The organism is Ligilactobacillus animalis (assembly GCF_009933595.1).
GTDB classification, from domain to species: Bacteria; Bacillota; Bacilli; order Lactobacillales; family Lactobacillaceae; genus Ligilactobacillus; species Ligilactobacillus animalis.
Window position 1 is genome coordinate 1 of sequence record NZ_CP047141.1, and the last position, 230,686, is coordinate 230,686.

Genomic DNA, 230,686 nt, shown 5'->3' on the forward strand with positions numbered 1-230,686 from the left:
GTGCTCGATCTTGAAACTTTATGGCAGTATATTCGCGATAAATTCGAAGCTGAATTTTCGCCGATCGCATTTACCACTTGGATCGCATCTGCACGACCACTACAGCTCACCGATAATACTTTGGTCGTTGAAGTGGCTTCTAAATTGCACCAAGACTACTGGAAACAAAACATTATTCCTCAGATCACTTCACTGCTTGCAGATAATCTTTCAACTAAGATCACGATCCTAGTTAAGACGGTTGACGAGCCCAATCCCTTGGCCGAAGCTGACGAAGTCAGGTCACTTGAAGCAAAGCAACCTGTACCTAAAAAAAGCACTCCACTAAATGACAAATATACTTTTGAATCATTTGTGGTCGGCAAAGGTAATCAATTGGCCCACGCAGCCGCACTTGCAGTGGCTGAAGAGCCTGGTGTCTTCTATAATCCGTTGTTCTTTTATGGGGGAGTTGGTTTAGGTAAGACCCACTTGATGCATGCGATCGGACATCAGATGTTAGAAAATAACCCTAACGCCCGTGTCAAATACGTAACTAGCGAATCTTTCGCCAATGATTTCATCAACTCGATCAAGTCTAAGCATCAGGAAGAGTTTCGCCAAGAATATCGCAATGTTGATCTCTTATTGGTCGATGATATCCAATTTTTCTCAGATAAAGTTGGGACACAAGAGGAATTTTTCCATACATTCAATGCTCTTTACGATGATAAAAAGCAGATCGTTCTTTCTTCAGATCGCCTACCAAACGAGATCCCTAAGCTGCAACAACGCTTAGTCTCACGTTTTAAATGGGGCTTATCGGTTGATATCACCCCACCCGACTTGGAAACTCGGATCGCGATTTTACGTAACAAAGCCGAAGCCGAACACCTACAAGTCCCTGACGATACCTTGAGCTATATTGCCGGGCAGATCGACTCCAACATCCGTGAATTGGAAGGAGCATTGATGCGCGTCCAAGCTTATGCTAAGCTAAATGGTCAGCCCGTTTCAACGAGCTTAGCTGCAGAAGCTTTGCAAAGCTTAAATGGTGCCCCACAGGACAAAGAACTTTCGATCGCGATGATCCAAGAAAAAGTTGCGAAGTTTTTCCACGTGACTGTGGCGGAACTCAAAGGAAAAAAACGGGTCAAAACGATCGTGATCCCACGCCAGATCGCAATGTATCTCGCGCGTGAATTGACCGAAGCCTCACTACCTAAGATCGGACAGGAATTTGGGGGCAAAGATCATACCACGGTCATTCATGCACATGAAAAGATCAGTGAAGCGCTCAAGAGCGATAACGAGCTCAAAAAAGATGTCGATAAATTACGAGCTGAATTACGCAGTTAACAACGACCTGTGGATCAATGTGGATAAACCTCAAAAGTTATCCACAAGTTATCAACAAGCGATTTCTTAGCTTTTCAAAGGGTTTGGACTTTTTCCACAGTATGAACAGCCCCTACTATTACTACTAACTTTATTAATAATATATATTTAACCACCAGGAGGTATTTTGCCTTATGAAATTTACGGTACATAGAACAGCTTTCATCCAATATCTAAATGATGTTCAACGTGCTATCTCATCCAAAGCAGCCTTAGAGATCTTATCTGGGATCAGGCTCGATCTATCTGAAGACGGTTTGACAATGACAGGTAGTAATTCGGATATCTCGATCGAAACAGTGATCTCGATCGCAGATGAAAATGCAGCTTTGAACATTGAAAAAACAGGAAGCGTAGTTTTACCCGCTCGTTTCTTCAATGAGATCGTTAAAAAGTTACCAGAAGATAGCTTGAGTGTTGAAGTAAATGATCGTTTCCAAGCCACGATCAGATCTGGTTCAGCAGAATTTATCATCAACGGTCTAGATCCCGATGATTATCCACATTTACCAGAGATCGATTCACGGGAACAATTGACGTTACCAGGCGATGTGCTAAAACAAGTTATCAACCAAACTGTGATCGCAGCTTCCAAGCAAGAAACACGTCCGATCTTGACAGGGATCCATTTAGCGATCAAGGATGGTCAACTTTTAGCTGTGGCAACTGACTCACACCGTTTGAGCCAACGAAAACTCACTTTAAATGGTGATAGTGCTGCTGATTACGATATCATCGTCCCAGGGCAATCAATGAATGAATTAGCTAAGATGTTAGGTGATCTAAGTGAAGACATCGAGATCCAGATCTCAGAAAATCAGATCCTCTTCATCTTGGGCAATACTTCCTTCTACTCGCGTTTACTTGAAGGTAATTACCCTGACACTGAACGTTTGATCCCACAAAACTCAACAACAACTTTAGAGATCAACGCGCCTGCTTTCTTACGTGCAATCGAACGTGCTTCATTGCTTTCCCACGAAGGTCGCAATAATGTGGTCAAATTGTCGATGCAAGCTGGTACAAGCCAAGCAACGCTTTACAGCAATTCTCCTGAAGTCGGGAATGTTGAAGAAGAATTGACTTTCAACAAATTGGAAGGAAATGATCTAGATATCTCCTTTAACCCTGACTATATGAAAGATGCTTTGCGCTCCTTTGGTCAAAGTGAAGTGACATTGAACTTCACGATGCCATTGCGTCCATTTATCTTGGTCCCAAGTGAAGCTCAAGGCGAATTCATCCAATTGATCACCCCAGTTCGAACAGTCTAAAATATTTGTGCTTTAGAGGCCAAAAGCGAGTGGTAATTTGACCGCTCGCTTTTTATTTTTCTCTGAAAGGTATAAATGGAATTTAGAACGCATATATTCAATTTCTGGGCAGGTTTTACTGTCTAGGGTGTCATAACACTCAGATAGGTCAAATTAGCTCAGAACGCGTTTAATTGGTTTCCATGATTGTGTTTAGTTTTTAAAAAAGGTATAATTTAATGAGTACTAAAAGGAAAGCGAGGCATTTTTTTGAAAGAAGAAATTCACTTGAAAACACCGCATATCACCTTAGGCCAGTTGCTTAAAATTGCGGATCTAGTTTCTTCTGGTGGTCAGGCAAAGTGGTTCTTACAAGAATACGCTGCTGACATCTTGGTCAATGGTGAGCCAGAAAACCGCCGTGGACGCAAGCTTTATCCTGGGGATAGTGTTGAGATCAAAGATCAAGGCAGCTATCTATTGAAAGAAAGCTAGCTAAGACAATGTATTTAGAAGAGCTGGAACTTCGCAATTTCCGTAACTATCAAACGGTAGCGGTCAAATTTTCACCCCAGATAAATGTCTTGATCGGAAAAAACGCTCAGGGCAAAACTAATCTGTTAGAGGCGATCTATGTTTTAGCAATGGCGCGTAGCCACCGGACCAATAATGATCGTGAGTTGATCAGCTTTAAACAAAAAGAGGCATATTTAAGTGGACGGGTGATGCGGAAGTTAGGCAGCTTACCCTTAGAGATCAGTTTGAGCCGTAAGGGTAAGAAGGCCAAAGTCAATCATCTCGAGCAAGCTCGCTTATCTCAGTATATCGGTAACTTGAACGTGATCTTATTTGCGCCCGAAGACCTCAGCTTGGTCAAGGGATCACCTGCGATCAGACGGCGGTTCATCGATATGGAATTTGGTCAGATCGATCCACGCTACCTCTATAATTTGACGCGGTACCGCACGATCTTAAAGCAACGAAATAATTATCTAAAACAACTCCAGCAAAAAAAGGCGACGGATACGCTCTATTTAGAGGTCTTATCGGAACAATTAGCCCAATTTGCTGGGGCGATCATTGTGAAACGACTAGAATTTTTAGCGGAACTTGAGCGCTATGCAAAAGAGATCCATAGTCAGATAACACAGGACAAAGAGCAGTTAGCTTTTAGTTATGAAAGTAGCTTGAAAGAACCAAGCGAGGCTACTGAAAATGAAATTACCGAAGCATTAAAAAAAGGTTTTGCAGATTTACAACAAAAAGAAATTTTTCAAGGTACGACCCTTTTAGGCCCACATCGCGATGATGTTGTTTTTAAGATCAACGGACAAAATGTTCAGATCTATGGTTCACAGGGACAACAGCGGACCACAGCTTTATCGGTCAAATTGGCAGAGATCGAATTGATGAAAAATAAGACGGGCGAATATCCGATCTTATTACTTGATGATGTGTTGTCTGAGCTTGACGGCAATCGTCAAACACATTTGTTAAAGACGATCCAAGGGCGCGTCCAGACCTTTTTAACGACACCTGGATTAAATGATATTACGCAACAGTTGATCAAAGAACCAAAGATTTTTCATATTGATGATGGCCAGATTTCTGAAAATTCAGAAATGGCTGAAAATCATATCGACTGGGTTTCAGAAGACAAAAATAAAGTTGTTACATTTTATCCAAAAAATGAAAAATCCAAGAAAGGACAGTCTACATAAGAGATGTAGCGGGTACTAAACGTGACAGAAAAAGAAACGCTTGAAGAAGTAAAGGAAGAAAAAGCCAAAGAATATGATGCCAGTCAGATCCAAGTCCTTGAAGGCTTAGAAGCCGTGCGCAAGCGTCCTGGGATGTACATTGGCTCGACTAGCTCACAAGGTCTGCACCACTTAGTCTGGGAGATCATCGATAATGGGATCGATGAAGCTTTAGCGGGCTTTGCCGACGAGATCAATGTGATCGTGGAAAAAGACAACAGTATCACGGTCAAAGATAATGGACGTGGGATCCCGGTCGATATTCAAGAAAAAACGGGCCGGCCAGCGTTAGAAACCGTCTTTACTGTGCTTCATGCCGGTGGTAAATTCGGCGGTGGCGGTTATAAAGTCTCCGGTGGTCTTCATGGGGTCGGGGCCTCAGTTGTTAACGCCCTTTCAACGAGCTTAGATGTTCAAGTTAGACGTGAAGGCGATACGAACGTCTATGGAATGGACTTTAAACTCGGTAAAGTCGACCATGTGATGGAAGTCGTGGGGCAAAGTCAACCACATGAACACGGGACGACCGTGCATTTCTTGCCTGATCCAGATATCTTTACAGAAACGACTGTCTATGACATCAAAGTTTTGACGACGCGGATCCGGGAATTAGCCTTTTTGAACAAGGGCTTAAAGATCACGATCGATGACATGCGTCCCGAAGAACCGACCCACGAAGAATTCCACTATGCTGGTGGGATCAAACACTATGTGGAATTCTTAAACAAGGGCAAAGAAGTTCTGTTTGATGAACCGATCTATGTGGAAGGCCAACAAAAAGGCATCACAGTTGAAGTAGCATTACAATACACAGATGATTTCCACTCCAACTTGTTGACCTTTACCAACAATATCCACACTTATGAAGGTGGGACCCATGAATCGGGGTTCAAGACTGCTTTGACGCGTGTTATCAACGATTATGCGCGCAAATCTGGGCAGTTAAAGGAAAATGAACCGAACTTGTCGGGTGAAGACGTACGTGAAGGTTTGACCGCAGTCGTTTCCGTCAAGCACCCTGATCCACAGTTTGAAGGACAAACTAAGACTAAATTGGGTAACTCCGATGCTAGAGCGGCGACCGATAAGACATTTTCCGAAACTTTCAGCAAATTTATGCTGGAAAATCCAAATGTAGCACGCCGGATCGTGGAAAAAGGGATGTTGGCAGCCAAAGCGCGGGTAGCAGCTAAACGAGCACGTGAAGTTACACGCAAGAAAAATGGTCTCGAGATCTCAAACTTGCCAGGAAAATTGGCGGATAACACCAGCAAAGACCCTGAGATCTCAGAATTATTCATCGTCGAAGGGGACTCCGCGGGTGGTTCAGCTAAGCAAGGGCGTTCACGTTTGACCCAAGCTATCTTACCGATCCGTGGGAAGATCTTGAATGTGGAAAAAGCTACATTAGATCGGATCTTGGCTAACGAAGAAATTCGTTCCTTATTCACAGCTTTAGGCACAGGCTTTGGGGATGACTTTGATGTGGATAAAGTAAATTACCACAAATTGATCATCATGACCGATGCCGATGTCGATGGAGCTCATATCAGAACCTTATTGTTGACGTTATTCTACCGCTTCATGCGCCCAATGATCGAACGGGGCTATGTCTATATCGCACAGCCACCATTGTATCAAGTGCGCCAAGGCAAGATGATCCGTTACATCGACACTGATGAAGAATTAGAAGAAGTATTAGGTCAATTACCACCAAGTCCAAAACCAGTTATCCAACGTTACAAAGGTCTGGGTGAAATGGATGCTGAACAATTGTGGGAAACTACGATGGATCCAGAAAACCGCCGCCTTTTGCGGGTCGAATTATCGGATGCGATGGAAGCAAATGAAGTCTTTGAAATGTTGATGGGCGATCAAGTCGGTCCAAGACGTCAATTCATCGAAGAGAATGCGACTTTCGTAGATAACTTGGACGTTTAATGAGAGCAGAGCAATAAGTTCTGCACATAATGCACAGTTTAGTGTGAATAAACTGTGTATAAGTTTGAAATTTATGTAAAAAGTAAGAAAAGAAGTGGAGGCACAGGACGTGGTAGAAGTACCTAACAGAATTAACAATGTTGATTTATCCAAAGTCATGCGGACCTCATTTTTAGATTATGCGATGAGTGTTATCGTTGCGCGCGCTTTGCCTGATGTGCGTGATGGCTTGAAGCCTGTTCACCGCCGGATCTTATACGGGATGAATGAATTAGGTGTGACTCCGGATAAACCATATAAGAAATCAGCCCGGATCGTTGGGGATGTTATGGGTAAGTACCACCCTCATGGGGACTCGGCGATCTATGAATCGATGGTCCGGATGGCGCAGGATTTTAGCTACCGTTATCTCTTAGTCGATGGTCACGGTAACTTTGGTTCGGTCGATGGTGACGGGGCTGCTGCGATGCGTTATACCGAAGCGCGGATGTCTAAGATCACGTTGGAGATGTTACGTGATATCAACAAGGACACGATCGATTTTCAGCCAAACTATGATGGCACCGAACGTGAACCCGAAGTTTTACCTGCTCGTTTCCCTAACCTATTAGTCAACGGGGCAACTGGGATCGCCGTCGGGATGACGACAAATATCCCACCCCATAACTTGGCTGAAGTTATCTCAGCCTTACATGTGTTGATGGAAAATCCCGATGCAACGACGGCTGACTTGATGGAAGCTTTGCCCGGGCCTGATTTCCCAACTGGTGGGATCGTGATGGGCAAATCTGGGATCAGAAAGGCTTATGAGACTGGGAAAGGCTCAGTTACTTTACGGGCTAAAGTTGAGATCGAGGAATTAAAAAATAGCCGTGAACAGATCATTGTGCATGAGTTACCATACATGGTCAACAAGGCTAAATTGATCGAACGGATCGCTGAATTAGCGCGCGATAAGAAGATCGAAGGGATCACCGATATCAAGGATGAATCTGACCGTGAAGGGATGCGCATCACGATCGATGTGCGCCGTGATGTCAGTGCCTCAGTTGTGTTGAACAATTTATACAAATTGACTTTGATGCAAACTGCCTTCAACTTCAACATGTTGGCGATCGTTAATGGAACGCCGCGGGTCTTGAGCCTAAAGCAGATCTTGACATATTACTTGAAGCATCAAGAAGAAGTCATCCGGCGGCGGACCCAATTTGATTTGAAAAAAGCGCAAGCAAGAGCACATATCTTAGAAGGTCTACGGATCGCCCTAGACCATATCGATGCGATCATCAACATCATCCGTAATTCTAAGAGTGGTGATATCGCTAAAGATCGTTTGATGAATGAATATCATTTGAGTGATAAACAAGCCCAAGCGATCTTAGATATGCGTTTAGTTCGCTTGACCGGTCTGGAACGTGAAAAAGTTGAAGCTGAATATCAAAAGACGATGGAAGCAATCGCCGATTACAAAGATATTTTAGCGCACGAAGAACGTATCTATCAGATCATTTACCAAGAATTATTGGAGATCCAAGAGCGCTTTGGAGATGATCGTCGGACTGAGCTTATGGTCGGCGAAGTCTTGAGCATTGAAGATGAAGACTTGATCGAAGAAGAAAATGTTGTGATCACCTTGACGCATAACGGCTACATCAAGCGTTTGCCAACCAGTGATTTTAAAGCACAACGGCGCGGTGGTCGTGGTGTCCAAGGGATGGGCGTGCACGATGATGATTTCATTGAACACTTGATCACGACTTCGACCCATGATGAATTGTTGTTCTTCACGAATGTGGGTAAAGTCTATCGCATGAAGGGCTATGAAGTTCCAGAGTATGGTCGAGCTGCTAAAGGGATCCCGGTGATCAATTTGCTAGATCTCGATAAAGAAGAAAAGATCCAAACAGTGATCAACGTTGAAGCTGATAAGCGTGACGATTCGCACTTCTTATTCTTCACTACGGTCAAAGGTACAGTTAAACGGACTTCCGTGACTGAATTTGGCAATATCAGAAAGAATGGGTTAAAGGCGATCTCCTTACACGATGGCGATGAATTGATCCATGTTTCGATCACAGATGGTGAACAAAACATCATCATCGCAACGCATGGTGGTTATGCCGTCAGCTTTGCCGAAACAGCTGTCCGCCCAATGGGACGCTCAGCAGCTGGGGTCCGCGGTATCCGCTTGCGTGATGAAGATCATGTTGTCGGGGCCTCGATCTTACGGCCTGACAGTAAAGTCTTTGTCATCTCTGAAAAAGGTTTCGGTAAGCAGACACCGGCTAGCGAATATCCGATCAAAGGGCGTGGTGGTAAAGGTATCAAGACCACAAATATCACGGCTAAAAACGGTAACCTCGCTGGTATGACAACGGTCAATGGGGATGAAGACATCATGGTCATCACAGATAAGGGTGTCATGATCCGCTTTAACCTCGCTAATGTTTCTCAAACTGGTCGGGCAACACTTGGGGTCAAGTTGATCAACTTAGACGATGATGCTAAGGTTTCAACGATGGCTAAAGTTGAAGCTGAATCCACTGAGGAAGAAGAAACGACTGAAGAATAAAACTGTGGATAACTAAAATTCATTCTAAAAATAATTTATCCACAAAAAAATCCACGGTACTCCTAGGAGTGCTGTGGATTTTTTGCGTTTATAGATAATTATTTGCCGACAACGCTGATACGTTCTTTGATATGGTCACCGTTTTGGATCTCATCGGCCATGGCAAGGGCGTAATCAGCATAACTGATGATGCTTTCACCACGGTCGTTAAGGGTCAATTCTTCACCAGCAAGGATATATTTACCCGTACGTTTTCCGTCAACTTGGAAATCAGCGGCGGGGCTGATGAAGGTCCAATCAACATCATCATGTTTGCGTAGTTCGGTCAAGGCATCAGTTTGAGCTTTGGCTAAAGCGTAAAATTCGGCTGGAAAATCTGGCGTGTCGACTAACTGAGTCTTGTGTTCTGGGTCAACATAGAGGCTACCAGCGCCACCAACGATGAGCAAACGAGTCTTGGTCCCAGCTAAAAGAGCGGTCAAGTGCTTGATGACTTCAACGTGTAAATGAAGGGTCTCAGGCGCAAAAGTCCCAAAAGCATCAACGACGACCTCAAATTCGGCAAGATCGGCTTTAGTGAGCTCAAACAGATCTTTTTGGATATATGTTTGAGCGACCGTAGTATTTTGCGCTTTACGACCAAAACCAGTTACGTCATAACCACGCTCGACTAATTCTTTGACGACTAAGCTCCCAACACGTCCGTTAGCACTAATTACAGCAACTTTTGTCATAATAAATTCCTCCATTTGGTTGTAATTGTTTTTGTTACATTTGCTTGATGAGTTTAGTTTATCTTTTTATAAATGTAATGTCAATCATTACAACTAAAAAATATTTTATTTTTTTGTGTTTACCTATAATTAGCGGAAATAAATTTTTTTGAAAAAAGAAAAAATTTTCGCCAGCAATTGCGTATTTATAAAGTGTAGCCGTAGTTCAAAATCCCTTGCAAAATAGGTTTAATAATGTTATAATTCTATTTCGTGAGTATCTAAACAAAATTAGCTTTAGATTCTCCTTGTTCTTACATTAGATAAAGAACCAATAGTCCATAAGGAGGTGCAAACAGTCATGACAAATTATGAAATTACTTACATCATCAACCCATCACTTGACGAAGCAGCTAAGAATGAATTAGTTGAACGCTTTGACAACATCTTGAAAAATGATGGTGCTGAAATCGTAGAATCAAAAGACTGGTCTAAGCGTCGTTTTGCTTACGAAATTGGTGGTTTCACAGAAGGTGTCTACCACATCGTAAACATCAAAGCTGAAAACGCAGACGCTATCAACGAATTTGACCGTCTTTCCAAGATCAATGATGGTATCTTACGCCACATGATCGTTAAACGTGAAGACTAAGATAGACTATAAATAAAGTAAAGGAGGAAATGAACTTTGATCAATTCAGTTGTTCTAGTAGGTCGTTTGACCCGAGATCCTGAACTGCGCTACACGCCTTCAGGGGCAGCCGTGGCAAGCTTTACTGTCGCGATCGACCGTCGTTTCACTAACCAACAAGGTCAACGTGAAGCTGATTTCATCAATTGCGTAATGTGGCGTAAAGCAGCCGAAAACTTTGCTAACTTTACCCACAAAGGTTCCTTAGTTGGGATCGAAGGACGGATCCAAACCCGTTCTTATGAAAATCAGCAAGGTCAACGTGTTTATGTTACTGAAGTTTTAGCTGAGAATTTCTCACTTTTGGAATCCAAGGCTGAATCAGAAAGGTATCGTGCCCAACACGGCAACAGTAACGCTAATGTGCAAGGTTCAGCTCCTTCAAATGATATGCAGTCATCTAATCCATTTGGGACTCCAGCAAATAATCAGACCAATGATGCTTTTGGTGGTAATGGTTTTGATACCAATACAAACAATAGTAACAATGCTGCTGATCCATTTGCCGGTGGTCAACAGATCGATATCTCAGATGATGACTTACCATTCTAAAATTGACAGGAGGGAAATCTAATGCCACAACAAAGAAGAGGCGGACGTCGCCGTCGTAAAGTTGACTTCATCGCTGCTAACCACATCGAATACATCGACTACAAGGATACAGATCTTCTTAAGCGTTTCATCTCAGAACGCGGTAAGATCTTGCCACGTCGTGTAACAGGTACTAGCGCAAAGAACCAACGTAAACTTACAGTTGCGATCAAACGTGCACGTATCATGGGCTTATTGCCATTCGTTGCCGAAGATTAATCAAAAAACGTCTCATTGCGAGGCGTTTTTTTGTTTGGCCGATTTTTTTGAAAAAAGTTTTTAAAAATTTCGTTTTTAAAGACGAACTATTATATTTTTTTATTGGGTATTATACGATTTATAAGTTAAAGAGTGAAAAATGATTTTAAAGATTCTAGTGGTAAATCTTTTGTTTATGAAGGTATAGACCTATGTGTGGATAAAGTTGTGGAAAACTCAAATGTAATAACCGAACGTTATCTATTATGAAAAAAATATAATTTAAATTCTTAAGAAAAAATCAATAAAAAAGTTAGCCATTTTGGGTCATTTAGGTGTATTATAGATATGTAGATTGATGATGAATCAATCTTCTCCCCTTTTTATGTAGTAAGTGATAACTATCTTAGATTTACTTTAGGATAGTATTTCCCCAATAACATAACCTTTTTCTCCGTGATTTTCCCCGATCACGGAGTTTTTTTATGTTCGCGAATACAAAACACGGGATCTACCACGATGTAAAAACATTGTAGTAGATCCCGCGTTCTCACATGCTCAGTGATGACGATAGCTCAATTAGCTTAGCTCGAGAGTCCTAGCAAATTCAGTTCCGTTTGAAAGTACGGTAAAGTTTCTAAAGTCGATCGTGGTCGACGCATCAAGTTTAGAAGCTAGGTGCATTGGATCATTGATTTTGATATTTTGGTCGGTAAGCCAAGATATCACTTGTGGGATCGCCTGAGTCTCGCCATTTAACAGTTGGATCTGGCGGTCGTCAGCTAACTCGAGTATCAGTGAAAAGATAAAACGCTCAGTCAGTTTGGGTAACGGTCGGAGCGTGATCTTAGCCAAATACATTCCCAGACAAGCCTGGGTGATCTGGTCGGGTAATAGGGTAAGCATTAAATTGTCGCGGTCATCGAAGAGCTTGAGATGTGTTGCTTCAAACTGTGTTTTCGCAAAAGCAAGTGAATTTTTACGAAATAAAATTGCAAGTGGCAGTTAGCGATTGGTTCCGTAAAATGTCCGCCCATTAAATTCAAGTGTAGTGAAAAATGGAGCGGCATACAAATTAGTAGCTAAATCGGTAAAAACGATTTTTTTCATCTTAGACCTCATTTCTATGAATTAACTAGCATAATTTATAAATGTCATCTTCTGCACACTAGCCCCACCATAATAATATGTGATATCGCCCAGGTGAGACAAGCACTCTTTATAGAAGAAATGTGGTATTATGGAATAAAATAGCAACGAGGGTGAAAAAATGGTCAAAGGATTGGTTTTAAGTGCAATAATTTTTGTTCTAGGAGTGTTTGAACTTTATGCTACATATCGCTACTATCACAAATTAGTCGTGGCAGATCGCAAAAATATGCTTTCTGGTGGCCGTTTGTGGTTAGGGGTCATCAGTGGTGGTTTATTGTGCGCTCTTGGGATCTTTTCGGCTTTAGGCGTATTACAGGGTGCATAGGTTGCGATATGAGTTCCTAGTTGCAAAGAGCCCCCCAGCAAATGTATCTGCTGGGGGGCTCTCCCGTATGGTCTTATTAATTAAACAGACTCTTGATCCATTCGATGAAGCGGGCAAACCAGCCTTTTGCTTGTTCAACGGCTTCTTTAGCTTGAGCACTGTTAGCCCAGTCTTTAGCCTTATTCATCAAATTACCCGTCGAATCTTTAACGTTATTGATCGTGTTCGTCACGTTATTGATATATGTCTTGCTTGAGCTGATCGGTGAATTTTGGAAGTTTACCAAAGCGCCTGAGATCTGTGTTACTTGCTCTGAGGTCGTTTGGTTTTGAATGCCACGGTCAGCCAAAGCCTTATTTAACATATCTTCAATGTCTTGTTTTGTAGCTAGTTCTTGGTTGTCTTGTTTTTGTTGGGCCAATTGCTTGGAAACATCACCAATAGCTGCCATCAGTTTCCCAGGATAGGTCTTGTCATCTTTGTTAGCGTCGATCGCCGGTTGGGTCGCTGAAAGCATCTCATTGGCTGTCGCTGTGTTTTCTGTGTTCAATGAAACGCCATCTTCGGCTAAGGCCTTGTAGACCCCAGTCAAGGCTGATTCACCTGAAACAGGACGATTAGCGGTCACAACGATGCTGACATCTGTTACCCCCGCCATTTGAGCGACCATTGCGTATTGTTGGGAAGTTACTTGGGTGATATTGTTAGAACCATTGTAGTCTTTGATGTTGACCTTGACCCCAGAACCAGGATCTCCGGGTGCGATCGCAACTGAGCTGATCATTGCAGCGTCAGTCGTATTGCTAGAGCCATTAGCGATATATTTGTTGTAATCAGCGGCGGTAGCGGTCAAAGTCTTGAACGAAGAATCAGTTTCAAATACTTTAGCTAAATTTTGGCGTGCTTCTTGGCTCGTGCCGGCTCCATAGACGACATAAGCGGAATTTAACGTATGCGTATTACTGCTACTTGCGGCTAAAGCCTTGGGAGCACTGGTCAAAGTTACCCCTAAAAAGGTCAGCCCTGCCAAGAATGCAGTTGCTAATTTTTTTAATTTCATCTCTAAAACACCTCATTAATTTTATATCTAGCTACATTTTAATTTTACCACCAGAAATCAATTCTTGTCTTTTAAGAAAAAGATATAAATATCGTAAGAAAAACTTAGGAAAATCAACGTTTGAAAATCAAATTACACACAATATATAGATTTAATAAAATTATAATTACAATATATTGTGTTTTTTCGGTTGAATTTAGTCAGAATGCATGGCTATAATAGTTACATTGCAATTTTTAAATGCAAGAAATTATTGTCTATCGGAAGGAAGTTTTTAGATGTTTGAACGTTATCAAGATGTATTGACCCATTTGCCAGAATATTCCAAGAATGTATTTCGGAAGGGATATTTCAAATGGTTGTTGAATCAATGTAAAGGTTGGGGGTATTTTAGTTACTTCTTATTGGCGTTCAACTTTGTGCTCCAAGTTATCTCGTTGGTCGATTCTTTTAGCCAAACGCCAGTCCAGTCACTGTTAGCCTTTGTTGGGGGCAATCTGTCCGTGGCATGTGTGATCGGGATCTCGAACTTATCCGGGATCCAAGGCTGGTGTGGTGCGATCTCAGCTATTTGTATCGCAGCAACAGGTTTTATGGCAAAAAATTATGCGACCGCTTGGGAACAGATCGGTTATTTGATCTTTTTAGATATTTTTTGCATTTTAGATCCAAAATGGAACGATGATATCCAAGCGGAAAAACTAGAAAGTGGGCTTGAATGGATCAAATATGGCTTATTTTTTGTAGTTGCTTGGTTATGCACCTATACGATCTTTAGCTTTACGAATGATCCCCGGGTCTTTTTGGATAGCTTGAACTTAGCGATGGCGATCACGGGGGCATTATTGGAATTGAATCGTAAACGTGAACAATACTATGTTTTCACACTGGCATCAGTCTTTACGATCGCTTTATGGGTCCAAACGATGTTGCAAGGTGATGGGAATTTTGCCTTGATCTTTAGTTACAGTGTCTTTTTCTTAAATGATATGTATGCCTTTTTCAGCAAGAACAGCTGGTTTAGAGGGGAAGTCTCAAAGAAAGCTTAAAATTTAGTTTTGAATGGCTGACAATAAATAGTCGCGGGCGTATACTTAAACTAAGTGAATAACTTAACTCATAACACTAAGCTACGGGTCAGCCCGTGGCTTTTTATTTTGGGCAAAGCAACTTGATTTTTCAAGCTATTATAGTCATACTTACTGAGAGTCAAACTCGTTTGTGATAGAATAAATAGCAGAAGTATAAAATTAGGTTAAGAATTGGGAAAGGAATGCGGGGATAAACCAGTGAAAAAATTTTTTAACAAAGATTTTTGGCAACTGCCTGAATTCATGTATGACAGACATTTGCGTGTGTTAGCTTGGATGTTGGCGTTTGTAGCGGTCATTTGTGTGATCCTGGCCTTTAGAACCAATATTATTCTAGGATATATCAGCATGGTCTTTACACTTATTGTGACCGTAGTTGCCTATATTACTTTAAAACAAATTACTGAAGATACAACTGAATACATTTCTGATCTGTCTTATCGGATCAAACGCGGTGAACAGGATGCGTTGATCAAAATGCCGATCGGGATCTTATTTTACGACAAAGAGGGTCATATCGAATGGATCAACCCTTATATGCAACGCTATTTTGATAATCAAGAGGTGCTGGGTAAGCCGTTAAAAGAGGTCGATCATCAGCTCTATGAGCAACTCGAGGCTAAACAAGACAATAAAGACAAAGATATCGAAGTCAAATTGCATGGACGAGCCTTTAGTCTGATGGTCCAAAAAGACATTGATGCGCTGTACCTGATGGATGTGACGCATTATGCCGAGATCCGACAAGAATACGAAGATACGCGGTTAGTGATCGGACAGATCTTCTTGGATAATTACGATGAAGTTACCAGTGCGATGAACGATAAAGATATTTCTAACCTGGGAAATTTCGTGACGAATGCTTTATCAGATTGGGCGCGCGAATTTGGGATCTACCTCAAACGTGTTGATGAAGATCACTTCTTTATCTTGACGTATGCTAAGACGCTCAAAGTATTAGAAGAAGAAAAATTCAAGATCCTAGATGAAGTGCGCAAGTGGACGTCCAAGCAAAATTCGCCAGTAACGCTTAGTGTAGGGATCGCATACGGTGGTTCTGATCTGACCCAACTGGCAAAGCTCTCACAAAATAACTTAGATCTTGCCTTGGGACGTGGGGGCGATCAGGTCGTCGTCAAAGCGGTCGATGGCCAAGCCCGTTTCTACGGGGGCAAGACCAACCCGATGGAAAAACGCACCCGAGTTCGGGCACGGATGATCTCACAAGCGTTGACCGAATTGATGAATCAAGCCGACCAGATCTTTGTGATGGGCCATCGCCATCCAGATATGGACTCTCTGGGTGCCTGCCTAGGGGTGCGTCGGATCGCAGCGATGAATGGCAAGCAGTGTTGGATCGTCTTAGATCAAGAAGATCTCCACTCAGACATTGAGCGTTTGTTAGAGGAGTTGGAACAATATCCAAATATCAAGGGGTCAATTATAACCCCGGAAATGGCCTTGGAAAAAGCTACTAAGGATGGCCTTTTGATCATGGCTGACCACTCGAAACCATCAATGTCGATCGCACGACCGCTCTACGATAAGCTCAAAAATCGTGTCATGGTGATCGACCATCATCGCCGGGGCGAAGAATTTCCCGATAACCCGATCTTGGTCTACATCGAACCGTATGCCAGTTCGACGTGTGAGTTGATCACTGAGCTCTTTGAGTATCAATCAAAAGACAGTGAACCGATCAATAAATTGGAAGCCACGGCAATGCTGACAGGGATCATCATTGATACACAATCATTTGCTTTGCGGACAGGAACGCGAACTTTTGATGCAGCGAGCTATTTGCGCTCGGTTGGAGCTGATCTGGTGATGGCGCGGCATTTCATGAAAGAAAGCGTCAATAGCTACATGCAACGCAATCATTTGGTCGAACGGACTGAGTTTACTGAGGGAGAAGCAATCTGCTGTGGTGAAGAAGATCGAGTCTATGATCCAGTCATCGCCGCTCAAGTTGCTGACTCACTGTTAAATGTCAGTGGAGTGGAAGCCTCTTTTGTGATCACTAAGCGGGCTTCAGGCAAGATCGGCGTTTCAGCGCGAAGCAATGGGACTAAGAACGTGCAGGTGATCATGGAAGAAATGGGTGGTGGCGGTCACTTATCCAATGCTGCGACCCAGATCGCTGATACGACTGTGGGTGCGGTCAAAGAACAACTGCTTGCAATTCTTAAACAAGAGCAGGAAAATAAAGAGTAGAAGAACTACGTATGGGAGGATTTTTTTATGAGAATCATTTTTACACAAGACGTGCGCGGTAAAGGCAAACGCGGTGAAGTTAAGGAAATTCCAGATGGATACGCAAACTTCTTGATCAAGAGCAATAAGGCTAAGCAAGCTGATGCAGCAGCGATGAGCCAATTACGTGGTCAAAAGAGAGCCGAAGCCAAAAAAGAGGCTGAAGAATTAGCCGAAGCAAAGGTCCTCAAAGAAAAATTAGAATCTGGCAATTATGTCGTTGAGATCAAGGCAAAAGCTGGGACAGATGGTCGTTTATTTGGCTCGATCACATCCAAGCAGATCGCCCAAGCTATGGAAAAACAACACGGCTTAAAGATCGACAAGCGCAAGATGGAATTAGCAGCACCGATCCGTGCGAGGGGATACGCCAATGTCCCTGTTAAGTTGCACAATGAGGTTTCTGCTAAGATCCGCGTGCACATCTCAGAACAATAAAATAGCTTAATAATAGCCCGCTAGAGTAGATCTGGCGGGCTATTTGTGTAGGTGGTAGGGAGAGTGAGGATATAAAAAGCATAGTTGAACTGTTGGTTTTTTGTGGACTATCTAAGCTTATTTACAATAAAGTTAAGCGGCATTTTGCCATTTGAAAAAACTGGGTTCGACGAAGATCAGGGACCATAAGTTCTTTGGCAGCAAGTTGCATAGTCGGATTTTCTAATTTACTCAGTGCAAGTGATTTAGGTAGGATAGTTACCAAGTAGCGAATAACACTAGGTAAAATGAAATATTGTTTAGGGCTATATGGAAGTCGACCACGTGCTACTAGTAGATAGCAATCTTCAAACTGGATAATAGTCCATCTACTGTCAAATGGTGGCTCAAACATTCCTTGATCGGGCATGATATAAGCTGTCGGATATCGTTTGCGTATTTTCTTTAGTGTAGAATTGATCGTGATATAAAACAAGGTAATATTTTTTAAATTTTGGGGGTCAGTGATATATAGGTAACAATAGATTCGACCAGCCTATTTTTTATGTTATAATTTCAAGTTGTACACTTAAATTACAGAAAGGATGAAGCTGGTTGGATAATGAACTTTTAAATGACAGCTTACCACCGCAAAATATTGAAGCGGAACAAGCTGTTTTAGGGGCTGTCTTCTTGAGTCCTGATGCTTTAGCTGATGCGATGGAATTTGTGGAAGCTAAAGATTTTTACCGGCGTGCCCATCAATTGTTGTTCCAAGCAATGATCGATTTAAACGACGATGGAGAAGCAATTGATGTTTTAACGGTCAATAACCGCCTTGAGATGAACAACCAACTCGATGATGTCGGTGGGGTCGCCTACATTGCTGAATTGGCTTCATCCGTGCCGACAGCAGCCAATGTGGGATATTACGCCAAATTGGTGGCAGAAAAAGCTGTCCTCCGCCGGGTGATCGCAGCGGCAACCAATATCATCACCCAAGCCAAAGAACAAGATGAGCCCGTTGCCGATATCTTAGAATCGGCAGAACGGCAGATCATGGAAGTGGCGGAAAATCGCACTCAAAGTGGCTTTAAAGAGATCAGTAAAGTTTTGACTGATTCCTTAGATGAGATCGATAAATTGTCGCAACAAGATGAAGATATCACCGGGCTTGCAACGGGCTATAAAGATTTTGACCATATGACAGCTGGGCTACAGCCAGATAACTTGATCATCTTGGCTGCCCGCCCGGCCGTGGGTAAGACGGCCTTTGCCTTGAATATCGCGCAAAATATCGGGACTTCGACTGATAAGACGATCGCATTGTTCTCTTTAGAAATGAGTGCGGAATCGCTAGTTAACCGGATGTTATGTGCAGAAGGGTCGATCAGTGCTAATCACTTGCGCACCGGGCAATTAGATGAGCAAGAATGGGCTAATCTGATCGTGGCAGTCGGGGCCCTTTCAAAAACGAGTATTTATATCGACGACACGCCAGGGATCAAGATGTCTGAGATCCGTGCCAAGAGTCGGCGGTTAGCTAAGGAAAAAGGCGATCTCGGTCTGATCGTGATCGATTACCTACAGTTGATCGAAGGCTCTAACAAAGAAAGTCGTCAACAAGAAGTTTCTGAGATCTCGCGTCAATTAAAGAAATTATCAAAAGAGCTCTCAGTTCCGATCATCGCCTTATCCCAGCTCTCACGTGGGGTCGAACAGCGCCAAGATAAACGGCCGGTGTTGTCCGATATCCGTGAATCTGGATCGATCGAGCAAGATGCTGATATCGTAGCGTTCCTTTACCGGGATGACTACTATGAGCGAGCTGACGGGGATGACGATGATACAGACAACGATGGCCAACCGGAAAATCAAGATGTCGGTGAAGTTGAACTGATCATCGAAAAGAACCGTGCTGGTGCGCGTGGAACGGTTAAGCTTTTATTTATCAAATCATATAATAAGTTTGCCAATATTGCCTATACGCCAGAACCGCAGTAAGTTTTGACAATTGGCGTAATAAAGGGTAATCTAAGGCAGTAAACAGAGTAAAAGGAGAACAAACATTATGTGTGGTTTTGTTGGGTATGTAAACCAAACTGATATTCCAGATAACACAATTGAAAAAATGGCGGATCGTATCCGTCACCGTGGTCCAGACGATGAAGCATATTTTGCAGACGAAGGGGCTGCAATGGGATTCCGTCGCCTTTCGATCATCGACTTGGCTCATGGTAAGCAACCAATGTATAACAGTGATGAAACTAAAGTCTTGACCTTCAATGGTGAAATTTACAACTATCGCGAAATTCGTGAAGAGTTGAAAGCTTTAGGGTACGAATTTAGAACAGATGTTGACTCAGAAGTTTTGATCCATGGTTATGATGCTTGGGGTCCTAAATTATTAGATAAACTACGTGGAATGTATGCTTTTGTGATCTATGACCGCAAGACTAAAGAAGTCTTTGGGGCACGTGACCACTTTGGTATCAAGCCAATGTATTACTATGATGATGGCCAAAGTTTCTTGTGGGCATCTGAGATCAAAGCTTTCTTAGATCATCCAAAATTTGTGAAGGAATTTAATGAAAAACTTTTACCAATTCATTTGAGTTTTGAATTTATCCCTTCTAAGGAAACAATGTTCAAAAATGTCTACAAGCTTTTGCCAGGTCATTACTTTATCCATAAAGATGGCAAAACAGAGATCCATCAATACTACAAATTCAACTACGATCACATTGATGAAAATCAAACGATCGAAGGCGATGCTAAGAAGATCCAAGGCTTAGTCGACAACTCAGTCAAGGCTCACATGGTCGCAGACGTTGAAGTTGGTAGTTTCTTATCCAGTGGTGTCGATTCAAGTTATGTTTTGAACGAAGCTGCTAAGTTAAAACCGATCAAGTCATTTTCACTTGGGTTCAACAACTCCAAATATAGTGAATTAGATTGGTCTTCTCGCTTTGCTAAAAAGATCGGTCAAGAAAATACGCAGATCACGATGGATGGCGATGATTACTTCGACATCTTACCAACGATCATGTACTACATGGACGAACCACTTTCTAACCCATCAGCAATGCAACTTTACTACCTTTCCAAGGGAACTAGAAAACAAGTTAAAGTTGCGCTTTCTGGTGAAGGGGCTGACGAATTCTTCGGTGGTTACAACACTTACTTAGAAGCTCGTCCATTTGAAAAATATCAAAAATATGTTCCAGCTGGTTTGCGGAGCGCACTTGCTAAGATGGTGATCAACTTACCTCGTTTCCATGGCCAACGTTTCTTGGTCCGTGGGGCACAACCATTGAGCGAACGCTACTACCGGGTAAACTATGTCTTTAACTATCATGATCGAGACAAGATCTTGAAGAACAAGGACTTAAACGTTGATTCCGGTGCTTACACCAAGCATATTTTTGATGACGTTAAAGATAAAGATGAAATGACGCAAATGCAATACTTTGATATCAACACTTGGTTACCATTTGATATCTTGCATAAGGCTGACCGGATGAGTATGTGTAACTCACTTGAAGTGCGGACACCATTAGTTGATAAAGAAGTGGCTGCCTTTGCGGCTACAATGCCGATCAAGACACGTATCCGTGGCGATGAAACCAAGGTCTCATTGCGGACGGCAGCTGCAGCTGAATTACCAAAAGATGTGGCAAACAAGGAAAAACTTGGCTTCCCATCCCCAATTGCTAGCTGGATCAAAGAAGACAAGTTCAGAAAGCGGATCGAAGAAGCCTTTACTTCTGATGTAGCTAAGAAATTCTTCGAACCAGAGGCCTTACTTGAGATCTTACAAGAACATATCAACGGTAAGTCTTCAATGCAAAAGATCTTCACTATCTACACCTTCATCTTATGGTATCAAGTGTACTTCCCAGAAGACACGACAGCGGATACTGTAAGCAAGGTAAAGATCACAAAATAATCTTTTCCCCCAGTTGAATGACTGGGGATTTTTGTGTATATACAAAAATGCGGGGAGTTTGATGCTATTGGCAGTATTAGGGATACTGGGCAGTGGAATAAACGAGAATTTATAAGTGTAAAATGCACGTTCAAACAAAAATATTGTTTGAAGTAGCATGAAAAACTATGATTAAGGGTAAAAATGAAGGAATTGGATGCGTAAGGCTACGGAAAGGGCAGTGAAGCAAAATAAGTAGCAGATAGTGTCTCAAAAATGATACACCTGTATCTTTTTTGAAGAAAAAGCAGATAAATAAAGTTTTAGCGACTATAATCAAGATGTTAGCAAGTACTATATTGCTAATTAGGGAATATCTTAGGGAGATGAATGAGCATTTGACTGAGACATTTGTTGAGTAGCTTACAAGAAATGGTGATGTTGCTGGTCCTAGGTCGGGCAGTACACCCATCCAGTAGATCGTCCGAACTCAGGCTATGTTTGTTTTTAGTGCACTATAAGATAAGTGGTGGATCAGAGATCTTTATGGTTTTTGGTCCACTATTTATGTGGTAGATCAAATAAGCAGGTAGCCTTCCTTGCTACGGGAGGCTACCTACTTTTAGTTAGTTATCTGTAAAATGGTCTGTTCAAATTTTTCAGCCAAATTAGGCATATCGAGAAATTTAGCGGTCGCAATGCATCTAGTTAATGGACGGCGCCAAGTATTGGCTGGTTGATGGAGTAATAATTTCTTGAGATTGGTAAAAAATGTGAGTAACAACTTTTCGTAGACCAGATTTTCAGTCAGGTCATAATTTTCGAGTAACGTGAGATAATGTGAAGCATTGACGTAATTTTGGTGCTGAATAAAATAAAAAATAATATCACAGATCAAATTGAAACTTTTCTGATTATACGGTGTAGCACTGCCAAATTTAGCTAGATTACGTTCGATCTTGGCCAAAAATGGTTCGAGTTCTGCGGGGGAAAGTGCGGGTAAGATCAATTGGAAGAACTTAAACTCATAGTCGGTCCAAGAAAAAGCTTGGATCAAATATGTGTATAAAGCATTGTCACTTAAGTTATATGGTTGTGACTTAAGTTGACGGATCACTAGATCTAAGGCACCTAAAACATGGGTGTAAAAATCATTGTGCTTTGGCTGGGCGAGTGATTGCGCTTGGCGATAACAAAGGATCAGCCCCTCATGATCCTTTGCTCGCGCAGCCAGGATGACTTTGAGAAAGAACGTATCTTCTTTAGAAGTATTATAGCCGTTAGCAATATATTCTAGCTTGGAAAATGAAACATGGAGCTGATCGAGTAAAGCGAGTAAGTGTTGGCTATAGATATCGGTCTTTCCAGAAATAAAACGGTTGTAGCTTGAACGCGACATATTATCGCCGATCAGGTCAGAGACCTTGATGTTCTTGTTGGTTCTAAGCTCTGAAATAACTTTGTGATATTCCATTGCTTTAAAGCGCTATATAGCGAATATGGAATTATGCAAGTTGCATAATTTAGAAAGAAATATAGCTTTCCTTTCATAATTTTGTGCAATAACTACGGGAAAAGTAAGCCCATCTTCCACATTTTACCTTTCTAAGATGGTTTGTAGCTCAGTTATGGGGGAGTTTGCTTTCCATAGTAGTATTAGTTTTATCTTTTTATATATAGTACTTTCTAAGGAGAACGTTTACAAGAAAAGTGTCTAATCTGACACAAAAGTACCTTTTTAGCACAAAAACAGGTCAAAAAACTAAAGATAGATTAGAATATAGCTATAGATCAGCTAATATATATCTGTAAGAGAGAAACACAAAATCCATAAAAGAGACACTTTATTACAGAAACGCATCCACCCAATATAGCTCCTGTATAATATATTGCTGATTTTTGATGGATCAGACTTTGATTCATTATTTAGGTTTGAGACTTAGTATATGAGTTTTGATCTGATACGCTATATAGCTTAAGATCCCACCCAGATCTTAAGCTATATTGTGCGTGTAGAGTGTAAGCAAATGCGATAAATAAAAGAGCCTTACCCTGATGTGTGGCATCGTGGTAAGGCTCTTATTATTGACAGTTATTTTTGTTCAAAAAAAGCTTCATAAATGTATTTGACAGCTTTATCAGCATCAGCGCTCTTAGTCCCGAGCATGATCGAAACTTCAGATGACCCCTGGTTGATCATGTGGATGTTGATATTGTGATCTGAGATAGCTAGGATCACATCTTTCATGATCCCGATACGATTGATCATCCCTTCGCCAACGACCATGATCAAGGCATAGTCATCGATCCAGCGCAATTCATCGGGTTGGATCACCGCACGAATATCACGGGATACGGCTTCTTTTTTAGCTTCAGTCAACTGACTGTTATCAAAGATGATGGTCAGATCATCGATCCCAGAAGGCATGTGTTCATAGGAGATCCCGTACTTGTAAAGGATGTTTAAGATCTTTAGAGTGAACCCGACTTCTTTGTTCAACAGGAATTTGTGCAAGTACAGTGCGGAAAAATGTTTAGCACTTGAGATCCCAGTGATCGGGGTGATCGGAGTAAATTCTTGATACGGAATGATCATTGTGCCGGGACGCTCTGGATGGTTAGTATTTTTAACGTTGATCTTGACCCGTCCTTCGATCGCAGGGACGATCGCTTCATCGTGAAAGACCGAAAAACCAGCATATGAGAGTTCGCGCATCTCACGGTAAGTCATTTTGGTGACCGCGTATGGATCATGGACTAATTTAGGATTAGCCGCGTAGATCGCATCCACATCGGTAAAGTTTTCGTAGAGTTCAGCGTTTAACCCGCGGGCCACGATCGCCCCGGTGATGTCTGAGCCACCACGTGAGAAAGTCGCGATCTCACCTTCTTTTGTTACCCCAAAAAACCCGGGAAATATCAATTTCTCATCCGCATAGTCTAAACGAGCTAAGTTCTCATAAGTCACGGGTAAGACTGTGGCGTCGTTAGGATCAGAGCTGACTAATAAGCCAACTACACGGGGATCGATGAAACGAGCTTTGATCCCTAGATGATTTAAGATCAAGGTCAACAGGCGGGCATTGAAATATTCCCCATGTGCTTTAAAAGCTGCTAAAAGATATTCGGCACTGGGATAAGTCCGCTCTTGGAGCTGTTGTAATTCTTTTTTGAGCCAAGTAAGTCCCTCAGCTGGTAACTCAAAAGTTTGGGCGATCTCTTGGTAGCGGTCAAAGATCTTTGCTTGGACTTCTGTTGTATCTAGATAATTTAAAAATCGTTCCGCATAAGTGATCAAAAGGTCGGTCACTTTGATATCATCGCTAAAACGTTTGCCCGGAGCCGAGGTGATCACGGCTTGGCGCTCTGGTTGAGCGGTCACGATGGCGATAACTTTTTTGAACTGTTCTCCGTTAGCTAAAGAACTTCCACCAAATTTAACAACTTTCATAACAAAAAACCTCTATATCTTATCTAATTTTGCTCAACGAGTTTGAACACTAATTTTTTCATATCTTTAGGATCACAAGTCAGATCATGTAAGAGTGGCGCAGTAAAGAGTTCCGCGATCGTTTGCGGATAAGGCTGGGCGATCACTTGCTGTAACTGTTCCAAGGCCGCTAATCCAGTGGCTTCTTGGCGCTTGTCTAAAGCATCTAAGACAGCTTCTGGGAATTTATACGGGCTAGCAGTAGAAACGACGATCATCGGAGTGAGGTCGTCTGTCTTTAACTGGTATTGGCGGGCGACAAACGAACCGACTGCAGTATGAGGATCGAGCGGATAAGCTTCTTTTTCAAAAACGCGTTTGATCTCGGTTGCTGTCTGGTCGATCGTGGCGAAATCAGCAAAGAATTCAGCTTGTAATTTAGCGATCAACTCAGCGTCAAGCGTATAAACGCCACGAGTACTGAGTTGGTTCATCAATTGCGCCGTTTTAGCTGCATCTTGGTCTAACGTATAGAATAATAAGCGCTCTAAGTTGCTGGAGACTAAAATGTCCATCGAAGGCGAAGTCGTCACGTGGAATGGACGTTTGCGGTCATAGATCCCGCTGGCAAAAAAGTCAGTTAAGACATTGTTTTCATTTGAAGCACAGAGCAATTTTTTGATCGGTAGCCCGAGTTTTTTAGCGTACCACCCAGCTAAAATATCGCCAAAATTCCCCGTTGGTACACTGAAGTTGACCGCTTGCCCTGCGGTGATCTTACCGGCTTTGAGCATTTGGCCATAAGCGTAGAAGTAATAGACCATTTGTGGGAAGAGACGCCCGATATTGATCGAGTTAGCTGAGGAGAATTGATAGCCCTGCTGACGTAGCGCAAGTATCATATTAGGATCATCGAAGATCTCTTTGACCTTGGTCTGAGCATCATCGAAGTTTCCCGTGATCGCCACGACATGGGTATTAGCGCCGGTCTGGGAGCGCATTTGCTTTTCTTGGACTTCGCTGACCCCGTCTTTAGGATAAAAAACGATGATCTGGGTATCTTTAACGTCGGCAAATCCCGCCATGGCAGCTTTACCAGTGTCACCTGAAGTCGCAGTTAAGATCACTGTTTTTAGCGCTGTTTGATTTTTTTGGGCTGCTAATTGCAGTAAATGAGGCAATAATTGCAATGCAAGATCTTTAAAAGCGATCGTTGGACCGTGGAATAATTCCAAATAAGCGAGCTCATCGGTGAATTTGACGGGCGTGATCTGGGGTGAGGTAAAGTTATCCCCATAAGCTTTGGCAATACATTCTTGTAATTCGGTAGCAGTATAATCACTAAAGAATGGTTGTAAAATTTTTAAAGCCAATTCTTGATAAGTTAATTTTGGTAGATCCATTAATTCCAAGTTTAGTTGGGGTAAATGATCTGGGACAAAGAGACCGCCATCGGGACTCAGGCCTTGTAAGACAGCTTGTGAGGCTGAAAAGGGAGTAGCATGGTGGTCACGCGTGCTACGGTATGAAATTGCCATAAGCTCACATTCCTTTCGAGTAAATTTGAGTTCATACTACCAAAGTAAAGTTAAAATAACAAGTAAAATTTATTAGTTAAATTAAATTAGGTGTTTAAAATATTTTGAGTGGAATTTGAATATGTTAATATTAAGAAAATATGACTTTTTTAGACACGGAGGAATGCGCGCATGAAGACGATCGATATTGGGATCTTAGGCTTAGGAACAGTAGGTAGCGGGGTCGTGAAGATCTTACAGGATAATGCACAAAAGATCACAGACATCACGGGTTGCAAATTAAATGTCAAAACGGTGGTCGTGCGTGATGTGACCGCTAAGCGCAATGTGGATCTGACGGGGATCGAATTGACCGATGATTTTACCAAGTTAGTGACCGATGATGATATCAAGATCGTCGTCGAAGTGATGGGGACAGTCGAGACTGCGCGGAGTTATATCAAGCAACTACTCAATGCCAAAAAACATGTGGTGACGGCTAACAAAGATCTGATCGCCCAACATGGTCCTGAGTTATCCGAGCTTGCCAAACAAAATCACTGTGATCTCTTTTATGAAGCTAGCGTTGCTGGGGGGATCCCGATCTTGCGTACGATCGTCAATTCATTTGCGGCCGATCAAGTAGAGTCGGTCTTAGGGATCGTCAATGGGACGACGAATTTTATTTTGACCCAGATGACACAAAATGGACTCTCATATGCCCAAGCTTTAAAACTTGCGCAGGAAAAAGGTTTTGCAGAAGCTGATCCAACTAATGATGTCAAAGGTAAGGATGCTGCTTATAAGATGATCATTTTGACGCAGTTTGCCTTTGGGAAAGATATCACTGTCGATGATGTGAAGCTCGAGGGGATCGATGGTGTGCAGCTGGCCGATATCAATGAGGCGGCCCAACTAGGCTATACGATCAAATTGTTAGGGATCGCTAAGCTCATCGATGATAAATTGGACGTTTCAGTCGGACCAGTGCTCGTCCCTAGTTCACGTCCGTTGGCAGCGATCCAAAATGAAAATAATGCCGTTTTAGTGACCGGTAAGGCTGTCGGCGAGACGATGTTTTATGGTCCAGGTGCTGGTGAATTGCCGACCGCTAACAGTGTTTTGAGCGACATCATCGCGGTCACCAAAGATATCGTCTTAGAGACTACTGGTAGTCGCTTTAACGGCTATGTCAAAAACGTTGCTTTGGCCCCAGCAAGTGATGTGATCTATCCATACTATCTTTCTTTGGTACTTCCCGACAAACCGGGACAGATGTTGAAATTAACTGAGATCATGGCCAAACAAAAGGCTAGCTTCAATGTGATCAAACAGACTGGTGAAAGCCAAGGTACGGCGCGGATCTCGCTTGTAACACATACGATGACCGAGGCGCAACTGAATGCGATCAAGGCAGAGTTAAAAGAAATGCCCGAGATGCAGTTACTGGCTGCGTATAAAGTATTGGAGGGGTAATGTATGCAAAAGATCATTGTACCCGCTAGCAGTGCTAATTTGGGCCCCGGCTTTGATTCCCTAGGGCTAGCCGTTGATCGTTATTTGACATTAGAGGTGTTGGAAAAAATGCCTAACTGGCAGATCGAACATGACCTTGGACCGGAAGTTTCACATGATGAAACCAATTTAGTCATTAAATCAGCTTTGACCTTAGATAAAGATCTCACACCGCACAGAATAAAAATGAACTCTGAGATCCCCTTGGCGCGTGGCCTTGGCAGTAGTTCGGCGGCGATCGTGGCGGGGTTGAAATTAGCCCAAGTTTTATCGGCTAAACAGTTTTCGGACCAAGAATTACTTGAGGTAGCTACTAAGCTCGAAGGTCATCCCGACAACGTGGCTCCAGCGTTATTCGGGGGACTGACGATCTCACTGATGGTAAATGAGCGCCCACAAACGATCAAGGCTACCTTTCCTGAGATCGGGCTGTTAGCGTATATTCCTGATTTTGAATTAGAGACTAAGGTCAGTCGCAGCGTCTTACCCGAACGATTGGAATATGCGACTGCAGTCCGCGCGGGAAGTGTGGGCAATGCTTTAGTGGCAGCCTTATTGACTGACGATCTAGAGCTGGTGGCTGAATTGATCGAACAAGACGGCTATCATGAGCCGTACCGTGAAAAATTAGTCCCGCATTTAAAAATTTTACGTGAATTAGGCCATAAAGTAGGGGCTAAGGGTACGTATTTGAGTGGGGCTGGCCCGACTGTAATGACGCTGATCGCACCTGAAAAGATGGCTTCATTCATCAAGGCTGCCAGAGAACACGGCTTGACCGGTGAATTTACCCAATTAGCAGTCGATCAAAAAGGCGCCCGTAGTGAAGAAATTTAAATAACCTTGTTAAAACAGACCTAAAACTAGGAAGAGTAGTTTTAGGTCTGTTTTTATCTATGCAGTCGATTATTGGGATATGAGAAACTTTACCGAAACTGGGATCGAATGGATCGTTCATGAAATTTCCTCCTTTATACTTGTAAATAATAAACTTAGCTTTAATTTACTTTAAAGATAGGATAAAATAACACTTGGAAGACTAGCATGAATTTTAGATGGATGTATCAAACTAAATTATAGTAGTGCTTTGGCTTCGTATTGTATTTTTTTTTGAAAACATGAGATAATCAATAAGATATAAAAATGAGTATGAGGAGATGCAGTCAGGCGTGCTAGCTGTACCAGAGATAAAGAAATTATTACAAGAACACCAATTATTGCAATCACTTGTGATCGCACCAAAAGCAGAAATGTTTACCGAAATTACATACGATTCCCGTAAAGCTGGAGCCCAAACGCTATTTATCTGCAAGGGTAATTTTAGACCTGAGTATTTAGCTAGTGCCAAAAAAGCCGGGGCAACAGGCTATGTGGCGGAACAGTATTACCCAGAAGGCGATGGGATGACCGCGATCATCGTTTCCGATGTTCAAAAAGCAATGGCCTTGTTGGGTGCTGCTTTTTACGATTATCCCCAAAATGAATTGTTCATCATCGCTTATACGGGGACAAAGGGCAAAACGACCTCGTCTTACTTTGCCCGTGGGATCTTAGAAACAGCGACTGGCGATCGGACCGCGTTATTTTCCACGATCGACCGGATCTTAGGACCTGAACCAGACCAACGTTTTAAATCCAACTTGACCACGCCCGAGTCCTTGGATCTATTCCACGATATGCGTCAAGCGATCAATAACGGGATGAATCATTTAGTCATGGAAGTCTCCTCACAAGCTTATAAGAAGAGTCGTGTCTATGGCCTGAAATATGATATCGGGCTATTTTTGAATATTTCACCTGATCATATCGGTAAAAATGAACATCCGACTTTTGAAGATTACCTGTTCTGCAAAGAACAACTACTTTTGAACTCTAAGACTTGTGTGATCAATGCTGAAACAGCACATTTGTTGGATGTTTATCAAACAGCTAAGGCGAGCGTAGGGACCGAAAATATCTATCTTTATGCCCGCAAAGATGCGCAGCTGAGTTTTGATGTGCCGGTCGATTTTGAGATCGCTAATGATTTTGAAGATCTTAAACAAAGTGAATTTAAATTGAGCGCTAAGACTAAAAAAGCACAGGCCTTGGCGATCGATGGCACTTATACGATCGCTTTAGCGGGTGATTACAATGAAGGTAATGCGGCGAGTGCGATCATCGCTTCAGCTTTAGCCGGGGCACGTAAAGCAGTCGCACAAGAAGCTTTACCACTCGTTAAAGTTCCCGGTCGGATGGAAATGTTAACGTCCAAAGAACACGGAACGGTCTACATTGATTATGCCCATAATTATGCAAGTCTGAGTGCATTGCTCAAATTTTTACGGCAACAGACACATGCCGGAAAGATCAGAGTCGTGGTCGGAAGTACCGGTGATAAAGGGGTCTCACGGCGCGAGGGCTTTGGGAAAGCACTGAGCGAAGAAGCTGATATTGCTTACTTGACGACTGATGATCCTGGATTTGAAGATCCAATGCAGATCGCCCAAGAGATCGATGCGCATATCGATCATGAGCGTGTTGAAGTCATTTTTGAACTTGATCGTAAAAAAGCGACCCGTTTGGCGATCGAAGCTAGCACAGCTGAAGATGTTGTTGTTTTAGCGGGCCGCGGTGAAGATAAGTATCTAAAAGTTAAAGGTGAAGAGATTTTATATCCGACCGACGTTGAATTGGCACAAGAGATTTTGGAGGAACTAGAGTAATGGCAATTGAAACAGCAGATTTTACCCCGATCCTTTTGGGGAGCGATTTTAATGTGTACGGCATGGCGCGTTCATTTTATGAAATATTCCATAAGCCGGTCAAAGCATTTGCGCAACGAGAATTAGCTCCAACACGCTTTACAAAGATCGTGGATCTCGAATTGATCGATGGTTTTGCTGAAGATCCAGTCTGGATCGAAGAGATGTTAAAGATCAAAGAACGCTATCGTGACCATGCAGAACCGGTCATCTTGATCGGGTGTGGCGATGGGTATGCAGAGCTCATCGTGCGCCACAAAAAGGAATTAGAGGATGTCTTTGTTTGTCCATATATCGATGTTGATATGTTGCATCAGTTGAACAACAAGGAAAACTTCTATAAGGTCTGTGAAAAATATGACCTCCCTTATCCTAAGACTCAAATTATAACCAAGGAAATGCACGACAGCGGTGAGAAGATCGAGCAACCATTTGACTATCCGGTAGCTTTAAAACCGGCTAATAGTATTGCTTGGTTAGATGTTAAATTCGAAGGACGTAAGAAGGCTTTCCGGATCCAATCGCGCGAAGAATTTGACCGGATCGTTGACTTATCCTACACTAATGGCTATACGGGTGATTTTATCTTACAAGATTTCATCCCAGGTGATGATAGTAACATGCGGGTCTTAAATGCCTACGTTGACCAAGATCACAAGGTCAAGATGATGTGTTTAGGTCATCCATTATTGGAAGATCCAGCTCCATCTGCGATCGGTAACTATGTAGCGATCATGCCAGAATACAACCAAGAGATCTATGATACGATCCAAAAATTCTTAGAAGAGATCAAGTTTACCGGTTATGCTAACTTTGATATGAAATACGATGTGCGTGACGGCAAATACAAGCTCTTTGAGATCAACTTGCGCCAAGGCCGCAGTAGCTTCTTTGTGACCTTGAATGGTTATAACTTGGCACAGTGGGTCGTACGTGATTACGTGACGGGTGATCTTAAGGACGCAGAAACGCTTTACTGCAATGAACATAACGACCACGCTGCTTTATGGTTGGGTGTTCCAGTGAAGACTTTCAAAAAATATGCCCGTGAAAATGAAGCAAAGGAACGTGCTTTAGAGTTGATCAAAGAAAACCGTTATGGAACAACATATGAATATTCTGAAGATATGAATCCTAAGCGGTGGTTATTGATCAAGTGGATGAACCACAATTATGTAAAGAATTTTGCCCGTTATTTTGCAGAAAATAAAGGATAAGATACGATGAAAAACTTTTTTACAATTATCGGTGGTATGGGAACGATGGCGACCGAAAGTTATATCCACCAGTTGAATTTACGCACTAAGGCGCACCAAGACCAAGATTATTACAACTACACCTTGGTCAATCATGCGACAGTGCCAGATCGAACGGCGTATATTTTGGATAATACCAAGCCTAACCCGCTACCAGAATTGATCGAAGATTTTAAGCAATATGCGACGCTGGGACCAGACTTTTTCACTCTACCATGTAATACGGCGCATTATTTTTATGATGAGCTTGCTAAAGCTGTCGATGTGCCGATCTTACACATGCCTAAAGAAACGGTCGCTGAGATCAAAAAGCGCTATCCGGAAGCTAAAAAAGTCGGCTTAGTTGCAACGCAAGGTACGATCCGTGATCAGATCTACGATAAAGAGATCTTAGCTGCTGGCTATGACTTAGCTAAGCCAAGTCCAGCCGTTCAAAAGATGACTGACGAATTGATCTATGATGATATCAAGGAACAAGACGTGGTTGATGGTAAGCTATTCCATGACCTAGTAGCCCAAATGATCCAAGAAACGGGCTGTGATGTTGTGATCTTGGGCTGTACTGAATTATCACTTGCCCAAGAGCGCGAACCGATCACTGACTTACCGATCGTGGATAGCCAATCTACTTTGGTCGACCGTACGATCGAGTGGGCTGATAAAACACAAAAGAGTGTGAGATAGCTTTTTTTGATGCTAAAGAGACTGTCGAGTGTAAAGTTTCCTTCCGCAAAGCGCGTGAGTTAGTCAAAATACTGAAAAAGTGAACAGATCAAAAAGTCGTTAAACAAGGGGGGAGTCTTGTTTAACGACTTTTTGGCAATTATTAGTTAGAGAGTGAGATCGATGAAACTATGTGACACGTGGACAGGGGCAGCCTAAAAAGTTAAGCAGGATGTTAAGACTACTTACCACAATGTCAATAGATCGAGCTATAAGCTGGGGTGGGCGCAACCACTAAAAGCTAACAGCACCGATTCATCACCTCTTTCATTATGGATAGTTGAGGTTCTCTCAACGTAGATAAGTATATACCTCAGTATTTTGTGAAAAACTATTGATTTTCTACCAAAATATGCATATATAAGCCTAGCTTTATTTTAAGCCGATAATAAAATTTATCTGACTTATCAAAATTTAAAATTCACTTAAACATTTACTAAGTAAGGTAAAATAATTTTCGGGGAAAATAGTTGATATAATCGGATTTTTTATGGACATTATTTTAAAAAACATTGTAATGATTACTTTAGTATTGCTCACAATTGAACTCGGCGGTATGATAACAGTAGAGTTTAAACAAAGGGGAGAGAAATGTGAAGAAATGGTATGAAGCACTAGATCAAGAAGATGTTACTTTTTTACATCAGTTAGCACAGGCAAATTTTAAGCTGTCAAAATTATCTGCTGAGACAGGGGAATCGTATTTTATGCTTAAAAAGCGGATGCAAAAGTTAAAACATGCTCTAGTTCAAAAAACAACGGGAGATAGTGATTTTAAGGCGTATTTGGATTTTTTAGTCGAGCAACGGATCTTACCCTGCTCGATCGCAAAAGTTCTATACCAAAAACATTTAGAAGGATTAGAATGATTAAAAAAAGCGCGATAATTGCCCAGCATAGATAGATATGGTATTTTAAGGTATGTAATAAATTTAAAAGTTTAGAGGCAAATTGATGAAAAAAGGAATATTATTGATCAATCTTGGAACACCTAAAAGTCCGAATGTTAAGCACTTACGACCTTATTTAAGACGCTTTTTAGGAGATAAGCGTGTGATCGATACTCCAGATATGATCTGGAAACCGATTTTGGAATTGATGATCTTACCCCGGCGACCTAAATTTTCTGCTCAGATGTATCAAAAGATCTGGTCAAAAGAATACGGTTCACCGTTGGCCTATTATACTAAGCGGCAATGTGAATTATTACAGGCTCTAGTACCTGATACAGTAGTCAAATATGCTTTTAGTTATAGCGAGCCTGATATTGCTCAGGTTTTAGCAGAATTTGAAATAGAAAAAATAACTGATCTGTGCATCGTTGCGCTTTATCCGCAATATTCGACAACAACGGTGGGCTCGGTCAGTGATGATGTGATGCATTTTTATCATAAGCGTACTTATATCCCAAATATTAAATTTATCACTTCGTTTTACGAAAATGAGACTTATTTGAAATTAGTTGCTACTAAGATCAAAACTCAGTGGGTAAAGAAACCATATGATAAATTGATCATCTCATATCACGGTATTCCAGTCAGTTACGTCAAAAAGGGAGATCCTTATCAAAGGCAATGCGAAGAAACGACTGCCAAACTACAAGCATTATTACCAAACATCGAGATCTTACATACATATCAATCAAAATTCGGACCGGCTAAGTGGTTAGAACCGGCAACTGATGCGACCGTCGATCGTTTACCTAGCCAGGGGTGTAAGAATCTACTAGTGATCTCACCGTCATTTATATCTGATTGTTTGGAGACGAAGTATGAGTTGGGGATCGAGAATCGAGAGATCTTTAAAAGAGCAGGAGGAAAGATTTTTGATGTCGTACCTTGTTTGAACGATGATCCCGAATTTATTGAGATCTTACATGACTTATGTGAGGTAACTAATTACAGATAAAAAGAAGACACAATGAGGCGTATTTTGCGTCATTGTACCTTCTTTTTATCTACTGTCTAACCCAGCCAGCGGTAACTACTATGTTATTTCGAAGGCCAAATAGCGACTTAGAACATACCCTTTGTTTAGGTTATCCTAAAAATATATTTCGCTTAGCTTTAAAATGTGCTATGATAAATTTGAAAAGTGAGGGGGGATCTATAATGAAGGTCAAAGATTTTGTCGTAGCCTTTTTGACAGAACAAAATATTAATGGGATGGCTGTCAATTTGATCGGGAATTTGGGTAAGACTTTACGCTTGGCTCAAACGCGTTATCCCGAATATAATAATCTTTTTTACGATAAGCGACTATGGACTGGCAAACGTGATATCACTAGTTGTATGAGCTATCCAGTGACTAAGTTAGAGGGGCTCTATGTTACCGCAAATACCGATAAGACGGCAAATGAGCAATTAGTTCAGATATTTAAAACTAAGTTACTACAGCTAAAAAAAGAATTGGCAGAACTTCCAGAAGAACGACCAGAACGCCTGTTATTTACCGGGATCAATGCATTGTTTAAGCGACCAACGATCTTTGTGGAGACAAGAGATGAATTATATTTGATGCTTGAGGATAAGTTTCAAGCATCAGAAAAAGTGATGTTAGCACGATTTGATTTCTTTAATTTGGGGATCTTTTCATACAAGGATGTCGCTTATTATGAACTAGTTACAGCTACTGGAACAGAACTTTCAGGATCACAGCTCGAAAAGCATGATCTCACGGTGATCTTGGGTCAATTATTAGCTTTTATGACGATCGCAGGGATCACGCAAGCAGATTATGCAGCAATGAGTGCTTATTTCAGTATGTCAAACTACTAGAAAATAATAGGCATAAGAAAGAAGCTCTGTGAAAACAGCTTAAGCCATTCTCACAGAGCTTTTCTAAAACTATTTACTCTTTACATATGTAGTCAAAAAGGGGGGGCCCCTTTTTCATTTCATTAAAACAGATGTGCCAAAATTGGTAATAACCAGATCCAGAAAATACAGCTTACTGCAAAGAAGACAGTTGAAACTGCAACTGAACTTGCACCTTCTTTAACGTAAATGTTGTAGCGACTAGAAATAATAATTCCGGAAAATGCCGGTGGCAAAGCAGTCGCCAAACAAAGCATAGAGATCTTAGTTGGATCTGACCCCATACCACAAAGATAAGCGACGAGCACAATAACTGCAGGAGTTAGGAATAATCTAAAGAAGGTATTCCAAAGTACTTCTTTATCAATTGAGAACTTAACTGTCGATAAGGCGAGCCCGGCTGCTAAAACAGCGACCCCGGCATTAGCTTTAGCAATTAGGTCAAAAGTTGGTGCCCAAGCAGTTGGGATTCTGATCCCAATTAAAACACAAAGCACCGCAATTAATGGAGCAGCAGCCACTGGTTGCTTAATAGCGTCAATTACAGATCTCAAAGTTGGATCCATTGGTTTATGAGGTTCATCAGCATGGTCGGCAATTTCTGCTCGAGCCAAGTCGATCTCACGTTCTAATCCCTTTTCTTTTAGAGCCTTAGCTTCGGCATCAGTAACTGGAACACCATCGGGAATAGTCACCATGACTTTTTGCTTGATTTTAGTGGACCCTTGCTTCTTTATATCTTCTACTTCTACGTTAGTTCCCTTATTATTATTTGCTTTAGCCTTCTTTTTAGCTATAGCTTGCCCCTTATTGATCAAAGCTAACCCCAATGGAATAGTGATCGCATTGACAACAATGGATACGATCCCGATGACAAGGTTAGTTGATGCGTTATTCCCGTAGATAGGGTCTAAAACAGCAAAACCAAGGAAACCAATTGTGGGAGAACCAGCGATCAAGGCACAAACCGCCGCTTGCGGGGTAGTTCTATGGAAGAACAACTTATCCAAATAGTAACTTAACATAAATAAGCCTACAACACCAAAAATAGAAATCAGCGTTAAGATAATGTCTTGCGCAAACATTTTTCTTGTAGCTTTAACGATCGAAATGAATAAAGCGGCTGGTAATGCGATATTAAGAACTAATTTATTTAGCCCTTGCCGTTGGTCATTATCGAAAAAGTAAAATTTTCCGCAAAGATAACCGAGTAACATGATCACTAAAATTGGACATATATCATTTACTAAAATGCTAATCATTTACATAACTTCCTTATAATTATATTTGATAGGTGTTACATTCAAGTTGACTATAACACTTATCATAATGTAAATCAAAAATTTAAGATTTTAGCTGATGTTTAAGCGTAATTTTACATTTTTATAGATCAGCGCCATAAGTAGTAGTAACTAAATATTTTATTTTTTGATATAAAATTTCCGATAGTTTTTTCTTGCTAATAAATATAAAAAAAGTTATAACTTAGGTGGGGGTATCCAATTTGTAATTTGGTACCTTTATATAAATTGATTACCATGGAGGGTGCGTTATGGTAGATAAATCTTTAAGTAGGACTGGTGCCAGTTTATTAATTGACGCTTTACAAAAAAATGGTATTAATAACCTGTACGGAGTTGTAGGTATTCCGATCACTGATTTAGCTAGATTAGCTGAATTACGTGGGATGAAGTATTACGGCTTTCGTCGCGAAGATTCAGCTGTAAATGCTGCAGCTGCAGCTGGATTTTTAACTAAAAAACCTGGTGTTGCGATGACAGTATCTGCACCGGGATTTTTAAATGGTCTAACTGCTTTAGCTCAAGCAACAAAAAACTGTTTTCCATTGATCATGATCTCTGGTTCTTCGGAACGGCATATTATTGATTTATCTCAAGGAGATTATGAAGGCTTAGATCAATATAATGTTGCCAAGCCTTTCTGCAAAAAAGCTTATCGTGTAGACAGAGCGCAAGATGTTGGTTTAGCAGTTGCACGTGCTATTCGGACTGCCGTTTCTGGTAGACCAGGTGGTGTTTATCTTGATTTGCCAGCAGATACGATCGCACAGTTAAACGAAGATCTGGGTGAAAAGAACATGGGTGTTTACAAATTAGTTGACCCTGCTCCTTTACAAGAACCTAGTGATGCAGCGATCGCTCGGGCTGTTGATATTATTAAGCAAGCTAAAAAGCCGTTAATAATTCTTGGCAAGGGTGCTGCGTATGACAGGACTGAAAAACAAATTCAAGAATTAATAGATAAGACCAACATCCCGTTCTTGCCAATGTCTATGGCTAAGGGACTTGTTCCTGATGACAGCAAACATTCAGCTGCTGCAGCTCGTTCATTATCGTTAAAGAATGCTGATGTTGTAATTCTAGTAGGTGCTAGATTAAACTGGATGCTTTCATACGGAAGTGCACCTCAATTTAACCCTAATGCTAAGTTTATTCAATTGGATATTGAACCTACGCAATTCGATTCTGCTCAAAAGATCTCTGCCCCTCTTCAAGGTGACTTGACTTCTATTTTAAACAAGTTAGTCCCAGCTCTTACAGCGACAGGATATAAAGTTCCTTCTGATTGGACCGAAGCTATTGCTCAAGATACTGCGAAAAATGATGCAAAATTTGCTAAGCGGATCCAAGCTGGCGAAACCAATCCAAAATTTGGCTATTACGGTGCGATCGAACCTATCAATGAATACTTCCAAGACCATCCAGACACTTATCTTGTAAGTGAAGGTGCTAATACCCTTGATATTGGTCGTGATATGATCGGTATGAAATTGCCACGTCATAGACTTGATACTGGTACTTGGGGCGTTATGGGTGTTGGCATGGGATATGCCATTGCCACTGCTGTTGAAACTGGCAAACATGTAGTTGTTTTAGCTGGTGATAGTGCCTTTGGTTTTGATGGGATGGATGTAGAGACGATCTGTCGCTACAAATTGCCTATCACCGTAGTGGTCATTAACAATGGTGGTATTTATAACGGTATTGATAATGTGGTCCCTGATCAATTAGGTCCAACTACCTTAGACCCAACTGGGAGATATGATCTGATCGCTAAAGCATTTGGCGGCGATAATTATTATGTAACTAATTATCAAGAGATGAAAGATACTTTTGCTAAGGCAGTTGGATCTGGCCGACCAAGCCTCATAAATGTTCAGATCGATCCATCAATGGGTAAAGAATCGGGACACATTGGCAATTTAAATCCAACCTTAAACTTAAAACCACTTGAAGAAGCGGAACAAGAAAAACTTGACAAGGAGTGAGTGATAATGAGTGAAAATGAGAAAAATGAACAAAATGCATATGCCCCATTAAAAGGGATCAAAGTTATTGACTGGACTCAAGTTCAATCTGGTCCTTCATGTACTCAACTTTTAGCTTGGTTAGGTGCTGAAGTTATTAAGATCGAACGGACTAATACTGGTGATCCAACTAGAAATGAATTACTTGATATCGAAGATTCTTGGAGTCTATATTTCTTACAATTGAATGCAAATAAGAAATCCTTAACTGTAGATATCAAGACCCCTGAAGGTAAAAAGATCATGTACGACTTGATCAAAAAAGCTGATATCTTCGTGGAAAATATCGCTCCTGGATCTGCTGATAGAAATGGCTTTGGCTGGGAAGAACTTCATAAAATGAATCCTAGATTGATCTACGCTTCATTAAAGGGCTTCAACCAAGGTTCACGTTTTGAAAATGTTAAGGCCTTTGAACCAGTTGCTCAATCTGCTGGTGGGGCTGCCTCTGCTACTGGTTGGAACAAGGGTAAAGACAATGTTCCGACCCAATCTGCCGCTGCTTTAGGTGACTCGAATTCAGGGATGCACTTAGCTATTGGTATCTTAGCAGCTTTACTACAACGTGAACATACTGGTGAAGGGACCTTCGTTTACCAATCAATGCAAGATGCTGTATTAAATCTTTGTCGTATTAAATTACGTGACCAAATTATGTTGGACAATCTCGGTGCGCTTCCTCACTATGCTGTTTACCCTGACTGGAAATGGGGTAAGGCGATCCCACGAGCAGAAAACACTGAAGGTGGCCAAGTTATCGGCTGGACCTACAAAGCTAAAGGTTGGGAAACAGATCCAAACGCCTATGTTTATATTGTTATTCAAAATGAGAACAAGAAGTGGGATAAACTATGTGAAGCAATGGGCCACCCAGAATGGGAAACAGATCCAAGATTTATCGACTGGCAACATCGTCAATTACATAAGGAAGAGCTTTATCCATTGATCGAAGCTTACACTATGCAATACGATAAGTACACTTTGACTAAAGATCTCGGTGCCGCTGGTGTTCCAGTTGGTCCTATTCTTGACTGGCATGAACTTGAAAATGATCCTGATTTAAATAAGGATGGTGCGATCGTTACTATCGACCAAGGTGGGAGTCGTGGTGACTTTAAGACTATTGGTTTACCATTTACGCTTTCAAATTATACTCCATCCTACGACCGTGCACCAGATCTAGGTGAAAATAACAAGGAAATTTTGACTAAGTTAGGTTATGATCCAGATCAAATTGAAGACTTAGTTGACAAAGGTGTTATTTCTAAAGTTAAAAGCCCTAAGAACCCACGAGTTCACGTTATTATCGATGGGAAAGAACACTGATCGCTCACTTAAAAGCTAGAGTAAAACTTTTTGCTGACAAGCTAGATATTTCATAGTGTTGCCACGGTTTGTTCATTTTACTTCAAATGACAATTAGCGTTCCACACCAAAAGTTTACCTATTTTGCTCAATATCCGTGGTCAAGGGTATGGGGCTTGTGAGTTGAAAGGTCAATTATAAGACCAGCTTCGTTTGAGGCTGGTCTTTTTTGAACGATGATCGCGCTGAAGATGATAAAAGTAAAAAAGAGACTATCTCACACCATTAGCAAAACAGTGTAAGCTAGTTCTCTTAATTTAATGATATTGCGCTCTTGACATGTTTCACATGAAACTTTATTTAGCGATCTCTTGGGACAAAGTTCTGATCTTTTCCACGGTCTCATCCAAAAAGGCGATCGTATTTTCAAGCGGATCAGCAGTTGAAATATCAACGCCAGCAACTTTAGCTGCTTCTACCGGTGTTTTTTGGTCGCCGAGTTTTAGAAATTCAAGCCAAGCACCGACTTGTTTTTGTGGATCAGCTAGTAATTTTAGATAAGCTTGGGTAGCGATCGTCAGACCAGCTGAGTAGGTATAAGAGTATAAGCCCATATAGTAATGTGATTGACGCATCCAAGTCAAAGTGGCTTGGTCATCGATCATGACCGTATCACCCCAGAAACGCTTGAGCACTTTTTGTTTGAGTTCGCCAAGTTTAGCACCATCAAATGAAGCACCTGCATCGATAAGTTGATAAACTTCACGTTGGAAAGCAGCTTCCAGCAAGTGAGTCACAAAGTTATGGTAGAACGTATTAGTAAGCATCTTGGCATAGGCAAAACGTTGCATTCGTGGATCGGTCGTACTCTGTTCCAAAGAGTGTGTCAACAATAATTCATTAAAGGTTGAAGGAGCTTCGATCAGATACATTGACGGATCACTACCTAAGATCGAGTTGTTTTGAGCGGTCAGGATCGCTTGACCAGCGTGTCCGAGTTCATGGGCCAGAGTATAAACGTCAGCTAATTCGTCAGTCCATGACATCAAGATATAGGGGTGAACACCATAGGGATCGGTCTCAAAGCCCCCAGTTTCTTTACCGGCATTGACAGCAAAATCGATCCACCGTTCGTCAAAGGCGCGCATGACCATCTTGGCGTAATCAACGCCTAGGATCGAAACTGCTTTTTGAATATAGGCAGGTGCTTCTTCTAAGCTAACTTTAGGTGCAAAACTAGGATCAAGATCGATCTGTAGATCAGCAAAAGTCATCTGTTCTAGACCATGAGCTTTTTGGACGAATTTAGCATATTTTTGCATAACTGGTCCGAGTTTATCTAAGATCAGATCGATCTGGCGGTCAAACAATTCACGTGAGACTTCTTGTTTAGCTAGTAGATAATCAAAAACTGAATCAAAACCGCGGAGGGTCGCCATAGTCTTTTCCTTAGCAACTTGTGTGTAGTAAGTAGCTGCTACGGTATCCTGATATTTTTTCAAGGTTTTGGAAAATGATTTGAAGGCTTTTTGGCGTATTTTATAGTTAGGGTGGTATTGATAGGTATTTTCATACAGGACAAATGACATAGGATAGAGCTTTCCATCGACCTCAAAATCTTCAAATGTCATATCTGCTGCGCGGGCCGTTGTATAGATCCCTTCCGGTGCATTTAAAGTCGGACCTAACAAGGCCAGAGCTGCTTCAGTTTTAGGATCAAGAAGATGTTGCTTCTCATTCTTTAAATGGCGAATGACAGAAGCAAAATGCGGTGCTCGTGCTGCAACTTCGTCTAGGCTAGCCGTGTCATTTTGGCTAACTTGGATATCAAAGAAGGCGATATTAGCACTGACAAAGGCTAAAACTTGTTCAGCTTGCTTTAGTAGCTGATTGTAGTGAGGATCTGTCATATCACTTGCCTGTTGCAAGAAAGCGTAATGTTCGATCACAGATGCTTTTTGTTCGATCTGTTCTAAAGCGGTCAAGCCAGCAATGATCTGGGTTGGAGTGGTCAACTGTCCGTCGAAGTTAGCTGAAAAATCAGTGACGAGTTTTTTTAACGCTTTAAGCTCGTCGTACCAAGCAGTGTCATTCGGGTAAAGTGCGGTTAGATCCCAAGTGAGTTCTGGTGCAATGTCTTTTCGATTTGGTAATGCCATTAGCAAGTCCCCCTCGTAAAAATAATGTTTGCCAAATTATAGCATAAAGCTCAGTACTTATAGCAGTATAATTGTCTTTTATAAGCAGCTAGTGTATAATTTAACTTACAGAATACAAGTAAATTGACTTGGCTGTAATTACCGAGAAAGGAAGGTATAGTCATGCGTACGCCTGAAAATGTCTTAAAAATCGGGGTATTGAATTTGATGCACGATAAACTGGACACCAAAAGACGATTCGAACGGGTCTTGAATAGTACGACATATCCAGTTGAACTGACTTTTTTTTATCCTAAAGAGCACTATCAAGATCGTCCAGTTCCAGCTCAAGTGACGCGAATTGCTCGTCCGTTGGAGTTAGATGAGGTTAAGCAACTGGATGCTTTCATCGTAACTGGGGCACCGATCGAAAAACTGGATTTTGCAGAGATCACATATATCAATGAATTGCAGGAGCTCTTTGACTGTTTGGCTCAAAATAAGATCGAGCAGCTGTATGTCTGTTGGGGCGCCATGGCTGCAGTCAACTACTTTTATGGGGTGGATAAATACTTATTGCCCCAAAAACTATTTGGGATCTATCCGCAAGAGGTCTTACGTGATTCCAAGTTATTAGCTCAAGTAGCGCCGGGCTTTTTAGCCCCACATGCGCGTTATGCTGATATTGATCTTAGTCAGGCAAAACAGATCCCTGAGTTAAAGATCACAGCAGTCTCGCAGACAGGGGAAGCTTTCTTGCTTGAAGCACCGACAAAACATCAGACATTTTTATTTTCGCATTTGGAGTATGGTAGAGATGCCTTACAAAAAGAATATACACGCGAATTAGCGGTTGATCCAAGTGCTAAAGATTCACTAGCTCGTCCCCAAAATTACTATGTTGATGGACGACCACAGTTTTTATGGGAAACGTTACAAAAACAATTCTTTGCTAACTGGTTACAGCAAGTAGCTGGGACGCGCAAAGCTAAAGAACTTATCAAAAATTAATGGAGGTCTTGATATGAGTAAAGTTTATGATTCGATCTTAGATACTATTGGGAACACACCGATCGTCAGGTTGAATAATGTTGTTCCAGCTGAGGCAGCTGATGTTTATGTTAAGCTTGAATTTTTCAATCCAGCTGGTTCAGTCAAAGATCGGGTAGCTTTAGCGATGATCCAAGCCGCTGAAGCAGCTGGCAAGTTGACCAAGGGTGGCACGATCATCGAACCAACTTCGGGCAATACCGGTATTGGATTAGCTGCAGTAGCGGCGGCTAAGGGCTATCGTTTATTGATCACGATGCCAGAAACGATGAGTATCGAACGGCGTAAATTGATGCAAGGTTATGGAGCTGAATTGATCTTGACCCCAGGTGAAGAAGGCATGGGTGGTGCGATCAAACTCGCTAAGGAATTAGCTGAGAAGAACGGTTATTTCTTACCGATGCAATTCGATAACCCTGCTAACGCTTTGATCCACGAACAAACGACTGGCCAAGAGATCTTGCGCGCCTTTGGAGCTGACTTACCCGATGCTTTTGTTGCCGGGGTCGGCACGGGTGGAACGTTGACGGGTGTAGGTCGTGCTTTGCGGGCTAAGAAGGCTGATATTCAAGTATACGCTCTTGAACCAAGTGAATCTCCAGTCTTAAAAGAAGGTAAGAAGGGCAAGCACAAGATCCAAGGGATCTCAGCTGGCTTTGTGCCTTCGATCTTGGATACAAAACTTTACGATGATATTTTAGAAGTTCCAAGCCAAAAAGCGCTTGAGATGGCCCGCGAAGTTGGTAAAAATGAAGGCTTCTTACCTGGGATCTCAGCTGGTGCTAATATTTATGGCGCGATCGAAGTAGCTAAAAAATTGGGTGCTGGTAAGCGTGTCTTGACTGTTGCCCCAGATAACGGCGAACGTTATCTTTCAACTGAATTATTTGAAGGCTAATTGCCACCAGACCACGTGAATTTGCGTGGTCTTTTTTTGTGAAAATTCATGCTAAAATACTGCTATTCAACCGAAGCAGGAGTTTTTTACCTTAAAATGGATACATTTTGATAAAAACACGAACTATTTAGGGGTTGATTTTTATAATCATACGTGTAATACTTGTCAAAGTAAAAATAAATCAGAGGTGAAAGAAATTGGATAATGGTCAAACAACAGCCACCAAAGCAGGTTGGCTCGAAAGAACCTTCCATTTTAAAGAATTAAAAACTAATACTAAACGGGAGACCGTTGCTGGCTTGACTACGTTCGTGTCGATGGCCTACATTTTGTTCGTCAACGCTAATATCCTAGGGGCTGCAGGGATGGATAAGGGTGCTGTCTTCACAGCAACTGCCTTATCAGCGATCATCGGCTGTACCTTGATGGCATTTTTAGCTAACTATCCGATCGGGATCGCACCTGGTCTAGGGGATAATGCGTTTTTCACTTATTCCGTTGTTTTAACGATGGGGATCCCGTGGCAGACTGCAATGGCTGGGGTCGTGGTGGCTTCCGTTATCTTTACGTTACTTTCATTATTCAAGATCCGTGAGATCGTTATCGATGCGATCCCGCATGATCTCAAGCTCGCAATGGCAGCTGGGATCGGGATCTTTATCGCTTTTGTCGGCTTAAAGGGTGGCGGGATCGTCGTTGCTAGCAAATCTTCGTTAGTCGAATTAGGATCATTGACGGTTCCAACTACCTGGTTAACGATCTTTGGTTTCTTTGTGACTGCTTTATTGATGGCACGCCGCGTCCCAGGTTCGATCTTTATCGGGATCTTAGCTACAACGCTTTTAGGCCTAGTGACAGGCTTGATCCCAATGCCAGATAAGATTGTTTCTTCGATCCCAAGTTTGGCACCAACTTTTGGGGTCGGACTAGCAAACTTAGGTAATATCAACACGCCACAGATGTTAGCTGTGATCATCGTGTTATTACTGGTGACTTTCTTTGATACAGCAGGTACTTTAGTCGGGTTAGCCCAACAGGCTGGCTTGATGAAAAATGATAAGATGCCTCGGATCGGGCGCGCTTTAATGGCTGACTCATTTTCAATGTTAGCTGGTTCTGTGATGGGAACGACTCCGACGGCAGCTTATGTTGAATCTTCTGCTGGGATCGCAGTCGGGGGGCGGACTGGTTTTACTTCATTAGTGATCGCGGGTATGTTTGGGCTAAGTTTATTCTTCTCACCATTATTGAGTGTGGTGACGACTGAAGTTACAGCCCCAGCCTTGATCATCGTTGGCTCTTTGATGGCACAATCGATGCGCTTTATCAACTGGGAAAAATTCGAGATCACCTTACCAGCGTTCTTAACGATCATTGCAATGCCGTTGACCTCTAACATCTCATACGGGATCGCATTTGGTTTCTTAGTCTATCCGATCACAATGATCGCGGCTGGCCGTCGGAAAGAATTAAATCCAGTGGTCATCGTCTTGTTCTTCATCTTCATCGCGATGTTGTATGTACTAAATATCTTGCCACATAACTAACACAGTGCTGATTTTCGGAGCACGACTTAGATACACAATGTTCGACAATACGATCAGCATTGTATGAATAACAACAGGTCCTATCATGATGTATGTTTTGCAGCGTGATAGGGCCTTTTTATCACGCATATGAATGAACTGATCACGATGCAAAAAACGCATCATAGTGATTTTTCTGTTATCTGTACGGAGCTGACCGCTTTGGCCCACACTCTTATCTTTTTACTTGCTGATGACGTAACGTTATCATTTATAGTGAAGTTAGAAAGGGGGCCAATAATGTATTCAAGTGGACAATTAGCGGAACAGTGTCATGTCACTTTGCGGACGGTGCAGTATTATGAACGGCAAGGATTATTAGTCGCTAGTCGTACTGAAGCAGATCGCCGCTTATATGCTGAAGATCAAGTCACACGTTTAGAACTGATCTTGACCTATAAAGAACTAGGTTTCACGCTAAAAGATATCAAAGGTCTATTAGATACACCGGAAAACTATAAAATTTTACAGCTGTTAGTGGCGGAGCACCAAGAACAAAATGCTAAGGCTTTGGAATTGGCTAAAAAACGCGCCACCAAGTTGGATTATTTAGCCGAGCAACTGGAGAAATTTCAAGTTTTCCCGGGAAATTTTACGAAAGGAATTGAGTTTGAAATGGAAAAGACAAAGAAATTACATCAATTACACTGGCAAATGATCGGTATTGGACTGGTGATCGACTTGATCTTGTGGGGCAGTATCATCTATGTATTCTTGACCCATGGCTCATGGTGGTTAGTAGCCGGGGCTTTAGTGATCTCGATCGGGCTCACAACAGCTTTAGTGCGCTATGTTTGGCAGCATACGGCGTATATTTGTCCTAACTGTCAGCACCAATTTCGTCCAGGACTCAAAGAGTATTTTTGGTCTACCCACACTCCGAGTACACGAAAATTAGTGTGTCCAAATTGTAGACAGAAAAATTTTTGTATCGAAGTCTATGCCGATAAACAAGCTTAATTTTTAGCTTTGGTGTAAGATGTAGATGAGGTGAGTGAGATGAAGTCACGCAAAGAGATCGCACGGCTGGCAAATGAATTGACACAGTCTTTTGAGCAAAGCACCGATGACAAAGTATTTTTAAAGATCGTCGCTTACGGAAAAGATGCCTTGGCAGACCGCCAGATCGCGCCCCAGATCATTATGGAAAAAATGGTAACAGCGTCCTATGAGGCGGTGCTACGGGGCAAAGGTAAGATCAAAATGAGTGCAGAAACACTAGCGATCGTCAAACAAATGGAAGAATTATCCCGGACGCGTAGCTTATTGCCCTTTCGGCGCTATGATCCTTGGGATTAGTTATTCGTTTTAAATCAGAATAATTTAAATTAAAAAGGCTAAAGTTCGCAATTAATAAACTTAGCCTTTTTTTAGCGAAGTAATATTCGTAATTGCTTGAAAAAACTAAGCTTGATTGTTACAATTATCAAGGTCATTAATTTAGACTAGCAAGCAGAGTAATGCTTAGAAATATTATGAGGTGGACTGTATATGTCATCAGTAGTAGTTGTTGGTAGTCAATGGGGCGATGAAGGCAAAGGAAAGATCACTGATTTCTTGAGTAAAAATGCCGATGTTATCGCACGTTATCAAGGTGGAGACAATGCCGGTCATACGATCGCTTTTGATGGTAAGACCTATAAATTGCGCTTGATCCCATCTGGAATTTTTTATTCCGATAAGATCAGTGTCATTGGTAATGGCGTTGTTTTGAATCCTAAGTCGTTAGTTGCTGAGTTGGAATACTTGCATGAAAATGGAATCCCAACAGATAACCTTCGTGTTTCAAACCGTGCGCACGTGATCTTGCCATACCACATTGTCTTGGACAGCTTACAAGAAAGCGCCAAAAAAGACAACAAGATCGGTACGACTAATAAGGGTATCGGTCCTTGCTACATGGACAAAGCAGCTCGTATCGGTATTCGGGTCGCAGATCTGTTAGAAGCAGATACATTTGCTGAAAAGCTACGTCGTAATTTGGAAGAAAAGAATCGTTTATTCCAAAAGATGTACGATTATGAAGGCGAACCGCTTGATTTTGAAACAATTTACAATGAATATTATGAATATGGTCAACGTATCAAGAAGTATGTAGCTGATACATCAGTTATTTTAAATGATGCGTTGGACAACGGCGGACATGTTTTATTTGAAGGCGCTCAAGGTGTTATGTTAGATGTTGATCATGGGACATATCCATTCGTTACATCTTCTAACCCGATCGCCGGTGGGGTCACAACTGGCTCTGGCGTTGGTCCAGAAAAGGTCAATAAAGTTGTGGGTGCCTGCAAAGCTTATACTTCACGTGTTGGTGATGGTCCATTCCCAACTGAGTTACACGATGAGATCGGTAGCTACATCCGTGAAGCGGGTCATGAATATGGGACAGTCACGAAACGCCCACGTCGGATCGGTTGGTTCGATAGTGTCGTAATGCGTCACTCCAAGCGGGTCTCAGGTTTGACCAACTTGTGCTTGAACTGTGTGGATGTCTTGACTGGCTTAGATGAGATCAAGATCTGTACAGCTTATGAATTGAACGGTGAAAAGATCGACCGTTACCCAGCTAGCTTGAAAGAATTGGCACAATGCAAGCCAATTTATGAAACAATGCCAGGCTGGAAAGAAGATATCACAGGGGCTAAGACTTTAGCTGATCTACCTGAAAATGCGCGTAACTATGTTAAACGTATCGAAGAATTAGTTGGCGTCGAAGTTTCGACCTTCTCTGTTGGTCCAGATCGTGATCAAACAAATGTCTTAAAGGATATTTGGGAAGAAATTTAAATAAATTAGAAAGAGGCTGGTAGTCATTCGTGGCTATCAGCATCTTTTTAGGTAAAAAAGATTAAAAAATATCTACTTTTATTTAAAATAAATTAGCTATATCATTTAGAGTTAATCGTGTGGTAAAATCTATATGGTTTTTTAACAAAAAGCACTAAATGGAGGGATCGGTCATCGATGAATTGATCTTTAGTGTCTCTTTTGTTGGAATAGGTATCTATTTGGTGTGGGTGCTGATTTTAATTTTATTTGGGCAAGATCAAAAGCTGCAACAAACGCAGCTAAAAGAGCCCATTGAGCAACTGATCATCTTGGTCCCAGCGCTAAACGAAGCGCTAGTCATCAGGCAGACGATCACCAATTTTGTGGCGCAGACAGCAAGCTTACCACAAGTTAAAATGGTGATCATTGATGATGCCTCAAGTGATCAGACAGCTCAAGTCGTTAATGAAACGTTGCAACAACTGGCCTGTGGGAGCAAAGTCCAGCTGCTGCAACGGTATTTGCCAGAAGCGCAACAGGGTAAGGGCGAGGCATTAAATTGGGCGTACCAGCAACTCGTTGAGCCACTAGCCCCAAGTTTGCGTAAGCGCGTGATCTGTGGTGTTTTAGACGCCGACGCTTATATGGATGAAGCAGCTTATCTGCGGGTCATGGAGCACTTTGCATTTGATCCAGAATTATCGTTGTTACAAACACGTGTAGCTATGTTTAAGGAGCAAAATTGGCTACAAAAACTACAAGATATCGAATTTGTCATCATCAATAATTGGATCCAAAACATCCGGAATCGGTTAGGTAATGCAGCAGCGTCAGGGAATGGCCAATTTATCCGGGTCAGTGCAGTAAACGGGTATTATCCGTGGGGCAATGCCTTGCTGGAAGACTTTGAGTTTAGCACGCGCTTTTTACTGCAAGCTAAAGCGACCCACTATGCTTCTGAGATCGTGGTCTATCAAGAGGCACTTGCTCAAGTTCGGCCCTTTATCCGCCAGCGTGCTCGTTGGACTCAGGGGGGATTAGACTGCTTAGTGGGTTATTGGCCCAAGATCTTATTAAGTAAAGCCATAGGAACTAAAGCTAAAATGGAAATGACATTTTATTTGTTGTTACCATTCATCTCGCTAGCGACAGGGCTTGCGAATCTGTTAGTCTTGGTCTTTGTCAGTTGGTTTATCCAGTTGTATTGGCCGATCGTAGTGAGTCTATTGTTTATCAATAGTTGTTTTAATTTCTATATTCTAAGTATTTATGAACACGAGACTCGGCGCTTAGGAATTATTAAGAAGCTGTTCTTTATGACCATCATGTTGGGGTATAATTACCTTTTTTATTTTGCGATCGTTTTGGCCTGTTATAAGAAAATTCGGCGCCAGACTAAGCGGGTCAAAACGACCCATGTTGGCGTGGGCGAAAAAGCTTAATATTTCATTATATTTAAGTAAAAAAATAGAAATAACATTTTTTTAAAATTGTACAAAAATAATGGATTATGACTTGTTTTTATGCGCGATTTTAGATAATATAAGGATGAAAACGTTAACAAACGTTTTTTAGTACGTGCTAGGTTATATTATTTAGGTCAGACGGATTTTTTACACAGGGAGGAATATAGATGCTCAAAGACAACAGCAAAGAAACAGTAACAACTGCTTGGAACGGTTTTAACGGCGGGGACTGGCAAGACGAGATCGATGTACGTGATTTCATCAACCGTAACTACACACCTTATGATGGTGATCAATCATTCCTTGAAGAAGCAACTGAAGCAACCACAAAATTAAACGACATGTTAGTTGACATCAAGTTGAAAGAACGTGCTGCTGGTGGCGTTTTAGATGCTGACACCAAAGTTGTTTCTACGATCACTTCACACAAACCAGGCTATTTAGATAAAGACTTAGAAAAGATCGTTGGTTTGCAAACAGATAAGCCAATGAAAAAAGCTTTGATGCCTTATGGTGGTATTCGGATGGCTAAAGTTGCTTTGGCTGCTTACGGGATGGAAATTGATCCGGAAACAGAACGGATCTTCACCGACTTGCATAAGACACACAACCAAGGCGTTTTTGATGCATACAATGACGAAATTAAGCGTGCACGCCACAACAAGATCGTGACAGGCTTACCTGACTCATACGGTCGTGGTCGAATCATCGCTGACTTCCCTCGTGTTGCTCTTTACGGGATCGATCGCTTGATCGCAGCTAAGAAAGATGACTTAGCTAACTATGGCGACGGTCAAATGACAGATGAAGTTATTCGCTTACGTGAAGAAGTTTCCGAACAAATTCGTGCTTTACAAGACATGAAGAAAATGGCTGCTTCTTACGGCTACGATATTTCTTATCCAGCTACCAATGCGCGTGAAGCTATCCAATGGTTGTACTTCGGCTACTTAGCTTCCATCAAGCAACAAAATGGGGCTGCGATGTCTATCGGCCGGATCGACTCATTTATCGATATCTATATCAAACGTGATATGGACAACGGTTTATTGACCGAAAAAGAAGCACAAGAATTGATCGACCAATTCACAATGAAACTCCGGATGGTAACATTCATTCGGACACCAGAATACAACTCCTTGTTCTCTGGTAACCCAATTTGGGCAACGTTATCGATCGCTGGGATGGGTATGGATGGCCGTCACCACGTTACAAAGACAGCTTTCCGTTTCTTGCACACCTTGCATAACATGGGTGCTGCGCCAGAACCAAACATCACCTTATTATGGTCAGAACGTTTGCCAGAAGGCTTCAAGAACTACGCAGCTAGTGTATCGATCGCAAGTTCAACGATCCAATACGAAAACGATGAATTGATGATGGAAACATGGGGCACAGACTATTACGGCATTGCTTGCTGTGTGTCTGCGCAACCGATCGCTGATGGTGTTCAATTCTTCGGGGCTCGTGCTAACTTGGCTAAGACCGTTCTTTATGCGATCAACGGTGGGGTCGATGAATTGACCAAGATGCAATGTGGTCCAGCTTATGCACCGATCACTTCAGAATACATTGATTATGATGAATTCTTGAAGAAATTCGATGACATGTTGGAATGGGTCGCTGACGTTTATGTAAATGCTTTGAATGTGATCCATTACATGCACGACAAGTATTACTATGAATCAGCCCAACTTGCTTTGAAGGATACACGTTTAGATCGTACATTTGCGACAGGTATCTCTGGTTTAGCAGTTGCTGCTGACTCCATTTCAGCTATCAAGTACGGTAAAGTTAAAGTTATCCGTGATGAAAACGGTGTGGCAGTTGACTTCAAGACTGAAAAAGACTTCCCACGTTATGGTAACAACGATGACCGTGCTGACGAGATCGCTGCATGGTTAGTAAGACAACTTTACACCAAGATGAACAAACATCACCTCTACCGTGATGCTAAGTTATCAACATCTGTTTTGACGATCACTTCTAATGTTGTTTACGGTAAGAATACCGGGACAACACCTAATGGCCGTCAAGCAGGCGAACCATTCTCACCAGGTGCTAACCCAGCTTACGGTGCTGAAACACACGGGGCATTGGCATCCTTGCTTTCCGTAGCTAAATTACCATATCGCTACGCAACAGACGGGATCTCCAATACTTTCGCCGTAACACCATCAACACTTGGTCACGATGAAAAATTAGAAGAAAAGACCTTGGTAAACATGATCAGTGGTTATATGAAGAATGAAGGTCACCATTTAAACATCAACGTCTTCAACCGTGATACTTTACTTGATGCTCAAAAACATCCAGAAGAATATCCAACGTTGACCGTGCGTGTTTCTGGTTACTGTGTATACTTCGCTGATCTGACCAAGGAACAACAAGATGACGTTATTTCAAGAACATTCCATACTTCAATATAGTTAAGAGCACAACAGTCAATTAGTAAAGGCGGCGTAATAATGAAAGCTAATCCATATATTAATCCAGTTCCAACTAAAGACGGTCAGGTTTTAGGCTACGTGCATTCCCTTGAAACCTTTGGCGCAGTCGATGGACCAGGGATCAGGTTTGTGGCTTTCATGCAGGGATGCAATATGCGTTGTAAGTTTTGCCACAATCCAGATACTTGGAAGAAAAATGTTGGGACGCAAATGACCGCCAGTGAACTTTTAGAAAAAGCTTTACCGTACCGAGCATTCTGGGGTGAAGACGGTGGGATCACCCTCTCAGGAGGCGAGATCTTATTGCAACCAGAATTTGCTTTGGAAGTGTTCAAGAAGTGTAAAGAACCTGGTATCAGCACTTGCTTGGACACATGTGGAGCGCCATTTACGCGCCGTGAACCATGGTTTAGCTTATTCAATGAGTTGCTGGAATATACCGACATTTTATTGGTGGACATCAAGCATATCAACTCCGATGAGCATAAACTCTTGACCGGTTATCCAAACGAGAACATTCTTGACATGTGTAAGTATCTATCTGAACTCGGTAAACCAGTTTGGATCAGACACGTTTTGGTCCCAGGGATCACCGACAATGATAAGTATTTAAAAGAACTCGGCGAATATATCAAGACGTTGAAAAATGTCGAGAAAGTCGAAGTCTTGCCTTATCACACAATGGGAGTTCGTAAGTATAAGGAAATGGGGATCAAGTATCGCTTGGAAGGTGTTGAACCGCCAACGGCTGATCGGATCGAAAATGCTGAAAAACTCCTTTGCGTAGATGACTATAAAGGCTATTTAACTTGGAAGCCAGGGATAAATACAAAAGAGCAGGGGCTTTAAGTCGTTGCTAACGAGCAGAGATCATTATGGTCTCTGCTTTTTTGATAGCCAAATAAGTCGAATAAATGACCACTTATGCTTACTTGGACTACCATGTGATAAAACAGTATATACTGAAGAAAATAATTGTAAAAAGAGGTGTTCGAGATGTCACATTCAGGACTTAAATTATCTGTGTTGACCAAGGTGGGCCTTGTCTTTTTAGTCGTTGCTCTTTCAGTGGCGGGGGTCTATCTTGTTACACAAGTAGCAACGCCCCTCCCAGCTGAGGTACCGCTTGAAGGAAAATTCTTTATTAATGCAATCACGCTCATTGGGACAGCGATCGGCTCTTTGATTGGTTTTTTAGTAATATGGGGTATCGGTCTCTTAGTGATCATAGCTAGCGATCAAGGCGATAAAGAGGCATTATTTTTGACACTGGTGATCGTTAATTGTCTGCTTAGTGTTTTTTCGGCTAGTTATATAGTGATCACAGGATCAGTCTTTGGATCAGCTTACGTGAATAATAATATCTTACAAATACTGCTCTTTGGTGTGATCTACTATCAGTTGAGTAAACAAGATAAGCGTGGAACATTATATCTGACCGGGACCTATGCTGTTTTAGAGGTGATCGGGATCGTGGTAGTGATGCTGATAAAATAAAAAAACTGATCGCGATGTTTGATTGTGACCAGTTTTTTGATCGTTCTATGTAAAGCTATCAGTGTAGACTGGTAGCTTTTTTAGTTGAATGGGTCATAAAAACGCCCATGATTCAATTTGAAGAGGTAAAGTGTGATCCCAAATAATGCGATAGCTAAAATGACGACGAACCAGTCGCTTGCTTTGAACGGTTGTTGTGTATACCAAGTCCGCTTTTTCTTTGAGCCAAAGCGCACATCTAAGATATCGACCATGCCGGTGATCGAATCGGCAGTGACGACTGGTGGCAATTTGACGATCGTGGCTGGGTCGATCTTAGGTCCAATATCAGAAAAATCGAGTTGGCCACTGGCTAAGCGGGCACCATTATAAGCGTAGACATCGTGGCCATGGAAGGTGTGACTTTCATCGGAGTGGGCAAGCGGCTCGTAGTTTCATTGATCTTACGGACGGCTTTTAAACCAAAAAATTTGGCGATATGCGTAAGGGTACCGTTGTCTGGTGTAATAAACATAGTGACCCGTTTTAGTGAGCGCACAGACGCTTTTACGGTCGCTTCCGACGCCAGGATCAACGACGAAAACAAAGACCGTTCCAACTGGCCAATAACTGAGCGTTTGGTAGAGACGATAGGAAGCTTCCCAAATGTTGTAAGGTGTGATCTCATGGGTCAGATCGGCCACATGCAATGCGGGAGCGATCGTTTTAGCGACACCATACATCACACTGACCGCACCATCTCCTAAACCAAAATCAGTTTGTAATACTAATTGCTTATTTGTCATCAAAATTCCACCTTTCTTTGCTAGAAACAAAAAACGCCCTCACGAAAGAATCGTCAGGACGTTTTACCGCGGTACCACCTTGATTTATAGTCAGCTCACACTGGCTATCTCATGAATTGGAGGCCCAGTTCGGACGTTAACGGCTCGCACCGTTGGACAGCTCCGAGTTCATCCGTGGCTAACATCTAGTTCTCTCAGCATTGAGCTAGTCTCTGTTGGGCGTTGCCACTCATCTCATCAAAGCGATAGTTCGATCAAGTTAGTGCGATTATAGCTGTTTTTGAAATGAACGTCAATTGTTTTTAGCTAGCTACGCAAAATTTTATCTCAAACAACCATAACTATTAACTTATGTATATTAAAAGTTTAATTAATAATAACATATAAAAGAATGTAAATGACTATGAAAGCAAGTTGGATAAGGCTTTGTGGCGGACTATAAGAAAAATCGTATTATTGTTGTTATTAAAGCTTTTAATGAATATTTGCGAATGAAAATGAATAAAAAAGAAGTCCAAAATTTTTTTATAGGGAAGTTTGCTTGTCTTACCACGGATAGTTGCGATAGTTAAAAAAATTGAACAATATTAATGCTTTATTTTTTGATGGTGGCGCGCTAGAATATAAAAGTAACGAAAATAAATGAACACGTGTTTGCTAGTTGGTGGTAGACATACGTGGCAGATCAAAGGTTAGATGTGGGCCTGCTATGAGTGTTCAATGTACGGTAAGAGAAGCGGGGCGCTTCAGATCTTGGAGAAAGGAAGGCTATATCCTTTTGGTGTTGCTCACATGATATAGTGCGGAACTAGTATGATGATCTCATCTAAGACGTCAACTGAAGAGTTGATCAGGACAGTTATGAACGAAAGAGATTGTAGTTATGAAGAAGCGATCAAGTTGTTATTGAACTTGGCGCAAGGTGCGGTCGATAGTGGTTCTTTAACGAACAAAAAATAATATTAAAAAAGCACGTCTTGAGATCGGCTCAAGGCGTGCTTTTTTGATAATTTTAACTTTGCCACGGAAAATCTAGGCTCAATGAAGCTTGAAGTTTCTTTTGTTCGGCTATTTTTTGGCGTCGATAAGCTTCGCGTTTTTGAAAGTCAGCACAGAGGCTTTTTTCTTCCAGTGTTTCAGCGCTCAGTTCGGGTAAAATGACTTGTTTATCTAAAACAACAAAGGTCAAAAAGGCGGTCATCCCTAAGAAACGTTCACCGGTATCGAGATGCTCGCCGATGACTTTGACGAAAACTTCGAGCGACCGTTTACCGTGCCCAGTCACGTAGCTTTCGATACATAGTGAGTCATTTAGCACAAAAGGCTTGATGAAGTTGACCTGGTCGAGGGCAGCTGTGACACATTGTGAGCGGGCAAAACGACTGGCAGAGATCGAGGCCGTCCCGTCGAGTAGAGATAGTAGTGCGCCCCCGTAGACAGTTTCATGTTCGTTTAGGTCGCTAGCTAGGATGCGATGGCTAGTCACGGCAAGTGTTTGCCGACACGAGATAGTTTCGGACATGTGGACACCTTCTTTTTTAGCTTTATTGTAACATAGGTGTTTGAGATCTAGCGCAAGAAGCGTGTGGCAATGGATAGCAAAAAAGCTCACCATGATGCCTAAACACCATGGTGAGCTTCTCATTTAAAATTAGTTTCTAGCCCGAGCTAAGCGAAGTTTAAAGAATTTATCCAATTCAGTCACAGCTAGCACGCTAAAACCGCAGACGATCGTCAAGATCCATTCGCCTAGTTGCATCCCCGTTGTGCTAAAGGCATCTTGCATGAATGGCAAGTAGGTCAATCCCATTTGTAACAAGATCATGATTAAGATGATCGAGAAGGCCTTTTTATTTGTAAATGAAGCACTCGAGAAGGCCGATTCTTCGGTGCGGATGTTGAACAAGTAGAAGATCTTGCTAAAGACGATGATATTGACCATCGCTGTACTTGCTAGCGTTGCCGAAGCACCTGTCGCGATCAGCAGCTCATAAGCACCTAAGCCGACTAAGGCGATCAGTAATGAAACATAGCCTAACTGAAGCATTTCACGTCCTGAGATCAAGCGGCTATTGCTCTTACGTGGTGGACGTTTCATCAAGTCACTTGCACCTGGTTCAAAGATGAACGCAAATTGGATCGTGATCGCAGAGACTAAGTTGATCCAAAGCAGTTGGGTCGCTTGCAAAGGCATCTCTTGGTTGAAAAGGATCGTCAAGAAGATGATCAGCCCTTCAGCAAATGAGGTCGGCAATAAGAAGAGGATACTCTTTTTGATATTGTCGTAGATCCGGCGACCTTCTTTGATCGCAGTAGCTAAAGTCGCAAAGTTATCATCGGTTAAGATCATATCGGAAGCTTCTTTAGCAGCGTCAGTTCCTTTGATCCCCATAGAAACCCCAATGTCAGCTTTTTTCAACGCAGGGGCATCATTGACACCGTCACCAGTCATCGCCGTAACCTTGCCACTTTGCTGTAAAGCTTCGATGATCTCGAGTTTGTTTTCCGGTGTTGTCCGAGCAAAGATCTGATTTTTAACGGCTGCTTCACACTTTTCTTTTGCCGTCAGTTGATCCCATTCTACTCCAGTGATCGTGTGCAATTCACCATCAGATAAGCCTAATTGACGTCCGATCGCAGCTGCGGTCAGGGGAGCGTCGCCGGTGATCATTTTGACTTCGACTTTGGCTTTGTTCATCTCACGTAAAGCTGTGATAACTTCTGGGCGTGGCGGGTCGATGATCCCGGTCAAGCCCAGGAAGGTAAAGCCATTTTCGAGATGTTCATGTTCTAGTTCAGTGATTTGGTCAGCGTCTTTGATCACACCTAAAGCCACGATGCGTTTGCCTTGGTTGGCTAAATGGTCGGCTTTGGCTTGCCAAAATGAACGCTCAAAGTTTGGATCTTGTTGTTGGGCAAAGTTGAACAACTTATCTGGTGCACCTTTCAGATAGATCTTTTTAGCACCATTTGAAAGCTGGATAAGGCTTGCCATGTAACGGTGGAACGAATCAAAAGGCAAGAGATCTAATTTTTCTAGTTGGACACTTTCTTTGTTTGGCATCAACTTGTGATAAGCGGTCAAGAAAGCTCCGTCAGTTGGTTCACCGTTGATCGTCCAAGTATCATCAACTTGGGTCAAAGTCGTATCGTTGGCAAAATAACCAGCTAAGAGAAGCTCTTTTAGCTTAGCTTCACGTTCAGTAGTCGCTTCACCATTGATAAATAACGTCCCAGTTGGAGCATAACCACTACCACTGACGGAAAAATGACGTTCATCAATGTAAATGTCGGTCACGGTCATTTCGTTTTTAGTCAATGTCCCGGTCTTATCTGTTGCGATCACATCGACCGCCCCCAATGTTTCAGCTGAAGGCAGTGATTTAACGATCGCATTTTTATTTTTAGCGAGGTCAGACACACCTAAAGCTAAGATCACCGAAGTCGTAGCTGGCAGGCCTTCAGGGATCGAGCCAACGATCATCGTTACGATCGCTAAAGTCAAGACGGGTAGGGAATAGGTCTCAAAGATAAAACCTAAGATAAACAGTAAGACGGCTGCCCCTAAAACGCAAAGTGAAACGGTTTTACCTAAAGCGTTGATCTCTTTGACTAATGGAGTTGGCCGCGTTTTAGCGCTAGCAACTGCGGTCGAGATCTTTCCTAATTCGGTTTTTTCACCGGTCGCTACGACCACGCCTAAACCAGAACCGTTGACGACTGTAGTGGATGAAAAAGCCATGTTTGCTTGTTCAGCCAAAGGTAAGTCAGCTGTTTCTAAAGCATCAGCGTGTTTGGTCACCGCATCTGCTTCACCCGTCAAAGCGGACTCTTTGATCCTAAGGTCAGCGGTCTTTATCAAACGTAGATCGGCGGGAACTTGGTCACCCGCTTCAAGAAAGACGACATCGCCCCGAACTAATTTGGTCGCATCGATATCTTGTCGGATCCCATCACGGTAGACCGTGGCGTTAGTTGCCAGCAAGTCTTTGATCTTAGCTAAAGCATCAGCGGCGTTTGCTTCTTGATAGTAACCGATCATAGCGTTGGCGATGATCACGACACTGATCACGATCGCGTCGGTATAGTGTCCTAGAAAAAGCGTCAATAGTGTCGCAAATAACAAGATATAGATGATCATGTTATTGAACTGGCGGATAAATAACAGCCAGTTTGGTGTTTTTTTAGCAACTAGGGCATTAGGCCCGTCACTTGCTAGTCTTTCAGTTGCAGTTTTGGTTGAAAGGCCCTGTAAAGGGTCCTCTTGCTCATAATTTTGTAGTAATTCTTCTAAATTCTTCTGATAAGGTCTCACTTATTATATTTCCTTTCTGTAATTCATATCTAGCACTAACATTTGCTGCCTAGCACTAACTACGATAGACAAAGAAAATCTTTTCTAAGCGTACAAAAATAGCGCGAGGCGGATAAGGGTCGTCCACTCGTGTTACCTACCTTTCTATGTGATTTAATAGTTCGAATAATTTAAGTATATTTTACTATGATAAGCAAGGGGATGGAACTGGTTACAAAGAGATTTAAAGTAAACTTAAAACAGCTTAGGTAAAGTTTAAGAGGTATGGCTTAGTAAATAGTGATGATATTAATAAAAAACGAAAAATATGATCTACATTGGATATAACATTCGTTTTAATTTCTAAAAACCTTGTTAAATACAGAAAAAGACCATGGAAGCTAGCTAGGAGTTCCATGGTCTATATTATATATAGCACAGTCAAATAGACCTTTCATCGCCACCTTTATGTTCTTTCACGATCTTATTTTACATTATTGGCGATCCGTTTATTTGAACTGTCGGGGGTGGTTCTAAAAGGAGGATCCAAGCCCTCAGACCAAAGTGTCCAAAACACCTGCTACGTCAATGTCAGACGCTAGTATGTGCGCAACATGTGAAGGCTTAATTGCCCCCTTTTCACCTTTAATTATACTAAATGACACTCAAAAGTCAAGCGCTTTCATTTTTTGGGCGTCATTCTTTACCACTTCCGAATGTTTTGCTAAAATTAAGTGTGATTTTAAATTATTTTTTGGTTAACATTATAATCTCTAGGTAATCGTTCGGAGATGGTATTGAGCAATGTTTGCTATTTTTGTAGTTTGTTAAGTTTATTACTTGCGATTGGTACGTATCTTTTGGCGGATTAAATTATATTTTTATTATTTTTAAAAATTAAACCATGTTAATAAAAATATTTACAAATCCCAAAGAAATAGATATACTAATTGGAGTTTTACAGTCATTTATAAATTGCTATTTATTTTATTGATAGAGAGAGGAGAAATAATCTTGTATTTAGCAATAAATGTTTTAGGTTTAGTGATCTTCCTTGCGGTCGGCGTGATCTTTTCTAAGAACCGCAGTGAGATCAATTGGCGTGGTGTAGGTACGATGATCATCTTTAACCTCGTATTAGCTTGGTTCTTGACCAGCTTTGAAGGTGGACGGATGATCGTTCAAGGTGCTGCTGCTGGTTTTAATGAATTGATGAAGATCGCATATATCGGGATCGAATTTGCACTTCCAAGCATGGTCCAAGTTAAACAAATGGACTGGTTCGTGCAAGTGTTGCTTCCAATTTTGATGGTCGTTCCATTGTTTGATATCTTGACTTATATCGGTATCTTGCCATGGATCATCAAGTGGATCGGACGTGGGTTATCCTTTATTACAGGACAACCTAAGTTTGAATCATTCTTTGCGATCGAAATGATGTTTCTTGGTAACACAGAAGCTTTGGCGGTTTCTTCTTTACAACTTAAGCAGATCAATGCTAAACGTAATTTAACGTTAGCGATGATGTCGATGAGCTGTGTGACAGCTTCGATCATCGGTGCTTATACGCAAATGATGCCTGGGGAATATATCCTTACGGCGGTTCCAGTCAACGTTATCAATGCGTTGATCGTAGTTGCTTTATTGAACCCAGTCACTGTTACACCAGAAGAAGACACGATCGCTACGATGAAAGGCTCAGCGATGGCTGAAACTGAGATCGGTGATGTTGATGCTGATGGTAATGCTAAAAAAGAACCATTCTTCTCCTTCTTGGGTGATTCCATCTTAGGCGCTGGTCGCTTGGTCTTGATCATTGCCGCTAACGTTATCGCCTTTGTTGCTTTGGCAGCCTTGATCGATAAGTTACTTGGTATGATCAATCCTTGGCTTTCCTTGGAACACATTCTCGGGATTATTATGTACCCACTTGCATGGTTGATGGGCTTACCACACGGCGAAGCTTTCCAATTTGCACAATATATGGGTACAAAATTAGTTACAAATGAATTTGTTGTTATGGGTCGTGTAACAAGCACGATCAATGACTTTGCACCACACTACAAAGCTGTCTTGACAGTCTTTGTAACTTCCTTTGCTAACTTCTCAACGGTCGGGATGATCATTGGCTGTTTCAAAGGTATCGTTGATCGTGAAAAGAACGATCTTATCTCCAAAAACGTTGGCTACATGTTGCTTTCAGGGGTCTTAGTTTCCCTCTTATCTGCAGCAATGGTTGGTTTATTCGTTTGGTAAAATAAATAGTAATAAAAATGGTCGCTTGAATTTTCATTCAGGCGACCCTTTTTTATTTAAAGATCAAAAGTGCAAGTAAAGCCAGGATAGCTGGTGTTCCTTGGGCAAGTAGGATCTTAGGGTTCTTAGCACTTAACCAGCCATAGACTGCGGCGACAATAACGAAGATCACAAACATCATACTCCCCATATATTGAGCATTTTCTGGGAAAATAAAGCGACAGGTCAAGAGACCGATACCGATAAAACCATTGTATAGTCCTTGGTTAGCCATTGCGACACGCGCTTCGGGCATTTTGAGATACTCTTTTCTAAGGCCAAAAGTTTGATGTAATTTTTCTTCACTCCCAAACATTTCCAGTCCCATGATATAGAGAGCTTCCAGGGCAACGACTATGATCAGGACAGTTGAGATGATCGACATGCAAAAAACTCCTTTAACTAAATTAATAGAAGTATTATATAATGTTGCATGCAATAATTCCACAATTAAATGCAAAAGAATGCCAAATGCCGTGGTTAGTAAACATTAAAGATGATATAATACATACAAGCTCTTATGTTTGAGCGCTCTAACAGATATCAGTTGCAGATGTATGAAAAGGATGTGACAGAATGCATGCCGATGTTTTGATCAGTCAGGATCTGTCCTGTGTGGGTCAGGTTTCCATGAGTGTAGCGCTACCCTTGCTGGCGGCTGCAAACTTGAGACCAGATGTTTTACCGACCTCACTCTTATCAACGCATACGGGGGGCTTTGGTGAAAATACCTACTTAGATCTTTCTTCTGAAATGGCACACATTCTCCAGCATTGGCAAAAATTACAACTTAGGTTTTCAGCCGTCTATCTGGGATATTTGGGGGCTAGACCTTTAGATGTGATCTTACAGCATTTGTCAGTTCTTAAGACACCTGAAACGCTTTTTTTAGTTGATCCCGTAATGGCCGACCATGGTAAACTTTACCGCGGTTTTGACATGAATTATGTAGCACAGATGCGCAAATTAGTGCACCAAGCAACGATCGCAACTCCAAATTTAACGGAAGCCCAACTGCTTTTAGATGAGGCTTTGACTACTTCTCCACTAGCGATCGCTGAAGCAACGCAACTGCTTGTGCGTTTTGCAACTAAATTCAAGTTAGAAACTGCGATCTTAACTGGGATAGACTGCGGTGACAAGATCGCCGTGATCGGTTATGAAATGGGCCAAACTTGGATCTTGACGCGTCCCAAATTGGCTGGGAACTTTTTTGGGACAGGTGATCTGTTTGCCAGTGCTTTACTGGCGGGGATCATGAAGGGGAAAGCGGTCAAGGCTGCTGCGAATCTCGCGATGGAATTTATTTTTCAGGCGATAAAGCTGACACCGACCCCTAGAGATCAGCGTTTTGGCGTCGATTATGCGCGTGCATTACCATATTTGTTAGAAAAGTTATGATTTTTTGGAGGAAATACTATGTTGCGTGACCAGCAAAATACATTGCGGGCGGTCATTTTAACGGGTCTATTTGCTGCACTGATCTATATTGGCATTTGGACGTTACGGATCCCGATCCCTGCGATGGTCGGCCGCCCGTTTATCCATTTTGGCAATACATTGACAGTAACAGCGATTCTTTTTTTGGGAAAACGCAATGGTATGTTGGCCGGTATCATTGGCCTGGGTGGTTTTGATATCTTAAATGGATACATTGCTGTCTCTTGGCTGACGATGCTTGAGGTCATAGTTGTAGCTTTGATAATTTCCGGACTTTTCAAGGCTATGAGATATGTTGACAGTCAGCGAAATATCATGATTTTGGCGATAGCTGCAGGATCGACTAAGATCGTGACTTCGTATCTAGCTTCGATCGTTGAAGCATCGATGGTCGGGACAAGCTTTAAAACAGCTGCGGTGGCCGCCTTTTTCAGCTTACCGGCGACTGTCATCAATTCCATTTCAACGGCGATCTGCGTACCATTATTGTATTTCGTGATCAAAAAGATCTACACCTTGGTGCATCAGCGCCGAGGCTCATTATAAACAACTGAATTTAGAAAATAAGATCTGTTTGGGGTTGTCCAAACAGATCTTATTTTTATCCATAAAAATATTTTTAAAATTTTGCTTGTTTTAGCAGGGCTTCTTTGCTATAATATTTTTTGTTGATAAATTGGGTGGTTAGCTCAGCTGGCAGAGCAACGGACTCTTAATCCGTGGGTCCAGGGTTCGATCCCCTGACCACCCATCACTTTCCCCGAGGGCATATCTCGGGGATTTTTTTATGCCTGATAATTTTGGAGCCTAAACTGCTTAGGTGTCATTCCTGTGAGACGCTTGAAAGTTTTAGCGAAATGGGCGTAGTCACTAAAGCCCAATACTTGCGGGAGCTTTTGAATATCGCTGCTAGTACACAGTAACTGTTTGGCAACTGTGACCCGTTGCAAAATGATGTATTGGCGGATCGTCATCTGCAGTTCAGTTTTGAAAAGGTATCTTGATCCAGCCTAATAAAGAGAAAAAGGTTGACGAATCTACTGCGAGAAGTAAACAAAAATTAAGGCGGGCTACTCGCAAATAATTGATCGGAAAGGATCTTTGTGGTGCATTTTTAGTTTTTTACCAAAAAACTCTTGCGCTTTGGTCATTTCTTTGATATAGTATTATTCGTTGATGAAATGGGTGGTTAGCTCAGCTGGCAGAGCAACGGACTCTTAATCCGTGGGTCCAGGGTTCGATCCCCTGACCACCCATCAGAGATTTACTAACAGCAATTGCAGATCTTGCTCTGTAGTTGCTGTTTTTTTGTGTATTTTGAACGAAACGGTCAGGGCCATGCTACTGAGTTTCTGTAACCGAAGCTGAGTTTGTAGTACAATAGGGGTGGTATGATCTATTGAACTACATCCAAGGGGCAGTAGTGCCCACAGTGATATGTATGTAATTTATATAAAGAGGAATTTAAACTTATGAAAAAGATTTTAGTTGTAGATGATGAGAAACCGATCTTAGATATCATTAAGTTCAATCTGACCAAAGAAGGTTACGATGTATACACTGCCGAAGATGGTCAAGAAGCTTTAGATAAGGTCGAAGAGGTCTTGCCTGATCTGATCATTTTGGATCTGATGTTACCTAAAGTCGATGGACTCGAAGTAGCACGGGAAGTCCGGAAAAAATATGAAATGCCTATCATTATGGTGACGGCTAAAGATACTGAATTAGATAAGGTCTTAGGCTTAGAAATGGGTGCTGATGACTATGTGACCAAACCATTTTCTAACCGTGAATTGATCGCCCGGGTCAAGGCTAATTTACGGCGCCAAGCAACCGTAGTAGCCAGTGCTCAAAGTGAAGAAAAAGAAAAAAATAGTGACATTGTGATTGGAAACTTAACGATCCACCCGGAAGCATATGTGGTCTCTAAAAATGATGAAAATATCGAATTGACCCACCGTGAATTTGAATTGCTTTACTATTTAGCCAAACACATTGGGCAAGTCATGACTCGAGAACACTTGTTGCAGACAGTCTGGGGTTATGATTACTTTGGGGATGTTCGGACAGTTGACGTAACGGTCCGCCGTTTGCGCGAAAAGATCGAAGATAACCCTAGTCGCCCAGTCTGGTTGGTAACACGCCGTGGGGTCGGCTATTATTTACGTAATCCAGAGGCCGAGTAAAATGAATAAGAAATTGCATTTTTTCCAGTCGATCCATTTTAAGATCGCACTGGTTTTTGCTTTACTGTTGTTTTTAGCCTTTCAGATCGTTGGTGCGGTGTTTGTGCAACGCTTAAAAAGTGAGAATTTAAAACAATTTAAGCAAAGTGTGGAAATGCCAGCTTATGTCAATAATTTGCTAGTCACGCAATTGAATGAAGCCGATACGAGTGAAGCAAATGAGCGGATCAAAAATATCTTAGATGATATCAATAATAATAATATTTCAGATATTCAAGTCGTAGATGCTAAAGGTGTGATCCGGGGCGAAAATAATGTGAATAATCGCTCGATGATCGGGCAAAAAGCAACGAATAGTAGCATTAAACAAGTTTTGTACAGTGGACGTAATTTCTCGCAGACGATGTACAATGAACGGGATAACCGGCGCTACTACATCGCGATCACCCCGTTGTTCAACACTTCAGGCAACAACAATACAGTCGTCGGTGCAGTCTATGTCCGCGCTAATTTGGAAAGTGTTTACGATTCGGTCAATGACGTCATCGTGATCTTTGCGACCGCAGCATTGATCGCTACGGGGATCGGGTTAGCCCTTGCGATCCTTGTTTCAAGTGCGATCACTCGTCCGATCGATGAAATGAAAAAGCAAACTGCACGGATCGCTCGTGGAGATTATTCCGGTCAAGTCCAAGTCTATGGCCGTGATGAATTGGGACAATTAGCCCAGGCCGTTAATAATTTATCGGCACGGGTCGAAGAAGCTCAAGAAGTGACCGAATCAGAGCGGCGGCGTTTGGATCTTATCTTATCGCACATGTCAGATGGGGTGATCGCTACTGACCGTGGGGGCAAGATCACGATCATCAACGACATGGCGTGTGAAGCTTTAGAAGTCGAACCCGATGAGGTCAGAAATAAGTCGATCCTAGATATTTTGAATATCCGGGATAAATATACGATCCGCGAACTTTTGGAAAATCAAAATGAGATCATTTTGGATGAATTAGACACCAATCGCGATCAGATCTTAAATGCCAATTTTTCGTTGATCCAACGACGTTCAGGTTTTATCATCGGGATCGTATGTGTCTTGCATGATATCACCGAACAGCAACGAATCGATCGCGAGCGGCGCCAATTTGTTTCCAACGTTTCGCACGAATTGCGGACACCATTGACGAGTATGCGCAGTTACATTGAAGCGTTGAATGAAGGTGCTTGGCAAGACCCTGAGATCGCCCCAGCCTTTTTAAAGGTCACACAAGAAGAGACCGACCGGATGATCCGGATGATCAATGACCTTTTGAGTTTATCGCGAATGGATCTTGGAAAAGTCGAGTTAGACTTGGAGTTAGTCAACTTAAACGAATTGTTCAACTATATCTTGAATCGTTTTGATATGATGCTTGAAAAGGACAACAATGATACCCGCGAAGTGACAAAAAATTATACGATCAAACGCGATTTTACCGATAAGACACTTTGGGTCGAAGTCGATACCGACAAGATCATCCAAGTGGTAGATAATATCATGAATAATGCGATCAAGTATTCACCCGATGGCGGTGTGATCACTTGTCGTCTGTTAGAGACGCATAATCATGTCATCATGAGTATCTCTGATCAAGGTCTTGGGATGCCCAAAAAAGAACTAGCGCATATCTTTGAGCGTTTCTATCGTGTTGATAAGGCACGTTCACGGGCGCAAGGTGGGACTGGTCTTGGACTAGCGATCTCTAAAGAAGTGATCGAGTTGCATCATGGCCGGATCTGGGTCGACAGTACAGAAGGGAAGGGTTCGACCTTCTATATCTCACTACCATATGAAGAATACGAGGAAGGAGATCTATGGGATGAAGAATAAACGCTTAAATGGGTGGTTTTTGCATACCATTTTGATCCTTGCGGTGTTATTTAGTGTTGTTTTTACAGCTTTGATATGGGTAACACCGGTGTATTTTCAGCATTTAGCTGGGATGGCAGCTTCAGATAAGACCAAAGTTATCAATGATGACGCTAATACAACAGATAAGAAGAAATTAACTGATGTTTATCGCCCAGTCTCGATCACGGTGATGGATAAAAAGCATCCGAGCCGGCTTTTGAGCAACCGGATCGATGTGGTCGAACTGATGATGAACTCTTTAGAGAAAAGTAAATTTACTGAGATCGAAGAACCAGAGACCGTCAGCAAAAATGAATATCTAAAACTGATGCGGACGCCTAATTCTTACCAGTTAAATTATGGTTCCGAGCTCTCCTTTGGGGTCTTGAAGCAATATCTTGCTGAACAACCAGCCAAGAGTGAAAATTACAGTTTTGATCGGATCGTGATCAGTTATGATGGTTCGAAGGTCTATTTTTTAGAAGATGCAGGCCTCAAAGTATATAAGGCCAAGTTGACTAAATATGATAAAACTAAGCTCAATAACGTTCATAAGACTAAGGGGCTCAAGCGCTATAAACTTAGCTATGAATACCAAAACGGTCGTCTGATCCAGTATTATGAAGATCAGATCACAGTTCCGCGTTATAGTTATTTATACAATAAAGAAAATGTGGGAATGTACGTTACCCGCTTGTTAGGGGCTGAAAAGAGCAGTACTTCATCGTTGACGACCCGTGAACAAGATGGCGTAACGGTCTATTCCGACGATTCGGGTCAAAAATTGAGCATCCGCGATAAAACTGGCTTGATAACCTATACGGATTATCTGACTGATGAGACGGGACGCCAAAATTGGACTTTAGATGATCATTTAACGAATGATTTTACTGATCTCGAGCAATTAGGCGTCAGTTTAGCCGATGTTAAGTATTCTGAGTACGATATGCAGGAAAAAAATGTCATCTATCGCAGTTACATCGATGGTTTTCCTGTGATCTCGGCGCGCGATTTTGGGACTTATCAGATCAAAAATCGCGTTCGCAGCAAGAAACTGGTCTTTTCGCAATGTAGTCTACAAGTTCCAGTGCCAGCAGCGGGTAAAGCTGTGACACTCAAGCAGACAAATGAGATCTTGCCTGAGTTACAAAATGCTGATGTCAATTTGGATAAGATCAGTGATATTCAGATCGGGTATACGGTCTCGCAAAATAGTACCGCTTCACTGGTCATTGATCTGACACCGACATATTTTGTTAAATACAATAATGTTTGGATCAATTATCAAGATCTGATCTCAGGGAAGAAATGGGGGGATAACGACAATGAATTTTAAGCGTATCGAATGGATCTTTGTCATTGCCTTTATCGCCTTAGATATCTTCTTGTTGAGTGTTTATGTGACACAAAATGATACGATCGATCAACGAACGAGTTCGTTTTCTACGACTAGTACTTCGGGCTCTATATTAAAGAGTATCAAAAATGATCAGATCTCTTACGGGCAGCTATCGGATAAACCTCAAGCTGGTTATTATGTTTCCAGTGCAAATTCAAATATTTTGCGGGAAAAAGCAGACCAGTTGCATTATAGTTGGGAATATGCCAACCATAAATTAACGGTCAACTTTACGGATGGTTTAAAACTAGTCGATCCAGACAAACCGCAAGCAACAATAGATGAATTTTTAAAAGATAATAGTATCGTTCTTTTTGGTAAGGAGTATACTTACAATAAGGATCTCTCAACTAAATCCGTGGTCGTTTACACGCAGATGATCTATGGGGCCCCAGTGTACTCGAATGATGGTCAGATCCGCTTTGAGGTAAAAAATGGCTATGTAACAGGCTATACGCAAGGCTATATGAATGATGTTCAGATCTTGCGGGAAAAGCGGGAAACGATCAGCCAAGAACGGGCGTTGATCTGGTTGTATCAATACAACAAGTTGCCCGCTAATACACAAGTTTTGTGGTGTCATTTAGGGTATACACGGTTATTATCGGTGAATAACAGCATCGTATATATTCCAACTTGGAATTTCTGTATCAAAAACAGTAATACAGGTAACATCCAGTATCGGCGGATCAATGCCTTTATGGGTAGTGTGATGGATGAGACGATCAGTGTTAAATAAACGAGAAAGGGTAGCTTGACAATGAGTGAAGAAGTTGGGTTGAAAGTTAGTGTGCTTGCCAGTGGAAGTACGGGTAATGCGACCTATATCGAGACTCCTAAGCAAAAATTATTGATCGATGCTGGACTTTCGGGTAAAAAAATCGAAGGACTGATGAATTCGATCGGGCGGACATTAAAAGATGTGGATAAACTCTTAGTAACTCATGAACATAGTGATCATATCAAGGGTGTCGGTGTCTTAGCCCGCCGCTATGGCTTAGATGTCTATGCCAATGAAAAGACTTGGGAGCAAATGGCACCCAAGATCGGGCAAGTCAAGACGGAGCAAAAGCATATCTTTGAACGTGAGACAATCCAAACTTTTGGTGATCTAGATGTTCAAAGTTTTGGTGTTTCGCATGATGCGACTGATCCCCAATTTTATGAGGTGCATTATGCAGGTAAATCATTTGCCATTGTAACAGATACGGGCTATGTCTCGGATCGAATCAAAGGGATCGTGGAAAATGCAGATGGGTATTTGTTTGAATGCAACCACGATACCGAAATGTTACGCGCTGGGATCTATCCATGGTCGCTAAAGCAACGGATCTTGAGCGATCAAGGGCATTTATCCAATGAAGACGGCGCCAATGCCTTGACGAGCGTTTTAGGTGCGCGGACCAAGCGGATCTATCTTGGACATTTGAGTCAAGAAAATAATGTCAAAGAATTAGCACATTTGACAGTTCAACGCCAAATGCAGGCGAAAGACTTTGGCGTCGGTCAAGATTTTCTCTTATTAGATACTGATCCAGCGCAAGCGACCGAGTTGGCAGTTCTTTAAGATAAACCTATATTTTTTAGGATAAAATTAATTTTTACATTATTGTAAGCATTTTTGTTGCAAAAGGCTTATTATAGATAACATAGATACTTAATTATTAAGAGGTGACTTTTTGTATGAGCAAGAATGAACAATTTGATGGTGAGTTTAATGAAGTTGGCTCAAATAATGGGCCGACAAAACAGCCAGGCTCAAAGCAACAAGGGCTAGGTAAAGTATTTTTGATCGGTTTGTGTGCTGGTGTACTTGGTGGTGGTGTAGCTGTTGGTGGCTATACTTTGTATCAAAATAACAGTACACAACTGGCAAGTAATTCCCAAGGAACGACCGCGACCAGCAATGTTAAGGTCAACGTCAGCACGCAAACGACTAAAGCTTTTGATACAGTCAAAGATGCAGTCGTTTCGGTCGAAGCCTATTCAGAACAACAATCCAGTTCATCTTTAGAAGATCTCTTTGGGAAAAATTCGGGTAACTCGACCAGTCAAACCTCCACTAGCGAAGGCTCAGGTGTCATTTATAAAAAGAGCGGTAATACCGCTTATATCGTCACAAATAACCATGTGATCTCCGGAGCTAACAAAGTCGAAGTCTTGTTGAATAGTGGCAAGAAATTATCAGCTACAGTAGTGGGACATGACTCGGTGACAGATTTAGCCGTGCTCAAGATCAACGCTAAAGATGTCAAACAAGTTGCAAGTTTTGGCAACTCGGATAATATCAAAGTTGGTGAAACAGCGTTGGCGATCGGTTCACCTCTTGGCTCAGAATATGCCACCTCTTTGACTCAAGGTATCATTTCGGCTAAGAGTCGGACGATCAACGTAACTAACAGCAGTGGCATCACCACCGGTCAGGCAACTGTTATCCAAACTGATGCGGCTATCAACCCAGGTAACTCTGGTGGAGCTTTAGTCAACTTACAAGGTCAAGTTATCGGGATCAACTCGATGAAACTTTCAAGTACTGGTTCAAGTGAATCGACTTCAGTTGAAGGGATGGGCTTTGCGATCCCAAGTAATGAAGTGGTTTCGATCATCAATCAATTAGTTGAAAATGGGAAAGTTAAGCGCCCAGCATTAGGGATCTCGCTAGTTGATCTGGACTATATCTCCCAAAGTGCTCGAACAGATACGCTCAAGTTACCGGCAGATGTTACTAGCGGTGTAGTCGTTATGAAGGTAGATTCTAGTTCACCATTGAAGGATAGTGGTATTGCTAAATATGATGTGATCACCTCGATCGGTGGTAAGAAAGTTACTGACTTAGCGACCTTGCGTCAAGCATTATATGAACATAAGATCGGTGACACCGTTGAGATCGGTTATTATCATGAAGGTAAGCAACAAACTGCTAATGTAAAATTGACATTGGAAGCAGATGATTCCAATACGACGACATCATCGAACTCCAACGAATAAAGTTAAATTAAAATGTTAATTATGAGGACGGCCACTAAGTGAAAACTTAGTACCGTCCTTTTTGGATATTGTGTATAATAATACAAGAAGATATTTAGTAAGGTTGTCCCCATAAATATTGGGACAGAACAAAAGTGCTCCCCAATATCTTGTGGTTAACTCTGTGGATATGTGGATAACTTTGTGGATAAGTATATGAGAAAGGAATTATTTTCGTGAATATTAAGGTCATTTGTGTGGGAAAACTCAAAGAAAAATACTTAAAACAAGGTATTGCTGAGTATTCTAAACGCTTAAGTAAGTTTTGTAAATTTGAAATTATCGAAGTTCCCGATGAAAAAGCGCCTGAAAAGTTAAGCCCAGCAGAAATGGAAGCGGTGAAACAAAAAGAAGGCGAACGTATTTTGCATAAAATTAAGGATAAAGAGTATGTTTATGCATTAGCGATCGAAGGTAAAGAACGAACATCCGAGGAATTTGCGGCTGAAATAGAAAAGCTCGGAACTTATGGGCATAGTGATGTGACCTTTGTGATCGGAGGCTCACTTGGCCTAAGTCCAGCTGTTTTAAAGCGGGCTCAAACTAAGATCTCGTTTGGACGTTTCACTTTACCCCATCAGTTGATGCGCTTGGTCTTGACCGAACAGATCTACCGTGGGTTTATGATCAATAATGGTAGCCCATACCACAAATAAATAATAAGAGGGCCATCATGATGTGCATCGTGGTGGTCCCTCTTATTATGGTATTGTCAGAAGCATTTGTATAGCTCAGACTTGCTGTAGAAGTTTATTTTGCAAATAACTTATCATAGAGAGCTTCAGCTTCCTCCACAGTGGAAGAGGTCAAATGCGTAACTGCTGTAAGGGTCTCTTCTTTTGTGTAGCCTTCAGCGCGCCCCTCAGTCCGTCCTTCTGCGATTCCTTTGGCGCGAGCTTTTTTGGCAGCTTCAGCAAGTTTGGCATTGAATTCGATCTCATAAAACATGTACTTTCCTCCCTTTAGAGCGCTATTTTTTAGGATAACGATATTATCGGCGATTTTTTGAGTAAATACGCTAGTTGGAATATTAGTAGCAACATATTTGAGAAACGCAGCTAACTCCGGTGAGATCGTTGAAAAATCTTTGGCTTTATAGCGGGATTTGTAGCACTATAGCAATGATAAATTTAGATACAAAAACACGACCAAAATTTAAGAATTCGGTCGTGTTTTTGTGTTATCCACATGTGGAAAAATTCTATCTAACTAAGTTGAGCTAAAGTTTCCTTCAGCCAGTTCAATTGGCCTTCTTGGCGGGCAATCGCGCGATTTAAGATCAGATAGTGGCCAAAATGTTGTTCGATTGGGGCTTTGTCCGCAAATAACAACTTTTTGCGTGCCTTGAGATGTTATAATTGAGCACTGATCAGGGCTATCTGGTCGTTAAATAATTTCTCTATAACTTTAGAATCACTTTTGGTCACAAAAAAGAGTTTAAGTGAAAAGAGATCGCGATTTAAAGGAAGTTCGGTCACGGGTTCCTTGATCCAATTGCTCAGGACCTGCTCGCCAGTAACTGTGATCTGATAGTGCTTTTTGCGCCCGTCAGAATCATTTTCAGTGATTTTAAGCCAATTGTCGTGTTGCATGCGCATCAACTCGGGATAGATCTGACTGTGAGAGGCTTTCCAAAATTCTCCGATCTCGTTTTGGAATTGTGCCGTGATCTCTTTACCAGTCAGTGGTCGTTCTTGGAGCAACCCCAAGATGATATAAGGTAAGATCCGTTTTTGTGGCATAGTACCAGCTCATTTCTATCCATGATCATTTAATTTTACCACTATGGATAGGTTATTTTAAAGTTGGAGATAGTTTTCGTCGTAAAATTTACCCTCACGAATGTCGTCAGTCATGCCAGCGTAGGGAGCTTTAGCGATGACTTCATCGTTGTCTTGACCAGCTTTGGCCATGTAAGTGATCGTGGCAAATTCAGGTACGACCAATTTAGGATAAGTAGCGTACTTTTCACGTGCCTCTTCCATCAGGTCAATGTGTTCATTTTGGAAACAAACTGTGATCTCAGGGTGTTCTTCGACCCAATTAGGGAAGAAAATAGTCCCATTTAATTTAAGTTCATTTGGAACAAAATCAAGTGCAACATCAGTGCCAGTCGGTTCAGTCCAAGCAACTTTGTAGATCCCTTCAGTCAACATGTTGATATGTGCTGGTTGATCTTTGACCCAACGTCCAGCGACCATGCCACCATGGATCCGATAATCAACAGTGTGATCGTTTTTAGCATACCATTCGTATTCCCAACCATTATCGTAAGTATAGATGAAATGTGTACCTAGAAAATCATCCAAAGTTTTAAATTTACGTGTTAAATCATTGTGTTGTGTCATTTTGTCCCCTCCAATTAGTGTCGATAACGACATTTATATTATATGTCGTTATCGACACTAATGTAAAATTGACAATTGATTATCATTTTCATTAGTAATTTATTCAGAGAAGTTTAAATATATTGAATTATGTTAAATGTACTTAAATTTTGTTTTTATTGATATGTAAGCTATTTCTCGTTGGTTTTCTAATGTGATATTTTAATTTACAGATAATTATTTACCTAAAAAATATAAGGTTAATTAAGAAGAAACGTTAGAAATTAGGAGGAGTAGATTTGTTATCAAGAAAGAACACGAAATTAATGGTTGAAAAGCAGGCAAACAAACAAGCGCGTTATGGTCTGCGTAAGTTAAATATTGGTGTAGCTTCGATCTTGTTGGGGCTTAGCTTTTTAGGGGCAGGTAGTATTTCAGCCGACGAGCTCAACAATACGACGGAAGCTAATGTAGAAAATGTTGAACCAACTGAAGATAAGAGCATAAATGAACACAAGATCCGTGAATGCAAGAATGTTAAGCGAACGATCAATTTCTTTCAAGATGGAAAGCTGATCGATTCCATTACTCAAAGTGCAGACTTTTATCGCTATAACATTTGGAATCTTGGAACGAATGAATTGATCGCAAGTACACAGTGGCGTGATACGACAACACATCGTATCGAGAATTATTTCGATGCGGTGGATGTACCAGAGATCACAGGTTATACGGCTGATCAAACTAAGATCGAAAATACTACAGTAACTGGAGATTCGGCTGATCAAGTAATTAATGTCAACTATACAGCAACGACTGAAGAACAAACGGAACAAAAGACTGTTAAACGTGTGATTCGTTTAGCTAAAGATGGGGTCGTTTTCAAGGAGATCCCACAAGAGTTCACCTTTACCCGAACGAACATCGTTGATAAACAGACAGGACAGATCATTCAAACTGGTACTTGGAATCAAGCCGAGCATACTTTTGCAGCAGTAGATATCGAACAATTGGAAAATTATACTGCAAGCCAAGATAGGGTAGAAGCATTGACTGTTGATCCTGAGAGTCCTGACAGCGTAGTCGACATTAACTATACATCTGCTCAAAAAGTTGAAGATGAATTTAAAACAGTGGAACGTTTGATCGAGATCTATCATGAAGGGGGTCAAGGTCGATGTCTTTACCCAAAAAGTAGAATTTAAGCGAACAAAGACGACTAACTTGGCAACTGGTGAAGTTACGTATGGAGCTTGGAATCAAGCTGAAGGCCTTTGGATCGCCTTTGATGCACCAGTCTATGATAATTATGAGACAGACACGATCAAAGTCAATAACAAAACAGTTACGCCAGATACAGCTAATGAAACAGCGCGGATCGATTATACAGCTAAACGTGAGAATTTGACCGAAGAAAAAGTTGTTAAACGTGTGATCAATATCTATAAAGACGGTCAAAAAGTCGATCAACATGTGCAAAGTGTGACTTTCAAGCGAACAAATATTAAAAACTTAGCGACTGGTGAGATCACTTATGGTGAATGGGATGAACCTTCCAAGATGCTTGATGACTACAGAGGACCTGAGTTTGAAAATTATGACTCACCAAGTAATCGCTATGTTCCACGGACAGCAGTTTCAGCTACAACTGAAGACCTTGAAGTGAACATGTACTATACAGCCAAAGTTGCTACAAGTATCGAACAAAAAACGGTAGTACGCACGATCCAATTGCACTTCCCAGATGGTACGTTCAAAAAAGTGACGCAACAGGTGACGTTCAAACGCGAAGTGAAGACAAATTTGGCCACGGGTGAAAAAGAATACGGTGCTTGGGATATGGACAAAAATACTTTGCCCGAGTACAAAGTAGACCAAGTAGAAAACTATGAACCAAGCCAATCAGTGGTCGAGGCAGTGGTGGTAACGCCAGAAACAGCTGGCAACTGGACCGTAGATATTTACTACAACGCTAAGATCGCAACAGAAGTAGAACAAAAGATCGTGTTGCGTCGGATCTTAATGCATTTTCCAGATGGTACAGTAAAAGAAGTAACACAACAAGTGACATTCAAACGCGAAGTGAAGACAAACTTGGCCACGGGTGAAAAAGAATACGGTGCTTGGGATATGGACAAAAATACTTTGCCCGAGTACAAAGTAGACCAAGTGGAAAATTATGAACCAAGCCAGTCAGTGGTCGAGGCAGTGGTGGTAACGCCAGAAACAGAAACTTTGACCGTAGACATCTACTACAACGCTAAGACAGCAACCGAAGTAGAAGAAAAAGTAGCGTTGCGCCAGATCTTGTTGCATCTCCCGGATGGTACGGTAAAAGAAGTAACACAACAAGTGACATTCAAGCGCGAAGTGAAGACGAACTTGGCCACAGGTGAAAAAGAATACGGTGCTTGGGATATAGAAGAAGGCACATTGCCAGAATATCAAGTAGATCAAGTAGAAAACTATGAACCAAGTCAATCAGTAGCCGAAGCAATGGTGGTAACGCCAGAAACAGCTGGCAACTGGACTGTAGATATTTACTACAACGCTAAGACAGCAACCGAAGTAGAAGAAAGAGTAGCGTTGCGCCAGATCTTGTTGCACCTCCCGGATGGCACGGTAAAAGAAGTAACACAACAAGTGATGTTCAAGCGCGAAATAAAGACGAACTTGGCAACGGGTGAAAAAGAATACGGTGCTTGGGACATAGAAGAAGGCACATTGCCAGAATATCAAGTGGAGCAAGTGGAAAACTACGAACCAAGCCAATCAGTGGTCGAAGCAATGAAGGTAACGCCAGAAACAGCTGGCAACTGGACCGTAGATATTTACTACAACGCTAAAACTACAACTAGAACTGAGTATTATACAGCTAAGCGTGTTATCTCACTTGTTAAAGATGGTAAAAAAGTAGATGAGATCACGCAGAGCGTACTTTTCAAACGTGAGGTAACTAAGAACTTAGCGACCGGCGAGGAAACATTTAGTGACTGGAGCACTGATAATGATAGCTGGGAAGCTTTTGTTGCACCAAGTTTTGAAAATTATGTCGCAAACATCCCACAATTGGAGGCTGTGAAAGTTGACCCTAACACTAAAGATACTGAAGTAACGATCAACTATACTGCAGCTACAAAAGAAGTTCAAGAAACACGGACTGTCAAACGAGTGATCAACATTTATCGTGATGGTAAAAAGGTCGACGAGATTACACAACGAGTAGTGTTTACACGCACAAATATCGTGAATTTAGCAACGGGTGAGATCACATATGGTGCTTGGAATGAGGACCAAAAACATTTCGCAGAATATGAAGTGCCTGAAGTATACGGCTATGAACCAGAAGAAAAAATCATTTCTGCAATGGCAGTAGATCCTGAAATGCAAGATACCACGGCTAATGTGAATTATAAATCGATCGTTACAACTGAAATCGAAGAAAAAGTTGTTGACCGTAAGATCATTTTAAATCTGCCAAATGGAATGACACGTGAGCATATCCAAAGTGTGACTTTCAAACGTGAGGTCTATAAAAACTTGGCGACGGGTGAAATGACGTATGGTGCTTGGGATATCCCACAAGCAATGTTTGAAGCTTATCAAGTTCCCGGATTTAGTGGTTATGTTGCTTCGGTCAAGCATATTGAAGCTTTAGAAGTGACAGCTGATTCTGAAAGTACCACAGTGGTCGTTGATTATTATCAACAAAGTAAGGAAGAAAAAGATGTTTTTCGCATCTTTAATATTCAAGTGATCGATGGTGTATTGCCCCGTGGAAAGCAACAATATACGCAAAAAGTAACATTTACTCGTGATGTTTACTTAGATGCTAATGGTAAAGTTGTGGGTCACGGTGATTGGGAACAGACAGAATTGATGTTTGAAGATTTTGAGATCCCACAACGTGAAGGTTATGCGACCTTTAGATCGGTGATCGCAGGTCAAAAAGTGACAGTCGATTCAGCAGATCTAGAAAGTGAGATCACTTATGTTGCGCATGCTAATGATACTGAAACAAAAGAAGTAAAGCGTAAAGTGACGATCATTTTGCCAAATGGCTCAAAGCATGAAGAGATCCAAACAGTAACTTTTGTTCGTGATAAGGTGACAAACCAAATATCAGGTAAAACATCATACGGTAACTGGTTACCGGCGACGGAGAATAGTGAGTTTCCTGAAATGGTATTACCAGATATTGCAGGGTATAAACCTTCGCAGACAGTAGATCGTCTTGATGTTACATCAGACATGGCTAATATTGAAGTGACTGTGACCTATGAACGTGACGGTGATGCAGGAGAGACAACGCCAGACGCCCCAGGCAATGGCGAAGTAACCCCAGATGTACCAGGTAACGGCGAAATAACACCAGACGCCCCAGATGCAGGAGAGACAACGCCAGATGCACCAGGCAATGGCGAAGTAACCCCAGATGTACCAGGTAACGGCGAAACAACACCAGACGCCCCAAATGCGGGTGAAACAACACCGGATGTGCCAGGCAATGGTGAAGCAACACCAGATATCCCAGATGCAGGAGAGACAACACCGGACACACCGGGGGATGGTGAAGTAACCCCAGATACTCCAGATGCAGGTGAAACAACACCGGACACACCAGAGAATGGTGAAACGCCATCAGGTACTCCTGAAGCAGGCGCTGACTCAGATTCTGATGATACGGATCAGAGTGATCTGGGGATGAAGCCAGAGATTGGGCCAGGTCAAAATTCTCCATCTAAGATGAAGAATAACGGCTCAGGTGCTAAGGTGCCTAATATGGCAAATAGCTCAGCAGATAAAGCAACAAAAAACAATGCAGCTGCAGGCACTGAATTACCGAACTTAGGTGATGAAACTATAGGGCTCAAGGGTTTAGGTGCTTTACTAGCGGCAATGGCATGTGCATCATTGTTCATGTCGGCAACAGCTAAAAAACGAAAAAATTAAACTAACAAAAAGTAGTATGGATAAAAGTGCCATACTACTTTTTTTATGTTTTCAGTTTTCAAAAACACGCCGATAATTTCCCAGTTCAGCATCGGTTGCTTGTGTGCTGAGAAATGCGTTAGGATCGATCGCTTGAACGAGCTGTTTTAAATAGTTGAGCTGGCCTTTTTGGGCAACAATGATGATGATGTCAGTATTTTCGCCCGTGTAGATCCCAGTTCCCTTAACTAAAGTTGCACCGTGAACGAATTTCTTTAGTGCATCTGCGATCGGGGCGGAATTTTTGGTGAAGACCAAAATGTTGACATCTTTTTGCAAGACGAAAACGGAATCCATCAAATAGCTGGTGATCAACATACCTAAGAGGCTGTAAACAGTTCGCCCTAAGTCAAAGAAGAGAGCGGTAATGATCAATGTTCCACTATTTAAGAGATTGTTTAGGAAACCGACTTTCTTATGGTAGTGCAGTTGGATGTAATTGACGATAATATCCGTTCCACCAGTCGAAAAGCCGCTATTAAAGCAAAGTCCGATCCCCAAACCGACCAACGCTGAGCCAACCAAAGTATTAGTCAATTGGTCCTTAACGATCACGGCTTCCGGGATGAGACGTAAAAAGACGATATTTGACCCCACAGCCAGTAGTGAGTACACGATATATTTGATCCCAAATGCACGCCAAGCAAAGAGAAAGAGGGGCACATTAAAGAAGATCAGCAAGATACTCATTGAAAGGTCGATCCCAAACGTTGCCAGAACAGCTTGGAGTAACTGCGCGATCCCGGTCACTCCGACGGAATAGGATTGAGCGTTATTGAGAAACAGATTGATTGCGATCGCCGAAAGAAATCCATAAAGAAGTGCGAAAAAACTATTTCGGATCTGCTGTTTTTGACTGAAAAATGAAAAAAATTTGAACATGATCTAGCCCCCTTCGTTTAGCTGGTTGAATTATATTATATAGAAGTATACACCTATTACATATAGTGCTTAAACTGAAAAGTTACAAAATTATATTATATATAAATTACGTGTAGCTTTTTGTTGTTTAATTTTATTAAATTTAAATAAATTTATGTTGCGAAAACTTACTGTATAAAAGCTCGAAATTGGTATAAAACGAGACTTAAACAAAAATTAATAGTTGTTTTATTATTAAGTAAAAATTAATATTATAGTGATAAGATAATTAATTTATCTTGTTTATTTAAGGAAAGTTCAAACAAAATGGAGGTTTTGGTGGAATGCTTTCAAAAAACAATAAAAAATTACAAGCCCAAAAGATGGAGCCAAAGCAACAACGCTTTGCGATCAAAAAATTCACAGTTGGTGTGGCTTCAGTCTTAGTTGGGACGACATTTGCGCTTTATTCAGGCGCAGGTAGTGTTTCAGCTGATGAAACAGCTACTCAAGAAGCAACAGCTGAAGTGGTGGAAGACAAAGCTGCTGACCAAACTGATGACAAAGAGGTAGCTTTAACTGCAACTGGTACAGCAGATACTGAAGCAGGTACCGCAAATACTGATGTTTCAGAAGCAACTCCTACCGTAGAAGAAGCAACTGATCAAAGTGCGCAAACCCCAAGTACAAGCAACAAATGATCAAAACACACAAGCAGAAGAAGTAGCCAAGGAAGAAGCAACTCCTGTAAATGAGACTAACACAGCTACAGAAGAAGCTCCCGTAACTTCTGGCTTCAGACGTGTAGCTACAACAACAGCTGATGCAACACCGGCTGCTGATGAGACAGCTACGAATCCAGCTGATCAAGATGTATCAGATCAACTCCAAAATGAGTTGGAAAAAATGCGATCTATAGTCCTGGGGATCCAACCGCTAAACAAACTTATTCTGGTAAGGCATGGGTCAAGGAAAAAGGTTCAGTTATTGATGGCTTTAACGCAAACAATGACAAACCGATCGCTGGAGTAAATGTTTATTTGCAATGGGTAAACGGTAAGGGATACGTATCTAAAGTTTACTATACGACGACTAATGCTGATGGGACTTTTGCAATTGATCTATCTAAACCAGAAGTGAGCAGTGATGGTACTGAGCACAAATTTGTGATTGCCGGTGATGGAGGTTTTGCGGTCAGAACATGGATCAAGAATCCAGACCCAGATAAATATAGTGTCATTAAACAAGGCGATCAAGTCTATGGGTTCCATACACGCTTGAACCGTAAGAACGAATCTTGGGACTTTACAGTGGGTGTTAATAAGATCGTTAACTCGCAAGTTATCTTACAAGAAAAGATGTTATTAGAAGATTGGTTGGTCAAACCAGAAGCTGAATGGGAAAAATCGCCTAATGTAGATGGTATCTGGCCAGATCGTGGTGCTTTTGGTAAAGCTAGTGGTTATGTGTGGTTCGATAACGGTGATGCGGCTGGAACATTGGCTAACCAATGGATCAATGACAGTAATGATGTCAAAGCTACGGGGACTAGAGTAGTTGGATCCTATTTGAATGGTGATGTAACGATCTTGTTGGATAACTGTAAAAAGGAACATAAGGGTTATTCAGTTGAAGATATGAAGGCTGCCCAAGCTGAAATCATTACTGCTTATGAAGCAGAACATGGTAAAGGTTCACATATTGCTGAAACAGTAGTTGCGACTGTGGATTCTAATGGTTACTACTACATGCCATTTAGAGGATTGTACGGTAAGACTGCAACAGACAAGGGGGGTAAAATCTCAGAAGATCAATGGCATACTTTAGTTAGTGATGAAGATGTTCGGAACAATAATTTGATGCAATGGAACGGTACTGCAGGCCAAATCGTACGTCATATCAATCAGGATTATATGTATATTGCACCATTGATTGATAATTACAACGTTTGGACGAATGCCTTTGCAACAAATATGTTCCAAGATCCAGCTAATTTCTTAACAAATGTTACGTCTTCTTACAACATTAATTCGGTCAACTTTGCTTTGTTGGCACCACAACCAATGATCGATGTAACTAACTAAGATACAACAGATAAGATCGCATTCAAGGGTGATGTAGCAACGACAGTAGTTGGTGGGTTACTGCCTAATTGTGAATATCAGATCCAATGGTTCCGTGATGGTAAGGCTATTGGCGATCCTACAACGATCACATCAACCGTAAATGGTGAAGCTACAGTGGCTGACTTTAATGTACCAGATGATATCACAGGTCAAACAAACTTTACTGTTGCGATTTTTGAGCAAGGTGAAAATACCAAGAGTTTAGATAATGCACAAGCTTTAGATTCCTTTATCGCTAACGTGCCAGTAGCTGACTCATATGAACCAGCTTACAAAGAAGTTGAAGGTACGATCGGTAAAGACACTGAACCTGTAACACCAACATTTACTGATGCAGCAGGTAAAGATACAACGGCGCCAGAAGGCACAACTTTTGCAACAGCTAAGGATGCTGATATTCCAGCTGATATCAAAGCTACTGTACCAGCCGATGCTAAAGTGCTCGATCCAGCTGATGTAACAGTTGATGAAAAGACAGGTGCAGTTACAGTTAAGCGTTCTGCTTTGACAGGTAAAGGCACATATGTCACACCAGTTCAAGTGACTTACCCAGATGGCTCAAAAGACTACACTTATGTAACGGTCAATGTAGCTAAATCAGCAACTGAACTCTTTGAGGCAAATGGTAGTCAGATCGATAAAGAACTTGGTCAACCTACAACAGAAGATGACATCAAGAATGCGGTAACTTTCAAAGACAGTGAAGGTAACGATGCAACAGCGCCAGAAGGTACAACGGTTGTGCCTAAAGAAGGTAGAACTCTGCCAGATGGTAATACACCAGGCGTTTACGAAGTGCCAGTAACGGTAACATATTCAGATGGCACAACAGATGAAACGACTGTAACAGTTGTTGTTGGTAATGTGATCCCAGTTGATGATCCAAGCAAGCCAACACCAGCAGGTTATGTACGCGTAACCTTTGAAAAGGGCGATCACGGTGAATTTGCTGCCGATGCTAAGACAGTCTTTGACGTTAAGGAAGGCACGGCTGGCTCAGAATTAGCAAAAGTTGCTCCAGAAGTGACTCCAGCAGAAGACTATATCTTTACAGCATGGAGCCCAGAAGTTCCAGAAACGATCACAGCTGCTGGAACATTTACCGCTCAATACAAAGAAAAAGATACTGTAGCTTATGCAGCAGAATTTGGTACGATCACCAAACCAGCTGGTGAAGCAACAACAGAAGATGACATTGCAGGTGCAGTTACCTTCAAGGATAAAGATGGTAATGATACAAAAGCTCCAGAAGGAACAACGATCAAACCAAAAGAAGGAACAACATTACCAAATGGCGATGAACCAGGTGATTATGAAGTACCAGCGACGGTAACATATCCAGACGGAACTACAGATGAAGGTGTAGTTAAGGTAACAGTTTTAGGTAAAGTTATCGATCGTACAGATGACCCAAGCCAACCAACGCCAGAAGGTTATGTGCGTGTAACCTTTGAAGCAGGTGAAAATGGTAAGTTTGGAGAAGGTGCTAAGACCGTCTTTGATGTACGTGAAGGCACACCAGTAAGTGAAGTAACAGTACCAGCAGTTACAGCAAATGAAGGTTTCGTACAAAAATCAGGTGCAGATGCCTGGAGCCCAGCCTTGCCAACAGATACATTCACAGCAGCTGGCACATATGTAGCACAATACGAAAAAGCTGCTACTGACGCAGATAAGTACGAACCACAAGTAGAACCAGTTGAAAAACCATATGGTGAACCAACAACAGCAGACGATGTAACTTCTAAGGTAACAGTGCCAGACTACCCAACAGAGGGGGAACAACCAAAAGTAACGGTAGCTGATCCAAGCAAGTTGCCAGATGGTAAGACACCAGGTGAATATGATGTACCAGTAACGGTAACATATCCAGATGGATCAACAGATGAAGTTACAGTGAAAGTAACCGTAAAAGAATCTGACGCAGATAAGAACACACTAGAAGGTCAAGACATCACAACACCAGTAGGCGGCAAGCCAGAAGCTAAGTCTGGTATCGCTAATGTGGATAAATTGCCAGAAGGTACGAAGTACGAATGGAAGACCCCAGTGGATACAACAACAGCTGGCGAAAAAGAAGGTACAGTCGTAGTAACATATCCAGATGGTTCAAGTGAAGAAGTGACAGTTAAAGTTGCTGTAACGGAAAATCCAACTGATGCTGATAAGTACACCCCAGAAGCTAAAGAACAAAAGGTTGAATTAAACGAAACACCAAATCCAAATGATTCGATCGGCAATTTGGGTGATCTACCAGCAGGGACAACAACGGCATTCAAAAATCCAGTCGATACAACGACAGAAGGTACAAAAGATGCGACGGTAGTAGTGACCTACCCAGATGGATCTAAGGATGAAGTACCAGTTAAGATCGTGGTAACAGATGGTCGCGCAGACGCAGAAAAGAATGAACCACAAGGCAAGCCAGTCGATGTAGAGTTGGGCAAGACGCCAGAAGCTAAGGACGGTATCGCAAATGTAGATGATCTACCAAAAGGCACAGACTTTACATGGAAAGAACCGATCGATACAACAACACCAGGTGAAAAAGAAGGTACGATCGTAGTGATCTACCCAGATGGCTCACGTGAAGAGATCAAGGCCGTTGTCAATGTAGTTGATGATCGCAAAGATGCAGACAAGTACGAACCAACAACTAAACCAATTGAGGTCGTTGAAGGTCAAGTGCCAGATGCTAAAGATACGATCACTAACTTAGATGAACTTCCAGAAGGCACAACGGTCGAATGGATCGTAGCACCAAATACTGCGAACCCAGGGACAGTCAATGGTTTAGTCAAGGTAACTTACCCAGACGGATCATTTGATATCGTTGAAGTTGAAGTTGTAGTTAAAGCTAAGGCTTCAAACGGCGATAAACAAGATGTTGCCGGAGCTAAGGAAGAAACCGTAGCTCAACCAAAACCAACGAATGTTTCTAAACCAGCTAAAAACAAGCAACAACAAGAGTTACCACAAACAGGTGATGCAGATACCCAAGCTGCTTCAGTTGCCGGTGTACTCATGACAGCTTTAGCCGGACTCTTTGGTCTAGGTGCCGTAGCTGACAAGAAGAAACGCAAAAACTAATTAGGTAATTATTTATCTAAATGAATAGTTTGAGGCCTCCACCCAAATCAAAATTGGGTGGAGGCCTTTTTGTGTACAAAAAAAGCAGTCAAGAATAGACTGAGTACCGCAAATACTCGTCGATCTGACTGCCGTAGAGGATAGTGTTCAAGAACTTCTGTGGAAAATGCGCAAACCCAAGCACAACCAATCGAAGACGTAGCTAAAGCAGCTACTGTAAATAACACTAACGACGAGATTATAACATATTGTTTTATTAGGGGCAAATTACTTTATTTATTGTTAATATTAGTAAATTTAACTTTTTAAAGTGTGAAAGAACTTATTATTCAATATTTTTTATTGTTATCTAATTTTAAAATTATAAAAAACGTAATGTTATTATTTGGCTTCTGTGATAAAACCTTGATTTTAAAGAGTTTTAAAGTTTAAGATTTTAAATATACGAGTAATATAATTTGAGTTTTTTATATAAAAAGTTAATATTGTGTTACGGAATGTAAATGTTTGCAAGGATTTAATATTCTTGTAAATGGTCAAATAGAGATGGAGGTTTTGATATGCTCTCAAAAAACAATTAAGAAGCAACAATCTCAAAAGATGGAACCAAAACATCAACGATTTACGATCAAAAAGTTTAGTGTTGGGGTAGCTTCTGTTTTGATCGGGACGACATTTGCAGTTCATCGAACTAATAGCGTTTTGGCCGATCAGACAAACACTGAGCCTGGAACTGAAATGGTCGAAACAGCGGCCGAAGATCCAGGTGATACCTTAGCAGCTACCGGAGAGGCAAATAATGAAAATGGAGCTCCAGTTGAGGATGCCACTACCAATGAAACATCTCAAGCTGAAACTCCAATGACAGATAGTAATGAGACGACTGAAGCGCCAACTTCAGAAGACACTACTATAACTAATGATAGCACAATTGTACCTGAAACACCAGAAGTAGCGGATACTCCTGAAACAACACCAGAAGTGACCGATACGACCCAAACAACAGAAGCGCCGGCTGAAACAGAAACACAACCAAGTGAAACGACCACAGCTGAGACGCCACAACCTGAAGTGCAACCAGAAACTGAGGCACAACCAGCAGCTGAGGAAGCACCAATATTCCGTGCAGCAACCACGACTGGTGAAGAGGCACAACCAAGCGCACAAGCTGATGGTCCAAGTGTTTCTGATACACTGCAAGAAGAGTTAGAAAAAAATGCGATCTATAGCCCTGGTGACCCAACTGCTAAACAAACCTATTCTGGTAAAGCTTGGCTGGATACGAGCCGTGATGGTTTGGATGGTATGGGGAAAGATTCGACCCCAATGGCGGGCGTTAAGGTTTATTTGCAGTGGGTAAATGGTAATGGTTATGTATCTAAGATCTATTACACCACGACTAATGCTGATGGGACCTTTGCGATCGATCTTTCTGATCCAAATGGGCTAGAAAAAGCTAAGTTCGTACTTGCAGGTGATGCAAAATTTTCGATCAGAACATGGGTCCAAAATCCAGATCCTAAAAAATACAGTATCATCCAAGCTGGAGATAAGATCTATGGGTTCCATACCCGGACTAACCGTAAGAATGAATCCTGGGACTTCACCGCTGGGATCAACCGGATCGTTAACTCAATGGTCATCTTCCAAGAAAAGATGGGCTTAGAAGATTGGCTCGTTAAACCAGAAGATCAGTGGGAAACTCCACCAAATGCTGATGGTAGTTGGCCGGATCGTGGTTTATCTGGGGCAGTTACCGGTTGGGTCTGGTATGAAAGTGGTGATGCAGCTGGTACTTTAGCTAACCAATGGATCAATGACAGTAATGACGTCAAAGCAACTGGGACTAAAGTTGTTGCCTCATACTTGAATGATGAAGTGACCATTTTGATCGATAACTGGGCTACTTCCTACAAAGGCTACTCACTTGATGATATGAAAGCTGCGCAAGCTGAGATCATTGCCAAATACCAAGAAGAACATGGGGTAGGTTCGCATATTGCCGAATCTGTTGTCGGAACTGCTGACGCTAATGGTAGATACTATATTCCATTTAGAGGTCTGTATGGTGCTAGTGCAACGACAAAAGGTCTTGCAGTTGGTGAAGATAAGTGGCATACCTTGGTTTCTGATGCCGATGTCAATAATAGCAATATTACGTTGTGGAACGGAACTGCTCTCGGGCCATTGCGTCACATCAATGCGAAGTATATATATGTTATGCCATTGATCGATAACTACAACATTTGGAATGATGCCTTTACGAATAACATGTTCCAAGATGCAAGTAGTTACTTGACCTCAGTGGGGACGACGCAAAACTACGGTTCGGTCAACTTTGCTTTATTGACTCCACAACCAATGATCGACATTTTAGATTATAATACCGGAGATGATCATGGATTTGCAGGTGACAAAGTTGAGTCAGTCGTAGGTGGTTTATTCCCATCTCGTGAATATCAAGTCCAATGGTTCAAAGATGGTGTTGCTTATGGTTCAGCTCAAACGATCACTTCTAGTACAGATGGGACCTACAAGCCAGATATCTTTACGGTACCTGATGATATCAAAGGTGATACCGACTTTACGGTCGCGATCTTTGAACAAGGTGAAAATACTAAGAGCTTAGACAATGCTTTAGCCTTAGATTCCTTTATCGCAAGCGTACCTGTGGCCGATTCTTATGTTCCAGTATATAAAGAAGTAGCTGGTACGATCGGTCAAGATACGGCACCAGTGACACCAACGTTTACTGATGCGACAGGTCAAGCTACAACAGCGCCAACGGGTACGAAATTTACACCAGCAGCTGATGCGGATATCCCAGCTGACATTAAAGCTACTGTGCCAGCCAATGCCAAGGTGCTCGATCCGGCAGATGTTACGATCGATGAAGCTACCGGTGCAGTTACGGTTAAAGGTACTGCTTTGACAGGTAAAGGTACCTATGTCACACCAGTTCAAGTGACCTATCCAGATGGTTCTAAGGACTTTGTTTATGTCACTGTTAATGTAGCAAATGATGCAGCTACGACCTTTGAAGCAACTGGTGGCGAATTGACCAAAGACTTTGGCCAAACGCCAACACCAGAAGAGATCTTGGGCAAGGTAACGACCAACTATCCAGATACGCTAAATGAACAACCAACAATGGCAATCAAAGAAGGTACGACCTTGCCAGATGGACAAACTCCTGGTGACTTTGATATCCCGGTAGTTGTGACCTATCCGGATGGTTCAACTGATGAAGTGACTGTTAAAGTAACGATCAAGGCGCCGATCGCTGATGATTATGATGTAACTGGTGGACAATTGGATAAGGAACTTGGCAGTCCAACCACGGCTGATGAAGTGATCGGTAAAGTGACCTTCACTGAAGCCGGTAAGACTGAGCCGATCGCAACTCCAGCCGGAGCAACGATCACAGTAGACGATCCGGCTAGCCTCCCAGATGGCAATACAGCTGGTGTCTATGATGTTCCAGTAACGGTAACGTATCCAGATGGCACAACCGACAAGACAAGCGTCAAAGTCGTAGTAGGTAACGTGATCCCGATCACTGATCCGACCCAATCGACCCCAGAAGGCTATGTTCGTGTGACCTTTGATCAAGGTGCAAACGGGACTTTTGTCGCTGATGCTAAGACGATGTTTGATGTTAAAGTTGGAACGGCAATGACAGAAGGGCCAGTGCCGACTGTAACGCCAGAAGCTGATCACTTGCATACTGGCTGGAGTCCAGAATTAGCCGAGACTGTTACAGATGCAGCTAATTATGTGGCCCAATACAAGATCAAAGACAATGTTCAATATGTTGTTGAAGGTGGTACCATCAACAAGGCCTTTGGTGATCCAACGACAGCTGATGAAGTGATCGGTGCCGTGATCACAGGTTACCCAACAGATCAAACGCCACAGCCAACGATCACCGTGGACGATCCATCTAAATTGCCAAATGGTACCGAAGCTGGTGAATTTGATATCCCTGTAACGGTGACCTTGCCAGATGGCACGACCTCAACCACAACGGTCAAAGTTATCGTAATGGATAAGGTCATCGATCGGACAAATGATCCAAATGCGCCGACCCCAGAAGGTTATGTCAGAGTAACCTTTGATGCAGGCACTGATGGTAAATTTGCTGACGGCGCAAGCTACATCTTTGATGTCAAAGAAGGTACAAGCATCGGTGAAGTTCAGATCCCAACAGTCATTGCTAACGAAGGGTTCGTTCAAAAAGACGGTGCTGAGGCTTGGAGTCCAGTCTTACCAGAAACCTTTACCACAGGTGGGACTTTTGTGGCTCAATACCGGACGGCAGCAAGTGATGCTGACAAGTATGACCCAATCTACAATTCGATCGAAAAACCAGCGGGTGAAGCAACGACTGAAGCTGATGTGATCGGGGCGGTTATCGTTCCTGATTTCCCAACGGATGGCGAACAACCAAAAGTAACGGTAGATGATCCAAGCAAGCTACCAGATGGCAATACGCCAGGTGTCTTTGATATCCCTGTAACAGTGACCTATCCAGATGGTTCGACCGATAACGGTACAGTTAAGGTAACTGTGCTAGACAAGATCATCGATCGGACAAATGATCCGGATGCTCCAACGCCAGCGGGTTATGTCAGAGTGACCTTTGATGCTGGTGCAAACGGTAAATTTGCTGATGGTGCAAGCTACATCTTTGATGTTCGTGAAGGCACGCCAGCAAGTGAAGTCACCGTTCCAACGATCGAACCAGCAGAAGGTTACGTTCAAGATGGTTGGGATCCAGTCTTGCCAGATACCTTTACTACAGGTGGAACTTTCGTAGCTCAATACAAAGTTGCAGCAACGGATGCTGATAAGTATGACCTAACTGGTAAAGACATCACAACGCCAGTAGGTAGTACCCCAGCAGCCGAAGACGGTATCGGTAATGTACCAGAACTTCCACCAGGTACAAAATTCGAATGGAAGACTCCAGTCGATACAACGACACCAGGTGATAAGGAAGGCACGATCGTAGTAACGTATCCAGATGGTTCTAGTGAAGAAGTGACCGTGAAAGTCACAGTAACAGAAAACCCAACAGATGCGGACAAGTACGAACCAACTGGTAAAGATATCACAACACTAGTAGGAGGCACTCCAGCAGCCGAAGATGGTATCGGTAATGTACCAGAACTTCCACCAGGCACGAAGTTTGAATGGAAGACCCCAGTCGATACAACAACGCCGGGCGATAAGGAAGGCACGATCGTAGTAACGTATCCAGATGGTTCTAGTGAAGAAGTGACCGTGAAAGTCACAGTAACAGAAAATCCAACGGATGCGGACAAGTACGAACCAACTGGTAAAGATATCACAACACCAGTAGGAGGCACTCCAGCAGCCGAAGATGGTATCGGTAATGTACCAGAACTTCCACCAGGTACAAAATTCGAATGGAAGACCCCAGTTGATACAACGACACCAGGTGATAAGGAAGGCACGATCATCGTGACCTACCCAGATGGCTCAACTGATGAGATCACAGTGAAGATCACGGTCACAGATAACAAGACTGATGCCGATAAGAACGAACCAATCACTAAACAGATCGAGGTCGTTCAAGGGCAAGTGCCAGATGCTAAAGATGCGATCGCAAACTTAGGCGATCTCCCAGCTGGTACTAAAGTCGAATGGGTCGAAACGCCAGATACTTCTAAAGTTGGTACGTTCAAAGCGTTAGTCAAAGTAACGTATCCAGATGGCTCTGTTGACATCGTTGAAACAACGATCACTGTCAAAGCCAAAGCAACTGCTGGTGGACAAACGCCAGGTACTCCAAGTCAAAAACCGGAGGCACCAGCTACGACCTCAACAACTAACAAGCAAACACCACCAAGTGCAGCTAAGACTGAGTTACCACAAACGGGTGATTCAGACGATCAAAAGGCTAAAGCCCTTGGAGCAGCTTTAGCTGGCTTGGCAGGACTTGCAGGTTTAGGTGCTTTGAAGAGCAAGAAGAAACGTGAAGAAGAATAAGCGTTGATCCGTTAGCTGAGACTTACTCAGCCTAAAAGAGGCAGGCTATTTCAAGTAATTGAAATATGCCTGCCTCTTTTGTGTGCAAAAAATAAGACCTTGAGTCGTTTCAAGGCCTTAGATCATTATTTCAAATTTTCCTCAGTGGAGCGAGCCACTAACACATCACATTTAGCTGTTCGAGTCACATGCGAAGCAACAGAACCAGTTACGATGCGGTGTAAGAAACTCTTACCGGTCGAACCAACGATGATCATGTCAATGTTGTATTCGGGTTGGAAATCTTCGGTGATCACGATCTTGGGATTACCAAAACGAATGTGGACATTGATCTGATCGGTCTTAAAACCATGCTTTTCAATGAGTTCTTCACGTAATTTGAGCAAATATGCTTCGTTTTCTTGTTCGATCCGATATATCTGTTCCCCATCTAAAGCGATCCCGGCGCCACCGTATTCGAGTGAATTGAGATCCAAGACACGTAAAATATCTAAATGAGCCTCATTTCTTTTAGTTACATCGATCGCAGTTTCTAACGCTATATCAGAACCCTTAGAACCATCGATCGCTACTAATACACGCTTATAATTAAGTGCCATCATGCATCACCTTACCTTTATCTCTTTATTTAATGATACTCCCTTGGCTTAAAAATCTGCAAGCGATATCCCTTACTTGAGTGGGGTCAATCCACTGATCATTTCCCACAGACAGATAGCGAGCAAAAGGCAGAAGGGTAAGTTGAAAATAGCGGCTTTTATGACGGTGAGATCGACTGGGGCGAGTAGTTTGTGTTGGCGCATTTTAAACTTACGCCAGAGGTAATAGAGCCCTAATAGCGCCAGTCCGCCCATAATGATGATGTTTATGACTGTAGCTATATTTTCCGGGAAAAGTCCCAAAAAGCAGTCCATCACGTCAGCTAAGATCATATTATTGAAGATGTGGACGTAGATCGCATATTTCAAACCGTATACAACAGCGACATACCCTAAAAGGATGCCTAAAATGAAGGCGAAAGGTGTCTGGACGATATTGCCATGGTAGATGCCAAATAAAAAGGCTGAAAAAATAATTGCAAAACGGGTGCCATAGCGTTTGAAGTTTTGCAGGAGAAAACCACGAAATAAGATCTCTTCTCCAAACGGGGCTAGAAATGACCCATAGATAAACATCGAGAGCGTTTCAGTAGCTCCAGTGGCACTTTCTTCTTGGCTTTGAGCACTCAGATGAAAGAAGTTTAAGAGCATCTCGATCAAGGCACTGTTGTAGCTGAAAATGATCTGTGTCAGCCCTAAAAAGCAGACCCATTGAAAAAATTCTTGCGCAGTTGGTTTGCGATAAACATCAAACAGGTGGCGTTGGGTCCTTTTATTTGTAGCGGCAAAAATAATGAACAATTCAGCAGCAACGTCAAAAAAGTACGGGATGCCAGTTTCATCGGGATTTTCTGGATTTAAGATGACAAGCGCTTCTAAAATAGCAATGTTAAATGCTATTAAGCAGGTAAGACCGACCCAAAGTGTTTTTCTGAGATCTTTACGTTCAGTTTTTTCCATATAACAAAACCTTTTTCCATAAAAAAATAGAGCTAAGAAAGTGCTCTCAGCTCTATTATTACCCAACTTCATTTAATAATTCAAGATGTTGTTTCTTTAGTTCATCAAGTTGTTCTTTACTGATCTTGTTTAGTTCGTAAAGCTTTTCTTCAACTTGTTCTAAGACGGCGATCCGATCAGCCACACTGCCAACAAAATCGTATTTGTCGCCATCGATGATCAAAAGGGGCGAAGAATCGTATTCTTCCATCCAAACAGCGTAATGACGTAAAAGACGTTGGTAGTATTCGACTAAGGAAGGATCACGTTCGACTAATTCGTAATCACGGCCGCGTTTTTCGATCCGTTTTAACATCGTATCATAGGACACTTTGATCGTGATCATCAAATCGGGTGACTTCTTATGGGAAGCAAATGGAAGTTCTTCCATCATGTTTGAAAGTAAGCTCTTGTAGATATCGTATTCGACTTCGGTTGCGTTGCCCATTTCGGTGTTCATCTTCATGAAGATCTCATCTTCGTAGATCGAGCGGTCCAAGATATTGTTGTCTTCTTGCATAGCAGCCTTGATCATCGCAAAACGGCGGTTTAAGAAGAATGTTTGTAAGAGGTAGGCATATGGGTTAGTGGCATCTTTATCGCCCGCAGCGCGCTTTTTAGCGGCGATCTCGTTACCTTTGTAGAAGATAGGTAAGACGGGATTGTCTTTGACCGGTTCATAATATGCTTTGGTGCCTAATTCTTGCGCTAAAATTTCGGTTAAACTCGACTTCCCAGAGCCGATGATTCCTGATAGTGTGATCAAAATGATTGAAGCATCCTTTCCTAATAATGTCTGGTTAGTGTTAAATTATTTAAGTACCTCTACAATCATACTCGGAAATCGATCAAAAATAAAGCTTATCTTGTGTTTTTTTAAAATTAACCACAACATGTTGTAGGAATGGAGACGCGTATCGTTTTAACAGTAATAACTTGCTTTTACTGATTTTGGTCACGTATACTGAAAATATACTTACTTTAGGAGGCCACAAAATGAAATCTGTATATCTTGCATCACCATTTTTTAGTCCAGCCCAAAAAGAACGGATCGCTAAAGTCAAAGAAGCATTGAGCAATAATAAAACGATCGATGCTCAAAATATTTTTATTCCCCATGAACATGAATATAAAGCAGCTGAATTTGGAAGCTTTGAGTGGCAAAAAGCTACTTTTGGCCTTGATACTAACCAAATCGATGCTAGCGATGTAGTCGTAGCGATCGTGGACTACAAATTAGAAGAGACCAAAGAAAACGAACCAGACTCAGGAACAGCCTTTGAGATCGGTTATGCTTATGCCACCAAGACGCCAGTGATCGTTGTGCAATTTGATCCTGAAAAAGAAGTCAACTTGATGATCGCCCAAGGCTTGACCGCATATTTTGATGTTACAAAAGAAGGTTTGGAAGCGTTGGAAGAATATAATTTTGACGAATTGATGCCAAAATTCTGCCCACGCCCTGTGATTTAAATAAATTTTGCTAACTCCTACTACGTGTAGGGGTTATTTTTTAGCTTATTACTTAAAAAAATAAAGTTTAAAAAAATATTTCACATTTGTGGCATTTTACACTTGTGAAGTATCACAAATGTGGTATAATTATTTTTGTGGAGGTGAGAACCAATGGAGATCGACATCAAAGGTTACCTACGTGAAAAGGAATTGACCATTTATGAGGTATCCAAGAGGTCGGGGTATGGTTATACGACCCTTCATAAATCGTTCAACAAGCAACAAACTCGGGCAACTTCCTTGAATTTGCGTGATCTTGATGCCTTAGCTAGGGCACAACATGCAACGATGTGGCAAGTTTTGCAAGAGCTCGAAGAAAACTATATGAATTGGAAGTAATGTAGTATTACGATTTATGATCTAAAAAGCTCCGGTTGGTCACTTGGGCTTTTTTCTGCAGGCGAGTGTTTTTGTTTGCAATGTAAAATTATAAGTTGTATATTACAAGCGTTATAAATTTAGAAAATTATTTAAGTAAAAAAGCGAGGGATTATTTATGGCTAGATATACAGATCCATTTGGAGACATGGACGACATTTTTAATCAATTATGGGGCAACAACGGCTTAAGCTCAGAAAGTAGTCGTTACATGATCAATGGTCATGAAGTTACACCTGAAGAATTCAGACAATATCGTCAAACAGGTCGCTTGCCAAATCAAGCACAACAACAAGCTGCTGCTCAAGCTCAACAAGCTGCAATGCAACAACAAGCTGGCCAACAAGAAGGTAGTGTTTTGCAAAAGCTTGGTCGCAATTTGACCCAAGATGCACGTGAAGGTAAGTTAGATCCAGTTATCGGACGTAAGAAAGAGATCCAAGAAGCAGCTGAGATCTTGGCTCGTCGGACAAAGAACAACCCTGTTTTAGTTGGGGATGCTGGTGTTGGTAAGACAGCTGTTGTTGAAGGCTTAGCCCAAGCCATCGTGAACGGCGATGTACCAGCTGCGATCAAGAATAAAGAGATCGTAAGTATTGATATCTCTTCACTTGAAGCTGGGACACAATATCGTGGTAGCTTTGAAGAAAACATCCAAAACTTGGTCAACGAAGTCAAAGAAGCTGGCAACATCATCTTGTTCTTTGATGAGATCCATCAAATTTTAGGTGCTGGTTCGACCGGTGGTGACAGTGGCTCGAAAGGTTTAGCTGATATTTTGAAACCTGCATTGTCGCGTGGTGAAATTTCAGTTATCGGTGCAACGACACAAGACGAATATCGTAACACTATTTTGAAGAATGCTGCTTTAGCACGGCGTTTCAATGAAGTTGTCGTTAACGAACCTACACCAGAAGACACCTTCAAGATCTTGGAAGGTATCCGTAAACTTTACGAAGACCACCACAATGTTGTCTTACCAGACGATGTTTTGAAGGCAGCCGTTGACTTATCAGTACAATATATCCCACAACGGACATTACCTGATAAGGCGATCGACTTAGTAGATATGACGGCCGCTCACTTAGCATCACAACACACAGTTACAGATGCTAAGCAGATCGAAGCTGAGATCAAGAAAGCTAAAGATGAACAACAAGCTGCTGCTGATAAAGAAGATTACGAAGAAGCTTTGAATGTTAAAGCTAAGATCGATGAATTAGAAGCAAAATTAAACAGCAATTCAGAAGCACAAAAAGTTACAGCAACCGTTGACGATGTAGCTCAATCCGTAGAACGTTTGACAGGTATTCCTGTATCTAAGATGGGTGCAAGCGACATCGAACGCTTACGCAATATCGAAAGCCGTTTGAAGGGCAAAGTTATCGGTCAAGACGAAGCAGTCGAAGCTGTTTCGCGCGCTATCCGTCGTAACCGTGCTGGCTTTGATGATGGCAACCGTCCAATTGGTTCCTTCTTATTCGTTGGGCCTACAGGTGTTGGTAAGACTGAATTAGCTAAACAATTAGCTTATGACATGTTTGGTAACAAAGATGCGATCATCCGCTTAGATATGTCTGAATACTCAGATCGGACAGCTGTTTCTAAGTTGATCGGGACAACAGCCGGTTATGTTGGTTATGATGACAACAGCAATACTTTGACTGAACGTGTTCGTCGTCAACCATATTCGATCGTCTTGTTAGATGAGATCGAAAAGGCTGATCCACAAGTTATCACCTTGTTATTACAAGTGCTTGATGATGGTCGTTTGACAGATGGTCAAGGTAACACAGTCAACTTCAAGAACACAGTGATCATCGCAACTTCAAACGCTGGCTTTGGTAACGAAGCTTTGACAGGCGATGAAGATAAAGACGAAGAGATCATGAAGAAGTTAGCTCCATACTTCAGACCTGAATTCTTGAACCGTTTCAACGCGGTCATCGAATTCTCACACTTGACCAAGGAAGACTTGCACCACATCGTTGACTTAATGTTAGCTGATGTAAACCACAACTTGGCTAAGAAGGGCTTAGACTTAGAAGTTTCTGAACCAGCTAAGGAATTCTTGATCGAACAAGGCTACGATGAAGCTATGGGTGCTCGTCCATTGCGTCGTGTCATCGAACAACAAATTCGTGATAAAGTAACTGACTTCTACTTGGATAACATTGATGTTAAGCATTTAGAAGCAGATATGAAAGATGGAGTCTTAGTTATCGCAGAACGTAAAGACGATGCTAAGAAAGAAGAACCTGAAACAGAAGCTAAAGACTAAAACTTCTCCTAAACAATGAAATAACACACACGAAGCAATCGTCAGTTCTTGGCGGTTGCTTTTTTTGTAGTGCGTAGCTTATGCTTGAGATGAGGGGGGATACTGATGCAGACTAAAATAGAATTTCGCAAACGACAATTAGAAAAATTAGCCAATAATACGCTCGAAACCAACGCTTCCGGAAGTAAGTTAGCAGAAAAATTATTTATGACAGACATTTGGCAACAAGCGCAGACGATCGGGCTGACGATGGCAGGTAAGATCGAAGTACCGACTGAAGTGATAAGCATTCAGGCTAAACGTGAAGGAAAAAAAGTTTTTTATCCGCGCACGCTGCCTAAGCGCCAGATGGTATTTTTACCAGCAGAGACGGAAAATGATTTTGAAATGAGTAAGTTTGGTGTCTTAGAACCTAAATATGATGCTAAAAAAGTTCAAACTGACATAGATCTTTTGATCGTTCCGGGCATAGCCTATGCTTTGGACAGTAAGATCCGTTTAGGGTTTGGTGGGGGCTACTATGATCGCTATTTGAAGAATTTCCCAGGAAATACTGTATCTTTGGCGGCGCCAGCAATGGCTTATCCAACAGCGCAGTGGCCAGTAGATGAATTTGATGTTCCACTCCAAAACGTGATCACGCTGACAGACTAAAAATTTAGTGCTATAGAAATAGCGCGGGCCCCACTATCATGGTGGAGTCCGCGCTATTTTCAATAATTATTTCATTTTCTTTTGCACGTAATTTGATAACCAGGTCAAAAGTGTGATGATGATCAGGTAGATCAAAGCGATGATCGTCCAAACCTTGAAGCCTTCAAGGTTACGGGCGATGATGATCTTACCCGTCTGAGTCAATTCTAAGATCCCAATGATCGAGAGGATCGAGGTATCTTTTAAGGTAATGATGAACTGGTTGACAAAGGATGGCACCATGATCTTGAGCCCTTGTGGCAAGATAACTTTACGCATGGCGGTACCAAATGGAAGACCTAATGAACGGGCTGCTTCCATTTGACCCTTATCGACCGCTTCGATCCCACCTTTGACGAAGGCCGCGGTGTAGGCACCTTCGTTTAACATCAAGGTGATCACCCCAGCGACAAAGGCCGGGATCTTGACCCCAGTTAGCGATGGGAGCCCGTTATAGATGAACAAGGCCAGCACTAGGAGTGGTAAACCACGGAAAATATAGATAACAGTGGTAGAGAAGCCTTGCGCAAATTTATTTGGCAAGATCCCGAGCAATCCGATGATCACCCCGAAGATCGTCGCACAAATGATCCCAACGACAGTTAAATATAAAGTTTCGCCGAGACCTTTTAACAAGGCTTGGCGATTTTGTTTTAGTAACCCGAAAAATGTTCGTTCACTGTTGCCATCTTTTTTGGCATCTTTTTGTGCAGCAACGGTCTCAGAGCTCAAATAACGGTCCACGATCTTTTTATACTCGCCGTTTTGCTTGATCTTAGCTAGACCAGCGTTGAATTTTTTGAGTAATTCTTGGTTTTGACCTTTCATGACCGCAAACCCGTAGTAACCACCACGTGCAGGTTTAGTCACGATCTTAAGGGCCGTGCCGGTTTTGATCGCATATTGCATAACTGGGACGTCTTCAAAACATGCGACCGAGTTTCCGTTGACGACATCGTTATACATATTGTCAGAGTCGTCAAATGTAACAGTGGTAAAGCCATATTTGTCTTTTAAAGACATGGCATATTCACCAGCAGCCGTACCGGTTTTGATCGCCACGCGTTTACCACGCAACTGTTCGAGATTAGTGATCTTACTGTCTTTAGCGACTGCCATCACAAAGCCAGTTTTGTAGTATGGATCAGAGAAATCAAATTTTACTTTGCGTTCGTCGGTCATCGCCATCCCCGCCATGATCCCATCTAATTGGCCCGATTGAAGCGATTGGACCGCAGCATTAAAACCAACGGGCTTGATCTCAACTTTGAAATTTTCTTCTTTGGCGATCGCTTTTAACAGATCGATATCGATCCCGACATATTGACTATCTTTATTGGCAAATTCAAATGGTGGATAAGTAACATCTGTCCCGATCTGATAAGTTTTTTCTGCATGAGCTGTGGTGCTAAAGCTAAAGAAAAATAGGCACGCACAGAGTAGACTCACGAGTCCGAATAGCTTTTTAGTCATAAAAATACCCCTTACAATGATATATATATTAATATACCATAATCGGGGTTTTAAAAATGGATAAATTTTTTAATTAATTTAGCGCTAAGCCCAGCTCATAGTCTCGACACTAGACTGTGCTATAATGTAAACGGATGCTTATTGAGTAAAGATGCGATGAAAGAAGGGCATTATGTGAAAATTATTGGAATTGCGGGCTGCTATAAGCGGGATGGAATAACCAAGCAGATGCTAGATCAAGTTTTAGCCAATGTCGGACCCGAAAATGAAGTCGAACAGATCTTTTTATTGGACCATGCGATCTATCCTGGAAGTCCTGACCTAGATAAGCTTGTTGAAAAGTTAAAGCAAGCCGATGTTTGGGTCTTAGCAGCTCCGACATATTGGGGCGCGTTATCGGGTGTGATGAAAAACTTTTTGGATTGTTTACGCCAAGTGACCTTACGTTTTGATAAAAATGGCGATCCGCACCCGATCGAGCCATTTGAACATAAACACTATGTTTTACTGACGAATTGCTATGCTAAAACTTGGGAAAACATGTTCACCGGGACAACCGATGCGGCGTTGCGGACAATGGATAAGGTCATGACGACCCTTGGCTTGATCAAAGCGGGTGAGGCTGTTCAAACTGATACATATTTTCTCACGTCTTTACCGGCTAAAAAACAAGTTGAATTACAACGTTTAGGCCAAAAAGCTGGCACTTTACAGCGAAAGGATGATCAGACTGTGAAACGTTATATCGAGTTATTTTTCATTGTAGCCGCGATGGCTTTTATCACGATGTTGATCCAAACGGGGGTCTTGCATCTATTGGGGCAAACACTGGGATTTTGGAATAATTATATCTCTTTTGTAGTGATCTTTTTTATTCTCTTATCGATCACACTGCATTTCTTCACGGTGGTCAAACATAAGCGCAAATAAGCTATATAGCGAGAAAGTAGCTCTCAAGAAATAACAAGAAAATCACCACGATGCGTTTTTGGCATCATGGTGATTTTTTCGTTATCTATACAGTACTGACCGCTTTTACACTATATTTTAAACTTTAACGATCCAACCTTCAGGCGCTTTTTTGTCGCCAAATTGGATCCCAGTCAATTCATCATAGAGTTTCTTGGTGACTGGACCAACTTCAGTCTCAGAATAAAAGACGTGTAACTTGTCCCCGATCTGGAAACCACCGATCGGAGAGATCACAGCAGCAGTCCCACAGGCACCAGCTTCGACTAAATGATCAAGATCATCTAAGTAAATATCAGTTTCTTCAGTCTCCATCCCCAAGCGCTCTTTGGCGAGATAGAGCAAGGAATATTTGGTGATACTTGGTAAGATCGAAGGGGATTTTGGAGTAACGAACTTGTTGTCGTTAGTGATCCCAAAGAAGTTAGCTGAACCAACTTCTTCGATCTTCTTATGTTCAAGTGGATCTAAATAGATACAGTCCGAAAAGCCCTGTTTTTTAGCTTCAGCCCCAGGTAAAAGACTAGCCGCATAGTTACCGCCAACCTTGCTTTGACCAGTACCTTTATGCGCAGCTCGGTCATAGTTAGCCGCTAAGAAGTTAGTTGGTTGGAGCCCACCTTTAAAGTAGTTACCAACGGGCATGGCAAAGACGGTAAAGATGTATTCAGAAGCGGGATGGACGCCGATATTTGGTCCGACCCCGATGATATTTGGCCGTAAGTAAAGGGTACCACCTGAACCGTATGGAGGAACATAGGCTTCATTTGCCTTTACCACTTGCTTTAGAGCGTCGATGAACATCTCTGTCGGCACTTCTGGCATTAATAAACGTTGGCAGCTACGTTGTAACCGTGCTGCATTTTGATCGGGCCGGAAAAGATTGATACTACCGTCTTTACAGCGATACGCTTTTAGGCCTTCAAATGCAGCTTGGCCATAGTGAAAGACAGGTGAGCCTTCATTGATCGCGATCGTCGCGTCCTCAGTCAAGCCAGCTTTGTGCCACTGGCCATCTTTATAATGTGCTCGATAACGATAGGGTAGCTCCATATAGTCGAACCCTAAATTTTCCCAGTCAAGATCAACTAGATCAGTCATAAAAATTCCTCCTTTGTAGGCTGGTTAGATCGCCTTATATGGATTATAGCACGCTTTAGAGGATTATGAAAAAATAATTAAAACAGCTCGATGATTAAAGCTTATTATTTTTAGCGAATTCGATAAATTCTTGGGCTGCGAGGGATAATTCGGTATTTTTACACCACGCCAAGATGTGTTTACTGTGACGAAGTGGAGTGAAGGGGATAAAGACGAGCTCAGAGGTATCAAACATCTCAAAGGCACTTTTGACACACAATAGGCAAACATCACTTTGTCTTGCCAAAGGTGTAACATTGCCCAAGAGATTGCTAGTCCCCAAAACATTGGCACTGTCGGGGATCGCTTTGAGCCAAGCTTGTAGTTCGCTCTAAAGTTAAATAGTTATATTTAGCTACTTCGAAAGGATAGTTTTTTGCAACCGCTGGCCGAGATAACCTGAGAAATTTTGCACCCAAGTTTGCCGAATTGAATGATGATGTTTTGTTTGGTGAAGTTTGTTCACGGGAAGATAAATTATCCGCCCATGACCGTAGTGTGATCACTTTAGCAGCTTTGATCTCAGGGGGAAACTTTGAGCAAGCTAGAGCCCACATGAACATTGGCAAAGCTTATGGGATCACCAAAGATGAGATGGCTGAGATCATTACCCACCTAGCCTTTTATGTTGGATGGCCGAAAGCTTGGTCAGCCTTTAATATCGCTAAAGAGATTTGGGGCGAATAGAAAAAGCGATCCATCAAATGCGTTTTGGTGGATCGCTTGTTGATTATATAGCGTAGATGCATTACGGTCACTTTTTGTCAGTGGCTTTTTTTTGCTTGCGCCGTTTAGCTAAGAGTTTTTCTAAACGTGGGAGATAGAGCATGAAGATCACACTGATCAACGAGCTTAAAGCGAAAAATAGTAATAAAAATAGTGTCAATAGTAGCATTTTTGAAGCGTTATTCAAGGCACAGACAATGAAGATCCCGCTAACGATCAAGGTGATGACAGTCAGGATAACAGTATAGCGTTGTAGTTTAGCGCGATATTTTTGCATAGGGATCCCTCTTTTCTAAAAAATATTATACACGATAATAGTGTGCTATACTGTAAAATAGAAATTTTATTGAAAGAGGGTCAGGGTTTTGATCGACCTGCAAGATATTTTGGCAAAAATGAACCTAAATCAAAAGATCAACTATGATAAAGTCATGATGAAGATGGTCTCGACATGGCAAAAAGACCAAATTCGTCCCAAAATCTTACTGCACTCCTGTTGTGCGCCATGTAGTACGACGACACTTGAGCGCATGACAGAATTTGCGGATGTGACGATCTATTTTGCTAATTCAAATATTCACCCCCGGGCGGAGTACCAACGGCGTGAATATGTCCAACAAAAATTTATCCATGATTTCAACGAAAAGACCGGTAACAATGTGCAATTTGTGGCCGCTCCGTATAAACCGCAAGAATATTTACAAGCAGTCCGTGGGTTAGAAAAAGAGCCTGAAGGTGGCGATCGCTGTAAAGCTTGTTTTGACTACCGGTTAGATATGGTAGCTAAAAAAGCAGTCGAACTGGGCTTTGATTATTTTGGGAGCGCGTTGACGATCAGTCCACACAAAAATTCCCAAACGATCAATTCGGTCGGGATCGAGATCCAACGTTTTTACGACGTCAATTACTTGCCAAGTGATTTTAAGAAGGGCAATGGTTACCGCCGTTCAGTTGAGATGTGTAAGGAATATGACATCTACCGTCAATGTTACTGTGGCTGTATCTTTGCGGCAAAACAACAGGGTGTCGATTTATCGCAAACTAGACGGGATGCCCTCGAGTTTATGGAAGGTAAGAATGGGACCGAAGAATTTCCTGAGATCATCTTCCAGATCAATGGTGAAGAAGTATAGAAGAAACGCCTGTGACTTAGTGTCACGGGCGTTCTTAATACTAGTGAGGAATAAAGAATTCATATTATAAAATATTTTCGTCAGTGCTAAGGAGCCTGATCGTTTTGCCGTCAGTCGTGGTAAAAGTCAAAGTTGAACCAACAATGAGGTCAAGATAGTCTGTTGTTTTGACACTTGCAAGCATTTTTCGAGGTAAGATATAAGTCCGTTTATTGATGAGGCCACTGGTAAAGATAAAGTAGTCTGGGGTATGAGCCATCCGTGTTGTTAGTGGTTCAAATAATAAACGCGACAACAAAATCATCCCGGTAATGCTCACACCTAAAGCACTGAGCCAACTTATGAAAAATTGCAGGATAAAGTATAAGCTTGCTCCTAGAGTGCCGATTTTTAGCAAATATCCTAGCCGATAGCGCAACTTAGGCTGATAGCTTGGAAGCTCAAAAAGTTCGCGCGGGATCTGAGGGAAATAACGGGCTAAAGTCGGTAAGAGCTCATGTGTTGGGAGTAGGGGAAATAAGAAATTTTTGGAGCGGTTTTCGTCTTGGTCAGCATCACTGTTAGCCAAGATCGCAGTAACGCAGGTCAGTTTAAAGAGTCGGCGGTTAAGCTCGCTGGTCAACTCTAGCCCAACGATCGCCTTTTTAGGAATCGTATTTTGGTCAGCGGTAAAGAAATGATTTTTAACGATAAAATTATGCTCAGTTTCCCACAGTGAAAACTTGGCAAAGCTTATATAATGGTGAGTGAGATTGAACAAAAGTGCCCCACTGACTAAGATCACCCCAAACCATAACGCTGTGATATCGAAGAAATGTTGTAGCCGTGGGAACTGTTCTTCTAATTGGAGGACTAAGGCCAAATAAGCTAAGTATCGTGTGGAAATAAAGCCTGTTTTTACAATTGTTAGGAAATCAGCTTGTGATTTTTCAATGAGTCTCGTCTTGTTTTCTGCAACTGTTTTTGCTGCTGGCTGGAATGCGACTAAAAAGTCCTGTAATTGCGCTAACTGCTCAGGGGTTAAAGCAAAAAACTCGATTGCTTCTTCTGTGGTACTGTTGTTTAGATAGATCTGAATACCTTGCGTGCGGAAGAGTTTTTGATAGATAGTTTGTTCAACGCGGAAGTTTGACAGCGTGTGGCTGAGTTCAGCTTGTTTGAGGTCGAGCGTTGTTTTGGCAATGATTCCGGTCGTGAGCGTCAAAGTATCAGCCTCAATGCGGTAGGTGGTAGTGAAATAGCGTAAAAAGATCGCAATGAGCGAGCTAGTATAACCCAGGAAAAGTAAAAGTGTCCAAAAATTGGGAAGAATGAAGATAAGAACCAATAATGGCAGGTAGATCAGACCATTGCGGACAAAAAATTCAGTATATTTGACGGCAAAATATTTTGCCGATTGGCGTCTAGCCTTCATCACGGCCACCTACTTTCACAGGTAGTTGGAAGTCTTCGATGATCCCAGCAAAACTAGATGCCTGTGCGATCGTTTGAAAAATTAGTCTTTTCAATTTGAAAAGCTGTAAGTAGGCATTTGTGCTTTCTGAAACGATATATATTTTTTTCAAGCGGGATCGTTGTTTTTGAATAAAAGAAACGCCCCTTGGTAACGATGACTGCTGTAGAACTGAAATGGAGTCGAGCATATTTCCAATAAAAGAAGCTACGTAGACAATCTAAACTAAAACAAATGCTCCCAAAGAATAAAGTATATTGAAAATAATCACTATAATTAAAGTATTGGAGTAAAAAATATCCCAGTAAAAGTAGCAATGCGTAAGTGATAAAGGCTAATGAGAAGCGGTAATACAGGTATTGTTTGGCAACAGTAAAGGTTTGCATCTAGATCCCCCCTAATAGTCTTTTCTTTTATTATACAGTTTACCGGTAAGCGGTTTCAATCGGACAAAATGAAAAGCGCATCTCCCAAAGAGAAGATGCGCGGGTAATTCTCAAATTAATAGACTTGACCGACTTTAGATCTTGTCAAAGTCGAATTCAACACTTTCAGTGTTTCTTCGGATAATCGAATATAGACGTTTAAAGATAGGGTCTGAAATAAGGTAACTAATATCTTCAGACTGCGAATCTTCAAGCTGAACTGGCACATTTTTGATCTTATGACCAGAGATTTGAATATCCTTTTTTACGATAGTCATGTCTTTAGCTAAGTTCTCAGTGTCAAACGCACGAACACGTCTAAATTTAACCATTGTATTCTTCCCCCTTGCAAAAATTACTTTAAATTTTACCATAGTAATTTGCAAATGCAAGAAAAATTTTAGAATTTGTGAAAATATAAAGTTAAGGTTTTCTTAATATATAGACTTTTTCTAGGTATACCAGCAATGTAAGCAGGCTAGTATATGAAACTTGTACTCTAGTCACTGGTTAAGCTTGAGGGGATGTGTTACGGTTAAAAATCATCAATGGCAGTCGCGCTTAATCGTTGCCGATCGCTACGCTGACTTGAGCCGATAAATTACGCCAGTAGAGCAGATCATTATCTGTGAGATCTTGTGAAAAGGTCTCGAATCCTTTTCGCGGATAAACTTTGGCGATCTCTTCTCCCAGACTTCCCGTAATCGTTAAGATCATATCGGGCTTTTCCCACGCGGTCCCCCAATATGGACCCTCAAGTGCTGTGTCGAGCATATCTTGGACACCGTCTTGCGTCATGTCGTTGATGACACTTTCTCTGGTAGCTGTGTTATAGCCATTTGCTTTTAGCCAAGCTAACTTTTCGAGTGCTTGGGGTAGATCATTTGGTATTAGATGTAACATTGATATTTTCCTCCTCGTTCTAGCTAGCTATATTATAACAAGTTGGCTTCTGATTAACAGGGGGAATAGAAATACCAGGATAATTTGGGAAAGGAAAAGCTATACTTTTATTCGAGATAGTTGCCAAAAAAATGAAAATCAATAGAACATTTATCCCGTTTGAGGTAAAGTTGCTCAATATCATTTGGTGTTTTGATCGAACGACTAACCAAGTGAAGGTGGTCTTAAAAGATGAGGGTGACTGGACTTTACCTGAAACTTGTCTTATCCAGGATGAGGATGCCCTTGATGCAACGATCAGACTGACACGTGAGTTGACGGGACAGACTGTTTCACCTAAAAATATTGAACAATTAGAAACATTGACTAATCCTAAACGGGCAGTTGATGGAAAACGCTTAGTGACAATGGCTTATATGACTTATTTACCGGAGTTTCCGGATATGATGAATTCGACCTTGGAACTATTTACCTTAGAGAACTTGAATAATCACTACTATTTCACTAAAGGTGAGAAACAATTAGCGGTGGCAACAGTTGATACAGAAACTGAGTATTACCAAAAACGCTTGCGAAAAAACAAATTCTACCAAGTCAACGATTATGTTTTGAAAAAGGCTTGTCTGCGGATCCGACGCTCGTTAGACACTCAGCCAGATGTCTTGCGGATCTTGGGCGAAGTTTTTACTTTACGTGAAGCGCGGAGTTTATATGCACCGTTTTTAGGGGTCAGTTTTCATGAGATCGATAATTCGAACTTTAAAAAGACCCACCAGCGACTTTTCCGCGAGATCGGAAAGACAAATAAGCGTGGGCCGGGACGTCCAGCTAGTCTGTATCACTTGCGCTTTTAAATGAACTAAAAAACAAGCTTTCCTGGGAAATTATTTCCCGGGAAAGCTTGTTTTTCATTTAGGCTTGTAAAACTTCAAAAACTGCTTGAACTAAGGCTTGCTTAGTAAAGTAACCTTGTTGAAGTAGTGGTGCAAATTCTTTGACTGTATTTTTGTATTGTAGATATTCTTCTTGAGTGAGGTTCGCTAATTTTTCTAAAGCTTCGGCGATCGAATCAACTGCAAAGCCGAGGTTATTTTTGACGATCAGCTCTTCATTTGAGATGCCACGTGGAACGATGACATGTAGCCCCGCAGCCAGATAAGTTCCTAGTTTATAGGAGATATATTTAGAAGTATATTCTTGGGTATAGCCACCATCATTCCAAACCAAAACAAAACCACCATTTTTAGAAAGCCTGATGCAAAGCTCGGCATCATTGAGCCAGCCTTCGTGGATAAGGTTCAGGTCAGTTGCTTCAGACTTTTCAGAAGCGAATAGATGTAGTGGAATATCGTGATGCCATTCTTGAACAAATGCGAATTTTTGGGGATCACCTGCAAAATTCAAACGTTTGATCTCAGTGGTGTCATAAAGCATATCGGCATCTAAAGGATGATCCCACATCTGTTGGACCACATATTTTTTCTCTGCCAGACCATTTTCTCGTAAGAAATGATACATCTGTTCAGACGGCACGATCAAAAGATCAGCTTTTTGGTAAAAATCGATAAATGTTGGTAGCAAGTAGCGATTTTCGGCAAACATCAGTGGCGTCACATCATGGATAAAGATGATCAAATTCAACTGAGAATAAAGTTTGGGCTATCTGAGCAACACTATTTTTCGCCATCACGTGAATGTTGGTCATGTGAACTTTCATTGTGCACATCTCATATGTTTTTATCCCTAATTATATGGCATGTTTCATGCTTCTGTTGAATTATGTGGTTGATATTCAGCTGTTACTTTAGCCAATAGTTCACCAAATACCTGTGCTTCGTGTGGTGTCAAACTTGCGAGAGCACGTTGGTTGATCTGACGATGGATCAGTTTGATCTTAGGTAAGATAGCCTCGCTTTTCGGTGTCAAATATAGCTCAGATCTCCGATGATCAGAAATGGCAAATTTTTTTTGGACCCAACCATCAGCTACTAATTTATTGATTTGGCGTGTCACGATACTTTGATCTTGATAAAGAGAGCGCAGTAATTCTGCTTGGCTTATACCTGGATTTTCATGGATCTTTTCAAGATAAAAGTAATTTTTATAACTTAACCCCAAATGCTCATACTGATTATTTATCTCAGTACGTAACTTACGATTAAAAATTGCAACTAGCTTACTTATTTTTGGGGAATCCATAGAAGCTCAATCCTTTCGAGAATTTTGGTGTAAGTAAAGACTAAAGCAGATCAGCATCAATAAGACCAAGCTGACTGTGATCCACATGGAAAGACGCATCCCAGCTGTAAATGTCGCTGGGATATTGGATAAGACGATCAAGATGGTGATCGAGGAAGCGCCGAATGCCTGACGTAAACTGTTGTTAAGGGCTGTAGCGTGGCTGACTTCATCCGGCCGAACATCAACAAAGGCTTCTGACATCGCGGGTGAAAATACGAGGGCATTTCCGATCATCCGCAGCATATAAGCAACCGTTAAGAGCCAAACAGGCGTAGTCTCGGAGATCATGACAAATGGGATCGCAGCGATCAACATTAAGATCCCCCCGGAAATGATCAAATATTTAGGACCATGTTTGTCGTAAAGACGGCCGACTATAGCAGCACTGAGCGCATTGGCGATCGCACCAGGCAACAAGATCATCCCAGAGACCATACTATTTAGGTGTAAAACATTTTGCGTGAAGATCGGCAGCATTTGTTCAGTCCCAAGTAAGACCATGAAAGCACAGATCCCAACTAAAGTCATCAATCTAAATGAGCGATTTTTGACGAGTTGAACTTTGAGCATCGGTTGTTTGAGGCGAAGTTGACGTTTAACAAAGACAAAGAGGATCGCTAGCCCTAAAACTAACATGATCCAGCCTTGTAAAGCTGAAGTTTGAAAGAAGGTCAAACTTGCTAAAGTCAATCCCGAACCAAGCAAGGAGAGACCTACGGAAGCAAAGTCGATCTTGATATCTTTAGGTTCGGAGAAGTTAGGAAAGGCAAAGAAGCCGATCAACCAAACCAGTATCATCATTGGTAAAACTAAGATGAAAATATAGCGCCACCCCAAAGTGTTAACGATCAGACCAGAAAGTGTTGGCCCGATAGCTGGACCAAAAGCGATGACTAGCCCAGACATCCCTAGGATCGTGCCCCGTTTTTCGAGAGGGTAGATCGAGATCATCGTTGTCATTTGAAATGACATCAAGATCCCACTAGCACATGCTTGAACTAAGCGGGCGAGTAGTAAGATCCAAAAATCAGTCGCAAAACACCCGATCAAAGTCCCTAAGATGAAGATCGCGATCGTGGTCAAAAAGATATTGCGCTTTTTGAATTTTTCATACAAATTAGATGAGAGCGGTGTAATGACCCCGATCATCAAAGTGTACCCCGTTGTGAGCCATTGAACTAGAGTCAATGAGACGTTCATCTCATGTTCGATGACGGGCAAGGCAGTGATCATCATCGTTTGACTAGCTAGACTGACAAACCCAGAAAATAAAAGCAATATAGTAACGATCAGGCGGATCTTAGGATCGATCGTTTTAGAAATGTTATCCATACATAAAGTCCTTTCACTAATAAATTGCATGCAAACGCATATAAATACTCAATCTATATTACATGTAATTGCATGTATTAGCAAGCAAAAGAAAATATTTCCCAGGTTAAATAATTTCTTGCACTTTAGATAAGTTAATTATATAGTTAAGGTGTCGTTTGGTAACGATGGTTTGTCGTAGTCGGAGAAACCGGTTTTCTCCGCAGTAGTCGTGCTACAGAACACAACTCCTAGGAAATAACAATAAGCCTGCTTTGAGACAAAAAGCGCCTCAAAGCATTCTTACCGTTATTTCTACGGAGCTATCCGTGTTCTTCCGCACTGTTATAGTAGTCGTGTTGTGAAATGCAATGCCTAGTGTATAACAATAATGAAAGCCCGAGATAAAAAAACCTCAAACTTTCCTTACCGTTATCCATACGGCCTAACCCGCATTTCTCTGCACTGTTATACATAGGGGGCATACATAATGAAAGCTATTTTAACTGTTGTTGGTCAAGATAAGGTCGGGATCGTGGCTGAAGTTAGTCGCTTTTTGGCTGAACAAGATATCAATATCCTCGATATTAGTCAAACTATTTTAGAGGGGCACTTTACGATGATGATGGCGGTCCAAGTGCCGGAACAAAGCGATCTGCAACTTATCTCAGCTAAACTTGCCGAATTGGGTCAGACCTTGAAAGTTGAGATCAATTTGCGCAATGAAGAAGTTTATCGCGCAATGCACCAACTATAGGAGGACAGCTCATGGAATTTGATAAGATTTTAGAAACGATCCACATGATATCTGACCAAAATCTCGATGTCCGCACCGTTACCATGGGTATCTCCTTGATGGATTGCATTGATAGCGACAGTGATGTGGCTTGCCAAAAGATCTACGATAAGATCACGACTAAAGCTAAAGATCTAGTCAAAACGGCTGAACAGATCGAGATGGAATATGGGATCCCGATCGTCAATAAACGCGTGGCAGTGACGCCGATCTCTTTAGTTGCGGGTGCCAGCCAAGATAAGGATTACGTCAAGTACGCTAAAACTTTGGACAGGGCAGCTCAAACATTGGGGATCGATTTTATCGGTGGCTTTTCTGCGCTTGTTCAAAAGGGTATGACTAAAGGTGACCAAACCTTGATCGCATCATTACCCGAAGCTTTGGCCCAAACGAACTTAGTCTGTGCCTCAGTCAATGTCGGTTCCAGCAAGAGTGGGATCAATATGGATGCGGTCAAACAAATGGGTGAAGTTATCACAACGGCTGCTAAATTAGATTATATGACCAACGCTAAATTAGTCGTCTTCTGTAATGCGGTCGAAGATAATCCATTCATGGCCGGTGGTTTCCATGGGGTCAGTGAACCAGATGTAGTGATCAATGTCGGGGTCTCAGGACCTGGTGTCGTTAAAGCAGCTTTAGAGCATGTTAAAGGTCAACCGCTCGATCAAGTGGCAGAAACGATCAAACAGACAGCTTTTAAGGTCACACGGATGGGGCAGTTAGTCGGCAGTGTAGCAGCTAAACGGTTAAATGTACCCTTTGGGATCGTCGACCTTTCCTTAGCGCCGACCCCAGCTGTTGGTGATTCGGTTGCGCAGATCTTAGAAGAGATCGGTCTTGCTCAAGTTGGGACTCATGGGACCACGGCTGCGTTGGCGATGTTAAATGATGCAGTCAAAAAAGGCGGGATCATGGCCTGCAGTCACGTAGGCGGGTTGTCCGGTGCTTTTATCCCAGTCTCTGAAGATGCGGGGATGATCGCTGCTGTTGAAGCGGGAACCCTGTCCTTGGATAAATTAGAAGCGATGACAGCTGTTTGTTCGGTTGGCTTGGATATGATCGCTTTACCAGGTGATATTCCAGCCACAACGGTCAGCGCGATGATCGCCGATGAAGCTGCGATCGGGATGATCAACAATAAAACGACCGCTGTCCGGGTGATCCCTGTTCCAGGCAAAAAAGTCGGAGACCAAGTTGAATTTGGCGGTTTATTGGGACATGCGCCGATCATGCCATACAATCAGACTTCAAGTGCTGCGATGATCACGCGTGGTGGGTTGATCCCTGCTCCGATCCACAGTTTTAAGAATTGATGACTGTTTTTGACCGGATATAATTTCAAATAATTGTAAATAAAATGCCGTTTTCAAATAGAAAACGGCATTTTTTAGATGTATATTTAAATTTTTTCATGAAAGATAATATGTTAAATTTTTTTGAAATTTAATGACGTTTTTTGATTTTTTGTGATTGATTTTTGCTGGTTCAGATGATATTATAATTTTGGAGGTGTGATGAAAGTGCTTGCAGAAGAAAGACAACAGCATATTTTGCAGATGTTAAAGGAAAATAATATCGTTAAGCTTCAAGAGATCCGTGAACAAACTAATTGCTCTGAATCATCGGCGCGGCGAGACCTCCAACTTTTGGAAGAAAAAGGCTTGTTAGTCCGGGTGCATGGCGGGGCCAAGATCAAGCATTCGCTTCAACGTGAACTTGATATGAGTGGTAAAGCGTCGAAGAATACGACCCAAAAAGAAACGATCGCTAAAGCAGCGGCCAAGTTAGTCGAAGCTGAAGATGTGATCTACTTGGATGCGGGAACGACGACTTTGGCGATGATCCCTTATTTAAACAAGCCAGAACTGACAGTCGTGACTAATGGGGTCATGCATGCTTCGTTATTAGCTGATCAAAATGTGCGAACGATTTTGGTCGGTGGTGAGTTGAAAAATACTACTAAAGCAATTATTGGTGTCAAAGCAATCAGTTCACTGACGCAATTCCGGTTCAACAAAGCGTTTTTGGGTATCAACGGGATCCATCCCCGTTATGGGTTCACTACGCCCGATCCCGATGAGGCGGCAGTCAAGACAGCGGCATTGGAGCAAAGCGAGGAATGCTTTGTTTTGGCTGATCCAAGCAAGTTTGACAATGTTTCCTTTGTCAAAGTAGCTGAACTTTCGCAAGCAACGATCATTACCAGTAGTCTTTCACGACCAGTGAGAGCGCGTTATTACGAACAAACGACGATTCAGGAGGATTTTTGATGATTTATACAGTAACTGTCAACCCTTCGATCGACTATATCGTCCAGTTAAATGAACTAACTTTAGGCGAAGTCAACCGAATGGATTACGACAATAAATTACCTGGGGGCAAAGGGATCAATGTTTCCCGCATCTTGAAGGAATTAGGCTTAGATAATACAGCTTGGGGCTTTTTAGGTGGTTTTACCGGTGAGTTTGTTAAAGAAGCTCTAGAAAAGACAGGACTTAAGACGAACTTTACTCCGATCAAAGCTGATACACGGATCAACGTTAAGATCAAAGCGCAAGCAGAAACCGAGATCAACGGCCGCGGACCTGAATTGACTAAAGAAGAGATCGCAGCCTTTACAGCGCAATTCGATAAATTGACCGCTGATGATGTGGTGATCTTTGCCGGGAGTTTAGTCCCAAGTTTGAGTGATGATTTTTACTTTGATCTGATCAAAGTCATCCGTCAAAAAGGTGCCCAATTTGTGATCGATACAACGGGTGAAAGTTTGTTGAAGACTTTGCCAGAAAATCCATTAGTGGTCAAACCTAACAACCATGAATTAGCTGAATTATTCGGTGTAAAACTAAATAGCATCGATGACATCGTTAAATACGGTAAGAAATTACTTGAAATGGGCGCGCAACACGTCTTGATCTCGATGGCAGGCGATGGTGGTTTGATGATCACTAAAGATAAAGTTTATCGTTCATACGCACCAAAAGGCACCGTGATCAACTCGGTCGGTGCTGGTGACTCGATGATTGGTGGTTTTACTGGCACATACGCTAAGACTAAAGATCCACTTGAAGCTTTCCGTTATGGACTTGCTTGTGGTTCTGCAACAGCCTTTTCTGAAGACTTGGCTGATGCTGACAAGATCAATGAGATCTTACCAATGATCGAGATCGAAGAATATAAATAATTAAAAAGGAAGTGTAAGACATGGACATTCGTGACTTATTGATGACCGACCTTATGATCATGGATCTTAAGGCTACGACCAAAAATGAAGTTATCGATGAAATGGTGCATAACTTATTTGTTAAAGGCATCATCGACGACGAAGAATTATACAAAAAAGATATCTTAAAACGTGAAGCTGAAAGCTCAACTGGTATGGGTGAAGGGATCGCGATCCCTCACGCTCATGATACGGCAGTTAAGAAGCCAGCGGTAATGTTTGCGCGCAGTGTCAATGGAGTCGATTACCAATCAATGGACGGTCAACCAGCGCACTTGTTCTTTATGATCGCAGCTCCAGAAGGTGGAGATAATACCCATTTACAAGCTTTAGCAGCTTTATCTCAAGTTTTGATGAACCCAGATGTGGTCAATGCTTTGAAAGCAGCTGACACACCACAAAAGGTCCAAGACATCTTTGCTAAAGCAGTTGCGCAAAAAGAAGCTGAAAACAAAGCGCAAGAAGAACGCGAAAAAGCAGCTGCTAACCAACCAGCTGACGATTCTCGTCCATACATCGTAGCGGTAACAGCTTGTCCAAACGGGATCGCGCATACTTACATGGCGGAAGAAAACTTGAAAAAACAAGCTGATAAGATGGGCGTTGATATCAAAGTTGAAACAAACGGTTCTGAAGGTATCAAGCACCGTTTGACAGCTGATGAGATCAAGCGCGCTAAGGGTGTTATCGTGGCTGCCGACAAGAAAGTCGAAATGGCACGTTTTGATGGCAAGAACTTGGTCAACAAACCAGTTACCGATGCGATCAAAGCCCCTGAAAAGTTGATCAATGAAGTCTTAGAAGATAAAGCTCCCGTCTTTCATGCAAGTGCTAATGATGCAACTGAAGAAAGTGATTCGACCGGTTCTGTTTGGGGCGATATCTATAAACAATTGATGAACGGGATCTCCCACATGTTACCATTCGTTATCGGTGGTGGGATCTTGATGGCGATCTCCTTTATCGTCGAACAATACATGGGTGGTGCTAAATCACCAGCCTTCATCTTCTTGAACAATGCTGGTAACATGGCATTTGCTTTCATGGTTCCTGTTTTAGCTGCTTATATCGCTGAAGCTATCGGCGATCGTCCAGCCTTGATGCCCGGTTTTGTCGGTGGTTTCATGGCAACAGTTTACGGTGGTTCATTTGGTGGAGCTTACACAGCTAATGTGATGGCTGATGCTAAATCGGCAGCTGGTTTCTTAGGTGGTATCGCAGCTGGTTTCATCGCTGGTTACTTGATGGTCGGCTTGAAGAAACTTTGTGCTCACTTACCTAAGAGTGTCGAAGGGATGAAGCCGATGTTGATCTACCCAGTCTTGGGCTTGTTGTTCATCGCTTTGATCATGTACTTTATCATCAATCCGATCTTCTCAACGATCAACATTTGGATCACAAACTTCTTGAACCACTTAGGTACAGGTAACTTAGTCGTGCTTACCTTAGTCTTAGCTGGGATGATGGCGATCGATATGGGTGGTCCTTTCAACAAGGCTGCTTATGTCTTTGCTTCCGGCGCGTTTGCTAACGATCCTAAATCTGTGGTAGCTGCGACCTTGATGGCGGCAGTTATGGTCGGAGGGATGATCCCACCATTTGCTACAGCAATCGCAACAGCTTTCTTCCCTAACAAATTCCCAGAACAAGAACGCCGTGCTGGTATCTCTAACTGGGTCTTAGGGTTCTCATTTATTACAGAAGGTGCGATCCCATTTGCTACAGCTGATCCAGGTCGTGTGATCCCATCATGTGTCTTGGGTTCTGCGATCGGTGGGGCTTTAGTTGGTCTCTGGCATGTTTCCGTACCAGCGCCACACGGTGGTTTCTGGGTAACACCATTGGCAACTAACCCACTTGGCTATATCGCAGCCGTTGCGATCGGCTCGATCATTGCAGGTGTGGTCTTAGGCCTTTGGAAAAAAGAACACAAAGGTTAATTTGATTTAAAATAAGGAATACGGTGTGAGCTCTGTGCTTGCGCCGTATTTTTTATGATGTAGATAAACTATAATAGCACTAACGACTGTATATTTGATATACTAGCATTGATATACAGTACGATAGAAAGTTAGAAGTTCGGAGTAACTATGAATAAAGATAGGATATATTCTGCACAGAATATAAGGCAATTAGTAAGTAAATTTAAAGTTTATCTATTTACTTACGGAATAATATTGTTGACTGCATTTAGTAGTTTATATTGGCGGCAGGCTTCTCATATCTTGTTACAAGAAGGGATCAGTAAAAAGTATCTGATAGCCAATGTACTACAAGGGTTTTCAGTAACAAGTATACCGATCATTCTTCTTTTGCTTGGATATTTCATGACTAAGGTCAAAAAGATCGGTATTTTTCAAGTTTGGGGCTTTTTGTTTATTGGAACATGGATCTGCTTGTTAGTGGCGTGTTTTTTACAAGATTCAACATGGATCGGGCACTTTTATAATGCGCTCCTACCATTTCTGCGTAATACTTCGCCGTTATTTAGTGGGATCTTATTAGCGATTTTAACTAATAAAGTAATCGCGGATCATTTGTTGAATAATCGATACGCCTACTATATTTTCTTTTTGCTTACATTTGGTGTACCAACAGTATTTGGGAGTGATATTTTTAACTATAGTGGTGGAACAACAGCAATTTATGCGTGGATGGTCTTTACTTTGGGGGCTAATTTATCGGATAGCAAATTGACTAAGAAAACATGGTATTTGTTGACTGGCATTTCAGCTACCTTATTGGCTATCATGTTGGTACTTATGCCGTTGATATCTGAGGGAACTCATGGGGATCTGAGCACAGCAACTAGATTGACAGATGCAGCTAATTTATTTACAGTGTCATTTTCATTTTGTTTAGTGCACCTTCTTTTGGTGTTGAAGTTGGATGAGGCACAGCTATTTAGCTTGCTGGGAATTGTTTTATTCTCTGCGTCAGCAGTTTTGATCGAAGCACTGAATACTGTTAATGAAAAATCGACTTTGAGTATCAGATATATGGAATTATGTGAAGCAATCTCAGTGCCTTTGATTATTTGGATAATAGTACATGTATACATTAAGTCGAAATTCTTTCAAAAACTGGGTACATTAGATCGGAAGCTGGATTCTTGGCATTTGGCCGATTTAGAAAAAAATATCAAACTGACATGGGGACATTTGAAGAGATCATTACATGAGCATAGGCTAGCGTTGATCGTTAGTGGCGTAATGTTGATCTTAGCGTATATTTCTATGTTCATGACAAATGTTGGTGGTCGTGTAGCTGATACTATTGAGGGTGATAAGTCATATAATGCTTTGACTTATGCGATCTTACAACGCCCACAGATCATTGTGATCAACGCGTTATTATTTATTGGACTATATCTATTTTTGCGTGGTTTAACGAATAGTTTTTGGTTTTCATTTTTAGTAAGTGATTATTTGATAATTATTTGGTGTATTGCAACATATTTGAAGATAGCAAGTCGTCGCGAACCTATCTTGCCTTCAGAAGTGGTCATGCTAGAGGCATATGGCAATCTTTTGAACATGGTCCCACACTGGCTATTGCTCTTAGGTGTGGTCACCTTGATCATATTGTTGTGTGTAGTCTTTTTGCTATCATGGAAAGTGAAGGTCAAAAAATTATCTTTAAAGACACGTGTAAAATACTTATTAATACCGGCTGTGGTCGTATGTAGTAGCTTTTTTTGGAATCACGATAATTTTATATTGAAAAAGCCGATGAGAATGTTAGGGATAGATCCAACATTTTATAACCAATTAAATGGGGCTCAGATAAATGGTCCGACTTTGCAGTTTTTAAATAATTTAGATGTTGTTATCATGCAACGACCTGAGGATTATTCTAAAGCTAAGGTCGAAGAGATAGTTGCTAAATATAGAAATAAAGCTGCAGAGATCAACAAAACACGTACAAATGATCTGTCAAAGCAAACGATCATCTTTAATTTGAGTGAGAGTTTTAGTGATCCTAATCATGTTAAAGACACTAAATTAAAGGGAGATCCGATCCCGTATATCCATCAGTTGATGAACGAAACAACTTCTGGATATATGATAAGTTCTGGTTTTGGTGGTGGCACAGCTAATATTGAATATATGACAATGACAGGCTTACCACTGGCTAACTTTTCACCAACATTGAGTACACCGTATACGCAATTAGTTTCGGCTCGCAATTATAACCCATCGATCGTGAATTACTTTTCAAATGCGGTAGCTATTCATCCGTATGTAGGAAATTTCTATAGTCGACCAAAGGTATATGAAAAGTTTGGGTTTAATGATTTTATTTATCTAGGCAGTAAGACGGAGATCAAACATCAAGAAAAGATCCAAAATAATCCATATTTATCAGATAAAGTCGCATATGCCAATGCGCTTGATGTGATCAATGAAAATAAGGATAATGGACAATTTATCAATTTGGTAACGATGCAAAATCACATGCCGTATAATAAAGATTATTACAGTGATAACACTGATTTTGCGGTAGAACAGGCAGTTGAATTAGATGATGAAATTCGTGAGCAGATCAATAACTTTGCAACAGGGATCCATTACACAGATGGATATGTAGCTGATTTTATCGAGCAATTAGAAGCTATCGATAAACCGATCACACTTGTTTTTTACGGAGATCATTTACCGGGAATTTACGCTAATGACATGGCAAAAGATGGTTTGAATCTTCATGAAACGGACTACTTTATCTATTCAAATAAGGTTGCTCGTGAACAAGGTGCCAAGACTGATTTAGTAAAATCACGCTATATTTCACCTAATGATTTTCCGGCGATGGTGTCTGAGGCAACGAATTCGAAAATTTCTCCGTACTATGCTTTGCTGACTAGTGTCTATCAAACTCTGCCAGCTTTCTATATTGGCAGTGAATCTAATAGTACATCAGTTAGAAATGTTGAGTATGTGACTGAAGCTGAGAAACTTGTAAGTGAAAAAAATTTGACAGAAGAGCAAAAAGAGATATTGAATGATTTGAGAGTCATTCAATATGATATTACTGCTGGGAAAAATTACGTAAAAGATACAGATTTTATGAAGATCCAAAGTAGTTATGGGGATGAATAAAGTGAAGAATATAAAAATAAATAGTGTGGTACTGTTGCTTTTTTTAGTGATCACAATAAGTATGATCTATCCATTGGCAGCCACAGGAAGAATTGCGGCTCAGGTTGATTGGTTGTTTCATGCGGCACGCGTAGAACAGATCTATCGCAATTTGAGCGAAGGTAGCTTATTCACTTATATAGCAACTTCTACTTTTCAAAGTACCGGTGTCGGATCGTTTTTATTTTATCCAGTGATCTTTATTTATCCTTGGGCCTGGTTACGTTTTATTACGACACCAGTAGTCGCTTACTATATTTGGGTAGGCTTGTTTATGTTTATGACCTTCGTAATTAGCTACTTTTCTATGCTCTCTTTTTCGAAGGGAAAATATCTTAGGAGTTTTATCTTTGCACTCCTCTACACATTAGCGCCATATAGACTTTATCTAGGGCCAGCTAGTTTTGTTGTTGGTGAGTACATTGCAAGTACGTTTATTCCATTAGCATTTTTAGGCTTTTACCATATTATCTGTGGCGACAAAAGAAAGTGGTACTGGTTGACTATAGGGATGACGTTACTAGCGTATAGTCATATGTTGAGTATCTTATTGATCAGTGAGATCTTTACAGTTTTATTGCTCGTAGCACTTTTTACAGGTAAGTTTGATCTTAAAAGATCGAAATATTTACTGATAAGCGCAATTGCTACAGTGATCCTAGCTTTGCCAGTAATTATTCCGTTGCTTACAGATTATTTTGGAAAGGGAATAACAGCAACTTATCCCGGGGTAGGTATGATTCAAAACTTAGGTGAGGTATTTACGACATCACTAAGTAATACCGCTACTAGTTCAAGTATCGGGATCGTTTTATTGCTAGTATTGCTTAGCGGATGGAGATGGATCAAACAAGATTCCTTGGAGGTACCGCTCTATATTTTGGCGATCTGCTTAACTTTGATATCAACAGCAATATTTCCCTGGAAATCTTTTAACGGTTCTTTCCTAGCTTTACTCCAATTACCGTATCGTTATTTGATATATGTTGTTTTATTGACAGCTATTTTAGGCTCGAGAATAATTGTTGAGTTGTTAACAAAATATGGGGCATTAAAAACGAATTGGCGTAGAGCGATGACGATACTGGCACTATTGTTAGTAAGTTTGATCAGTTATTATGGTTCGATCAGTAATTTATCAGATCGCTTGGCTAATACAGCCAAAAATAAAGAAACGATCATTAAGCCTTTAAAAGCTGACGAGCAAGCTATCTTATATGCAGGTATTTTGACAAATAAGAACTATCAGGCACAGTTTGATTATTGGGCGCAAACTGGTGAAGTTGATTATTTCCCGACCAAAACATTGAAGAAGAATCATTTTCTGGAATACATCATTATGGATTGGGATAAAGCTTATCGAACAAACAAAGATGTTTATAGTATCATATCTGGTGTTACCAGAATAAATGGACAAGAGATGCATATAAAGCCATATGCAAGTGCCAATGCGCTACAATATCAGGTAGAACTAGCTAGAAAGAGCAAGGTAGATCTGCCGGTAGTTCATTATGCGCATACAGCAGTGACAGTCGATGGCAAACCGGCCGCTTATCAAAATAGTAAACGAAATACAGTACAACTTGATTTGGAAAAAGGTAAACATACAGTTATTGTTGGTTATTTGCCATCAAAGGTATTTTTTATAGGAACCAAGATAGCTTTGATCGGATGGGGACTTTTACTCATTTGGATCATATGTCAAACTTGTTATTTTAAACGTAAGAACTAAATAAGCACCGTTAGTTACTAGCTAACGGTGCTTATTTTTAACAATTTTTTAGTTTTTAGCTTTCTTATTGCGACTAAAGAAAACAGCGGTCAAGATGAGCAAGAAGATAGCTCCGACCGAAACTGATACACGGGTATCGGGATTGATGAACATGAAGATCATGATCACAACAAGTGAAATGATCGCAAAATAGTTTGAGAACGGATAAAGTGGCATCTTGAACGGATGATCCGTTAATTCATGTGCATTTTGCCGTCTAAACCGCAATTCTGAGATCAAGATCACAAACCATGGCACCATTCCAGGTAAAACACTAGAGCTATACACAACAACGAAGAGATTAGCCGTATTTTTGTTCAAGCTAGTCAAAATGATGTTTAGGATAAACCCAAGCAAGATCCCACCTGAGATAGCTAAGATCGCAATGTTTGGTACCACGTGCTTAGAGAGCTTGCTGAAAATCTTAGGAGCTTCATGGTCGATCGAAAGTTTAAAGAGCATCCGACTGGAACTGTAGATCCCAGAGTTAGCCCCTGACATGGCAGCTGTTAAGACTACGAAATTGATGATCCCGGCAGCACCAGCGATCCCGACTTTAGAGAAAGTTTCAACGAATGGAGAGCCGATCGCAGCTAGTTGATCCCATGGGTAGATCGTTACGATGACAAAGATCGCACCGATATAGAAGATCAAGATACGCCAAACGATCGATTTAACGGCTGCGACGATCGCGTGTTTAGGGTTAGCTGCTTCACCGGCTGTGATCCCTAGAAGTTCGATCCCTTGATAGGAACCAACGATGATCGAAAGTGAGAACATGAAGCCTTTAAAGCCACCAGGGAAAAAGCCACCGTGATCCCATAAATTAGACAAGCCTAGTGGTTGCCAGTTATTTCCAAAGCCAAGGAAGATCACGGCTAGCCCCATAATGATCATCAAGATGATCGTGACTACTTTGATCAAGGCAAAGTAGAACTCTAAAGTCCCGTAAGCCTTGGCTGAGGCTAGATTAGCCAAGGTCAGGGTGATCACAACGACAAGCCCAGATACCCAGTCAGGGAGATTAGGCCACCAGTAATTCAAATACTGTGTAACAGCGATGACTTCACTGATCCCAACGACGATATATTGAAAGATGTTGCTCCATTTAGTTAAATAGCCAGCAAGTGGATGGATATAATCGGTAGCGTAATCAGCAAAAGAACCAGTCCCAGGTTTGATGTAGATCATTTCACCTAGAGCACGCATGACCGCATATAAGACGATCCCAACAAAAGCATAAGCTAGCAAAACAGATGGACCTGTCCATTTGATAGTGGAGGTCGACCCCATAAATAATCCGACCCCGATCGTTCCACCAAGGGCGATCATTTCCATCTGACCAGACGTGAGCGACCGATTTAAATGATTTTTTGGCTGCTCGTTTGAATCCTTACTCATAAAAAATCCCCATTTCTTTGTCCTATGCAAAAAAGCTAACTAAAAAGCGGTATCGACGTAACATTTATTGTTAGGTGATATTGCTGATCAGTTAGCTTTATTAATCGACATTTTATTATCTCAAATAGCCCCAACCAGCCTACATAGTAGTGGTTGAGGTGGTGGTTGCTGTAGTTTGTGTATCAATACTGTAATTCATGGTAACAACCTCCGTGAGCTTTATAAGGTTAGAATACCATTAAAGCTTTGATCGTGCAAGGTAAATTTTTAAGTAGTTTGATAAGTGACTATAGTTATGGGATAGTTGAAGAATTTGTAATATAATATTCTTGACTATTGAGTATAGAGTTTCACGTGAAACATATAGTGCTTGATTTTAAATACATAATTTTTGGAGGAAATATGAAGAAGAGAGTTGATTGGATAGATATAGTTCGTGCAGTGGGCATGTTTCTGATCATTATGGGTCACACATTGGAGGTATACACCTACTCAATTGTGGGGAAATTGATTTTCGCTGTGCATGTACCAGTGTTCTTTGTTTTATCAGGATATCTTTATAAAGAAAAACCATTTAAAAAGGTTTTTAAGGGGGGAAATGTCAATCTATTATTGCCATATTTGGCAACTTTGCTCATTGTAGTTATTATTACGAGATTTAATTTTATTTTTCCCAACTGGATCTACAATTTAGATATGCGTAACTTTTGGATATCAGCTCTTTATGGTAGTGGGACAACATTAAATCCTTTTTGGGATAAGTCGTTAACGATCAATGCAATAGGTGCCATTTGGTTCTTACTAGCAATGTATTTTGGCAATATTTTATTTGATCTTATCATAAAAAGTAGTCGTGGAAATTTATACATAAGTGGGATCATGGCAACGCTCATAACATTTAGTGGCTTTTATTTGAGCGATATGGGAATTTTATTACCATGGTCTATTAATGCAGCATTGGCTAGCCAACTATTTTATTATGGTGGTTATTTGATCAGAAAATTCGATCTGATCGGAAAATATGGTATGTTTGGATGCATTATAGGCGGTGTGTTGTGGATCATATCAGCACAAAGTGGCTTTTTATATCTCAACATCGCACATGCAGATTCACCGATCTTAGCAGTTTTAGGTGGTATTGGTGGTAGTCTTACTTTGATGTACTTGGCAAAGTTACTTTGTGAAACTAAAGTGAATTTGAAGGCTGTTAAATATTATGGACAGATGTCGTTGATCGTTTTATGTGTTCACCTGATAGATTTAAATTCATTTGCTATTTCAGGTAAGATCTATGGAACTTTAGCTCAAACAACGGGAAATCAAATTTTTGCGGTCAGCATGGAGATTTTGTATCGCTTCTTCTTAACTGTTGTAGGTATTATTATTATTCCAAAGTTACCAGTGGTTCGTTCTTTTTACTTGAATCGGACATATCCTTTTTTCGTAAGAAAATAATATTTCGATCGGTCAAAAATAAAATTACGGAGAGCTATGTTTTGTTATTTATGTTAAATTCATTATGTTTAAAATTCTTGGCAGTTTTTTTAAGCACGTGTAAAAGTAGCGATCCACCGATAGTATGTTGAAAAAATTGATCACTATATAAAAGGAGAAGAGGGATGTTATCAGTGCTGAAAAAATATAGTCTATATATTGGTAATTTTTTGTTTGCTTTTTTGATATTAAGTGCGATCCTATTTATAGGAGGATTTGCTCCTTTTGGCAATAAATCATTAGCTATCATGGATGCCTCGATACAGTATCTTGATTTCTTTGCCTATTGGAAAGATGTTTTATTAGGACAAAACAGTGCTACGTTTACTTTCAGTAATTTATTGGGATCGGGAAATTGGTCGCAAATAACTTATTATCTACTATCACCGTTCAATCTCTTAGTTGTGTTTTTTTCTAAAGAGAATTTAAATACTTTTTTTAATTTAGTGGTTGTTTTGAAGCTATCTGTCGCTGCAATGACTAGTACCATATTTTTGAATGTGAGAACTAAATATAGTTTAAAAAAATGGTTACTTACTTTACTTGCGCTAAGTTATGCATTGATGCAGTATAATATCGCTCAAAGTAGTAATATCATGTGGTTAGACGGTGTTTATCTATTACCGTTGAGTTTGCTAGGTGTTTACCTTGTTACGCAACAACGATCACGTGGTCTTTATCTTTTAGCATTGTCGATCGGTTTTGGCTTGATCGTAAATTGGTATGTTGGTGCGATCAATTGTCTATTTTCTTTTGGATGGTTGATCTTGGAGATATGTCTAGCTGAAAATATCACTTTAAAGAAAACTGGCTGGTCAATTTTAAGTTATGCATGGGCGATGATCATCGGAATAATGATAAGTGCAGTTACATTCTTGCCTACTGTATCTTCTATGGGACAACAATCCCGTTCAGGATTAGATTGGTCATTAATGACTAATACTTTTAGGGGGAATATTTTATCGGTTATTCCTAGCTATACTTTGGGAGCTACAAGTTCACCGACTAATGTTTCACTTTTTTGTGGAAGTTTGGTCTTATTAGGTGCAGTATCACTTTTCTTTTCAAGTGGTTTTAAAACCAAAGAAAAACTAGTTCTAGGTATCTTTTTGATCATTTCTTTATTGATGTATTATTGGCAACCGCTATTTATGTTATTTTCACTTTTGAAAGATGCTACGAGTTACTGGTATCGTTATTCGTACGTGGGATCAATGTTTTTAGTATTTATGGCGAGTCTATTTTTTGAAAAATGGTCCAATGAACCCCAAAATAACATAGTACCTTTGCTCAAAGCGACTGTCAGTATTGCAGGTATATCATTGGTCGCATGGTATTTCTTGCCCAAAGTTTCTGAGATACGCTGGGTGCAAAGTGGTATCTTTTTAGGGATGATAGTATTTATATTATGCTTAGTCAGTGCTTCACACTTACAACGTTACAAAAAATACGTTGTAGTTAGTTTATGTTTATTGGTCGGTAGCGAATTAAGCTATAACACTTATTTACTGATCATGAATATGTTTAGCGAGGTTAAAGTTTATCAAAACTATGTTAAACAACAGGATAGGCAGATCACTGCATTAAAGAAATATGACGCTGGTTATTATCGGATCAGTCAGACGAAAGTCAAAGGAGAAGAAGATAATATCAACATCACTGCAAATTATAATGAAGCTTATGGTTTTAATTATTGGTCGATAGCTTCATATATTTCAAGCCCAAGTGGGACGCAGTTAAAGCTATTATCTGATTTAGGCTATCGCACAGAAGGAGATCGTATAAGTATAGTTAATACATCGATCCTACCAACAGACTCTTTTTTAGGTGTGAAATATATTCTTTCGCCATATCCGATAAAGGGGTTAGAAAAAATTACGTTGCAGAAAGCAAATGAAAAAGATGTCTATAAAAATCCTTATGCCTTGCCATTAGGTTTTATCGTTCATGATATAGCTGAGCGATCAAATGGGCTGAATGTGTTTGATTATGAAAACGAAGTCTATACTCAAGCAGCTGCTATACCAACCAAGATATTTAAACCTTTAGCATATGAAAAAGTAGCTACAAAGGGTGGGATGCGCTATAAATTTAAAATTCCCACAGGAAACTACAGTGTATATGGTTCTTTACCTTGGAAATGGAGTGTTGACGGAACAAAATTGGATCTAAATGGAAAAATGCAACAAGTGTATAGTACATGGCTATCCCCAAGCGTTTTCTATGTTCCAACAACAGATGAAGATAGCGGATATATTGAGCTCCAGACTAATGATCAAAATGCTTTCAATGAACTACAACTATATCTACTAGATTTAGACCAATTAGCTAAAGTAACTAATGAGCTTAAGGAGCAAAGTGTGGATGTTAAACTTAATGTGGAAAACGGTAAAGCAAACTTCACGGTAGATAATAAGCAGAACAAGCGTTATTTGCAAACCACAATTCCTTACGAAAGCGGATGGGTCGTGAAGTTGAATGGAAAAGAGATCATGCCAAAATTACTGGATAATACGCTGATGGCACTTCCCTTGGAAAAAGGGAAAAATAATATTACAATGGAGTATCATGTAGTACATTTAAAATTAGGTGCCTTACTAACACTGGTGGGAATTATTTTACTAAGTGGTACTTGGTACTTAACGAAAAAGTACAATAGAGGGAGAAAGTAATGGCAAAAAAATTATCGATCATTGTACCCTGTTACTTTGAAGAAGAATCAGTACCGTTATTTTACGAAGCGGTCGAGAAAGTGAAGGATAAACTAGTAGACGTTGAATTAGAGTATTGGTTTGTAAATGATGGTTCAACGGATAATACTTTGAATGAAATGCAAAAATTACAAATTAAAGATCCAGAACATGTACACTATGTTTCTTTTTCGCGTAATTTTGGTAAAGAAGCTGCGCTGTATTGTGGCTTGCGGGAGGCAACTGGTGACTATGTAACTGTAATGGATGTTGATCTACAAGATCCACCTGATATGTTACCAGAGATGCTAAATATAATCGAAACCACTGATTATGATTGTGTAGGTACTAGACGAGTAGATCGTTCGGGTGAGCCACCAATTCGATCATTTTTTGCACGGATGTTTTATAAATTGATCAATAAGATCTCTGATACTGAGATCATTGATGGTGCACGAGATTTTCGCTTGATGACGCGTCAAATGGTCGATGCGATTCTTGAAATGAGCGAGTACAACCGCTTTTCGAAGGGGATCTTTAGCTGGGTCGGTTTCAAGACTAAATATTTAAATTACGAAAACCAAGAGCGTGTAGCTGGTAAAACTAGTTGGAATTTCTGGAGTTTGTTTAAATATTCTATTGATGGTATAGTGAATTTTTCACAATTTCCTTTAGATATTGCGGCTTTTGTAGGTTTCATTTCCTCAGTGATCTCAGGGCTAGGTATTTTATTTATCATTGCGCGTTATTTGATCCAAGGTGATCCAACTAGTGGTTGGGCCTCAACGATCTGTATCATGCTTTTTATCGGTGGGATTCAACTGTTTTGTTTAGGGATCGTGGGTAAGTACATTGGTAAGATCTTTACCGAAGTCAAAAATCGCCCGGTTTATATCATCAAAGAAAAGAAATAATACTAAAAGCCCCCAATTTTTGGGGGTTTTTAGTTGATATAGATTAGACTATTTAGAGCCGATAAAGTAAAATAACAGTATATAAATCACGTTAAGGACTGATAATTATCATTAACAAATTTAAAAATTTATTCGATGCCACAATGATTAAATTTATCTTAGTAGGGATCGTCAATACGATTTTTGGAATGGGGATCATGTTTATTTTTTATAACTTTTTCCATTTCAGTTACTGGGTATCATCGGCCTCAAATTATATTTTTGGTAGTATTTTGAGTTACTTTTTAAACAAACATTTCACCTTTCAAAATAAATCTAAGAGTTTGGTGACCGTGATCAAGTTCACTGTAAATATCACTGTGTGCTATCTGATCGCGTATGGTGTCGCTAAACCACTAGCCATGTGGGTATTTAGTGGATTTGATACACATGTGCAAAATAATGTAGCTATGTTGGCTGGGTCAGTATTTTTTGTAGGACTAAATTATCTAGGTCAAAGATTCTGGGCCTTTAAAGAAGAGTAGTTAGGGGGCTGTCTGGTGCTTGAAAAATTAGCGTTAAACAAAAATAACCTGGGAAATCAGCTCTATATGTTCTGTTTCAGTCTATATCTGATCGTCAATTTTATGGCAGGAACGACACTTTCGCGGGCTCTAGGATTAGGTACGATCGTTATTTTATTGCGGCTTTCACAATTGGCAGCATTCTTGGTTTTTTGTAAGATCATTATTTTTGATCGACACAAGTTTAATACGATCCTAGCGATCTTAGTTGGAGCGTGTTTTTTATTTATTGTTTGTAAGCAGGCACATGAATTAGATCCGTTTTTTATGTATTTATTTATCGTTGGCGCATATAGAATAGATTTTAAACAAATTTTAAATAAATATATTTTGGTTGTCCTATCAATGCTTTTGTTGGTTTATGCAGCAGCAGTTTTAGGGCTTGTTCCTAACAATATCATGTGGCGCGAAGGTGCAGGTGTAGTTAGAGCTGGGCTAGGGTTAGCTACTCCATCTGATCTAGCGGCGCATGTTTTCTATTTGATGCTTGCTTTTGCGCTGGTGCGGGATTTTATTTTTTCACGCCAAGAGATCGGGTTTATGGCTTTGATCGCAGTATTGATCTTTGCTATCACTAATAGTCGGTTGGATGCATTGCTAATGTTATTATTGCTTATAACAATGTATTTTAGAGGATATATTTTTAAGGCGGTAAAATATATTGGCTTTAAAGGGACAGCTCTACTAGTAGCATTGTATGCACTAAGTAATCTGTTATTGACTTATTTTTTTGATCCATATGATCCAGTTTTTGCTCAGCTAGATACTTTGTTATCCCGTCGTTTATTGTTTGGAAATATGGCGTTTGAAAAGTATCCGATCCACTTATTTGGGCAATATATCTATCAAAATGGTAATGGAGATCCGAGGGGCTTTGTAGTCTATTACTTTATCGATTCTGCCTATGTTCAAGCTTTGATGATGTTTGGAGTTATCTTTTTACTATTTATGCTTGGTTTACTAGCCTATCTGCTTTATCGGGCATTCAAAATACGATACTATGGATTGGCGATCGCAGTTTTATTGATAGCTTTGAGTATGGCAGTCAATCATCATTTCTGGCACATGTCTTATAATGTCAGTTTACTAGCTTTATTAGCGGTTTTGCCTCCAGCATTAGATACCGAATAAAACTTAATTTTTTAGCCTACTTTGTAAGAAAGTAGGCTAAGTTTTTATTCTGTGGTATAATGCAAAAGGAATTACCGTCATTGTGACGGCTTTTTGTTTAATTAGAAGAGATAAATCAGATATCTTTGGAGGAGTACATATTATGTCTAAGTATTTAGTTGTTGGTGCAGGACTTTTTGGGGCTGTCTTTGCCAATGAAGCGGCTAAGCGTGGCCATGAAGTTACAGTGATCGAAAAGCGTGACCACTTAGCGGGAAATATTTATACGAAAGAAGTCAATGGGATCCAAGTGCACCAATATGGCGCACATATTTTCCACACTTCAAACAAAAAAGTTTGGGATTACGTGAACCAATTTGCTGAATTTAACCGGTATACGAATACCCCAGTGGCAAATTATAACGGCGAGATCTATAACTTGCCTTTCAACATGAATACTTTCAATAAGCTTTGGGGAGTAGTCACACCTAAAGAAGCACAAGCAAAGATCGATGAACAACGTGCTGTTTTGAACGGTAAGACACCCGAAAACTTGGAAGAACAAGCTATTTCGTTGATCGGTACCGATATCTATGAAAAATTGATCAAGGGTTATACTGAGAAGCAATGGGGGCGTAAGGCAACTGAATTGCCAGCCTTTATCATTCGCCGTTTACCGGTACGTTTGACTTACGATAACAACTATTTCAACGATGATTATCAAGGGATCCCAGTTGGTGGCTACACACAGATCGTGGAAAAGATGTTAGATCACGACAACATCACCGTCAAAACCAATACTGATTTCTTTGATAACAAAGACCAATACTTGAGTAATTACGATAAAGTCTTATTCACTGGGATGATCGATCAATTCTTTGATTATAAACTAGGTGAATTAGAATATCGGAGTTTACGGTTTGAGACTGAAACCTTAGACGTTGATAACTATCAAGGTAATGCGGTCGTTAACTACACCGATGCTAAGACACCATATACACGGATCATTGAGCATAAGCACTTTGAATTTGGTAAAGGTGATAAGAATAAGACCGTTATAACCCGAGAATACCCTGCTGATTGGAAACGGGGCGATGAACCATATTATCCGGTCAACGATAAGAAGAACAATGCGCTTTATACTAAATACCAAGATCTAGCTAAACAAGAAGCGCAAAATGTGATTTTTGGTGGACGTTTAGGTCAATATCGCTATTACAACATGGATCAAGTGATCTCGGCTGCTTTGACCACAGTTAAGCAAGAATTTGGTGATTAAAAATGAAAGTTCTCCGCAACTATTTATATAATGCGGGCTACCAAGTGTTAGCGATCATTGTACCGTTGATCACAAGTCCCTATATCAGTCGTGTCTTACATGCGTCAGGGGTCGGCGATAATGCTTATACTAATTCGATCATCCAGTACTTTGTTATGTTTGCTGCTTTAGGTGTCGGCTATTACGGAAATCGTGAAATCGCATATGTGAGAGAAGATCGACAAAAAATGTCAGAAACTTTTTGGGAGATCCAGATCCTAAAAACTTTGACGACTTTAGTGGCATATTTAGCATTTGTGATTTTTTTGCAGATCTATACAGAATACACCTGGTATTTATGGATCCAGTCGATCAATGTGCTTGCCGTCGCATTTGATATCTCATGGCTCTTTATGGGGATCGAAGATTTTAAGCGAACGGTCATCAGAAACACGATCGTTAAATTAGCTTCAATGGTCATGATTTTTACACTTGTACGTGATGCAAACGATGTAGCTTTGTATATCTTTATTATTGGTGCATCGACCTTCTTTGGAAATTTGATCTTATGGCCATATCTAAAAAAGATCTTGGTTCCAGTCAAATTTAAAGAGCTACATCCACTAAAGCATTTTAATCCAACAGTGTCGTTATTTATTCCGCAAGTTGCGACATCAGTTTATCTGCAACTGAATAAGACAATGTTAGGTGCAATGGTCGGTGCTGAGTATGCGGGATTTTATTTTAATGCCGATCAGATCGTTAAAATGGTTTTAACTTTGGCGACCTCACTAGGAACGGTGATGTTGCCACATATGGCTTCAGCTTTTGCTAAGGGAAAACATAAAGAAGTAAATAAGATGTTGTATACATCTTTTGACTTCATATCCTTATTATCCGTTGCGATGACCTTTGGGCTAGCTGCAGTATCATTGCATTTGGGACCTTATTTCTATGGACATGGTTTTGGTCCTGTGGGTAAGGCAATGTTGATCGAAGCTGCTGTTATTTTATTTATTGCTTGGAGCAATACTGTTGGTGCCCAGTACTTATTGCCGACTAATAAGGTCAAAGCATTTACGACATCAGTTGTTTTAGGCGCAGTCGTAAATATGATCGCTAACTTACCATTTATCTATTTATGGGGCTTAGAAGGTGCCATGTATGCGACTGTTATTTCTGAATTTGTAGTTACTGCATATCAAATTTGGTATATTCGTGATCTCGTGGATCTGAAGCAGATGTTTATCAATATCCCTAAGTATCTAATTGCAGGTATAGTAATGTTTGTTCCTGTATTTATGTTAGATAATTACCTAAAGACAAGTATCTTGACATTGGCAATAGAAGTTATTATTGGGATCTTGATCTATATTGTTATGATCATCGTGTTACGACCTACATCGCTTAATCAAATTACGACTATGATAAAGAGTAAAGTAAAAGGTAATTAAAAACATGGTAAGTTGCGGTAAAACACCAATTGCTTACCATGTTTTTTTATAAGATCACGGATGCTACATTTTAAGTCGTAAGTATAGTATAATTACGAAGTATTGAAGCTAGAAGTAAAGGGGCTTTAAAAATGAAAAATTATGTATTGTTATGGCATGATAGTGCACGTGCCACGGGTGGTATCAAAGCCAAAGAAGATACTAATAATTTTTTTAGACAAGAAAATTATCAAGTTATAGATACTCCAACTGGAAAGATCGCAAAAGTTTTGTACGTTTTTTGTGTACTTCCTTTTATCTTCTTAAAAATCAGAAGCGGAAATGTTATCGTTCAATTTCCTTCAGGGAAAACATTTTTACAGAAAATGATGTTAGGTTGCATCAAATATCTTTCGGGTGCGAAACTGATCTTGATCGTTCATGATATCGAGGCATTACGTGCTAATGCTGGGGATGGTCATAGCCGTGAAAATGAGACCGAATTGAAATTATTGGGAATGGCTGATGGTTTAGTCTCTTTGAACGATGTGATGACAGATTGGTTGCATGAGCATGGGATCAATGGTTTGATCACTAATTTAAATGTTTGGGATTATGATAATCCTAATCCGATAAATCCGATGCTACCATACACCGGAAATATCTGTTTTGCTGGAAATTTAGATAAATCGACATTTCTAACTAAATATGATTTGAAACATAAGTTACTAGTTTTTGGGCGTAAAACGACACCCGTGAATTTTCCAGGTAATATAGAATATGGTGGTGTCTTTAGTCCTGAAGAATTACCGAGCAAGTTAAAGGCGAACTTTGGCTTGATCTGGGATGGGGATGAATTAACAACTTGTTCGGGTAACTTTGGAAAATATTTACGGTATAATGCGCCGCATAAGACATCGTTATATTTAAGTTCAGGTGTTCCCGTTATTGTTTGGAAAGAGGCAGCTATCGCTAAATTTATTGAACATTATGGCTGTGGCTTGACTATTTCAAGTTTGAACGAACTAGACAATGTCTTAGACGATTTGACATCAGAGCAATATGAAAAATTATACAAAAACACAGTTCAAGTTGCTGATATGATGCGTCGAGGTGTATTCATGCAAACAGCAATAAATTCATTGATCAAAATGTTAGACGAAGGGAAAAAAGATGAATAAATATGTTTTAACGATCGGAGACCCAAATAAGAATAATGCGGGTCCTAAGGCTAAGGAAGATGTGCTATATTTTTTGAAAGATGAAGGCTTTTTACCACTGCCACTTAACCTTAAGTTAGATCCTGAAGATCGGAGCTTTGGAGCAAAATTACGCAAAGTATATGATGTTAAATTTAAGATACCGCGTGTATTTAAGAAATTAAAAGCAGAAGTGATAGTTTTACAGTACCCGATCTATTCAACGTACTTGACGAATAATATCATTAAAGCAATCAGAAGTTATACTGATGCTAAGTTGTATTTAGTGATCCATGATGTTGAAACGTTAAGACTTTTTAAGGATGACCAGAATTTTTCCCAAAATGAGATCGAAGTGTTCAACAGTGTTGATGGGATCATTGACCATAATCGAAAAATGCATGCTTGGTTAGATGAACAAGGTGTAACGACACCATGTATAGATCTAGGTATATTTGATTATCATAATCCAACTGAATTACGTGAAGAATATGATTATGATCGCTCATTGGTTTTTGCTGGAAATTTAGCTAAGTCAAAATTTTTGACCAGTAAGGAGTTTGAAAAGCTAGCTTTCAAATTAGAACTTTTCGGACCCTCACCAGCTGAGAAATATGCAGAAAATATAAATTATCAGGGTGTTTATTCACCGGAGGAATTGCCAGAGCACTTAAAGCAAAATTTTGGCTTGGTTTGGGATGGTAATAGTATAGCTAAATGTGATGGAACCTTTGGTGAGTATACTAAGTACAATAACCCTCATAAGGCATCGCTTTATTTAAGCAGTGGCTTGCCGATCATAGTGTGGAAAAAAGCGGCATTAGCTGATTTTGTGATCGATAATAATGTTGGTTTTGCAGTTGATAGCTTGACTGAAATTGATGAGCGGCTTGAAAATATGCCACGTGAAGAATATTCAGTGCTGAAGAAGAATGCTTTAGCGGTAGCACAAAAGATCCGTACTGGTGAGTTTATTAAAACAGCAATGACAAAGTTAGAAAAAGTAAAGGATTAAAAATGGAAAATATAGTTAATTATCGCGCAAAGATCCAGCAAAAGTTAACAACAAAATTTCCTGGGTTAAGTAATTGGTCATATTTAACGGCCTTAGCAATTTATATTTTAGCAACGTCTTTAAAAGGTACAATGCTGGTCAATTTTTTGATCACAGAGCGAGGGTTATTTTATCTTTCAGCTTTACCGGCAGCACTTGTTCTATTTAAAGTAACATTTTTAGATAATTATGATTGGAAGGAATATATAATTTTTATCCTACTAGAAATCATTTTATTCGCAGTAGGTACTAGTGCAAATGAATTCCAAATATTTTATCTGATGTTCTTTATTGTAGGTGCTAAAAATATCAATATTGATCGAATACTAAAGGTGTTCTTATGGGTCAATTTATTTGTTATCGCTCTAGCATTCTTCTTCTCAATGATGGGAAGCGTAAAAAATGTCATTATTACTAGAGGGGATTCTCCCGCTGTTAGATATGCCTTAGGGGCTGTTTATCCGACTGATCTGGCATCAAGGGTGTTCTTTATGATGATCGCATATGCAGTCTTGAAACGCTTTAAGTTTTCAATAGCGGAGTATGTATCGTATATTGCACTAACTCTTTTAACTTATATTGTTACAGATACGCGGATCGATCTAATGTTGATGTGTGTATTGATCGTTAGCATCGTTATTTATGGACGTTTCGATGCATTATTCAAGCATGTAAATGTTTATGTATTGTCGTTATTGAGCACAGCTTATGCGTTTTGTATCATCTTACTAGGTTATCTTTATACACCTAGAATAGGTTTACTAGAAAAAATCAATGGTTTTTTATCAGGAAGATTATTTTTTGAAAAAGTCGCTTTTGAAAATTATAATATACCTCTTTTAGGCCAATTTATCTACCAAAATGGCTTTGGTGGAGGTTTTAAAGTGTATGATTATTTCTATATAGATTCATCTTTTGTAAGAACACTGATGATGCATGGCTTGATCGTTTTTGTACTCATGCTATTACTGATTTGTCTATTGTTTGCCAAATTTAAGAAATTAAATCTGAATTATTGGATAATTTGTTTGATTTTAGTAGTTTTGACTTCTGGAATCGATCAACATCTTTGGGATATTTCATATAATTTTGTTTTCTTAGCTTTGATGGCAAATTTAAATGTAGAAGATAAACTAAATTAAAAATGGCGTTTCACTTGGTGATGCTGCGAGTGAAACGCCATTTTTTTAATTTACAAAGTTTTTTAAAGTAGCTTCAAAGTTATCAAAATATTTTTTGGGATAAAATGCTTGGATACTCTGCTTGATGGCTTGTTCAGTCAATTGAGTATGTTCTAAGTGTTCCATTTGTTCAACTAATTTAGAGACATCGTGTAGCGGATAGCTAAAGCCATTGATGCCAGTTTTCAATACATCATGATAGCCATTAAACTCACTACATATTACCGGTATACCATGGGCAATAGCTTCCAACATTATCATTGGTAGTCCTTCATAGGTTGATGTCATGAGTAGAGCTGTTGGCTTTTCTTTTATCTCATGCCAAAGCTCAGGGGTATATCCATGCCAAATTATCCGTTGATCAACATTCAGTTCTCGAGCATACTCTTGACAACGCTTGACATCTTCTCCAGTACCAAAGACATCTAGGGTTGCACTCTCAGTCTTGGAGATAGCATAAATCATTTCTTTTAGATTTTTTTGTCCTTCAAAAATAACTCGACCAGCATAAAAGAATTTTGGTAGAGGCGAATTTGATGTAGGAATAGATGTTGCTATAGGATCAATTGGATTGAAAATTAGACTTATTTTTTCGTCGGGTACGCCATAGCTCAATAATTGTTCTTTAATTGTAGAACTGATAGCCAGATGTCCATCAGCTAGTGGAACAGTAGTTTTAGCATTGAACATATCTTGATCATCAAGTGAAAAATGGATCCAAGATATTATTTTATACTTACGCTTGAAGATACTTCTTATTTTAGCGCCTAATTTTATCATCTTAGGGCTAAGTGAGATGAAGCAAGTATCCGCTGAAGCCAGTAAAAACTTTTTAGTGATTGTAAGTGGTTTGTTTATTTTGCCTGAACAAATACTGATCTGTATTCTAGGATCAAGTTTAGTTAAAAAGTTTTGTTGAGGTGGGGCATTAGTTAAGATGAGTTCGATCTTGTGATGTTCACAAAGTTGATTTAATACTTTAACTAAAACCGTTTCGGTACCACCAGTGCCAGAGAGTTCCATGCATAAAAATTTTAATTTCATGAGTTATTTTCCTTTTGTTCATTTTGTTTGATTCTAAGTTTAAATAGCAAGATCGCTAAAGAAGATAGATGTAATTTTAGGAATAACCCGGGAAGTAGATGAGGTGTCAGACATTGTTTTAGTGTGACCTGTTCAAGTGCTTTTTTAACTACTGGAGCAGTAATGACCTTATCTAATTCTGCTCTTTTTTGTTTATTAGAGGCAGGGTTACCTAGAGTATATATTAAGCGTACTGCGATAATATTAACTTGGATCAAAGTATAGCTTAAAAAACTTTGTTTAATTACTTGAGGTTGTGAGTCAATGAATTCTTCAGCAATATTTAGCGCATTTAGATAAGCTTGGATTTTTTTTGTATCAAAACTTCTAGTTGCGGATGGTGTATCGATCGTGTAGTGATATAAAACCAGTGCAGAAGTTGTTATCGACCCACAAGCAGCAGTATAACGGATCAGAAATTCACTGTCTTCTGACATAGTAAGTTCCTCATTGAAGTAGATATCGTTATCGATCAACAAGGAACGCCTAAAGAATTTCCCCCAAACAGTCATATAGTTAGTGGGTTTTTCAAGCATTCGACACCGAACGTCTAAACTATTGGATGATGGTAAAGTGAGGTCGACAGAGTGTTTTCCGTGTTCAAAGCTAAAAATCTGTAGATCGGCTGGCTTCTTTTTAGCTTGGCTCAAAGCCTTGGGAAGAGCGGATCTGAGATAGTGATCATCAGCATCTAAAAATGCGATCATTTGCCCGCGAGCATGTTTGATACCGGTGTTACGTGCGTGTCCAACGCCCCTTCCAGCGGTCAAAACACGTATTCGTTGATTCTGTAAAGCAAGTTGGTTAGCTAAGATCAAAGTATTATCTTTTGAACCATCGTCAATGATCAATACTTCATATGTTTGATCGATAATTGAATTTGTAACGCTTTCTACTGCTCGTTTTAAAGTTTTCTCTGAATTATATGCTGGGATTATAAATGAAATTAACGACATATACGACACATCCTTATAAAAATTTTTAAAAAAGGTGCATGCAAAAAGCATGCACCTTTAAGGATCAGTAGGCACTATTGGGTTTAAATAAAATCTTGATAGTCATAAAGAGAATCTTAATGTCAAACCAAATACTGCTTTTTTGAATATATTCTAAATCTAGTTGGACCATTTCATGAAAACCAACTGAATTTCTAACTGTAGCTTGCCAAAGACCAGAACAGCCTGGAACTACAAGGAGTCGTTGCATATCATAGTCAGTATATTCAGCAACTTCACTAGGTAACGGTGGACGAGGACCAACTAAGCTCATATCACCACGGACGACATTGAACAGTTGGGGCAATTCATCAATACTTGTCTTACGGATGAAATGGCCGATCTTTGTAATACGAGGATCATTTTTCATTTTAAACATGGGTCCGTCAACTTCATTTTGTTTTTTTAGTTCGGCTAAGCGTTTATCAGCATCAACATGCATTGAGCGAAATTTGAACATATCAAATTCACGTTGTCCTTTGCCGACACGCTTTTGTTTATAAAAAACAGGACCATGGTCTTCTAATTTTATCAAGAGTGCTACAACTAGGAAAAGTGGACTCAAAATGATCAAACCACAAAGACTAGCTATAAAATCAAAAATACGCTTGATTATGTGATAGGTTATTTTTTTAGCAAGCTTATCTTGATCGATTATTATTTTTTGCTTCAATACCTTCACTCCAACATTAAAAACTATTTTCGTATCGCTGATGGAAGAATTTTGCTTTTAAGAAAGATGTTCCTTTTTTCCACCAGTTGACCCCTTCAACGTAAACAAGGGGTAATTCTTTGATTTGTGTAGGAGAAATATTTCCCCATTTGATTTGTTGTTGCAACCAAACATTAAAGATTATTTCGCTAACTCGACCGTAAAATCTTTGCTGGAAGGCGGATAACTCAGTCGAGCCCATTTTCTTTTCGAGCTCGAATAGGATATCAAATAGCCAAGTACAGTATTGATCCATCAAGTCTTTTTTCATGATAGCCATGTTAAACATGTAACCAGAGGTTTTGCCTAAAACTTCATCGTATGTAGCTAAGTAATCAGGATATTTTTCACTGATTATTTCGCGAGTGGCATCCAGCTGGTTTGAATAGTGAGTGTGCTCATAATGTGAATACAAGGTTTCAATATAGTAATGTCTTTTTTTAGGAAGTAAGACACTGTATTGATCTAACATTGGGAGCAATTCATTACTTTTGATGACCCAATTGAGCCGCTCTTTACCATGACGGTGTTTGGAACCAAAATGGCGACGGTAGTGGGCTAATCCAATGTAATCAGTGTCTAGATTTTTCCAAGCCCAATATAGGCCGGTCAATTCACTATAGCTATCATTTTTTTGAGAGATGTTTTCTCCCAAATTATCTTTTTGGTAACCCAAGTCAATATCTGGATGTAATGCAGCACCTACATGCAATGGGAGATACATTTCATCATTAGGCATTGCATACTTTTTGTGGGTTGCAACGACTATTTTAACTTTATTTTCCAAAAGGTTTCTCCTAATCTATAACTCATCATTAGTATTAAAGTAAAGATAATACTACCCATACTAATATAGCACAAATTGAAAAAAATTTCTTTAAAAATTACTAGTCATGTAGTCGGATAAAAGCTAGTTTTTATTAGCTTTATCGAGTATCTCGATCAAGTTATGTGAATACTCTTTTTCAAATTTCCGTGCAAAGAAATAATCGTTTGTCAAAATAGCATCCAAGTCATGCTCGTCTAGGATCGCTGGATAACTGTTATGTTGTCTTTCCCATTTAATATAGCGGTGATGATCATTAATGATCCTTTCTCTATATTCTGGGGAGTTGCATAGAATAGTTTGCATCCAAAATTCATCTGAGAAGCAACCAGTCTGCAGCATTTTTTGTAAATTAGGATGTGATTCGAGATATTCAACACAATAATTAGCTGCATCTCGGGGAAGATCGACCCAATTTGCACCGGCATAGATCTCAAGATCAATACCTAATTTTTTAAATTTATCAATTCTAAGTAAAGTTTGCCCTAAGAGTAGCGCACGGTGGTAAAATTTGCCAAAGAAAGTTCGGCGATTGATCTGATCATAGTTGAAGTAATATTTTTGCCACCAAATGATAGGTTCACCTGATTTTTTGACCTCGGAAGCTTTTTCGTAAGTCATATAGATCTTAGTGTCATTTTCAAATCGTTGATACAGATCATCGACATTTTGAGTGATCCAATCTTGACCAGATATCACATGAAGATATGAGATGTCTGGGTCAGATAAAGCTAGTTTCATTAAACGAACAGTGGCTTCACCGATACTCCAACTTCCCCAATTAACTGCTACTTCGGATATATATTGGATATTATGATCTACTAGACTAGATAGCTCTGTTGCAGTGATATTCATTTTTTTATCAAAATGGATATATACTTTAAAAGAACGATTAAGTTTTAACGCTAATTTTTTTACTTGTGGAAAATTTTTGTGGGCAAGGATCAAAATAGCTTGCATAGTAAGTTTTTTTGCCAAAAAGGCAGTCCTTTCTTTTTTATTCATTATCTATCTTAGCCATATCTATATTAAAAAACAAGTTGTAGAAAAGCTACAACTTGTTTGCATATTTCTCATGGGAATAGCGAGCCCGTAAGCCCCAAAGGATCGAAACGGTGTCGATGACTTCTTGAAACATTGCGCCTACGATCGCGGGGATCCACCCGGTGCTGGCAACTAACATTAAGAAGACACAGATGAAGATCCCGATCAACACAGCTTGACGTGCAATGCGTAAAGTATCTTGGGCGATCTCAACTGCTTTAGCGACTTTTAGCAGGTCATCTTTTAAGATCACGACATCAGCTGATTCACTGGCTGCTGTAGCTCCATGGGCCCCCATAGCGATCCCGACATCAGCGACGGTCAATGAAGGTGCATCGTTGACTCCATCACCGACCATGATGACCGGATGTTCACTTTCAGGTACTGTCTTTAAAGCCTGGATCTTTTCTTCAGGCAATAATTTTGCCCTGACATCATCGATCCCGACTTCTTTAGCGATCGTTTGGGCAATAGCTTGTTGGTCACCAGTTAACATCATCAAGTGTTTAACTCCATGGTCGCGTAAAGCTTGCATCGTTTGCGCAGCTTCGGGACGTAATTTATCGATAAAGGTGATCACTCCGATGTATTGGTCGTTTAAACTGATATAGACACAAGTTTGCGTCGTTTCAGCGATCTTGGCTGTTGGAGCCACAAATGAAGCCTTTCCGACTTTGACGGTCTGACCAGCGATCTGTGCAGTGACCCCGTTACCTGTAACTTCAGATAATTGCTGAACTTCTAATAACTTGACCTCATGTTTAACAGCATAATTGAGCAATGAACGGGCTAGGATATGACCTGAAGATTGTTCGGCACTAGCTGCATAACCTAAAAGCTCTTCTTTGGTCGTACCGGCCACGGGTTTGATCTGATCGACAAAGAGTCGACCGCTGGTGATCGTACCGGTCTTATCAAAGGCGGCTGTTTTGGCTGTGGCCATCTTTTCCAAGACGTTCCCAGTTTTGACCACGATCCCGTTACGTGACGAACGGCTCATCCCGGACACCAAAGCCACTGGAGCAGCTAAGATCAACGGACAAGGTGAAGCTACGACCAAAACTTCGGCAAAGCGCACAGGATCTTTGGAAACAAACCAAGCGATCCCAGCGATCACAAAGGCGATCCCAGTAAATGGAACGGCATAGCGGTCAGCCATTCGGACAAAATGAGCGGGTGTGCTGTCGGCTTGTTTGACTAATTGGATCAAGCGCTGATATTGACTATCTTTAGCGAGTTTATCAACTGTCATCGTTACTGCAGAATCACCATTGATCGAACCAGAATAGATAGTATCGCCGATATTTTTAGTGATTGGTCTAGATTCACCGGTCAAGCTCGATTCATCAAACATGCTACTGCCTTTGATGACATGGCCATCGACTGGGACTGTCTCGCCGGGTTTGACGACCAATTGATCGCCGATATTAGCTTCATCGACTTTGATATCGATAAGTTTGTCAGCTACGACCTTGTGAGCAGTCTGGGGTGAATTGTCGAGTAGGGCTTTTAATTCGGTATGAGCTTTTTTAGAAGCATAGTCTTCGAGCGAATCTCCACCGACTAACATGATCAAAACGATCATCGCTGCCCAATATTGGCCGACAGCAAGTGTCGCAGCGACCGCAGTGATCGCTAGGAGATCGACACCATAGCTGCCTGAGCGTAATGTTTTGATCATTTCTTTTAACATGGATAAGGCGATCAAAGTCCCGGTGGTAGTAATGATGATCTGCGCGACTAAACTAAGGCCAAAGCCAAATTCTAAGATCGCTGAGACCACCGCGATCGCAATGATCAAGCCCAATTTTGTTGAATGTTTCATAATTAACATCCCCTCGTAAAAAATAATTTCAGTTCTACTTTACTTAAACCGTAACACCAAAAATAACTAAAGTAAATTAGAATCGTTCTAAATAATAATGGTTCTCAATTAGCGGGGATAAAACCTTGATTTAATAGGGTTTGTGTATTCAGGTAAAAAAAGTGTAATTGAAAAAGGTTATCAATTAGAAGGCTCGATGTATAAAAAGGCATAAAATGTATATTGATACAAAAAAACAGCCACCCAATACATATGTATCGGCTGGCTACTTTTATCTATATGGTATTAAGCATCAGTTTTTTCAGGCTTTTCTGCCAAAGTGATCACACCCACGGCATTCAAACCAGTATGCGTCATGATGATCGGACTGGTCAAACGAGCTAGATAACTGGCATCGCTATTTTCTGGTAAGATCGTTTCTTTGATCTTTTCCAAAAATTCAGGATCAGTCCCGACATTTGAAAGCGAAAGAGCTTGGATCGGATTATCTTTGTGTTGTTCTGCTAATTCTTTGCAATGCTTGATAAAAGTTTTACGACTGCGGCCTTTTGTGAAGACATCAAGGCTGTGTTCATTTAAGCGGACAATGATCTTCAAGTTGATCAATTTTGTCAAGGCCCCGGCAAAGCGACTCACACGCCCACCAGCAACCAAACAATCGAGATTATCGACTAACACATCAACTGTAGTCCGTGAATAGATATCAGCACAGTGTTCTTTGATCTCTGCGATGGTTTTGCCTTCACGGGCGTCTTTAGCAGCAGCTAGAACTTGGAAAGCTAGCCCACGGTCCGTTGATTTACTGTTGATCACGGTAACGTCAGCATCTGACATGTCAGCAGCACTAAGCGCTGTTTCAAACGTACCGCTCAAAACATCGGAAATCAAGATCGCTAAGACTTGGCTTCCGTCTTTACCTAATTCATTGAAGGTATCGATGAACCGTCCCATCGCTGGTTGACTTGTCTTAGGGATGTTACCCTTACGTAATTGTTCCACGAGTTCTTCACGGCTGATATCCTCACCATCAATGTAGTTCTTACCGTTTACTTCCACTGATAGGGGGATGATCGTAATGTTATTTTCTTTTATTTCTTCAGGTGTCAATTGGACAGATGAATCCGTAACGATTTTGATCGGTTTTGTCATAGTATATTTAACTCCTTGGATCAAGCTCTATAATATTAATCATTTCCATTATATTATAACTTTTATGGCTTGTGAACCAATAAGAAATAGGATCCAAGTCTAGCAAAATCAACTGTTTTTTAGAGATGGTCGTATTTTTGCCTGAGATGATCTTTAATGAGTTTAGCTTCATTTTCCGTTGTGATCCCGTGTTCACGATAGATCAAGCTGATGATCATCAATAAGTAATCATCAAAGAGCGTGGCCAGTGAAAATGTACGCTCGAGTTGTTCATCTAAATAATAGAGAGGTGTAGTCTTAGTAGTCAGGTCAAAAGCACTACTTAGCTCATGGATGAGTTGGCGCAGGCGACAATAGATGGTAGCAGTTGTTTTCAAGTTACAAAGATAGGTCTTTTTATTGATAGGCAAGATAAAACGAGTCTTAGGATCGTGGTCAAAGATAATAGCGATGTGGGTGGGATCGACAAAATAGTTGTAATCGACGTGATCGAGTCTGAGCCAGCTAGTTGGATGGCGAGTGTAGCCACTTAGCGGGACGAGTAAGATCTTTCCCCAACGTAAGGTAGTTTTAGCAAGGGGGCTGATAAGGCAACGAGCCAGTAAAAGCCCAACTGGTTGGCGTTTGATAAATTGATTGACTAGACGGGTGGATTCCTTGTCACTGATGATGACTCCGCGTTTGGCGTCTAAGATCAAGGAGCGACAATTTTTGAGCCCAAGATCATGACAATCCCAGATCAAAAGCGAGGTCTGCGCATCTAAAATTGCATCAGCATCAAAATATCCTTGACGATAGAGCGCATGTACGCCATTTAGGTCTAGAAAGACGGTTTCCATAAAAATTCTCCTCCTAAAAATTAAGTGAATTTACACAAAATTCAAGTTATTTCAGTACTTCAAAGTTATTTGGAAGTATTTTTCAAACTATGAAAAAATTCATTTGTGCTATAGTAGCTGATGAATAGTTCGGACTCCAGCATAACAGGCTTTATGCGGAGTAAAAAAGCTACATGCAGGATTTTGTCGTTGAGATGCAGGTTTTGTTTGATATGATCTGGTCGTATGCTAAAAACAGTTTAGGGCCCTAGACCAAACTTTTAAGTAAGGGAAGTCTAGTTGATGTATGAAACAGGATTTGCATTTTTGTTGCAAGCAGAACATGAGAAAGTTATCTACGGTGTATTGAAGCGTTTGAATGTATCCCGCCAAAACCCCGCTTATGAAGATCTAGTGGTCGAGGGGCAGATCGCTTTTGCTCAGGCTTATTGTATTTATTGTCAAACACATGACAGTGTTACAGAGAAAGTAGTAATGCCTTATCTCTATCAGAAGGTCAAGTGGCGTCTGTTAGACCTATTGCGCAAGCAGACGCGAACTAAGCAGAGGGAATGTGGGTTACCAGAGAATGCTGATGAACTATGGATAGCTGTGAATTGTCAAAATGATGATGTTATTGTAAGAGATTTATTGGAAAGACTATGGAACTTATGTACACCAAAAGAACGTAAATTTTTAGAACTACAGCTGTATTCTAACTTAAGTTTAGTAAAAACAGCCAAAATATTGGAAATTAGTCGAAAAACGGTGTATAACTACAAGGGGGGTATTCTACGTAAATTAGATTCATTGTAAAATGCATATAAAAATTATACATATTATTTTATTTGGTCGTTAATAATGTTTCGTAGCCTAATGTCAACCTAGGTAATAAAATTTAAAGTTTAGTTACTTAATTTGAAATAGTCTAATTACTACTTAGCCATATAGATGGTGGCTATTTAGCTTAGTTGGGTAGTTAAATAAGAGATAGTTTTACAAGGGAGCATAGATGGAAGATTTTGCATACAATATAGTATACGCTGTAAATAATGATTTTTGTGAGGTTATGGGTGTCTCTATTGCATCATTGCTAGAAAATAATAGTGAAATTTTGAAGAACCTAAGAATCACCATATTATCAAGTAATATTATAGATGAAAACAAGAAGAAAATTGAGCAAATTTTTATAAAATTTGGGGCAGCTACTCCAAGATGGGTTGATGCTACTGATACAGAAACTAGGTTGAGATATAGGGTGACTCTTGATAGGGGATCCATATCACAGTACTCGCGTCTATTCATAGATGGAATTTTTGATAATTCAGTTTCAAGAGTATTATACTTAGATGCTGATACAGTCATTGAAAATTCTATTAAGGAGTTATGGGATCTAGATTTAGAAGGTAACACAATAGGGGCATTAAAGGATGCTTTTAGTAAATACTATAGGAAAAATGTAGGTCTAGAGGAGAATGACATAATGTTTAATTCTGGGGTGATGTTAATTGATGTACAGAAATGGAGAGAAAGAAATGTTGAAAAAAGATTATTAGATTTTATTGCTAATCATAGGGGATATATTCAACAGGGAGATCAGGGAGTATTGAATGGTGTTCTCAGTAAGGAAACGTATCCGTTAAAACCTAGATACAACCTAATTTCAGCATTTAGTATGTTTTCATACAAACAGATGATTCTATATAGAAAGCCGGTTGCTTGTTACTCAGAGAATGAAGTGACCGCAGCGGTGAAAGATCCAGTAATTATACATTATACTAGTAACTTTTTTTCTGACAGGCCTTGGTATGAGGGGTGTAACACGAAGTATGCCAAAAAATGGGTAGAGTATAGAAATTTAACGCCTTGGCAAAATAATAAACTAAGACCCCCTAACAAGAGTTTGCTTTCAAGAATTTATAATGTACTACCAGGTACCGTAGGGTTAAGATGTGCATCTATTTTTCAAGCGTATTTAAGACCTCTAAAAAATAGATTTATAATTCTAATACGTGGATTCTGAATGTAGTATTACATAAGATTATTAGATTATATTTGTAAAGAAGAAATAGGCTAAAAAAGTTATGTGGAGAAGTGTGGTGTTATTTTAGAACCCTGTTAGAAGTTATAGGATTTACATGCATAAAAAGAATGTGAATTTCTAGAGTAAAGGACTGTGTGTTAACTTAATACTAGTGGGAACGCTAAAAAGCATCGTATGGAAGGGATACTAACCTGATGAAAAACTTACTTGTAACAGGCGGTGCCGGCTTTATCGGTAGTAACTTTGTCCGCTATATGCTCGAAAAATATCCTGAATATAAGATCGTTAACTTAGATCTATTGACCTATGCTGGTAATATTCATAATTTAGATGATCTAAAGGACAACACTAATCATGTCTTTGTTCACGGCAATATTACAAACCGTGAATTGGTCGAACATTTAGTAAAAGAACATGATATCGATACGATCGTAAACTTTGCAGCTGAAAGTCATGTTGACCGTTCGATCTTGCATCCAGAAGTTTTCGTAGAAACAAATGTGCAAGGTACATTGGCACTCTTGCATGTAGCTAAGACAATGGGCTTAGAAAAATACTTGCAAGTTTCGACTGATGAAGTTTATGGTACTTTGGGTAAGGAAGGTTACTTCAGTGAAACTACACCGTTAGCACCTAACTCACCATATTCAGCAAGTAAGGCTTCTGCTGATCTGTTAGTTCGTGCTTACTATGAAACTTATGGTCTGAATGTGAATATCACACGTTGCTCAAACAACTACGGGCCATATCAATTCCCTGAAAAATTGATCCCATTGATGACATCAAATGGAATGGATGGTAAGAAATTACCGATCTATGGGGATGGTAAAAATATCCGCGATTGGCTTCATGTCTACGATCACTGCCAAGCAATCGACTTTGTTTTACATAAGGGTCGCAAGGGTGAAGTTTATAATGTCGGTGGACATAATGAACGGACAAATAATGAGATCGTGCACTTGATTGTTGAACAACTTGGTTTAGGTGAAGATACAATTGAATATGTTGCTGATCGTTTGGGTCACGACCGTCGTTATGCGATCGACCCAACAAAAATCGAAACTGAACTCGGTTGGAAGCCAAAATATACTTTTGATACAGGTATCGTTGAAACTGTTGATTGGTATTTAAATAATGAAGACTGGTGGCGCCCACTAAAAGAACGTGCAGCCTTGAAGTAAATAATGATAAGGAAATAAAAAGTTTTGAACTATGTAGTGTAGTAAATTACTGAGTAGTTTAAAAGATAATAATTTTTTAGGAGAATATTAATGAGTGAACAAACCAATAATACAGTTGATTTAAATAGAATTTTTTCAATTTTAAGAGCTAATTTGTTAAACATAGTTTTGTGTGCAGTTGTGGGAACAGTTATTGCGCTAATTGTGTCTTATTTTTTTGTAACTCCAAAATATAGTTCTACAATTGATTTATTAGTAAGTCAAAAAGATACAAATACTCAGACTCAGTATACAGCCCAACAAGCAGATTTGCAGGCAATTAATACGTACAAGGATGTATTGAAAAAATCAATAATTTTAACACCTGTTTTAAAGAAAATACGTGAAAATGTGAATTATCAAGGTGATTTATCTGATTTACAAAGCTCAGTTGATATATCTAATCAAACAAATTCACAAGTTATTAGTGTAACGGTAACTGATAAAAATGCATATATAGCTGCTGATATAGCAAATGAAATTGGAACAATTTTTACAGAAAAAATAAAAAAAATGATGAAAATTGACAATGTGACAGTTGTAAATAAAGCAACTGTAAACCTAACACCTGTTTCTCCAAATAAAAAATTAAATGTATTAATTGGACTACTATTAGGTAGTCTTATTGGAATCTGTATTTCCTTGATCAAAGAATTATTAGATACGACTGTTAAAGATAGTAATTTTTTAAGGGAAGAATTGGATTTAATAAATTTAGGATTTATTTATCATATAGATAACGGAAATAAGGATTATCGTGTTGTTGAAGTTATTACAGATACAAGTCATGAAGAAGATAGACGAATTTAGGAGAAGGGTCAAATGAAATTTTTTAAAACAAAAAAGCAACTGGATGTTAATAGCATGGAAAACGGTGTTCAAATGATAACAGTAACGGCACCTAATTCTACAAATACTGAGCAATTTAATACAATTCGAACGAATATTGAATTTTCAAATATAGATAAACAATTAAAATCAATTGTATTGACATCTTCTTCGGCTTCTGAAGGAAAATCAACGATGGCAGCAAATTTAGCGGTCTCATTTGCAAGACAAGGTAAAAAAGTATTGCTTATAGACTCTGATTTACGTAGACCAACTATTGGAGCCACATTTAATATTATAAATCCGATTGGCTTGACAAATTATCTAACTGAGCAATCAGTCTCTGTAAATGATATTTTTTATAAAACATCTATTGATAAATTGTATATTATTCCAAGTGGCCCTATTCCACCTAACCCATCGGAGTTAATTGGATCAAAAAAAATGAAAAAGCTGATAAAAATGCTAGAAGACGCGTTTGACTTAATTATCTATGATGCACCGCCAGTACTATCCGTTACTGATGCACAGATTTTATCAACAAAAGTAGATGGTACGATTATTGTAGTTAGGGTAAATAAGACGGAAAAAGAGGCTGTTAAGCAAGCTGTTGAATTAATTAAACATGTTAATGGGAAAATTATTGGAACTATTTTAAATGATGTCGTTGGAGAGTCGAATGGCTATTATGGATATTACGGGAAAAATGATAAAAGATAAGGAAGATGTGTATGTCTAATCTAGTTGATTTACATTGTCATATTTTACCGGGAGTAGATGACGGCTCTCCGGATTTAGAACACTCACTAAAGCTAGCATATCAAGCTGTAGCTGATGGGGTAACACACATTTTAGCTACACCACACCATTTGGATAAAAATTATGTTAACCATCATAAATCAGTTATTAAAAAGACTGCAGAATTTCAATCTGCCTTATGTGAGAGAAAAATACCTTTAAAAGTTTTTCCAGGACAAGAAATTCATATAAATGGTAACTTGTTGAGTAACTATGATGATTTTTTAGGTACAGATATTAAGAAAAAATACATATTACTAGAGTTACCTCATGGGGATGTGCCAGCGTATACTGATAGGATTATTTTCGAATTAAGGAAAAGGGGAACAACACCTGTAATAGTTCATCCAGAGCGTAATTTAAAAATTCAAAGTGATCAAAATATTTTGTATGATCTTGTACAAAAAGGAGCTTTAGCACAATTAACAGCAACTAGTTATATGGGAGGTTTTGGAGAACATGTAGCAAATATTTCGAAAAGTTTGATTTCTCATGGATTGATTCATGTCGTTGCTTCAGATGCACACGTGTTACCCGGACGAAATTTTGTCTTAAGGGAATCAATAAATGAAATTACTAAAGAATTTGGTAGGCAACAAAGTCAATTTTTTAAGTACAATGCAGAATGTTTACTTAACGGTATTGAAATAGTTCGACAACCATATAGCCCTATTATTAAGAGAAAGAAACGTTTTTATATATTTTAGTAGAGTAGTTGTTTATAGATATAGAGTAATATCAAATATATTGATTTGAATGTAGAAGTATTTGGGACAGTGGAGGCATATCATACATGGTTAGAAGGATATTACACTTTGAGATGACAGATAATATAGGTGGAATTGAAACTTTTATTATAAATATGTATAAAAATATGGATCCAAATGATATTAGGTTTGATGTTATAACGACTAGTCGAGATAAAATACCATTTGAGGAGAAGTTGAGAGAGAAAAATTCAAATATTTATCATATATCATCGCCTAAAAATATATATCTATATGTAATGGAAATTATACGTATAATACGGAACAATAACTATGATATTATACATATTCATAAAAATTCTTTAGTAAATATTATTCCAATAATTATTGCATATAAGATTAATGGTAGTCGAGTTATTGTTCATGCACATAATACAGCTCCTACTAAGGGAAATTTTAAATTTTTGCATTATATCAATAGGTGGTTACTCAAAAGTATGAATATACGAAGAGTGGCATGTTCTAGAAAAGCAGCAAAATGGATATTCAATACAGATATTTCTGATCAAGTATTGATTATTCCGAATGGGATAAAGCTGGAGCAATACGCTAGAGATAAAATAATTAGAGAGAAAATACGAAGAAAATATAGTTTAGATAGTGACGATATACTAATTGGAAATGTTGGTAGATTAACTAAACAGAAGAATCAAGAATATCTTATAGAATTGCTTGAGAAACTTGATGAAAAATTTAAGTTGATTATTATTGGTGATGGTAAGCTAAGAAGTACTTTAATTAGTAGTGCAAAAAGGAGAAAAGTTTTAGAGCGGATAATATTTACGGGAACTGTACAAAATGTGAATGACTATTTACAAGCGTTAGATATATTTGTAATGCCGTCATTGTTTGAAGGGTTACCTATTGCTGGTATTGAAGCTCAAGCTATGGGGATTCCTGTTCTCGTATCAGATGCGGTTTCAACCGAACTGAAGCTAACATCAAATATTGAATATTTGAATTTATCTAACAAGAAACAGTGGATAAACCATATAAAAAAATCTGTAGGGAAAGTTAACCATGAATCGATTAAACAAATAAAGGAAAATGGATATGACATCAGTCAAACAAGAATTAAATTAAGACAATTATACAATAAGATACTAGTGGGGAATAATGATTGTGAGTAAAGTTAGTGTAGTAATACCCAATTATAATGCTGAAAGATATATTGAAATATGTTTAGAATCAATAAAAAAAAATAAAAGTGAGCTAGAGATCATTATTATTGATGATGGATCAACTGATGGTTCACGTAAAAAATTGAGTAAATTATCAAAAGAAGATTCGAGAATAGTTGTTGAATATCAAGCAAATATGAATGCGTCTGTTGCAAGAAATAGAGGAATGGATTTAGCTACTGGCCAATACATTATATTTGTTGATGCAGATGATATTCTGGAAGCAGGAGCAATTGATTTGATGGTTGAAAGTATGGAAGAGTATCAAGTTGATTTAGTGATAGGGAATCATATTTTAGTGGATAAATCAGGTGAGTTAATTAATAAAAGTGATGATTTTATAGAAAAAAGTTATATAGAAAAGAATCCAATGAATCTGGTTGATAAAGTTCCGAATCCACCAAATAAACTTTATAAATTGGAAATAATTAGGGAAAATGGTATATCTTGGGGGAACGTTAGAATTGGACAAGATATTAATTTTTATCTAAAATATTTGTTGTTTTGCAAAAATGTAGCACTATTAAGTAATGTGGTTTATAGTTGGCGAATTCTATCTAGTAGTATGAGTCATAAGCCATCTCTTAAGATTTTAGATATTGTGAATTCATTTGAAAATATACGAAATTATTATATTTTAATGGATAGAGAGAAATTATACGTAGAGTACATACAATGCATAGAGTTTGAACACTACAATCGTCAAATGGAAAAACAAAAGTATTTCCAGGATAAAGCACAGAGAAAATTTATAGTGTCGTATTTTTTATATTTTTTAAAAAGAATAATGTCACAAGGAATAAAAAAAAGTGTAAACTTTCCTAATTATAAAAGACGGTATTTTACATGTAAAATAAAATTAACATGTAAATCTCTATATGCATCAAAGTTATATAGTCATATGATGAAAAATAGATAGGGGATGTTATCAAGTGATCATTTATATTTTGATGTTTATTTGCTCGTTGTTTTTTATCTACATAGGCGAGCAATTAGATGTGGAAAAAAATTTAAAAAAAACTGCAGTATTGGCGGGAAACGTAGTATTCTATGTACCAAGTATCATCAAAATGACAACAATAGGTGGGATATATTTACTTGCTATATTGCTCCCTAGTTTCTTAGCAGGATATAGAGATTATACAATTGGAACTGATGTTTTAGTGTATGGAAATATTTGGTTCCACAATGCGATACTATCAAATAATTTTTGGAATTATATAGAATGGGCTAATAATAGTTCAATAGGTGTATTGTATGCAACGTTTAATTATGTAGTATCTAGATTTACATCTAATGTTCATATTTTTTACTTCTGGTATAGTTTTGTTGAAACTGCGCTAGTCTTGATGACACTACGCAAGAATAGGATCGATATAGTGTTAGGAATGTCAACATACTATTTTTTGTTCTTCAATTTAACATTGAATATATTAAGACAAAGTTTAGCAATGATAGTTATTGTATGGGGATTTAACTATGTTACTGAAAAGAAATTATGGAAGTATTTGTTAATTGTTTTGATCGCAAGTGGTTTTCATAGTACTGCAATGATAGCAATTATCATCTATCCACTATACTGGATTGCGAATAATAGAGAAAAATTACTGAATGTATTTGTACTAAGTGTATGTGTGCTGTTCATTGTGTTTTCTGAAAAATTAACAGTGATTGCTTTAAATATTGGAATGTTGAATGAACGATATTCTAGTTATTTGATGAACTCAAATATTAGAGGGGGCTTTTTTGCACATTTATTATTTTGTTTGCCGATACTAATTCTATATCTAACAGCAAAAAATAACACTGGTGATAGTAGAGATAGTCAGAGATATAATGGATTTAGACTAATAGTAGCATTCACGACTGTTTTAAGTGGTTTGAACTTGAAATATGTGTATTTGAGCCGAGTTACTCAATATTTTGATTTTTTGTTTTTACTAGCTGTTCCATATATAGGGAATAGGTGTTATGTGAAAATAGGTAGATATAGGAATACGGTAGTAACAAAATTACTAATATATATATATCTAATTACATATTGGATTATTATTTATGGGGTACAAAATTCTGGTGAGACTGTTCCATATATTTGGAATTTTAACTAAAGAACACGGGAGATACGATGGAAAAAATAAAAATTGCAGTGTTTTTACATGGATTATCTGGTGGTGCTGGACAAGTTGTTATAGATTATTTTAGTCATATGAAATATAGAGAAGACTATGAGATAGATGTGATTACATTAAATATTGAATCAGATAAGCTACGTAGAAAGTATGAGTCGGCTGGAATGAGGGTATTGTTAATTCCAAGTAAAAAAGAATCTATTCTGAAGAATATGTTATCAATGTATCATATTTTTCGAAGAAAAAAATATGATATTGCTTATGGACATATGACATTAACTAATTGTTTTCCATTTTGTATAGCAAAGTTGTGTGGTATAAGAACGCGAATTAGTCATTCACACTTAGTAGTCTCACCAACAATTTTTAATAGAATATTAGCCAAGGCAACTCAGCTATTTTCTACGGACTATTTAGCTTGTGGGATAGAAGCTGGAAAGTCTTTATATGGTAATCACCCATTTGAAGTGTTTAATAATGCGATTGATTTACAAAAGTTCAAGTATAACAGTTATATACGATGCAAAATTCGGAAGAACAATGATATCACTGATGATAATTTTGTGATTGGACATATAGGTCGTTTTGATAGACAGAAAAATCACGATCAGTTAATTGATATTTTTAGGGTGATTATGTCTGAGAATAAAGATGCCAAACTTATATTGATAGGAGATGGAATATTACTTAGTAAAATCAAAGAAAAGGTTAAAAACTATGGTATTGAGAAAGATGTTATCTTTACTGGGGCAATAGATAATGTGGCAGAATATATACAAGCAATGGATGTTTTTGTGCTTCCTTCTTTATACGAAGGATTATGTTTATCTGCTATTGAGGCTCAATGTAGCGGAGTTCCTTGTGTGTTTTCAGATACTGTGTCTATAGAAACAAAAAAAATAGAAAATGTTTCTTTTGTAGGGTTAAATGATAGTTCCGAAAAGTGGGCTAGTGAAATATTAAGCATGGAAAATACTATGCGGGAAAAAAAGAGTATACAGATATTAAAAAATTATGGATATGATATAAATATTGAGGCCCAGAGACTGGATGTGTACCTAAGAAATAGTTTGACAGGTAAATAGTGTGGATAAAATTATTGGAGGAATATAATAATGAAGATAGCGGTAGCAGGTACTGGATATGTAGGATTAAGCATGGCAACTTTATTGGCCCAGCACAATGAAGTTATTGCAGTTGATATAATTCCTGAAAGAGTCGAATTGATTAACAATAAAAAATCACCAATTGTTGATAGAGAGATTGAAGATTTTTTGGCTAATAAAGAACTATCGTTGGTAGCTACTACTGATGCAAGTAAAGCGTATCAAGATGCTGATTTTGTTATTATTGCAACGCCAACTAATTATGATGCTGAAAAAAATTTTTTTGATACTTCGGCTGTAGAAAGTGTAATTGAAAAAGTTAAAAAAGTGAGTTCAACTGCTACTATAGTTATAAAATCAACAATTCCAGTTGGATTTACAGAGAGAATTCGTAAGGAGACCGCTAATAATAATATTATTTTTAGTCCAGAATTTTTACGTGAAAGTAAGGCATTGTATGATAACCTCCATCCTTCAAGAATTGTTGTGGGGACGGATTTAAGTGATGAAAAACTAGTAAATAAAGCTAAAATTTTTGCAAAATTACTAGGAGAGGGCGCAATAGATAAAAATATTCCAACGTTAATTATGGGATTTACGGAAGCTGAGGCGGTAAAGCTTTTTGCTAATACATATTTAGCACTAAGAGTGAGTTATTTTAATGAATTGGATACATATGCTGAATTAAAAGGATTAGATACTAAAAAAATAATTGAGGGTGTAGGACTGGATCCCAGAATAGGGACACACTATAATAATCCTTCTTTTGGCTATGGTGGGTATTGTTTACCTAAAGACACAAAGCAATTACTGGCAAATTATCAAGATGTTCCTGAAGATTTAATTGCAGCAATAGTGAAAGCAAATAGTACTCGTAAAGACTTTATTGCTGAACAGGTTTTAAAAAAGGCAAATTATGGTGGTAGTTATAACAAAAATAAGATCGTTGTAGGAGTTTATCGTTTAACGATGAAATCCAATAGTGATAATTTTCGTCATAGTTCGATTCAAGGTATTATGAAGCGCATTAAGAATAAGGGAGGGGAAATAATTATTTATGAGCCTTCTTTGGGAGAAAATACTAGCTTCTTTGGAGATAAGCTTGTTAACGATTTAGGTGAATTTAAAACTATATCAGACGTAATTATTGCTAACAGATATACATCAGATTTGGATGATGTTTCTGATAAAGTTTATACAAGAGATATATTTAACCGAGACTAATTAAGAAGGAGTGAATTTAGTGATTTCAAAAGTAGTAGCCATTGTAGTTACGTACAATAGAAAGGAGTTGTTGATTGAATGCCTTCGTGCTCTATTGGAACAGTCGATTGAATTAGTAGAAATATTAGTGATAGATAATGATAGTACAGATGGTACAGAAAAATTTTTAGAGATGAAGGGAATTTTAAAGAAAAAATCTATAAATTACATAAGGCTTTCTCATAACATTGGTGGTGCTGGTGGATTTTACGAGGGTTTAAAACGGGTAAAAGATAAGGAATATGATTGGGTTTGGTTGATGGATGATGATACGATTCCACAAAAAAATGCACTAAAAGAATTATTAGATGCTAATGAGGTTGTTAATGATAATACAGGAGAAAAAGTATCTTTTCTAGCAAGTTCAGTGTATGGTGAAAATGGAGAAGTTATGAATGTACCTGAAATTGATAATAGGGCGGCCGCTAATGGGTACTTGTATTGGTATAAATTTTTAAAGAATGGGATTGTTAGTATAAAAAAAGCAACGTTTGTATCTATTTTAGTAAGTGGTGATGCTATAAAAAGGGTAGGATTGCCTTGCAAAGAATATTTTATTTGGGGAGATGATTCTGAGTATACTGAAAGAATGGTGAAGTATGCTGGAAATGCTTATATGGTTGGAAATAGCATTGTAACCCATAAAAGAAAGAATCCACGAAATTTAAATATTCTTAATGAGGATAATTTTGTTAGGTTAGAAATGTATCACTATATGTTTAGGAATCAATTGATAAATACTATATACTATCATGGTAAATGTGCAGGAGTAAGAAAGATATTAGTAGATATTAGAACAATAACTCGGGGAATGAAAAAAAAATCTAGACTCAAAATCGCTAAACAAATAATATATGGAGATTTCCAAGGGATTATACAGTATAAAAAATTTCATAAATATATTACTAAAGAAGTTAAAAATGGAGAATCTACTCTATTATTGTAAGGTATTATTTAGTAAAGACTAGAGAAAGTGGCTTGCAAGATGGGAGAATTTATATGAGACATGCTATTTTAGTTGAAGGGCATGGTAATAATGCTGAGGTTTTACAGGAAACGATACGAATTTTAGATGATGCGGAAATAGATTTTTGGATCCATTGGGATAAACGTTTCAAAAAACCTACACTAACTAGTTATAAAAGTAAACTGCATTTTATAAAATCAATAAAAAATAATTGGGGTGCTGATACGCAAATTATTACAGAAAAAAAATTGTTAGAGGCAGTTTCAAAAAAAAAATATGATTATATACATTTGATTTCTTCAAGTGATATTCCGCTTATGACAGCTAACTATTTTAAGAGTTATTTTAAAAATGAAGTGTATATTGGTTTTTTTAATAGCAAAAATCAAATTAGTGACAGAATAAAGTATTATTATCCAACAAGGTTTTTAAATTTGAGGAAAGATCCTTTTAAATTGAAACGTGTAATCTTCAGTATTATGGTACTTTTACAAAAGTTACTGAGAATTGATAGGTTAAGGAATAGTAATTATAAAATAAAGAAAGGTAGCAATTGGTTTTCTATAAAAAAGAAATACATATCAAATATACTGGAGTTTGATGACAGTATCTTTATGTACTCCTTTTTAGCAGATGAATTATATATTCAAACTATATTGGGCGATTTTGAAGACAGTATTGATAATAAGGATGGAAATTGTAGGTATATTGATTGGAATAGGGGAAGACCTTATGTGTTTACTGAAAAGGATACAAGAGAACTATCAAATTTGATAAATACAAAGTACAGCTTTGCTAGGAAAGTTAATAATGCAAATATACCAAGAAAAATATTTCAAGACCTGTAATTTTATAGAATAAGATCTAGATTTTATTTTTGATAGTTACAATATGGTTTTAAAATATGCAAGTACTTAAATATTTGGGACACCCATTTTTTAGGTGTTTTTGTAGAAAATAATAATCTTTGGGAGTAAAGGCCAGTATGTAAACGAATTTTGGCTTGGAAAATATATGAGAGATGAAAAAATTTTATTTTTAGAATATTTACGTAGTGTATATGATCATTGTCATGATCATTTATTAGAGCAAGGAAGAAAACGGGATCAGAGAATAACTTTTTATGTTGTATTACTGGCTTTTATCTTAACTAATAAAGATAAAGTAGAAACGGTTTTTGGTGGGGAGAGTACTTTCATTTTTATTAATGGTGGACTAGTCATTATTGGATGGATAGTTTTGTGCTTTTTGGCAGATCTTAGAAGTTGGCATACACAATACTTAGGAAGTATTTATACATTGAACTGGATTTTTGCCAATGAATCTAAATTTGATAGTGTCGATGACATAAAAAATCAAATGAAGACGATAATGACAGCTACGCTAAATACACAGAATGGACCTAGTTTTTCCAAGCACCCCATTAGATGGTGTTGTTATTGGATGAGTGGATTATGGAAATCAACAGATGATAAGGTATATACAGGCATGATAGCGTTAACAGCTACACCGTTGATGGGGATATTGAACAGAATGGAGTATACTAAAAATTATGTTTGTCAGTGGTTTATACTATACTTGTTGATTAGTATTATAGTTTTCGAATACTATGCAAAAAAGAAAATAGCTGAAGGAGAGAAATATAATACTTGGATATTAAGTTTCGACTATAATTCCAGACTAAAGTAGTGAGGCAGCGATTCTTTTGAAGTGGGAAAATAATTATTTTGAAATTAGTGGGACTGAAAATTCTTTCAAAATTGTACAAAAAACAGGCGGAGTAGTAATTGCTCCACAAGTGTTAAAGAAGTTTATTTTGATAAGGGTAAAAAGAATAGATCAAAAAGAGTATTGGGAATTTCCAAGAGGGTTTATTGAAAATGATGAATCTTTTGAACATGGAGCCATAAGAGAACTTAAAGAGGAGATAAATATAGTTGCTAACGATATCCATGATTTAGGAGAAATAAAAATTGATTCTGGGTTAATTCTATCTAATGTGCGGATGATGTTAGCTAAGGTACCTAAATATGAATTGAGTAAAATAGAATTACAAGATTCAGAAAAAATTTTAGATTATCGTCTTTTTAGTATAGGTGAACTTTGTAATTTGATTAGAAATAAGGAATTGGTTGATAGTTTTACAAGATCAGTATGTTTGGAATTGTTACTAAATAAGTATATATAAGAAATTTTTGATTTTGTAAATGAAAGAGGATAGGTGACGATGGCAAGGCGTATTACTACAGAAAAAAATTTGGTGCTTAATAAAGAGACTATAGAGCGTCAGTATACATATATGTTTTTTAAACGTATTTTTGATATTATTCTTAGTTTGATCGGCCTAATTGTAATTGCTATTCCTGGTTTGGTCATTTCATTGTTTATATATGCTTGTGATCGTGGACCGGTCTTTTATATGCAAGAAAGAGTAGGAAAGGATGGTAAACGTTTTAAGATATATAAATTTAGATCAATGTATGTGAATGCAGATACATTGCTTGAAAAGTTAAAAGAAAAAAATGAAGTTACTGGTCCGATGTTTAAAATGAAAAATGATCCTAGAGTTACTTCAGTTGGGCGTTTTTTACGGAAAACAAGTTTAGATGAATTACCACAGTTATTGAATGTTTTACGTGGTGATATGAGTTTGGTTGGTCCTCGTCCACCGCTGCCAAGTGAGGTCGAAGAGTATAGTGAATACGATAAGCAACGACTATGGGTAGTTCCAGGATGCACCGGTTTGTGGCAAGCAACTGAGCGTAATAATGTTGGATTTGCAGAAATGGTCGAATTGGATCTAAAGTATATTCAAAATAGAAGCTTGTTTTTAGATGCTAAGATAATTTTTCTAACCTTTTTAGTGATCATCCATCCTAATAGTGCATATTAACGATCAGCTCCCAGTTTTGGGGGCTTTTTTGTATTCTTCTAAAAAAATTGCTATATTCAACAAAAAAATTTAGATAAGAGGTTAAAAATATTTTAAGGGTAATTTTTGATATTGCGTTTTCATTATTAGCATAGTATCATTTAAATATAAATAAATTAACTTAACAGGCTACATAGTTAGTTTATACAATATATATTCTCTATTTCCCCGTGTTTGTCGCTGGTTCCGATGGCTGGGGATTTTTTTATTTTTGCTATAACAGCGGTACCGTAGAGTGCCTTTTTTTCTAATTATTGTAAACTACCTTTTGGAAAATATGAGCGGTCCAATTTATTTAGTGAGCCGTTTCTAATATAAAAAAAGCCCTGTCCATCTCACGGACAGGGGCCTTTACTAAATTAATTATTTCGTAATGTCGCCACCGACATATTTTTCAGAAATTTCTTTTAATTTACCATCTTTGCGGAGCTTATCGAGCGCCTTATCAACGCTCTTTTGTAATGATTTATCTTTCTTAGACATCAAAGCCCCGATCTTAGCTGGATCTTCTTCTTTGGAAACATCAGTTGCTTTAAGACCTTTAGTTGAGTGGTCCTTTTTATAAGCATACCAAGCAGACATCGAGTTGATCGCACCTTTAGCGCGGTCTTGTTTGACCAAGTCAAGTGAAGTTGTAAAGTCAGAGGATGGAACGACTGTCGCTTTATATTTTTTAGCGATGATCGCATTGTCAGTCCCAGTCCCAGCTGCGATCTTTTGGCCCTTGATCTGGCTTAGCTTAGTCAGATCAGAATCCTTTTTAGTGATCAAAGCAAAGTGTGAGTAGATATAAGGCTTGGAGAAGAGATATTTTTCTTTACGCTCTTTAGTGATCGTTACGTTGTTTAAAATAACATCATATTTTCCTGTATCAAGCCCAGCGATCAAACCATCCCACTTAGTAGGAACAAATTTAGCTTTGAGCCCCATTTCCTTGGCGAGTTGTTTACCTAGCTCCACTTCAAAGCCAGTCAATTTACCGTCCTTACGGTAAGAATATGGGGCAAATGTTCCTTCTAATCCAATGGTCAAAGTTCCCTTTTCCTTTAATTCTTTAGTTGTTTGTGCTGGAAGTTTTTCCGCAGCCGAAATATTTTGGGGTTTTACGGCATTCAAGGCAAAAGTCAAGCCTAGGACACCTGCGACAGCTAAGATGCTTTTAAATGTTTTTTTCATGATAAATTCCTTTCGTTAATTCAAGTTATCTAAAGTCATAGCACTGATGAATTCTTTGATCCGTAAATCATTTGAGTTGAAGAAATCATCTTTTGACCCTGAGAAATTGATCTGTCCGTCTTCGATAAAGAGGATCTTATCGGCAACATGACGCGCAAATTCCAAGTTATGAGTCACGATGATCAGTGATTGTTTTTCGTTCGCTAATTCTAAGAGCACTTTTAAAACTTCAAGTTCCAACTCAGGATCAAGCGCGCTAGTTGGCTCGTCTAAGAGAATGTAACGCGGGCGCATCGCCAGTGAACGGGCGATCGCAACGCGTTGAGCTTGACCACCTGAGAGTTGGTTAGGATAGGCATCGGCTTTTTGTTTGAGTCCGACTTTATCCAATAGTTCCAAGGCGCGTTTTTTAGCAGTTTGTTTATCTTCTTTTAAGACGTGAACTGGTCCTTCCATGACGTTTTTTAAGACCGTCAAATGGGGAAAGAGGTTGTAGTCTTGAAAGACCATTTCTGTTTTTTGGCGGACTGCTAAGGTTTCTTTTTTTGTGATCTTTTTGGCAAAATCAAGCTCGATCCCATCACAATCATAGGTTCCACTCTCAGGGCGTTCAAGTAAGTTCAACGAACGTAAGAGTGTCGATTTACCCGAGCCAGAGGGACCCACTAAGACCGTTGTTTCGTGGTCGTTAAATGCAGTTGTGATATCTTTGAGCGCAGTTTGTGTGCCAAAAGTTTTAGTTACATTTTTAAGTCTCAACATAATTATGCCTCCCTATACTTGGGGCTTGAGGTAACGGGTCGTCACCTTTTCAAGCCAACTTTGAACAAACGATAATATCGTACATAAAATCGCGTATAGAGCGGCCACCGTACAGTACATTACTAAAGGTTGGTAGTTTTCGGCTGCGATCTGTTGACTGACTTCAAACATTTCAACGATCGTGATCGTCGAAGCTAGTGAAGTGTCTTTGACTAAGCCGATAAAACTATTTGACAGCGGCGGTAACGAGACGCGCGCTGCTTGCGGAATGATGATCCTAAAGAGCGTCTGGAAGCGTGTCATCCCGATCGCTTGGGCTGCCTCCCATTGCCCCTTAGGAATCGATTCGATGGCTGCTCGGATCGTTTCGGAGGCATAAGCGCCAGTATTTAACGTAAAGACGATAATACCTGCCGTAAATGGTTCGAGCTTGATCCCGTCAGGAAAGACGCCTTTGATCGTCAAATATGGAAGTCCGAAGTAGACGATAAATAATTGAACGATCAAAGGAGTGCTACGGAAAAGCCACACATAGAATCTAAAAATTGCTTTGATAATCAAAAATGGACCTTTAGTCTGTGAAATACGGATCAAAGCCGTGATCAAAGCCAACACGAGCCCTAGGGCAAACGAGATGACTGCGAGCGGGATCGTATATTTGATCCCCGCGCTGATCAGTTCCGGCAATGATGACCAAACTGTGTGCCACATTTTATCCACCACCTTTAAAATTAATGTACTTTTAGTAAGTCAAGACCACTTAATTGTACGTGGTTCTGGCAAAATAAGCAATAGTAAAAGCCTAATTACTTAAAATAAGTTATTTTTGTTAAAAAAGATAACGATAGATCTGTTCCCCTTTCCCCGATAAGCTCAAATTAATGTTAAAATTAAGGTAACTAAACAAAAGTGGGTGATCAGATGTTTCCAGAAAGACTACGGGCCTTAAGACTAGGGGCGGGGCTATCGTTAAGTGAATTAGCACAAGCACTGAACCAAATGGAGGTCTCATATAGCAAACGCAACAAAACGATCTCACAGATCGGAAAATGGGAGCGAGGCACGACCACACCATCTTATCTGGAAGTTTTGCAGTTAGCAGAATATTTCCAGGTGTCACTAGATTATTTAAGTGGGCGTTCGTACGACAATTATGATCTCAATGAATTATTTGCTTCCAATGCGCAATTATCATTTCAACAACAGAAGCTGACAGCGAAGACACGTGGTGAGATCTATGCCTTGATCAAAGGTTATTTGAATCAGCCAATTGCTACAAAGCAAACGACTGAAGAGATCAGCTTAGATTTAGGGTGGGATCACAGTGAACATAAATAGAACTATTGTAAAAAATATTGCTTTAAATTTTATTGGCGCGCTCGTCTATGCGTTAGCGATCAATTCCTTTTTGATCCCAAGCAAATTAGGTGAAGGTGGCGTGACGGGGCTGATGACGATCTTTTATTACTGGATCGGATTTCCGCCAGCACTGACGAACTTGATCTTAAATGGGATCTTATTATTTGTGGGTTGGAAGATGCTGAGTAAACAGACAGTGTTATACACGATCGTGGCGATCGCTAGTATCTCGTTTTGGCTCAAACTCACCAGTCAGATCCAGTTCAAGCTCCATGATCCACTGGTGGCAGCGATCATTGGTGGTGTTTTGATGGGGATCGCAATGGGTATCATCATGAAAGGTGAAGGCACCACGGCGGGCAGTACGATCTTGGCTAAGATCATGAACAAATACTTTGGGATCAAGACCGGTTCGGCGATGCTCGGTTTTGATCTGCTGGTGGCGGTCCCGTCATTTGTCTTGATCGGTTTTGAAAATATGCTCCTGACGATCATCGAATTATACATTTCAGCAGTAGTTTTAAATAAAATGTTAGAAGCATTTATTGCGAAACGGGCTTTTACGATCATTTCAGATAAGAGTGAAACGATCGCCCAGGCGTTATCAAATCTCAACTAAACAGGGATCACATTACTGGATGGGCATGGCTATGTCAGTGGGCAGCCTAAAAAGATCATCTATTGTGTTTGTGAAGCTAAGTTGCAAGTCAAAGTTATGGATAAGATCGCCCGGATCGATCCGACCGCTTTTGTGGTCTTAGACGAGGTCAGAAGCGCTTATGGCAATAACTTAATTAAATTATTATAAAAATTAGTTGACATTGCTCTAATATGTTTGTATTATGAATAGCAACAGAAGTCGTAGAAGTAGTCCTATCATCTGGGAGTCAGAAAGCTGGCGGTTGATGCGAGCCAGTCAGGGTGGTAGGTACCAAATATAGACGACGTGATTCTGAACGGCAGACCGGACCGTTATCGCACCGGTGAAAGTGAAGTGAGTTTTATTACTTGCTTAAGCTGGGTGGTACCACGGTTTATTTAAGTCGTCCCTTTTTTTAGTTAAAGGGGCGACTTTTTTTGTGGTCAGTCAAGAATTTAGGAGGGAAATTTATGCACAAATGCGGTGGACTTTTGCGCTATTTACATAACGAGAGGAACTTAAGGTAACGAAGATAATTTCAGATTCGGGGGAATAATTAGGATGAAAAAGATAAATTTTGGAGAAGCAATTATTATTTTAGTTTTGATGTTAGCTATTTTAGGGACAGGGGTCATCGGATTTGGTCTCTCGCCTCAATTGCCCGTTTTATTTGTGGTCGCTTTGCTTATCGCATGGGCTAAGGTCAAAAAAGCAACTTGGGATGAAGTACATGATGGGATCACGGAAGGTATCACGACGGCGATCATTCCGATCTTTATCTTCTTGTTGATCGGGACTTTGATCGCAGTTTGGATCAAGGCGGGCATCATTCCAGCCTTGATGGTCTTTGGCTTTAATAGCTTGAGTGTTAAATTTTTTGTACCATCGGCCTTTATCGTTTGTTCGTTGGTCGGGTTATCGATCGGGAGTGGTTTTACCACGATCTCAACGGTCGGGATCGCGATCTTAGGCATGGGGATGACGATGGGCTTGAATCCAGCTTTAGTAGCGGGTGCGATCTTATCAGGTGCGATCTTTGGCGATAAGATGTCTCCGTTGTCTGATTCGACCAACTTAGCTTCAGCCGTGGCTGGGTCTGAACTTTTTGCCCACATTAAAAATATGATGTGGACAACGATCCCCGCATTTTTGATCTCTTTAGTTGGCTTTTTAGCACTCGGACATGCCAGCAAAGCACCAGATATGACCCGGGTCAATGAAACGATCAATATTTTAAATCAACATTTTACGATCAATTGGTGGGCTAGTTTACCGATCATCTTGATGTTTGTCTGTGCTTGGTGCAAGATCCCTGCGATCCCGACCTTGTTTATCAACATTTTTGTTTCAACGGTGATGATCTTTATCAATGATCCGCATTTTACGATCAAACAATTAGCTAGCTTGGTAGAGACCGGTTTTGTGGCCCAAACCAAAAATGCCGACGTAAACGCCCTATTGACTCGTGGTGGGATCTCCAACATGATGGGGACAGTTTCCTTGATCATCATGACATTGGCTTTAGGTGGACTTTTGATGAAATTTGGGATCGTCGCCGCTGCGATGGATCCATTAGCTAAGAAATTAAATACACCGGGCAAATTAGTTACCGTGACGATCTGTTCTGGGATCGCAATCAACTTATTTGTTGGAGAACAATACCTCTCTGTGATCTTACCAGGCCGTGCGTTTAAGGGTGCGTTTGAACGTTTGAAACTCGATCCGTTGAGCTTGAGTCGGGTCTTAGAAGACGGTGGGAGCGTCATCAACTACTTGGTCCCATGGGGCGTAGCTGGTTCATTTGCAGCTTCGACATTAGGCGTCTCAGTTTTAGCTTTCTTACCATTTACCTTCTTTAGTTTATTGTGTCCAGTATTTTCGATCTTGAGTGGGATCTCTGGTATTGGGTTGAAATGGCAAAAAAAGTTAGCATAGAAGTTAATTGATTTTACAAAATTTTTCGCAGTGTGCTAGGATAAAAGACGGAGAATAAATTAATAGAGAAAGCGAAGAGAAAAAGTGGATATCTTAACTAAATTATATGGTCCTTTTTTTGATGTAAACAACTGGAAGACGGTGATCGAATCCGGTGAAGACTGGATGATCATTTTCTCCTTAGTTTTGATCGAATGTCTATTGTCCGTCGATAATGCGATCGTGTTAGCTGCCCAGACCCAAAAGTTGCCCGATAAAAAGCAACAAGAAAAATCACTTTTCTATGGTCTTTGGGGCGCCTATATCTTCCGCTTTGCCTTGATCGGGGTCGGCTCTTATCTGATCCACTTCTGGGAGATCAAAGTATTGGGTGCAGGTTACCTGATGTATCTGTCACTCAACCACTTTTATCGGATGAAGTATCCTGAGCGTGCTAAGCGGAAAAAAGGTAAAAAACGCAAACCGATCTTGCCGTTGTTTTGGTCCGTCGTGATCTCGATCGAATTGATGGATATCGTCTTTTCGATCGACTCGATCTTAGCTTCGTTGGCGATCTCACCTAATCCAGTCATCGTCTTGATCGGTGGCTTGATCGGGATCTTATGTATGCGGGGGATCGCGGAAGTTATCATGCGTCTGATCGATATCGTGCCAGAGCTTGAAGTGATGGCATACTTTTTGATCGGTCTGATCGCGATCAAGTTATTCTTAACGATCCCGATGATCGATATCGAGATCCCGGCTGCGGCCTTTGGGATCGTAGTCTTGGCCTCGGTCGTAGTGACTTTGGTCGTTCATAAAGTTAGAAATTAAGAGGAAGTTTCATGTTATTGCAGCGGTTAAATTTTTTATTGCCGTACACAGTCAAACGATTGACCTCAGCTGATGTAGATGAGATCTTAGCTTTACAGGCTAAACATTCAGAATATCATCAGCATTATCAAACAAGTCCAGTAACTAAAGCAGATATTTTAGCTGAATTAGAAACATTGCCGCCAAAAGCTTTACCAGAGCAAAAGTTTTATCTAGGTTTTTATGCTCAAGACGAGTTAGTGGTACTGGTAGATCTGGTCTTAGATCATCCGCAAGCTAACTGCGCTTGGTTAGGGCTAGTGATGACCGAAAAGACAAAGTTGCGTCAGCACTATGCCACTAAAGTTTTGACGGCACTCAGATCCGCGTTGAAGCGTGAAGGCTACAAAGAATTAATGACTTCATCAGCCTTGTCAGATGTAAATGCGCAAGCCTTTTTGAATGCACAGGGGTTTGAACAAGGAATGGTGACTTCGGTGTATGACCCTAAATTAGGCCATGATATCCAAGTCGTCTTGCGTGGGATCGAGTTATAATTAGATATTTGGGGTGATGATTTGAACGCAGAGACATTTGCACAAAAAACAGCCAACGGTTTGGTCTTAGTTGATTTTTATGCTGACTGGTGTGGGCCTTGTAAGTTACTTGAGCCGGCATTAAAGACTTTGGAGCAAGAATTTGGTGAGCAGATCAAATTTGTCAAAGTCGACGTCCAACAAGACCAAGATCTAGCGGTGGCTAATAATGTGATGAGTATTCCAACGATGCTATTATTCGTCGATGGAGTTGCCAAAGAAAAATTGACTGGTTACAAACATTTGGCGGATATGCGTCAATATTTGACCAGTAAACTTGAACAATATAGTTAGATCAAAGAGGCTACAAAAACTTGTAGCCTCTTTTGTGATAGAATAATAGTAATTACTTTTTACAATAGGTGTCTTAATAAAATGAAAATAGCGATTTTAACGGATAGCTCAGCTGTGATCGATGCTGATGCTGCCGCGAATTTAGATGTAAAAATATTAGCTTTACCGTTACTTTTGGGACAAAAAGTATACTATGAAGGTCAAGATCTCCGTGATGGCGAGCTTTTTGACCTCGTGAATGACTCCAAAGAAACACTAAATATTGCTTCAGTCTCGCGGGAAACGCTCGCTCAACAGATGCAAATCTTAGCTGATGCCGGCTATACGGATGTGATCTGCATCTATTTAGCTAACGGGATCAATGCTTTAGATGAAAATTTACGAGCATACGCTAAAGCGGAAGTGCGCGCTTTGAATGTGCACCTGTTTGATTCACATACAACAGGCTTGGCGCAGGCAAAATTAGTGCGTCACGCGGCCAAACTAGTCAAAGCCGGTGAAAATGTCACCCAGATTTTAGCCGAGTTAAGTGTGATGCGTGATAAGACGCAGACCATCGTGATCGATGATATTCGCAATTTGCGTAAAACTGGTTATGTCTCAAATGGAACTCCAGTCGTTGGCAATGCTTTATTACACTTAAAGACGCTACTGGAATTTACAGATGATGGTAAATTAGCAGTCTTGGATACGAGTGTTCGGATGAAAAAGGCATACCATAAGGTGCTCGAACAGATCAATAGTAGTGGACAAGTAGTGACTGATCTCATGTTGATGTGTGATGAAGCTTCAGCTGAAACGGCCAATAAATGGCTACAAAAATTTCAAGTTGATCTTCCAGAAACAAGACTTGAGATCACACGGCTCAAACCCTCGATCAGAGCGCATGTGGGTGAAAAGAGCCTTTTAGTCAGTTGGATCTATGCTTAAGAATAATGAGGGTCCACCACGATAGCTTGATCGTGGCGAGCCCTTGTTTGCATTGTGAGCTAGTTTTTTATAAGAAAAAAGTCCCTGATACGAGGGACTCAAAAGTTATTTACCAACGCTCCAGCCACCATCGATCTGCATGACTGAACCGTGGATATAATCGGCGGCCGGACTGGCTAAAAAGAGGCTCAGTTCAGCCACTTCACTGGGATCAGCCCAACGTTTAGCGGGCGTGTTTTGGGCGACTTCTTTGGCCATCGTGGCATCGCCTGCAAAATCGGCTTGATTCATTGGGGTCTTGATCGCACCAGGAGCAAGACAGTTGACCCGAATACCCTTGGCGGCGTAATCAAAAGATAATTGTTTGGTATAGCCGATGATCGCATGTTTGCTGGCAGTGTAAGCTGCCCCGCCGCCACCAGCGATCAACCCAGCGATCGAAGCCATATTGACGATCACGCCATGTTTTTGAGCTAACATGGTCGGTAAGAGTGCGTTGGTCAATAAAAAGATACTCTTTAGATTTGTATCAAAGATGTCATCCCAGAGCTCTTCGGTCGTTTCTAAACTAGGTGTATAAGCATCTAAGATCCCAGCTGTATTGAGTAAGATATCTACTTGCGTGGTATGTTCTAGGATAAATGCCACTAGCTGTTTGATATCAGAACTTCTACGCACATCACAGGGATAAAAGTAAAAGTTAGCCGGATAAGCTTGCTTGAGGGCAATGAGCTCGGCGTTTTCAACTAGATCGGTCCCAAAAAAGGTCACACCTTGTGCTAGAAAGGCACGGACTTGAGCTAAGCCGATCCCCGAAGCTACGCCAGTTCCGACGACGACTTGCCCATCTAATTGAGAATAATTTGTCATTAGTCCACCAATTCCCAGTCAGTTGCTAAAACATCGCATGAAGTTGGCATGAATTGTGAAAGTGAGGGTTCCTCTTTAGTTTTGATCATGAGATAAGGGTTGATCTTTTCACCGTTTAAAGTGTCATCTTTAACGACAAAGATATATTCTTCACTTCCGCCCCAACCTACAGTTCGGACGGCTTTTCGGCCCGCTTTTAAAGCCGGTAAAACTTCTTCAAATGTCATCTTAAAATACCTCGTTATTCTGTTAGATCAATTGCTTTACTTAAGAAATAGACTAAAACTGCACCGAGAGTCATCGAAATAAATTCGCCGATCCCGACAGAAAGATAAGTTGCCCAAAATGGTAAGTCACTTACATAGTGTAACTCTAAGGCTACGCTCCAAGACATCAGTGTGCATATAATGACACAAATGGTCAACTTAAGTGGTACCGATCTGATGTTGCGTGTCGCCCAGTAGCTAAGCGAAGTCATCACCAAAGTCCCTAAAGTACCAAAGATCACATCGATGATCCCTAGGGGCGATTGAAGGTTGGCTATCGCACAGCCTAAAGTTACCGCCCAGATATAACGCTTATTAAAAATGCTCAAATTATTGAACAATTCTGAAAAGCGCAGTTGGACAGCTCCAAAGCTCAATGGGTTGATCAAAGTAAAGGCAACATATAAAGCTGCGACCATCCCAGCCTTAGCCAGCTGGACGGTCCGAGTATGTGTTTTTGTCATAAAATGTCTCTCCTAGTTTTTTATTACGGTGGGATGGTTGCGAACCACCAATGTATTAGTATAGGTAGAAATTATGAAAAATGCAAACTTTGATATGTAAAATTCAATATCTTACTGATATAATAAAGAATTGTTAAAAGTGTTTATTTTTATTAAAGGATTTTGATTTTCTGAAAGGGTGACAGAAATGGATTACAGGCGCAAGAAGAAGGTTTTAGCCAGCTATCGTAAGAATAAGCGTAAAATTTGGCTAGCTTCTGGCGTGACAATGATGGCGATCTCGAGTGGGATGTATGCAACACAGAACGTTAAAGCTGATCAGGTAAGCGTTGAAGCACAAAATACACAACAAGTAGTCACTGATAAGGATAGTAGTAACGTATCAAATGAACAAAATGATCAGACAACTGTTCAACTAGACCAACAAGTCTCTGAACAAAAAGATGTGCAAAATGAAAGTTCCAGCACAAGTGATCAAGCAAAAGTTGATTTGAATGATACAGCTCAAGAAGATAATACCAATGCTACTGATCAGGCACAGAATAAAGATGAGTTGTCGACAGAAGATGTAGTCGATGATACCAATGCTACTCAAGAATTGCAATTGACAACTGATGAGAAACAAGCCAATGAAAATGTGGCTGAAAATGCACAAGCACAACAACTTCAAGTTAATAAAGTTGCAACTAAAATGCAAACACCAGATGCTATATACATAGGAGATAGACAATATACTCGTGGGGATGCCATTGATGTGGCCTCATACCAATCTTGGCTAAATCAAGATGATTTCAATAAATTAAAGCAATTAGGTATCAAAGCTGTTGTTGTTAAACTAACTGAAGGCCAAAGCTATGTAAATCCTGCAGCTACTAAGCAAATAAATTATGCTAAGAATGCAGGCTTAACAGTGTCTATCTACCATTATGCGAGATTTAATGATGCTGCTACAGGTTATGCTGAAGGACAACATGTAGTAAATACGATGGAAAATCTAGGTTTAGGTCAAGATACATTGGTCTTTGCTGATATGGAAGACCATAGTACTTATAGTAATGACGTGCGTGGTAATTTGAATAGCTTTTGGAATGCTTTAACAGCAGCTGGATTCAATAACCGTGGTGTTTATACCGGTGGAGGCTATCCATATTATGAAGCTGCGATCGCAACTGTTGGTCGAGCAAAGACTTGGTGGTCACAATATCCATTTGTACCAACTAATAATGGTTATTATGAACAGGAATGGCGGAACTTAGGATATGGTGCTTGGCAATTTTCATCAACTGCTTACTTACCAGGACGAGAGAATATGGGGGCTTTAGACCTTTCGATCGACTTCAATGGTTTGTTCTCAAAATCAGATACAGCTGAAAAACCTGTCACCCAACAAGTTTTTAAAGACGGACATTGGTATTTAGTTGATCAAAAAACGGGTCAATATTTAACTGGTATCCAACCAATAACTGATCAAAATAAGGTAGTTTACTATAATGATGCAGGTCAAATGCAATATGGCCAACAAAAGATCGATGGTAAATGGTATTTATTTGATCAAGTTACAGGTGCTATGCAATATGGCTTCCAAAGCTTAAGTCCATATGGTCAAGATAAGACAGTTTATTACGCCAATAACGGTCAGATGCAATATGGTCAAGATAAGACAGTTTATTACGCCAATAACGGTCAGATGCAATATGGTCAACAAAAGATCGATGGGTACTGGTATAATTTTGATGTTGTTGATGGTGCGATGAAGACGGGACTTGTACAGATCCCAGAGCAAAATAAAACAGTTTATTATGCAAATAATGGTCGAATGCAGTATGGCTGGCAATGGGTAAATAATGCCACACGTTATTTTGATACATTCAATGGTGCAATGGTCACTGGTCAGCAAAAGATCAATGGTCACTGGTACTTATTTGACAATAGTGGCGCAATGCAACGTGGCTTCCAAAATCTCAAAGCTTACGGCGATGATAAGACAGTCTACTACAACCAAGATGGCTGGATGTTGTATGGCTGGCAAGGGATCGATAATGTTCCATATTATTTTGATACGTTCAATGGTGCAATGATGACTGGTGAGCGCTACATTAACGGTCACTGGTATTTGTTCAATGATAAAGGTCAAATGCAACGTGGTTTCCAAAAGGTAATGGAAAATGGCAAAGAAAAGACCGTTTACTATAACTATGATGGTTGGCGCCTTTATGGTTGGCAAGGGATCGATAATGTTCCATATTATTTTGATAAATCAACTGGTGCAATGATGACTGGCGAACGTTATCTCAATGGACATTGGTATTTGTTCAATGATAAAGGTCAAATGCAACGTGGCTTCCAAAAAGTAATGGAAAATGGCAAAGAGAAGACTGTTTACTACAACTATGATGGCTGGATGCTCTACGGTTGGCAGGGTATCAATGATGTTCCATACTATTTTGATACATTCAATGGCGCAATGATGACTGGCGAACGTTACATCAATGGACATTGGTATTTGTTCAACGACAAAGGTCAAATGCAACGTGGTTTCCAAAAAGTAATGGAAAATGGGAAAGAAAAAACAGTTTACTATAACTATGATGGTTGGATGCTCTATGGTTGGCAAACGATCAATGGTAAACGTTATTACTTTGATACCTTTAATGGCGCGTTATTAAAAGAAGAATAGGAGTATATGAATAAAAATGTTTGAGAAAAAATTACACTACAAGATGTATAAAGCTGGTAAACATTGGGTATTTGCAGCAATTGCAGTGGGAATTTTTGGATTTGCTAGTACGACTAGTGCTTTAGCAGATGAGACGAGTAGTAGCAATGAGACCCAAACAGAACAAACGTTAAATACTGACGAATCAACTGATACTACAACAGATGTTTCTAATGAAGCGAAAGCAACTGAAGCGCAACTTACTACACAAGATGCAGATATGGCTTCTAGTGAAGAAAAAACAACTAATGTTGAAAAAGAAGTAACAACAGCTGAGACAAATAAGGATACAACTGTTAAAAATGTGGAATCTTCCGAACAGAATACAACAACAGTTGCGGATAAAAATGCTGTAGACAGCACAGCACAAGTTAACACCGCTGAAAAGGAAAATAAATATACACAAGAAAATGTAAATGGAAATTGGTACCTAAAAGATGAACAAGGAAATTATTTAACTGGTTTCCAAGAGATAAAAGACCAAAATAAGACGGTTTATTATAATCCAGATAGCAAGCAAATGGTCTACGGCCAACAAAATATCAATGGAAATTGGTATTTATTTGATACCTTCAATGGTGCAATGCAAACTGGTCTGCAATATATTCGTGATCAAAAGAAACTAGCCTACTACAATGAGCAAGGTCAAATGCAGTATGGTACAGTTGAGATCGATGGGCAAAAATACCAAGCTGATACTTTTAACGGTGCTATTAAGGGTAAAGGCCAAACGAAGATCGCTGATAATTGGTACTTATTCAATAATGCTGGACAAGTAGTAGATGGATGGCAATGGATCAATGACCAAGGAAAGACAGTCTATTACAGTACCAAAACTGCACAAATGGTCCATGGCCAACAAAATATCAATGGACATTGGTATCTATTTGATAAAACTACTGGTGCAATGCAACGTGGTTTCCAAAACTTAAAAGCTTACGGTGACGATAAGACAGTTTACTATAACCAAGATGGCTGGATGCTTTATGGTCAACAAAAGATCGATAATAAATGGTATAATTTTGACACCTTTAATGGTGCAATGAAGACCGGCTTCGTTAAGATCCCGGAACAAAATAAGACAGTCTATTATGCTCCAAATGGTCAAATGCAATATGGCTGGCAATGGGTAGACAATGCAACTCGTTACTTTGATACCTTCAATGGCGCAATGGCTACCGGACAAAAACTTATTACTGGACATTGGTATTTATTTGACAATAACGGTGCAATGCAACGTGGCTTCCAAAATCTCAAAAACTACGGGGATAATAAGACGGTTTATTATAACCAAGATGGTTGGATGCTCTATGGCTGGCAATGGGTAAATAATGCAACTCGTTACTTTGATACGTTCAATGGTGCAATGACTACGGGGCAAAAGAAGATCAATGATCATTGGTATCTATTTGATAAAGATGGTGCAATGCAACGTGGCATTCAATATATTCCAGAAGAGAATAAATTAGTTTACTATAATCAAGATGGTTGGATGCTTTACGGTAAACAAAATATCAATGGAGTAGATCATAATTTCAACACTTTCAATGGTGCTTTAGAAGCTAAGGGACAAGTGAAGGTTGGAAATAACTGGTATCTATTTAATAATTCTGGAACTATCCAAACTGGTTTCCAAGACCTTAAAGCATATGGTCAAGATAAAGTTGTCTACTATGATCCTAAAACAGCAGCTATGGTTTATGGCTATCAAAATATTGATGGTAACTGGTACCTATTTAGTCGTGCTAATGGTAGTATGCAACGAGGCCTCCAAAACGTTAATGGTGTTGACTTGTTATTTGACGAAAAAACAGGTGCTTTATTGACAGGGGTCCAAAATATCAAGGGCAATAACTACTTTGTTGATAAGAGATCAGGGAATATCAAAAAGAATTTGGTAGTTCTTGGTGCTGATAATAAATGGATGTACTTCGATGCCAAGACTGGTAAGGGGACAAATACCCTAGAAGACCAATATAAAAAAGGTGTCGTTAGCGGTAATGTAGAGTTTATCACTAATAATGCAGCGTATTCATTTGATGGTAATAGCTTTGAAAATATCAATGGCTTTTTAACAGCTGATAGCTGGTATCGTCCAAAATCTATCTTGAAAGATGGTAGTACTTGGACAGCTACGACAGAAACTGATCTACGCCCTCTCTTGATGACGTGGTGGCCAAATGAGCAGATCAAGGCTAATTATCTAAACTATATGAAAGATAAGGGCTTTATCAATAACTCAGGCACATATAATGCTGAAAGTGATCCTAACTATATGGATTTTGCGGCTCAAGAAGCTCAAAGAAATATCGAACGTAAAATTACTAAAGAAAACGATACAACATGGCTAAGAGATCTGATCACTGATTTTATCAAGACACAAGATATCTGGAATGAGCAAAGTGAAGGGGTAAGTACTGAAGGTTTGCAAAAATTCCAGGGTGGATTCTTGAAATATGTTAATAGTGAACTAACACCATATGCTAACTCTGAATGGCGTAAGTTAGGATATCAACCAACAATGTTGACACAAAATAATGTTGGGGCAGAGTTCTTGTTAGCTAATGATATCGATAACTCTAATCCAGTCGTTCAAGCAGAACAATTGAACTGGTTACACTTCTTGATGAATTTTGGTACGATCACGGCCAATGACCCTAGCGCTAACTTTGATGGGATCCGTATTGATGCGGTAGATAATGTTGATGCAAGTTTATTGAGTATCGCTGGTGATTACTTCAAGGCTGCCTATAAAGTGGGGCAAAATGATGCAACAGCTAATAAACATATCTCCATTTTAGAAGACTGGAATGATAAGGATCCTGAGTATGTAAATTCTATTGGTAATCCACAGTTAACAATGGATGATTACATCGTGCAACAACTTAAGTTTTCTCTAGGTCAAGCACCAGATAAAGTTGATAGAATGCAACGTTTCAAAGAATGGTATTTAGTGGATCGTTCAAAAGATAATACTGAGAACACGGCTATCCCTAACTATTCATTTGTTCGTGCACATGATGCATCGGTCCAAGAAGATATCTTGCAGTTGATCCAAGATACAACTGGGAAACCATGGGGCGTATATACAAATGAAGAGTTACAACAAGGTCTAAAAGATTATATGGCTGATCAAAAGTTGACCAATAAGAAGTATAATCGCTACAATATTCCAAGTTCTTACGCTATTCTTTTGACAAATAAAGATACTATTCCACGTGTGTACTATGGTGATCTTTATTCTGATGCTGGTAAATATATGGCAGAAAAATCGATCTACTTTGATGCGATCGATAACCTATTGAAGACGCGTACTAAGTATGTTGCTGGTGGTCAAACATTAGATGTAGACGGCCATGATATTTTAACTAGTGTTCGTTTTGGTAAAGGTGCCTTAAATGTAACTGATAAGGGAACAAGTGAAACTCGGACTCAAGGTATGGGGTTGATCATTAGTAACAATAACAGCCTTAAACTAAATGATGGTGAAAAAGTTGTTCTACACATGGGAGCTGCACACAAAAATCAAGCATATCGTGCGGTAATGTTATCTTCTGCAAATGGTTTGATCAACTATACATCTGATGCAAATGCGCCAGTTGTTTATACTAATAATGATGGTGATTTGATCTTTACAAATAAAGATGTTGTTACAAATGGTAAAGTTCAGGCTAATACTGCAATTAAAGGTGTCATGAATCCGTATGTGTCTGGCTATTTGGCTATGTGGGTCCCTGTCGGTGCCAGTGCAACTCAAGATGCACGGACAGCAGCATCAACTAAGACGACAACGGATGGTTCAGTATTCCATTCTAATGCAGCGCTTGACTCAAATCTGATTTATGAAGGTTTCTCAAACTTCCAAGCCTTCCCAGAAAATGCAAGTGAGAATGCGAATGCTATTATTGCTCAAAATGTTGACCTGTTCAATAGTTGGGGAGTTACTAGCTTCCAGTTAGCACCGCAATATGTATCTAGTCATGACGGCTCATTCTTGGATTCGATCATTGATAATGGTTATGCCTTCACTGATCGTTATGATCTTGCAATGAGTAAGAATAATAAGTACGGTTCTTATCAAGATCTAGTCAATGTATTAAAAGCTCTACACGCTGGTGGGATCCAAGTGATCGCTGACTGGGTCCCAGATCAGATCTATAGCTTACCTGGTAAGGAAGTTGTATCGGTCGTACGATCTGATGAATTTGGGAATAAAGTTGACGGTACTCAAATCGATAATACTTTATATGTTGTTAATACTATTGGTGGTGGACAATACCAAAAAGAATATGGCGGTCGCTATCTTGAAGAATTAAAACAAAAGTATCCAGAACTATTTAAGACAAAGCAACCTTCAACCGGGGTAACTATCGATCCTAGTGAAAAGATCACTGAATGGTCAGCTAAGTATCTAAATGGGACTAATATCTTGCATCGCGGTGCAGAATTTGTATTACGTGATGGTGCTACTTACTTTAGGGTAGCTGAAACAAGTGAAGTATTCTTGCCTAGTCAATTACGTGGTAAGATCACTAAGAATGGTTTCTGGAAAAATGATGCTGGAAAAGTTAACTATTATAACAGTGAAGGCGAAATTATGAAGAATGCCTTTGTTAAAGATGGTAAAAATAACTGGTATTACTTCGACAACGATGGAAATATGGTAACCAATACTGCTTTGACGATCGATAGTGATGCTCAAGTAGCAGATTACTATTTCTTGAATAATGGTATTTCTTTACGTGATGGCTTTGTTCAATTAGCTAATGGTGATATTTATTACTATGATGTTAATGGGCGTAAGTTGAAGAATGGTAAAGTAACAGTCAATAACGTCGAATATACTACTGACAAAAATGGTAAGGTCGTAGGCGAAAACGTTTTGAAGAAGTTGGATGAGATCATTACAACTGGAAAAACAACTTTAATTTAAAGTTAAGAAAAATAACCTAAAAGTTGGATGCAACTTTTAGGTTATTTTTTTATATATTTTGCATGTAAAATATTTCTTGTTTTTATGGTTATTATCAGTATAATTTTATGTGTTGTGTATTTTTATTAGTAGCAATAAATCGATAGAACGGAGAGAAATAATGGATAATTTTGAAGTGAAGAAGCACTACAAAATGTATAAAGCAGGAAAAAACTGGGTAGTAGCTCCGCTGATCACTGTAGGGGTAGTTACTGGGATCGCAATGGGAACATCGCTATCTATGGCTGATGAAGTTAGTGTAAACAATGAAAATGCTAACGTGGTTCAATCAGAAAAAAGCTTAAATTTTGATAATAATTCAATTTCTAATGAAGATGAAACGTTAAAAAATAATGATGATAACGATAATAAAGAAGTTGAAAAAACAGATGAAACAAAAGATGTCAATAATGATGAAAATATAACAAATGAAACGGTAGCACAAAACGATACCTCGGCGGAACGAGCTGTTATTGATAATGTAACCGATAAAGTTACTGGAGAACAAAAAATAGATGATCATTGGTACTTATTCAATGATCGAGGTGAAATGCAACAGGGGCTTCAAGATCTACGCCCATATGGATCTGAAAAGCATGCATATTACAATGAAGCTGGGCAAATGCAATACGGTTGGCAACGAGTAAACAATGAAGCACATTACTTTGACACATATGATGGAGCAATGGCTGTTGGTGAAAAGAAGATCAATGATCATTGGTATCTTTTCGATAAAGATGGAAATATGCAACGCGGCATCCAAGATCTACGCCCATATGGATCTGAAAAGCATACATATTACAATGAAGACGGTTGGATGCAATACGGTTGGCAACGAGTAAACAATGAAGCGCATTACTTTGATACATATGATGGAGCAATGGCTGTCGGTGAAAAGAAGATCAATGATCATTGGTATCTTTTCGATAAAGATGGAAATATGCAACGTGGCATCCAAGATCTACGCCCATACGGATCTGAAAAGCATGCATATTACAATGAAGACGGCTGGATGCAATATGGTTGGCAACGAGTAAACAATGAAGCGCATTACTTTGATACATATGATGGAGCGATGGCTGTCGGTGAAAAGAAGATCAATGATCATTGGTATCTTTTCGATAAAGATGGAAATATGCAACGTGGCATCCAAGATCTACGCCCATACGGATCTGAGAAGCATGCATATTACAATGAAGATGGCTGGATGCAATACGGTTGGCAATGGGTAAATAATGCGACACATTACTTTGACACATATGATGGAGCAATGGCAACTGGTGAAAAGAAGATCAACGGTCATTGGTATCTTTTCGATAAAGATGGAAATATGCAACGCGGTATCCAAGATCTACGCCCATACGGATCTGAGAAGCATGCATATTACAATGAAGATGGCTGGATGCAATACGGTTGGCAATGGGTAAATAATGCGACACATTACTTTGACACATATGATGGAGCAATGGCAACTGGTGAAAAGAAGATCAATGGTCACTGGTATCTCTTCAATGATCAAGGTGAAATGCAACGTGGTCTGCAATATTTACCTAAAGAAAATAAATTAGTATCGTATGATCACGATGGTTGGATGCAGTATGGTGAACAAACAGTAGGCAATAAGAAATATTACTTTGATACATTTAATGGGGCTTTAAAAGCTAAAGGTTTAAATAATATATCTGATCACTGGTTCTTATTTGGAAACACTGGTGATGTTTTGACAGGTGAACAAGAAGTAAATGGTGAAAAGTTATTTTTCGATAAGGATACTGCACAGTTGAAGACAGGTTTACAAAAGATCGATTCAAACATTGTATATGTAGATCCTAAAACTGCTAGCTATAAAAAGAACTTTTTATTTAATGATAATGGCAAGTGGTATTATTTTGATAGTCAAACAGGTATTGGGAGCGAGAAACAACTTAACTCTTATATGCTGACTGATCTCGCGGTGAGTGATGATTATCGTAATGGCAATGTGCTTTATTCACATGATGGGGAAAATATTGAAAACATTGATGGTTATCTAACTGCTGATTCATGGTACCGACCAAAAGAAATTTTAGATAATGGTGAACATTGGCGCCTTTCAACTACGAATGATAAACGTCCGCTATTAATGGTATGGTGGCCTAATAAAGAAGTAAAAGTAAATTATCTCAATTTTATGGCAGATAAAGGGCTATTACAACAAAATAACTTCTCAACTAGTGACGATAGCAAGGAGTTACAAAGAGCTGCTGAAGAAGTTCAAAAGAATATTGAAAAGAAGATCTCATCTGAGAATGGGAAAACAGATTGGCTCAGAGAAACGTTGAGCAGCTTTATTGCTACACAACCTATGTGGAATCGTGAGAGCGAAGATCCTGCCTACTTTGGCTTCCAATTCCAAGGCGGATTCTTGAAATATGTTAATAATGATCTCGTACCAGATACTGCATCTGATTGGAGATTGATGGGTCGTCAGCCAATAAATGTTGATGGAAAAGGGGATCAAGGGGCAGAGTTCTTATTAGCAAATGATATAGATAACTCTAATCCAGTCGTTCAAGCAGAACAATTGAATTGGTTACACTACTTATTGAACTTTGGTAATATTACTGCTAATGATTCGCAAGCAAACTTTGACGGAATTAGGATCGATGCGGTGGATAATGTTGATGCTGATCTATTATCCATTGCGGGGGATTATATGCGTGCAGCATATGGGACTTCCGAAAATGATGCCAATGCCAATAAGCATCTTTCAATTTTAGAAGATTGGAATATCAACGATGCTGAGTACACCAAAAAGATCGGAACGCCACAAATCTCTATTGATAACCATACTGTAACTCAGATAACAGCTTCTCTAAGTAAGCAACAAGGCGGAAATGATCGTATGGGTCGTTTCCTTGAATGGTATATGGTCGATCGTAGTCATGATGATAGTGAGAATGTCGCGATCCCTAGTTTTGCTTTTGTTAGAGCGCATGATTATGCTGTTCAAGATATGGTGCAACAAGCAACGACTGATGCTACTGGTGCAGAAGCAAATCATTCTAATTGGGATCAATTAGCAAAAGGTCTGGAATTATATAATGCCGATCAAGCAAAAACTGTGAAAAAATACAATCGCTACAATATTCCAAGCTCATATGCGTTGTTACTGACAAATAAAGATAGCATTCCACGTGTTTACTATGGTGATGTCTTTACTGATGGTGGACAATATATGTCCCAAAAGTCGATCTACTACGATGTTATTGATAATTTACTACGTTCTAGGGTCAAATATGTAGCCGGTGGTCAAACTATGGCTGTTGATCAACATGATATTTTGACGAGTGTTCGTTTTGGTAAGGGTGCAATGAAAGTAAGTGATGCAGGTACTGATGAAACTAGAACAGAAGGTATCGGGGTCATTATTTCTAACAATACTGATTTAAAACTTTCCGATAATGAACAAGTAGTATTGCACATGGGAGCAGCACATCGCAACCAAGCATATCGTCCAGTTGTACTTTCAACAAATGATGGTATTGAAAACTATACATCAGATACTGATGCACCAATTATGTATACAGATAATAACGGTGATTTGATTTTTAGCAATAAAGATGTTGTAGTTAATGGAAATGTGTTGGCTAACACAAGTGTTAGAGGAGTAACTAATCCATTTGTAACAGGTTATCTTGCGGTTTGGGTCCCAGTAGGTGCTGAAAGTGATCAAGATGCGCGAACAACAGCATCAACCGAAAAGCATGGCAGTGATGAGATGTTTAGATCAAATGCTGCAACAGATTCGAACGTTATCTATGAAGGCTTTTCTAACTTCCAAGCTCCACCAGCAAGTCCAGAGCAAGCAGCCAATGTGGTGATCGCTAAGAATGTCGATCTCTTCAAGCAATGGGGGATCACAAGCTTCGAATTTGCACCGCAATATCGCTCAAGTACGGATGGTACTTTTATCGATTCGATTATTAGTAATGGCTATGCCTTCACAGATCGTTACGATCTAGGTTTTGGTGAACCAACCAAATATGGAACAGATAGTGATCTACGCCAAGCATTGCGCAGTTTACATGAAGTTGGGATACAAGCAATTGCTGACTGGGTCCCAGATCAAGTCTATGCTTTGCCAGGCAAAGAAGTCGTTGCGGCTACTCGAGTAGATGATCATGGAAATTACATTGATGGGTCTCAAATCAATGATACATTGTATGTTGCTAATACTCGTGGAGGTGGAGAATACCAAAGTAAGTTTGGTGGAGCATTCTTAGAAGAGTTGAAGCAAAAGTATCCACAACTATTCCAAAAAGCTCAGATCTCAACTGGTGTTCCGATCAATGGCGACGTTCAAATCAAAGAATGGTCAGCTAAATACATGAATGGTACTAATATCTTGAGTAGAGGTGCCGGCTATGTGTTGAAGGATGAAAATAGTGGAGTATATTTCAATGTTGACCGTAATGGATTTCCAACACAACTTAAAAATTCTTCACTAGACAGTGTATTTGTCAAAAATGAAGATGGAAGTATTAGTTACTTTAAAGAGGGTAAGTTATATCGGAACCAATTTTTAGAAAAAGATGGTAACTGGTACTATTTCGATAATGATGGTCACATGGTCCGTGAGAATGGTGAGTCTAATAATGGTTTTGTGATTTTGGATGATCCAGAATACAGCGGAGTATATTTCTTTATGGATAATGGGGTTTCATTTAGAAATGGATTTATGACTGCACGAGATGGGGCAACATACTACTTCGATCAATATGGTAGAATGATCAAAAATCAGAAAAAAGAGATCAATGGAACAGAATATAATTTCGATAAAGATGGAAGATTGATCAAATAAAAGAAAAAAGTTCTATGAAGCAGCTTACTGTTTCGTAGGGCTTTTTTGTATAAGGATCGAGAATAGGACATTTTCAGTAAAGTGTATTTTTTTAAAATCCTGGATAGCAAAATTAATTGCAACATATTGTAAATATACCTTATTATATTAATATTTTAAATTACTAAAACTGTAAGTAACTTTGATATAATAAAATTTTGGAGATTAGTAGTTTATTCATAATATGTATGTTTATTAGTTTTAAGGAGTATGGTATGGTCTATACACATTTAACTTTAGAAGAGAGAGCTAAGATCGAGTTGTTATGGAATCAAGGAAAGCGGATGGCTGATATAGCTAGGGTATTAGGGAGACACAGGAGCACTATATCTAGGGAGATACGAAGAACGCAGGACTTTGATGATTATAAGGAGTTTATGCCTAAAAAAAGAATGAAGATCCTGCGATATAATGCTAGAAGCGCAGAACTGAAGTCTAGGAGAAGAAAGCAAAATGTGGGTAGAAGGAGTTTATACAGTAGCTACAATAGCCGAAAGATAAACAAATATCTACTGAAGAAGTATTCTCCTGAGCAAATTGCTTGCGGTACAAAAGACGTGACTGTATCCACGAACACAATTTATAACTGGATATATCTAGGAAAACTTAAGCTAAAACGTTCTGATTTGCGCAGAAAACGTAGAAGAAAAGGAAAAAGGGTGCGTGCATCAGAGAACGAATTGAATCGTGAATTGATAAAGAACAGATCTATTGAATTACGCCCTAAAGAAGCCAATGATCGTTCAGAATTTGGGCATTGGGAGTTAGATACAATTCTTCCAAAACGTGGCAGTAAAGATGTTATAGCTACGTTTAGCGAACGGAAAACACGTCTTTTATTTGCGGTAAAAATTAAATCAAGATCTGGCATAGCTCTTATCCCAGCAATCGACACGTTCATGTCATTATACGGGGAATACGCTAAATCTATAACATGCGATCACGGTACAGAATTTGCGAATAGTACATTGGTAAGGCAGATTGAGAATTACGGTGTACATGTGTATTTTGCGCATCCATATGCGCCACATGAGCGAGGATCAAATGAAAATTTAAATGGGCTTCTGAGAGAGTATATTCCAAAGAAAACGTCTTTTTCAAAATTATCTCAAGCAGAACTTAAAACTTACGTAAATGAACTAAATGACCGTCCTAAGAAATTGCATGGATTTAAAACTTGTCGAGAAGCGTTCAAAAGAGAATTGGGGAGACTTAAAGATGCCGAAAAATGGTAGGGTAGATAAATATATATTCAAAAACAATGTTCAAGATTTGTTTAAATTGTTGCACTTTTTATTGACATTCGCCAGTAACAACAACACAAACTTCTTCAGTGGACAAAGAAAAGACTGCGCCAATTAAGGAAGGTCAAACTGTCACAGAATTGCCACAAACTGGCGATGCTGCGACTGAAAAAACGACCTTTGTGGGAGCTATGTTAGCTACTTTAGCGGGTCTATTGGGATTTGTTACAACTAAGCGCAAAAAAGAAGATAAATAATCAAAATAAAAATCGGCGTCTGATCTGAAATGATCAGCGCCGATTTTTTTAGTATTCTGAGATCTCGATCAAATTACCATCGGGATCGTTGATGTAGATCGAAGTCATCTTTCCGTTAGCCCCAGTTTTAGTGAGGGGTCCGGCAATGATATCGACAAAATAACTTTTGAGATGGTTGATATCATCGTCGAGGTCATCGCCTGTGACTAAGCATAAGTCAGCACTGCCGACTGTGGGCGTTTTGGCGATCAAAGCATCTTTACGTGTAGTGGTCTGGAGTTTCAGCAGTTGATGTCCACAGCGCAAAGTTGCTACGGTTTCTGTTTCTTCTAAGATGGGCATATCAAAAACTTCGTGGTAAAAGCGAGTTGCCCGGGCCAGATCGCTGACCGTTAAAACGATATGATCTAAACGTTTGATTTTCAAAGAGGTCACCTCTGATCAATATTTTTTAAAGCATTAGTTAAAAAGTACAGGCCTAGAGCACAGACGCACGCTTCAGTAAAGGGTACGCTGAGCCAAACACCATTTAGGCCAAAGAGTGCTGCAAAGATAAAAACAGCACTGATCAAAATAAAATAGCCCCGCAGTAATGAGAGGGTAAAGGCTGATTTAGCTTTTTCGATTGCGACCAGTGATAACATGATCACGAGATTTTGGCTAGCAAAGAAGACACTGATAAAGTACAGTGGCAAAGCATGTATTGCGATCTGCGCTAGTTGTGCGGAGTGATCGTGGTTAAAGACACTGACGATCGGTGTTTTGAAGAAAACTAAGATAAAATACAGTATACACGAAAGGCCAAGAGCAATCTGTAAGCCAAGTCTGATCGCAGTTTTGACGTTTTTAAGGTCGCGTTTGCCATATTCACGACTAGCGATCGGTTGAACACCTAGTGCGATCCCATTTGAGAGAGCTAAGACGACGATCGCAATGTTAGCGATGACACCGTAAGCTGCTACGGCTGCATTGCCACTCAGTTTGAGTAAGACCCAGTTAAAGGCAAAGATACTGACCCCTGTACTCATTTCCGTTAAAAAGGACGGTATCCCTAGGCTAGCAGCCTGTTTGAGATTTTTGAACTCAGGTAGAGCAAATTTTAATTGCAATTTACGTGCGGGATACTTCCGGTGCCATGTTAAGATCGTTAAGCTAGTCAGGGGTGAAAAGATCGTTGCGATCGCAGCCCCAATCATGTGTAGCTGGAAAACAAAGATCAAGAGCCAATCTAAAAAAACGACCACTAATGTAGCAGTCAAAGTTGCGATCATGGTCAATTGCGGGTTGCCATCATTTCTAATGAAGTTGACACAGACGTAATTGATCATGAAAAATGGGGCTCCGAGCGAAATTATCCTAAAATAGCCCAGTGCGATCCCCATGGTCTGCGAATCGGCCCCTAACAGCGTCAAAATCTGCTGCGGGAAGAGATTTAGCAAAAGCGCCAATAAACTCCCTAGCCCAAAACAAAAGATGAGTAACTGCCCAAAAAGGGTCGCGACTTTTTCAGGTTGTTTGAGCTTGTGGATCGAGTAGATCGTTGAACCACCGATCCCAAATAACAGACCAAGTGCGTTAAAGAAATTAAACATGGGTAGCGAGATGTTCAAAGCTGCTAAGCCGAGCATCCCCCCCGCGGCTGCAATGAAGACCGTATCGACTAGAACGTAAAGTGACAGTCCGGATGAAGCAAAAATATTGCGAATGATATATTGCCCGACTTCACGCCGGATCTGTGGTGTAGAATCTTGCAAAAAAATCCCTCCATAAACTGAACTTTCCTCTATCAAAATTGATCGCCTGTTAGAAAGTTCCGATATGTTATTTTTTGGCAAAACCCGGCGATTTTGCGTCCCTTATTTCGATTTCAACGTTACTGAGTTTAGCAGATTTAGATAAAAAAAGCCAGTCTGGCTAATTTTCTGTTAAACGTTTAACATATTTTGCGTTTTTCTCTTTTCATAACGCTTACTTTGCGATAAGATAGTTATAAGAAAACGATTACTATTTTGGAGGGAAAGTATAGTGAGTAAATTATATGGAGCTATTGAAGCTGGTGGGACAAAGTTTGTTTGTGCTGTAGCTGATGAAGATTTAAATATTTTAGAACGTGTTTCGATCCCAACGACTGTTCCTGAAGAAACGATGACAGATGTCTTTAAATTCTTTGAAAAACATGATGTTGTTTCGATCGGGATCGCTTCTTTTGGTCCGATCGATGTTAACCGTAAATCAGAAACTTATGGTTATATCACCAACACACCTAAGCCAGGTTGGAAAGATTACGATTTCTTAGGTGAAATGAAGAAGCGTTTTGACGTTGACTATGCTTGGACGACAGACGTTAATGGGGCTGCTTATGGCGAATTAAAACGCGGGGCAGCTAAAGGTAAGGATAGCTGTGTCTATTTGACAGTCGGAACTGGCGTTGGTGGTGGTGTTGTGATCAACGGCAAAGTTATCGAAGGCTATGGTCATCCTGAGATCGGGCATATCGTAATGCGCCGTCACCCAGAAGATCACTATGAAGGTCATTGTCCATTCCACCATGATTGCTTAGAAGGCTTGGCTGCTGGTCCAGCGATCGAAGCACGTCAAGGTGGCGTCAAAGCTTATGAGATCCCTAAAGATGACAAAGCTTGGGAGATCGTGGCTTATTACTTGGCCCAAGCCTGTGTAGATCTAACATTGACACTTTCCCCTGAAAAGATCATTTTCGGTGGTGGTGTTTCTAAACAAGAACAACTCTTCCCAATGATCAGAAAATCATTTGCTGAACAGTTGAATGACTACGTTCAAACACCGGATCTAGATGATTATATCGTACACGTTGATCTAGGTGATGATGCTGGGATCACAGGTTGCTTGCTTTTAGCTAAGGAAGCTGAAACTAAATAATGTGAGACATACGGCTAGTTCCGTATAAATAACAAGAGGCCCTGCCATGATGCGGATCTGCATCGTGGTAGGGCCTCTTTTGTGATCATAAAACACTTAAATGAGCTAGTTCTGTTGGGTCATTTAAGATCTCGACTTTAGTCATTATCTTTTGGATCTGATGTTGTTCTGAAAACAAAGCGACTCGTCTATCAACTCTAATTGCTGGGGACCAAAAGCTAATTCTTCGTGCATGCTCATATTGAAGAGTTGCACATCACTATCTTGAAAGACAAAAGAGCTTAGCGACTTGCTTAGTTTCATTCAACAAAGCAGCATCGACTTTTAAAGCTTTAAACTGGTAACTTCTACTTTTATGAAGCAAACGAATGTGGGCAACAATTGGTGGTTTTACAGAAGGTGAGTAATACTAGGTAAAGCTCACACTTGAAGATGATGCTCATGCCATTTTGATAAAGCAGATACCAAATTATGTGTATAAGTGTGATAATTTACGCCAAACGTGTCAAGAGCCCCAGATCAAACTCGGTCAGGGGCATTTTTGGAAATATGGATGAAGTCATTCCGTATAAGAATGCCTACTATCGCCAGTTTATGGAGCTTGATCTAGCTGAGAATGTTTCGTTGACCCCGACTGATGGTTTGACTAGTGGCTGGTCACCAGATGAGAAATCATTTTAGTATCGAGATGTTGGTATGCGGATACGGATTAAAGTTACGGGCAAATTAGTGTATAATGATTACTTGTTGTGTACGCCACAAGTCTATGAATTAACCGAATTGGGTTATTTTGATCGACAAAAATATCGACCAAGATTTTGTGAAGAAAGCTCGTGAAGTGATCGAGCTTCCTGGATCTGATGTTTCATTTGGGATCTCGTTACTGGAAGAAAATGGAGCGGTTTTACGGATCTTGGGATATGATGGTTATACCAATCGTCAGATCCAAAATCAATTCATCGAATTTTATCGTGAAGAATTCAAGGGCTGTGCGCCATTGAAGCTTCGGAAAAATGATCGGGCGGATAATTAATTGGAAAAGAGTGAATGATTGTGACAGGAACTTTTTGGTTAGGATTTGGTGCTGCTGGACTAGGAGCTTTTTTTGGTGGTTGTCTGCGGAGTTTATTCTCTGATTGGTTCAATCATGCTAAAGCTTATCTTCCTTATGGTACCTTGGCTGCCAACTTACTAGGCTCGCTTTTGATCGGGATCTTTGCTGCTTTAGTGGCAAAGGGTGAACTTTCACAAATGGCTAATACATTGCATGCAGGTGGCTTTTGTGGTGGTTTAACGACTTTTTCGACCTTTTCATTAGAAAATCTCAAGTACTTCAAACAAGGTAAAACAGGCCACGCTGTGCTTTATTGGTGCGGTAGTGTCGTGTTGTGCTTAGCTTGTGTCTATTTAGGCCTAGCCCTTGGAAAGCTATTTTAGATAAGGATCAGGTGGAAAAATGAAAAAATCAACAGAATTATTGCTTGTTGGCTGTGGTTGCTTCTTTGGTGGAGCCTTGCGTTATGTTTGTGAGACCTTGATCGGACCTAGTGTTTCAGAGGCTTTCGCTATTTTGGTCGTTAACGTTAGCGGTTGTTTTTTGATCGGGTTGATCTCAGCTGGATTATTTAAAAAGACGCTTTCAGCTGAATTTGGAAAACTAGCCTCAACAGGTTTTTGTAGTGGTTTAACGACCTTTTCTTCGTTTGCTGATGGGATCGTCAATTTATTTGATGCTTCGCAGGTGGCAGTAGGTTTGTTATATATTGTCCTTAACATGTTGCTAGGGTTGTTAGCTGTTTACTTAGGCCTAAAAGTAGTTTTAAAAACAAAATTTAGTGATTTTGCAAATTGATCAAAGATAACACTCATTTTTTAATGGGTGTTATTTTTTTAGGTCTACTTATAGCTTTACATAGAGTTATAAGTATTGCTATTATATGGTTAAAGTAAATACAAATTCTAGGGTGCGAGGGAATAGAACATGGAGCCAAAATATAAACACATTTTAGAGACGATAAAGACACAGATCATTGAGGAAAAGTATCCAGCAGGGAGTATGCTCCCCGACCAAAACACTTTAGCTAAAGAATTCAAAACTAGTCGGATGACAGTCAAAAAAGCTTTGGATATGTTAGCGATCGAGGGCTTTATTTACTCCAGGCGAGGTTCGGGAACATTTGTGAAAAAGAACGCGTTGGCTCAACAAGATGCTTTGCCAGTCAATGATTATGGTGGTTTAAGTCGGCGTTTTAGCAAAAGTCGGGTCAAGAGCAAACCGATCGTCTTTGATGTAACTTTTCCAACCCCAGAGGTCAAAGAACGTTTGGAATTAAAACAAAACGAACCGGTTTATGAGATCTTGCGGTTACGTTTAGTTGACAATACACCGTATGCTTTAGAACACACTTTTATGCCAATTAGTTTGGCTCCAAATTTGAGCAAAGAGATCTTGTTTGATTCGATCTATGCTTATCTGACAAAGGAAGTTAAGTTAGAGATCGGCGGCGCATTTCGTAAGATCTCTGCGGAAAAAACTGAAGCAAATGATCTTAAGTATTTAGAATCTGAGGCTAACGACCCGATCTTGCAAGTTGAACAAGTTGTCTATCTACAAGATGGCCGTCCCTTTGAGTATTCGATCAGTCGCCATCCATATAATGGCAAACATGCCTATACCATTTTTGATCGCAAAAAATAATATCAAAACAGCCTCTAGCCTGGAATTATCCAGGATAGGGGCTGTTCTAGTTTTACTGTAATAAGAGTGGTTGATACATGTCACTTTCGATCCGGGAAACTTCTTTTTCTAAGAGATCGATATTACTTTGGATCTCAAGGTCATCTAAAAATAAGACTGGGGCTTTGAATTTCGTGAGATCATGCAAGTTGAAATCGGCGATCACTAGATCATAGTCAGCCTCTTCACGATAATCGTTGACGGAAATGTTATGCCCCTTGCTTAAAATATTTTGGATCTTAGTGATGTAGGCGTAGCGGGTCGCGATCGTGAGTTGTGAGACAACACCAATACTGATACAGTTGCGTTTCATATTTTTATGCGGATAGATCATCATTTTTAGATTATCCTGGATCGCTTGAAGTTTATGTGGTTCGAGGCTGAATTGTTTAGCGAGTGGGATATTTAATATCTCAGCGATCACTTTCTCTTCAAACGGTTGGGAGACTTCTTTTTTAGCTTCTAAGTTAAGACTGTTATTTGAATAGTAGTAACCTTCAAGCAACAACAACTTATTGATCGTAAAATATAAACTACTGCGCAAAGAATTAAAGTCAGTATTAAAATTATAACTATTAGTTAGGATCGTAGTTACTTGTTCTAGTAGTTGTTGGCACTTTGAGTGTTTAGATAGTGAATTTATCTCAGTGACAGGATAACTGATGATATTGTATGTATTTAAGAAAATAAAGGTCAAATAACTATAATATTCAACGAGTTCTTTATCTAAGAAGATCCAATTTTGTTTGAAGTACTTTAATAAAGCTTCGTATAAGGGTGTTTCTTTGATCTCAAAGAACAAAGGTTTAGTTTCTTCTTGGCTAAAATAACTTTGGATCAGTTCATGCTTACTGCTGAGCAAGGAGAGCCATAAGCTGATCTGGTCATTTTGAATAATGTTGAGCTGAGAACCTAATTTTTGCTGAGCATATTCTTTAAAATCATGATCAGAAATAACGACATTTTTAAGCGCAGACCCTTTAGCATGATTATTCCAATAAAAATTGAAGTAAAAATAGAAGAACTGAATGCCTGATCCACGGAGCATATTTTGTTTTAGTTCAAGCTTAAATTCACTTAAAAGTGCGTTGCATTCGCCGATCAGTTTGTTAGTTGAAGTCAGACTGATATTCAAGATCCGGGCGGTTTCTTCACGGGTCAAGTGTGAATACTTGAAGTAAAGATCTAGGAGCTGAAAGCGCAACGAAGAGGCTAAGATCTGAGCATTTAAAGCATTGACAGCTTGACCATTATAAGGCAAATTCAAAATGACTTCATGCCGAGTAACGGTGAGAAGTTGTGGGTCAAAAGCATTGATCTGCTCAGTCAACTGGCTCAATGTCGGCGAGGTGATCTTAAGCGCGGTGCAGAGCTCGGATTTGTGGGTATGATTATTATGTAAATGCAATAATAGTAGCAACGAGTAGATCTGCAGCCCTTTATGATCAAAGAGTTGTTCGTTGTGCATGATAAAGCCCCCTCTGACGAAATTTTTTTAAGTTATCATAAAAATTTTAAACAAACAAATTATATAATAATTCTGAACTTTTTACCAATTACTGTTATAGTTGCGCACAATTAACAAATACGCAAAAATGACAGGCTTTATTTATAACTTTTAGATTATTTTTTTAATAATTAAATGTGAAACGGGGATTTTTTTAAATTTGCATAATTTGGCGTTTTTTTAACCTTTATGAAAGCGTTAAAAATGATTTTGAAGAGAAACATGAGCCTTTTTTACTTGACATGTAAGAATTTTTAGTAGGAAGAAATCCATTGTTTTTAAGGAGAAACACGTTTTTTTGTAAATATGTAAAAACAAAGAATATTTGCTATCGCCTACATGGCGTAAATTATTACTTGTAAGGCATAAGAGTGACAAGCTTGGTTATATTTAGTGAGCTAGCAAGATGTTCAAATTGTTGTTTCATAGGTGCGAACATTCAATTTATATCCTCATGTCTAACATCGAGCGGTTTCGCATGATATATACCGGTTAAGGACCGTAATCTAACATGGAGGCAGCCAATGACTAAAACAAAGACGTTAACGCTAGGCATTTGTGGGCCAAAAGATGTTGGTAAAACATTGTTGATCAAGCGGGTGACCGAGATCCTTGCGCATAGGTATACCATAGCAACTTTAACTAATGGTGTTTTTACGGTAGAGAAGATAAATTATGTACCACCAACTACTTTAGAGGATATGGATCTAGTTGATGAATTGAATCTGTTGCATCTGAGTGGTAAAATAGATTTGATTTTTGTTGAGCGACCTGAGCTACAGCCGGCTAAGATCAAGACCGATGCTGTGATCTATTTACTAGATGCAAGCGCTAAGTCTCCGCGACTTCCAAACTTGCGGGGCTTGATCTTACTCAATAAGATCGACCTTGCTACATACCATCGGATCGATCTGGCTACCTTACAAGCACAAGTGGCAGCTGATCAAGATCAAGCTGAAGTTTTATTGACTGATTTAAAAGACAATCAAGGTCTGCAAAATATTGTCTGTTGGATCGAGAAAAATTTAGAGAATTTATAGAAAGAGGTCGACATTATGTGTACTGCAGTATCGTTTAAGACTAATTCACATTATTTTGGGAGAAATTTGGATCTAGAACTTTCTTATGGTGAGAAAGCAGTTATTGTTCCACGGAATTTTGTTTTTAATTTAAGAAAATTGCCTGCTTTAAGCGAGCACTATGCAATGATCGGGGTGGCTGCGGTTTTTGCTGACACCCCATTGTATTATGATGCAGTCAATGAATATGGCTTAGGAATGGCAGGGCTCAACTTTGAAGGTAATGCAGTCTTTCGTGAATTTGAACCAGAAATGGATAATGTGACACCATTTGAATTTATTCCATATATTTTGGGTCAATGCAAGACTGTAGCGGAAGCCCGTGAAATGTTAGCTAATATCAATTTGGTAAATGAAGCCTTTAGTCCTGAATTGCCATTATCGCCTTTGCATTGGATCATCTCAGATAAAAAAGAGTCGATCGTGGTCGAACCGATGGCTGATGGCTTAAAGGTTTATGATGATCCAGTGGGTGTGTTAACGAATAATCCAACTTTTGATAAGCAATTATTTACTTTGAATAACTATCGGACATTATCGCCTAAGACACCAGAAAATACTTTTTATCCTGGGGTCGAATTGGATACTTATAGCCGTGGCATGGGGACTCTAGGTTTACCAGGAGATCTAACTTCAAGTTCTCGCTTTGTCAAAGCAGTCTTTACGAAAGCTCATTCGGTCTGCCAACCAGATGAAAATTCCAGTGTTGGTCAATATTTCCACATCTTAGGTTCTGTTGAACAACAAAAGGGTTGCTGTGATGTTGGTAATGGCAAATATGAATATACGATCTATTCTGATTGCTATAACACCGACAAAGGGATCTTTTATTACAAGACATATGAAAACAGTCAGATCACAGCCTTAGACATGCACAAAGTCGATCTTGATGGTCATACCTTTACTAGCTATGACTTATTGGAGACGCAACAGATCAATTACGCTAATTAAAAATAACTCCGCCTCAAAAATGGGGCGGAGTTATTTTTAGTTATTGAAGTAAGGAAGTTCTAAGTTGCAGTCAGCTAGGTCTAAGGTATAGCTGATGTCTTCATTTCCTCGTAGCGTACCAAACATGTCGGTAGCATAGACGATCAGTCCTAAGCGCCTTCCAGCTGGTAACTGATAGTGTGTTGGCTGCAGGGTCACTTCAAGCTGATAGAATTTATCAGCTAAAAGCTCATCATTGCGCCAAAGTTCGGTGCGATTTTGTAAGTTGATATGTCCTTTACTGATGAGTTTAAAGGGCGTATCTTTGCCTAGCGTAAATTCAACGAGATCATTTTCCCGCCAATTATAGCCAGCCAAGATCCCCTTAGGCTCAAGCACAGTAGGAATATTATTCAAGCGTTTTGCCTTACCAAGATCAACGAGCATGAAGCTGAGGAGACCGTAGTCAGCCGAGCACGCCACTTTCACACTGAGCTTAGGCGCACCACTGATGAGCAATGGTTGCTCGAGGGGAGCTGTTTGGAATTTTAAGCGGGCTTGCTCAAGGGGGGAAGCCTCAGAGCTAACGAGATCATTTTTCCAAAGATCAAGATCAGCTTGATAGTCAGCAAAAGCCTTAGGTGTCAGTTGATCGTTAAAGCTCAAACTCCCTGTATCAGGGGTGTCGGCTAGTTGCCCGGCTTGTGTCAGCCAAAGTTTACTTGTAGTCGTTGCTTGCCAAGTAGGATAAGTTTTCCAAGTGTCAGGCTTAACGTTATCTTGGATCAAAACGTCAGGTAAAACAGTTGTAGCTTGATTATCGATCCCATAGAGTTTATGTGACAACCAAAGATTCGTCATATCGGTAAAATCAAGGGACTGAAAATTATTGATATAAATATGTTTCCCTTGATGTAAGATCAACTTAGTCTTGATTGGCAGCTCTTGGAGCGCTTGATAGAGATTAAAGACGTTACGCGGTTTAACATTCCAGTCATTCAAACCATGTACTAAGACAACATCGCATTTGATGTTAGCGACATTATTTAGATAATTACGCTCATCCCAAAAACGATTATAATTTCCGGTTTGACGGTCTTGCCCAGCAGTGATCGAGTCCAATTGTGTTTGCCATTTAGCCGCGATCTTTTGATATTGTGCTAGGTCTTTGCGCCGGCTAAAGCATTCTTGGGCTAAAACATCGGCGTCTTCACCAACATAGCCATCAGGTGAAACGACTAGTCCGCCATCACGGTAATAATCATACCAACTGGAGATCGCTGCTTCTGAAATGATCGTCTCTAAGCCTTCGATCCCAGTTGTGGCAGCCGCAGTGGCTAAAGTTCCAAGATAGGATTTCCCGGTCATGGCAACTTTTTTATTGCACCACCAGGCCTTGATCTCGATATTTTCACTGCGATTGGTAAAGGCCCGGCGGTTTCCCGTCAACCATTCGATGACGGCTGTGGTCGAGCTAGTTTCTGCTTGTGAGCCACAGGTACGAAAGCCTTCCGAATCACGCGTCCCGATCCCCGCAGCATAGACGACGCCAAAGCCTCGCGCTAAAAAATAGTCGTTTAGAGTGTAGCTCAATTCCCGGTAAAAAGTCTCTTCGGCCCGGGTCGAACGTCCAGCGACTTCACGCTTAGCTGGTAAGTTTGGTGTTTTGGCCTCGAATTTTATATCAGCATAGCTAGTTGTAGTTGGAGTTTTATGTGTTAATTTCTCTGTCGCTGGATGCAACATTTTTTCGCCTAAAACATCATTAGTCCCCTGATTGTAGGGGCTAGCTGTGTATAATACGGGGACTTTGAGGCCGTATTCCGTATCTTTAGGTCGAATGATCTCAACTTTTAACAGATCCAATTTGCCATCGTGATCAGTGTCAAGATCGCTTTCAACATAGACGACTTCACGGATCAGCTTATTCGTATCAAAGATCGGTTGCGCCTTGCCGTTAAAGAACAGTGGCTTTTTGATCGCAGGTAGATCATAGAATTTTGTGAAATAGCCTAAAGCTGCCAGGCGATCAAGTAGAGTCTGCCCGTGTTTAGTATGGGTGCAGAGTAGATCATATAGCGCATTGATCAGATTGGTGCGATCATCAAGCTGCTGTGCATGGTAAAGTCCGAGTTTATCCATTGAAGCAAGTGGATCATTGATGTCAAAATCCACATCAGCTTCAAAATCCAGTAATTGCAGTGCGACTAAATAAAAAGTTTTTAAGTCCACCGTTTGACTTTGCTTGAATTCAACGACATCAAGTGTTGATGTTGCCAAAAGATCGCTCAAGTACGCTTTTTTAGCCGCTGGCGTTTTTAAATGTGGCAAACAAGCAAGGATAAATTGGATCCAGATATGATTTAGATCATCGTTATGTTGTGCATCGCAGTTTAAAAAGCCGATCTGATTGAGTTCACGTGCCTTAGTTTCTGCATCGGCAGCTAGATGCGCAAATTGGTTGATCTTCATGCTAAAAGCCCCCTTGTAGAGTTGATGTGTCAATTATAGTCGTTTACTCATAGAAATACTAGTGGTGATACTCGAAAAAACATTTCCTATTTGTAAGTAAAAATTATTGCCAAATACAATTAAATAGTGCAAAATTATATTGTTAGATACTTTAGACGAGGGGGATGAATTCGAGATGAAGAAACGAAATCTCATGGCATTTGTAGGGATCTTATTAGCTGGCGGGATCTTAGCCGGTTGTAGCAACAGTAATAATAGTAAAAGTAGTTCAGATCCACAAGCCATGAAAACTGCTGTCAGTGATCAAATGGCAACTTTAAATACAGCTAAATATAGTGATATGATCAGTTTAGAAGCGATGGATAATGCTTTTGAAGGCTTATATCGCTTTGATAGCAAGGGAAAGCCTGTCTTGGCTGGTGCTCAAAGTGTTTCACATAATGATGCTCAAGACGTGTATACCTTTAAGTTGCGTAAGGATGCTAAGTGGTCAAATGGCGATCCTGTAACAGCAAAAGATTATGTTTATGCTTGGCAAAATTTGATCGCGCCTGCGACAGCTTCACCAAACTCGCAACGTTTAGATTCGATCAAAAATGCTCAAGCGATCCGCAAGGGTGAAATGCAACCTGATCAATTAGGTGTCAAAGCTTTAGATGACTACACTTTACAAGTTGAACTTGAAGCACCGATCAGCTATTTAGATGAGCTTTTGACTGGTGCACCATTCTTCCCTAAAAATGAAAAAGTTGTTACTAAATATGGTGACAAATATGGCACGACTTCCGACCAAGCTGTCTATAATGGGCCATTTGTTGTCAGTGGTTGGAAGGGAACCAATGATACTTGGAGCTATGTAAAAAACAATAATTATTGGGATAAAAAGAATGTAAAATTAAAACGTGCTGACATCCAAGTGGTCAAAGATACGTCAACTGCAGGGAAATTATTCCAAACCAATAAATTAGATTACACGATCTTAGGCAATGAATTTGCTAAACAATATGCCAATAACCCGGGTTATCATTCTAAGAAGATCCCGTTGATCGGTTATTTAGGCTTCAACACAAAACGAGATATCACCGGTAATGTGCATGCACGGAAGGCGATCGCTCAAGGCTTTGACAAGAAGTTATTGGTGAAAAACGTCTTGAATGCAGGCACACCATTAAATGGGATCGTACCAGCTGACTTTGCGTATAACTCTGAAACGGGTAAAGAATACCGCAAACAAGCCGGTGATCTATTGCCATATGACAAGAAAGTCGCTCAAAGTGAATGGGAACAAGCTAAAAAAGAGTTGGGTCAAGATGAATTGACGCTAGAAGTTTTGACTTCGGACACAAATGAAGCTAAACAAGTTGGGAATTACCTTCAAAGTCAATTGGAGCAAAATTTACCTGGCTTAAAGGTCAACTTACGCGCCATTCCACTTAAATCACGTTTGGCAGCCACGACGGCTTATAATTATGATGTGGTTTATGGAACATGGCAACCCGACTATGCTGATCCAGTCAACTTTATCAGCGATGGTGGTCAATATCACTTGAATACTGATTATCAAAATCAAGAATTCTGGAATGATCTTGATCAAGCTGCTGGTGAATACGCAAGTCAACCAGCTAAGCGGTGGGAATTGTTGATCGATGCTGAAAAGCATTTGATCAAAGATGACACCTACACTGCACCTGTTTATCAAGGTGCTATGACCTATCTCTTAAACTCGCGGGTCAAGGGCTTGAACATTTCACCATATGGGACGGTGTTATTGTACCGTGATGTTGAACTCAAATAGTGTTTAGGTAAATTTAATAATCTGAAAAAAGAGCCGATGTAATAATCATATTGGCTCTTTTTCTAATTGTTGTATAAGTATTTTAGTAGATAGAAGGTTAAATTTTAGTTATAATTAATTTTATCGAATATGATGTGACCATATCTACTAGTAGATTTAAGAGAAGAAGGGAAAATAATAATGGAACATTTAGGAATCCTATGTCTAGTGCTTTTAGCAACGGCTTTAGCTGGGCATTTTAGTCGCCGGATCGGTATGCCAGCCGTAATTGGGCAATTATTAGTTGGTATCATCTTAGGGCCAGCGGTTTTAGGCTGGGTCGTTGAAAATGATTTTGTGCATACATTTTCCGAGATCGGTGTTATCTTGTTGATGTTTATGGCCGGACTGGAAAGTGATCTGGGCTTACTCAAGAAGTATTTTAAGCCATCGATGTCAGTCGCAGTCTGTGGGATCGTGGTCCCAGTGGCATTTGTCTATGTTTTAGGACGTTTATTTGATTTTAACAATGAGCAGGCGATCTTTTTAGGGGTCACCTTTGCAGCGACCTCGGTCAGCATCTCGGTCGAAGTCCTCAAAGAATTACGGCGTCTTGATTCAAAGGAAGGGACAACGATCTTAGGGGCTGCCGTGATCGATGATATTTTAGCCGTTATCATTTTAAGCGTTTTGGTCAGCATCTTCAGTGATGTGGCTAAGAGTGGCGGGGGTCATGTTCAGTCCAACCTAGCTTTGGGGATCGCTTTACAGGTCTTGTATTTTGTAGGGATCTATGTGGTCTTCAAGTGGGTGACCCCAACTTTGATGCGGATCGGTGAAAAGATGTCAGTCTCCGCTTCGGTCATCTTGATGTCATTAGTGATCTGCTTAGGCATGGCTTACTTGGCTGAATTAGTTGGTTTAAGTGGCGTTGTTGGTTCATTTTTCGCTGGGGTCGCAGTAGCTCAAACTAGTTACAAGCGTGAAGTCGAAGAAAGTGTAGAACCGATCGGCTATGCCGTGTTTATCCCGATGTTTTTCGTAAGCATCGGCTTGCATATGACCTTTGATGGTTTCTTATCAGATCTTGTATTTATCATTCCATTGACGATCTTAGCTTTGTTGACCAAATGGATCGGTTGTGGCGCTGGTGCCAAAGCCTTGGGAATGGACTGGCATTCAGCTGATATCATTGGGGCTGGGATGGTCTCACGGGGGGAAATGGCGTTGATCATTGCTCAAGTAGGCTATAGCGCCAAACTTTTGACGAGCCAATACTATTCCGGCGTGATCATCGTGATAATTTTGACAACGATCATTGCACCATTCATGTTAAAGCAAGCTATCATGCGTCAAAAGAAAGCAGCTAAAGGATAATATAATAACAAGGGACCCACTACGATGAGCGTAGTGGGTCCCTTGTTATTTATTCATTGATCTTACTGTGTTTGATACCATAACTAAAGTAGATGACCATTCCAATCGCAAACCAGACGAAAGCAGCAGTCCAAGTTTCTAAGGAGAGTTGCGCTAACATCACGGCACATAGAATAGCTGAGATGATCGGTAAGACAGGATAAAATGGCACTTTGAAACCATCTTTATTTGGAATGTCTTTTCGTTTACGCAATGGTAAGACCCCAAGTGAGACGAACATAAAGGCTAATAAAGTCCCAATATTGACTAAGTTTGTCAATTGATTGAGGGAGAAGAAGCCACCGGTCAAAGCGATGATGAGTGTTACGATGAGCATACTTTTTTCTGGTGTTTTAGTCTTTTCATTGATCTGACCTAAGAACTTAGGTAAAAGACCGTCACGCCCGATCGAGTAGATCAAACGTGAAGAACTGTAGACCATCGTTACCATCATCGTGAACATCCCAGCTAAGGCACTGACTGAGATGATCCCTGCGACCCAATTTTGTTTAACGGCATAAAGCGCAAAGGAAACGGGATCAGCGACGTTTAACTTAGTATAAGAGATCATCCCGGTCAAGACGATCGAAACTAAGATATAAAGTAAGGTACAGATCGCTAATGTTCCAATGATCCCACGAGGCATATTTTTAGCGGGTTCCTTGACTTCAGCTGCCGAAGAAGCGACCACGTCAAAGCCAAGATAAGCAAAAAAGACTTGAGCTGCGCCAACTAGGACACCTTTAGTCCCAAATGGCATGAATGGATCCCAGTTTGCCGGTTTGACGTAAAACATTCCGACCAATAGGAATAAGATGATGATAGCGATCTTGATGATCACAAAGATCGAGTTGATCGTCATCGAAGTCCGTAAGCCACGTGAAAGTACATAGGCGATAAATAAAACGATCAAAACAGCCGGAAGATTGATAAAAGTCCCATTGGCTGGATCAAAAGGCCCCGTGATCGCTTTCGGCAAGTGGATCCCCAAGCCGGCTAATAGGGAATTGAAATAGGCGGAAAAACCAGTCGAGACCGCAGCAACAGACAGCATATACTCTAAGATCAAAGCCCAGCCTAAAAACCAACCGACGATTTCACCGAAGACGACATTACCAAATGAATAGGCACTGCCGGCGATCGGTAAAGCAGAAGAAAATTCAGCGTAACACATTGCAGCAGTTGAACAAACGAGCGCTGCGATCACAAAGGAGATCGTGATCGCTGGTCCACTGTGAAGGGCTGCAACAGTCCCAGGCAAGATGAAGATCCCCGTACCGATCACGGCTCCGATCCCCATTGAGATAAGATCTTTAGCACTAAGCGTTTTGTTAAACTTGCGGTCTTCAGACAAATAACGATCTAAACTTTCTTTCTTGAAGACGCGTTCCTTAATACTCATAGATAAGATACCTCTTTGCATAATATTAATTACTTTATAATAAGGGTTGTATTATTAAATGTCAATTAGTTTTCAATAAAAAGAGGCCACGATCAAATTGTGGCCTCAAGGTTGAATATTCTAATTAACTACGATTATAAGCGGATCTTAGCGTCTAACTTCGACAATTCAGAGAGTGCATCTTGAATCGTCACGCCCGTTGCTTCAAATTTAGGGTTATCATTTGAGCGGGCACTGAAAAGTTGGCTTTTTGTATCCAGAGAAATCGAGTAGTTTGCTTTTGAAAATTCGCCAAATTCCATAGTAATACCCCTCCATTAAGTATAGAATAAAGTTGACAGCAATATCGTATCTAAAAAAATAGATATAGCATCTGTCAACGCTTACAATTTTATAATGGATACCTTTATTTTGCAAGAAAAAAGGATCAAGTTTAGTTTAAGATAGAGTAAATAGGTGATTTTTTTGGAAACATTAGATGGAAATTTATTTATCATTTGTGGTGCCCCTGGTAGTGGCAAGACGACGGCCCAAGCGTATTTGACCGAGAATTTAGGCTTTACCAAGGTGGTGACGCATACGACGCGACCAAAGCGACAAGGTGAAAGAGATGGTAAAGATTATTATTTTGAAACGCAAGAAACTTTCTTTGATAACCACTATCTAGAGTACGTTACCTATGATGATAATTACTACGGTTCTTCATTTGAAGGCCTGAAACGTGCTTTAAAGCATGACAAGCGGGCGGTGATAGTTTTGGACACGAAGGGCGTTTTGACTTATTTAGATAAATTGCCCGCTGAGTTACTGACGGTCATTTTTTTAGAATTACCTTCTACGGCGGTGCAAGTCGAGCGTTTGCATGCACGAGGTGATAAAAAGGCTAGGATCGAGCAACGGCTGGCAAGCAAGGAGGCTAAGCGAGATGCTGAGTTACCCGCGGCATTACGTGCCAAAGCTCATGTTCTACAAAATGCCGAGTTGCAGCAGACCTATGCCAAACTCGAACAACTTGTGGCTGATATTTTATCTTAAAGCGTGGTATCATATTAAATAGTAATAATTATTCTTTAGGGGGGATAGGATTGATCAATGAAGCGATCAGAGTGTTGCAAAGTCACCATTATCGGATCACCAAGCAAAGAAGGAGCTTGTTAGAGTACTTGTGTGGCTTTAAAGAACAATATGTCAGTATTACCCAAGTGACCGAGCACATGAAACAGCTCTATCCCGGGATGAGCTATAATACTGTTTACCGGAATTTAAAGGATTTTAGTGAATTAGGCATCATTGAGACCAAGGATAAGCCTTCGGGAGCCTGTGTTAAATACCAGTGCGATTTTGATCGGTTACATCATCACCACTTCATCTGTCAAAATTGTGGTCGCGTGCGTGAGGTCAAGATGTGCCCTTTGACGATCTTTCAAGATCAATTGGAGGGTTGTGTGATCGAAGGCCACCGGTTCGAACTCTATGGTCTTTGTCCAAACTGTGCTAAGTTACAATAAAATTTAGCAAATCTTTAAACAGCTAGGTCCACAGATGTAGTAGGATTAGAGTAGTAAGAAAAAATTGGGGGTAGTAAAAATGGCATATCGTACACCACCTTTGTTGACACCATTTGCGATCCTGTCGATCGTTTTGGCCTTGGGGGCTACCAACGTGGCGGTCAACAAAGTGACTCATACCTCTGAAGGAAAAGCCGTTGAAAAAGTTTCCTCCAGCAGTGTCAGCTCGGTCTCAACCTCTCTAGATAGTGAGCGAGTAAGTAGTAGCGAGCGTGATGACGAGGATAAGAGTTCAAGTTCGGATAAAGTCAGTTCAAGTTCGTCTTCAACGACTGATGATGAGGCTGAAAGCTCAGCAGCTAAGACATCAAGCAGTGTTGAAGACGATACGACACAAGATGATAGCCAAACACAAAGTTCGACCACGCGTCAAAGCAGTAGCTCGAGTGCAAAAACTGACCAAACTGAGCGTGAGTCGACCAAACAAGATGGCGCACAAAATAATGCGCAAACTAATGACAACAATACAACGCAGGATAATAATGCGCAATAGGGGGTAGGAATGTGTTTAGTATTTTAGGGATGATCAATAGTTATATTGGTTATTTTAATATGAATGCCACGCTCAAAAATCGGATCTATACGATCGTTGGGGGTGTAGGTAATTTCTATTTGCTTTACGTTGCTTACCGCTTTTTTGCGAACGGTTTTATCGTTCGTGGTCTGCTGTTTATCTTAGCTTTCTTAGCGTTACTGTATTTCACATATCTCAATATTTTATATTTCTTTACGGAAGATCGGGTCTCAAAGCTCGATATCTCGCCTAAAGTTGAAAAAATGTTGGGCGTCAAGATCCCCGACACGCGTGCTGCAGAAAATGCTGGGGTAGCTTCAGGGTTTATGCAGACTAATGGGATCTTCAAAGATGAAGAATTTTTACCATCAACGTTGCGGACAAACCACAAGCAACGTGAAAATTTACAAAAAGTTGTGGCTCAATTAGAACAGGTCGGGTATCTCCAGCTTGATTTTGGGGGAGCAAAAGATAAAGAGCTCTTTAAAAAAGCAAAGAGTGGTGACCGTTTCTTTGCCCTAAATGAGCCCGTAGCCTTGCCGTATTATGAATTGCGTGAGGTCAATGGCAAATTACTCGTCTATGGTGGCGTCAATCAGATCGAGCGCCAAGAACTCGGGGAAGTGACCCAAGTGGGCTTACTGCGTGGGATCGAAGCCTTGAAGCGGTATCGTCTCTCTTTAGCTGCCGTTGCTTTGACTGGCGGGCCGTATAAGTTTGCCGGTCGGTCAACGATGATGCAAAAAGATGAACCATATAGACTAGGGATCCAGATCGCATATCGACCTAAAGAAGAGGAATCAGCTCATTTAGGCTCTGAGATCAGAGAAGATATCGAGCGGGTAAAAAAAGCAGATGAAACGGCTGAGATATCTTTACGTCGCCGCCGCGATAAATAACATAAATAAAGTGGGACTCACTGTGTATCGTAGTGAGTCCCGCTTTATTTAGCAGTCAGTGATCTGTGTTTTAAATAACCAGTTAAAGACTTGATCGTTGACCCCAACATGCATATCTTCATGACCGCATTCCGGTAAGATCAAATGTTCTTTTGGGGTTGTGATCTGATTATAGATCGCGATCACCGGGATCGAGGATAGTCCGTTATACCAATTGAGTGATCTGGCACTTTTAGTCAAGAATAGTAATTTTGTGGATAACGTCCGCTTTATCAATTCGCAATTTGCGATGACTTATATTGTGGATATCATCACGACACTACTTTTAGATGAAAAAGATCACCGCACCAAGATGGATCAAACGATCGAATTGATCACCAGCAATAAATTTGATAAGCACTAATAGTAAGAGCCCGGCCATGATACAAAACACACATCTTGGTCGGGCTCTTACTATTCACTAGGCATTTCCCGCTTTGCCTTACACTCTATCGAAACGTGTGCGAACTGACAACACCTAGCAGATAACAAAAAGATCGCCACGATGCAAGAAGCGCATCCTGGCGATCTTTCAGTTATCTGTACGGTGCAACCCGTCAGTTCTTACACCCTATTGAAACGTGTGCGACAAAGCAATGCTTAGTGAATAACAAAAATACCACCATGATGCAAAACACGCATCACGGCGGTATTCCCGTTATTCATACGGCATTTCCCACTTTGCCTTACACTCTATTCTTATAATAATAGATCGGCAGACCGCATAAGACGATCACTAGGGAGATCACGACGCCACTTAGGTCAGAGAATAATTCACTGACTAAGACAAACGCTGCTCCTAAGATCGCTACGATCGGGGTCAAGGGATAAAGTGGTGTTGAGAATGGTCGTTTCGCTCTTGGCGTTGTTTTACGCAATTTGAAGACGCCAAAGAAGGTCATTACATAGAAACAATAGATCGTAAAAATACAGATCTCAGTCAAACGATCAGCATCCACGGTCAAGATCATCCCGGAAGCGATGACTGCGATCGCAGAGATCGAGACCATTGGGGTATGCATCGTTTTGTTGAGATAAGCTAATTGCTTGGAAAATGGTAACTCATTGTTTTTAGCCATCGCATACATGATCCGTGGGATGGTCATGACTTTACCATTCATACAGCCGACGATCGAAATGATGATCCCGATGTTTAAGATCTTACCCCCGATCTTGCCAAATGCCATTTCCGCAAAGTGTGGGGTAGCATTTTCACCATAGCGAGCGATCATCTCAGCCGGCATCGTTTTGAAAATACTGTAAGAAACTAAAACATAGATGATCAATACTGCTGACAGACCTAAAACGATCGCGAGTGGCAAGATCTTTTGAGGATTTTTGATCTCACCACCCATATTAGCGATCAAGATCCAACCATCATAAGCAAATAATGTTGCTAAAATTGCGACCCCAAAATTACCCGCCACACTAGATGATCGTTCGGCTAAAACTTGACCCACGGCATTTTGATCACCAAAGAGCAGACCAAAAATGATGATCGCAGCGATCGGAACTAACTTACATAATGTCGTAACGATCTGTAGTGCAGACCCATAGCGGTTAGATAAGAAGTTAAAGCCAGAGATCAAAACAACGGATAAGACTCCGACAAAAGGTGTATAGCTAGCGGGAAAGCCAAAGAAGGCTTGTAACAAGATCGCCAAATACGAACCTAACGCGGCGATGACAGCAGGCCCATAAACAGTGATCTGCATCCAGCCGGATAAAAAGCCCCAAACTTTACCGTAAAGATTGTGCATGTAAATGTATAAGCCACCAGTTTGCGGCATTTGAGAGCCGATCTCGGCAATCGTCAAGCCACTGGTCAATGTCAAAACGCCACCGAAGAACCAAGCAAGTAAAGCCATGGTCGTCGAATGGGAGTAGCTTAAAACAGAAGCTTGTTTAAAGAAGATCCCAGAGCCGATAACGGTCCCGATCACTAACGCTAATGCGGAAAATAGATTGATCGAACGATCTAAGTGAACTTGCTCATTTTTTTTCATAAATTACCAACCTTTTTGTAGTATCTAAGATAAAAGTTAGCATATTTTAGATTTTAAAGAAAGTTTATTTTAGAATTTCAGATAATTTTTTTAAGCAAAATCGGCTATAAATTGAGGTGGGCATGATGTAGCTGGCTTTTGAAATAGTAGCTAAGAAATACTATTGATTCGTTTATGTTTATAGGTATGTGATAAAAAATAGACGCATTTCTTCCTTACAAAAGAAGAAACACGTCTATTTTTAGTCAAGTTGATGTTCAGCTAAACGGCCAGCCAAAGCCGGTGCAACTTCGGCTTTGAGCTTAGTCCCATCAGCGAGATACTCAGTTTCAAGCACAGTCGCCTTTTGATTGAGTTCTTCAACGAGATTTCCCTTGGCATATGGGATGAGATACGTATGCGTCTGATAGTCCTTGAAGAGCTCTTGTTTCAATAGTTCAGCTAGTGCTTTTAACGATTCGTCATCTTGGGCACTGAAGGTCAATTCTCTGCCAGCTAAGCTAGGGTAGCTGACAGCAAGCTTATCTGCTTTGTTGAAAACATAAAGCATCGGGATGTCAGTTACACCGATCTCGGCCAAAGTTTTTTCAGTCGTTTCGATCATCTCTTGGTAGTGGTCATCGGAAAGATCGACGACTTGAACTAAGAGATCGGCGTTGGCAGCTTCGGCTAAAGTTGTCCGAAAGGCTTTGACCAACTGGTGTGGCAATTTGGAGACAAAACCGACCGTATCGCTTAGCAAGATCTCTTTGTTGTCATCAAAACGGAGACGGCGAACAGATGTATCTAAAGTGGCGAAAAGCATATCTTTTTCAAAGACTTCTTTGTTTTCTGTTTCACCAAATAGCCGAAGGAGTCCATTTAACGTAGTCGATTTTCCGGCATTGGTGTAGCCGACTAACGCTGCCGTCTTGATCCCAGAGCGTTGGCGTTGTTTACGACGGGTCTGATGTTCTTTGTCGATCGTTTTGAGTTCTTTGTTCAAAGCGCTGATCTTTTTTTCGATCACCCGGCGATTCAATTCGAGCTTAGTTTCACCCGCCCCACGGTTAGTATAGCCACCACCAGCGTTTCCGGCCGTTTGTTGGTCGAGTTTATCGGTAAGCCCAGTATGCAACCGGGGCAATTGATATTGCAGTTTAGCCACTTGGACTTGGAGTTTGGCTTCTTTGGTCTTAGCCCGCGCTGCAAAGATCTCTAAGATCAAGGCTGTGCGATCTAAAACGCGCATTTCGGTGATATTTTCTAAATTCCGGATCTGCGTGGGTGTCAATTCGTCGTTTAAGATCAAGATCTGACTGTCGGTCACTGCCCCAGCCGTTTTGATCTCTTCAGCTTTACCTTTGCCTAGGTAAGTAGCAGCGATCGGACGTTCGAGTTTTTGTTTGAACTGGCGGGTGACTTCCATGTTGGCAGCCTCAGCCAGAGAAGCTAGTTCTGCCATCGTATAGTCAAAATTTTCTTGTTCATTTTCGATACCCGCAATGATAACTGGTGTCATATAAAGATCCTCCTTGATCAAGTGATATTACTAAAATTATACCACTGTACTAGTAAATTAGTCGGGGCGGAGTATAAATGAGAAAATGCTTTCTTTGAATTCAGTTTTGGTTAATTGCACATTCCGAATTATCGTGTCTCTAATTTAGGTTTAAATGGAAATATTTCCGAATTACCAAAAAAATTTAGACAAAAATTAGCTAAAATAAATGGAAAAATCGTTGATATATCAACTTTTTTGAATGAGATATAATTTTATATATATAAATTTATACGTTTTGAATTAGAATAAACACTTGATTTTAATTTCGTTATCATATATTATTTAAGTCAAAAGTTATTAAAGTAGGATGTAATTTAGAGCCATTAAGTAATTATTAAGGAGTTGTGAATCTATGAAATTAGCTAAATTAGCCAAAGCGGGCGCTGTTGTGGCGTTGTCAGCTGTTTTTCTCGCTGCTTGTGGCAAGAGCTCAGATAATAGTGCCAGCGACAAGCAAGTGCTCAACTGGAGCGAAAGTGCAGAGTTGCCATCGATGGATCTTTCCAAAGCAACAGACACTGTTAGTTTTAACCAATTGAATAATTCGATGGAGGGTCTTTATCGCTTAGGTAAGAACTCTAAGATCGAACCAGGGATCGCAACGAAGACAGAGGTCTCTGATGATGGTTTGACCTATACTTTTACTTTGCGTAAGAACGCTAAGTGGTCTAACGGTGATCCTGTAACTGCCAAAGATTTCGTTTATTCTTGGCAACGCACAGTCGACCCTAAGACTGGTTCACAATATGCTTACCTCTTTGACGGTGTAGCTAATGCACAGGACATTATGGATGGTAAAAAGCAACCTAGTGAATTAGGGATCAAAGCTGACGGCGACCATAAATTAGTCGTAACACTTGATAAGCAAGTACCATACTTCAAGTTATTGATGGGCTTCCCAGTATTCTTCCCACAAAATCAAAAAGTGGTCGAAGAATACGGCGACAAGTACGGGACAGCTTCCAAGTACATGGTCTACAATGGTCCATTTGTCTTGAAAGATTGGACAGGGACAAACCTTAGCTGGACTTTAGCTAAGAACAAGAACTATTGGGATAAGAGCAAAGTTAAGTTAGACGAGATCAACTATAAAGTTAATAAGTCTACAACAACAGCTTACAACTTATACCAATCTGGTAAAGTGGATGCAACTGTTTTAGGGGCTGAACAAGCACGTCAGCTCAAGGGCCAAACTGGTTATACAGACCGTAAGGAAGCTTCCGTATTCTACTTACAACTTAACGAACAAAAAGCTGAATTTGCTAACACTAAGATCCGTCAAGCTATCTCTAAAGCGATCGATCGTGAACAATACGTTAAACAAGTTTTAGCGGGTGCTTCTACACCAGCTAAGGGATTTGTCTCCAGTGACTTAGCTGAACGTAATGGTAAAGATTTCGTTGACGCAGCTTATGTAAAATCAGCGGTTGAGTATAATGAAAAAGACGCTAAGAAGCTCTTTGAAGAAGGTCTCAAAGAAGTTGGCCAAGATAAGATCGAATTTTCTATCTTAGGTGATGATACTGATACATCTAAGAAGGCAACGGAATTCTTACAAAGTGAAATCACTGAAACATTTGGCTCAGATAAGGTCAAAGTTACTGTTTCTAACGTACCATTCAAGACACGTTTAGCACGGACAGAACAAAAGAACTTTGACGTCGTTGTTTCCGGTTGGGGTGCTGACTTTGCTGACCCTATCTCCTTCTTAGACTTGATGACTTCTGATAACTCCCAAAATGCTGGTGGTTGGAAGAATGAAGAATACGATCGCTTGATCGAAGCTTCTAAGACAACTGATGCTAATGATCCAGCTAAGCGTTGGGATGATTTAGTGCAAGCTGAAAAGATCTTGATGGACGATCAAGGTGTTATTCCGCTTTACCAAAGTACAAAACCATGGATGGTAAAACCTTCCGTGAAAAATGTTATCTTTAACTCTGCTGGTGTAAACTACAACTTTAAGGAAGCTTACATCTCAGGTAACTAGTTTTTAGTTGACGGTAGATAAGATCAGACTTAAAATGATTTAAAATATCAAACAACGCAGGACTAACTATCCTGCGTTGTTTGGCAAAAAAGACATCTCAGAAACGAGAGGATATACGATATGAAGAAATACCTGTTAAAAAGGGTTTTCTATATGGCGTTGACGCTATTTTTAGTGGCAACTATCACCTTCTTTTTGATGAAGCTCATGCCCGGGACGCCATATTCAAACCAAGAAAAAATGTCACCCGAACAGATTGCGATCATGAACCAACAATATGGTTTGGATAAACCGATCTGGATGCAATATTTACTCTATATTGGAGGGATGTTACATGGTGACATGGGAACATCATTCCAATTTAGTAATCAACCAGTTTCCTATTTGATCTCAAGCCGGATCGGGGCTTCAGCTCAATTGGGGATCCAAGCGATGATCTTTGGGGTCTTCTTTGGGATCATCTTTGGTTCGATTGCTGCGATCAACCGCAACACTTGGATCGATACTGGTGTTACGATCCTATCGATCATCGGTAAATCAGTACCAAACTTCGTGTTAGCTGTTTTACTTCAATACTATATCGCTTTGAAACTTGGCTGGTTCCCGATCGCTGATTGGGGTGGCTTTGCCTATACAGTCTTACCAACGATCGCGCTCGGTGTAGGGCCACTGGCTGAAACATCTAGGTTTATGCGAACTGGGATGGTCGATGTGCTAAATTCTGATTATATCGAGCTTGCCAAGGCTAAAGGGTTGAGCAAGTTCCAGATCGTTTACCATCACGCTTTGCGCAACAGTTTGATCCCATTAGTAACTTTGATCGGGCCATATACGGTTGCGTTGATGACAGGTTCGATGGTCATCGAAAATATCTTCTCGATCCCTGGTATCGGGGAACAGTTCGTTAAATCGATCATGACTAACGACTACCCAACGATCATGGGTGTTACGATGCTATTTTCTGCGGGACTTGTAGCGGTTATCCTATTGACGGATATCATCTACGGTATCATTGATCCGCGGATCAGACTTGCTGGAAACGAGGGCTAAGCTTTATGGAAGAAAAAATGAAATTACGACCAGAAGATTTTCAAGCTTTAGAAGTAAAAGAAGAGCTTGATGCTGAAAAAATTGCTGCGCCTTCCTTGACGTTTACCCAAGATGCATGGCGCCGTTTGAAGAAGAATAAAGGGGCGGTCATTTCGCTCTTTATCATTTTATTTATGATCGTTGTAGCGTTTGGTTCGACACCATTTGTTAACCGCGATACTTTGGTCAAATCACAACCACAATATGCTAACTTACCAGCTAAGATCCCTGGTGTAAATATCAATGGGTTCAATGGTAAGGCTAAAGTTGGCGATGTTTGGGTCGATAAATATGCGCAAGCTGGCGTATCCAAAGACAAATACTTTGTTATGGGTACTGACTACTTAGGGCGCTCCTTGGCGCAACGGATCGTTTATGGGACCAAGATCTCCTTGATCGTTGCTTTAGTTGCTACCTTCTTTGACTTGACGATCGGGGTCACGTACGGGATCGTATCGGGTTGGAAGGGTGGCAGGACGGATAACGTGATGCAGCGGATCATTGAAGTTATCTCCTCCATCCCAAGTTTAGTTATCGTTGTTTTGATGTTGGTGGTCTTCAAACCAGGTATCGGATCGATCATTTTGGCGATCGCGATCTCTAGTTGGACGACGATGGCGCGGATGATCCGGGCCGAGACGCTCCAGTTAAAGAGTCAAGAATATGTTTTGGCGGCGCGGACTTTAGGGCAATCCCCAACTAAGATCGCTTGGAAACACTTGGTGCCAAACTTATCAAGTATCATCATCATCCAAACGATGTACACGATCCCAACTGCGATCTTCTTTGAAGCTTTCTTGAGCTTTATCGGGATCGGGATCTCAGCCCCAGAAACTTCCCTTGGGGTATTGTTGAATGAAGGGCAAAAGAATTTCCAATTCTTACCATATCAAATGTGGTATCCAGCGATCGTCTTGTGTGTGTTGATGATCTCATTTAACTTGTTAGGTGATGGTCTCCGCGATGCATTTGATCCAAAAACTAGAAGGTAGGTTGTAGTATGGCTGAACGAATTTTAGATGTTAAAAACCTTAAAATCAATTTCCATACCTATGCGGGTGATGTTAAAGCCATTCGCGATGTGAGTTTTCATTTGAATAAAGGTGAAACGTTAGCCATCGTAGGTGAATCCGGTTCAGGTAAATCGGTCACAACTAAGAGTATTATGGGCTTATTAGCAAGTAATGCTGAAGTAGTTGGTGGTTCGATCATGTTCCAAGGACAAGATCTCTTGAAGAAATCTGAAAAAGAGATGCAAAAGATCCGTGGCAAAGATATCGCAATGATCTTCCAAGATCCGATGACTTCGCTTGATCCAACGATGAAGATCGGACGCCAAATTGCGGAACCTTTGATGGTCCATAAGAATATGGATAAGAAAAAAGCAATGGCGCAAGCATTAGAGATCTTGAAATTAGTTGGGATCACCAATGCTGAAAAACGCTTCAATAACTATCCTCACCAATTCTCAGGTGGGCAACGCCAACGGATCGTGATTGCGATCGCTTTGGTATGTTATCCAGAGATCTTGATCGCTGACGAACCAACGACCGCTTTGGACGTAACGATCCAAGCTCAGATCTTGAACTTGATGAAAGAATTGCAAGCTAAGATCGAGACTTCGATCATCTTTATCACGCACGACTTAGGTGTGGTTGCTGGGATGGCTGACCGGGTCGCCGTAATGTATGCGGGGCAGATTGTTGAATATGGAACGGTAGACGAGATCTTCTACAATCCAAAACATCCATATACTTGGGGCTTGTTGAACTCGATGCCGACTCTTTCAAGTACCAAACTTGAAGCGATCCCAGGGACACCACCAGATCTCTTAGATCCGCCAAAAGGTGATCCATTTGCAGCTCGGAATCCATATGCGATGAAGATCGATGCGCAAAAGAAACCACCATTCTTTAAGGTGTCAGATACGCATTATGCAGCTACTTGGCTTTTGCATCCAGATGCACCCCAGATCGAGCCGCCAGCAGAGATCATGCGTCGGGCTGAGATCTGGCGTGAGATCCAAGAACAAGAAGAAGTTGCAAAAAATCGGCGTGCAGAAGCGATGAAGCATGCGGATGCTGAATAGACCAGGAGGAATTTAACATGCCAGAAAAACGCAAAAAATTGCTTGAAGTCAAGCACTTAAAACAATACTTCGGCGTGGGTAAGCCTAGCATGGTCAAAGCCGTTGATGATGTTAGTTTCCACATTTTTGAAGGGGAAACATTTGGCTTAGTTGGTGAATCAGGTTCCGGTAAGACCACGACTGGTCGAAGTGTGATCCATTTGTATGAACCAACAGACGGTCAGATCCTCTTTGACGGTAAAGATGTCAGCAAGTTGACCTCACGTAAAGATCACCTTGAATTTTGCCGTGAAATGCAAATGATCTTCCAAGATCCATATGCTTCTTTGAATCCCCGGATGACGGTCGAAGATATCATCGCCGAAGGGATCGATATCCATGGCCTCGCTAAAAATAAAGAAGAGCGCCGGGCTAAAGTCGAAGAGCTCTTAGAAACAGTTGGGTTGAACAAAGATCACGCCAGTCGTTATCCCCACGAATTCTCAGGTGGGCAACGCCAACGGATCGGTATCGCACGTGCTTTAGCGGTCAAACCGCGTTTTATCATCGCTGACGAACCGATCTCAGCGTTGGACGTTTCGATCCAAGCGCAGGTCGTCAACTTATTGAAGGAATTGCAAGAAGAAAAGGGTCTGACCTATCTCTTCATCGCGCATGACCTTTCCATGGTGAAGTACATTTCAGATCGGATCGGTGTTATGCACTATGGTCGTTTGTTGGAAGTGGGCCCAGCAGATGATGTTTATAACAAGCCATTGCATGATTACACAGCTAGTTTGATCTCAGCTGTGCCTGAACCAGATCCAGAGTTTGAACGCAATCGTAAGCAAAAAGAATACGATGCTTCGATCGAAGACGATAAGCAAGGTAAGCCACGCAAGTTACATGAGATCACACCGGGACATTATGTTCGTTGTTCTGAAGATGAGATCGCAATGTATCAAGCTAAAGCTGCCAGCTACGAAAAATAAAAGTCTTAGCGTGTAAGACAGTGCGGTCATTCCCGCGTAAATAAGGAGGTTCCTCCCATGATCTTGTATCGTGGAAGGAGCCTTTTTATTTATTGGACGTTGGATCGGCGAACACGTTTGGGCATATTTTTTGTGCTGTAAAGAAATATTTCATACTTAAGCGCTCAGATAGCCCGAATAGGAATGGAAAAGTGCGATATTTGACAAAAACAGTTAATTTTTTCGTGACATAATACAATAGAGATATGAAAGAAGGCGAAGCCAATGAGGCGCTTATGGAAATGGTGGCTGGCCGGGGGGATCAAAGAAAATAAACGCTACGTCATCTTCCCTCTTTCAGAAGCGCTGGCAATTCCATTTGGCCTTTGGTTTTGGGGAGATCGTGAGACTAGTTTTTTACAATTCTTAACAACGCCTAAAATGATCATCTTTCTGATCATTTGTTTGGTAGGCGGTGGCCCGTTGCTTTACATTTTAGACAGTGTTTTTAGGGTCAATAAAAAGACGAATGCTGATCGATAGTTAACAAAATGGACACTCGTTTTAAGAGTGTCCATTTTGTTTATTTTTCGATATTTAAGACCCAGAAGAAGATCACAAAGACAAAGAATAAAACATACATCAAAGCAGGTACTTCTTTACTTTTACGCGCTGCGATCATCGTGATCGGATAAGCGATGAAGCCAAGGGCTAATCCGTCTGAAATACTGTAAGTCAGTGGCATTCCAGCTACGGTCAAGAAGGCTGGGATCGCGATCTCAAGTTTAGTCCAAGTTATGCGAGCCATACTTTGTGCCATCAAAACACCGACGATGATCAAAGCAGGAGCGGTAACTTGTGAAGTTACCACTGTCAAAAGCGGTGAAAAGAATAGGCCTAAGATAAAGCAGATCCCAGTCGTGACCGCGGTCAAACCGGAACGGCCCCCAACTGCGATCCCGGCGGAAGATTCAACATAAGCGCCCACTGGAGAAGTTCCAAAAAGCGAACCAAAGAGCATGGCAGTTGAATCTGACATCAAAGCTTTCCCAACGCGGGGCATCTTGTTATTTTGTAAGAAGCCAGCTTGTTGAGCTAAGGCGATCAAAGTTCCAGCTGTATCAAAGAAGGTGACCAATAAAAAAGTGATCACTACGACCCACATTTGCAGTGTATTGATATCTTTTAAGTGCGATAATGCAACCAAGAAAGTTTGATCCATGCTTGGTGCCGGTGCGACAAAAGCATGGGGCATTTGAATATTACCTGTTGCGATGCCAAAGATCGCTGAAAGGACCATCCCGATAAAGATAGCCCCTGGAACTCGCATGACCATTAGGATCGAAACGACGATCAAGCCAAAGACTGTGACCCAAGTCGAGCCAGAAAAGCTTCCTAAGCCAACGAGTGTAGATTTGTTAGCGACGATCAAGCCACCACCCTGGAGTCCGATAAAGGCGATAAATAAGCCGATACCAGCTGAGATCGCTGCTTTTAGATCAGCTGGGATCGCATCGATGATCAATTCACGTAATTTAAAAACGGTGATCAGTAAAAAGATGATCGAAGCTACGAAGACCCCAGCTAAAGTTGTTTGCCATGGAATGTTCATCCCGATACAAACTGAATAAGCAAAAAAGGCGTTGATCCCAAGACTTGGAGCAGTAGCGATCGGATATTTGGCTAACAGCCCCATCAATAAACAACCGATCGCACTAGCTAGAGCAGTTGCGGTAAAGACCGCGCCTTTGTCCATGCCAGAAGCGCCTAAGATCTCAGGATTGACAAATAAAATATATGCCATTGAGATGAAGGTCGTAAAACCAGCGAGGATCTCACGCTTGACGTTGGTTTTAAGACCAGTCAGATCAAAAAAGTTATCTAATGCAGTTTTCACTGAAAAATACCTCACAATATAAATTGATTTAAAGCAACGTTATCTAATATACCGTAATTGCTAAAAAATGCAAGATTTCTTTTGCGTGCTACATATGTTAAAGCAGCATAAATTAGGCTATACTAGAACAAAGAATGAACTTTTGGGGGAAAGAGCGATGGAACAAAGAATTATTGCTTTAGGTCTAAGAATTCGCAAATGGTCTTTTTTTAGAATAATTCAGCGCACATTTGCAGTGTTATTTCCATTTATTCTATTGGGAAGTTTTGCACAAGTGATCGAATTTTCGTTACTACATCCCGATGGCTATCTCGGAAATTTGATCCAGATCAGCAAGTGGTTACCACATTATCGCGCTGCCAACCAGTTATTTGGCAGTATCTATATGCTGACTGCGGGGGTGATCGCTTTGTTAGCGGCGGGCGTTTCGGCTAAATACACCGCCCAGTTTTTTAAACGTGATGAACAATTGGCCGGTTTGACCGGTTTGTTGGTCTTTTTAGCGATCTGTTATCAACGCACAACGGGCAATAACGGCCAATTTAATTTCCGCCTCGATCTCTTGGGATTTCCCGGGTTAATTTTAGGTCTAGCCGTGGGTTATTGTGTGGGCTGGGTCTTTAAATATTTGAGTGGTCCGACTATTAAAGGGACTGAGCATGGACAAGAACTTTTGAGTCGCTCTTTTAAAGGGTTGTTGCCGTTGACATTTACCTTATTGTTTGCGGTAGTCTGCAATATTTTACTAGGCTTATTATTCAAGTATCAGATCTTTGAGGAAGTCGGAAGTTGGCTACAAGGCCAAGCAACTAAGCAAAGCGGTTTTTGGCCCGTCATGTTCTTTGCTAGTATCACGTTATTACTTGCGTGGCTAGGGCTAAGTGGGCCATATACGGGAAATACCTTTGATAGTGATCAAAGTGCGTTGAAGAATTTGAGTTATGCTTTGAGCCATAATAATCTAGCTAAAGTTCCTGAAAAATTCAATGCCAACACCTTGTATTTTAGTTATGGCGCCATAGGGGGAACGGGGGCGACTTTAGGCTTGGTCTTAGCGATCTTTTTAGTAGCGAAGCGCCAAAATACGCGTAAACTAGCGAATTGGACCGTTATTCCAAGCATGTTCAATACGAATGTCGCCTTTATGATCGGCTTACCGGTATTGTTCAATCCGTTTTATTTACTGCCATTTTTGGTGATCCCGTTATTTAATATGGTGATCGGGGGCTTGGCTCTCTTATGTGGCTTAGTCCCCCCAGCGGTTTATCCGGTTTTGACGACGACACCAGGTGTTTTATACGCTTTTATCGGGACAAATGGTTCTTGGGGCGTGTTGATCTTTACTTTTGGTTTGTTATTATGCGATATCTTGTTATATATACCCTTTGTCAGATTTGCAGAGAAGATCGCTGGGGCTTTAGATAATGATTGCAAGAGAGCAGGTGAGTTAAATGAAGATCAATAAGCGTGGCATGGGGATAACATTACTGGTGTTGTTGATCCTTTTTAGTCTAGCGCTCCCATCATTTATTTGGGCGCGGCAAAATGTTAAAGATCTGGCTCGGTGGCATAATTCACGCCTGTCACCAGTGATCATGATCCCCGGAAGTTCGGCTACCGAAAATCGTTTTGACGCCCTGATCAAAAAGATCAACAGTCGGAGCCAAAAAAAGCACAGTTTGTTAAAAGTCAAAGTCTACAACGATGGCACGGTCAAGTATTCGGGCAAGATCAACGCTAAAGATAATGAGCCGTTTATCGTGGTCGGTTTTGAGAACAACAAAGATGGTTACAGCAATATCTTAAAGCAGGCCAAAATGTTTGATAAAGCTTTCAAGCAGTTAAGTGAACAGTACGAATTCAATAACTTCAAAGCATTTGGGCATTCCAATGGTGGCCTGATCTATACGGCCTTTTTAGAAAATTACCTGCCTAAATATGATATTCAAGCAAAAGTCTTGATGACGGTCGGAACGCCGTATAACTTCTCGGAAACGTCATTACAACGAAAGACGCAAATGTTGGCTGATTTTATCAAAAATCGCAAGAAACTCCCGACTGACCTTTCAGTCTATACTGTTGCTGGGACTGAGACCTATGACTCTGATGGCTTAGTTCCCGAGCGCAGTGTTGAAGCGGGAAAATACATCTACCAGGGGATCGTGAAGCACTTTACGCAGATCACGGTGACGGGAAAAGATGCCCAGCATTCTGACTTGCCACAAAATGATCAGATCATTGAATTGCTTGATCGCTATGTCTTAGAGCCAGATCAAAATCAAAAGACTAAGAAACTCAAAGAAAACAGTTAGCACAAAATATAGTATAATTAAATCAAGAATTTTATTTTGGAGGAAAAAACATGGCAAAAAAACGCCAGCTTGATGCAAAAAGGATCGTAGTTAAAGTGGGGACAAGCACCTTGATTCACCCCAACGGTAAAGTGAATTTCCATGCCATTGACCAATTGTGTTATGTCTTGACCGGTCTTGTCAATGACGGTAAACAAGTCGTTCTAGTCTCTTCTGGGGCGATCGGTGTTGGGATGGGACAAGTGGGCTTGCACGAACGACCCGAATCGATCCCAGCTCAACAGGCGTTAGCAGCGATCGGACAAAGTGGCTTGATGTCAGTGTATCAACAACGTTTCTCACTTTACGGTCAACGGATCGGACAGATCTTGTTAACGCATGACGTTTTAGAATACCCTTTGAGTCGCCAAAATGCTTTGAATACGTTCAATAGCTTATTGGAATGGGGTGTGATCCCGATCGTCAATGAAAATGATACGGTCGCTGTCGATGAGATGGATCATCATACTAAGTTTGGTGATAACGACCAACTTTCAGCGATCGTGTCTTCGATCGTGGATGCCGATCTTTTGGTGATGTTATCCGATATCGATGGTTTCTTTGATAAGAATCCGCGAAAGTACAGTGATGCTAAACTATTTGAGCGGATCACAAAGATCGATGAGACAGCTTTAGAAGCAGCCGGTGGCAAAGGTTCTAAATTTGGAACTGGCGGGATGATGACCAAGTTGAAAGCAGCTCAAAGAATGCTTGAAAATGACAAGATGATGATCTTAGCTAACGGGCAAGACCCAGCGATCATTTTTGATCTCGTTAAAGGTGAACCTTTAGGGACGCTATTTGTAAAGGAGGAAAAATAATGGCACTTGATTTGGAAAAAATGGGAATTGCTGCAAGAGAAGCGGCATTTAAATTAGCACAGCTGAGCACTGAACAAAAAAATGCGATCTTAAAAGCGATGGCGCAAGCTTTAGTAGATAATACAGCTGCGATTATTGCAGCTAACCAAGTCGATCTAGAAAAAGCAACTGAGATGAAATCCAGTTTTGTTGATCGTTTGACTTTAGATGAAGCACGGATCAAAGATATTGCTGAAGGTTTAAGGCAGGTCGCGGCTTTGCCAGATCCAATCGGAAATGTCGATAAAGGTTGGATCAATCAAGATGGCCTTCAGATCGTCCAACGTCGAGTACCTTTAGGAGTCGTGGGGATGATCTATGAGGCTCGTCCAAATGTGACAGTCGATGCGGCAGGGTTGTGTTTTAAATCAGGTAATGCGGTGATCTTACGTGGTGGTAAGGAAGCTTTAGCAACAAACATCAAATTGGCTGAGGTCTTACAACAAGTCTTAGTTGAAAATGGTATCGCTAAAGAAGCGATCCAGATCATCACAGAAACATCGCACCAAGTAGCAGAAAAATTCATGCAACTGAATGGCTATTTAGATGTTTTGATCCCACGTGGTTCCGCGCGTTTGATCCAAACCGTCGTTCAAAAAGCAACTGTGCCCGTGATCGAAACGGGAGCGGGAAATTGTCATGTTTATGTAGATAGTCAAGCAGACTTAGCAATGGCCGAAAAGATCGTAGTCAACGCTAAGTGCCAACGTCCATCTGTCTGCAATGCGGCCGAGACTTTGGTCGTTCATGCAGATGTGGCCGAAGAGTTCTTGCCTCAAGTCGCAAAAGCATTGGCTAAGTATAATGTCGAGTTACGTGGAGATGCCCGGACTTGTGAGATCTTAGGGGATGCAGCCGTTCCAGCAACTGAACGCGACTGGGATACAGAGTATAATGACTATATTTTAGCAGTAAAAGTCGTTGATACTTTAACAGAGGCGATCGTGCATATCAACACGCACAATACGAAGCATTCTGAAGCGATCGTGACGGATAGCTATGCAAATGGGCAACGGTTCGTAAATGAAGTTGATGCTTCCAGTGTTTATATCAATGCTTCGACGCGTTTTACGGATGGTTTTGTCTTTGGTTTTGGAGCCGAGATCGGTATTTCGACGCAAAAATTACATGCGCGTGGACCGATGGGCTTAGAAGCTTTGACTACGACCAAGTACGTGATCAGCGGACAGGGACAAATAAGATAGAGTGTGAGCCAATGCGCTCAGCGCCGTATGAATAACAAGGGCTTTGCCATGATGTGTTTTCTTGCAGCTTGGTGAAGCCCTTGTTATTCACTAGGCGTTACATTGGCGAACACGTTTCCACTATATAGCTCGGGAGTATATGGTAAATCGTCGCTATTTCGTGTCCTTATCTTATATGTACCTGTTTCGGGTGTGAATTTGTATTTCTCCCCCAAAAGTGGTATAGTACCTTTTAATTACTTAAAGTAAGCAGGTGAAGTGGATGGAAATTACTAATGAAACGTTAAAGACGCAATTGAACCATCGAAGTATCCGAGCTTTTGAAAAAGAACCGCTCGCTAAAGAACAACTTACTGCGATCTATGAAGCGGTAAGGCATACCTCGACTAGCCAATTTCTGCAACAGTTCAGTATTTTGCGGATCACAGATGAAGTAAAGCGCAAGGCGATAAGTGAGATCGCCAAACAAGACTATGTCGGAGGCAATGGCGAGCTATTGATCTTTTTAGCTGATCTAAATCGCAATGCTAAGATCAGACAGCACTTGGGAAAAGATATCGCTCGTCTACAGACTGCCGATCTCTTTTTTCAAGCAGTCAATGATACGGTTTTAGCCGTTCAAAATGCGCTGTTAGCGGCTGAAAGCATGGGCTTAGGGGGAGTCGTCTTAGGGAGCATCAATAATGAACCTAAAAAATTGGTCGAGGTGCTAGAGTTGCCTAAATTGACATATCCGGTATTAGGGCTCCAACTAGGTCATCCGGCTCAAAGTCCTCAATTAAAGCCGCGTTTGCCCCTAGAATTTACAGTCTTTGATGATAAATATCCCGCTGATTTTCCCTTGGCTGAGTTTGAAGACTACGATAAATCAGTCCACCAATACTATGATCTGCGTGATACTAACCGTCGCGTGGATGAATTTACCACCCAGATCGGTTCAAATAAATTGGCAACCCAGAAGAGCTCGCGAGATGAGATAATGGCTGCGATCCAGGCTCAAGGGTTGTGCCTGGTCTAAAAAGGTAAGTGTTTTAGATTTGATTTAAGAATAATTTTGTTATAATAGGTTTAAGAAGTGTGAGCCAAGTAAAGACCCGATGACCCGCGCGTCATTTGGGTCTTTTTTTAGCTTATTGGATAAGGAAGTTGTTTGATGGAATGGCATGAGTATTTAGCTAGGTTACGATATTATGACCGGATGTGTGGTAATTTGACCACCGTCCACCAAAAGATCACCCAAGTCCAAGCCGTAGTTACAGCCTATAGTAGACATGAAATCCCACAAGTAGTGCCGAAGCTGAGTTTTTCGACCCACTATCTTGAATTACATATGACTAAACACCCAGAGTTGTTTGAATTGGTCAGTTGTTTAAATGAGTTGCGCCAAGTACTGATCGAAAATTTTGGGATCTGGCACGTTTTTTCGCAGGCATGGTTGGCGGCTTTCAAACAGCGATTAAAGCCCGGGAAAACACTAGTGGTGATGTGTGGCAATGCTGTTTTAGCGGCTAATCTACCTAATGTGATCGCGGTCGATGACTTTGATTGGCAAGCGCAAGATAATACGCGCCCGCACCCGTGGTGTGATGTCAAACAGTGTGATGCCTTGGTAGCGGTCCAAACCTATTATCAGCAGGTAGATAACATTATTTTAGAGTGGGCACCGGAGCAAACGACTTGTGATCGTGCTATTTTGGACTTTTTGCGTGCTCATCATTGGTCCGGTGATCTTATCGTGATCGGTGAAGCTAAGGGGGCGACGAATTCACCACAATTTTGGCAAACCGCTAAGTTGGATCGTCCACCCGAAGTGAATACTTTACATCGGCCGTTTGACTTTATTCATGACCAAGTATTTTGGGTAAAATAGTCGTAATTTTTACGAATTTCTTTAAGTATATTTAGCAAAGTATTTGGTAAAATAAAAATATAATTAAGTTTTCTTTAGGGAGACCAGACATTATGAAGATTTTAATTGTCGATGACGATAAAGATATCGTTGAATTATTAAGTATATATGTTAAAAATGAGGGCTATGATGTCGAAAAAGCCTACAATGGTAAAGAAGCGATCACGAAGATCAATACTAACCCAGATATCGATCTGATGATCTTAGATGTGATGATGCCTCAATTAGATGGAATGGCAGTTGTGCGAGCTGTGCGAAAAGATAGCCAGATCCCGATCTTGATGTTATCGGCTAAAACAGACGATCTTGATAAGATCCAATGCCTAGTTCAAGGTGCCGATGATTATGTGACCAAACCATTCAACCCTTTGGAAGTTATGGCACGTGTCAAATCATTATTGCGCCGTTCACAACATGAAGTAAAAAATAACGAGCCTGATCAGATCGAAGTGGGTTCTTTGATCATCAAAAAAGATTCCCATGAAGTCGAAACGGTCAACGGTAAGGAGATCTCATTGACAGCCTTAGAATTTGGGATCTTATATCTCTTGGCTAGTCATCCTAACCGTGTCTTTTCAGCAGATGAGATCTTTGAACGTGTTTGGCAACAGGAGTCCGTTGTTTCAGCTAAAACAGTTATGGTCCATGTGAGCCACTTGCGCGATAAGATCGAAGAAGCTACTGGTGGCGAAAAAGTTATCCAAACGGTTTGGGGCGTAGGTTATAAGATAGAATCACGTTAGGTAAGCTGATGAGGTGAGCGGATGAAATTTTCATTGACAGCCCGGGAAAAAAGTGAGCTCTTTGGTGAAGGGATAGTAACGGTCATCTTGTTATTGTTGCTCAACATGTCGATCTTTATGATCGTTAACCAGGAGATCTCGAATAACCCGGGTTTACAAAATGGGATCTTCCAGATCAAGATGTCGCTATTTTTAGGGCCGACTGATCTCCAGGTCTGGAGTTGGGGGGGCTTATTCACCTTGATGATCATTGCGGATTGTGGTATCGTCTATTGGCGTTTGATGCGGCGCTACCGGCAGATGCAGTTGCGTCATGTTATCGCTGAGTTGCACTATATTGCTTCGGGACATTTTGATCATCGGATACCATTCAAGCTAAGTGGTCAGATGCAAAGAGTCGTTGAAAGTGTCAATTCATTAGTTGATAGTACGATCAATGCTATGGAAGAAGAGCGCCTGATCGAACGTTCAAAAGCTGAGTTAGTGACCAATGTCAGTCACGACATCAGGACACCACTGACATCGATCATTGGCTATCTCGGCCTGATCGAAAATAAACAATACAATAATGATGAAGAATTATTGCAATATACCCATACAGCTTTTTTGAAAGCCAATCAGATGAAATCCTTAGTCGATGACCTGTTTGAATATATTAAGGTCAGACAAGAAGGTGTAACGTTGAACATCGTACAGTTAGATATCGGTGCGATGTTAGAACAGGTGGCTGCTAGTTACGAACTGGAGGCCAACAAAAAAGGGATGGCGATCCATGTCGATGTTCCAGCTGAACCATTGGTGATCGAAGCTGATGGTGAAAAATTAGCCCGGGTCTTCAACAATCTAGTGTCTAATGCTTTGAAATATGGAGCCGGTGGTAAGAATATCTATCTTAAAGCGATGCCGGTGAGTGAAAAAGAGCTCAAAGTAACGATCGCTAATGATGGTGAACCGATCCCGCAAAAATCATTAGAACAGGTCTTTGATCGGTTCTATCGGGCTGAAAGTTCGCGGTCACGTGAGACCGGGGGCTCAGGGCTGGGTTTGGCGATCGCGCAAGGTATCGTCGAAAGACACCATGGCTACATTTATGTAACTTCGGATGCCGAATTGACAGAGTTTATCATGCATTTTCCGATTAAGCATGCTGACAGTTTAGTGCGTCAGTAACAAGATAATATATTGGACCAGTTTTGAGGTGTTTTGGGCTTCAAAGCTGGTTTAGTATTGTCAGCTGAAAAAGACGTGTTTCTTATTGATTAGTTTTGATATTTTGGGTATTCTTATAGATGAGATTAAGTGAGAGGAACTTAGAAAGATGACATTTTTAAAATCTTTACAAAAAGTAGTCACAGCTCTAGCAGCGGCTGTGATCGTATTTTCCGTGATTAGTTTTAGCGGACTCGGAGTGGCAACTGGCAAAGCTGATACAGCCTTGCCAGCTGATACCGACAGTTCATTACAAATCGACGCTAAAGCAGCGATCGCGGTCGATACTAATACAGGACAAATTTTATATGCCAAAAACGCTGACCAAGCTTTACCAGTGGCGTCCATGTCAAAATTGATGACCGCCTACATGGTATTGCAAGCGATCCATAATGGCAAACTCAAGTGGAATCAAAAAGTGACTCCCGGCAAGGCTGCGCAAGAAGTCAGCCAAGATACTACGCTTTCCAATGTTCCATTAAAGGAAGGTCATAGCTATACCGTGCGGGAATTATACCAAGCTACTTTGATCTATTCAGCTAATGGAGCTGCGATGGCTTTAGCTGACGCAGTTGGCGGGACGCAAAAGAACTTTATCGATCTAGCGCGTAAAGAAGCCAAGAAGATGGGCTTAAAAGATGTTGAACTTTACACGGCTAATGGTTTAGCTAACGGTGAAGTCAAGGATGGCAAATATCCTGGGGCTGCCGATGATGCGGAAAACAAATTCTCCGCTAAAGATATGGCGATCTTGAGCCAACGTTTGATCAAGGACTATCCTGAAGTGTTGAAGACAACTAAGATAACTCGGATGAAATTCAACAACGGGACTGATCAAACTGAAATGGAAAACTGGAACTGGATGTTACCTGGTTTAGCTAAGGCTTATAGTGAACTACCAGTTGACGGTTTGAAAACAGGGACATCTGATTCAGCTGGTGCATGTTTTGCTGCGACAGTCAATAAAGACGGGCATCGTTTGATCACGATCGTCTTAGGAGCTAAACATGATAGCCAAGAGGACCTTTCACGTTTTGAAGAAACACAAAAATTAATGTCATATTGCTACAACAACTATACCTATACTTCTTTGGCTAAAGGGACGACCTTTAAAAAGACCAATGCTTTGCCGGTTTACCATGGTAAAGACCTAGATGTTAAAGTTTCTTTGGCATCTAAGACCGATGTTTGGTTGAAGAGTGGCGTTTCTAAGGACCAATTAAGTGCAAAAGCTGTTGGCAACAAGAAATTATACAAAAAAGATGGTCTACAAGCTCCTTTGAAGAAGGGCCAAAAGGTTGGTACTTTACAGATCAAAGCTAAAGATCAACCAATGTACTTCTTGGATGGAACAGACTACTTGAGTGCTGATGCGCAAACAACCACTGAAGTTAAGAAGGCTAATATCTTTGTGATCGGCTGGCGTGCGATCACGAGCTTATTCTAAACTAGCGCCTATCCCAACGACTACTGCGGTCAAGTGATCGTAGTAGTCGTTTTTTTCGTACATTTTGAGATATGTGTCGCACTTTTGGAAAAATTTTTTAGACATTTTAGGGCTCTTTACCTTATATAATGCGAATGATTGCGTTTGCATCTTAAAATGTAGCTAAATTGTTATAGTTTGTCTTTCGTGGACATTCAGTGTATATTATTAGACAGCAATAAAATATTTTAGGTTAAGGAGTGAAATTATCTTGAAGACGATCAAGGCTGAATTTGAACATATCAAGAGTCAAAAGATGCTTTTAGCTGCAATTTTGGCTATTATGTTTATCCCATTCTTATACTCTGTGTTCTTCTTGAAATCTGTCTGGAATCCATACGGCGATGCTAAGTATTTGCCCGTAGCCGTAGTTAATGAAGACAGAGCGGTAAATTTCCGTGGTAAGAAACTCGATGTGGGTGATCAGTTAGTCAAGAATTTAAAGAAAAATGATGGTTTAGACTGGCATTTTGTTTCTAAAAAAGATGCTGAATATGGTCTTAGCCACAAAGAATACTATATGGTAATTACGATCCCTAAGGACTTCTCCAAGAATGCAACAACTGTTTTGGATAAGGATCCTAAGAAGATGGAATTGCAATATACGACCAATGACTCCCTCAACTATATCGGTAAAGTTATCAGTGAAGAAGGGGCTAAACAAGTTAACGCTCAGGTCAAAGAAACTGTTTCAACGTCATATGCAGATACAGTCTTTGGGGTGATCAAGCAAGTCGGTAAAGGCTTTAACACGGCAGCTAAGGGTTCAAAACAACTTAGCGATGGTTCAAAGACTTTATCCGATGGGATCAATACCTACACAGCTGGTGTTTCTCAAGTAAATGACGGTGTGATCAAGTTACAAACAGGTGTGGTACCTTTGGGCCAAGGTGTTTTGAAGCTAGCTGATGGTTCAAATACGTTAGCTAACGGAATCAACACTTACACAGCTGGTGTTGACCAAGTAAACAACGGTGTTTTCCAATTGCAAAATGGTACCGGCGCTTTAGCTAGCGGTGTGGGCCAATTGGCTACTGGATCTAATACGTTGGCAAATGGTTTGGGCACATATACAAATGGTGTCGGTCAAGTCAATAATGGTGTCTTACAATTACAAAATGGTACTGGCGCTTTAGCTAACGGTGTAGGGCAATTAGCTACTGGTTCAACTACCTTGAATAATGGGTTGAACACTTATACTGCTGGGGTAGCTCAATTGAATGATGGTTTAACCCAGTTGCATAATAATTCAAAACTTCTTAGAGAAGGTGCTGGCAATCTAGCGGCTGGTAATAAAACATTAGCTGATACAATTAACAAACAAATTGATGTTATTATCAATCAATTGAACTCTAACGATACTAAGCAAGCGATCGAAGGTTTGAAGCAATTAAAACAACATGCGCCTGCGATCCAAAAACAATTGCAAGAATTGCAAAATACAATGAACGGTTTACCTACTCTATTAGGTGGGATCAATTCAAGTGCTGATAAGTTCAGTCAAGATCTGACAACGAATTTAGTCAGTGCAGGGAACAATATTTCTGGCTCAGCTAAAGAAGTTGGTGAAGTGCTTGCAGCTAATGAAAACAAGTTATCTACTGAAGATCAACAAAAATTAGCTGATGCGATCGCTAAGAACCAAGCAGCTGGTCAAAACATTCAAGCTGCTGGTGCTGCAGCTCAAACATTTAAAGATCAATTGACACAAGCACAAAATAGCTTGGCACCGATCTTGCAAAATGCGCAACAAATGCAAGATTACATCAAACAAGTAAATGTATTACTGGATAAATTGAATACAGTGGATACTTCTAAATTGTCTAATCTTCAAGGATTAACGACTGATTTAGAAAAATTAAGAACAGGCGCTAACGAATTATCCGAGGGTTCTAATACATTGAGCACTAAAGTTACTGAGTACACATTAGGTGTCGATAAAGCCTATGCTGGTGCACAAACGTTGACTTCTAAGAATGGAGAACTAACATCAGGCGCAAACCAATTGGCTGGTGGTTTAGGCCAATTGAATGGTCAAGTGCCAACATTGACAGGTGGTATCAACCAACTTGCTGCTGGTACAGGTCAACTTGTAGCTAACTCAGGTGCTTTAACATCAGGTGCAAACCAATTAGCCGGTGGTTTAGGCCAATTGAACGCACAAGTACCAACATTGACAGGTGGTATCAACCAACTTGCTGCTGGTACGAGCCAACTTGCTGCCAACTCGGCTGCTTTACGCAGTGGTGCAAGTCAATTAGCCGGTGGTTTAGGCCAAATGAATGCTCAAGTTCCTACTTTGACATCAGGTGTGAACCAATTAGCTAATGGTACCCAACAATTGAACGCTAACTCACCTAAGTTAGCTGATGGTGCTACGCAATTAGAACAAGGTAATAGTAAGTTAGCTAAAGCCTTGGCAGAAGGTTCAGAACAAGTAAACGATAATACGAAGAACTTGTCCTCTAAGACTTCAAACATGTTTGCTTCTCCAACCGAACTCAAGCATAAGAGTTACAGTTACGTACCAAACTATGGTTATGCTTTAGCTCCATACATGTTATCAGTTGCATTGTATGTTGGTGCTTTGGTCTTCAACTTAGTTTACCCAGTACGTCGCTTATCCGATCCAGATGCTAGTGCAACTGAATGGTGGTTGAGCAAGATCTCAGTTGGTGCTCTTGTTGCTACTGGGACTTCAGTAGTTGAAGTTCTCTTGATGATGGCAGCTGGCTTACATCCAGATTATTTAGGGGCAACCTTGATCAATGCTTGGTTCTTTGCCCTTGCAAGTACTTTTATCGTGATGTTCTTAGCCGTCGCATTTGGCAATATCGGACGTTTCCTAGGGATCATCTTCTTGGTCATCCAGCTCGGTTCTTGTGGTGGGTCCTTCCCAATTCAAGTTACCCGTGCAATGGGCGGATTCTTCCAAATGGTAAATCCATTCTTGCCAATGACTTACTCAGTTTACGGTTTCCGTGAATCCTTGACATCAGGTCTAGGTGCAAATCAAGTTTGGATCTCTGTTGGAGTTCAATTGATCTACATCATTGTCGCAGTTGCTTTGCTTTGGGTAGCAATGAATGCTGAACGTAGTAAAGTTACTTACGTTGATGTTGAAAATCAAAACTTAAACGACTAGAGTGTGAGACAATGCGGTCAGCGCCGTATAAATAAGGAGGGGGTCACTATGATGCGTATTTTGCATCATAGTGACCCCCTCCTTATTTACTAGGCGTTGCATTGTCGAACACGTTTCGGCTATATAGCCCAGATGCGTATTGTGCATCATGGCGGTTCTCTTATTACCTACTAGGAGTTATGCTGCCGAACATGTTTGTATTATTGTTTTTCAAAGCCGACCATCAAGCCCCCGACTTCAGCGTAGTAGCTGCAAACACCACGTGTTGTAGTGACCGTTACCTCGCAAGCGGGATAAGTTTCCTTGATCTTTTGGGAAAGCGATTCAGCGCCAGTTTCATTGAAACAATGGGCAATGCAGGCTTTTTTACCGTTAAAACCTTGCGCTTGCATTTCTTTTAACAGTAGATTGATGGCTTTGATTTGCCCTCGAGCCTTACCGACAGGGGTGAGTTTTCCCTCGGTGTCAGTCCCGACGATGCGGAGTTTGAGCATATTGGAGATCTTAGCGGCTGCAGCACTGATCCGGCCGTTGTTGACTAAATTGGTCAGTGATTCAAGCGAGAACAAAAGCCCTGTATGTTGTTGATAAGTTGTTAATTTGCTTTCGATCTCGCTAAATGGTGCTTCAGCTGCGAATAATTTAGCGGCGTATTCGACTAAAAGTTGCATCCGTGGTCCTGCTGATTGTGAATCTAAAATAAGGACTTGGGCATTAGGGTGCTCTTCTAAATATTGTTCGCGGGCCTGCACAGCCGCAGAATAGCTACCCGATAACGCACCGGTGATCGTGACGGCCACGATGATATCTGCTTCACTAAAAGCTGTTAGCCACTGATCGATATTAGGGCAAGCAGTGCTACTTTTGGTGGATAATTCGCGCAATTCATCGGTCATCACTAAGACATCTAGGGCGGCATCATCGATGTATTCTTTACCGCCAGCCATGATCGTGATCGGGACACTGGTAAAATCGATGTCTGCTAAAGTTGTTACATTTGAGCCAGAATCGGCAATGATCTTATATTTCATCTCTATTATTCCTTTATAGAAGTTTTTATATGCTTTTTCAACGGTTTTTAAAAAACTTATGGTATATTTGAGTATAAACATGTGTTATCGATTTGTCAAAAGATATTGATAGCGCGAACATGAAAGGATAAGCTATAATTTAGGAAAGGACGTAAACAATGAAAAAAATTTTACAACAGGAAAATGTTGCTTATTTTAAACTCCCTACTTTTGAAGAGATACCTGATGTGGGACTCTATTTGGAGCAGACAGCTACATTTATCAACAAGTATTTAGAACCACTTTTGGGTAGTGAATTGACCCCATCGATGATCAGCAATTATGTTAAGAAAAAATTGATCGCTCGCCCGGAAAAAAAGCAATATTCGCGCGAGCAGATCGCCTATCTTTTTTTTATCACTATTTCTAAGACGGTCTTAGCCTTAGATGATCTAAAATTACTTGTCAAAGTCCAACGCGAGACGTATCCGATCCAAACCGCATATACGTATTTTCGGGAAGAGTTGGAACAAACTTTGCTCGCAGTCTTTGAAGAGCGGGCGTTGAGTTTCGAAACAGGGGAGCGTTCCGAGCAAAAGGTCATGTTGTATAACATTATCATTGCAGCTGCACATAAGATCTATCTGGAAAAATATTTTCAGATGGTACGACAAAGAAACTGAGGTAGAATAAATGTTATCGGTGGAACACTTAGCCAAAAACTTTGGCACCCTAAAAGCCGTACAAAATCTATCGTTTGAGATAAAAGACGGTGAGATCTTGGGGCTGGTGGGTCAAAATGGTTCAGGCAAGACGACGACTTTTCGGATGTTGTTGGGCCTGATGCAACCAACAGCGGGAAAAGTTCTCTGGAATTGCGAAAAGATCGGTGAAAAGCAAAAAGATCTGATCGGCTATTTACCCGAAGAACGCGGTCTTTATCCTAAAGAAACGATCGAACAACAGGTCATGTACTTTGGCAAATTACGTGGGAAAGCACCACGTGAGATCAAAGAAAAGCTCGACTATTGGATGGATCATTTACAAGTTAAGGGTAAAAAGAATGATAGGATCAAATCTTTATCCAAAGGCAATCAGCAAAAAGTCCAGTTGATCACTACTTTGATCCATGAGCCTAAATTAGTCATTTTAGACGAACCTTTTAGTGGACTAGATCCTGTCAATGCTCAGATCATGCAGGATGCGATCATCGCTTTGCGCAAACAAGGCTCGTGTGTGATCTTTTCAAGTCATAACATGGCCAATGTGGAACAGATCTGTGATCGCTTGGTGATGATCAAAGATGGACGACAAGTTTTGGCGGGCAAAGTCCAAGACATCAAAGATTCTTTTGGTAAGATCAAAGTCTTTTTAGAATCACCCTTGACTACAGCTGAGGTTCAAGCTGTTCCAGGGGTAGTGGCTGTCAAAGAGCGCGGACGAAGGTTAGAGGTAACTCTATCTGACCCTGCAGCTGGGCGTGAATTGTTTGAACTGGCAACAAAGGATGGATATATTCCGACCTTTAGCCAAGAAACGTTGACGTTAGAGGAGATCTTCAAACTAAAGGCGGGTGAAAAAGATGAACTTTGAGAAATTATGGGTGATCGCAAGTGATGTATACCGTAAAACGGTCAAATCACCGAGCTTTTTGATCGGGGTCTTTATGCCATTTATCGTAGTTTTGATCGGCTTTTTGATCGGTGCGATCATGAATAGAGGCCAAGAGACGACTACGATCGGGATCTATTCCGATCAACCAGTGTTAGCCAAGGCTTTAGCGCAACAAAAATTTCCCGATCTAAAGTTAAAACAAGTGGATTCAGTCAAGGAGGCCCAAAAACAGTTGCAAGCTGAAAAGCTAGACCATTATCTCGTCTTGACGCAAAAAGAAGGTAAGTTGACCAGCACTGTCTATGGCGAAAAAGTTCCCGGCAATACCACGATGGCTAATCTTCAACAGGGACTAAATGGCCTCCAGACGTCACTCAAAGCAGGTGAATACAAGTTGACCCCAGATCAAGTTGCTGAATTGATGCAACCAGCTAAGCTTGAAGGTAAGGAGATCTCCTTTACTGATGATGGCAAGGTCAAGACGTCAAAGGATAGCTCAGGAGTCAAATTTGCCTTGAGTTATGCGGCTTGTATCTTCACGTTCTTTTTAGTTTTGACCTATGCGAGTTTGATCGCCCAAGAGATCGCGGGTGAAAAAGGAATGCGCATCATGGAAGTCATCTTATCCAGTACGAACGCTAAGACTCATTTCTACGGAAAATTATTAGGGGTGATCTTGGCTGCGTTGACTCAATTGGTGGCAACGGGGCTCTTGGTCGGAATTGCAGTCTTTATCATGCGTGATAACGATAGCCTAAATGAAATGTTAGATAATTTACATTTCACGGAGATCGAACCGAGTTTTATCGTCTTGTTGATCCTCTTTATCCTAGCAGGCTCCCTCTTTTATGCGGTCTTGGCTGCTCTGTGTGGTTCTTTGGTCAATCGGGCCGAAGATGCACCTAAAGCGATCATGCCAGTCACCTATCTGATGATGGCGGGTTACATGTTAGGCTTGGTCGTGGCGGCAAATGATCCAAGTAACTTTATCGTGATGATCTGTAGCTATATTCCATTTTTCTCCATGATCTTGATGCCGATCGTATTGGCCAACGGGACAGCTGGGCTCATGGGGGCAAGTATTTCCCTGGTTATTTTAGTCTTGAGCACCTTGGTCTTAGCTGCCTTTTCCGCTAGAATGTATCGAGTAAATGTATTGGTCTACAATCAAAAGGGGATCTGGGCTTCCTTACGCCAATCATTGACGATGCTCAGAAAAGATGTCTGATCGGCACTTCATCTCTTAATTTAAGTCGGATCTGCGTTATAATGGAGATGTATTTAAGTAAGGGAGATGAAAAAGATGGAAAGAAGAAAGTCACGGCGAAATGAAGAGAAGAAGACCGAAATTTCAGCCAAAGGCAAGCCGTTTGTCCCTGGGACCCATGTCGAGTTTGTTTATCATCGCCACCATTATAAGGGGACCATCGAAAAGCAGTTGCGTAATTCGGCGATCATCATCTTTGACCCTGAATTTGAGAATACAGTTACGGCGATCGAGTTGAAACAAAAGATCGTGATCAGTTATTCAAAAATGCAGGTGATCAAATAGATCGCCAAGTTAGGATAGTTTAGGAATGTTTTATAGGTTAAAGAAAAAGATCAGGGCCAAGTATCGTGAAGCGACCCCGATCCAATTGTTAGTTGCATATTATGGCATCGCTACGATCATTACTTTTGGTCTACTGTGTTTACCGTGGATCAAGTTGCCTGATGCGCCAAAAACAACGCTGCTAGATAATTTGTTTATGGCGATCTCGACGATCAGTGTGACCGGTCTGTCGACTTTTCCGATCGACCAAGTCTATAACGAGTATGGGGTCATCTTGCTAGAAGTACTGTTCCAAGTTGGGGGCTTTGGGGTCACGATGTTAGCCACAGTCGCGATGGTCTTGACTGGCCGACGCATTGGGTTACATCAACGCCAGCTGATCCAATTTGATATGAACCAACCGCGCTTGAGTGGGATGGTCAAATTAGTGACGTCGGTCTTTGGACTGATGATCATGGTCCAATTAGTCTTTGGATTGTTGTTTTCCCTGTATTTCACGTGGCGTCACGTCTATGATAGTTTTTCCGATGCCCTTTTTCACGGAATGTACATCTCGATCAGTGCGGTCACCAATGCTGGTTTTGATGTTACCGGGGATTCGATCGCCCCGTTTAGACAGGATTATGGTTTCTTATTGATCATTATGGTCTTAGTTATCATCGGAAGTATCGGTTACCCAGTTTTGACTGAGATCGAGGCTTGGTTCTTCTACAAGCTGCGTTACCGTGGACTACGCAAGTTTAGATTTTCCCTGTTCTGTAAATTAGCGGTCTTTTTTGCAGCGATCTTTACAGTTGTAGGAACGATCTTGCTGTATCTATCGGAAAATGGTGGTCTGCATTTGCGGGCTGATAGTCTGCATAATTTTATGTCAGCCATGTTTTACAGTGTCTCCTCGCGTAATGCAGGACTTCAGATCAACAGCATGAATGATTTTAACCACACGACCTTACTTT

Annotated in this window: 197 protein-coding genes, 2 tRNA genes, 2 pseudogenes and 1 riboswitch (1 of these 202 cut by a window edge); of the genes and pseudogenes, 143 read left to right on the forward strand and 58 right to left on the reverse strand. The window is 40.3% G+C overall.

The window, feature by feature from the left end; all coding sequences use genetic code 11:
• From dnaA to gyrA, 6 genes are all read left to right on the forward strand, one after another.
• On the forward strand, positions 1-1,338 hold the full coding sequence (gene dnaA / locus GSR62_RS00005) for a chromosomal replication initiator protein DnaA (RefSeq protein ID WP_066023741.1): 1,338 nt from the start codon (positions 1-3) through the stop codon (positions 1,336-1,338).
• A gap of 173 nt (positions 1,339-1,511) precedes the next feature.
• Entirely contained in the window at positions 1,512-2,651 is a 1,140-nt protein-coding gene (gene dnaN, locus GSR62_RS00010) for a DNA polymerase III subunit beta (RefSeq protein ID WP_066023740.1), read from the forward strand.
• A 249-nt stretch (positions 2,652-2,900) separates the two neighbouring features.
• Positions 2,901-3,125 carry a S4 domain-containing protein YaaA gene (gene yaaA, locus GSR62_RS00015; protein WP_010690097.1) on the forward strand — a complete coding sequence of 75 codons (225 nt, stop codon included), beginning with the start codon at positions 2,901-2,903 and terminating at the stop codon, positions 3,123-3,125.
• 8 nt (positions 3,126-3,133) lie between these two features.
• On the forward strand, positions 3,134-4,351 hold the full coding sequence (gene recF, locus GSR62_RS00020) for a DNA replication/repair protein RecF (protein WP_035447014.1): 1,218 nt from the start codon (positions 3,134-3,136) through the stop codon (positions 4,349-4,351).
• Between the two features lie 21 nt (positions 4,352-4,372).
• Positions 4,373-6,331, forward strand: coding sequence for a DNA topoisomerase (ATP-hydrolyzing) subunit B (gyrB, locus tag GSR62_RS00025; RefSeq protein ID WP_010690100.1), 1,959 nt, complete (start codon positions 4,373-4,375; stop codon positions 6,329-6,331).
• A 109-nt stretch (positions 6,332-6,440) separates the two neighbouring features.
• Positions 6,441-8,903 carry a DNA gyrase subunit A gene (gene gyrA / locus GSR62_RS00030; RefSeq protein ID WP_035447011.1) on the forward strand — a complete coding sequence of 821 codons (2,463 nt, stop codon included), beginning with the start codon at positions 6,441-6,443 and terminating at the stop codon, positions 8,901-8,903.
• 98 nt (positions 8,904-9,001) lie between these two features.
• Here gyrA and GSR62_RS00035 read toward each other — a convergent pair whose 3' ends face one another.
• Positions 9,002-9,637 carry an NAD(P)-dependent oxidoreductase gene (locus GSR62_RS00035; protein ID WP_066023739.1) on the reverse strand — a complete coding sequence of 212 codons (636 nt, stop codon included), beginning with the start codon at positions 9,635-9,637 and terminating at the stop codon, positions 9,002-9,004.
• Between the two features lie 340 nt (positions 9,638-9,977).
• Here GSR62_RS00035 and rpsF point away from each other — a divergent pair, with 340 nt between their 5' ends.
• The 3 genes from rpsF to rpsR are packed head-to-tail and all read left to right on the forward strand — an operon-like array spanning position 9,978 to position 11,117.
• The gene (gene rpsF / locus GSR62_RS00040) at positions 9,978-10,268 is read left to right on the forward strand and encodes a 30S ribosomal protein S6 (RefSeq protein WP_004049701.1); all 291 of its coding nucleotides are present in this window, start codon (positions 9,978-9,980) and stop codon (positions 10,266-10,268) included.
• Positions 10,269-10,304: 36 nt separating this feature from the next.
• Entirely contained in the window at positions 10,305-10,859 is a 555-nt protein-coding gene (ssb, locus tag GSR62_RS00045) for a single-stranded DNA-binding protein (protein ID WP_010690103.1), read from the forward strand.
• A 21-nt stretch (positions 10,860-10,880) separates the two neighbouring features.
• Complete coding sequence (gene rpsR / locus GSR62_RS00050) at positions 10,881-11,117, forward strand: 30S ribosomal protein S18 (RefSeq protein WP_003695889.1); 237 nt, start codon at positions 10,881-10,883, stop codon at positions 11,115-11,117.
• Positions 11,118-11,675: 558 nt separating this feature from the next.
• Here rpsR and GSR62_RS00055 read toward each other — a convergent pair.
• Entirely contained in the window at positions 11,676-12,002 is a 327-nt protein-coding gene (locus GSR62_RS00055; RefSeq protein ID WP_036687233.1) for a hypothetical protein, read from the reverse strand.
• 364 nt (positions 12,003-12,366) lie between these two features.
• On the opposite strand from GSR62_RS00055, the gene GSR62_RS00060 reads away from it, so the two are divergent.
• Complete coding sequence (locus GSR62_RS00060) at positions 12,367-12,573, forward strand: hypothetical protein (protein ID WP_066023738.1); 207 nt, start codon at positions 12,367-12,369, stop codon at positions 12,571-12,573.
• A 76-nt stretch (positions 12,574-12,649) separates the two neighbouring features.
• Here the strand turns inward: GSR62_RS00060 and GSR62_RS00065 are convergent, their stop codons facing one another.
• On the reverse strand, positions 12,650-13,633 hold the full coding sequence (locus GSR62_RS00065) for a DUF1002 domain-containing protein (protein ID WP_035447000.1): 984 nt from the start codon (positions 13,631-13,633) through the stop codon (positions 12,650-12,652).
• 278 nt (positions 13,634-13,911) lie between these two features.
• Here GSR62_RS00065 and pnuC point away from each other — a divergent pair, with 278 nt between their 5' ends.
• The 5 genes from pnuC to asnB all read left to right on the forward strand — a co-directional run bounded on the left by pnuC (position 13,912) and on the right by asnB (position 21,343).
• Positions 13,912-14,682, forward strand: coding sequence for a nicotinamide riboside transporter PnuC (pnuC, locus tag GSR62_RS00070; protein ID WP_035446998.1), 771 nt, complete (start codon positions 13,912-13,914; stop codon positions 14,680-14,682).
• A 240-nt stretch (positions 14,683-14,922) separates the two neighbouring features.
• Entirely contained in the window at positions 14,923-16,938 is a 2,016-nt protein-coding gene (locus tag GSR62_RS00075; RefSeq protein WP_066023737.1) for a DHH family phosphoesterase, read from the forward strand.
• Between the two features lie 27 nt (positions 16,939-16,965).
• Positions 16,966-17,415, forward strand: a complete 450-nt coding sequence (rplI, locus tag GSR62_RS00080) for a 50S ribosomal protein L9 (RefSeq protein ID WP_066023736.1) — start codon at positions 16,966-16,968, stop codon at positions 17,413-17,415.
• A gap of 594 nt (positions 17,416-18,009) precedes the next feature.
• A complete protein-coding gene (gene dnaB, locus GSR62_RS00085) occupies positions 18,010-19,398 on the forward strand; it encodes a replicative DNA helicase (RefSeq protein WP_010690115.1) in 1,389 nt (462 codons plus the stop codon).
• Between the two features lie 67 nt (positions 19,399-19,465).
• Positions 19,466-21,343 carry an asparagine synthase (glutamine-hydrolyzing) gene (gene asnB, locus GSR62_RS00090; protein WP_035446991.1) on the forward strand — a complete coding sequence of 626 codons (1,878 nt, stop codon included), beginning with the start codon at positions 19,466-19,468 and terminating at the stop codon, positions 21,341-21,343.
• A gap of 601 nt (positions 21,344-21,944) precedes the next feature.
• On the opposite strand, the gene GSR62_RS00095 is transcribed toward asnB, so the two are convergent.
• The 3 genes from GSR62_RS00095 to thrC all read right to left on the reverse strand — a co-directional run bounded on the left by GSR62_RS00095 (position 21,945) and on the right by thrC (position 26,290).
• On the reverse strand, positions 21,945-22,796 hold the full coding sequence (locus GSR62_RS00095) for an Rgg/GadR/MutR family transcriptional regulator (RefSeq protein WP_066023735.1): 852 nt from the start codon (positions 22,794-22,796) through the stop codon (positions 21,945-21,947).
• Positions 22,797-23,414: 618 nt separating this feature from the next.
• Entirely contained in the window at positions 23,415-24,773 is a 1,359-nt protein-coding gene (locus GSR62_RS00100; protein ID WP_010690119.1) for an aspartate kinase, read from the reverse strand.
• A 23-nt stretch (positions 24,774-24,796) separates the two neighbouring features.
• Positions 24,797-26,290: a threonine synthase gene (gene thrC, locus GSR62_RS00105; RefSeq protein WP_035446987.1), complete on the reverse strand. Its 1,494-nt coding sequence runs from the start codon at positions 26,288-26,290 to the stop codon at positions 24,797-24,799.
• Positions 26,291-26,461: 171 nt separating this feature from the next.
• Between thrC and GSR62_RS00110 the strand changes: the two genes are divergently transcribed.
• The 8 genes from GSR62_RS00110 to GSR62_RS00145 all read left to right on the forward strand — a co-directional run bounded on the left by GSR62_RS00110 (position 26,462) and on the right by GSR62_RS00145 (position 35,284).
• On the forward strand, positions 26,462-27,745 hold the full coding sequence (locus tag GSR62_RS00110; RefSeq protein ID WP_035446985.1) for a homoserine dehydrogenase: 1,284 nt from the start codon (positions 26,462-26,464) through the stop codon (positions 27,743-27,745).
• Between the two features lie 3 nt (positions 27,746-27,748).
• The gene (gene thrB / locus GSR62_RS00115; protein ID WP_066023734.1) at positions 27,749-28,621 is read left to right on the forward strand and encodes a homoserine kinase; all 873 of its coding nucleotides are present in this window, start codon (positions 27,749-27,751) and stop codon (positions 28,619-28,621) included.
• 320 nt (positions 28,622-28,941) lie between these two features.
• Positions 28,942-30,489, forward strand: a complete 1,548-nt coding sequence (locus GSR62_RS00120; protein WP_052006312.1) for a UDP-N-acetylmuramoyl-L-alanyl-D-glutamate--2,6-diaminopimelate ligase — start codon at positions 28,942-28,944, stop codon at positions 30,487-30,489.
• Complete coding sequence (locus GSR62_RS00125) at positions 30,489-31,745, forward strand: carboxylate--amine ligase (protein ID WP_010690124.1); 1,257 nt, start codon at positions 30,489-30,491, stop codon at positions 31,743-31,745. The genes GSR62_RS00120 and GSR62_RS00125 overlap by 1 nt, the downstream gene beginning before the upstream one ends.
• Before the next feature lie 6 nt (positions 31,746-31,751).
• Positions 31,752-32,468, forward strand: coding sequence for an aspartate/glutamate racemase family protein (locus GSR62_RS00130; RefSeq protein ID WP_010690125.1), 717 nt, complete (start codon positions 31,752-31,754; stop codon positions 32,466-32,468).
• Positions 32,469-33,100: 632 nt separating this feature from the next.
• Positions 33,101-33,376, forward strand: coding sequence for a hypothetical protein (locus GSR62_RS00135; RefSeq protein WP_035446981.1), 276 nt, complete (start codon positions 33,101-33,103; stop codon positions 33,374-33,376).
• 85 nt (positions 33,377-33,461) lie between these two features.
• Complete coding sequence (gene hemH / locus GSR62_RS00140; RefSeq protein ID WP_010690127.1) at positions 33,462-34,415, forward strand: ferrochelatase; 954 nt, start codon at positions 33,462-33,464, stop codon at positions 34,413-34,415.
• 203 nt (positions 34,416-34,618) lie between these two features.
• Positions 34,619-35,284, forward strand: a complete 666-nt coding sequence (locus GSR62_RS00145; RefSeq protein WP_010690128.1) for a hypothetical protein — start codon at positions 34,619-34,621, stop codon at positions 35,282-35,284.
• Positions 35,285-35,406: 122 nt separating this feature from the next.
• Here the strand turns inward: GSR62_RS00145 and GSR62_RS00150 are convergent, their stop codons facing one another.
• Positions 35,407-36,585, reverse strand: a complete 1,179-nt coding sequence (locus tag GSR62_RS00150) for an AEC family transporter (RefSeq protein WP_035446979.1) — start codon at positions 36,583-36,585, stop codon at positions 35,407-35,409.
• Positions 36,586-36,875: 290 nt separating this feature from the next.
• On the opposite strand from GSR62_RS00150, the gene oxc reads away from it, so the two are divergent.
• Both oxc and frc read left to right on the forward strand, forming a co-directional pair.
• Positions 36,876-38,612: an oxalyl-CoA decarboxylase gene (oxc, locus tag GSR62_RS00155; RefSeq protein ID WP_010690130.1), complete on the forward strand. Its 1,737-nt coding sequence runs from the start codon at positions 36,876-36,878 to the stop codon at positions 38,610-38,612.
• Between the two features lie 6 nt (positions 38,613-38,618).
• On the forward strand, positions 38,619-39,977 hold the full coding sequence (frc, locus tag GSR62_RS00160; RefSeq protein ID WP_010690131.1) for a formyl-CoA transferase: 1,359 nt from the start codon (positions 38,619-38,621) through the stop codon (positions 39,975-39,977).
• Between the two features lie 335 nt (positions 39,978-40,312).
• Here the strand turns inward: frc and pepF are convergent, their stop codons facing one another.
• Positions 40,313-42,115 carry an oligoendopeptidase F gene (gene pepF / locus GSR62_RS00165; protein ID WP_066023733.1) on the reverse strand — a complete coding sequence of 601 codons (1,803 nt, stop codon included), beginning with the start codon at positions 42,113-42,115 and terminating at the stop codon, positions 40,313-40,315.
• A gap of 162 nt (positions 42,116-42,277) precedes the next feature.
• On the opposite strand from pepF, the gene GSR62_RS00170 reads away from it, so the two are divergent.
• The 10 genes from GSR62_RS00170 (at position 42,278) to GSR62_RS00215 (ending at position 53,813) form a co-directional block, all read left to right on the forward strand.
• Complete coding sequence (locus GSR62_RS00170) at positions 42,278-43,105, forward strand: homoserine O-acetyltransferase/O-succinyltransferase family protein (protein ID WP_035446973.1); 828 nt, start codon at positions 42,278-42,280, stop codon at positions 43,103-43,105.
• Positions 43,106-43,118: 13 nt separating this feature from the next.
• Positions 43,119-44,042 (forward strand): cysteine synthase A, encoded by a 924-nt coding sequence (gene cysK / locus GSR62_RS00175; RefSeq protein ID WP_010690134.1) that lies wholly within the window; start codon positions 43,119-43,121, stop codon positions 44,040-44,042.
• A 197-nt stretch (positions 44,043-44,239) separates the two neighbouring features.
• On the forward strand, positions 44,240-45,589 hold the full coding sequence (locus tag GSR62_RS00180; protein ID WP_066023732.1) for an NCS2 family permease: 1,350 nt from the start codon (positions 44,240-44,242) through the stop codon (positions 45,587-45,589).
• A 279-nt stretch (positions 45,590-45,868) separates the two neighbouring features.
• On the forward strand, positions 45,869-46,588 hold the full coding sequence (locus tag GSR62_RS00185; protein WP_066023731.1) for a MerR family transcriptional regulator: 720 nt from the start codon (positions 45,869-45,871) through the stop codon (positions 46,586-46,588).
• 39 nt (positions 46,589-46,627) lie between these two features.
• A complete protein-coding gene (locus GSR62_RS00190; protein WP_005920938.1) occupies positions 46,628-46,927 on the forward strand; it encodes a hypothetical protein in 300 nt (99 codons plus the stop codon).
• A 192-nt stretch (positions 46,928-47,119) separates the two neighbouring features.
• Complete coding sequence (locus GSR62_RS00195) at positions 47,120-48,418, forward strand: adenylosuccinate synthase (RefSeq protein ID WP_010690137.1); 1,299 nt, start codon at positions 47,120-47,122, stop codon at positions 48,416-48,418.
• A gap of 158 nt (positions 48,419-48,576) precedes the next feature.
• Positions 48,577-49,842, forward strand: a complete 1,266-nt coding sequence (locus tag GSR62_RS00200; protein ID WP_066023730.1) for a glycosyltransferase family 2 protein — start codon at positions 48,577-48,579, stop codon at positions 49,840-49,842.
• 191 nt (positions 49,843-50,033) lie between these two features.
• A complete protein-coding gene (gene pflB / locus GSR62_RS00205; RefSeq protein WP_066023729.1) occupies positions 50,034-52,295 on the forward strand; it encodes a formate C-acetyltransferase in 2,262 nt (753 codons plus the stop codon).
• A 39-nt stretch (positions 52,296-52,334) separates the two neighbouring features.
• The gene (gene pflA / locus GSR62_RS00210) at positions 52,335-53,165 is read left to right on the forward strand and encodes a pyruvate formate-lyase-activating protein (RefSeq protein ID WP_066023728.1); all 831 of its coding nucleotides are present in this window, start codon (positions 52,335-52,337) and stop codon (positions 53,163-53,165) included.
• Positions 53,166-53,312: 147 nt separating this feature from the next.
• Positions 53,313-53,813 (forward strand): hypothetical protein, encoded by a 501-nt coding sequence (locus GSR62_RS00215; protein ID WP_035446962.1) that lies wholly within the window; start codon positions 53,313-53,315, stop codon positions 53,811-53,813.
• A gap of 80 nt (positions 53,814-53,893) precedes the next feature.
• Here the strand turns inward: GSR62_RS00215 and GSR62_RS00220 are convergent.
• Positions 53,894-54,598, reverse strand: a pseudogene (locus GSR62_RS00220) (SAM hydrolase/SAM-dependent halogenase family protein).
• 813 nt (positions 54,599-55,411) lie between these two features.
• On the opposite strand from GSR62_RS00220, the gene GSR62_RS09425 reads away from it, so the two are divergent.
• Complete coding sequence (locus GSR62_RS09425; RefSeq protein ID WP_168731169.1) at positions 55,412-55,558, forward strand: hypothetical protein; 147 nt, start codon at positions 55,412-55,414, stop codon at positions 55,556-55,558.
• Between the two features lie 52 nt (positions 55,559-55,610).
• On the opposite strand, the gene GSR62_RS00225 is transcribed toward GSR62_RS09425, so the two are convergent.
• Both GSR62_RS00225 and GSR62_RS00230 read right to left on the reverse strand, forming a co-directional pair.
• Positions 55,611-56,120: an acyl-CoA thioesterase gene (locus GSR62_RS00225; protein ID WP_066023726.1), complete on the reverse strand. Its 510-nt coding sequence runs from the start codon at positions 56,118-56,120 to the stop codon at positions 55,611-55,613.
• Between the two features lie 129 nt (positions 56,121-56,249).
• Entirely contained in the window at positions 56,250-58,913 is a 2,664-nt protein-coding gene (locus GSR62_RS00230; protein WP_066023725.1) for an HAD-IC family P-type ATPase, read from the reverse strand.
• Between the two features lie 993 nt (positions 58,914-59,906).
• On the opposite strand from GSR62_RS00230, the gene GSR62_RS00235 reads away from it, so the two are divergent.
• On the forward strand, positions 59,907-61,148 hold the full coding sequence (locus GSR62_RS00235) for a NupC/NupG family nucleoside CNT transporter (protein WP_066023724.1): 1,242 nt from the start codon (positions 59,907-59,909) through the stop codon (positions 61,146-61,148).
• Positions 61,149-61,200: 52 nt separating this feature from the next.
• Here the strand turns inward: GSR62_RS00235 and GSR62_RS00240 are convergent, their stop codons facing one another.
• Positions 61,201-61,572, reverse strand: coding sequence for a DUF1304 domain-containing protein (locus GSR62_RS00240; RefSeq protein WP_066023723.1), 372 nt, complete (start codon positions 61,570-61,572; stop codon positions 61,201-61,203).
• A gap of 191 nt (positions 61,573-61,763) precedes the next feature.
• On the opposite strand from GSR62_RS00240, the gene GSR62_RS00245 reads away from it, so the two are divergent.
• The 3 genes from GSR62_RS00245 (at position 61,764) to GSR62_RS00255 (ending at position 63,378) form a co-directional block, all read left to right on the forward strand.
• Complete coding sequence (locus GSR62_RS00245) at positions 61,764-62,588, forward strand: pyridoxamine kinase (RefSeq protein WP_066023722.1); 825 nt, start codon at positions 61,764-61,766, stop codon at positions 62,586-62,588.
• Between the two features lie 18 nt (positions 62,589-62,606).
• Positions 62,607-63,173: an ECF transporter S component gene (locus tag GSR62_RS00250; protein WP_179854462.1), complete on the forward strand. Its 567-nt coding sequence runs from the start codon at positions 62,607-62,609 to the stop codon at positions 63,171-63,173.
• Positions 63,174-63,305: 132 nt separating this feature from the next.
• Positions 63,306-63,378, forward strand: a tRNA-Lys gene (locus GSR62_RS00255).
• A gap of 34 nt (positions 63,379-63,412) precedes the next feature.
• On the opposite strand, the gene GSR62_RS00260 is transcribed toward GSR62_RS00255, so the two are convergent.
• Positions 63,413-63,601 carry a helix-turn-helix domain-containing protein gene (locus GSR62_RS00260; protein WP_081451897.1) on the reverse strand — a complete coding sequence of 63 codons (189 nt, stop codon included), beginning with the start codon at positions 63,599-63,601 and terminating at the stop codon, positions 63,413-63,415.
• 209 nt (positions 63,602-63,810) lie between these two features.
• Here GSR62_RS00260 and GSR62_RS00265 point away from each other — a divergent pair.
• From GSR62_RS00265 to rlmH, 8 genes are all read left to right on the forward strand, one after another.
• Positions 63,811-63,883, forward strand: a tRNA-Lys gene (locus GSR62_RS00265).
• A 216-nt stretch (positions 63,884-64,099) separates the two neighbouring features.
• Positions 64,100-64,813 (forward strand): response regulator YycF, encoded by a 714-nt coding sequence (gene yycF, locus GSR62_RS00270; protein ID WP_056938488.1) that lies wholly within the window; start codon positions 64,100-64,102, stop codon positions 64,811-64,813.
• 1 nt (position 64,814) lies between these two features.
• On the forward strand, positions 64,815-66,680 hold the full coding sequence (gene walK, locus GSR62_RS00275) for a cell wall metabolism sensor histidine kinase WalK (protein ID WP_010690152.1): 1,866 nt from the start codon (positions 64,815-64,817) through the stop codon (positions 66,678-66,680).
• Positions 66,670-68,037, forward strand: a complete 1,368-nt coding sequence (locus GSR62_RS00280; protein WP_066023721.1) for a YycH family regulatory protein — start codon at positions 66,670-66,672, stop codon at positions 68,035-68,037. The genes walK and GSR62_RS00280 overlap by 11 nt, the downstream gene beginning before the upstream one ends.
• Positions 68,027-68,839, forward strand: a complete 813-nt coding sequence (locus GSR62_RS00285; RefSeq protein ID WP_066023720.1) for a two-component system regulatory protein YycI — start codon at positions 68,027-68,029, stop codon at positions 68,837-68,839. The genes GSR62_RS00280 and GSR62_RS00285 overlap by 11 nt, the downstream gene beginning before the upstream one ends.
• Before the next feature lie 21 nt (positions 68,840-68,860).
• A complete protein-coding gene (locus tag GSR62_RS00290; RefSeq protein ID WP_066023719.1) occupies positions 68,861-69,667 on the forward strand; it encodes an MBL fold metallo-hydrolase in 807 nt (268 codons plus the stop codon).
• Positions 69,668-69,783: 116 nt separating this feature from the next.
• Complete coding sequence (locus GSR62_RS00295; protein WP_010690157.1) at positions 69,784-71,088, forward strand: S1C family serine protease; 1,305 nt, start codon at positions 69,784-69,786, stop codon at positions 71,086-71,088.
• A gap of 215 nt (positions 71,089-71,303) precedes the next feature.
• Positions 71,304-71,783, forward strand: a complete 480-nt coding sequence (gene rlmH, locus GSR62_RS00300) for a 23S rRNA (pseudouridine(1915)-N(3))-methyltransferase RlmH (protein ID WP_010690158.1) — start codon at positions 71,304-71,306, stop codon at positions 71,781-71,783.
• A gap of 94 nt (positions 71,784-71,877) precedes the next feature.
• On the opposite strand, the gene GSR62_RS00305 is transcribed toward rlmH, so the two are convergent.
• The 4 genes from GSR62_RS00305 to GSR62_RS00315 form a co-directional block, all read right to left on the reverse strand.
• The gene (locus GSR62_RS00305) at positions 71,878-72,075 is read right to left on the reverse strand and encodes a hypothetical protein (protein WP_010690160.1); all 198 of its coding nucleotides are present in this window, start codon (positions 72,073-72,075) and stop codon (positions 71,878-71,880) included.
• 257 nt (positions 72,076-72,332) lie between these two features.
• Complete coding sequence (locus GSR62_RS09640; RefSeq protein WP_306739044.1) at positions 72,333-72,458, reverse strand: hypothetical protein; 126 nt, start codon at positions 72,456-72,458, stop codon at positions 72,333-72,335.
• Between the two features lie 21 nt (positions 72,459-72,479).
• On the reverse strand, positions 72,480-72,869 hold the full coding sequence (locus tag GSR62_RS00310; protein WP_316074082.1) for a PadR family transcriptional regulator: 390 nt from the start codon (positions 72,867-72,869) through the stop codon (positions 72,480-72,482).
• 57 nt (positions 72,870-72,926) lie between these two features.
• Positions 72,927-73,475, reverse strand: coding sequence for a phenolic acid decarboxylase (locus tag GSR62_RS00315; RefSeq protein ID WP_066023718.1), 549 nt, complete (start codon positions 73,473-73,475; stop codon positions 72,927-72,929).
• Between the two features lie 278 nt (positions 73,476-73,753).
• Between GSR62_RS00315 and GSR62_RS00320 the strand changes: the two genes are divergently transcribed.
• Both GSR62_RS00320 and GSR62_RS00325 read left to right on the forward strand, forming a co-directional pair.
• Positions 73,754-74,659, forward strand: a complete 906-nt coding sequence (locus tag GSR62_RS00320) for a mucin-binding protein (RefSeq protein WP_136344546.1) — start codon at positions 73,754-73,756, stop codon at positions 74,657-74,659.
• On the forward strand, positions 74,613-78,407 hold the full coding sequence (locus GSR62_RS00325; protein WP_066023716.1) for a mucin-binding protein: 3,795 nt from the start codon (positions 74,613-74,615) through the stop codon (positions 78,405-78,407). The genes GSR62_RS00320 and GSR62_RS00325 overlap by 47 nt, the downstream gene beginning before the upstream one ends.
• Positions 78,408-78,458: 51 nt before the next feature.
• On the opposite strand, the gene GSR62_RS00330 is transcribed toward GSR62_RS00325, so the two are convergent.
• Positions 78,459-79,328: a YitT family protein gene (locus GSR62_RS00330; RefSeq protein WP_010690171.1), complete on the reverse strand. Its 870-nt coding sequence runs from the start codon at positions 79,326-79,328 to the stop codon at positions 78,459-78,461.
• A 323-nt stretch (positions 79,329-79,651) separates the two neighbouring features.
• Between GSR62_RS00330 and GSR62_RS09670 the strand changes: the two are divergent.
• From GSR62_RS09670 to GSR62_RS09485, 3 genes and pseudogenes are all read left to right on the forward strand, one after another.
• Positions 79,652-84,049, forward strand: a pseudogene (locus GSR62_RS09670) (Rib/alpha-like domain-containing protein); the annotation flags it as partial.
• Between the two features lie 69 nt (positions 84,050-84,118).
• Positions 84,119-84,523, forward strand: a complete 405-nt coding sequence (locus GSR62_RS09675) for a Rib/alpha-like domain-containing protein (RefSeq protein ID WP_430413514.1) — start codon at positions 84,119-84,121, stop codon at positions 84,521-84,523.
• 600 nt (positions 84,524-85,123) lie between these two features.
• A complete protein-coding gene (locus tag GSR62_RS09485; protein ID WP_238333333.1) occupies positions 85,124-90,538 on the forward strand; it encodes a Rib/alpha-like domain-containing protein in 5,415 nt (1,804 codons plus the stop codon).
• 125 nt (positions 90,539-90,663) lie between these two features.
• Here the strand turns inward: GSR62_RS09485 and GSR62_RS00375 are convergent, their stop codons facing one another.
• The 3 genes from GSR62_RS00375 to GSR62_RS00385 form a co-directional block, all read right to left on the reverse strand.
• Positions 90,664-91,137 (reverse strand): universal stress protein, encoded by a 474-nt coding sequence (locus GSR62_RS00375; RefSeq protein ID WP_035446723.1) that lies wholly within the window; start codon positions 91,135-91,137, stop codon positions 90,664-90,666.
• 72 nt (positions 91,138-91,209) lie between these two features.
• A complete protein-coding gene (locus GSR62_RS00380) occupies positions 91,210-92,097 on the reverse strand; it encodes a CPBP family intramembrane glutamic endopeptidase (RefSeq protein WP_066023711.1) in 888 nt (295 codons plus the stop codon).
• A 58-nt stretch (positions 92,098-92,155) separates the two neighbouring features.
• Positions 92,156-92,902, reverse strand: coding sequence for a deoxynucleoside kinase (locus GSR62_RS00385; protein WP_010690184.1), 747 nt, complete (start codon positions 92,900-92,902; stop codon positions 92,156-92,158).
• Between the two features lie 230 nt (positions 92,903-93,132).
• On the opposite strand from GSR62_RS00385, the gene GSR62_RS00390 reads away from it, so the two are divergent.
• The 4 genes from GSR62_RS00390 to GSR62_RS00405 all read left to right on the forward strand — a co-directional run bounded on the left by GSR62_RS00390 (position 93,133) and on the right by GSR62_RS00405 (position 96,964).
• Positions 93,133-93,609, forward strand: coding sequence for a nucleoside 2-deoxyribosyltransferase (locus GSR62_RS00390; protein ID WP_066023710.1), 477 nt, complete (start codon positions 93,133-93,135; stop codon positions 93,607-93,609).
• 153 nt (positions 93,610-93,762) lie between these two features.
• A complete protein-coding gene (locus GSR62_RS00395; protein ID WP_004051003.1) occupies positions 93,763-93,990 on the forward strand; it encodes a hypothetical protein in 228 nt (75 codons plus the stop codon).
• Positions 93,991-94,147: 157 nt separating this feature from the next.
• The gene (locus tag GSR62_RS00400) at positions 94,148-96,310 is read left to right on the forward strand and encodes an ATP-dependent Clp protease ATP-binding subunit (protein ID WP_010690186.1); all 2,163 of its coding nucleotides are present in this window, start codon (positions 94,148-94,150) and stop codon (positions 96,308-96,310) included.
• A 105-nt stretch (positions 96,311-96,415) separates the two neighbouring features.
• Positions 96,416-96,964 (forward strand): 5-formyltetrahydrofolate cyclo-ligase, encoded by a 549-nt coding sequence (locus GSR62_RS00405; RefSeq protein WP_010690187.1) that lies wholly within the window; start codon positions 96,416-96,418, stop codon positions 96,962-96,964.
• Between the two features lie 66 nt (positions 96,965-97,030).
• Here GSR62_RS00405 and GSR62_RS00410 read toward each other — a convergent pair whose 3' ends face one another.
• Positions 97,031-98,476, reverse strand: a complete 1,446-nt coding sequence (locus GSR62_RS00410; RefSeq protein ID WP_066023709.1) for an amino acid ABC transporter substrate-binding protein/permease — start codon at positions 98,474-98,476, stop codon at positions 97,031-97,033.
• A gap of 174 nt (positions 98,477-98,650) precedes the next feature.
• On the opposite strand from GSR62_RS00410, the gene GSR62_RS00415 reads away from it, so the two are divergent.
• Positions 98,651-99,406, forward strand: coding sequence for a flavodoxin family protein (locus GSR62_RS00415; protein ID WP_035446735.1), 756 nt, complete (start codon positions 98,651-98,653; stop codon positions 99,404-99,406).
• Between the two features lie 117 nt (positions 99,407-99,523).
• On the opposite strand, the gene GSR62_RS00420 is transcribed toward GSR62_RS00415, so the two are convergent.
• Together GSR62_RS00420 and GSR62_RS00425 are read right to left on the reverse strand one after the other, a co-directional pair.
• On the reverse strand, positions 99,524-100,546 hold the full coding sequence (locus tag GSR62_RS00420) for a branched-chain amino acid aminotransferase (RefSeq protein WP_035446737.1): 1,023 nt from the start codon (positions 100,544-100,546) through the stop codon (positions 99,524-99,526).
• A gap of 94 nt (positions 100,547-100,640) precedes the next feature.
• A complete protein-coding gene (locus GSR62_RS00425; RefSeq protein WP_010690197.1) occupies positions 100,641-100,850 on the reverse strand; it encodes a type 2 periplasmic-binding domain-containing protein in 210 nt (69 codons plus the stop codon).
• 134 nt (positions 100,851-100,984) lie between these two features.
• On the opposite strand from GSR62_RS00425, the gene GSR62_RS00430 reads away from it, so the two are divergent.
• Positions 100,985-101,272: a carboxymuconolactone decarboxylase family protein gene (locus tag GSR62_RS00430; RefSeq protein WP_066023708.1), complete on the forward strand. Its 288-nt coding sequence runs from the start codon at positions 100,985-100,987 to the stop codon at positions 101,270-101,272.
• A 67-nt stretch (positions 101,273-101,339) separates the two neighbouring features.
• On the opposite strand, the gene GSR62_RS00435 is transcribed toward GSR62_RS00430, so the two are convergent.
• Entirely contained in the window at positions 101,340-101,588 is a 249-nt protein-coding gene (locus GSR62_RS00435) for a hypothetical protein (protein ID WP_010690200.1), read from the reverse strand.
• An 88-nt stretch (positions 101,589-101,676) separates the two neighbouring features.
• Here GSR62_RS00435 and GSR62_RS00440 point away from each other — a divergent pair, with 88 nt between their 5' ends.
• Positions 101,677-102,444: an epoxyqueuosine reductase QueH gene (locus tag GSR62_RS00440; RefSeq protein WP_066023707.1), complete on the forward strand. Its 768-nt coding sequence runs from the start codon at positions 101,677-101,679 to the stop codon at positions 102,442-102,444.
• Between the two features lie 64 nt (positions 102,445-102,508).
• Here the strand turns inward: GSR62_RS00440 and GSR62_RS00445 are convergent, their stop codons facing one another.
• From GSR62_RS00445 to GSR62_RS00460, 4 genes are all read right to left on the reverse strand, one after another.
• Positions 102,509-103,858, reverse strand: a complete 1,350-nt coding sequence (locus tag GSR62_RS00445) for a PH domain-containing protein (RefSeq protein WP_066023706.1) — start codon at positions 103,856-103,858, stop codon at positions 102,509-102,511.
• Complete coding sequence (locus GSR62_RS00450) at positions 103,848-104,009, reverse strand: hypothetical protein (RefSeq protein ID WP_161517650.1); 162 nt, start codon at positions 104,007-104,009, stop codon at positions 103,848-103,850. The genes GSR62_RS00445 and GSR62_RS00450 overlap by 11 nt, the downstream gene beginning before the upstream one ends.
• Positions 104,010-104,417: 408 nt before the next feature.
• The gene (locus GSR62_RS00455; protein ID WP_010690204.1) at positions 104,418-104,654 is read right to left on the reverse strand and encodes a hypothetical protein; all 237 of its coding nucleotides are present in this window, start codon (positions 104,652-104,654) and stop codon (positions 104,418-104,420) included.
• Between the two features lie 229 nt (positions 104,655-104,883).
• Positions 104,884-105,225 carry a hypothetical protein gene (locus GSR62_RS00460; RefSeq protein ID WP_010690205.1) on the reverse strand — a complete coding sequence of 114 codons (342 nt, stop codon included), beginning with the start codon at positions 105,223-105,225 and terminating at the stop codon, positions 104,884-104,886.
• A 131-nt stretch (positions 105,226-105,356) separates the two neighbouring features.
• Here GSR62_RS00460 and GSR62_RS00465 point away from each other — a divergent pair, with 131 nt between their 5' ends.
• Entirely contained in the window at positions 105,357-106,079 is a 723-nt protein-coding gene (locus GSR62_RS00465; RefSeq protein ID WP_066023705.1) for an NrtR DNA-binding winged helix domain-containing protein, read from the forward strand.
• Positions 106,080-106,137: 58 nt separating this feature from the next.
• On the opposite strand, the gene GSR62_RS00470 is transcribed toward GSR62_RS00465, so the two are convergent.
• The 3 genes from GSR62_RS00470 to GSR62_RS00480 all read right to left on the reverse strand — a co-directional run bounded on the left by GSR62_RS00470 (position 106,138) and on the right by GSR62_RS00480 (position 108,798).
• Complete coding sequence (locus tag GSR62_RS00470; protein ID WP_066023704.1) at positions 106,138-106,866, reverse strand: glycosyltransferase; 729 nt, start codon at positions 106,864-106,866, stop codon at positions 106,138-106,140.
• Between the two features lie 120 nt (positions 106,867-106,986).
• Positions 106,987-107,424, reverse strand: coding sequence for a MarR family winged helix-turn-helix transcriptional regulator (locus tag GSR62_RS00475; RefSeq protein WP_010690208.1), 438 nt, complete (start codon positions 107,422-107,424; stop codon positions 106,987-106,989).
• A 6-nt stretch (positions 107,425-107,430) separates the two neighbouring features.
• On the reverse strand, positions 107,431-108,798 hold the full coding sequence (locus tag GSR62_RS00480; RefSeq protein ID WP_066023703.1) for an MFS transporter: 1,368 nt from the start codon (positions 108,796-108,798) through the stop codon (positions 107,431-107,433).
• Positions 108,799-109,267: 469 nt separating this feature from the next.
• On the opposite strand from GSR62_RS00480, the gene GSR62_RS00485 reads away from it, so the two are divergent.
• The 7 genes from GSR62_RS00485 to GSR62_RS00515 all read left to right on the forward strand — a co-directional run bounded on the left by GSR62_RS00485 (position 109,268) and on the right by GSR62_RS00515 (position 119,669).
• Positions 109,268-109,534 carry an ACT domain-containing protein gene (locus GSR62_RS00485; RefSeq protein ID WP_010690210.1) on the forward strand — a complete coding sequence of 89 codons (267 nt, stop codon included), beginning with the start codon at positions 109,268-109,270 and terminating at the stop codon, positions 109,532-109,534.
• Between the two features lie 11 nt (positions 109,535-109,545).
• Entirely contained in the window at positions 109,546-110,889 is a 1,344-nt protein-coding gene (locus tag GSR62_RS00490; protein ID WP_066023702.1) for a PFL family protein, read from the forward strand.
• Positions 110,890-111,096: 207 nt separating this feature from the next.
• Entirely contained in the window at positions 111,097-111,846 is a 750-nt protein-coding gene (locus GSR62_RS00495; RefSeq protein WP_301403178.1) for a DeoR/GlpR family DNA-binding transcription regulator, read from the forward strand.
• Complete coding sequence (gene pfkB / locus GSR62_RS00500; RefSeq protein ID WP_010690213.1) at positions 111,846-112,760, forward strand: 1-phosphofructokinase; 915 nt, start codon at positions 111,846-111,848, stop codon at positions 112,758-112,760. Before GSR62_RS00495 ends, pfkB begins: the two co-directional genes overlap by 1 nt.
• A gap of 20 nt (positions 112,761-112,780) precedes the next feature.
• Positions 112,781-114,739, forward strand: coding sequence for a PTS fructose transporter subunit IIABC (locus GSR62_RS00505; RefSeq protein WP_066023700.1), 1,959 nt, complete (start codon positions 112,781-112,783; stop codon positions 114,737-114,739).
• Positions 114,740-114,979: 240 nt separating this feature from the next.
• Positions 114,980-117,898, forward strand: coding sequence for an LTA synthase family protein (locus GSR62_RS00510; RefSeq protein WP_238333334.1), 2,919 nt, complete (start codon positions 114,980-114,982; stop codon positions 117,896-117,898).
• Complete coding sequence (locus GSR62_RS00515; RefSeq protein ID WP_066023699.1) at positions 117,891-119,669, forward strand: hypothetical protein; 1,779 nt, start codon at positions 117,891-117,893, stop codon at positions 119,667-119,669. Before GSR62_RS00510 ends, GSR62_RS00515 begins: the two co-directional genes overlap by 8 nt.
• Positions 119,670-119,717: 48 nt before the next feature.
• Here the strand turns inward: GSR62_RS00515 and GSR62_RS00520 are convergent, their stop codons facing one another.
• Positions 119,718-121,109, reverse strand: a complete 1,392-nt coding sequence (locus GSR62_RS00520; protein ID WP_066023698.1) for an amino acid permease — start codon at positions 121,107-121,109, stop codon at positions 119,718-119,720.
• 402 nt (positions 121,110-121,511) lie between these two features.
• Between GSR62_RS00520 and GSR62_RS00525 the strand changes: the two genes are divergently transcribed.
• The 10 genes from GSR62_RS00525 to GSR62_RS00570 all read left to right on the forward strand — a co-directional run bounded on the left by GSR62_RS00525 (position 121,512) and on the right by GSR62_RS00570 (position 133,966).
• Entirely contained in the window at positions 121,512-122,564 is a 1,053-nt protein-coding gene (locus tag GSR62_RS00525) for an acyltransferase family protein (protein WP_066023697.1), read from the forward strand.
• A 164-nt stretch (positions 122,565-122,728) separates the two neighbouring features.
• Complete coding sequence (locus GSR62_RS00530; protein WP_066023696.1) at positions 122,729-125,275, forward strand: YfhO family protein; 2,547 nt, start codon at positions 122,729-122,731, stop codon at positions 125,273-125,275.
• Positions 125,275-126,207, forward strand: a complete 933-nt coding sequence (locus GSR62_RS00535) for a glycosyltransferase family 2 protein (RefSeq protein WP_066023695.1) — start codon at positions 125,275-125,277, stop codon at positions 126,205-126,207. Before GSR62_RS00530 ends, GSR62_RS00535 begins: the two co-directional genes overlap by 1 nt.
• Before the next feature lie 143 nt (positions 126,208-126,350).
• A complete protein-coding gene (locus GSR62_RS00540; RefSeq protein ID WP_066023694.1) occupies positions 126,351-126,731 on the forward strand; it encodes a GtrA family protein in 381 nt (126 codons plus the stop codon).
• 15 nt (positions 126,732-126,746) lie between these two features.
• On the forward strand, positions 126,747-127,901 hold the full coding sequence (locus GSR62_RS00545) for a hypothetical protein (protein ID WP_066023693.1): 1,155 nt from the start codon (positions 126,747-126,749) through the stop codon (positions 127,899-127,901).
• Positions 127,902-128,043: 142 nt separating this feature from the next.
• A complete protein-coding gene (glf, locus tag GSR62_RS00550; RefSeq protein ID WP_066023692.1) occupies positions 128,044-129,159 on the forward strand; it encodes a UDP-galactopyranose mutase in 1,116 nt (371 codons plus the stop codon).
• 2 nt (positions 129,160-129,161) lie between these two features.
• A complete protein-coding gene (locus GSR62_RS00555; protein WP_066023691.1) occupies positions 129,162-130,592 on the forward strand; it encodes a flippase in 1,431 nt (476 codons plus the stop codon).
• A 131-nt stretch (positions 130,593-130,723) separates the two neighbouring features.
• A complete protein-coding gene (locus tag GSR62_RS00560; protein WP_066023690.1) occupies positions 130,724-131,752 on the forward strand; it encodes a glycosyltransferase in 1,029 nt (342 codons plus the stop codon).
• Positions 131,745-132,785 (forward strand): sugar transferase, encoded by a 1,041-nt coding sequence (locus GSR62_RS00565; RefSeq protein WP_066023689.1) that lies wholly within the window; start codon positions 131,745-131,747, stop codon positions 132,783-132,785. Before GSR62_RS00560 ends, GSR62_RS00565 begins: the two co-directional genes overlap by 8 nt.
• A gap of 2 nt (positions 132,786-132,787) precedes the next feature.
• Positions 132,788-133,966: a hypothetical protein gene (locus GSR62_RS00570; protein ID WP_066023688.1), complete on the forward strand. Its 1,179-nt coding sequence runs from the start codon at positions 132,788-132,790 to the stop codon at positions 133,964-133,966.
• A gap of 45 nt (positions 133,967-134,011) precedes the next feature.
• Here the strand turns inward: GSR62_RS00570 and GSR62_RS00575 are convergent, their stop codons facing one another.
• The 8 genes from GSR62_RS00575 to GSR62_RS00610 all read right to left on the reverse strand — a co-directional run bounded on the left by GSR62_RS00575 (position 134,012) and on the right by GSR62_RS00610 (position 142,478).
• Positions 134,012-135,049 (reverse strand): glycosyltransferase, encoded by a 1,038-nt coding sequence (locus GSR62_RS00575; protein WP_066023687.1) that lies wholly within the window; start codon positions 135,047-135,049, stop codon positions 134,012-134,014.
• Entirely contained in the window at positions 135,046-136,044 is a 999-nt protein-coding gene (locus tag GSR62_RS00580; protein ID WP_066023686.1) for a glycosyltransferase family 2 protein, read from the reverse strand. The genes GSR62_RS00575 and GSR62_RS00580 overlap by 4 nt, the downstream gene beginning before the upstream one ends.
• Positions 136,045-136,108: 64 nt before the next feature.
• Positions 136,109-136,756, reverse strand: a complete 648-nt coding sequence (locus GSR62_RS00585) for a sugar transferase (protein WP_066023685.1) — start codon at positions 136,754-136,756, stop codon at positions 136,109-136,111.
• A 16-nt stretch (positions 136,757-136,772) separates the two neighbouring features.
• Entirely contained in the window at positions 136,773-137,582 is an 810-nt protein-coding gene (locus GSR62_RS00590; RefSeq protein WP_066023684.1) for a DUF4422 domain-containing protein, read from the reverse strand.
• A 123-nt stretch (positions 137,583-137,705) separates the two neighbouring features.
• Positions 137,706-138,581, reverse strand: coding sequence for a beta-1,6-N-acetylglucosaminyltransferase (locus GSR62_RS00595; RefSeq protein ID WP_066023748.1), 876 nt, complete (start codon positions 138,579-138,581; stop codon positions 137,706-137,708).
• Positions 138,582-138,672: 91 nt separating this feature from the next.
• Positions 138,673-140,490, reverse strand: a complete 1,818-nt coding sequence (locus GSR62_RS00600) for a heavy metal translocating P-type ATPase (protein ID WP_066023683.1) — start codon at positions 140,488-140,490, stop codon at positions 138,673-138,675.
• 285 nt (positions 140,491-140,775) lie between these two features.
• Positions 140,776-141,639, reverse strand: coding sequence for a DegV family protein (locus tag GSR62_RS00605; RefSeq protein WP_066023682.1), 864 nt, complete (start codon positions 141,637-141,639; stop codon positions 140,776-140,778).
• 119 nt (positions 141,640-141,758) lie between these two features.
• On the reverse strand, positions 141,759-142,478 hold the full coding sequence (locus tag GSR62_RS00610; protein ID WP_066023681.1) for a hypothetical protein: 720 nt from the start codon (positions 142,476-142,478) through the stop codon (positions 141,759-141,761).
• 282 nt (positions 142,479-142,760) lie between these two features.
• Here GSR62_RS00610 and GSR62_RS00615 point away from each other — a divergent pair, with 282 nt between their 5' ends.
• The 16 genes from GSR62_RS00615 (at position 142,761) to GSR62_RS00690 (ending at position 157,653) form a co-directional block, all read left to right on the forward strand.
• Entirely contained in the window at positions 142,761-143,273 is a 513-nt protein-coding gene (locus GSR62_RS00615) for a sigma-70 family RNA polymerase sigma factor (protein WP_066023680.1), read from the forward strand.
• A gap of 196 nt (positions 143,274-143,469) precedes the next feature.
• Positions 143,470-144,480 carry a glycosyltransferase family 8 protein gene (locus tag GSR62_RS00620; RefSeq protein ID WP_066023679.1) on the forward strand — a complete coding sequence of 337 codons (1,011 nt, stop codon included), beginning with the start codon at positions 143,470-143,472 and terminating at the stop codon, positions 144,478-144,480.
• 215 nt (positions 144,481-144,695) lie between these two features.
• A complete protein-coding gene (gene rfbB / locus GSR62_RS00625) occupies positions 144,696-145,682 on the forward strand; it encodes a dTDP-glucose 4,6-dehydratase (RefSeq protein WP_066023678.1) in 987 nt (328 codons plus the stop codon).
• A 90-nt stretch (positions 145,683-145,772) separates the two neighbouring features.
• Positions 145,773-146,531, forward strand: coding sequence for a YveK family protein (locus GSR62_RS00630; RefSeq protein ID WP_066023677.1), 759 nt, complete (start codon positions 145,773-145,775; stop codon positions 146,529-146,531).
• Between the two features lie 12 nt (positions 146,532-146,543).
• Positions 146,544-147,269: a CpsD/CapB family tyrosine-protein kinase gene (locus GSR62_RS00635; RefSeq protein WP_066023676.1), complete on the forward strand. Its 726-nt coding sequence runs from the start codon at positions 146,544-146,546 to the stop codon at positions 147,267-147,269.
• A 5-nt stretch (positions 147,270-147,274) separates the two neighbouring features.
• Positions 147,275-148,054 (forward strand): tyrosine-protein phosphatase, encoded by a 780-nt coding sequence (locus GSR62_RS00640; RefSeq protein ID WP_066023675.1) that lies wholly within the window; start codon positions 147,275-147,277, stop codon positions 148,052-148,054.
• Between the two features lie 86 nt (positions 148,055-148,140).
• On the forward strand, positions 148,141-149,244 hold the full coding sequence (locus GSR62_RS00645) for a glycosyltransferase (protein ID WP_066023674.1): 1,104 nt from the start codon (positions 148,141-148,143) through the stop codon (positions 149,242-149,244).
• Positions 149,237-150,214, forward strand: a complete 978-nt coding sequence (locus GSR62_RS00650; protein ID WP_161517651.1) for a glycosyltransferase family 2 protein — start codon at positions 149,237-149,239, stop codon at positions 150,212-150,214. The genes GSR62_RS00645 and GSR62_RS00650 overlap by 8 nt, the downstream gene beginning before the upstream one ends.
• Before the next feature lie 13 nt (positions 150,215-150,227).
• On the forward strand, positions 150,228-151,403 hold the full coding sequence (locus GSR62_RS00655; RefSeq protein ID WP_066023672.1) for an EpsG family protein: 1,176 nt from the start codon (positions 150,228-150,230) through the stop codon (positions 151,401-151,403).
• 17 nt (positions 151,404-151,420) lie between these two features.
• Complete coding sequence (locus GSR62_RS00660) at positions 151,421-152,509, forward strand: glycosyltransferase (protein ID WP_066023671.1); 1,089 nt, start codon at positions 151,421-151,423, stop codon at positions 152,507-152,509.
• A 30-nt stretch (positions 152,510-152,539) separates the two neighbouring features.
• Positions 152,540-153,754 (forward strand): nucleotide sugar dehydrogenase, encoded by a 1,215-nt coding sequence (locus GSR62_RS00665; RefSeq protein ID WP_066023670.1) that lies wholly within the window; start codon positions 152,540-152,542, stop codon positions 153,752-153,754.
• 19 nt (positions 153,755-153,773) lie between these two features.
• Positions 153,774-154,739, forward strand: coding sequence for a glycosyltransferase family 2 protein (locus GSR62_RS00670; protein ID WP_161517652.1), 966 nt, complete (start codon positions 153,774-153,776; stop codon positions 154,737-154,739).
• 53 nt (positions 154,740-154,792) lie between these two features.
• Entirely contained in the window at positions 154,793-155,608 is an 816-nt protein-coding gene (locus tag GSR62_RS00675) for a beta-1,6-N-acetylglucosaminyltransferase (protein WP_066023669.1), read from the forward strand.
• A 166-nt stretch (positions 155,609-155,774) separates the two neighbouring features.
• Positions 155,775-156,449, forward strand: coding sequence for a hypothetical protein (locus tag GSR62_RS00680; RefSeq protein WP_066023668.1), 675 nt, complete (start codon positions 155,775-155,777; stop codon positions 156,447-156,449).
• Positions 156,450-156,465: 16 nt separating this feature from the next.
• Positions 156,466-156,948: an NUDIX hydrolase gene (locus GSR62_RS00685; RefSeq protein ID WP_066023667.1), complete on the forward strand. Its 483-nt coding sequence runs from the start codon at positions 156,466-156,468 to the stop codon at positions 156,946-156,948.
• 39 nt (positions 156,949-156,987) lie between these two features.
• A complete protein-coding gene (locus tag GSR62_RS00690) occupies positions 156,988-157,653 on the forward strand; it encodes a sugar transferase (RefSeq protein ID WP_066023666.1) in 666 nt (221 codons plus the stop codon).
• A gap of 402 nt (positions 157,654-158,055) precedes the next feature.
• Here the strand turns inward: GSR62_RS00690 and GSR62_RS00695 are convergent, their stop codons facing one another.
• Genes GSR62_RS00695 through GSR62_RS00705 form a run of 3 tightly spaced genes read right to left on the reverse strand, consistent with a single transcriptional unit; the run spans position 158,056 to position 160,341 of the window.
• Positions 158,056-158,868 (reverse strand): transporter substrate-binding domain-containing protein, encoded by an 813-nt coding sequence (locus tag GSR62_RS00695; protein ID WP_066023665.1) that lies wholly within the window; start codon positions 158,866-158,868, stop codon positions 158,056-158,058.
• 15 nt (positions 158,869-158,883) lie between these two features.
• The gene (locus GSR62_RS00700; protein ID WP_010690248.1) at positions 158,884-159,630 is read right to left on the reverse strand and encodes an amino acid ABC transporter ATP-binding protein; all 747 of its coding nucleotides are present in this window, start codon (positions 159,628-159,630) and stop codon (positions 158,884-158,886) included.
• A 12-nt stretch (positions 159,631-159,642) separates the two neighbouring features.
• The gene (locus GSR62_RS00705) at positions 159,643-160,341 is read right to left on the reverse strand and encodes an amino acid ABC transporter permease (RefSeq protein WP_010690249.1); all 699 of its coding nucleotides are present in this window, start codon (positions 160,339-160,341) and stop codon (positions 159,643-159,645) included.
• Between the two features lie 210 nt (positions 160,342-160,551).
• On the opposite strand from GSR62_RS00705, the gene GSR62_RS00710 reads away from it, so the two are divergent.
• From GSR62_RS00710 to GSR62_RS00740, 8 genes are all read left to right on the forward strand, one after another.
• Positions 160,552-160,968, forward strand: a complete 417-nt coding sequence (locus GSR62_RS00710) for a helix-turn-helix domain-containing protein (RefSeq protein ID WP_035446901.1) — start codon at positions 160,552-160,554, stop codon at positions 160,966-160,968.
• Entirely contained in the window at positions 160,955-161,608 is a 654-nt protein-coding gene (locus GSR62_RS00715) for a YitT family protein (RefSeq protein ID WP_318529202.1), read from the forward strand. Before GSR62_RS00710 ends, GSR62_RS00715 begins: the two co-directional genes overlap by 14 nt.
• A gap of 57 nt (positions 161,609-161,665) precedes the next feature.
• Entirely contained in the window at positions 161,666-161,797 is a 132-nt protein-coding gene (locus tag GSR62_RS09645; RefSeq protein WP_337692700.1) for a DUF2179 domain-containing protein, read from the forward strand.
• Between the two features lie 393 nt (positions 161,798-162,190).
• Positions 162,191-163,564 (forward strand): Na+/H+ antiporter NhaC, encoded by a 1,374-nt coding sequence (nhaC, locus tag GSR62_RS00720; protein ID WP_066023664.1) that lies wholly within the window; start codon positions 162,191-162,193, stop codon positions 163,562-163,564.
• An 84-nt stretch (positions 163,565-163,648) separates the two neighbouring features.
• Positions 163,649-164,377 carry a TerC family protein gene (locus GSR62_RS00725; RefSeq protein ID WP_010690255.1) on the forward strand — a complete coding sequence of 243 codons (729 nt, stop codon included), beginning with the start codon at positions 163,649-163,651 and terminating at the stop codon, positions 164,375-164,377.
• A gap of 11 nt (positions 164,378-164,388) precedes the next feature.
• Positions 164,389-164,913, forward strand: coding sequence for a GNAT family N-acetyltransferase (locus GSR62_RS00730; RefSeq protein ID WP_066023663.1), 525 nt, complete (start codon positions 164,389-164,391; stop codon positions 164,911-164,913).
• Positions 164,914-164,934: 21 nt separating this feature from the next.
• The gene (gene trxA, locus GSR62_RS00735; protein WP_066023662.1) at positions 164,935-165,246 is read left to right on the forward strand and encodes a thioredoxin; all 312 of its coding nucleotides are present in this window, start codon (positions 164,935-164,937) and stop codon (positions 165,244-165,246) included.
• Between the two features lie 81 nt (positions 165,247-165,327).
• The gene (locus tag GSR62_RS00740; RefSeq protein WP_066023661.1) at positions 165,328-166,176 is read left to right on the forward strand and encodes a DegV family protein; all 849 of its coding nucleotides are present in this window, start codon (positions 165,328-165,330) and stop codon (positions 166,174-166,176) included.
• Between the two features lie 105 nt (positions 166,177-166,281).
• Here GSR62_RS00740 and GSR62_RS00745 read toward each other — a convergent pair whose 3' ends face one another.
• From GSR62_RS00745 to GSR62_RS00755, 3 genes are read right to left on the reverse strand one after another with little or no spacing between them, the layout of a single operon-like run.
• Entirely contained in the window at positions 166,282-167,046 is a 765-nt protein-coding gene (locus tag GSR62_RS00745; RefSeq protein ID WP_066023660.1) for a 3-oxoacyl-ACP reductase, read from the reverse strand.
• The gene (locus GSR62_RS00750) at positions 167,046-167,273 is read right to left on the reverse strand and encodes a DUF2829 domain-containing protein (RefSeq protein WP_035446813.1); all 228 of its coding nucleotides are present in this window, start codon (positions 167,271-167,273) and stop codon (positions 167,046-167,048) included. Before GSR62_RS00750 ends, GSR62_RS00745 begins: the two co-directional genes overlap by 1 nt.
• 14 nt (positions 167,274-167,287) lie before the next feature.
• A complete protein-coding gene (locus GSR62_RS00755; RefSeq protein WP_066023659.1) occupies positions 167,288-167,776 on the reverse strand; it encodes a QueT transporter family protein in 489 nt (162 codons plus the stop codon).
• A gap of 6 nt (positions 167,777-167,782) precedes the next feature.
• Positions 167,783-167,830: riboswitch (PreQ1 riboswitch) on the reverse strand.
• A 133-nt stretch (positions 167,831-167,963) separates the two neighbouring features.
• Between GSR62_RS00755 and GSR62_RS00760 the strand changes: the two genes are divergently transcribed.
• The 5 genes from GSR62_RS00760 to GSR62_RS00780 all read left to right on the forward strand — a co-directional run bounded on the left by GSR62_RS00760 (position 167,964) and on the right by GSR62_RS00780 (position 181,847).
• Entirely contained in the window at positions 167,964-170,453 is a 2,490-nt protein-coding gene (locus tag GSR62_RS00760) for a GH25 family lysozyme (protein ID WP_143452059.1), read from the forward strand.
• Positions 170,454-170,469: 16 nt separating this feature from the next.
• Positions 170,470-175,425 (forward strand): glycoside hydrolase family 70 protein, encoded by a 4,956-nt coding sequence (locus GSR62_RS00765; RefSeq protein ID WP_010690264.1) that lies wholly within the window; start codon positions 170,470-170,472, stop codon positions 175,423-175,425.
• 160 nt (positions 175,426-175,585) lie between these two features.
• Entirely contained in the window at positions 175,586-180,307 is a 4,722-nt protein-coding gene (locus GSR62_RS00770; protein ID WP_010690266.1) for a glycoside hydrolase family 70 protein, read from the forward strand.
• A 254-nt stretch (positions 180,308-180,561) separates the two neighbouring features.
• On the forward strand, positions 180,562-181,581 hold the full coding sequence (locus GSR62_RS00775) for an IS30 family transposase (RefSeq protein WP_010689043.1): 1,020 nt from the start codon (positions 180,562-180,564) through the stop codon (positions 181,579-181,581).
• Between the two features lie 98 nt (positions 181,582-181,679).
• Positions 181,680-181,847: an LPXTG cell wall anchor domain-containing protein gene (locus tag GSR62_RS00780; RefSeq protein ID WP_083213892.1), complete on the forward strand. Its 168-nt coding sequence runs from the start codon at positions 181,680-181,682 to the stop codon at positions 181,845-181,847.
• A gap of 48 nt (positions 181,848-181,895) precedes the next feature.
• Here GSR62_RS00780 and GSR62_RS00785 read toward each other — a convergent pair whose 3' ends face one another.
• Positions 181,896-182,273 (reverse strand): VOC family protein, encoded by a 378-nt coding sequence (locus GSR62_RS00785; RefSeq protein ID WP_010690277.1) that lies wholly within the window; start codon positions 182,271-182,273, stop codon positions 181,896-181,898.
• Between the two features lie 5 nt (positions 182,274-182,278).
• Positions 182,279-183,601 (reverse strand): MATE family efflux transporter, encoded by a 1,323-nt coding sequence (locus tag GSR62_RS00790; protein ID WP_010690278.1) that lies wholly within the window; start codon positions 183,599-183,601, stop codon positions 182,279-182,281.
• Between the two features lie 271 nt (positions 183,602-183,872).
• Here GSR62_RS00790 and GSR62_RS00795 point away from each other — a divergent pair, with 271 nt between their 5' ends.
• The 6 genes from GSR62_RS00795 to GSR62_RS00820 all read left to right on the forward strand — a co-directional run bounded on the left by GSR62_RS00795 (position 183,873) and on the right by GSR62_RS00820 (position 187,443).
• Positions 183,873-184,745: an ROK family protein gene (locus GSR62_RS00795; protein ID WP_010690279.1), complete on the forward strand. Its 873-nt coding sequence runs from the start codon at positions 183,873-183,875 to the stop codon at positions 184,743-184,745.
• Positions 184,746-185,294: 549 nt separating this feature from the next.
• The gene (locus GSR62_RS00800; RefSeq protein WP_010690281.1) at positions 185,295-185,426 is read left to right on the forward strand and encodes an urease accessory UreD/UreH family protein; all 132 of its coding nucleotides are present in this window, start codon (positions 185,295-185,297) and stop codon (positions 185,424-185,426) included.
• Positions 185,427-185,535: 109 nt separating this feature from the next.
• Positions 185,536-185,778 carry an urease accessory protein gene (locus GSR62_RS00805; RefSeq protein ID WP_010690283.1) on the forward strand — a complete coding sequence of 81 codons (243 nt, stop codon included), beginning with the start codon at positions 185,536-185,538 and terminating at the stop codon, positions 185,776-185,778.
• Positions 185,779-185,792: 14 nt separating this feature from the next.
• Complete coding sequence (crcB, locus tag GSR62_RS00810) at positions 185,793-186,182, forward strand: fluoride efflux transporter CrcB (protein WP_225362229.1); 390 nt, start codon at positions 185,793-185,795, stop codon at positions 186,180-186,182.
• A 19-nt stretch (positions 186,183-186,201) separates the two neighbouring features.
• Entirely contained in the window at positions 186,202-186,597 is a 396-nt protein-coding gene (locus GSR62_RS00815) for a fluoride efflux transporter FluC (RefSeq protein ID WP_010690288.1), read from the forward strand.
• 129 nt (positions 186,598-186,726) lie between these two features.
• Positions 186,727-187,443 (forward strand): GntR family transcriptional regulator, encoded by a 717-nt coding sequence (locus GSR62_RS00820; RefSeq protein ID WP_035446823.1) that lies wholly within the window; start codon positions 186,727-186,729, stop codon positions 187,441-187,443.
• A gap of 52 nt (positions 187,444-187,495) precedes the next feature.
• Here GSR62_RS00820 and GSR62_RS00825 read toward each other — a convergent pair whose 3' ends face one another.
• Positions 187,496-188,950 carry a helix-turn-helix domain-containing protein gene (locus GSR62_RS00825; protein ID WP_010690291.1) on the reverse strand — a complete coding sequence of 485 codons (1,455 nt, stop codon included), beginning with the start codon at positions 188,948-188,950 and terminating at the stop codon, positions 187,496-187,498.
• Positions 188,951-189,513: 563 nt separating this feature from the next.
• Between GSR62_RS00825 and GSR62_RS00830 the strand changes: the two genes are divergently transcribed.
• Both GSR62_RS00830 and bsh read left to right on the forward strand, forming a co-directional pair.
• Positions 189,514-190,029, forward strand: a complete 516-nt coding sequence (locus GSR62_RS00830) for a P-loop NTPase family protein (RefSeq protein WP_010690292.1) — start codon at positions 189,514-189,516, stop codon at positions 190,027-190,029.
• A 15-nt stretch (positions 190,030-190,044) separates the two neighbouring features.
• Positions 190,045-191,019, forward strand: coding sequence for a choloylglycine hydrolase (gene bsh / locus GSR62_RS00835; RefSeq protein WP_010690294.1), 975 nt, complete (start codon positions 190,045-190,047; stop codon positions 191,017-191,019).
• A 36-nt stretch (positions 191,020-191,055) separates the two neighbouring features.
• Here bsh and GSR62_RS00840 read toward each other — a convergent pair whose 3' ends face one another.
• Entirely contained in the window at positions 191,056-193,470 is a 2,415-nt protein-coding gene (locus tag GSR62_RS00840; RefSeq protein ID WP_066023904.1) for a Xaa-Pro dipeptidyl-peptidase, read from the reverse strand.
• Positions 193,471-193,645: 175 nt separating this feature from the next.
• On the opposite strand from GSR62_RS00840, the gene GSR62_RS00845 reads away from it, so the two are divergent.
• Positions 193,646-195,265, forward strand: coding sequence for a peptide ABC transporter substrate-binding protein (locus GSR62_RS00845; protein WP_010690297.1), 1,620 nt, complete (start codon positions 193,646-193,648; stop codon positions 195,263-195,265).
• Positions 195,266-195,445: 180 nt separating this feature from the next.
• Positions 195,446-196,621 carry a cation:proton antiporter gene (locus tag GSR62_RS00850; RefSeq protein ID WP_035446827.1) on the forward strand — a complete coding sequence of 392 codons (1,176 nt, stop codon included), beginning with the start codon at positions 195,446-195,448 and terminating at the stop codon, positions 196,619-196,621.
• 49 nt (positions 196,622-196,670) lie between these two features.
• Here GSR62_RS00850 and GSR62_RS00855 read toward each other — a convergent pair whose 3' ends face one another.
• Positions 196,671-198,062, reverse strand: coding sequence for an APC family permease (locus GSR62_RS00855; RefSeq protein ID WP_010690301.1), 1,392 nt, complete (start codon positions 198,060-198,062; stop codon positions 196,671-196,673).
• Positions 198,063-198,196: 134 nt separating this feature from the next.
• The gene (locus tag GSR62_RS09430; protein WP_004050845.1) at positions 198,197-198,364 is read right to left on the reverse strand and encodes a hypothetical protein; all 168 of its coding nucleotides are present in this window, start codon (positions 198,362-198,364) and stop codon (positions 198,197-198,199) included.
• 154 nt (positions 198,365-198,518) lie between these two features.
• Between GSR62_RS09430 and GSR62_RS00860 the strand changes: the two genes are divergently transcribed.
• The 4 genes from GSR62_RS00860 to GSR62_RS00875 all read left to right on the forward strand — a co-directional run bounded on the left by GSR62_RS00860 (position 198,519) and on the right by GSR62_RS00875 (position 201,043).
• Positions 198,519-199,097 (forward strand): guanylate kinase, encoded by a 579-nt coding sequence (locus GSR62_RS00860; protein ID WP_103050379.1) that lies wholly within the window; start codon positions 198,519-198,521, stop codon positions 199,095-199,097.
• A 50-nt stretch (positions 199,098-199,147) separates the two neighbouring features.
• Entirely contained in the window at positions 199,148-199,570 is a 423-nt protein-coding gene (locus tag GSR62_RS00865; RefSeq protein ID WP_010690306.1) for a Fur family transcriptional regulator, read from the forward strand.
• A gap of 79 nt (positions 199,571-199,649) precedes the next feature.
• Positions 199,650-200,123 carry a hypothetical protein gene (locus GSR62_RS00870; RefSeq protein ID WP_010690308.1) on the forward strand — a complete coding sequence of 158 codons (474 nt, stop codon included), beginning with the start codon at positions 199,650-199,652 and terminating at the stop codon, positions 200,121-200,123.
• Between the two features lie 11 nt (positions 200,124-200,134).
• A complete protein-coding gene (locus GSR62_RS00875; RefSeq protein WP_010690309.1) occupies positions 200,135-201,043 on the forward strand; it encodes a DUF6681 family protein in 909 nt (302 codons plus the stop codon).
• Between the two features lie 48 nt (positions 201,044-201,091).
• Here GSR62_RS00875 and GSR62_RS00880 read toward each other — a convergent pair whose 3' ends face one another.
• Positions 201,092-201,283, reverse strand: a complete 192-nt coding sequence (locus GSR62_RS00880) for an acetylxylan esterase (protein WP_179854470.1) — start codon at positions 201,281-201,283, stop codon at positions 201,092-201,094.
• A gap of 13 nt (positions 201,284-201,296) precedes the next feature.
• Here GSR62_RS00880 and GSR62_RS00885 point away from each other — a divergent pair, with 13 nt between their 5' ends.
• Positions 201,297-201,446, forward strand: a complete 150-nt coding sequence (locus tag GSR62_RS00885; RefSeq protein ID WP_179854471.1) for a hypothetical protein — start codon at positions 201,297-201,299, stop codon at positions 201,444-201,446.
• 322 nt (positions 201,447-201,768) lie between these two features.
• On the opposite strand, the gene GSR62_RS00890 is transcribed toward GSR62_RS00885, so the two are convergent.
• Positions 201,769-203,088, reverse strand: coding sequence for an APC family permease (locus tag GSR62_RS00890; RefSeq protein WP_056938495.1), 1,320 nt, complete (start codon positions 203,086-203,088; stop codon positions 201,769-201,771).
• 241 nt (positions 203,089-203,329) lie between these two features.
• Positions 203,330-204,589, reverse strand: coding sequence for a GTPase HflX (gene hflX / locus GSR62_RS00895; RefSeq protein ID WP_010690314.1), 1,260 nt, complete (start codon positions 204,587-204,589; stop codon positions 203,330-203,332).
• A 394-nt stretch (positions 204,590-204,983) separates the two neighbouring features.
• On the opposite strand from hflX, the gene GSR62_RS00900 reads away from it, so the two are divergent.
• From GSR62_RS00900 to GSR62_RS00925, 6 genes are all read left to right on the forward strand, one after another.
• Positions 204,984-206,621, forward strand: coding sequence for a peptide ABC transporter substrate-binding protein (locus tag GSR62_RS00900; RefSeq protein ID WP_010690315.1), 1,638 nt, complete (start codon positions 204,984-204,986; stop codon positions 206,619-206,621).
• Positions 206,622-206,741: 120 nt separating this feature from the next.
• Positions 206,742-207,671: an oligopeptide ABC transporter permease gene (opp3b, locus tag GSR62_RS00905; RefSeq protein WP_010690316.1), complete on the forward strand. Its 930-nt coding sequence runs from the start codon at positions 206,742-206,744 to the stop codon at positions 207,669-207,671.
• A 5-nt stretch (positions 207,672-207,676) separates the two neighbouring features.
• Positions 207,677-208,702: an ABC transporter permease gene (locus tag GSR62_RS00910; RefSeq protein ID WP_010690317.1), complete on the forward strand. Its 1,026-nt coding sequence runs from the start codon at positions 207,677-207,679 to the stop codon at positions 208,700-208,702.
• An 8-nt stretch (positions 208,703-208,710) separates the two neighbouring features.
• Positions 208,711-209,799: an ABC transporter ATP-binding protein gene (locus GSR62_RS00915; protein WP_010690318.1), complete on the forward strand. Its 1,089-nt coding sequence runs from the start codon at positions 208,711-208,713 to the stop codon at positions 209,797-209,799.
• A gap of 17 nt (positions 209,800-209,816) precedes the next feature.
• A complete protein-coding gene (locus GSR62_RS00920; protein ID WP_010690319.1) occupies positions 209,817-210,770 on the forward strand; it encodes an ABC transporter ATP-binding protein in 954 nt (317 codons plus the stop codon).
• A 264-nt stretch (positions 210,771-211,034) separates the two neighbouring features.
• On the forward strand, positions 211,035-211,292 hold the full coding sequence (locus tag GSR62_RS00925) for a DUF5976 family putative bacteriocin (RefSeq protein WP_010690321.1): 258 nt from the start codon (positions 211,035-211,037) through the stop codon (positions 211,290-211,292).
• A gap of 40 nt (positions 211,293-211,332) precedes the next feature.
• On the opposite strand, the gene GSR62_RS00930 is transcribed toward GSR62_RS00925, so the two are convergent.
• Positions 211,333-212,646, reverse strand: coding sequence for an NCS2 family permease (locus GSR62_RS00930; RefSeq protein WP_010690322.1), 1,314 nt, complete (start codon positions 212,644-212,646; stop codon positions 211,333-211,335).
• Positions 212,647-212,803: 157 nt separating this feature from the next.
• On the opposite strand from GSR62_RS00930, the gene GSR62_RS00935 reads away from it, so the two are divergent.
• The 10 genes from GSR62_RS00935 (at position 212,804) to GSR62_RS00980 (ending at position 225,554) form a co-directional block, all read left to right on the forward strand.
• Positions 212,804-214,111: a PTS transporter subunit EIIC gene (locus GSR62_RS00935; protein WP_033193039.1), complete on the forward strand. Its 1,308-nt coding sequence runs from the start codon at positions 212,804-212,806 to the stop codon at positions 214,109-214,111.
• Positions 214,098-214,958 (forward strand): alpha/beta hydrolase, encoded by an 861-nt coding sequence (locus GSR62_RS00940; RefSeq protein ID WP_010690326.1) that lies wholly within the window; start codon positions 214,098-214,100, stop codon positions 214,956-214,958. Before GSR62_RS00935 ends, GSR62_RS00940 begins: the two co-directional genes overlap by 14 nt.
• 50 nt (positions 214,959-215,008) lie before the next feature.
• Positions 215,009-215,818 carry a glutamate 5-kinase gene (proB, locus tag GSR62_RS00945; RefSeq protein WP_010690328.1) on the forward strand — a complete coding sequence of 270 codons (810 nt, stop codon included), beginning with the start codon at positions 215,009-215,011 and terminating at the stop codon, positions 215,816-215,818.
• Positions 215,818-217,062, forward strand: a complete 1,245-nt coding sequence (locus tag GSR62_RS00950) for a glutamate-5-semialdehyde dehydrogenase (protein WP_066023905.1) — start codon at positions 215,818-215,820, stop codon at positions 217,060-217,062. Before proB ends, GSR62_RS00950 begins: the two co-directional genes overlap by 1 nt.
• A 262-nt stretch (positions 217,063-217,324) precedes the next feature.
• Positions 217,325-218,080 carry an NADPH-dependent oxidoreductase gene (locus GSR62_RS00955; protein ID WP_010690333.1) on the forward strand — a complete coding sequence of 252 codons (756 nt, stop codon included), beginning with the start codon at positions 217,325-217,327 and terminating at the stop codon, positions 218,078-218,080.
• A 135-nt stretch (positions 218,081-218,215) separates the two neighbouring features.
• Positions 218,216-218,932 (forward strand): hypothetical protein, encoded by a 717-nt coding sequence (locus tag GSR62_RS00960; RefSeq protein ID WP_010690335.1) that lies wholly within the window; start codon positions 218,216-218,218, stop codon positions 218,930-218,932.
• A gap of 92 nt (positions 218,933-219,024) precedes the next feature.
• Positions 219,025-219,714, forward strand: coding sequence for a response regulator transcription factor CroR (croR, locus tag GSR62_RS00965; protein ID WP_010690337.1), 690 nt, complete (start codon positions 219,025-219,027; stop codon positions 219,712-219,714).
• A gap of 21 nt (positions 219,715-219,735) precedes the next feature.
• Positions 219,736-220,884 carry a sensor histidine kinase gene (locus tag GSR62_RS00970; RefSeq protein WP_066023906.1) on the forward strand — a complete coding sequence of 383 codons (1,149 nt, stop codon included), beginning with the start codon at positions 219,736-219,738 and terminating at the stop codon, positions 220,882-220,884.
• Between the two features lie 148 nt (positions 220,885-221,032).
• Complete coding sequence (locus tag GSR62_RS00975; protein WP_010690340.1) at positions 221,033-222,370, forward strand: serine hydrolase; 1,338 nt, start codon at positions 221,033-221,035, stop codon at positions 222,368-222,370.
• A gap of 250 nt (positions 222,371-222,620) precedes the next feature.
• Positions 222,621-225,554, forward strand: a complete 2,934-nt coding sequence (locus GSR62_RS00980) for a YhgE/Pip domain-containing protein (protein WP_010690342.1) — start codon at positions 222,621-222,623, stop codon at positions 225,552-225,554.
• 200 nt (positions 225,555-225,754) lie between these two features.
• On the opposite strand, the gene GSR62_RS00985 is transcribed toward GSR62_RS00980, so the two are convergent.
• Positions 225,755-226,585: a DegV family protein gene (locus tag GSR62_RS00985; RefSeq protein WP_010690343.1), complete on the reverse strand. Its 831-nt coding sequence runs from the start codon at positions 226,583-226,585 to the stop codon at positions 225,755-225,757.
• A 158-nt stretch (positions 226,586-226,743) separates the two neighbouring features.
• Here GSR62_RS00985 and GSR62_RS00990 point away from each other — a divergent pair, with 158 nt between their 5' ends.
• The 5 genes from GSR62_RS00990 to GSR62_RS01010 all read left to right on the forward strand — a co-directional run.
• Positions 226,744-227,247: a DUF1836 domain-containing protein gene (locus tag GSR62_RS00990; protein ID WP_010690344.1), complete on the forward strand. Its 504-nt coding sequence runs from the start codon at positions 226,744-226,746 to the stop codon at positions 227,245-227,247.
• Positions 227,248-227,257: 10 nt separating this feature from the next.
• Complete coding sequence (locus GSR62_RS00995) at positions 227,258-228,157, forward strand: ABC transporter ATP-binding protein (RefSeq protein ID WP_010690345.1); 900 nt, start codon at positions 227,258-227,260, stop codon at positions 228,155-228,157.
• Positions 228,147-229,406, forward strand: coding sequence for an ABC transporter permease (locus GSR62_RS01000; protein WP_066023907.1), 1,260 nt, complete (start codon positions 228,147-228,149; stop codon positions 229,404-229,406). The genes GSR62_RS00995 and GSR62_RS01000 overlap by 11 nt, the downstream gene beginning before the upstream one ends.
• 75 nt (positions 229,407-229,481) lie before the next feature.
• The gene (locus tag GSR62_RS01005) at positions 229,482-229,730 is read left to right on the forward strand and encodes a hypothetical protein (protein WP_066023908.1); all 249 of its coding nucleotides are present in this window, start codon (positions 229,482-229,484) and stop codon (positions 229,728-229,730) included.
• Between the two features lie 25 nt (positions 229,731-229,755).
• Positions 229,756-230,686: the 5' portion of a TrkH family potassium uptake protein gene (locus tag GSR62_RS01010; protein ID WP_005919094.1), read on the forward strand. It continues 458 nt past the right edge of the window; 931 of the gene's 1,389 nt are visible here — the first part of the coding sequence; its start codon is at positions 229,756-229,758; the stop codon falls past the right edge of the window.

Bases quoted from the DNA above. Each gene is read 5' to 3' on its own strand.
- dnaN (WP_066023740.1), top strand. From the start codon at position 1,512: ATGAAATTTACGGTACATAGAACAGCTTTCATCCAATATCTAAATGAT.
- recF (WP_035447014.1), top strand. From the start codon at position 3,134: ATGTATTTAGAAGAGCTGGAACTTCGCAATTTCCGTAACTATCAAACG.
- GSR62_RS00035 (WP_066023739.1), bottom strand. From the start codon at position 9,637: ATGACAAAAGTTGCTGTAATTAGTGCTAACGGACGTGTTGGGAGCTTA.
- rpsF (WP_004049701.1), top strand. From the start codon at position 9,978: ATGACAAATTATGAAATTACTTACATCATCAACCCATCACTTGACGAA.
- rpsR (WP_003695889.1), top strand. From the start codon at position 10,881: ATGCCACAACAAAGAAGAGGCGGACGTCGCCGTCGTAAAGTTGACTTC.
- GSR62_RS00055 (WP_036687233.1), bottom strand. From the start codon at position 12,002: ATGCTTACCCTATTACCCGACCAGATCACCCAGGCTTGTCTGGGAATG.
- GSR62_RS00060 (WP_066023738.1), top strand. From the start codon at position 12,367: ATGGTCAAAGGATTGGTTTTAAGTGCAATAATTTTTGTTCTAGGAGTG.
- GSR62_RS00065 (WP_035447000.1), bottom strand. From the start codon at position 13,633: ATGAAATTAAAAAAATTAGCAACTGCATTCTTGGCAGGGCTGACCTTT.
- pnuC (WP_035446998.1), top strand. From the start codon at position 13,912: ATGTTTGAACGTTATCAAGATGTATTGACCCATTTGCCAGAATATTCC.
- rplI (WP_066023736.1), top strand. From the start codon at position 16,966: ATGAGAATCATTTTTACACAAGACGTGCGCGGTAAAGGCAAACGCGGT.
- asnB (WP_035446991.1), top strand. From the start codon at position 19,466: ATGTGTGGTTTTGTTGGGTATGTAAACCAAACTGATATTCCAGATAAC.
- GSR62_RS00095 (WP_066023735.1), bottom strand. From the start codon at position 22,796: ATGGAATATCACAAAGTTATTTCAGAGCTTAGAACCAACAAGAACATC.
- GSR62_RS00100 (WP_010690119.1), bottom strand. From the start codon at position 24,773: ATGAAAGTTGTTAAATTTGGTGGAAGTTCTTTAGCTAACGGAGAACAG.
- thrC (WP_035446987.1), bottom strand. From the start codon at position 26,290: ATGGCAATTTCATACCGTAGCACGCGTGACCACCATGCTACTCCCTTT.
- GSR62_RS00110 (WP_035446985.1), top strand. From the start codon at position 26,462: ATGAAGACGATCGATATTGGGATCTTAGGCTTAGGAACAGTAGGTAGC.
- thrB (WP_066023734.1), top strand. From the start codon at position 27,749: ATGCAAAAGATCATTGTACCCGCTAGCAGTGCTAATTTGGGCCCCGGC.
- GSR62_RS00120 (WP_052006312.1), top strand. From the start codon at position 28,942: ATGCAGTCAGGCGTGCTAGCTGTACCAGAGATAAAGAAATTATTACAA.
- GSR62_RS00125 (WP_010690124.1), top strand. From the start codon at position 30,489: ATGGCAATTGAAACAGCAGATTTTACCCCGATCCTTTTGGGGAGCGAT.
- GSR62_RS00130 (WP_010690125.1), top strand. From the start codon at position 31,752: ATGAAAAACTTTTTTACAATTATCGGTGGTATGGGAACGATGGCGACC.
- hemH (WP_010690127.1), top strand. From the start codon at position 33,462: ATGAAAAAAGGAATATTATTGATCAATCTTGGAACACCTAAAAGTCCG.
- GSR62_RS00145 (WP_010690128.1), top strand. From the start codon at position 34,619: ATGAAGGTCAAAGATTTTGTCGTAGCCTTTTTGACAGAACAAAATATT.
- GSR62_RS00150 (WP_035446979.1), bottom strand. From the start codon at position 36,585: ATGATTAGCATTTTAGTAAATGATATATGTCCAATTTTAGTGATCATG.
- oxc (WP_010690130.1), top strand. From the start codon at position 36,876: ATGGTAGATAAATCTTTAAGTAGGACTGGTGCCAGTTTATTAATTGAC.
- frc (WP_010690131.1), top strand. From the start codon at position 38,619: ATGAGTGAAAATGAGAAAAATGAACAAAATGCATATGCCCCATTAAAA.
- pepF (WP_066023733.1), bottom strand. From the start codon at position 42,115: ATGGCATTACCAAATCGAAAAGACATTGCACCAGAACTCACTTGGGAT.
- GSR62_RS00170 (WP_035446973.1), top strand. From the start codon at position 42,278: ATGCGTACGCCTGAAAATGTCTTAAAAATCGGGGTATTGAATTTGATG.
- cysK (WP_010690134.1), top strand. From the start codon at position 43,119: ATGAGTAAAGTTTATGATTCGATCTTAGATACTATTGGGAACACACCG.
- GSR62_RS00185 (WP_066023731.1), top strand. From the start codon at position 45,869: ATGTATTCAAGTGGACAATTAGCGGAACAGTGTCATGTCACTTTGCGG.
- GSR62_RS00190 (WP_005920938.1), top strand. From the start codon at position 46,628: ATGAAGTCACGCAAAGAGATCGCACGGCTGGCAAATGAATTGACACAG.
- GSR62_RS00195 (WP_010690137.1), top strand. From the start codon at position 47,120: ATGTCATCAGTAGTAGTTGTTGGTAGTCAATGGGGCGATGAAGGCAAA.
- GSR62_RS00200 (WP_066023730.1), top strand. From the start codon at position 48,577: ATGGAGGGATCGGTCATCGATGAATTGATCTTTAGTGTCTCTTTTGTT.
- pflB (WP_066023729.1), top strand. From the start codon at position 50,034: ATGCTCAAAGACAACAGCAAAGAAACAGTAACAACTGCTTGGAACGGT.
- pflA (WP_066023728.1), top strand. From the start codon at position 52,335: ATGAAAGCTAATCCATATATTAATCCAGTTCCAACTAAAGACGGTCAG.
- GSR62_RS00215 (WP_035446962.1), top strand. From the start codon at position 53,313: ATGTCACATTCAGGACTTAAATTATCTGTGTTGACCAAGGTGGGCCTT.
- GSR62_RS09425 (WP_168731169.1), top strand. From the start codon at position 55,412: ATGATGATCTCATCTAAGACGTCAACTGAAGAGTTGATCAGGACAGTT.
- GSR62_RS00225 (WP_066023726.1), bottom strand. From the start codon at position 56,120: ATGTCCGAAACTATCTCGTGTCGGCAAACACTTGCCGTGACTAGCCAT.
- GSR62_RS00240 (WP_066023723.1), bottom strand. From the start codon at position 61,572: ATGTCGATCATCTCAACTGTCCTGATCATAGTCGTTGCCCTGGAAGCT.
- GSR62_RS00245 (WP_066023722.1), top strand. From the start codon at position 61,764: ATGCATGCCGATGTTTTGATCAGTCAGGATCTGTCCTGTGTGGGTCAG.
- GSR62_RS00250 (WP_179854462.1), top strand. From the start codon at position 62,607: ATGTTGCGTGACCAGCAAAATACATTGCGGGCGGTCATTTTAACGGGT.
- GSR62_RS00260 (WP_081451897.1), bottom strand. From the start codon at position 63,601: ATGACGATCCGCCAATACATCATTTTGCAACGGGTCACAGTTGCCAAA.
- yycF (WP_056938488.1), top strand. From the start codon at position 64,100: ATGAAAAAGATTTTAGTTGTAGATGATGAGAAACCGATCTTAGATATC.
- walK (WP_010690152.1), top strand. From the start codon at position 64,815: ATGAATAAGAAATTGCATTTTTTCCAGTCGATCCATTTTAAGATCGCA.
- GSR62_RS00280 (WP_066023721.1), top strand. From the start codon at position 66,670: ATGAAGAATAAACGCTTAAATGGGTGGTTTTTGCATACCATTTTGATC.
- GSR62_RS00285 (WP_066023720.1), top strand. From the start codon at position 68,027: ATGAATTTTAAGCGTATCGAATGGATCTTTGTCATTGCCTTTATCGCC.
- GSR62_RS00290 (WP_066023719.1), top strand. From the start codon at position 68,861: ATGAGTGAAGAAGTTGGGTTGAAAGTTAGTGTGCTTGCCAGTGGAAGT.
- GSR62_RS00295 (WP_010690157.1), top strand. From the start codon at position 69,784: ATGAGCAAGAATGAACAATTTGATGGTGAGTTTAATGAAGTTGGCTCA.
- GSR62_RS00305 (WP_010690160.1), bottom strand. From the start codon at position 72,075: ATGTTTTATGAGATCGAATTCAATGCCAAACTTGCTGAAGCTGCCAAA.
- GSR62_RS00310 (WP_316074082.1), bottom strand. From the start codon at position 72,869: ATGCCACAAAAACGGATCTTACCTTATATCATCTTGGGGTTGCTCCAA.
- GSR62_RS00315 (WP_066023718.1), bottom strand. From the start codon at position 73,475: ATGACACAACACAATGATTTAACACGTAAATTTAAAACTTTGGATGAT.
- GSR62_RS00325 (WP_066023716.1), top strand. From the start codon at position 74,613: ATGAAGGGGGTCAAGGTCGATGTCTTTACCCAAAAAGTAGAATTTAAG.
- GSR62_RS00330 (WP_010690171.1), bottom strand. From the start codon at position 79,328: ATGTTCAAATTTTTTTCATTTTTCAGTCAAAAACAGCAGATCCGAAAT.
- GSR62_RS09485 (WP_238333333.1), top strand. From the start codon at position 85,124: ATGGAACCAAAACATCAACGATTTACGATCAAAAAGTTTAGTGTTGGG.
- GSR62_RS00375 (WP_035446723.1), bottom strand. From the start codon at position 91,137: ATGGCACTTAATTATAAGCGTGTATTAGTAGCGATCGATGGTTCTAAG.
- GSR62_RS00380 (WP_066023711.1), bottom strand. From the start codon at position 92,097: ATGGAAAAAACTGAACGTAAAGATCTCAGAAAAACACTTTGGGTCGGT.
- GSR62_RS00390 (WP_066023710.1), top strand. From the start codon at position 93,133: ATGAAATCTGTATATCTTGCATCACCATTTTTTAGTCCAGCCCAAAAA.
- GSR62_RS00395 (WP_004051003.1), top strand. From the start codon at position 93,763: ATGGAGATCGACATCAAAGGTTACCTACGTGAAAAGGAATTGACCATT.
- GSR62_RS00400 (WP_010690186.1), top strand. From the start codon at position 94,148: ATGGCTAGATATACAGATCCATTTGGAGACATGGACGACATTTTTAAT.
- GSR62_RS00405 (WP_010690187.1), top strand. From the start codon at position 96,416: ATGCAGACTAAAATAGAATTTCGCAAACGACAATTAGAAAAATTAGCC.
- GSR62_RS00410 (WP_066023709.1), bottom strand. From the start codon at position 98,476: ATGACTAAAAAGCTATTCGGACTCGTGAGTCTACTCTGTGCGTGCCTA.
- GSR62_RS00420 (WP_035446737.1), bottom strand. From the start codon at position 100,546: ATGACTGATCTAGTTGATCTTGACTGGGAAAATTTAGGGTTCGACTAT.
- GSR62_RS00435 (WP_010690200.1), bottom strand. From the start codon at position 101,588: ATGCAAAAATATCGCGCTAAACTACAACGCTATACTGTTATCCTGACT.
- GSR62_RS00445 (WP_066023706.1), bottom strand. From the start codon at position 103,858: ATGAAGGCTAGACGCCAATCGGCAAAATATTTTGCCGTCAAATATACT.
- GSR62_RS00455 (WP_010690204.1), bottom strand. From the start codon at position 104,654: ATGGTTAAATTTAGACGTGTTCGTGCGTTTGACACTGAGAACTTAGCT.
- GSR62_RS00460 (WP_010690205.1), bottom strand. From the start codon at position 105,225: ATGTTACATCTAATACCAAATGATCTACCCCAAGCACTCGAAAAGTTA.
- GSR62_RS00465 (WP_066023705.1), top strand. From the start codon at position 105,357: ATGAAAATCAATAGAACATTTATCCCGTTTGAGGTAAAGTTGCTCAAT.
- GSR62_RS00475 (WP_010690208.1), bottom strand. From the start codon at position 107,424: ATGGATTCCCCAAAAATAAGTAAGCTAGTTGCAATTTTTAATCGTAAG.
- GSR62_RS00480 (WP_066023703.1), bottom strand. From the start codon at position 108,798: ATGGATAACATTTCTAAAACGATCGATCCTAAGATCCGCCTGATCGTT.
- GSR62_RS00485 (WP_010690210.1), top strand. From the start codon at position 109,268: ATGAAAGCTATTTTAACTGTTGTTGGTCAAGATAAGGTCGGGATCGTG.
- GSR62_RS00490 (WP_066023702.1), top strand. From the start codon at position 109,546: ATGGAATTTGATAAGATTTTAGAAACGATCCACATGATATCTGACCAA.
- pfkB (WP_010690213.1), top strand. From the start codon at position 111,846: ATGATTTATACAGTAACTGTCAACCCTTCGATCGACTATATCGTCCAG.
- GSR62_RS00505 (WP_066023700.1), top strand. From the start codon at position 112,781: ATGGACATTCGTGACTTATTGATGACCGACCTTATGATCATGGATCTT.
- GSR62_RS00515 (WP_066023699.1), top strand. From the start codon at position 117,891: ATGAATAAAGTGAAGAATATAAAAATAAATAGTGTGGTACTGTTGCTT.
- GSR62_RS00520 (WP_066023698.1), bottom strand. From the start codon at position 121,109: ATGAGTAAGGATTCAAACGAGCAGCCAAAAAATCATTTAAATCGGTCG.
- GSR62_RS00525 (WP_066023697.1), top strand. From the start codon at position 121,512: ATGAAGAAGAGAGTTGATTGGATAGATATAGTTCGTGCAGTGGGCATG.
- GSR62_RS00530 (WP_066023696.1), top strand. From the start codon at position 122,729: ATGTTATCAGTGCTGAAAAAATATAGTCTATATATTGGTAATTTTTTG.
- GSR62_RS00535 (WP_066023695.1), top strand. From the start codon at position 125,275: ATGGCAAAAAAATTATCGATCATTGTACCCTGTTACTTTGAAGAAGAA.
- GSR62_RS00540 (WP_066023694.1), top strand. From the start codon at position 126,351: ATGATTAAATTTATCTTAGTAGGGATCGTCAATACGATTTTTGGAATG.
- glf (WP_066023692.1), top strand. From the start codon at position 128,044: ATGTCTAAGTATTTAGTTGTTGGTGCAGGACTTTTTGGGGCTGTCTTT.
- GSR62_RS00555 (WP_066023691.1), top strand. From the start codon at position 129,162: ATGAAAGTTCTCCGCAACTATTTATATAATGCGGGCTACCAAGTGTTA.
- GSR62_RS00560 (WP_066023690.1), top strand. From the start codon at position 130,724: ATGAAAAATTATGTATTGTTATGGCATGATAGTGCACGTGCCACGGGT.
- GSR62_RS00565 (WP_066023689.1), top strand. From the start codon at position 131,745: ATGAATAAATATGTTTTAACGATCGGAGACCCAAATAAGAATAATGCG.
- GSR62_RS00570 (WP_066023688.1), top strand. From the start codon at position 132,788: ATGGAAAATATAGTTAATTATCGCGCAAAGATCCAGCAAAAGTTAACA.
- GSR62_RS00575 (WP_066023687.1), bottom strand. From the start codon at position 135,049: ATGAAATTAAAATTTTTATGCATGGAACTCTCTGGCACTGGTGGTACC.
- GSR62_RS00580 (WP_066023686.1), bottom strand. From the start codon at position 136,044: ATGTCGTTAATTTCATTTATAATCCCAGCATATAATTCAGAGAAAACT.
- GSR62_RS00595 (WP_066023748.1), bottom strand. From the start codon at position 138,581: ATGCAAGCTATTTTGATCCTTGCCCACAAAAATTTTCCACAAGTAAAA.
- GSR62_RS00600 (WP_066023683.1), bottom strand. From the start codon at position 140,490: ATGAAACATTCAACAAAATTGGGCTTGATCATTGCGATCGCGGTGGTC.
- GSR62_RS00605 (WP_066023682.1), bottom strand. From the start codon at position 141,639: ATGACAAAACCGATCAAAATCGTTACGGATTCATCTGTCCAATTGACA.
- GSR62_RS00610 (WP_066023681.1), bottom strand. From the start codon at position 142,478: ATGGAAACCGTCTTTCTAGACCTAAATGGCGTACATGCGCTCTATCGT.
- GSR62_RS00615 (WP_066023680.1), top strand. From the start codon at position 142,761: ATGTATGAAACAGGATTTGCATTTTTGTTGCAAGCAGAACATGAGAAA.
- GSR62_RS00620 (WP_066023679.1), top strand. From the start codon at position 143,470: ATGGAAGATTTTGCATACAATATAGTATACGCTGTAAATAATGATTTT.
- rfbB (WP_066023678.1), top strand. From the start codon at position 144,696: ATGAAAAACTTACTTGTAACAGGCGGTGCCGGCTTTATCGGTAGTAAC.
- GSR62_RS00630 (WP_066023677.1), top strand. From the start codon at position 145,773: ATGAGTGAACAAACCAATAATACAGTTGATTTAAATAGAATTTTTTCA.
- GSR62_RS00635 (WP_066023676.1), top strand. From the start codon at position 146,544: ATGAAATTTTTTAAAACAAAAAAGCAACTGGATGTTAATAGCATGGAA.
- GSR62_RS00640 (WP_066023675.1), top strand. From the start codon at position 147,275: ATGTGTATGTCTAATCTAGTTGATTTACATTGTCATATTTTACCGGGA.
- GSR62_RS00645 (WP_066023674.1), top strand. From the start codon at position 148,141: ATGGTTAGAAGGATATTACACTTTGAGATGACAGATAATATAGGTGGA.
- GSR62_RS00660 (WP_066023671.1), top strand. From the start codon at position 151,421: ATGGAAAAAATAAAAATTGCAGTGTTTTTACATGGATTATCTGGTGGT.
- GSR62_RS00665 (WP_066023670.1), top strand. From the start codon at position 152,540: ATGAAGATAGCGGTAGCAGGTACTGGATATGTAGGATTAAGCATGGCA.
- GSR62_RS00675 (WP_066023669.1), top strand. From the start codon at position 154,793: ATGAGACATGCTATTTTAGTTGAAGGGCATGGTAATAATGCTGAGGTT.
- GSR62_RS00680 (WP_066023668.1), top strand. From the start codon at position 155,775: ATGAGAGATGAAAAAATTTTATTTTTAGAATATTTACGTAGTGTATAT.
- GSR62_RS00690 (WP_066023666.1), top strand. From the start codon at position 156,988: ATGGCAAGGCGTATTACTACAGAAAAAAATTTGGTGCTTAATAAAGAG.
- GSR62_RS00695 (WP_066023665.1), bottom strand. From the start codon at position 158,868: ATGAAAAAAACATTTAAAAGCATCTTAGCTGTCGCAGGTGTCCTAGGC.
- GSR62_RS00700 (WP_010690248.1), bottom strand. From the start codon at position 159,630: ATGTTGAGACTTAAAAATGTAACTAAAACTTTTGGCACACAAACTGCG.
- GSR62_RS00705 (WP_010690249.1), bottom strand. From the start codon at position 160,341: ATGTGGCACACAGTTTGGTCATCATTGCCGGAACTGATCAGCGCGGGG.
- GSR62_RS00710 (WP_035446901.1), top strand. From the start codon at position 160,552: ATGTTTCCAGAAAGACTACGGGCCTTAAGACTAGGGGCGGGGCTATCG.
- nhaC (WP_066023664.1), top strand. From the start codon at position 162,191: ATGAAAAAGATAAATTTTGGAGAAGCAATTATTATTTTAGTTTTGATG.
- GSR62_RS00730 (WP_066023663.1), top strand. From the start codon at position 164,389: ATGTTATTGCAGCGGTTAAATTTTTTATTGCCGTACACAGTCAAACGA.
- GSR62_RS00740 (WP_066023661.1), top strand. From the start codon at position 165,328: ATGAAAATAGCGATTTTAACGGATAGCTCAGCTGTGATCGATGCTGAT.
- GSR62_RS00745 (WP_066023660.1), bottom strand. From the start codon at position 167,046: ATGACAAATTATTCTCAATTAGATGGGCAAGTCGTCGTCGGAACTGGC.
- GSR62_RS00750 (WP_035446813.1), bottom strand. From the start codon at position 167,273: ATGACATTTGAAGAAGTTTTACCGGCTTTAAAAGCGGGCCGAAAAGCC.
- GSR62_RS00755 (WP_066023659.1), bottom strand. From the start codon at position 167,776: ATGACAAAAACACATACTCGGACCGTCCAGCTGGCTAAGGCTGGGATG.
- GSR62_RS00760 (WP_143452059.1), top strand. From the start codon at position 167,964: ATGGATTACAGGCGCAAGAAGAAGGTTTTAGCCAGCTATCGTAAGAAT.
- GSR62_RS00765 (WP_010690264.1), top strand. From the start codon at position 170,470: ATGTTTGAGAAAAAATTACACTACAAGATGTATAAAGCTGGTAAACAT.
- GSR62_RS00770 (WP_010690266.1), top strand. From the start codon at position 175,586: ATGGATAATTTTGAAGTGAAGAAGCACTACAAAATGTATAAAGCAGGA.
- GSR62_RS00775 (WP_010689043.1), top strand. From the start codon at position 180,562: ATGGTCTATACACATTTAACTTTAGAAGAGAGAGCTAAGATCGAGTTG.
- GSR62_RS00800 (WP_010690281.1), top strand. From the start codon at position 185,295: ATGGATGAAGTCATTCCGTATAAGAATGCCTACTATCGCCAGTTTATG.
- crcB (WP_225362229.1), top strand. From the start codon at position 185,793: ATGATTGTGACAGGAACTTTTTGGTTAGGATTTGGTGCTGCTGGACTA.
- GSR62_RS00815 (WP_010690288.1), top strand. From the start codon at position 186,202: ATGAAAAAATCAACAGAATTATTGCTTGTTGGCTGTGGTTGCTTCTTT.
- GSR62_RS00820 (WP_035446823.1), top strand. From the start codon at position 186,727: ATGGAGCCAAAATATAAACACATTTTAGAGACGATAAAGACACAGATC.
- GSR62_RS00825 (WP_010690291.1), bottom strand. From the start codon at position 188,950: ATGCACAACGAACAACTCTTTGATCATAAAGGGCTGCAGATCTACTCG.
- GSR62_RS00830 (WP_010690292.1), top strand. From the start codon at position 189,514: ATGACTAAAACAAAGACGTTAACGCTAGGCATTTGTGGGCCAAAAGAT.
- bsh (WP_010690294.1), top strand. From the start codon at position 190,045: ATGTGTACTGCAGTATCGTTTAAGACTAATTCACATTATTTTGGGAGA.
- GSR62_RS00840 (WP_066023904.1), bottom strand. From the start codon at position 193,470: ATGAAGATCAACCAATTTGCGCATCTAGCTGCCGATGCAGAAACTAAG.
- GSR62_RS00845 (WP_010690297.1), top strand. From the start codon at position 193,646: ATGAAGAAACGAAATCTCATGGCATTTGTAGGGATCTTATTAGCTGGC.
- GSR62_RS00850 (WP_035446827.1), top strand. From the start codon at position 195,446: ATGGAACATTTAGGAATCCTATGTCTAGTGCTTTTAGCAACGGCTTTA.
- GSR62_RS00855 (WP_010690301.1), bottom strand. From the start codon at position 198,062: ATGAGTATTAAGGAACGCGTCTTCAAGAAAGAAAGTTTAGATCGTTAT.
- GSR62_RS09430 (WP_004050845.1), bottom strand. From the start codon at position 198,364: ATGGAATTTGGCGAATTTTCAAAAGCAAACTACTCGATTTCTCTGGAT.
- GSR62_RS00870 (WP_010690308.1), top strand. From the start codon at position 199,650: ATGGCATATCGTACACCACCTTTGTTGACACCATTTGCGATCCTGTCG.
- GSR62_RS00890 (WP_056938495.1), bottom strand. From the start codon at position 203,088: ATGAAAAAAAATGAGCAAGTTCACTTAGATCGTTCGATCAATCTATTT.
- hflX (WP_010690314.1), bottom strand. From the start codon at position 204,589: ATGACACCAGTTATCATTGCGGGTATCGAAAATGAACAAGAAAATTTT.
- GSR62_RS00900 (WP_010690315.1), top strand. From the start codon at position 204,984: ATGAAATTAGCTAAATTAGCCAAAGCGGGCGCTGTTGTGGCGTTGTCA.
- opp3b (WP_010690316.1), top strand. From the start codon at position 206,742: ATGAAGAAATACCTGTTAAAAAGGGTTTTCTATATGGCGTTGACGCTA.
- GSR62_RS00910 (WP_010690317.1), top strand. From the start codon at position 207,677: ATGGAAGAAAAAATGAAATTACGACCAGAAGATTTTCAAGCTTTAGAA.
- GSR62_RS00915 (WP_010690318.1), top strand. From the start codon at position 208,711: ATGGCTGAACGAATTTTAGATGTTAAAAACCTTAAAATCAATTTCCAT.
- GSR62_RS00920 (WP_010690319.1), top strand. From the start codon at position 209,817: ATGCCAGAAAAACGCAAAAAATTGCTTGAAGTCAAGCACTTAAAACAA.
- GSR62_RS00925 (WP_010690321.1), top strand. From the start codon at position 211,035: ATGAGGCGCTTATGGAAATGGTGGCTGGCCGGGGGGATCAAAGAAAAT.
- GSR62_RS00935 (WP_033193039.1), top strand. From the start codon at position 212,804: ATGGAACAAAGAATTATTGCTTTAGGTCTAAGAATTCGCAAATGGTCT.
- GSR62_RS00940 (WP_010690326.1), top strand. From the start codon at position 214,098: ATGAAGATCAATAAGCGTGGCATGGGGATAACATTACTGGTGTTGTTG.
- proB (WP_010690328.1), top strand. From the start codon at position 215,009: ATGGCAAAAAAACGCCAGCTTGATGCAAAAAGGATCGTAGTTAAAGTG.
- GSR62_RS00950 (WP_066023905.1), top strand. From the start codon at position 215,818: ATGGCACTTGATTTGGAAAAAATGGGAATTGCTGCAAGAGAAGCGGCA.
- GSR62_RS00955 (WP_010690333.1), top strand. From the start codon at position 217,325: ATGGAAATTACTAATGAAACGTTAAAGACGCAATTGAACCATCGAAGT.
- GSR62_RS00960 (WP_010690335.1), top strand. From the start codon at position 218,216: ATGGAATGGCATGAGTATTTAGCTAGGTTACGATATTATGACCGGATG.
- croR (WP_010690337.1), top strand. From the start codon at position 219,025: ATGAAGATTTTAATTGTCGATGACGATAAAGATATCGTTGAATTATTA.
- GSR62_RS00970 (WP_066023906.1), top strand. From the start codon at position 219,736: ATGAAATTTTCATTGACAGCCCGGGAAAAAAGTGAGCTCTTTGGTGAA.
- GSR62_RS00975 (WP_010690340.1), top strand. From the start codon at position 221,033: ATGACATTTTTAAAATCTTTACAAAAAGTAGTCACAGCTCTAGCAGCG.
- GSR62_RS00985 (WP_010690343.1), bottom strand. From the start codon at position 226,585: ATGAAATATAAGATCATTGCCGATTCTGGCTCAAATGTAACAACTTTA.
- GSR62_RS00990 (WP_010690344.1), top strand. From the start codon at position 226,744: ATGAAAAAAATTTTACAACAGGAAAATGTTGCTTATTTTAAACTCCCT.
- GSR62_RS00995 (WP_010690345.1), top strand. From the start codon at position 227,258: ATGTTATCGGTGGAACACTTAGCCAAAAACTTTGGCACCCTAAAAGCC.
- GSR62_RS01000 (WP_066023907.1), top strand. From the start codon at position 228,147: ATGAACTTTGAGAAATTATGGGTGATCGCAAGTGATGTATACCGTAAA.
- GSR62_RS01005 (WP_066023908.1), top strand. From the start codon at position 229,482: ATGGAAAGAAGAAAGTCACGGCGAAATGAAGAGAAGAAGACCGAAATT.